At 48.4% G+C, this 230,686-nt stretch carries 232 protein-coding genes, 14 tRNA genes and 1 pseudogene (1 of these 247 only partly in view); 74 read left to right on the top strand and 173 right to left on the bottom strand.

Annotated elements, in window-relative coordinates; translation table 11 throughout:
• The first annotated feature begins 123 nt into the window (after positions 1-123).
• The 13 genes and pseudogenes from QBE55_11605 to rny all read left to right on the top strand — a co-directional run bounded on the left by QBE55_11605 (position 124) and on the right by rny (position 15,628).
• Entirely contained in the window at positions 124-2,223 is a 2,100-nt protein-coding gene (locus QBE55_11605) for a polyribonucleotide nucleotidyltransferase (protein WZL79932.1), read from the top strand.
• A 106-nt stretch (positions 2,224-2,329) separates the two neighbouring features.
• Complete coding sequence (locus QBE55_11600; protein WZL78157.1) at positions 2,330-3,052, top strand: polysaccharide deacetylase family protein; 723 nt, start codon at positions 2,330-2,332, stop codon at positions 3,050-3,052.
• A gap of 185 nt (positions 3,053-3,237) precedes the next feature.
• Positions 3,238-4,143, top strand: coding sequence for a dipicolinate synthase subunit DpsA (locus tag QBE55_11595; protein WZL78156.1), 906 nt, complete (start codon positions 3,238-3,240; stop codon positions 4,141-4,143).
• Positions 4,134-4,730 (top strand): dipicolinate synthase subunit B, encoded by a 597-nt coding sequence (locus QBE55_11590; protein WZL78155.1) that lies wholly within the window; start codon positions 4,134-4,136, stop codon positions 4,728-4,730. Before QBE55_11595 ends, QBE55_11590 begins: the two co-directional genes overlap by 10 nt.
• 84 nt (positions 4,731-4,814) lie before the next feature.
• Positions 4,815-6,023: an aspartate kinase gene (dapG, locus tag QBE55_11585; protein WZL78154.1), complete on the top strand. Its 1,209-nt coding sequence runs from the start codon at positions 4,815-4,817 to the stop codon at positions 6,021-6,023.
• A 166-nt stretch (positions 6,024-6,189) separates the two neighbouring features.
• Positions 6,190-6,837: pseudogene (locus QBE55_11580) on the top strand (ATP-dependent Clp protease proteolytic subunit).
• Positions 6,834-7,064: a YlzJ-like family protein gene (locus QBE55_11575; protein ID WZL78153.1), complete on the top strand. Its 231-nt coding sequence runs from the start codon at positions 6,834-6,836 to the stop codon at positions 7,062-7,064. Before QBE55_11580 ends, QBE55_11575 begins: the two are co-directional and overlap by 4 nt.
• A gap of 167 nt (positions 7,065-7,231) precedes the next feature.
• A complete protein-coding gene (locus QBE55_11570) occupies positions 7,232-9,556 on the top strand; it encodes a DNA translocase FtsK 4TM domain-containing protein (GenBank protein WZL78152.1) in 2,325 nt (774 codons plus the stop codon).
• A 19-nt stretch (positions 9,557-9,575) separates the two neighbouring features.
• A complete protein-coding gene (gene rimO, locus QBE55_11565) occupies positions 9,576-10,913 on the top strand; it encodes a 30S ribosomal protein S12 methylthiotransferase RimO (protein WZL78151.1) in 1,338 nt (445 codons plus the stop codon).
• Positions 10,897-11,439 (top strand): CDP-diacylglycerol--glycerol-3-phosphate 3-phosphatidyltransferase, encoded by a 543-nt coding sequence (gene pgsA / locus QBE55_11560; GenBank protein WZL78150.1) that lies wholly within the window; start codon positions 10,897-10,899, stop codon positions 11,437-11,439. Before rimO ends, pgsA begins: the two co-directional genes overlap by 17 nt.
• Before the next feature lie 27 nt (positions 11,440-11,466).
• The gene (locus tag QBE55_11555) at positions 11,467-12,705 is read left to right on the top strand and encodes a competence/damage-inducible protein A (protein ID WZL78149.1); all 1,239 of its coding nucleotides are present in this window, start codon (positions 11,467-11,469) and stop codon (positions 12,703-12,705) included.
• A gap of 78 nt (positions 12,706-12,783) precedes the next feature.
• The gene (gene recA / locus QBE55_11550) at positions 12,784-13,827 is read left to right on the top strand and encodes a recombinase RecA (protein ID WZL78148.1); all 1,044 of its coding nucleotides are present in this window, start codon (positions 12,784-12,786) and stop codon (positions 13,825-13,827) included.
• A 259-nt stretch (positions 13,828-14,086) separates the two neighbouring features.
• Complete coding sequence (rny, locus tag QBE55_11545) at positions 14,087-15,628, top strand: ribonuclease Y (GenBank protein WZL79931.1); 1,542 nt, start codon at positions 14,087-14,089, stop codon at positions 15,626-15,628.
• Between the two features lie 58 nt (positions 15,629-15,686).
• Here the strand turns inward: rny and QBE55_11540 are convergent, their stop codons facing one another.
• Positions 15,687-16,334, bottom strand: coding sequence for a hypothetical protein (locus QBE55_11540; protein ID WZL78147.1), 648 nt, complete (start codon positions 16,332-16,334; stop codon positions 15,687-15,689).
• Positions 16,335-16,542: 208 nt separating this feature from the next.
• Between QBE55_11540 and QBE55_11535 the strand changes: the two genes are divergently transcribed.
• The 9 genes from QBE55_11535 (at position 16,543) to spoVAE (ending at position 23,680) form a co-directional block, all read left to right on the top strand.
• Positions 16,543-17,430: a MurR/RpiR family transcriptional regulator gene (locus QBE55_11535; GenBank protein ID WZL78146.1), complete on the top strand. Its 888-nt coding sequence runs from the start codon at positions 16,543-16,545 to the stop codon at positions 17,428-17,430.
• Between the two features lie 23 nt (positions 17,431-17,453).
• On the top strand, positions 17,454-18,068 hold the full coding sequence (locus QBE55_11530; protein ID WZL78145.1) for a histidine phosphatase family protein: 615 nt from the start codon (positions 17,454-17,456) through the stop codon (positions 18,066-18,068).
• Between the two features lie 97 nt (positions 18,069-18,165).
• Positions 18,166-18,561, top strand: coding sequence for a HutP family protein (locus QBE55_11525; GenBank protein WZL79930.1), 396 nt, complete (start codon positions 18,166-18,168; stop codon positions 18,559-18,561).
• A 12-nt stretch (positions 18,562-18,573) separates the two neighbouring features.
• Positions 18,574-19,263 carry a (d)CMP kinase gene (gene cmk, locus QBE55_11520; GenBank protein WZL78144.1) on the top strand — a complete coding sequence of 230 codons (690 nt, stop codon included), beginning with the start codon at positions 18,574-18,576 and terminating at the stop codon, positions 19,261-19,263.
• Positions 19,264-19,331: 68 nt separating this feature from the next.
• On the top strand, positions 19,332-19,850 hold the full coding sequence (locus QBE55_11515) for a lysophospholipid acyltransferase family protein (protein WZL79929.1): 519 nt from the start codon (positions 19,332-19,334) through the stop codon (positions 19,848-19,850).
• A gap of 375 nt (positions 19,851-20,225) precedes the next feature.
• Entirely contained in the window at positions 20,226-21,644 is a 1,419-nt protein-coding gene (rpsA, locus tag QBE55_11510; protein ID WZL78143.1) for a 30S ribosomal protein S1, read from the top strand.
• Between the two features lie 186 nt (positions 21,645-21,830).
• Complete coding sequence (gene spoVAC, locus QBE55_11505) at positions 21,831-22,307, top strand: stage V sporulation protein AC (GenBank protein WZL78142.1); 477 nt, start codon at positions 21,831-21,833, stop codon at positions 22,305-22,307.
• Complete coding sequence (gene spoVAD, locus QBE55_11500; protein WZL78141.1) at positions 22,307-23,314, top strand: stage V sporulation protein AD; 1,008 nt, start codon at positions 22,307-22,309, stop codon at positions 23,312-23,314. The genes spoVAC and spoVAD overlap by 1 nt, the downstream gene beginning before the upstream one ends.
• Positions 23,315-23,326: 12 nt before the next feature.
• Entirely contained in the window at positions 23,327-23,680 is a 354-nt protein-coding gene (gene spoVAE / locus QBE55_11495; protein ID WZL78140.1) for a stage V sporulation protein AE, read from the top strand.
• Positions 23,681-23,744: 64 nt separating this feature from the next.
• Here the strand turns inward: spoVAE and QBE55_11490 are convergent.
• The 4 genes from QBE55_11490 to QBE55_11475 form a co-directional block, all read right to left on the bottom strand.
• Positions 23,745-23,820: transfer RNA gene (locus QBE55_11490), tRNA-Phe, on the bottom strand.
• Between the two features lie 2 nt (positions 23,821-23,822).
• A tRNA-Ile gene (locus QBE55_11485) sits at positions 23,823-23,899 on the bottom strand.
• A 10-nt stretch (positions 23,900-23,909) separates the two neighbouring features.
• Positions 23,910-23,984: transfer RNA gene (locus tag QBE55_11480), tRNA-Glu, on the bottom strand.
• 3 nt (positions 23,985-23,987) lie between these two features.
• A tRNA-Pro gene (locus QBE55_11475) sits at positions 23,988-24,064 on the bottom strand.
• A 157-nt stretch (positions 24,065-24,221) separates the two neighbouring features.
• On the opposite strand from QBE55_11475, the gene QBE55_11470 reads away from it, so the two are divergent.
• From QBE55_11470 to QBE55_11405, 14 genes are all read left to right on the top strand, one after another.
• Positions 24,222-24,539, top strand: a complete 318-nt coding sequence (locus tag QBE55_11470) for an STAS domain-containing protein (GenBank protein ID WZL78139.1) — start codon at positions 24,222-24,224, stop codon at positions 24,537-24,539.
• Between the two features lie 4 nt (positions 24,540-24,543).
• Complete coding sequence (locus QBE55_11465; GenBank protein WZL78138.1) at positions 24,544-24,936, top strand: hypothetical protein; 393 nt, start codon at positions 24,544-24,546, stop codon at positions 24,934-24,936.
• Positions 24,933-25,694, top strand: a complete 762-nt coding sequence (locus QBE55_11460; protein WZL78137.1) for a sigma-70 family RNA polymerase sigma factor — start codon at positions 24,933-24,935, stop codon at positions 25,692-25,694. The genes QBE55_11465 and QBE55_11460 overlap by 4 nt, the downstream gene beginning before the upstream one ends.
• Positions 25,695-25,783: 89 nt before the next feature.
• Positions 25,784-26,218, top strand: coding sequence for an ATP-binding protein (locus tag QBE55_11455; protein WZL78136.1), 435 nt, complete (start codon positions 25,784-25,786; stop codon positions 26,216-26,218).
• Positions 26,219-26,324: 106 nt separating this feature from the next.
• Positions 26,325-27,563, top strand: a complete 1,239-nt coding sequence (locus QBE55_11450; GenBank protein ID WZL78135.1) for an HlyD family efflux transporter periplasmic adaptor subunit — start codon at positions 26,325-26,327, stop codon at positions 27,561-27,563.
• 4 nt (positions 27,564-27,567) lie between these two features.
• Positions 27,568-28,275, top strand: coding sequence for a YggS family pyridoxal phosphate-dependent enzyme (locus QBE55_11445; protein WZL78134.1), 708 nt, complete (start codon positions 27,568-27,570; stop codon positions 28,273-28,275).
• Complete coding sequence (gene sepF / locus QBE55_11440) at positions 28,257-28,733, top strand: cell division protein SepF (protein ID WZL78133.1); 477 nt, start codon at positions 28,257-28,259, stop codon at positions 28,731-28,733. The genes QBE55_11445 and sepF overlap by 19 nt, the downstream gene beginning before the upstream one ends.
• A gap of 12 nt (positions 28,734-28,745) precedes the next feature.
• Positions 28,746-29,048: a YggT family protein gene (locus tag QBE55_11435; protein WZL78132.1), complete on the top strand. Its 303-nt coding sequence runs from the start codon at positions 28,746-28,748 to the stop codon at positions 29,046-29,048.
• 130 nt (positions 29,049-29,178) lie between these two features.
• Positions 29,179-29,661, top strand: a complete 483-nt coding sequence (locus QBE55_11430) for a DivIVA domain-containing protein (protein ID WZL78131.1) — start codon at positions 29,179-29,181, stop codon at positions 29,659-29,661.
• Positions 29,662-29,762: 101 nt separating this feature from the next.
• Positions 29,763-30,500 (top strand): TraR/DksA C4-type zinc finger protein, encoded by a 738-nt coding sequence (locus tag QBE55_11425; protein WZL78130.1) that lies wholly within the window; start codon positions 29,763-29,765, stop codon positions 30,498-30,500.
• 67 nt (positions 30,501-30,567) lie between these two features.
• Positions 30,568-31,017 (top strand): signal peptidase II, encoded by a 450-nt coding sequence (gene lspA / locus QBE55_11420; protein ID WZL78129.1) that lies wholly within the window; start codon positions 30,568-30,570, stop codon positions 31,015-31,017.
• 31 nt (positions 31,018-31,048) lie between these two features.
• The gene (locus QBE55_11415; protein ID WZL79928.1) at positions 31,049-31,954 is read left to right on the top strand and encodes an RluA family pseudouridine synthase; all 906 of its coding nucleotides are present in this window, start codon (positions 31,049-31,051) and stop codon (positions 31,952-31,954) included.
• Between the two features lie 192 nt (positions 31,955-32,146).
• Positions 32,147-32,683, top strand: coding sequence for a bifunctional pyr operon transcriptional regulator/uracil phosphoribosyltransferase PyrR (gene pyrR / locus QBE55_11410; protein ID WZL78128.1), 537 nt, complete (start codon positions 32,147-32,149; stop codon positions 32,681-32,683).
• Positions 32,684-32,878: 195 nt separating this feature from the next.
• Entirely contained in the window at positions 32,879-34,270 is a 1,392-nt protein-coding gene (locus tag QBE55_11405) for a solute carrier family 23 protein (protein ID WZL78127.1), read from the top strand.
• A 281-nt stretch (positions 34,271-34,551) separates the two neighbouring features.
• Here the strand turns inward: QBE55_11405 and QBE55_11400 are convergent, their stop codons facing one another.
• Positions 34,552-36,303: an NFACT RNA binding domain-containing protein gene (locus QBE55_11400; GenBank protein ID WZL78126.1), complete on the bottom strand. Its 1,752-nt coding sequence runs from the start codon at positions 36,301-36,303 to the stop codon at positions 34,552-34,554.
• Positions 36,304-36,557: 254 nt separating this feature from the next.
• Here QBE55_11400 and QBE55_11395 point away from each other — a divergent pair, with 254 nt between their 5' ends.
• The 22 genes from QBE55_11395 (at position 36,558) to QBE55_11290 (ending at position 51,148) form a co-directional block, all read left to right on the top strand.
• A complete protein-coding gene (locus QBE55_11395) occupies positions 36,558-37,580 on the top strand; it encodes a GerMN domain-containing protein (GenBank protein WZL78125.1) in 1,023 nt (340 codons plus the stop codon).
• Positions 37,581-37,655: 75 nt separating this feature from the next.
• Complete coding sequence (gene rph / locus QBE55_11390; GenBank protein ID WZL78124.1) at positions 37,656-38,399, top strand: ribonuclease PH; 744 nt, start codon at positions 37,656-37,658, stop codon at positions 38,397-38,399.
• Positions 38,396-39,007 carry an RdgB/HAM1 family non-canonical purine NTP pyrophosphatase gene (rdgB, locus tag QBE55_11385; GenBank protein WZL78123.1) on the top strand — a complete coding sequence of 204 codons (612 nt, stop codon included), beginning with the start codon at positions 38,396-38,398 and terminating at the stop codon, positions 39,005-39,007. Before rph ends, rdgB begins: the two co-directional genes overlap by 4 nt.
• 153 nt (positions 39,008-39,160) lie before the next feature.
• A tRNA-Gly gene (locus QBE55_11380) sits at positions 39,161-39,234 on the top strand.
• A 4-nt stretch (positions 39,235-39,238) separates the two neighbouring features.
• Positions 39,239-39,315, top strand: a tRNA-Arg gene (locus tag QBE55_11375).
• A 23-nt stretch (positions 39,316-39,338) separates the two neighbouring features.
• Positions 39,339-39,415, top strand: a tRNA-His gene (locus QBE55_11370).
• A 26-nt stretch (positions 39,416-39,441) separates the two neighbouring features.
• Positions 39,442-39,517: transfer RNA gene (locus tag QBE55_11365), tRNA-Gln, on the top strand.
• 3 nt (positions 39,518-39,520) lie between these two features.
• A tRNA-Lys gene (locus QBE55_11360) sits at positions 39,521-39,593 on the top strand.
• Between the two features lie 46 nt (positions 39,594-39,639).
• Positions 39,640-39,724, top strand: a tRNA-Leu gene (locus QBE55_11355).
• Positions 39,725-39,782: 58 nt separating this feature from the next.
• Positions 39,783-39,857 (top strand) — tRNA-Gly (locus tag QBE55_11350).
• Positions 39,858-39,863: 6 nt separating this feature from the next.
• Positions 39,864-39,940: transfer RNA gene (locus tag QBE55_11345), tRNA-Arg, on the top strand.
• 45 nt (positions 39,941-39,985) lie between these two features.
• A tRNA-Lys gene (locus tag QBE55_11340) sits at positions 39,986-40,061 on the top strand.
• Positions 40,062-40,258: 197 nt separating this feature from the next.
• Positions 40,259-40,432, top strand: coding sequence for a DUF1540 domain-containing protein (locus QBE55_11335; protein ID WZL78122.1), 174 nt, complete (start codon positions 40,259-40,261; stop codon positions 40,430-40,432).
• 148 nt (positions 40,433-40,580) lie between these two features.
• A complete protein-coding gene (gene iorA / locus QBE55_11330; protein WZL78121.1) occupies positions 40,581-42,314 on the top strand; it encodes an indolepyruvate ferredoxin oxidoreductase subunit alpha in 1,734 nt (577 codons plus the stop codon).
• The gene (locus QBE55_11325) at positions 42,311-42,898 is read left to right on the top strand and encodes an indolepyruvate oxidoreductase subunit beta (protein WZL78120.1); all 588 of its coding nucleotides are present in this window, start codon (positions 42,311-42,313) and stop codon (positions 42,896-42,898) included. Before iorA ends, QBE55_11325 begins: the two co-directional genes overlap by 4 nt.
• Position 42,899: 1 nt before the next feature.
• Positions 42,900-44,042, top strand: coding sequence for an alanine racemase (alr, locus tag QBE55_11320; protein ID WZL78119.1), 1,143 nt, complete (start codon positions 42,900-42,902; stop codon positions 44,040-44,042).
• Positions 44,039-44,608: a 5-formyltetrahydrofolate cyclo-ligase gene (locus tag QBE55_11315; protein ID WZL78118.1), complete on the top strand. Its 570-nt coding sequence runs from the start codon at positions 44,039-44,041 to the stop codon at positions 44,606-44,608. The genes alr and QBE55_11315 overlap by 4 nt, the downstream gene beginning before the upstream one ends.
• A gap of 111 nt (positions 44,609-44,719) precedes the next feature.
• The gene (locus tag QBE55_11310) at positions 44,720-45,232 is read left to right on the top strand and encodes a hypothetical protein (protein ID WZL78117.1); all 513 of its coding nucleotides are present in this window, start codon (positions 44,720-44,722) and stop codon (positions 45,230-45,232) included.
• Positions 45,233-45,460: 228 nt separating this feature from the next.
• Positions 45,461-46,270: a cyanophycinase gene (locus tag QBE55_11305; protein WZL78116.1), complete on the top strand. Its 810-nt coding sequence runs from the start codon at positions 45,461-45,463 to the stop codon at positions 46,268-46,270.
• A gap of 6 nt (positions 46,271-46,276) precedes the next feature.
• On the top strand, positions 46,277-48,928 hold the full coding sequence (cphA, locus tag QBE55_11300) for a cyanophycin synthetase (GenBank protein ID WZL78115.1): 2,652 nt from the start codon (positions 46,277-46,279) through the stop codon (positions 48,926-48,928).
• A gap of 91 nt (positions 48,929-49,019) precedes the next feature.
• Positions 49,020-49,910, top strand: a complete 891-nt coding sequence (locus QBE55_11295; GenBank protein WZL78114.1) for a phosphatidylglycerol lysyltransferase domain-containing protein — start codon at positions 49,020-49,022, stop codon at positions 49,908-49,910.
• Positions 49,911-49,981: 71 nt separating this feature from the next.
• Entirely contained in the window at positions 49,982-51,148 is a 1,167-nt protein-coding gene (locus tag QBE55_11290; GenBank protein WZL78113.1) for a GNAT family N-acetyltransferase, read from the top strand.
• On the opposite strand, the gene QBE55_11285 is transcribed toward QBE55_11290, so the two are convergent.
• Together QBE55_11285 and miaB are read right to left on the bottom strand one after the other, a co-directional pair.
• The gene (locus QBE55_11285) at positions 51,129-51,584 is read right to left on the bottom strand and encodes a YlbF family regulator (GenBank protein WZL78112.1); all 456 of its coding nucleotides are present in this window, start codon (positions 51,582-51,584) and stop codon (positions 51,129-51,131) included. The genes QBE55_11290 and QBE55_11285 overlap by 20 nt on opposite strands.
• Entirely contained in the window at positions 51,581-52,999 is a 1,419-nt protein-coding gene (miaB, locus tag QBE55_11280) for a tRNA (N6-isopentenyl adenosine(37)-C2)-methylthiotransferase MiaB (protein ID WZL78111.1), read from the bottom strand. Before miaB ends, QBE55_11285 begins: the two co-directional genes overlap by 4 nt.
• A 105-nt stretch (positions 53,000-53,104) precedes the next feature.
• Here miaB and QBE55_11275 point away from each other — a divergent pair, with 105 nt between their 5' ends.
• Positions 53,105-53,311 (top strand): hypothetical protein, encoded by a 207-nt coding sequence (locus QBE55_11275; protein ID WZL78110.1) that lies wholly within the window; start codon positions 53,105-53,107, stop codon positions 53,309-53,311.
• Positions 53,312-53,325: 14 nt separating this feature from the next.
• Here QBE55_11275 and QBE55_11270 read toward each other — a convergent pair whose 3' ends face one another.
• Genes QBE55_11270 through QBE55_11260 form a run of 3 tightly spaced genes read right to left on the bottom strand, consistent with a single transcriptional unit; the run spans position 53,326 to position 57,143 of the window.
• Positions 53,326-54,468, bottom strand: coding sequence for a Ger(x)C family spore germination protein (locus QBE55_11270; GenBank protein WZL78109.1), 1,143 nt, complete (start codon positions 54,466-54,468; stop codon positions 53,326-53,328).
• On the bottom strand, positions 54,458-55,555 hold the full coding sequence (locus QBE55_11265; GenBank protein ID WZL78108.1) for an endospore germination permease: 1,098 nt from the start codon (positions 55,553-55,555) through the stop codon (positions 54,458-54,460). The genes QBE55_11270 and QBE55_11265 overlap by 11 nt, the downstream gene beginning before the upstream one ends.
• Entirely contained in the window at positions 55,530-57,143 is a 1,614-nt protein-coding gene (locus QBE55_11260; protein WZL78107.1) for a spore germination protein, read from the bottom strand. Before QBE55_11260 ends, QBE55_11265 begins: the two co-directional genes overlap by 26 nt.
• Before the next feature lie 204 nt (positions 57,144-57,347).
• Here QBE55_11260 and mutS point away from each other — a divergent pair, with 204 nt between their 5' ends.
• From mutS to QBE55_11235, 5 genes are all read left to right on the top strand, one after another.
• Positions 57,348-60,026: a DNA mismatch repair protein MutS gene (gene mutS, locus QBE55_11255; GenBank protein WZL78106.1), complete on the top strand. Its 2,679-nt coding sequence runs from the start codon at positions 57,348-57,350 to the stop codon at positions 60,024-60,026.
• Positions 60,010-61,899, top strand: coding sequence for a DNA mismatch repair endonuclease MutL (gene mutL / locus QBE55_11250; protein ID WZL78105.1), 1,890 nt, complete (start codon positions 60,010-60,012; stop codon positions 61,897-61,899). The genes mutS and mutL overlap by 17 nt, the downstream gene beginning before the upstream one ends.
• 16 nt (positions 61,900-61,915) lie before the next feature.
• A complete protein-coding gene (gene miaA / locus QBE55_11245) occupies positions 61,916-62,863 on the top strand; it encodes a tRNA (adenosine(37)-N6)-dimethylallyltransferase MiaA (GenBank protein ID WZL78104.1) in 948 nt (315 codons plus the stop codon).
• A gap of 132 nt (positions 62,864-62,995) precedes the next feature.
• Positions 62,996-63,247, top strand: coding sequence for an RNA chaperone Hfq (gene hfq / locus QBE55_11240; GenBank protein WZL78103.1), 252 nt, complete (start codon positions 62,996-62,998; stop codon positions 63,245-63,247).
• A gap of 136 nt (positions 63,248-63,383) precedes the next feature.
• The gene (locus tag QBE55_11235) at positions 63,384-64,673 is read left to right on the top strand and encodes a methionine gamma-lyase family protein (protein ID WZL78102.1); all 1,290 of its coding nucleotides are present in this window, start codon (positions 63,384-63,386) and stop codon (positions 64,671-64,673) included.
• A gap of 20 nt (positions 64,674-64,693) precedes the next feature.
• Here the strand turns inward: QBE55_11235 and lexA are convergent, their stop codons facing one another.
• Entirely contained in the window at positions 64,694-65,308 is a 615-nt protein-coding gene (lexA, locus tag QBE55_11230) for a transcriptional repressor LexA (GenBank protein WZL78101.1), read from the bottom strand.
• A 257-nt stretch (positions 65,309-65,565) separates the two neighbouring features.
• Between lexA and QBE55_11225 the strand changes: the two genes are divergently transcribed.
• Complete coding sequence (locus QBE55_11225) at positions 65,566-65,901, top strand: LysM peptidoglycan-binding domain-containing protein (protein WZL78100.1); 336 nt, start codon at positions 65,566-65,568, stop codon at positions 65,899-65,901.
• Between the two features lie 9 nt (positions 65,902-65,910).
• On the opposite strand, the gene QBE55_11220 is transcribed toward QBE55_11225, so the two are convergent.
• Entirely contained in the window at positions 65,911-66,969 is a 1,059-nt protein-coding gene (locus QBE55_11220; protein ID WZL78099.1) for a tyrosine-type recombinase/integrase, read from the bottom strand.
• Positions 66,970-67,575: 606 nt separating this feature from the next.
• Entirely contained in the window at positions 67,576-68,037 is a 462-nt protein-coding gene (gene rnhA, locus QBE55_11215) for a ribonuclease HI (protein ID WZL78098.1), read from the bottom strand.
• 113 nt (positions 68,038-68,150) lie between these two features.
• On the opposite strand from rnhA, the gene QBE55_11210 reads away from it, so the two are divergent.
• Positions 68,151-68,226, top strand: a tRNA-Trp gene (locus QBE55_11210).
• Between the two features lie 116 nt (positions 68,227-68,342).
• Here the strand turns inward: QBE55_11210 and purB are convergent.
• The 80 genes from purB to gcvT form a co-directional block, all read right to left on the bottom strand.
• Positions 68,343-69,770: an adenylosuccinate lyase gene (gene purB, locus QBE55_11205; protein WZL78097.1), complete on the bottom strand. Its 1,428-nt coding sequence runs from the start codon at positions 69,768-69,770 to the stop codon at positions 68,343-68,345.
• Positions 69,771-69,808: 38 nt separating this feature from the next.
• Complete coding sequence (locus QBE55_11200; protein WZL78096.1) at positions 69,809-71,002, bottom strand: pyridoxal phosphate-dependent aminotransferase; 1,194 nt, start codon at positions 71,000-71,002, stop codon at positions 69,809-69,811.
• Positions 71,003-71,092: 90 nt separating this feature from the next.
• Positions 71,093-71,983, bottom strand: coding sequence for a PHP domain-containing protein (locus tag QBE55_11195; protein WZL78095.1), 891 nt, complete (start codon positions 71,981-71,983; stop codon positions 71,093-71,095).
• A 46-nt stretch (positions 71,984-72,029) separates the two neighbouring features.
• On the bottom strand, positions 72,030-72,974 hold the full coding sequence (locus QBE55_11190) for a dipeptidase (GenBank protein ID WZL78094.1): 945 nt from the start codon (positions 72,972-72,974) through the stop codon (positions 72,030-72,032).
• Positions 72,975-73,114: 140 nt separating this feature from the next.
• A complete protein-coding gene (locus QBE55_11185) occupies positions 73,115-74,512 on the bottom strand; it encodes an oxaloacetate decarboxylase subunit alpha (GenBank protein ID WZL78093.1) in 1,398 nt (465 codons plus the stop codon).
• A 24-nt stretch (positions 74,513-74,536) separates the two neighbouring features.
• Positions 74,537-74,929 carry a biotin/lipoyl-binding protein gene (locus QBE55_11180; protein ID WZL78092.1) on the bottom strand — a complete coding sequence of 131 codons (393 nt, stop codon included), beginning with the start codon at positions 74,927-74,929 and terminating at the stop codon, positions 74,537-74,539.
• A gap of 36 nt (positions 74,930-74,965) precedes the next feature.
• Positions 74,966-75,238, bottom strand: coding sequence for a hypothetical protein (locus tag QBE55_11175; GenBank protein ID WZL78091.1), 273 nt, complete (start codon positions 75,236-75,238; stop codon positions 74,966-74,968).
• A gap of 27 nt (positions 75,239-75,265) precedes the next feature.
• Positions 75,266-76,816, bottom strand: a complete 1,551-nt coding sequence (locus QBE55_11170) for a carboxyl transferase domain-containing protein (protein WZL78090.1) — start codon at positions 76,814-76,816, stop codon at positions 75,266-75,268.
• A gap of 95 nt (positions 76,817-76,911) precedes the next feature.
• Entirely contained in the window at positions 76,912-77,088 is a 177-nt protein-coding gene (locus tag QBE55_11165; GenBank protein WZL78089.1) for a hypothetical protein, read from the bottom strand.
• Positions 77,085-77,816 carry a pseudouridine synthase gene (locus QBE55_11160; protein WZL78088.1) on the bottom strand — a complete coding sequence of 244 codons (732 nt, stop codon included), beginning with the start codon at positions 77,814-77,816 and terminating at the stop codon, positions 77,085-77,087. The genes QBE55_11165 and QBE55_11160 overlap by 4 nt, the downstream gene beginning before the upstream one ends.
• A gap of 9 nt (positions 77,817-77,825) precedes the next feature.
• Positions 77,826-78,950, bottom strand: coding sequence for a D-alanyl-D-alanine carboxypeptidase (locus QBE55_11155; GenBank protein WZL78087.1), 1,125 nt, complete (start codon positions 78,948-78,950; stop codon positions 77,826-77,828).
• A 54-nt stretch (positions 78,951-79,004) separates the two neighbouring features.
• Positions 79,005-79,466, bottom strand: coding sequence for a GerW family sporulation protein (gene ytfJ, locus QBE55_11150; protein WZL78086.1), 462 nt, complete (start codon positions 79,464-79,466; stop codon positions 79,005-79,007).
• Between the two features lie 12 nt (positions 79,467-79,478).
• Complete coding sequence (locus QBE55_11145; protein WZL78085.1) at positions 79,479-80,072, bottom strand: DUF2953 domain-containing protein; 594 nt, start codon at positions 80,070-80,072, stop codon at positions 79,479-79,481.
• Positions 80,073-80,146: 74 nt separating this feature from the next.
• A complete protein-coding gene (gene scpB, locus QBE55_11140; protein ID WZL78084.1) occupies positions 80,147-80,680 on the bottom strand; it encodes an SMC-Scp complex subunit ScpB in 534 nt (177 codons plus the stop codon).
• Positions 80,673-81,434 carry a segregation/condensation protein A gene (locus QBE55_11135; GenBank protein WZL78083.1) on the bottom strand — a complete coding sequence of 254 codons (762 nt, stop codon included), beginning with the start codon at positions 81,432-81,434 and terminating at the stop codon, positions 80,673-80,675. The genes scpB and QBE55_11135 overlap by 8 nt, the downstream gene beginning before the upstream one ends.
• Before the next feature lie 20 nt (positions 81,435-81,454).
• Positions 81,455-82,096 (bottom strand): site-2 protease family protein, encoded by a 642-nt coding sequence (locus QBE55_11130; GenBank protein WZL78082.1) that lies wholly within the window; start codon positions 82,094-82,096, stop codon positions 81,455-81,457.
• 155 nt (positions 82,097-82,251) lie between these two features.
• Positions 82,252-83,409: a D-alanyl-D-alanine carboxypeptidase gene (locus tag QBE55_11125; protein WZL78081.1), complete on the bottom strand. Its 1,158-nt coding sequence runs from the start codon at positions 83,407-83,409 to the stop codon at positions 82,252-82,254.
• Between the two features lie 63 nt (positions 83,410-83,472).
• Complete coding sequence (locus QBE55_11120; protein WZL78080.1) at positions 83,473-84,282, bottom strand: purine-nucleoside phosphorylase; 810 nt, start codon at positions 84,280-84,282, stop codon at positions 83,473-83,475.
• 33 nt (positions 84,283-84,315) lie between these two features.
• On the bottom strand, positions 84,316-85,512 hold the full coding sequence (locus QBE55_11115; GenBank protein WZL78079.1) for a phosphopentomutase: 1,197 nt from the start codon (positions 85,510-85,512) through the stop codon (positions 84,316-84,318).
• Positions 85,513-85,643: 131 nt separating this feature from the next.
• Positions 85,644-86,552, bottom strand: coding sequence for a tyrosine recombinase (locus tag QBE55_11110; protein WZL78078.1), 909 nt, complete (start codon positions 86,550-86,552; stop codon positions 85,644-85,646).
• A gap of 145 nt (positions 86,553-86,697) precedes the next feature.
• Complete coding sequence (gene spoIIM / locus QBE55_11105; protein WZL78077.1) at positions 86,698-87,333, bottom strand: stage II sporulation protein M; 636 nt, start codon at positions 87,331-87,333, stop codon at positions 86,698-86,700.
• A 60-nt stretch (positions 87,334-87,393) separates the two neighbouring features.
• Positions 87,394-88,485: a DUF3866 family protein gene (locus QBE55_11100; GenBank protein ID WZL78076.1), complete on the bottom strand. Its 1,092-nt coding sequence runs from the start codon at positions 88,483-88,485 to the stop codon at positions 87,394-87,396.
• A 9-nt stretch (positions 88,486-88,494) separates the two neighbouring features.
• Entirely contained in the window at positions 88,495-89,322 is an 828-nt protein-coding gene (locus QBE55_11095; protein ID WZL78075.1) for a hypothetical protein, read from the bottom strand.
• A gap of 13 nt (positions 89,323-89,335) precedes the next feature.
• Positions 89,336-90,049, bottom strand: coding sequence for a glycosyltransferase family 2 protein (locus QBE55_11090; GenBank protein ID WZL78074.1), 714 nt, complete (start codon positions 90,047-90,049; stop codon positions 89,336-89,338).
• Positions 90,046-90,936 carry a copper transporter gene (locus QBE55_11085; protein ID WZL78073.1) on the bottom strand — a complete coding sequence of 297 codons (891 nt, stop codon included), beginning with the start codon at positions 90,934-90,936 and terminating at the stop codon, positions 90,046-90,048. Before QBE55_11085 ends, QBE55_11090 begins: the two co-directional genes overlap by 4 nt.
• Before the next feature lie 12 nt (positions 90,937-90,948).
• Entirely contained in the window at positions 90,949-92,067 is a 1,119-nt protein-coding gene (steA, locus tag QBE55_11080; GenBank protein WZL78072.1) for a putative cytokinetic ring protein SteA, read from the bottom strand.
• A gap of 127 nt (positions 92,068-92,194) precedes the next feature.
• Positions 92,195-93,001, bottom strand: coding sequence for a sporulation transcription factor Spo0A (spo0A, locus tag QBE55_11075; GenBank protein WZL78071.1), 807 nt, complete (start codon positions 92,999-93,001; stop codon positions 92,195-92,197).
• 120 nt (positions 93,002-93,121) lie between these two features.
• Positions 93,122-94,420: a SpoIVB peptidase gene (gene spoIVB / locus QBE55_11070; protein ID WZL78070.1), complete on the bottom strand. Its 1,299-nt coding sequence runs from the start codon at positions 94,418-94,420 to the stop codon at positions 93,122-93,124.
• Between the two features lie 124 nt (positions 94,421-94,544).
• Positions 94,545-96,245 carry a DNA repair protein RecN gene (gene recN, locus QBE55_11065; GenBank protein ID WZL78069.1) on the bottom strand — a complete coding sequence of 567 codons (1,701 nt, stop codon included), beginning with the start codon at positions 96,243-96,245 and terminating at the stop codon, positions 94,545-94,547.
• A gap of 77 nt (positions 96,246-96,322) precedes the next feature.
• The gene (locus tag QBE55_11060; GenBank protein ID WZL78068.1) at positions 96,323-96,793 is read right to left on the bottom strand and encodes an arginine repressor; all 471 of its coding nucleotides are present in this window, start codon (positions 96,791-96,793) and stop codon (positions 96,323-96,325) included.
• Positions 96,794-96,814: 21 nt separating this feature from the next.
• Complete coding sequence (locus tag QBE55_11055; protein ID WZL78067.1) at positions 96,815-97,669, bottom strand: NAD(+)/NADH kinase; 855 nt, start codon at positions 97,667-97,669, stop codon at positions 96,815-96,817.
• The gene (locus QBE55_11050; GenBank protein ID WZL78066.1) at positions 97,666-98,499 is read right to left on the bottom strand and encodes a TlyA family RNA methyltransferase; all 834 of its coding nucleotides are present in this window, start codon (positions 98,497-98,499) and stop codon (positions 97,666-97,668) included. The genes QBE55_11055 and QBE55_11050 overlap by 4 nt, the downstream gene beginning before the upstream one ends.
• Positions 98,471-100,375, bottom strand: coding sequence for a 1-deoxy-D-xylulose-5-phosphate synthase (gene dxs / locus QBE55_11045; GenBank protein ID WZL78065.1), 1,905 nt, complete (start codon positions 100,373-100,375; stop codon positions 98,471-98,473). Before dxs ends, QBE55_11050 begins: the two co-directional genes overlap by 29 nt.
• A 170-nt stretch (positions 100,376-100,545) precedes the next feature.
• Positions 100,546-101,463, bottom strand: a complete 918-nt coding sequence (locus QBE55_11040; protein WZL78064.1) for a polyprenyl synthetase family protein — start codon at positions 101,461-101,463, stop codon at positions 100,546-100,548.
• Positions 101,463-101,729, bottom strand: coding sequence for an exodeoxyribonuclease VII small subunit (gene xseB, locus QBE55_11035; protein ID WZL78063.1), 267 nt, complete (start codon positions 101,727-101,729; stop codon positions 101,463-101,465). Before xseB ends, QBE55_11040 begins: the two co-directional genes overlap by 1 nt.
• A 12-nt stretch (positions 101,730-101,741) precedes the next feature.
• Positions 101,742-102,989 (bottom strand): exodeoxyribonuclease VII large subunit, encoded by a 1,248-nt coding sequence (gene xseA, locus QBE55_11030; GenBank protein ID WZL78062.1) that lies wholly within the window; start codon positions 102,987-102,989, stop codon positions 101,742-101,744.
• Positions 102,952-103,950 carry an O-sialoglycoprotein endopeptidase gene (locus QBE55_11025; GenBank protein WZL78061.1) on the bottom strand — a complete coding sequence of 333 codons (999 nt, stop codon included), beginning with the start codon at positions 103,948-103,950 and terminating at the stop codon, positions 102,952-102,954. The genes xseA and QBE55_11025 overlap by 38 nt, the downstream gene beginning before the upstream one ends.
• The gene (nusB, locus tag QBE55_11020) at positions 103,947-104,378 is read right to left on the bottom strand and encodes a transcription antitermination factor NusB (GenBank protein ID WZL78060.1); all 432 of its coding nucleotides are present in this window, start codon (positions 104,376-104,378) and stop codon (positions 103,947-103,949) included. Before nusB ends, QBE55_11025 begins: the two co-directional genes overlap by 4 nt.
• A gap of 8 nt (positions 104,379-104,386) precedes the next feature.
• Positions 104,387-104,626, bottom strand: coding sequence for a DUF2273 domain-containing protein (locus tag QBE55_11015; GenBank protein WZL78059.1), 240 nt, complete (start codon positions 104,624-104,626; stop codon positions 104,387-104,389).
• Positions 104,627-104,638: 12 nt separating this feature from the next.
• Entirely contained in the window at positions 104,639-105,193 is a 555-nt protein-coding gene (gene amaP / locus QBE55_11010; protein WZL78058.1) for an alkaline shock response membrane anchor protein AmaP, read from the bottom strand.
• Between the two features lie 91 nt (positions 105,194-105,284).
• On the bottom strand, positions 105,285-105,659 hold the full coding sequence (locus tag QBE55_11005) for an Asp23/Gls24 family envelope stress response protein (GenBank protein WZL78057.1): 375 nt from the start codon (positions 105,657-105,659) through the stop codon (positions 105,285-105,287).
• 71 nt (positions 105,660-105,730) lie between these two features.
• A complete protein-coding gene (locus tag QBE55_11000) occupies positions 105,731-106,417 on the bottom strand; it encodes a SpoIIIAH-like family protein (GenBank protein WZL78056.1) in 687 nt (228 codons plus the stop codon).
• A gap of 3 nt (positions 106,418-106,420) precedes the next feature.
• The gene (locus tag QBE55_10995; GenBank protein ID WZL78055.1) at positions 106,421-107,038 is read right to left on the bottom strand and encodes a stage III sporulation protein AG; all 618 of its coding nucleotides are present in this window, start codon (positions 107,036-107,038) and stop codon (positions 106,421-106,423) included.
• A gap of 19 nt (positions 107,039-107,057) precedes the next feature.
• The gene (gene spoIIIAF, locus QBE55_10990) at positions 107,058-107,645 is read right to left on the bottom strand and encodes a stage III sporulation protein AF (protein ID WZL78054.1); all 588 of its coding nucleotides are present in this window, start codon (positions 107,643-107,645) and stop codon (positions 107,058-107,060) included.
• A gap of 9 nt (positions 107,646-107,654) precedes the next feature.
• Entirely contained in the window at positions 107,655-108,842 is a 1,188-nt protein-coding gene (gene spoIIIAE, locus QBE55_10985; GenBank protein ID WZL78053.1) for a stage III sporulation protein AE, read from the bottom strand.
• Positions 108,843-108,855: 13 nt separating this feature from the next.
• Positions 108,856-109,242, bottom strand: coding sequence for a stage III sporulation protein AD (spoIIIAD, locus tag QBE55_10980; GenBank protein WZL78052.1), 387 nt, complete (start codon positions 109,240-109,242; stop codon positions 108,856-108,858).
• A 24-nt stretch (positions 109,243-109,266) separates the two neighbouring features.
• Positions 109,267-109,464, bottom strand: coding sequence for a stage III sporulation protein AC (gene spoIIIAC / locus QBE55_10975; GenBank protein WZL78051.1), 198 nt, complete (start codon positions 109,462-109,464; stop codon positions 109,267-109,269).
• Positions 109,465-109,478: 14 nt separating this feature from the next.
• Positions 109,479-110,000 (bottom strand): hypothetical protein, encoded by a 522-nt coding sequence (locus tag QBE55_10970; GenBank protein ID WZL78050.1) that lies wholly within the window; start codon positions 109,998-110,000, stop codon positions 109,479-109,481.
• 17 nt (positions 110,001-110,017) lie between these two features.
• Entirely contained in the window at positions 110,018-111,016 is a 999-nt protein-coding gene (gene spoIIIAA / locus QBE55_10965; GenBank protein WZL78049.1) for a stage III sporulation protein AA, read from the bottom strand.
• A 111-nt stretch (positions 111,017-111,127) separates the two neighbouring features.
• Complete coding sequence (locus QBE55_10960; GenBank protein WZL78048.1) at positions 111,128-111,535, bottom strand: hypothetical protein; 408 nt, start codon at positions 111,533-111,535, stop codon at positions 111,128-111,130.
• Positions 111,536-111,591: 56 nt separating this feature from the next.
• Entirely contained in the window at positions 111,592-112,149 is a 558-nt protein-coding gene (efp, locus tag QBE55_10955; protein WZL78047.1) for an elongation factor P, read from the bottom strand.
• Between the two features lie 112 nt (positions 112,150-112,261).
• The gene (locus QBE55_10950; protein WZL78046.1) at positions 112,262-113,140 is read right to left on the bottom strand and encodes a TIM barrel protein; all 879 of its coding nucleotides are present in this window, start codon (positions 113,138-113,140) and stop codon (positions 112,262-112,264) included.
• A 25-nt stretch (positions 113,141-113,165) separates the two neighbouring features.
• Positions 113,166-113,765: a hypothetical protein gene (locus QBE55_10945; protein WZL78045.1), complete on the bottom strand. Its 600-nt coding sequence runs from the start codon at positions 113,763-113,765 to the stop codon at positions 113,166-113,168.
• Positions 113,762-114,322, bottom strand: coding sequence for a PilN domain-containing protein (locus QBE55_10940; GenBank protein ID WZL78044.1), 561 nt, complete (start codon positions 114,320-114,322; stop codon positions 113,762-113,764). The genes QBE55_10945 and QBE55_10940 overlap by 4 nt, the downstream gene beginning before the upstream one ends.
• Positions 114,319-115,245, bottom strand: coding sequence for a hypothetical protein (locus QBE55_10935; protein ID WZL78043.1), 927 nt, complete (start codon positions 115,243-115,245; stop codon positions 114,319-114,321). Before QBE55_10935 ends, QBE55_10940 begins: the two co-directional genes overlap by 4 nt.
• 13 nt (positions 115,246-115,258) lie before the next feature.
• A complete protein-coding gene (locus QBE55_10930) occupies positions 115,259-116,593 on the bottom strand; it encodes a hypothetical protein (GenBank protein WZL78042.1) in 1,335 nt (444 codons plus the stop codon).
• A complete protein-coding gene (locus QBE55_10925) occupies positions 116,594-117,064 on the bottom strand; it encodes a type II secretion system protein (protein ID WZL78041.1) in 471 nt (156 codons plus the stop codon).
• 10 nt (positions 117,065-117,074) lie between these two features.
• Positions 117,075-117,920, bottom strand: coding sequence for a prepilin-type N-terminal cleavage/methylation domain-containing protein (locus QBE55_10920; protein WZL78040.1), 846 nt, complete (start codon positions 117,918-117,920; stop codon positions 117,075-117,077).
• Positions 117,913-118,407 (bottom strand): prepilin-type N-terminal cleavage/methylation domain-containing protein, encoded by a 495-nt coding sequence (locus QBE55_10915; protein WZL78039.1) that lies wholly within the window; start codon positions 118,405-118,407, stop codon positions 117,913-117,915. Before QBE55_10915 ends, QBE55_10920 begins: the two co-directional genes overlap by 8 nt.
• A 112-nt stretch (positions 118,408-118,519) precedes the next feature.
• Positions 118,520-119,305 carry a prepilin peptidase gene (locus QBE55_10910; GenBank protein ID WZL78038.1) on the bottom strand — a complete coding sequence of 262 codons (786 nt, stop codon included), beginning with the start codon at positions 119,303-119,305 and terminating at the stop codon, positions 118,520-118,522.
• Between the two features lie 62 nt (positions 119,306-119,367).
• The gene (locus QBE55_10905) at positions 119,368-120,486 is read right to left on the bottom strand and encodes a type II secretion system F family protein (protein WZL78037.1); all 1,119 of its coding nucleotides are present in this window, start codon (positions 120,484-120,486) and stop codon (positions 119,368-119,370) included.
• Between the two features lie 79 nt (positions 120,487-120,565).
• Positions 120,566-121,621 carry a type IV pilus twitching motility protein PilT gene (locus tag QBE55_10900; GenBank protein WZL78036.1) on the bottom strand — a complete coding sequence of 352 codons (1,056 nt, stop codon included), beginning with the start codon at positions 121,619-121,621 and terminating at the stop codon, positions 120,566-120,568.
• Positions 121,622-121,635: 14 nt separating this feature from the next.
• Positions 121,636-123,363, bottom strand: a complete 1,728-nt coding sequence (locus QBE55_10895; protein ID WZL78035.1) for a GspE/PulE family protein — start codon at positions 123,361-123,363, stop codon at positions 121,636-121,638.
• Positions 123,336-123,851, bottom strand: a complete 516-nt coding sequence (locus QBE55_10890) for a YqeG family HAD IIIA-type phosphatase (GenBank protein ID WZL78034.1) — start codon at positions 123,849-123,851, stop codon at positions 123,336-123,338. The genes QBE55_10895 and QBE55_10890 overlap by 28 nt, the downstream gene beginning before the upstream one ends.
• A 229-nt stretch (positions 123,852-124,080) precedes the next feature.
• Positions 124,081-124,962, bottom strand: a complete 882-nt coding sequence (locus QBE55_10885; GenBank protein WZL78033.1) for a DegV family protein — start codon at positions 124,960-124,962, stop codon at positions 124,081-124,083.
• Positions 124,963-125,113: 151 nt separating this feature from the next.
• Positions 125,114-125,836 carry an RNA polymerase sporulation sigma factor SigK gene (gene sigK, locus QBE55_10880; GenBank protein WZL78032.1) on the bottom strand — a complete coding sequence of 241 codons (723 nt, stop codon included), beginning with the start codon at positions 125,834-125,836 and terminating at the stop codon, positions 125,114-125,116.
• Between the two features lie 115 nt (positions 125,837-125,951).
• Positions 125,952-127,637, bottom strand: coding sequence for a penicillin-binding protein 2 (locus tag QBE55_10875; protein ID WZL78031.1), 1,686 nt, complete (start codon positions 127,635-127,637; stop codon positions 125,952-125,954).
• Between the two features lie 195 nt (positions 127,638-127,832).
• Positions 127,833-128,984 carry an endolytic transglycosylase MltG gene (gene mltG / locus QBE55_10870; GenBank protein ID WZL78030.1) on the bottom strand — a complete coding sequence of 384 codons (1,152 nt, stop codon included), beginning with the start codon at positions 128,982-128,984 and terminating at the stop codon, positions 127,833-127,835.
• A 105-nt stretch (positions 128,985-129,089) separates the two neighbouring features.
• On the bottom strand, positions 129,090-130,757 hold the full coding sequence (locus tag QBE55_10865; protein WZL78029.1) for a ribonuclease J: 1,668 nt from the start codon (positions 130,755-130,757) through the stop codon (positions 129,090-129,092).
• A 175-nt stretch (positions 130,758-130,932) separates the two neighbouring features.
• On the bottom strand, positions 130,933-133,353 hold the full coding sequence (locus QBE55_10860) for a sugar phosphate nucleotidyltransferase (GenBank protein WZL78028.1): 2,421 nt from the start codon (positions 133,351-133,353) through the stop codon (positions 130,933-130,935).
• Positions 133,354-133,438: 85 nt separating this feature from the next.
• A complete protein-coding gene (codY, locus tag QBE55_10855) occupies positions 133,439-134,188 on the bottom strand; it encodes a GTP-sensing pleiotropic transcriptional regulator CodY (protein ID WZL78027.1) in 750 nt (249 codons plus the stop codon).
• A gap of 35 nt (positions 134,189-134,223) precedes the next feature.
• Entirely contained in the window at positions 134,224-135,612 is a 1,389-nt protein-coding gene (gene hslU / locus QBE55_10850; protein ID WZL78026.1) for an ATP-dependent protease ATPase subunit HslU, read from the bottom strand.
• Positions 135,613-135,626: 14 nt separating this feature from the next.
• Positions 135,627-136,157 carry an ATP-dependent protease subunit HslV gene (hslV, locus tag QBE55_10845; GenBank protein WZL79927.1) on the bottom strand — a complete coding sequence of 177 codons (531 nt, stop codon included), beginning with the start codon at positions 136,155-136,157 and terminating at the stop codon, positions 135,627-135,629.
• Positions 136,158-136,296: 139 nt separating this feature from the next.
• Positions 136,297-138,453: a type I DNA topoisomerase gene (gene topA, locus QBE55_10840; protein ID WZL78025.1), complete on the bottom strand. Its 2,157-nt coding sequence runs from the start codon at positions 138,451-138,453 to the stop codon at positions 136,297-136,299.
• A 15-nt stretch (positions 138,454-138,468) separates the two neighbouring features.
• Positions 138,469-139,626: a DNA-processing protein DprA gene (gene dprA / locus QBE55_10835; protein WZL78024.1), complete on the bottom strand. Its 1,158-nt coding sequence runs from the start codon at positions 139,624-139,626 to the stop codon at positions 138,469-138,471.
• A complete protein-coding gene (locus QBE55_10830) occupies positions 139,590-141,059 on the bottom strand; it encodes a diguanylate cyclase (protein ID WZL78023.1) in 1,470 nt (489 codons plus the stop codon). Before QBE55_10830 ends, dprA begins: the two co-directional genes overlap by 37 nt.
• Before the next feature lie 136 nt (positions 141,060-141,195).
• The gene (gene gcvPB, locus QBE55_10825; protein WZL78022.1) at positions 141,196-142,632 is read right to left on the bottom strand and encodes an aminomethyl-transferring glycine dehydrogenase subunit GcvPB; all 1,437 of its coding nucleotides are present in this window, start codon (positions 142,630-142,632) and stop codon (positions 141,196-141,198) included.
• Positions 142,629-143,972, bottom strand: a complete 1,344-nt coding sequence (gene gcvPA, locus QBE55_10820; protein WZL78021.1) for an aminomethyl-transferring glycine dehydrogenase subunit GcvPA — start codon at positions 143,970-143,972, stop codon at positions 142,629-142,631. Before gcvPA ends, gcvPB begins: the two co-directional genes overlap by 4 nt.
• Positions 143,972-144,358 (bottom strand): glycine cleavage system protein GcvH, encoded by a 387-nt coding sequence (gene gcvH / locus QBE55_10815; protein ID WZL78020.1) that lies wholly within the window; start codon positions 144,356-144,358, stop codon positions 143,972-143,974. The genes gcvPA and gcvH overlap by 1 nt, the downstream gene beginning before the upstream one ends.
• Positions 144,359-144,411: 53 nt before the next feature.
• Positions 144,412-145,542, bottom strand: a complete 1,131-nt coding sequence (gene gcvT, locus QBE55_10810) for a glycine cleavage system aminomethyltransferase GcvT (protein WZL78019.1) — start codon at positions 145,540-145,542, stop codon at positions 144,412-144,414.
• A 157-nt stretch (positions 145,543-145,699) separates the two neighbouring features.
• Here gcvT and QBE55_10805 point away from each other — a divergent pair, with 157 nt between their 5' ends.
• Positions 145,700-145,918 (top strand): hypothetical protein, encoded by a 219-nt coding sequence (locus tag QBE55_10805; protein WZL78018.1) that lies wholly within the window; start codon positions 145,700-145,702, stop codon positions 145,916-145,918.
• A 232-nt stretch (positions 145,919-146,150) separates the two neighbouring features.
• Here the strand turns inward: QBE55_10805 and QBE55_10800 are convergent, their stop codons facing one another.
• The 26 genes from QBE55_10800 to pta all read right to left on the bottom strand — a co-directional run bounded on the left by QBE55_10800 (position 146,151) and on the right by pta (position 169,179).
• Complete coding sequence (locus QBE55_10800; protein WZL78017.1) at positions 146,151-146,576, bottom strand: prepilin-type N-terminal cleavage/methylation domain-containing protein; 426 nt, start codon at positions 146,574-146,576, stop codon at positions 146,151-146,153.
• A gap of 30 nt (positions 146,577-146,606) precedes the next feature.
• Positions 146,607-148,142 (bottom strand): YifB family Mg chelatase-like AAA ATPase, encoded by a 1,536-nt coding sequence (locus QBE55_10795; GenBank protein WZL78016.1) that lies wholly within the window; start codon positions 148,140-148,142, stop codon positions 146,607-146,609.
• Positions 148,143-148,178: 36 nt separating this feature from the next.
• Positions 148,179-148,961 carry a ribonuclease HII gene (locus QBE55_10790; protein ID WZL78015.1) on the bottom strand — a complete coding sequence of 261 codons (783 nt, stop codon included), beginning with the start codon at positions 148,959-148,961 and terminating at the stop codon, positions 148,179-148,181.
• 16 nt (positions 148,962-148,977) lie between these two features.
• Positions 148,978-149,844: a ribosome biogenesis GTPase YlqF gene (gene ylqF / locus QBE55_10785; GenBank protein WZL78014.1), complete on the bottom strand. Its 867-nt coding sequence runs from the start codon at positions 149,842-149,844 to the stop codon at positions 148,978-148,980.
• A gap of 35 nt (positions 149,845-149,879) precedes the next feature.
• Complete coding sequence (gene lepB, locus QBE55_10780) at positions 149,880-150,524, bottom strand: signal peptidase I (GenBank protein ID WZL78013.1); 645 nt, start codon at positions 150,522-150,524, stop codon at positions 149,880-149,882.
• A 64-nt stretch (positions 150,525-150,588) separates the two neighbouring features.
• Positions 150,589-150,939 carry a 50S ribosomal protein L19 gene (rplS, locus tag QBE55_10775; protein WZL78012.1) on the bottom strand — a complete coding sequence of 117 codons (351 nt, stop codon included), beginning with the start codon at positions 150,937-150,939 and terminating at the stop codon, positions 150,589-150,591.
• A gap of 109 nt (positions 150,940-151,048) precedes the next feature.
• Entirely contained in the window at positions 151,049-151,786 is a 738-nt protein-coding gene (trmD, locus tag QBE55_10770; protein ID WZL78011.1) for a tRNA (guanosine(37)-N1)-methyltransferase TrmD, read from the bottom strand.
• Positions 151,776-152,327 (bottom strand): ribosome maturation factor RimM, encoded by a 552-nt coding sequence (gene rimM / locus QBE55_10765; protein ID WZL78010.1) that lies wholly within the window; start codon positions 152,325-152,327, stop codon positions 151,776-151,778. The genes trmD and rimM overlap by 11 nt, the downstream gene beginning before the upstream one ends.
• Positions 152,314-152,541 carry a KH domain-containing protein gene (locus tag QBE55_10760; GenBank protein ID WZL78009.1) on the bottom strand — a complete coding sequence of 76 codons (228 nt, stop codon included), beginning with the start codon at positions 152,539-152,541 and terminating at the stop codon, positions 152,314-152,316. Before QBE55_10760 ends, rimM begins: the two co-directional genes overlap by 14 nt.
• A 12-nt stretch (positions 152,542-152,553) precedes the next feature.
• On the bottom strand, positions 152,554-152,793 hold the full coding sequence (gene rpsP / locus QBE55_10755) for a 30S ribosomal protein S16 (protein ID WZL78008.1): 240 nt from the start codon (positions 152,791-152,793) through the stop codon (positions 152,554-152,556).
• Between the two features lie 94 nt (positions 152,794-152,887).
• Positions 152,888-154,213: a signal recognition particle protein gene (ffh, locus tag QBE55_10750; GenBank protein WZL78007.1), complete on the bottom strand. Its 1,326-nt coding sequence runs from the start codon at positions 154,211-154,213 to the stop codon at positions 152,888-152,890.
• Positions 154,214-154,217: 4 nt separating this feature from the next.
• Positions 154,218-154,556 carry a DNA-binding protein gene (locus QBE55_10745; GenBank protein ID WZL78006.1) on the bottom strand — a complete coding sequence of 113 codons (339 nt, stop codon included), beginning with the start codon at positions 154,554-154,556 and terminating at the stop codon, positions 154,218-154,220.
• A gap of 127 nt (positions 154,557-154,683) precedes the next feature.
• A complete protein-coding gene (gene ftsY, locus QBE55_10740) occupies positions 154,684-155,616 on the bottom strand; it encodes a signal recognition particle-docking protein FtsY (protein ID WZL78005.1) in 933 nt (310 codons plus the stop codon).
• 16 nt (positions 155,617-155,632) lie between these two features.
• A complete protein-coding gene (smc, locus tag QBE55_10735; GenBank protein ID WZL78004.1) occupies positions 155,633-159,202 on the bottom strand; it encodes a chromosome segregation protein SMC in 3,570 nt (1,189 codons plus the stop codon).
• Positions 159,203-159,271: 69 nt separating this feature from the next.
• Entirely contained in the window at positions 159,272-159,982 is a 711-nt protein-coding gene (rnc, locus tag QBE55_10730) for a ribonuclease III (GenBank protein ID WZL78003.1), read from the bottom strand.
• A 39-nt stretch (positions 159,983-160,021) separates the two neighbouring features.
• Positions 160,022-161,260 carry a beta-ketoacyl-ACP synthase II gene (fabF, locus tag QBE55_10725; GenBank protein ID WZL78002.1) on the bottom strand — a complete coding sequence of 413 codons (1,239 nt, stop codon included), beginning with the start codon at positions 161,258-161,260 and terminating at the stop codon, positions 160,022-160,024.
• Between the two features lie 164 nt (positions 161,261-161,424).
• Entirely contained in the window at positions 161,425-161,649 is a 225-nt protein-coding gene (gene acpP / locus QBE55_10720) for an acyl carrier protein (protein ID WZL78001.1), read from the bottom strand.
• A 64-nt stretch (positions 161,650-161,713) separates the two neighbouring features.
• Positions 161,714-162,457: a 3-oxoacyl-[acyl-carrier-protein] reductase gene (gene fabG, locus QBE55_10715; GenBank protein WZL78000.1), complete on the bottom strand. Its 744-nt coding sequence runs from the start codon at positions 162,455-162,457 to the stop codon at positions 161,714-161,716.
• Complete coding sequence (gene fabD, locus QBE55_10710) at positions 162,454-163,392, bottom strand: ACP S-malonyltransferase (protein WZL77999.1); 939 nt, start codon at positions 163,390-163,392, stop codon at positions 162,454-162,456. The genes fabG and fabD overlap by 4 nt, the downstream gene beginning before the upstream one ends.
• Positions 163,393-163,413: 21 nt before the next feature.
• Entirely contained in the window at positions 163,414-164,400 is a 987-nt protein-coding gene (locus tag QBE55_10705) for a ketoacyl-ACP synthase III (GenBank protein ID WZL79926.1), read from the bottom strand.
• A gap of 8 nt (positions 164,401-164,408) precedes the next feature.
• The gene (plsX, locus tag QBE55_10700) at positions 164,409-165,416 is read right to left on the bottom strand and encodes a phosphate acyltransferase PlsX (GenBank protein ID WZL77998.1); all 1,008 of its coding nucleotides are present in this window, start codon (positions 165,414-165,416) and stop codon (positions 164,409-164,411) included.
• On the bottom strand, positions 165,413-165,991 hold the full coding sequence (fapR, locus tag QBE55_10695; GenBank protein ID WZL77997.1) for a transcription factor FapR: 579 nt from the start codon (positions 165,989-165,991) through the stop codon (positions 165,413-165,415). Before fapR ends, plsX begins: the two co-directional genes overlap by 4 nt.
• A 144-nt stretch (positions 165,992-166,135) precedes the next feature.
• Positions 166,136-166,315: a 50S ribosomal protein L32 gene (gene rpmF, locus QBE55_10690; GenBank protein ID WZL77996.1), complete on the bottom strand. Its 180-nt coding sequence runs from the start codon at positions 166,313-166,315 to the stop codon at positions 166,136-166,138.
• 12 nt (positions 166,316-166,327) lie between these two features.
• Complete coding sequence (locus QBE55_10685; GenBank protein ID WZL77995.1) at positions 166,328-166,864, bottom strand: DUF177 domain-containing protein; 537 nt, start codon at positions 166,862-166,864, stop codon at positions 166,328-166,330.
• A gap of 89 nt (positions 166,865-166,953) precedes the next feature.
• A complete protein-coding gene (locus QBE55_10680) occupies positions 166,954-168,168 on the bottom strand; it encodes an acetate kinase (GenBank protein ID WZL77994.1) in 1,215 nt (404 codons plus the stop codon).
• An 18-nt stretch (positions 168,169-168,186) separates the two neighbouring features.
• Positions 168,187-169,179 carry a phosphate acetyltransferase gene (gene pta, locus QBE55_10675; GenBank protein ID WZL77993.1) on the bottom strand — a complete coding sequence of 331 codons (993 nt, stop codon included), beginning with the start codon at positions 169,177-169,179 and terminating at the stop codon, positions 168,187-168,189.
• A 240-nt stretch (positions 169,180-169,419) separates the two neighbouring features.
• On the opposite strand from pta, the gene QBE55_10670 reads away from it, so the two are divergent.
• The gene (locus QBE55_10670) at positions 169,420-170,673 is read left to right on the top strand and encodes a nucleotidyltransferase (protein ID WZL77992.1); all 1,254 of its coding nucleotides are present in this window, start codon (positions 169,420-169,422) and stop codon (positions 170,671-170,673) included.
• Between the two features lie 30 nt (positions 170,674-170,703).
• Here the strand turns inward: QBE55_10670 and QBE55_10665 are convergent, their stop codons facing one another.
• Positions 170,704-171,507 carry a patatin-like phospholipase family protein gene (locus tag QBE55_10665; GenBank protein ID WZL77991.1) on the bottom strand — a complete coding sequence of 268 codons (804 nt, stop codon included), beginning with the start codon at positions 171,505-171,507 and terminating at the stop codon, positions 170,704-170,706.
• A gap of 85 nt (positions 171,508-171,592) precedes the next feature.
• Between QBE55_10665 and ylbJ the strand changes: the two genes are divergently transcribed.
• A complete protein-coding gene (ylbJ, locus tag QBE55_10660) occupies positions 171,593-172,804 on the top strand; it encodes a sporulation integral membrane protein YlbJ (protein WZL77990.1) in 1,212 nt (403 codons plus the stop codon).
• Here the strand turns inward: ylbJ and QBE55_10655 are convergent, their stop codons facing one another.
• The 7 genes from QBE55_10655 to QBE55_10625 form a co-directional block, all read right to left on the bottom strand.
• Positions 172,805-173,254 (bottom strand): ATPase, encoded by a 450-nt coding sequence (locus QBE55_10655; GenBank protein ID WZL77989.1) that lies wholly within the window; start codon positions 173,252-173,254, stop codon positions 172,805-172,807.
• Between the two features lie 11 nt (positions 173,255-173,265).
• Positions 173,266-173,745, bottom strand: a complete 480-nt coding sequence (gene coaD / locus QBE55_10650; GenBank protein ID WZL77988.1) for a pantetheine-phosphate adenylyltransferase — start codon at positions 173,743-173,745, stop codon at positions 173,266-173,268.
• On the bottom strand, positions 173,742-174,308 hold the full coding sequence (gene rsmD / locus QBE55_10645) for a 16S rRNA (guanine(966)-N(2))-methyltransferase RsmD (protein WZL77987.1): 567 nt from the start codon (positions 174,306-174,308) through the stop codon (positions 173,742-173,744). The genes coaD and rsmD overlap by 4 nt, the downstream gene beginning before the upstream one ends.
• 359 nt (positions 174,309-174,667) lie before the next feature.
• Positions 174,668-174,871 carry an alpha/beta-type small acid-soluble spore protein gene (locus QBE55_10640; GenBank protein ID WZL77986.1) on the bottom strand — a complete coding sequence of 68 codons (204 nt, stop codon included), beginning with the start codon at positions 174,869-174,871 and terminating at the stop codon, positions 174,668-174,670.
• Between the two features lie 117 nt (positions 174,872-174,988).
• Positions 174,989-177,073 (bottom strand): ATP-dependent DNA helicase RecG, encoded by a 2,085-nt coding sequence (gene recG, locus QBE55_10635; GenBank protein ID WZL77985.1) that lies wholly within the window; start codon positions 177,071-177,073, stop codon positions 174,989-174,991.
• A gap of 2 nt (positions 177,074-177,075) precedes the next feature.
• Positions 177,076-178,743, bottom strand: coding sequence for a DAK2 domain-containing protein (locus QBE55_10630; protein WZL79925.1), 1,668 nt, complete (start codon positions 178,741-178,743; stop codon positions 177,076-177,078).
• Positions 178,744-178,819: 76 nt separating this feature from the next.
• Positions 178,820-179,170, bottom strand: coding sequence for an Asp23/Gls24 family envelope stress response protein (locus tag QBE55_10625; protein WZL77984.1), 351 nt, complete (start codon positions 179,168-179,170; stop codon positions 178,820-178,822).
• Between the two features lie 297 nt (positions 179,171-179,467).
• Between QBE55_10625 and rpmB the strand changes: the two genes are divergently transcribed.
• Positions 179,468-179,662, top strand: coding sequence for a 50S ribosomal protein L28 (rpmB, locus tag QBE55_10620; GenBank protein ID WZL77983.1), 195 nt, complete (start codon positions 179,468-179,470; stop codon positions 179,660-179,662).
• A 38-nt stretch (positions 179,663-179,700) separates the two neighbouring features.
• Here the strand turns inward: rpmB and QBE55_10615 are convergent, their stop codons facing one another.
• From QBE55_10615 to QBE55_10550, 14 genes are all read right to left on the bottom strand, one after another.
• On the bottom strand, positions 179,701-179,886 hold the full coding sequence (locus QBE55_10615) for a hypothetical protein (protein WZL77982.1): 186 nt from the start codon (positions 179,884-179,886) through the stop codon (positions 179,701-179,703).
• A gap of 103 nt (positions 179,887-179,989) precedes the next feature.
• Entirely contained in the window at positions 179,990-180,658 is a 669-nt protein-coding gene (rpe, locus tag QBE55_10610) for a ribulose-phosphate 3-epimerase (protein WZL77981.1), read from the bottom strand.
• Positions 180,652-181,530, bottom strand: a complete 879-nt coding sequence (rsgA, locus tag QBE55_10605) for a ribosome small subunit-dependent GTPase A (protein WZL77980.1) — start codon at positions 181,528-181,530, stop codon at positions 180,652-180,654. Before rsgA ends, rpe begins: the two co-directional genes overlap by 7 nt.
• Entirely contained in the window at positions 181,527-183,467 is a 1,941-nt protein-coding gene (gene pknB / locus QBE55_10600) for a Stk1 family PASTA domain-containing Ser/Thr kinase (GenBank protein WZL77979.1), read from the bottom strand. The genes rsgA and pknB overlap by 4 nt, the downstream gene beginning before the upstream one ends.
• Positions 183,467-184,210: a Stp1/IreP family PP2C-type Ser/Thr phosphatase gene (locus QBE55_10595; GenBank protein ID WZL77978.1), complete on the bottom strand. Its 744-nt coding sequence runs from the start codon at positions 184,208-184,210 to the stop codon at positions 183,467-183,469. The genes pknB and QBE55_10595 overlap by 1 nt, the downstream gene beginning before the upstream one ends.
• Positions 184,161-185,315: a 23S rRNA (adenine(2503)-C(2))-methyltransferase RlmN gene (gene rlmN, locus QBE55_10590; GenBank protein ID WZL77977.1), complete on the bottom strand. Its 1,155-nt coding sequence runs from the start codon at positions 185,313-185,315 to the stop codon at positions 184,161-184,163. Before rlmN ends, QBE55_10595 begins: the two co-directional genes overlap by 50 nt.
• Positions 185,287-186,675: a 16S rRNA (cytosine(967)-C(5))-methyltransferase RsmB gene (gene rsmB, locus QBE55_10585; protein ID WZL77976.1), complete on the bottom strand. Its 1,389-nt coding sequence runs from the start codon at positions 186,673-186,675 to the stop codon at positions 185,287-185,289. The genes rlmN and rsmB overlap by 29 nt, the downstream gene beginning before the upstream one ends.
• Positions 186,672-187,628, bottom strand: coding sequence for a methionyl-tRNA formyltransferase (gene fmt, locus QBE55_10580; protein WZL77975.1), 957 nt, complete (start codon positions 187,626-187,628; stop codon positions 186,672-186,674). The genes rsmB and fmt overlap by 4 nt, the downstream gene beginning before the upstream one ends.
• Before the next feature lie 3 nt (positions 187,629-187,631).
• Entirely contained in the window at positions 187,632-188,090 is a 459-nt protein-coding gene (gene def, locus QBE55_10575) for a peptide deformylase (protein ID WZL77974.1), read from the bottom strand.
• A 16-nt stretch (positions 188,091-188,106) separates the two neighbouring features.
• Positions 188,107-190,356, bottom strand: coding sequence for a primosomal protein N' (gene priA, locus QBE55_10570; GenBank protein WZL77973.1), 2,250 nt, complete (start codon positions 190,354-190,356; stop codon positions 188,107-188,109).
• A 108-nt stretch (positions 190,357-190,464) separates the two neighbouring features.
• Positions 190,465-190,680, bottom strand: a complete 216-nt coding sequence (rpoZ, locus tag QBE55_10565) for a DNA-directed RNA polymerase subunit omega (protein WZL77972.1) — start codon at positions 190,678-190,680, stop codon at positions 190,465-190,467.
• A gap of 1 nt (position 190,681) precedes the next feature.
• Complete coding sequence (gmk, locus tag QBE55_10560) at positions 190,682-191,293, bottom strand: guanylate kinase (protein ID WZL77971.1); 612 nt, start codon at positions 191,291-191,293, stop codon at positions 190,682-190,684.
• Between the two features lie 34 nt (positions 191,294-191,327).
• Positions 191,328-191,600 (bottom strand): DUF370 domain-containing protein, encoded by a 273-nt coding sequence (locus QBE55_10555; GenBank protein WZL77970.1) that lies wholly within the window; start codon positions 191,598-191,600, stop codon positions 191,328-191,330.
• Between the two features lie 24 nt (positions 191,601-191,624).
• Complete coding sequence (locus tag QBE55_10550; protein ID WZL77969.1) at positions 191,625-192,503, bottom strand: YicC family protein; 879 nt, start codon at positions 192,501-192,503, stop codon at positions 191,625-191,627.
• A gap of 174 nt (positions 192,504-192,677) precedes the next feature.
• Here QBE55_10550 and QBE55_10545 point away from each other — a divergent pair, with 174 nt between their 5' ends.
• Positions 192,678-193,988 (top strand): hypothetical protein, encoded by a 1,311-nt coding sequence (locus QBE55_10545; GenBank protein WZL77968.1) that lies wholly within the window; start codon positions 192,678-192,680, stop codon positions 193,986-193,988.
• A 27-nt stretch (positions 193,989-194,015) separates the two neighbouring features.
• Here the strand turns inward: QBE55_10545 and ligA are convergent, their stop codons facing one another.
• The 14 genes from ligA to QBE55_10475 form a co-directional block, all read right to left on the bottom strand.
• Positions 194,016-196,037, bottom strand: a complete 2,022-nt coding sequence (ligA, locus tag QBE55_10540; GenBank protein ID WZL77967.1) for an NAD-dependent DNA ligase LigA — start codon at positions 196,035-196,037, stop codon at positions 194,016-194,018.
• A 40-nt stretch (positions 196,038-196,077) separates the two neighbouring features.
• The gene (locus QBE55_10535; GenBank protein WZL77966.1) at positions 196,078-198,555 is read right to left on the bottom strand and encodes a 3'-5' exonuclease; all 2,478 of its coding nucleotides are present in this window, start codon (positions 198,553-198,555) and stop codon (positions 196,078-196,080) included.
• A gap of 127 nt (positions 198,556-198,682) precedes the next feature.
• Complete coding sequence (locus QBE55_10530; protein ID WZL77965.1) at positions 198,683-198,976, bottom strand: YerC/YecD family TrpR-related protein; 294 nt, start codon at positions 198,974-198,976, stop codon at positions 198,683-198,685.
• Between the two features lie 149 nt (positions 198,977-199,125).
• On the bottom strand, positions 199,126-199,803 hold the full coding sequence (locus tag QBE55_10525; protein WZL77964.1) for a single-stranded DNA-binding protein: 678 nt from the start codon (positions 199,801-199,803) through the stop codon (positions 199,126-199,128).
• A gap of 79 nt (positions 199,804-199,882) precedes the next feature.
• On the bottom strand, positions 199,883-200,671 hold the full coding sequence (locus tag QBE55_10520; protein ID WZL77963.1) for a polysaccharide deacetylase family protein: 789 nt from the start codon (positions 200,669-200,671) through the stop codon (positions 199,883-199,885).
• A gap of 144 nt (positions 200,672-200,815) precedes the next feature.
• The gene (gyrA, locus tag QBE55_10515) at positions 200,816-203,275 is read right to left on the bottom strand and encodes a DNA gyrase subunit A (GenBank protein WZL77962.1); all 2,460 of its coding nucleotides are present in this window, start codon (positions 203,273-203,275) and stop codon (positions 200,816-200,818) included.
• 3 nt (positions 203,276-203,278) lie between these two features.
• The gene (locus tag QBE55_10510) at positions 203,279-205,225 is read right to left on the bottom strand and encodes a DNA topoisomerase subunit B (protein WZL77961.1); all 1,947 of its coding nucleotides are present in this window, start codon (positions 205,223-205,225) and stop codon (positions 203,279-203,281) included.
• Between the two features lie 62 nt (positions 205,226-205,287).
• Positions 205,288-206,442, bottom strand: coding sequence for a 4Fe-4S double cluster binding domain-containing protein (locus tag QBE55_10505; GenBank protein ID WZL77960.1), 1,155 nt, complete (start codon positions 206,440-206,442; stop codon positions 205,288-205,290).
• Positions 206,443-206,636: 194 nt separating this feature from the next.
• Positions 206,637-208,376 (bottom strand): NADH-dependent [FeFe] hydrogenase, group A6, encoded by a 1,740-nt coding sequence (locus tag QBE55_10500; GenBank protein WZL77959.1) that lies wholly within the window; start codon positions 208,374-208,376, stop codon positions 206,637-206,639.
• A 23-nt stretch (positions 208,377-208,399) separates the two neighbouring features.
• Positions 208,400-210,196: an NADH-quinone oxidoreductase subunit NuoF gene (nuoF, locus tag QBE55_10495; protein ID WZL77958.1), complete on the bottom strand. Its 1,797-nt coding sequence runs from the start codon at positions 210,194-210,196 to the stop codon at positions 208,400-208,402.
• Positions 210,197-210,221: 25 nt separating this feature from the next.
• Complete coding sequence (locus tag QBE55_10490; GenBank protein WZL77957.1) at positions 210,222-210,587, bottom strand: (2Fe-2S) ferredoxin domain-containing protein; 366 nt, start codon at positions 210,585-210,587, stop codon at positions 210,222-210,224.
• Entirely contained in the window at positions 210,584-211,138 is a 555-nt protein-coding gene (locus QBE55_10485) for an ATP-binding protein (GenBank protein WZL77956.1), read from the bottom strand. Before QBE55_10485 ends, QBE55_10490 begins: the two co-directional genes overlap by 4 nt.
• Before the next feature lies 1 nt (position 211,139).
• Entirely contained in the window at positions 211,140-211,628 is a 489-nt protein-coding gene (gene nuoE, locus QBE55_10480; GenBank protein ID WZL77955.1) for an NADH-quinone oxidoreductase subunit NuoE, read from the bottom strand.
• Positions 211,629-211,950: 322 nt separating this feature from the next.
• On the bottom strand, positions 211,951-212,853 hold the full coding sequence (locus tag QBE55_10475; GenBank protein WZL77954.1) for an SPOR domain-containing protein: 903 nt from the start codon (positions 212,851-212,853) through the stop codon (positions 211,951-211,953).
• 136 nt (positions 212,854-212,989) lie between these two features.
• Here QBE55_10475 and QBE55_10470 point away from each other — a divergent pair, with 136 nt between their 5' ends.
• The 3 genes from QBE55_10470 (at position 212,990) to groL (ending at position 215,898) form a co-directional block, all read left to right on the top strand.
• On the top strand, positions 212,990-213,754 hold the full coding sequence (locus QBE55_10470; GenBank protein ID WZL77953.1) for a DUF6062 family protein: 765 nt from the start codon (positions 212,990-212,992) through the stop codon (positions 213,752-213,754).
• Positions 213,755-213,962: 208 nt separating this feature from the next.
• Positions 213,963-214,247, top strand: a complete 285-nt coding sequence (gene groES / locus QBE55_10465; GenBank protein ID WZL77952.1) for a co-chaperone GroES — start codon at positions 213,963-213,965, stop codon at positions 214,245-214,247.
• A gap of 22 nt (positions 214,248-214,269) precedes the next feature.
• Entirely contained in the window at positions 214,270-215,898 is a 1,629-nt protein-coding gene (groL, locus tag QBE55_10460; GenBank protein WZL77951.1) for a chaperonin GroEL, read from the top strand.
• Positions 215,899-215,947: 49 nt separating this feature from the next.
• On the opposite strand, the gene QBE55_10455 is transcribed toward groL, so the two are convergent.
• From QBE55_10455 to QBE55_10375, 17 genes are all read right to left on the bottom strand, one after another.
• Positions 215,948-216,454, bottom strand: a complete 507-nt coding sequence (locus tag QBE55_10455) for a DivIVA domain-containing protein (GenBank protein ID WZL77950.1) — start codon at positions 216,452-216,454, stop codon at positions 215,948-215,950.
• A gap of 69 nt (positions 216,455-216,523) precedes the next feature.
• Positions 216,524-217,384 carry a patatin-like phospholipase family protein gene (locus QBE55_10450; protein ID WZL77949.1) on the bottom strand — a complete coding sequence of 287 codons (861 nt, stop codon included), beginning with the start codon at positions 217,382-217,384 and terminating at the stop codon, positions 216,524-216,526.
• Between the two features lie 193 nt (positions 217,385-217,577).
• Positions 217,578-219,041 carry a nicotinate phosphoribosyltransferase gene (locus tag QBE55_10445; protein ID WZL77948.1) on the bottom strand — a complete coding sequence of 488 codons (1,464 nt, stop codon included), beginning with the start codon at positions 219,039-219,041 and terminating at the stop codon, positions 217,578-217,580.
• Positions 219,042-219,153: 112 nt separating this feature from the next.
• Positions 219,154-219,471: a hypothetical protein gene (locus QBE55_10440; GenBank protein ID WZL77947.1), complete on the bottom strand. Its 318-nt coding sequence runs from the start codon at positions 219,469-219,471 to the stop codon at positions 219,154-219,156.
• Positions 219,472-219,813: 342 nt separating this feature from the next.
• Positions 219,814-220,188 carry a phage holin family protein gene (locus QBE55_10435; GenBank protein WZL79924.1) on the bottom strand — a complete coding sequence of 125 codons (375 nt, stop codon included), beginning with the start codon at positions 220,186-220,188 and terminating at the stop codon, positions 219,814-219,816.
• A gap of 160 nt (positions 220,189-220,348) precedes the next feature.
• Positions 220,349-221,278: a prolipoprotein diacylglyceryl transferase gene (lgt, locus tag QBE55_10430; protein ID WZL77946.1), complete on the bottom strand. Its 930-nt coding sequence runs from the start codon at positions 221,276-221,278 to the stop codon at positions 220,349-220,351.
• Positions 221,279-221,432: 154 nt separating this feature from the next.
• Positions 221,433-222,005, bottom strand: coding sequence for a YhcN/YlaJ family sporulation lipoprotein (locus QBE55_10425; GenBank protein ID WZL77945.1), 573 nt, complete (start codon positions 222,003-222,005; stop codon positions 221,433-221,435).
• A gap of 96 nt (positions 222,006-222,101) precedes the next feature.
• Positions 222,102-223,151: an S-methyl-5-thioribose-1-phosphate isomerase gene (mtnA, locus tag QBE55_10420; GenBank protein ID WZL77944.1), complete on the bottom strand. Its 1,050-nt coding sequence runs from the start codon at positions 223,149-223,151 to the stop codon at positions 222,102-222,104.
• The gene (locus QBE55_10415; protein ID WZL77943.1) at positions 223,148-223,936 is read right to left on the bottom strand and encodes an S-methyl-5'-thioadenosine phosphorylase; all 789 of its coding nucleotides are present in this window, start codon (positions 223,934-223,936) and stop codon (positions 223,148-223,150) included. The genes mtnA and QBE55_10415 overlap by 4 nt, the downstream gene beginning before the upstream one ends.
• 64 nt (positions 223,937-224,000) lie before the next feature.
• Positions 224,001-225,353 carry a site-specific DNA-methyltransferase gene (locus QBE55_10410; GenBank protein ID WZL77942.1) on the bottom strand — a complete coding sequence of 451 codons (1,353 nt, stop codon included), beginning with the start codon at positions 225,351-225,353 and terminating at the stop codon, positions 224,001-224,003.
• 108 nt (positions 225,354-225,461) lie between these two features.
• Positions 225,462-226,271, bottom strand: a complete 810-nt coding sequence (locus tag QBE55_10405) for an RnfABCDGE type electron transport complex subunit B (protein WZL77941.1) — start codon at positions 226,269-226,271, stop codon at positions 225,462-225,464.
• A gap of 13 nt (positions 226,272-226,284) precedes the next feature.
• A complete protein-coding gene (gene rsxA / locus QBE55_10400; protein ID WZL79923.1) occupies positions 226,285-226,809 on the bottom strand; it encodes an electron transport complex subunit RsxA in 525 nt (174 codons plus the stop codon).
• A gap of 81 nt (positions 226,810-226,890) precedes the next feature.
• A complete protein-coding gene (locus tag QBE55_10395; GenBank protein WZL77940.1) occupies positions 226,891-227,505 on the bottom strand; it encodes an electron transport complex subunit E in 615 nt (204 codons plus the stop codon).
• Entirely contained in the window at positions 227,502-228,050 is a 549-nt protein-coding gene (locus tag QBE55_10390; GenBank protein WZL77939.1) for an RnfABCDGE type electron transport complex subunit G, read from the bottom strand. Before QBE55_10390 ends, QBE55_10395 begins: the two co-directional genes overlap by 4 nt.
• Positions 228,043-228,996 (bottom strand): RnfABCDGE type electron transport complex subunit D, encoded by a 954-nt coding sequence (locus QBE55_10385; GenBank protein ID WZL77938.1) that lies wholly within the window; start codon positions 228,994-228,996, stop codon positions 228,043-228,045. The genes QBE55_10390 and QBE55_10385 overlap by 8 nt, the downstream gene beginning before the upstream one ends.
• A gap of 87 nt (positions 228,997-229,083) precedes the next feature.
• The gene (rsxC, locus tag QBE55_10380) at positions 229,084-230,472 is read right to left on the bottom strand and encodes an electron transport complex subunit RsxC (protein ID WZL77937.1); all 1,389 of its coding nucleotides are present in this window, start codon (positions 230,470-230,472) and stop codon (positions 229,084-229,086) included.
• A gap of 198 nt (positions 230,473-230,670) precedes the next feature.
• Positions 230,671-230,686: the final stretch of a sulfite exporter TauE/SafE family protein gene (locus QBE55_10375; GenBank protein ID WZL79922.1), read on the bottom strand. 338 nt of this gene lie beyond the right edge of the window; 16 of the gene's 354 nt are visible here — the last part of the coding sequence; its start codon lies off the right edge, out of view; the stop codon is at positions 230,671-230,673.

Raw genomic sequence — 230,686 nt, 5'->3', positions numbered from 1 at the left:
TAATACAGGTACCGCACCGTATCAACAGGATACGGAAGTGATGTGAAAGGAGGTCGCAATTTGGAACATAAAATTTACAAAACAGATCTGGCAGGCCGGTCCTTAACGGTGGAAATCGGAAAAATGGCCGAGCAGGCCAACGGAGCATGTATGGTACGATACGGTGATACCGTGGTTCTGGTCACAGTCACGGCATCGGACACCCCCCGGGATGATATCGATTTTTTCCCGCTCAGTGTGAATTTTGAAGAAAAGATGTATGCAGTAGGCAGAATTCCAGGCGGGTTTATCAAAAGGGAAGGCAGGCCAACCGAAAAAGCCATTTTGACTTCCAGGCTGATTGACCGACCGATCCGGCCCTTGTTTCCTAAGGGATTCCGGAATGATGTGGTGGTTGTTGCGACGGCACTGTCCATTGATCCGGAATATCCGCCGGAGATTTTTGCAATGATCGGTTCCTCTGTTGCCCTGAGTATATCCGACATTCCATTTGCCGGACCAACGGGGTCCGTTTCCGTAGGGATGGTGGATGGAGAATATGTTATCAATCCAAACAATGACCAAAGAAAGAAAAGCAGGCTGGATCTTACCGTTTCCGGTACCGGTGACGCCATTATGATGGTGGAAGCCGGAGCCAGCGAGGTAACGGAGTCCGAAATGCTGGAAGCCATCCTCTTTGGTCATAAGTACATCCGGGAGCTGGTCGCCTTTCAGGAGGATATCGTCCGGGAAGTGGGATTGCCCAAAATGGATTACATTTCATTTCTTCCTACAGCAGACCTGAATCAGGAGGTACGGGATTACGCCACGAAGAAAGTTACCACTGCCATCAGTGAAATGGACAAGCAGACGCGTGATGAAAAGATGAATGCAGTAACGGAGGATGTCCGGAATCATTTCGCAGATGTTTATCCGGAATGCAGCGGGCAAATCGCCGATGTGATCCACGATATCTCCAAGGAAGTCGTAAGAAGACGCATTTTGAAGGATGGCATCCGTCCGGACGGACGGGCCATGAATGAAGTGCGCCCCCTGTCCTCTGAGGTCGGGCTGCTGCCCAGGACGCATGGATCCGGACTTTTCAAGCGGGGACTGACTCAGGTGCTTACCGTATGCACGTTGGGGGCCCTGGGAGACGAACAGATCCTGGACGGGCTCTGGGAGGAAGAGTCCAAGCGTTATATCCATCACTATAATTTTCCGCCATACAGCGTTGGTGAAGCCAGAAGTCCCAGAGCGCCGGGAAGACGGGAGATTGGGCACGGACATTTGGCGGAACGGGCACTGGAGCCCATGATTCCTTCGGAAGACGAATTTCCGTATACCATTCGACTGGTGTCTGAGGTCTTAAGCTCCAATGGATCCACCTCCCAGGCAAGCGTTTGCGGGAGTACCCTTGCGCTGATGGATGCTGGTGTACCGATTAAGGCACCGGTTGCCGGCGTTGCCATGGGGCTGATCCAGGATGAGGAAACCGGTAAAGTGGTCATATTGACGGATATTCAGGGTCTGGAAGATTTCATGGGGGATATGGATTTCAAGGTTGCCGGAACGGCCAAAGGCATTACAGCCATTCAAATGGATATCAAGGTCAAGGGGATAAGTCGTGAAATCCTGGAACAGGCACTGGCTCAGGCAAAGGAAGGCAGACTGTTTATTCTGAATTCCATGCTGCAGGTTTTACCCGAGCCAAGAAAGTCTCTGTCGCCTTATGCCCCCAAGATCATTCAGACAACGATTCCTATCGATAAAATCCGTGATGTAATTGGTGCCGGCGGCAAGGTCATCAACAAGATCATTGCAGAGACCGGGGTGAAGATCGATATCGAAGAGGATGGACATGTTTATATTTCTTCTCCGGATTCAGTTGCAGCGGAAAAAGCACTGAAAATTGTGGAAAACATTACAAAGGACGTGGAAGTCGGAGAAGTTTATACCGGAAAGGTCAAGCGAATCATGAACTTTGGTGCGTTTGTGGAGATACTTCCGGGCAAGGAGGGCCTGGTTCACATATCCAAGCTGGCCCATAACCGAGTGGACAAAGTCGAGGATGTTGTCGGGGTAGGGGATGAATTAACCGTCAAGGTCATTGAGATTGACAGCCAGGGACGCATTAATCTTTCCCATAAGGATACCATACCGGCTCCGCCCGGATCCGATCGGTCGCGGAAAGAAAGTTCCGGGAAAAGGCTCGGCGATCATCACCGAAACGAAAACCGGTAAAAGGAAAACATAAACTTTTTTAAGTTTATGTTTTCCTTTTTTGTTCATATCTTTTTATGGAATGAATATCAATACAAGTAGATGAAAAGATATGGGGGTGGGACAGATGAAGGTGCTTTTTCTTTCCTTTCGCAGGAGAAAAATCATTCTTTTTGTCCTTATTGTTTTGGTAATTCTTTTGCTTGTATGGCTGTTTCTCCGTTCGGAAGGCGCCGGGACTGTACTGAATCCGACGGAGAATGCGGCGATCTACCAGGGAAAGGAAAGCAAGCAGAATATTGCATTGGAATGCAATGTGGTCTGGGGCACGGAATATATTGAGCCGATGCTTGATGTCCTGAAGGAAAAGGACATCCACATTACCTTCTTTATCGGAGGGGAATGGGCCAAAGGCAACCCGGACCTGATGAATCGGATTGCAAGGGAAGGACACGAGATTGGAAATCATGGTTATAGTCACCAGCATCACAATAATCTGAACCTGGATGGGAACCGGAAAGAAATTCTGGATACGGAAAAGGTGATTGAAGCGGAAACAGGCATCAAAACCACGCTGTTTGCCCCTCCTTATGGAGAATTCAACGATACGACCCTGCAGGCTGCGGATTCCCTTGGCTATCGGACCATAATGTGGAGTATTGATACCATTGACTGGAAAAGGGACGGAAAAGAAAAGATCCTGCAACGGGTAATGAAAAATCCCCATAACGGCGCTTTGATTCTGATGCATCCCACCGCGGATACCGTCACGGTGCTTCCCGTCATCATCGGGAAGCTTCAGGAACTGGGTTATCATATCGGAACGGTTTCCGATGCCATTCAGGGATGACTCCATTCATCCAAATAAAAGGGCTTGTCAACAGAGGTATGGAATACCTCTTTTTTTTATGAACGAAGCCAACTGTCAGTAAAACCCGTTGTTTTCAGCAGGAAACGGATCATTGTCCCCGTAAACGCCATGCACACCGGTTTTGGAACCGTCATACTATGGTAACAGAAAAGGGAGGTTTCAGCATGAAGCAGGAATTAAGATTTACCTTTCTTGGAGGAGACAATCGTCAGAAACAGGCTATTTCCATACTGGCACAGAATGGCTTTCCTATCTATGCCTTTGGCTGGAACGATATTGCGCATGAAAAAAACGTTTGCATTTTTGAAGCATTGGATCCGGAATTGCTGAACTGCAATGTGCTTATGCTTCCTGTCCCATATGGAAACTCGGGGACAATCCATATTCCGGATCCTTATCCGGATGTAGAGCTTACATCCCTGTTTCCAAATCTGAGGCCGGGCACAGTGATTATTTTTGGAAAAGAAGACAGGGCATTTTCTGAGATTTTGGATGCTTATCCATTTTCCTGTTATGATATTCTGAAGGAAGAAGCCTTTTCCGTTCGAAATGCCATTCTGACCGCAGAAGGTGCCGTTCAGAGGGCCATGGAACAAACCGATATGGCCCTCTACCAGGCAAATGTGCTGATTCTGGGATATGGACGGATTGGAAAGGCCCTTTCCCGCATGTTGCCGGGAATTGGATCCCATGTTACGGTGGAGGCACGCAACAGCGGGGATATTGTCTGGATCGAGGAAAGCGGATGTCAGGCGGTGCCTCTTGATAAACTGGATGGTGTATTGGGAACTCAGGATATTATTTTCAACACGGTACCGGCTGTATTGCTGGATCGTTCCAGGCTTTCCAAAATCAAACCGGAGTGCAGGATTCTTGATCTGGCATCCCATCCCGGAGGAGTGGATTTTAAAGCGGCATCAGATCTGGGAATCCATGCCACGCAGAATCCCGGTCTGCCGGGACTTGTCGCACCCAAAAGTGCTGCATGGGTGATCTGTCAGAGTACCATGGATATTTTGGAACGCCACTTTCAGGACGATGGAACGGGAGGAGGATCAAATTGTTGTTGAAAGGAAAAAAGATTGGATTTTGTGTAACCGGGTCCTTTTGTACGCTGGATGCAGTGCTTCCCCAGATAAAGTTGCTGAAAGAAGAAGGAGCCGAGCTTTTCCCCGTATTTTCCACTGCCATAACCACAACCGATACCCGGTTTACCACAGCCCGTGCCTTTCGGGAAAAGGTCGTGGATATCACCGGGCGGGAGCCGGTGGATACTATAGTTGAAGCAGAGCCTTTCGGACCCGTTCGAAAAATGGATCTGATGATCATCGCGCCCTGCACCGGAAACACGCTGGCAAAACTGGTAAACGGGATAACAGATACGCCTGTATTGATGGCATCCAAGGCGCATCTGAGGAATCAGAGGCCATTGCTGATTGCAGTAGCCACCAACGATGGCCTTGGCAACAATGCAAGGAATATCGGCATGGCTTTGAATCTGAAAAATGTCTTTCTGGTTCCCATATTTCAGGATAATCCGTCAAAAAAGCCGAATTCCCTGGTGTCGGATATGACTCAGATATTGGAAGCGTCCGGGAGGGCAATGGAAAAATCACAGATTCAGCCTGTCTTAATTGAGAAAAAAGGAAATCCATAAGAAAAACACATTGATTTTGTTGTATAATTGATAGAGTAAAAATGGATGCATACAAGAGAAATAGGACAGAACGGGAGGGCGCCTATGAGAATTGTGATACAGAAATTTGGAGGGACATCGGTTGCGGAGTCGAAAAACCGGGAAATGGCAGTCCGGAAAATCATCAATGCCCGGAAAAGCGGATTTCAGTCCGTAGTAGTTGTTTCTGCCATGGGCAGAAGGGGCGATCCCTATGCAACCGATACCCTGATTGATTTTATAAGGAATAGTTATCGGGATGTTCATCCCAGGGAAATGGATCTTCTGATGTCCGTGGGAGAGATCCTGTCCTGTGTTGTCATGGCCAATACCCTGCAGGGCAAGGGATATGATGCGGTTGCGGTTACCGGCAGGCAGGCAGGTATCCTGACGGATGAAAACCATGGAAATGCCGATATTCTGGAAGTCCGGCCGGATTTTATTGTTCACCTGCTGGAACATGGGAAAATACCGGTGGTCGCCGGCTTCCAGGGATCCACCAAAGCCGGGCAGATTACCACCTTTGGCAGAGGCGGAAGCGATACAACGGCAGCCATACTGGGAGAAGCCCTGAAAGCGGAATCCATTGAAATCTATACCGATGTGGATGGCATTATGACGGCGGATCCGCGAATTGTATCCGATGCATCCACACTGAGAACCATCAGTTATTCTGAGATTCTTCAGATTGCAGATCAGGGAGCAAAGGTCATACATCCCAAAGCAGTGGAGATTGCCATGAGGAGTGGAATACCGATTATTATCAAAAACACCATGACCAATTCCCCCGGAACGGTGGTCTCTTCCCGGCCGGGACGAAAGAAGCATCAAAAATCCGGTCAGTTGATCACAAGTATCGCACAGATGACGGGAAGAACGCAGTTTACCATAGAAACGGAAGGGATGGAGGATCAGAATAATACTCTGGTATGTTTGGCGGGCAATGGGATCAGCATTGATATCATCAATATTTTTCCGGATCAAATGGTCTTTACCATAGAAGGCCATGCCACGAAAAAGGCATTGGAGATACTGGAGAAACAAAAAAAGCATTATCGCTTCATCGAAAACTGCAGCAAGATTTCCGTTGTTGGAGATCGGATGCGCGGGATTCCCGGAGTCATGTCCAGGATCATCCGGGCATTGACTGCAAGACAGATCGAGGTACTTCAGACTTCCGACTCCCATTCGACCATTTCCTGCCTGGTAAGAGGAGAGGATACGGTGCCGGCTGTCCTTGCCCTTCATGAAGAATTCAATCTTTCCACACAATGAGCTGTCAAGGCTCATTTTTTTTGCCTGCCTGGAAATACTAGATTCATAACAAATGTGAATGGAAAGAAAAACGGAGGCAAAAATGAATATGAGAGACCAGGCAAAGGGTACGGGCCCGCAATCGAAACCGTCCGGCCCGGCGGACACCGCCGGAACAGCAAACAATATAAGGGAAATGGGAGCACAGAATATACCGGTGGCAAAGGGAAGCAATATCCACTGTCTAACCATTATTGGACAGATAGAAGGCCATATGGTATTGCCGCCCCAAAATAAAACAACGAAATATGAACATGTGATTCCCCAGTTGGCAGCGATTGAGGAAAGTGATGAAATTGACGGACTGCTGCTGATTCTTAATACAGTGGGAGGGGATGTGGAAGCCGGTCTGGCCATTGCGGAAATGATCAGCACCATGTCCAAACCTTCCGTATCGCTTGTCCTGGGCGGAGGCCACAGCATCGGTGTTCCTCTGTCCGTATGTACGGATTATACCTATATTGCTTCCACCGCCACCATGACCATTCATCCGATCCGAATGAACGGCCTTGTGGTCGGAGGCCCGCAGACTTATGAATACTTCAATAAGATGCAGCAAAGGATATCCAGCTTTATTACAAGCCATTCCTCCATTACGACGGAGAGATGGAATGAACTCCTTTACCGAACGGGAGAATTGGCGAATGAAGTGGGTACCGTTCTGATCGGACAGGAAGCGGTATCCAACGGTCTGATCCATGAAGTCGGCGGAGTCCGGAATGCCATGGAGAAGCTGCGGGAACTGATCCGCCTGAGGAAAGGGGAATTCAAATGATTCTTCATACCATAGTGGATCCGAATCTTATCTGGCAGCAGAAGGAGAAAATACAAACGACCACGGAAATCAAATATCATGGAATTCGGATGGAAGTGATTCCGATGGATGAAAAAACCGTTCAAATCAACCGGATTCTCAGCACCAACCTGAAAGACTATCTGGATCCGGGTCTGCAGCCTGGATCAAAACTGGAATACACCCTCAATCCCCGGGAAGAATCGTAAAGTCCCGGGATCTTTTTGTTCATTTGCTTTTTTTCCATCTATATGGATTACATGCCCAGGAAGTGATATAATCAATTTATCGATGAATCCTTCCGTTCCATATTCCGCAGGACCTGGGAAGGAAAAACCCGAGATGCTGACGAATATGGATGACTGAGGTGATAATTGTGAAGAAAAAGAAAAGGACTAAGTCCATCACTCAAAAAAAAAGAAGAACACATGAAATTGCAGGGGTTCTTGTTGCATCATTGGGCCTTTTCTTTGGACTGGCTGTATATTTCAGGGAATATTCCGGAGCGGCGGGGCGTGTGCTGTCCGGTGTCCTGAGAGGCTTATTCGGACTGACGGCTTATTTGCTGCCGGTCCTGACGGTAATGCTGGGGATTTGGATCATTCTTTCAAAGCACAGGAAAAGCAGCAGCAGAAAATGGATTCTGTCTGTGGTTACTGTCTATTTTCTGCTCTGCCTTTTTCATTTGTTTTATTTTCCCAACTTTATAACGGACAGCGGGTTGAAATCTTTTGTCCTGTCCTCGTACCATGAGGGGAAAGGACAGGAAACAAGGGGAACCGGTGCAGTCTGCGCACCGTTCAGCTATCTGATTTACTCCCTGTTTGGTTTGCCGGGCGCCTTCATTTTTATCATCACGGTAATGATGATCAACCTTCTGCTGTTGACCAACCTCTCTTTAAAGCAGGTTGCCTGCCATGTCTACGGGTTTCTTCATCTTGGTGACGCGGGAAAAGGCATCGCAAAGTTCGGTAAAATGCTGTCGGCGGCTGCCAGGAAGCAAAAAGTTGTTTTTGAAGAAAGAAAGCTGCTGACAGAGCCGGACCAATCAGCCGGCAAAACTGATGGCCCCGAATCAGTTCCACATCCGGAGGAGCCCGAAGTCGGCGGACAGAATGAGGATTCACAGACACCGGAAATCAGAATCATTGATTTTCTGAAAGAAAAGGATCAGGAGGAAAGGGGCAGACCGGATAAAGGGGAAAGTTCTCAAAAACCGGAAGGCAGGAAGGAAGAACCTGCTCCTGAGATCAAAACGCAGCAGGAATCCCTCCCCTATATGACTCCCCCGGTCTCTCTGCTGCAGGCACCGGTGCAGAAAAAGAGAAGTGCATTGGTGGAAAAAACCGTTGTGGGAAATGCCAGACTGCTGGAAGAAACCTTGAAAAGCTTCGGAGTCTCTGCCAGGGTGAACCAGGTCAGTCGCGGGCCGGTTATCACCCGATACGAGCTTCAACCGGCTCCTGGCGTGAAAGTCAGCCGTATTGTCAGCTTATCGGATGACATTGCGTTGAATCTGGCAGCACCCGGTGTTCGGATCGAAGCGCCTATCCCGGGAAAAGCCGCGATCGGGATTGAAGTGCCCAACAAGGATGTTGCTCCGGTGCTGCTTCGTGAGGTATTGGAATCGGACAGCTTTTTCAACCATCCCTCCAGGCTGGCTTTTGCGCTTGGCAAGGATATTGCAGGGAAAAATGTCATAGCGGATATTGCCAAAATGCCGCATATGCTGATTGCCGGAGCGACGGGATCGGGGAAAAGTGTCTGCATCAATTCCCTGATCGTCAGCATTCTGTACAAGGCAACTCCGGATGAAGTCCGGCTGATTATGATTGATCCCAAAGTGGTGGAATTGAATACATACAATGGCATTCCCCATCTGATGATCCCTGTTGTAACAGATCCCAAGAAAGCAGCCGGAGCTCTGAACTGGACAGTGCAGGAGATGGTTTCCCGATACAGGAAGTTCGCCGATAAGGGAGTCCGGGATATTGAAACCTACAACAGCCGGTTGCCTGTCGAGGAAACCAGGCTTCCCCAGATTGTGGTCATTATTGATGAATTGTCGGATTTGATGATGGTTGCACCAGGCGATGTGGAAGATGCCATATGCAGGCTGGCTCAAATGGCCCGGGCGGCAGGGATCCACCTTGTCATAGCAACACAGAGGCCTTCGGTAGATGTCATTACCGGTGTCATCAAGGCCAATATTCCTTCCCGGATTGCCTTTGCCGTTTCCTCACAGACCGATTCCCGGACGATTCTGGATATGGGTGGCGCGGAAAAGCTGCTTGGCAGAGGGGATATGCTGTTTTATCCGTCCGGTATGAGCAAACCCATCCGGGTGCAGGGTGCCTATGTCACGGAAAAAGAAGTGGAGTCCGTGGTGAACTGTATCAAGAATCAGAATGCAGGCCCGGATTACAACATGGAAGTAATGGAAGAAACCGCAGCAGAGGAGGACAATAAGCATGATGATTATGAAGACGAACTGCTGCCGGATGCCATTGAAGTGGTCATAGATGCGGGACAAGCCTCCATTTCCATGATCCAGCGCAGGCTGCGAGTAGGATATGCCCGTGCAGCCCGTCTGATCGACGAAATGGAAAAACGCGGATTGATCAGCGGCTTCGATGGCAGCAAGCCGAGAAACGTTCTGATCAGCAAAGAAGAGTTTGAAGAGCAGTATAAAGAAGGATAAGCGGAAGGAGAAGCCTTACTTGTGGAATAAAGTTGGAGTGGTATCCCTGGGATGTGCCAAAAATCAGGTGGACGCGGAAATTATGCTGGGACTGCTCCGGGAAAACGGTTACAAAATTGTAAATGAATCTTCCCAGGCAGATATCCTGATTGTCAATACCTGCGGATTTATCGGGCCCGCCAAGGAGGAGTCCATCAATGCAATACTGGAACAGGGGCAATACAAGAAGACAGGGAGTTGCAGGGCCCTGATTGTTTCCGGATGTCTGGGAGAACGCTACAGCAGGGAACTGATGAAGGAAATCCCCGAAATTGATGCGGTGGTTGGGACAGGAAACTACACCAGAATCATCGAAGTGCTGGAGGATGTACGGAAGGGAAAACATCAGGCCTACCTGGGGCATTTAAATGATTTCACGGATGAAGGCCTGCCCCGGATCATCAGCACCACCGGTCCGGTTGCCTATCTGAAAATTGCTGAAGGCTGTGACAACTGCTGCTCCTATTGTATTATTCCCAGACTTCGGGGCAGATTCCGAAGCAGGAAACCGTCCTCCATCGTAAAAGAAGCAAAGAGTATGGTGGAAAAGGGAATACGGGAATTTATCATTGTCGCTCAGGATGTTACCAGATACGGGGAGGATTCCAAAGGGAAGTATAACCTGGTCACGCTTTTGCAGGAGCTGAGCCCAATACCGGATTTGAAGCGGATCCGCCTGATGTATTGTTACCCGGATCGGATTACCGGGGAGCTGATGGACGAAATTGCAGGGGAGAATAAGGTCTGTAATTATCTGGACATTCCGATTCAGCATGTCAATTCGAAAATTTTGTCCGGAATGAATCGGGATACAACAGAACAACAGATCCGGATGCTGTTGAAATCCCTTCGGGAACGAATGCCTGGGATTGTCATCCGGACATCCCTCATGGTTGGTTTTCCCGGGGAAGGAGAATCCGAATTTCAGGATCTTCTGAACTTTGTGAGGGAAGGACATTTCAATCATGTGGGGGTCTTTGCGTATTCCCGGGAGGAAGGCACCCGGGCAGCGGATTTTCCCAATCAAGTGAAAGAATCGGTCAAGGAAGAGCGAAGAATCCGGCTGATGTCTGCACAAAGGCAGGTATCCAGGAAATGGATGACAGCCCGGCTAGGTCAGATCTGTGAGGTCCTGGTGGAAGGCAGGGAAAAGGAAGGCCTGTATTACGGCAGATCCTGCGGAGAGGCTCCGGAAGTGGATGGATTGATTTATATCAGAAGCCAATCCCCACTTCCGATTGGCAGCTTTGTAAATGTCGTGATAAAAAAGGCCTATGATTATGATTTAATGGGGGAAGTTTATGAATCTCGCAAATAAAATAACAATCTTTCGGATCCTACTGATTCCATTGTTTTTAGTTTTTATGCTGGTGCCCTTTCCAAACAATAATATTTTTGCTGTAATCCTTTTTCTTCTTGCTGCTTCTACAGACAGCCTGGATGGCTATATCGCAAGAAAGAGAAATGAGATTACGAATTTCGGTAAATTTATCGACCCTCTGGCAGATAAGCTTCTTGTCACTTCGGCATTGATTTGCCTGGTGGAAAGTGGTAAAGTGTCGGCAATTGCCGCCATTATTATCATAAGCCGGGAATTGGTGATTACCGGATTTCGCCTCCTGGCTGTAAACGAAGGAAAGGTCATTGCCGCCAGCTGGTGGGGGAAATTGAAAACCGTTACACAGATTATGGCGATTACAGCATTGATTCTGGGCAATTTCCCATTTCGATATGTTGGGATTCCCATGGATCAGATTCTTCTGTATGCGTCTGTCGTGTTTACCATTTTTTCCGGAGTGGATTATATCTACAGGAATCGGTCGGTGTTTCATTGGAATGAATGAGATGATACAGGAAACAGGAGGCATTTTATGAATGCAGAAATTATCGGTGTAGGCAGTGAATTGCTTTTGGGCCAGATATCCAATACAGATGCCCAATATTTATCCAGACAGCTGTCCTCACTGGGTATTGATGTGTTTTGGCATACGGTGGTGGGAGACAATCGGGACCGGCTTCTCCAAACATTGCGCATTGCATCGGATCGTTCGGATATCATTATCACAACCGGTGGCTTGGGTCCTACCATGGATGATTTAAGCAAGGAAACGGTGGCAGAGTTTCTGGGATTGGATCTGGTACTGCATCAGCCCAGTCTGAAACGGATACGGGAGCACTTTGCCGCTACCGGCAGAACGATGACGAAAAACAATATAAAGCAGGCAATGTTCCCCAGAGAATCCATTATCCTGCAAAATGACATCGGAACGGCTCCCGGTGCTGTCATGGAAGACAACGGGAAATCGTACATTGTTCTTCCCGGCCCTCCTTCTGAGCTGCAGCACATGTTCGACCACTATGCCTTTCCGTATCTGAAAAGAAAAAGCGGGCAGGGCATTTACTCCAGAGTGCTTCGGATTTATGGAATCGGAGAGTCTGCAGTGGAAGAAAAGGTAAAGGATCTGCTTGAAAATCAGAAAAATCCCACCCTGGCACCTCTGATTGGAGTAGGTGAAGTGACATTGAGGATCACCGCCAAGGCATCCTCTCCGGAAGAAGGCGAAGCCCTGATCCGTCCCATGCAGCAGGAAATCGAAAAGCGCCTGGGAACAGCAATCTATGGCTTTGATGAGGATCGGATGGAATCCGTTATAGTGAATTTGCTTCGGGAAAAGGGACGTACCTTGTCCGTAGCGGAGTCCTGCACAGGCGGACTGGTTTCCAATCGAATTACCAATGTTCCCGGATCTTCCGCCGTCTTATTGGAAGGCTGCGTGACTTACAGCAATCAGGCAAAAACCACGCGGCTTGGTGTCTCCCCGAAGACTCTGGCAGCTTATGGAGCCGTCAGTACACAGACGGCTTTGGAAATGGCAGAAGGAATCCGGAATACTTCGAAATCGGATATCGGGATTGCCACAACAGGAATTGCAGGCCCGGGGGGAGGCTCTCCCCAAAAACCGATAGGACTTGTCCATATAGCAATTGCAGATCAAGATGGTGCCAGGGCAAAGGAACTTCATCTGGATGGAGACCGGATGCTGATCAAAAACGGATCTGCCATGCGACTGCTGAACTGGCTGAGACTTTATCTGCTGTCGTTGAAGTAAGATGTCCTGTTGACGAATGGGTCTGTATATTATACAATGGAACAGGAACAAATGTTCTGTACATATGGGGGTGTAGGCATGGATAAACAGAAGGCTTTGGATATGGCCATGTTGCAGATTGAAAAACAGTTTGGGAAAGGTTCCATCATGAGACTGGGAGAATCCACTCATTTAAATGTGGATGTCATTCCAACGGGAGCCCTGGGCCTGGATATAGCACTGGGGGTAGGCGGCATTCCCAGAGGCCGGGTTACGGAAATATTTGGCCCGGAGTCTTCCGGAAAGACGACTGTGGCGCTGCATGTCATTGCGGAAGCACAAAAGAGGGGCGGCACAGCAGCCTTTGTGGATGCAGAGCATGCGCTGGATCCGCAGTATGCAGGCAAGCTGGGAGTGGACACGGAGAACCTGCTGGTTTCCCAGCCGGATACCGGGGAGCAGGCTCTGGAAATTATGGAGGCGCTGGTTCGCAGCAGTGCCGTGGATGTGGTTGTCGTCGATTCCGTCGCCGCCCTGGTTCCGCGGGCTGAGATCGAGGGGGAAATGGGAGATTCACACGTTGGCCTTCAGGCCAGATTGATGTCTCAGGCTCTCCGTAAGCTTTCCGGTGCCATCAATAAATCCAGGACAGCAGCAATTTTTATCAACCAACTGAGGGAGAAGGTTGGTGTGATGTTCGGTAATCCGGAGACCACACCCGGAGGACGTGCCCTGAAGTTCTACGCATCCATCCGCCTGGATATCCGGAGGATTGAAACCCTGAAGCAAGGCAACAACATGATCGGCAGCCGCACCCGGGCAAAGGTGGTAAAGAACAAGGTGGCTCCGCCATTCAAACAGGCAGAATTCGATATCATGTACGGTGAAGGGATATCCAGGGAAGGATCCGTATTGGACATCGCAACAGAACAGGATATCATCTCCAAAAGCGGCGCATGGTATTCCTATGGGGATACCCGCATTGGTCAGGGACGTGAGAATGCCCGCCAATATTTAAAGGATAATCCGGAGCTGACCCGGACGATTGAGGATCGCATTCGCGAGGAGCTGCATCTCGATCCCTCTGCTGCACCGGATGAAGAGAAGGATGACACGAAGGACAGGAACAATTCCGGGAAGTAAGCCCCTTTACGGGGGCTTTCCTTTTTTGCCTCAGTGACGGAGATGGATTGCATTTGGATTGCGTGCAATTCGCTTGACATACCTGGAAAAAGGTTATAAAATAATTATAATTGCTGAAAGATTCAGTAAGATTATTTAGTTTTTTAAGGTGTAAGACCAATGATATTGATTATATTGCAATTACACTGGATAACCGAAAGTATCCATTATTCGGTTTGATTGTGCAGACAACGAAACAAGAAATGGGGAGGTGTACCTTATTAAGGAGCTACTACAGTTATTGATTGTCCTGGTAGTAGCCATTGTATGTATCGTCCTCGGATATTATTATCGAAAGCGGATTGCGGAAGGCAAGATCTCCAGTGCCGAAGAAGCCGCCAGGAAGATTGTGGAAGAAGCAAAAAAACAATCCGAGGCAATGAAACGTGAAACTTTATTGGAAGCGAAAGAAGAAGCCCATAAACTGCGAAGTGAAGTTGAAAAGGAGAGCCGTGAAAGGCGAAACGAGGCACAAAGGCTGGAAAGAAGGCTGCAGCAGAAAGAAGAAAATCTGGACAAAAAGTCCGAATCCCTGGATTCCAGGGAAGAGTCTCTTGGCAACAGGCAGAAAGAGATCCGAAAAGTCCGTGAACAGGTTGATTTGCTTCATAAACAGCAGCTTACCGAGCTGGAAAGAATATCAGAGTTGACAAGGGATCAGGCAAAGGCGCAATTGCTGGACAGTGTGCAAAAGGATATCACCCATGAGGTAGCTGTAAAGTATCGTGAAATCGAAGCAAGGGCGAAGGAAGGCGCCGATAAAAAAGCGCGGGACATTATCTCTCTCGCCATACAGAAATCTGCTGCCGATCATGTTGCAGAATCTACCGTTTCAGTGGTTACTCTGCCAAATGATGAGATGAAAGGCAGGATTATCGGCCGGGAAGGGCGCAATATCCGCACGCTGGAGACAGCTACCGGGATTGACCTGATTATAGACGATACCCCGGAAGCGGTCATACTGTCCGGGTTTGATCCAATCCGCAGGGAAGTTGCCAGGATTGCCTTGCAAAAATTAATTGTTGACGGAAGAATTCATCCTGCCCGAATTGAAGAAATGGTGGAAAAGGCAAAGAAAGAAGTCGAAGTCCAGATACGTGAAGAAGGGGAACAGGCTGTTTTCGAAATTGGACTGCACAGCATTCATCCGGAACTTGTAAAATTGCTGGGCAGACTGAAGTACCGCACCAGTTACGGACAGAATGTACTCAAGCATTCCGTTGAAGTGGCCCGATTGGCCGGGATTATGGCTTCAGAGCTTGGTGCTGATGTAAAATTGGCTAAAAGATCCGGTTTACTCCATGATATCGGAAAAGCCGTGGATCATGAAATAGAAGGATCCCATACACAGATTGGTGGCGATTTGGCAAAGAAATATCGGGAAAGTCCAGAAGTGGTCAACGCGATTCGTGCACACCATGGTGATATTGAGCCTATAACCACAGAAGCTGTATTGGTTCAGGCGGCAGATGCCATATCGGCAGCAAGGCCGGGTGCCAGGAGAGAAACTCTGGAGGCCTACATTAAAAGACTTGAAAAACTAGAAGAAATAGCAAATTCCTTCGCAGGAGTTGAAAAATCGTTTGCGATACAAGCGGGTCGTGAAGTCCGTATTATTGTAAAACCGGATAAAGTAAGCGACGATCAGGCTACATTGATGGCTCGGGAAATAGTCAGGAAAGTTGAAAAAGAACTTGAATACCCAGGACAGATCAAGATTAATGTAATCCGCGAAACGCGGGCAATCGATTATGCAAAATAAGGGAATTAAAAAAGATGTGGCAAGCCACATCTTTTTTACAATCCAACAAACTTTTTCACTACTTATTTTTACAGTGCCTGTGCAAATAGATCGTGTTCTTGCAGTTACTATAATATTCCAGTCTTCGTACTTTTGATCCCTTCTGAATGCCCTTCCCACATTTCAGGCAGACATAATTGTTTCGATATAAGATATCGTCTTTTATGTCAATATTCAAATTTCCATACTTCTTCCAGCTTTTCCAGCCCGTTTTACATAGAGCGGCCCGGTTGTCATAATCTGCATAGACCCATCGCAGGATACGATGGAAATGGAGGGGATATTTTGTATATTTTACGTATTGCGGGGGGACGCCCAGATTCAAAGCGTAATCCTGAAAGGTTTCTTCGATGACAGACTGCAGTGGATCCCCGATCTTTACGGACTGAAAAGCTATCCTCTTTTCCTTCATCTTCTTTCTGGCCTGGTCAAACATATACCCCTGGCAAATCTCCACTCTTTCTCCCGGCTGCAAACGGAGCTTCTTCAACAGGGAGAAAACAATCTGACCGGACTTCACCAAATACCCCTTGGACAAAAAAAGTTCGCTGCTATAATAAGCAATCGGAATAAAGTCGCATGCAAAATCTTCGGTTTCGGTACGCATTGCACCGATACAGGTTCCGCCAACCAGGCTTCCGCTGCCTGAATCATCTATCTGAATCATCTTTTCACCTCACTGCCAAAAATTATTTCCGGTAAAGAAACAGGAAAGCAAAGTCTGTAGACTAGTGTTTGTATTCCGTTGGCAAACTATCACAAATGTTAAAACGGGCAAAGAGCCGCGCCCCGCAAAATTCTTCCCTGTCTCTTTAAAAAATCATGCCCATGTGGTAGAATAGCTATGGAAAATAGCAACAAAGGAGCATTATACGATGGAAAAAGAGGATCTGATCAATCGTATCGAATCCGGCTATAAAAGAATGAGCAAAGGACAAAAGCTGATTGCTGAGTTTATTTTAAAAAATTATGATAAAGCCGCCTTTATGACGGCTTCTCGTTTGGGCTGCATCGTTGGTGTCAGTGAGTCCACTGTTGTCCGATTTGCCAATGCCCTGGGCTATGACGGTTATCCAAAGTTGCAGAAAGCTTTACAGGAACTGATTCGTAACAAGCTTACTACCGTTCAGCGTATCGAAATGTCTTCCGATATGGATCAATCCAGGGTGTTGAAAAGTGTTTTGAAGGCGGATATGCACAATATCCGATTGACGATAGAAGAAACGGACAATGTGGTATTCGAAGCCGTGGTCAACAAGATCCTCCAGGCAAAAAACATTTATGTGCTCGGCCTGAGAAGCGCTGCTCCTCTTGCTCAGTTTATGGGCTATTATCTGAACTTTATCCTGGACAATATCCGGGTGGTAACTTCCGGGGTTAACGATGTTTTTGAACAACTGATTCACATCGGAGAAGGCGATCTGTTAATCGGCATCAGCTTTCCGCGCTATGCCAGCCGTGCCATTGAGGCCATAAAATTTTCAAAGGAACGCGGCGCAGATACGGTTGCCCTGACGGACAGCACGCTTTCCCCTCTCAATGCCTATGCAGACGATTCCCTTTTAGCCCGCAGCGACATGGCTTCCTTTGTCGATTCCCTGGTTGCTCCGCTCAGTTTGATCAATGCACTGATTGTTGCAATCGGGGTTGCAAAAAAAGCGGAAATATCCAATGATTTTCATGAACTGGAGGATATTTGGTCTCATTATAATGTCTATGTCGGAAAAGACAAGGAGGGCCCAGGGAAAGACCAGTTAAATTAGAGTCGCTCTTTGGAAGGATATTTATGTATATTTATCTGATTCGTCATGGGGAAACCATATGGAATGCGGCGGGAAAAACACAGGGTACCCGGAATATCCCGCTTTCCGATCGGGGCGTTCAACAAGCGGATGCCCTGGCAGACCGGCTGTCTGGAGAAAAAAATTTATCTGCCTTATTCTGCAGTGATTTGAACAGGGCATATCAGACAGCTGCTGTTCTTGGAAACAAATTGGGCATGGTTCCGGAAAAAGAGGAAACTCTCCAGGAAATCTGTTTCGGAGACTGGGAGGGCTTTACAATCCGGCAGATTGGGGAAAAATACCCGGGGCAGCTTACACTTCGAAATACAGATTTTGATTTCTCACCACCGGGGGGAGAATCCATCCAATCCGCCCGTGAGAGGGTTCACTGCTTTCTTACCATACTTCAGGGCAAACATTTTGAAGAGGAAAGCCGGATTGTCATTGTAGCACATGCTTTTTCAGCCCGACTGCTGTTGCTGGAGCTGATGGATTTTCCACTGGAATTTTTATGGAACTTCCGGTTGGACAACGCAGGGATCAGCCTGCTGCAAAGGGATTCCCATCGGAAAAGGATTCTTTATCTCAATGATACCTGCCATTTACACAGGACATAAAAGTCTCTGCTTCCTTTTTGAACTGCAAGACGAAAGGAAAAGCGGAGGAAGACGAACAAGAAAGGAAGCGATTGTTGTGGAAGGACTCGCCGGAAGCATGGATATTTCCAGAGTAGCCCTGTATATGGCTCTGTCGGAAAGCCGGGAACAGGAAAAAAGTCTGAAGAATGAAATGAAAAAACATGGAATACATGCAGCTGCAGTGGATTATGGCGGGGAATTTATCCAATCCGTTTCCCGCATTATTGAGAGAGCGGTGATAGCGGCCAGGAGAGAAGAAGTCATCGGAGACTCCCACGCAGAGGAAGGAGCGGTGGCAGGAGCAGCCCGGGAAGCAGTCGGTCAGATTATGGCCAAGGCAATTGGATTAAATGTAGGTGGTAAAATCGGGATTGCCAGATTTGAAGATCACATTTGTGTGGCCTTATTTTTTGGTATCGGCCTTTTGAATCTGAATGAGGTTTCGATAGGATTGGGTCATCGTGCCGTTTAGGAGTGAGAAAGAATGAATAAATATGCAGCCAACCGGAATCTTGTCATTGCCATAGATGGACCGGCAGGAGCCGGAAAAAGTACTATAGCAAAAAAACTGGCAAAAAAACTGGCGATTCTCTATCTTGATACGGGAGCAATGTATCGTGCAGTCGGGTTAAATATTCTGGAAGCCGGCAGGGATCCTGCGGATCCATTGGATGTTCTTCCACTTCTGGATCATATGGATATCGCAGTACGATATGAAAACGGGTTGCAGGCCGTTTATTTAAATGGAAGAAATGTAACAGATAAAATCCGGACGCAACAGGTTTCCGGAGCAGCATCTGCCGTTGCCGTCCTTCCCGAAGTCCGGAAAAAACTTGTGAACCTCCAAAGGGAGATTGCATCAAATGTTTCTCTGGTAATGGATGGCCGGGACATCGGCACGTATGTACTGCCGAATGCGGATATCAAGATATTTCTGACGGCGTCTCCGAAAGAACGGACACGGCGAAGATGGAAGGAACTCCGGGAAAATGGGGAGGACCCGGATTATGATGATATCCGCAAGGAAATTGCGGAACGGGATCGAAATGACAGTAACAGAAGTTTTGCGCCTCTGAAAAAAGCAGAAGATGCTTTGCTGATTGACACAACCAATAAAGCAATTGATGAGGTAGTCAATGAAATAGAAGGCCTGATTCAGGTGCGACGGAGGTAATCATTTTGCTGTACTATATCGCTAAGGTTATACTACTGCCTTTTGTATGTCTTTTGTTTCTGCCGAGAGTGTCGGGCATAAAGAACATACCGGGGAAAGGCAGTGTAATTATTTATTCAAAGCATACATCTATTCTGGACCCGATTATACTGGGATGCCTGCTTCCCAGAAGAATCCATTTCATGGCGAAGCAGGAGCTTTTCCGTTTCTTCCCCGTACGGATAATTTTGAAAGCACTGGGGGCGTTTCCGGTAAAAAGGGGTTCTGCAGACATTGCTGCTGTCAGGATGGCTTTACGGACTTTGAAGGAAGGAAAGGTATTTGGTATTTTCCCGGAGGGTACCCGGAATAAAAACAGCGAATTGCGGGAGTTTAATCATGGGACGGCAGCCATAGCCCACAGATCCCATGCGACCACCATTCCCGTTGCGATATCCGGTGGATATCGGCCCTTTCAGCCCATACGGGTTATTATCGGGAAGCCATTGGACTTTACCTCCTATTATGGAGAAAAGAATAGTTCAGAGCTGCTGGAGAACATGTCGGATAAATTGGTGGAAGCTGTATCGCAGATTATTCCTGGATAATCCGGAAGCCTGAAAAAATATTATTTGAAATTATTGATTGAAAAGAAGGATTTAGTCAAATAATATCGAAAAGTAAAGAGAAACAGTTACCATACGATATCATTCCTGATATAAGATATCCTTGAAGAATGCATTGCTGTAAAATGCTTCTTTCTAATTTATACTGCCCGAGGGGGGTTGCTATCGAGGAATGCCGGGACATTTCAATAAATGCAATAATAAGTGGGTAAGTCCAGTTATGGACAGGGATATCGGGGAAATAAGGGAATATCGGATGACATCTGAACAGGAAGGTACAATCGTGGAAGTGATGGGGATCATCGACTTAATGAAGGTGGCAGCATCCGATTGTATGGATTTAAGGAGGAACTGAAAATGGATGAAAAGAAAGACGAGATAATGGAAAAAAATACAGCGGAAGCTGATATCGGGGATGAAAAAAAAGACGGAATAACGGAAAATACAGCAGAAGCTGTTGATGGGGAAGAAAAAAAGGATATCAATCCGGAAGAAAGTACAGCGCAATCTGCTGGTGAAAATAAAGAAGAAACGGAAGGGGCCGAAAAGCCTTCCGACGCAGCGGAACCCACGGAACAGGAAATCGGGGAATCTGTCAAAAAAGAGCCTTCTGCTCCAAAGGATGCAACGATGGAGAGCTTTGACATTGTATCTCTTCATCCCGGACAGGTGGTGGACGGGACCGTTCTTACGGTTACCCCTGATGAATTGATCGTAAATGTGGGATATAAGTCCGATGGTATCGTCACCAAGGATGAAATCGCCTTCCAGGACGGCAAGACGGTGGAAGAGTCCTTCCATGAGGGAGATAAGATCAAGGTTGAGGTTCTGAAAGTCAACGACGGGGAAGGCAATGTCGTTCTTTCGCAGAAGAAAATAATCAAGCATAAAATTTGGAAGGAAATCGAAGACGCTTATCAAAATAAAAAAGAAGTTACAGGGGTCGGAAAAGAAGTCATTAAAGGCGGTGTGCTTGCTGACATAAGGGGAATCTCCGCATTTGTCCCTGCATCTCAGCTGTCGGTGCGTTATGTAGCAGACCTCAGCACATTTGTTGGTCAGGATCTTCGTCTCCGGATTCTGGAAACGGATAAAAGAAGGAGCAGGGTCGTTGCATCCCAGAGAGTCATATTGGAAGAGGAAGCTGCGGAGCAGCGAAACAAAGTTTGGGATAATATTCAGGAAGGCCAGAAAATTACCGGCGAGGTAAAGCGACTGACAAATTTCGGAGCTTTTGTCGACATCGGAGGAGTGGATGGCCTGATCCATATATCCGATCTGGCATGGGGTCATATCAGGAGCCCAAAGGAAGTCGTTTCAGAAGGGCAGAAGGTGGAAGTCCTTGTTCTGTCTGCCGATCGGGAGAACAATCGGATTTCTCTTGGATATAAGCAAACCAAGCCTCATCCGTGGGATAATATTGAAGAAAAATATCCGGTTGGACAGATTTTTGAAGGGAAAATTGTTCGGTTGGCATCCTTTGGCGCATTTGTTGAATTGGAACCTGGCGTAGACGGATTGGTTCATATCTCTCAGATATCCGACAAACACGTAAATAAAGTGGAGGACGTTCTGAAAACCGGAGAAACCGTTTCTGTCAAGGTTCTGAATGTCAAGCCCAGGGAAAGGCGGATTAGCCTCAGCATCCGGGAAGCTGCTGAAAAAAAGCAGGAGGAAGCTCCCAGGCAGAAGGAAAGCCCCTATGTAAAAGAAGAAATGACCGTTCGTATGGGTGACTTTTTTCCGAAAAGCAAAAAGACTGAAGATAAGGAATAAAATTATTACAGGGGGTCATACTAAAATCGACCTCACAAATGATATATTGAGACCCCCTTTATATTGCGCCGTGTTTATTCACGGCGCTTTTTTTGTAAACGAATGGAATTGATTTTTTGAATGATTTGCGGTATGGAAGGAATACTAAAAAGGAAAATCCATTGATAAAGAAAGAAGGGTACTTCCATGACAGGAAATCAAAAGAAACCAACTCCTGCTCAGAAGGAATATCAGGAATTGGCTAAAAAATCCGTTCCAAAGCGCAAAGTTGTTCCCAATACCATTCGGGCATTTTTGGTAGGCGGATTGATTTGCCTATTTTCGCAGGGGCTGCAGGAAATATTTATACATTTTTTTCATTTTGAAAAATCACAGGCAGGAAACCCGGCATCTGCAGTACTCATTATGCTATCTGCCCTGCTCACCGGATTGGGAGTTTATGATCATATTTCCCAATGGGCAGGCGCAGGCACAGCCGTACCGATTACCGGCTTTGCCAACAGTATTGCATCGGCAGCCATTGAACATCGAAGCGAAGGTTATGTATTGGGCGTAGGCGGCAATATGTTCAAAATAGCCGGACCGGTCATTGTGTTCGGGACTTTTTCAGCTTTTGTTGTCGCTATTATCAAGTTGATCATCAAAGCAATAGGAGGGATATAATGCTGGTAGGACGGCAATCCTGGAGATTTGACAATCCGCCTGTTATCCTGGCTTCTGCAGCGATAGGCGGTCCCTTTGAATCCAAATCCCCCCTGGCAAATGATTTTGATGCGTTTCATGATGATATCTGGCTAAAGCAGAACAGTTTTGAAAAGGCAGAAGTCAAACTGTTGGAGCATGTCTGCCAAAAAGTGCTTGAAAAAGCCGGATTGCAGGGTCAGGATATCAATTTTCTGATAAGCGGTGATCTGGATAATCAAATTACATCCAGCAGTTTTGCTGCAAGATCCCTGGCAATCCCCTATATAGGAGTATTTGGAGCCTGTTCCACTTCCATGGAGGGGTTGGCGGTCGCCAGCAAACTGCTGGACAATGGCGGTGCCAATTACATTCTTACGGCTACGGCAAGTCATAATGCAGCTACGGAAAAACAGTTCCGCTATCCGACGGAATACGGCGCCCAAAAACCTCCCACTTCACAATGGACGGTAACGGGAGCCGGTGCGGCAATCCTTGGGATGGAAGGCAATGGGCCGAGGGTCACATCGGCAACCATCGGCCATGTTGTGGATATGGGCGTCAAGGATCCATTCAATATGGGAGAGGCAATGGCTCCTGCTGCAGTGGATACCATAGAAACCCATTTGAAGGAGATGAATGTCGGACCGGACTATTACGATCTGATCGCAACAGGCGATCTTGGATTTACCGGCTATGCCTTAGCCAACGAACTCTTTCAGAAACATGGAATCCAGTTGCGGGAAGGTTTGTATACGGACTGCGGGATGCTGATTTACGGGAAAAATGCCAAAGTATTTTCCGGCGGCAGCGGCTGTGCCTGCAGTGCAACCGTTACTTACGGACATTTATTGAACCGGATGAGGCGGGGGGAACTGAAAAAAATCCTGATTACCGCGACAGGCGCCCTGATGTCGCCTTTGTCCTATCAGCAAAAGGAGAGCATACCATGTATTGCTCATGCGGTATCGATTGAGTCTATACAGTAAAGGAGGCTGAAAATGACAGAATATTTATGGGCTTTCCTGGTAGGCGGAGGAATTTGTGCAATAGGCCAGATTATGATGGATGTATTTCATATGACTCCGGCGCATACCATGACGGCATTGGTGGTTGCGGGTGCTGTCCTTGGAGGACTGGGCCTGTATGATCCCCTGGTGGAATTTGCCGGTGCAGGAGCCACCACTCCTATCTGCAGCTTTGGAAATTCCCTGCTTAAGGGAGCCATGGCCGAAGCGGAGAGAGATGGCATCATCGGCGTTCTGACCGGGATATTTGAAGTAACAAGTGCTGGCATCTCTGCCGCGATTATTTTTGGCTTTATTGCATCACTGATCTTTCATCCGAAGGGATAAAAACAATTGGAAAATAAATAAAAAAGGCTGTACTACAGCCTTTTTTTAACGCTTCTAAAATGGATGGTGCCTCGGGGCGGAATTGAACCACCGACACATAGATTTTCAGTCTACTGCTCTACCGACTGAGCTACCGAGGCAATGGTGGGCCTTCAGGGACTTGAACCCCGGACCGACCGGTTATGAGCCGGTTGCTCTGACCAACTGAGCTAAAGGCCCATGGTAAAAATGGTGACCCCTAGGAGATTTGAACTCCTGTTACCGCCGTGAAAGGGCGATGTCTTAACCGCTTGACCAAGGGGTCTTATGGTCGGGGCGACAGGATTCGAACCTGCGACCCCCTGGTCCCAAACCAGGTGCGCTACCAAACTGCGCTACGCCCCGCAGGACTTTTCAGACGACCTACAATAATATACAGCATTTCATTCATACTGTCAACCATTTCTTCTTCCCATTTTCATTTATTGTGTTATAATACACAGTGTAACATGATGAATCGTGTTGTAAAAAGGGTTAATTGACAAGATAAGGAGTGAATCCTATGGATATCCTGCAAGAATGGAAGGAACAGGACAAATCCTGGAACATCTCTCTTTCCGGAGAGATCGATATTTATAATGCACCCGAGCTGAAGTCAAAGCTGCTGGACTTGCTGAAACAAAGAAAGGGAGATATACAGGTTGACTGTAAAGATCTGAAGTATATTGACAGTACCGGGCTGGGAGTACTGATCAGTGCGCTCCGCCACGTAAAGGATTACGGCGGAAGCATTACCATCCGGAATCTGAAGCCGTATATTCAGAAGATATTCCGGATCACCGGGCTGGACAAGGTATTTATCATTGAGGCACAGGGGTGAGAAGATGGATGAGATAAATTTAAAACTGCCGGCAAAGCCGGATTATATATCCGTTGCCAGATTAACCACCTCCGCCATTGCCAATCGGCTGGATTTTCGCTTGGATGAGATCGAAGACCTGAAAGTGTCTGTCTCGGAAGCGGGTATCTATCTGATTAACCAAATTTCCGGGATTTCTTTCCTGACGTTCGATTTCCTGATCCATGAGGACCGTCACAGTATGACAGTACATGTAAAGGCCATCGATGGAATCGGCAACAAGGATTCCGTGAAAAAGGAAACCGAACTCAGTCTGTTCATTATTGAATCCGTTACAGACCATGTAAGCAAAGATATGGATCAGGGAGTCATACGGGGCTTTTCAATTTATAAAACAGGTGGGGGAAATCTTGAATGAAAGAAAATGCCGAAGCCCGGAAGAAGGAGGAACAGGATGGCCTCTTGCTGGCTGAGTACTGTAAAACCCGGGACATCGACCTGCGGAATGAACTTGCCGGCAGATACTTGTATATCGCTGAGATTCTCTCAAAGAAATTCTCCAACAGAGGCATCGAATATGATGATTTGTATCAAGTCGCGTCCCTTGCCTTGCTAAAGGCCCTGGAACGATATGACATTACAAAGGGGTACAAATTTTCCAGCTTTGCCACCCCGACCATCGTAGGGGAAATCAAGAATTACTTTCGGGACAGGAGCCGGATCATACGACTGCCACGAAAGGAAAGCGAACTTGTCAAAAAAACAGAAAGCGCCAGGACATACCTTTCCAACCAATTGGGTCATTCCCCGACTCCAACGGAAATCGGCGAATATCTGGGCATTACTTCTGAAAGGGTTCTGGAGCTCATGGAATCCAATTATGAGACAAAAGCAGCTTCCCTGGATTATTATATTGACACGGAGGGGGAAACCGACCTCATGTCGATCATTGGGCGGGAAGAAAAAGACTATCGCCGGATAGAGGACAAGGATTTTGTTGACCGGGTGATGGAGACGCTGAACGATACGGAAAGGAAAGTCATTACCGAGCGCTTTTACGACGGAAAAAGCCAGAGGGAAATAGCAGAGGAGATGGGAGTTTCCCAAATGTATATTTCCAGGATGGAGCGCAGAATACTGGAACGTTTCCGCAGATATCTGAAAAAAGACAGTTAGAACAAACGCCCGCACGTACCCGCCTGTTTCACAGCAAGGGAAAGAGGGTAGAATAATAAAGGCAGCTTTGAAAATTGGGAGGCAATCCTGTGAGCATTTTGTTCTGTAAAAGAATTACTGGGTGTGATTCAAATTGTATCAGGGCCATGATTCACAAAATGGTGAATTGCATCAAAACCTGGAGAAGCTTGTCAGATGAAGAGGAATACGAATTTCGTCTTATATTGAACGAGTTGATTGCCAACGGGACGGTACACGGCAATAAAAGGCTTTGTGACAAGACAATTACTGTTCGGATCGAAGCCGTTGATTCCGGCACAATTGAAATCACAATCCAGGACGAAGGGGCGGGATTTGATTATCGACGTTTTTTCAGGGAAGGGTATCCCTGTGATATGGATCCCTATTCGGAGCGGGGACGTGGATTGAAGCTGATCCGGGCAATTTGTGATGATATCATGTTCAATCAGACAGGAAATCAAATCCGAATTTATAAAACCATAAAAAAGAATGCTGAAAAGTAAATGGATTTTATAAAAGTAAAGCTTTTTTTATATTACGGAAGGATTTTCTTGTTTTACAGAGAACTATATACCATAGTAAAGTAAAAAATTTGGAAGGATTGTGTTTATGGCAGCATTCTTGGTGATTGGCCGGCGCAAGGTAAAGTTCCGATTTTTTGTCTTCCTGGCATTGCTGCTTTCAGCAGTCTTCTGTATTTATACTTATTTGGCAGAGAAGGGTTCTCCAATTGCTTCCGCCTATACATCCGTGGACTATGGTGAAGTCCGTATGACAGTCCGCAGCCCCGCCGTTATTATACGGAAAGAATCCATGTACACGGCTCCCTCCTATGGAAAAGCGGTACCTCTTGCAGCAAATGGTGCTGCCGTTCAAAAGGACCAGCCAGTGGCTGTATTGTATAAAGAAAGTTACGATCCAGATAAGGCGGGACAGCTTTATACCGTTCAGGAGAAAATCACCCAGTATCAGCAGAACCAATTGCCCGGCCAGGTTCTGGATGGCGATATGGAAAAGCTGAAGACGGATAGCAATACATTGGTTCTGAGTGTTCAGGAAATGATCCGGAAGAACGATTGGGATTCCATTGCGCAGAAAGAAAATCAGCTTCGTACCCTGCTGGCGCAGAAGCAAAAGCTGTTGGATCTGCAAACGAAGCCGGATTCTTACCTGAAAGGGCTCTACAATGAGGAAGCAGATATCCGGAAGCAAATGAAAGCCTGGACGGTTTCCGTCAAAGCGCCGGAGACCGGATTGATCAGCTTTCAGCTGGATGGATACGAAAACATCCTGGGTATCGATACAGCGGATCAGCTAACGAAGGGGGACTTCAAGCAAATACTGGAACAGCCTTCTCCGGAAGAAAAAAATAAGAAGGGGAAAGAAGCAAAGGCAGAGCAGCCTTTTTTCAGAATGGTGGACCCTCACAGTAAATGGTATGCCGTTGTTCCATCCGAGGATAAGGATATTTACTTCAACACGGGGGAGGAAATACAGGTATCCCTGGAAGGGAAAGATCCTCTGCCTGCAAGGATCTGTCAGGTCCACAGGGAAAATGGAAACTCCTTTTTTATAATGGAGTTTTCGGGCGGGGTGGAAAAAGTCATGAGCAAGCGAATTCTACCCATTCATATCCAGAAATCAGCCGAAGGTCTTTGCGTACCGGAAAAGGCCCTGATGGTTCATGACGGGAAACGAGGTGTCTTTTTAAAGAATGGAAGTGAGAACCTTTTTATTGAGGTAACAGTTCGGGCTTTGTCCAATGGACAAGCTGTTGTGGAGTCCGTTTCAGATAATCTGGTACTGAAGCTTCATGACCAGGTGATGACGGGCAGAGGGCGGGAGTGATGTTATGGATGTAGAACAAAATATCAAACGGATCCATCAGAAAATCGGTGCAGCTCTCCGGAAATCCAACCGGGCAAACGAAAATGTAACTCTGGTCGGTGCAACAAAGACTGTGGATCCGGAGACGATACAGGAGGCGATTTCCTGTGGATTACACGACATTGGAGAAAACCGTGTCCAGGAGATGATGACAAAATACGATCGGATAAGCGGTGCAAAATGGCATGTCATTGGTACTTTGCAGCGTAACAAGGTGAAGTATATCATTGATAAGGCAGCCATGATCCAGTCTCTGGAAAGCCTGCCGCTTGCCAGGGAAATTGACCATCGTGCACAGAAGATCGGCAGGGTCATGCCGGTTTTGGTCCAGGTGAATCCGGCCAACGAGACAAGTAAATCCGGTCTTCCCGTGGAAGAGGTTTCTCCTTTCATCGAGTCCATATTCAACCTGAAAAATATCAAAGTGATGGGTCTGATGATGATCGCTCCCTATGCGGAAGATCCGGAGTCTGTAAGACCGTATTTTACCATCATGAAACAGTTGTTTGATGAAGTGAAGCAATGTAATTATCCACATACCGATATGCAATACCTTTCCATGGGGATGTCCAACGATTTTGAAACAGCTGTCGAGGAAGGATCCAATATGGTACGTATCGGTACCGCGTTATTTGGAAAAAGGAGGACAACGGAATGGCAGGAAAATTCATGAACAAGTTTTTGAACTTTATCGGTCTGGAAGAGGATATCATGGAAGAGCCCGAAGAGGAAACGGCAGAAGAATCCCAGGGTACATCCAGGGAAGATTTGATTGAGCCTACATTTCAGGCAAAAAACAAGAAAGGCAAGGTAGTGAATATTCATCAATCTTCTTATGTTAAAGTAGTGGTCTATCAGGCACTGACTTACGACGACACCCAGAATATCGTTGATAATCTCAAGAATCGGAAACCCATCATTGTGAATCTGGATTCCCTGGAACAGGAACTGGCCCAGAGGGTTCTGGATTTCATGAGCGGAGCAGTCTATGCCCTGGATGGTACAATCCAAAAAGTGTCAAAGAGTATTTTTGTTCTGGTCCCCAGCAATATTGACATTGTAGGAAACATTCCGGAAGATTTCAAGGGGAAAAGCTTTTATACACTTGGTACCAGCGCGGATAAGGAATAGGAGAGTTCAAACTTGGCCGGTCTGTTCGTAGCTTCCCTCCTGAAAAGAATCGTACTCTTTCTGGATATCTGGTCATGGCTCATCCTTATCCAGTCTGCCCTCACGATTTTTACACACCCAGGGGATCAGGAATCCAGGGCCGTGAAGCTGCTTACCAGAATAACAGAGCCGATCAACGGCCCTTTCCGGCGGTTGCTGAAGAAGACCGGTGTTTTGGGGATGCCTGTGGATATGTCTCCTATGCTTTCCCTGATTACATTGTGGGTTTTATCCCGCCTGTTGAACCTGTTATCGGAAAGCGTAGGAGGATTTTAGTAATGTAGGGAAATTCTATGCTTTTTTATACTCCGGCATGGTTCGCACGAAAAAGTGATATGCAGCAGGAAAGCGACCGTTCCTTGTCATCTGAAAATTCATATCATATTGAAAGGAAGGAAGAATTCTTATGTCACTGACACCGATGGATATTCACAACAAGGAATTTGCCAGAAAATTCAGAGGGTATCAAGAAGATGAAGTTGACGAATTTCTGGATGCCATTGTGGATGAGTTCGAAAAGCTTCATAAGGAGAATATTGACCTGAAGGATAAGGTTCATGCATTGGAGGATCAGGTCAATCAATATAAAACCATGGAACAGACCTTAAAGGATACCCTGGTAACCGCGCAGAAGACAGCGGATGAAGTAACGGCGCTTGCACAGCAAAAAGCCGGGATGATACAAAAGGATGCAGAAGAGCAGGCACATCACGTTGTGGAAAGTGCCAACGACCAGGTAATAGAGATCCGAAAGGAATATCAGGAAGCTCAAAAGCAAATGAAGCTTTTCCAGTCCAAATATCGTTCTTTGCTGGAGACACAGATCGAACTGATCTCCAGTGATGTTGCCGCAGCAGACGATTCAATATCACCTGAAACAAAAGAATAGCAATTTTCCAGGGAGGACATACTGAAATATGTCCTTTTATTTTTTTGTATTTATGCCGGATGCACAAGTTTTTGCATCCGGCAGTTTCAGGAGGAATGGATATGAAAAACAATGAGCAGAATTATTTGAAAGACAAGCTTCAGAAAAAGATGGAGCAGCAGAAGGAAGCTTTCTCCCTGCACAAGGAACTCGGACTGGATGATTCCCTGAGAGAATCATCAGGGGAACTGTCTTACTATGATAACCATCCGGCAGACATTGGCAGTGAAACTTATGAACAGGAAAAGCAGATCGCTCTGGGCAGACATTCCATACGGCAGATCAGTGAAGTAAATGCCGCCATAAAACGAATGGAGAAAGGGAAATATGGGTTCTGCGAATCCTGCGGCAGGGAAATCAGCTTTGAGAGACTGGATGCCATGCCGGAAACCAGATTGTGCATGGAATGCGAAGAGCAACGAAGAGCAGAAACCAGGAAAGAAAAATGGAACCGAAAGGTGGAACAGAATTTCCAGGAACCTGCAATCCCGCATTTTTCTTCTGGAAATAAAAGCGCTTCCTATGACGGAGAGGACGCTTTGAAGGACACACAGGCTTATGGCAGCTCAAGTGGTCCACAGGATGTTGCCTCCAACGGCCCTGTGGATTATCGGCACACCTGGTCCGAAAACCAGGAAGATCAGGGATATGTGGAAGACGTGGACCGCATCAGCAATGCGGTTTATCGGCAGCAATTACCGGGTACCCAGGATAATGATACGGATCTATCCGAAAAGCCGATAAAGGAAGCAGATTATTCCGCGGAAAAAGGGCGGAAGAAAAAGAAGGAAAGCAATTGATGGGGAATGCCTGCGGAAGCCTCCTTATGGTATAATAAGCGGGTACCGAATATAAAGGAGGCTCTTCATGCTGGAAATATTTATTGTTCTTTTTCTTACAGCAGCAGATCGAATCACAAAATATCTGGCAGTTCATTATCTGAAACCACTTCAATCCGTTCCCATATGGAAAGGGGTTTTCAGCCTGACTTATGTGGAAAACCGGGGGGCAGCCTTTGGAATCCTGCAAAACAAGAGGTGGTTCCTGATCGTTTTGCCATTGGTGATTATCGCAGCCATTGTAATTTATCTGATCACTCATCGGGAGGACAGCCTGCTGAGCAAAATCTGCCTTGCTGTTATTCTGGGCGGCGCCATCGGAAATTTGTTGGACCGTATCCTTTTTGGCTATGTGGTGGATATGTTTCAGCTTGTTTTTATTGATTTTCCGGTGTTCAACATAGCAGATACCGCAGTGGTGTGCGGTACGGTTCTGCTTGCCATTCAGATACTTTTTATGGATGTATCCAAATCGTGAAGGCGGTGATGGAGTGGAAAGGATTCATTTGATGCCCGCCCCGGAAGATAATGGACGGAGACTGGATCAATATCTTGCAGAGAAATTGCCGCAGTATTCCAGAAACCATTTTCAGAAGTTCATCCGAAACGGCTTGGTTACCGTGGATGCAGGGCCTGCAAAGGCAAACCATCGGATCCGGGCAGGTGAACGGATTGTCGTTGTTCTGTCCCCTCCGAAGGAAATAAGAGTTGTACCGGAAAATATAGATCTGAACATTGTTTATGAAGACGGGGACATTGCTGTCATCAACAAGCCTCAGGGCATGGTGGTTCATCCTGCTCCAGGCCATGAGTCAGGCACTCTGGTCAATGCCCTGTTATATCACTATGACGAATTATCCGATCTCAACGGGAAATTCCGGCCCGGGATTGTTCATCGGATTGATAAGGATACCTCCGGACTTCTTGTGATAGCAAAAAACAACTTTGCTCACAGCAAGCTGGCAGAGCAACTGCAGAAAAAAGAAGTTTCCAGACAATATCTGGCTCTTGCCGAGGATAATATCAAGCAGGATTCCGGTACCATCTGTGCCCCCATGGGTCGGAATCCGGCCAATCGAAAGAAAATGGCGGTTGTTGCATCAGGACGGAATGCAGTGACCCACTTTCGGGTCCTGGAACGATTTGGTTTCTGCACCTATCTGGAATGTAAGCTGGAAACCGGCCGGACTCATCAGATACGGGTTCATCTCAGCCATATCGGTCATCCGATTATGGGAGATCCGCTATATGGAAGGCATCATCAGAAGTTTTCCCTGGACGGTCAGGCTCTTCATGCAGCCCGATTGTCTTTGATTCATCCCCGAACGGGAAAGTATATGGAATTTTCAGCACCTCTTCCGGATTATTTTGAGAAGTTGCTGAAAATATTGCGACAACAATCAAAAAAATTTTAGCGGGTACTGGACAGGTTTCAAACAATATGGTATACTTGGCAAAGTAAAAAAATGATCAAAGACCTTTAACACGGTTCCGTGAGACCGCAAGGTGCTGGCAGAAATATTCATAAGAGTATGGGATGGCGCCTTGCGGATTGGTAAGGCGCTTTATTTGCGGCCAAATTTCAGCAGCAGAAAGGGGAGGATACCATGTCGGTTGAAAAAGCACAAATTATGGACGAAACAGCTATGAACAGAGCTTTGTCCCGAATTGCCCATGAGATCGTGGAAAAGAATAAGGGGGTTGCCGATGTCGTTCTGATTGGAATCCGACGCAGGGGAGTTCCGCTGGCTCATCAGCTGGCAGACAGAATCCGGGAGTTTGAAAAACAGGACGTACCGGTGGGAATCCTGGATATTACGCTGTACCGGGATGATCTGTCTGCCTTGTCCGAGCAGCCCGTCATCAACAGTACGGATGTTCCGTTTCCCATTACCGATAAGATTGTGGTAATGGTGGATGATGTCCTGTACACCGGCCGGACTGCCAGGGCAGCCATGGATGCACTGATTGATCTGGGCAGGCCGACTGCAATTCAATTTGCCGCATTCATCGACAGAGGCCATCGTGAGCTTCCGATACGTGCGGATTACGTTGGGAAAAACGTGCCTACCTCCAGAAACGAGATTGTACAGGTGCACGTTGCAGAGGTTGATGATGACAACCGTGTGGTCATCACGGAATAGATTCCATTATTCCGTAAAATATTCCATAAAATAAGAAAAGAGAACCCCTTTAAAGACAGTCCTGCGAGACTGACAAGGGCAAAACGGTTCAAGTGAACCATTGTGCCTTGACAGAGGACGTCAAGGCATTTTTTATGACCATTTCACAGGATGAAATGACCAGGCAGGAGAGATTATATTATCAGGAGGCTTTTTATGCGTAACCATTCAAAAACCATCAGTTATTTACCGGACGAGCGGCCCCCATTCTGGAAACTGCTTCTCTACGCACTGCAGCAAGTTATCGTCATGTTCCCGGCAACCGTAGCCGTAGCAATCATTACCGGCTTTCATATTTCCACCACTATTTTTGCCAGCGGGCTGGCAACCATATGCTTCCTGCTGATGACCGGAAAAAAGATTCCTCTTTATTACGGATCCAGCTTTTCCTATGTTGCTGCCATCAGCGGTCTGATGAGCTCCAAAGCTCTCTCCGGTTATGTACTGGATGAGAAGATTGCAATGGCCCAGTTTGGCATTGTCCTGTCAGGCTTTATTTCCATAGCGGCAGGTCTGATTGTCAATCGCTTCGGCAGGGATTCCATCGAAAAGGTCCTTCCTGCCACAGTAACCGGTCCCATTGCAATGATTATTGGTTTAACCCTGGCAGGGAATGCTATGTCAGACGCCGCTTCCATTTCCGTGGATGCCCTGGGTACGATCCGGGTGGCAAAGTCTCAAATCGCCACGGCCACCAACATGGCATGGATCGTTTCCCTTGTGACATTGATTTCAACCATTTTGTTTTCCGTTTATCTGAAAGGAATATGGGGTCAGCTTCCCCTGATTCTGGGTCCGGCACTGGGATGTCTGACTGCAGGCATTATACAGTGGACCACTGGTATCAATTTATTTAAAACCCTGCCGGCTGAAGAAATCGGAAAAGGAATCTTTTCCCTTCCCATTTTCACCTTTCCAAAACCAAACTGGATGGCGGTCGCAGCCATTATGCCCATTGCAATTGCCACCATACCGGAATCCACGGCTCATATTTATCAGCTTGATATTTATGTAAACAACCTGGCCAGGGAAAAGCATAGCAATAAGAAATACAATCTGGCAGATATGCTGGGGCGGAACCTGATCGGGGATGGAATCGGTGATATTGTTTCCGGCTTCATAGGAGGACCGGCCGGAACAAACTATGGCGAGAATATCAGCACCATGGCCATCAGCAAGGTGTTTTCCGTCCCGGTTCTGATTGCTGCATCGGTTCTGGCCATGATTATTTCCTGCTTTACCCCATTGATCAATGCGATTTATTCCATTCCCACCGCAGTGATTGGCGGTCTGGAAATCTACCTGTTCGGTACCATTGCAGCACAGGGAGTGGCCATTATGGTGGAGAAAAAGATCGATCTGTTCTGCTCCCGGAATATTGCCGTGATCGCTGTCATTATGATAATCGGTATTGGCGGCCAATATGCCTTTGGCGGCAACATACCAATCTTTGGAATGGAGATTCCCTGTGTCGCCGGCGCTTCCATATTCGGTATCCTGATGAACTTAATTCTGAATATCGGAAACAAAAAAGAGCGAAGTGTATAAAATTCATTACAACAGATAAATCCATCCCCTTTAAGTGCAGTCCAGTGAGGCTGTCAAGGGTAGGAGTATATATATGGTATGAGCAGCGTTCTGCTATTCATACGAGCCCATATATTTTCCCCATGCCTTGACATATAGACTGTCAGGGCATTTTTGTGTGGCTGGCCGGACCACCTTCCCTGATTCCATTGGAAATGAGACGAACTGGTGCAAATGTTGGAAGGTGTGCAAGAACCATTCCCCACTTGTTCAGCCCGGCAGCCGCAAAATATGATGGCTTCTCAAAGCTTCTTCATCCTCTGTACTTTTTCTTCTGACGGAGTGACATACATGGTTTGATACTGCTCATAGATCACCATCCCCGGCTTTGCTCCACCCGGCTTTTTTACATGCTTTCTGGGACAGTAATCCACGGGTACATTGGCAGAAGTCCTGCCTTTGCTGTAATAGGCTGCCAGGTTGGCAGCTTCCTGCAGAGTGGTATCCGGAACCGAACGCCCTGCTGTCTTGACAATGACATGGGATCCGGGTATGACCTTGGTATGCAGCCAGAGATCCTTTCCGGCGGCTGTTTTCAGGGTAAGATGATCATTCTGCATATTGTTTTTGCCTACAAATATTTCGTAGCCATCCGAGGACAGATAATGATGGGGAAGGGAAACCTCATGCCGCTGCGGTTTCTTCTTCCCGGAGTTCCTCCGAAGATACCCTTCCCGTATCAGTTCCTCCCGGATAGCTGATATATCCGCCTCATCGGAGCACATGGACAAATGCTCCGCCAGGCTTTCCAGATAGGTGATTTCCTCCCGGGTTTCCCTTCGGAACTTCGTTTGCTTTGCAACGACCGTCCTGTACTTGTTATACTTTTTAAAGTAGGCCTGGGCATTTTGGGAAGGCGACCTGGCAGGATCCATGGGAATCCGGACACGTTTTCCATCCGGGTCATGGTAGTTCTCCAGTGTTACTTCCCTTTCACCAGGGGATATCCTGTAAAGGTTGGAGGTGATCAGCTCACCATACAATCGATAAACTTCGCTGTCCTGTGCCTTTTCTATTTCCGCCGACTCCATAGCCAGTTTTTTCGTGCAGCGATCCATATTATTCCGGATCACCTTACGAAGATGGGAAGTTCGCTGCTGGATTCGTTCCATGCGGTCCCGGGTGATAAAGTAGTCATCCAGCGCATCAGAAAAGGATGGATAGGATTTCATCTGTCCGGAGGGAAAAATCCCGTAGGGAAACGGCAGGATATCCTTCGGCTTGTTCTGCTCTCCAAGTACAAGGATTGGCTGAAACAATCCCTCCCGGACCTTTGAAAAAAAGTCTGTAAAGGCAGAAGCAATCCTTTCCGCGCAGTCTGCCTGCTGCCCGCCGGATTCACGGGCCGCCATGCGGCAAATCTCCTCTGCCGTGGTTCGGGAGATCCCGGTAAAGTAATCGGCCAAAATCCGTTCCGGCCGGACATTGTGATTCTGCGAGGTCAGCAAAGACAGAACCTGCTCCCTTCCTGCCTTGCGGGGATCTGATTTTCCATGGGAAGGCGGATCTGTATAATACTTTCCGGGCAGTACTTCCCTTACACGGCTGATATTTTTGCTGACATGCTTGACACTGTCCAGGATTTTCCCATCCTGATTTGTGAAAATAATATTGCTGTGTCTTCCCATGATCTCTATGATCAACTTCTTCCTTGTCCAATCTCCCATTTCATCCAGGCTTTCAAAATGGAGGATCAGAATTCTGTCAAATCCAGGTTGCGAAATCGACAGAAGCCTTCCGCCAATCAGATGCTTTCGGAGCACCATACAGAACATGGGGGGAGAAAGTGGGTTTGTTTTGTCCTGACGGGTCAGGTGAATCCTGGGATGACCGGAGCTGGCAGACAGCAATAATCTGTAATTCTGACCATTATTTCGAATCAGAATATGTATTTCATCCGTTTCCGGCTGATATATCCGGTCAATACGCCCATTTTCCAGGACTGTCTGTAATTCGCCTGCCAGGCCGTTGAGCAGGACCCCATCCAGTGACATTTCAATTCCTCCCGCATTCCATTGGATAATGCTGTTCTTATCCATGATTTCTTTTTAATCCTGATTTCCTGTCATGTTTATTATACACCAGTTTGCCGGGAAGGAACAGATTTGGAAGATCTTTTTCAGAACAGTGTCCCGTTTGGATTAAATGTGATAGAATAATTTCAGTGTGAAATTGATTTTAAGGATACATACAACCCCTGCTTGCCTAATATAAATAGTATTAAGATAAGACAAGGGGGGAGATCGCTTTGCAAAAAAAAGTCTGGTTCCTGACTGCAATGCTGTTGATTCTTACATTGGTATTTGCCAGTTGCAACCAAAAGAAGGAAGGCAAAGTAAATTCCAAAGACATCCCAACGGCAACAGACGAACAAACAGGCGAAAAGAGCGGGGAAAAGAAGGAAAAGAGCGGGGAAACAAATGAACTGATCCGGGAGACTGTCGTTTACTATCAGGATGATGCGGGATATTTGGTTCCTGTTATGCGTAAGATACCATGGGTGGAAGGAATTGCAAAAGCTACCCTGAATGTTATGACGGATACCCCGGAGCAACAGGAGGACCTGATGATGATGGGCTTAAAGCCCCTGCTTCCTGCGGATGCCAAGGTGCTGGGCATGTCCATCAGGGACCGTGTTGCCATGCTGGATCTGAATCGTGCGGTATTGGATTGCAAGGATGCCACTGCAGAGAACAATATGATTCAGGGCATTGTTTTGACCCTATCAGGATTTTCTACCATCGATAAGGTGCAGTTTCTTTTTGACGGCAAGGTCGTTGACTCCATGGAACATGGAACAAAAGTAAAGGATCCCATTGGCCCATCGGATGTCAATGTTGAGATGTCGGACGATGCCACGGCTCAGGGAGCAAAGGTAACCGTATTCTACCAAAGCACCTCCCCCAGCCAGTATGATTATCTGATTCCGGTGACGAGAATTACGTCATCCGAAAATACGACACTGGAAACTGCAATTCAGGAACTGCTGAATGGGCCAAAGGATAAAGACAATATGACCATTGATATTCCTCCGGATACCAAACTTCTGGGAGCACAGATGGAGAAGGGGACGACCTATCTGAACTTCAGCAAGGAGCTCAGGGATCTGGCAAATTCCAGGGACAGTGAAGCCATGGTAATGAGAGCAATAAAAATGGCGGCCATGCAGTTTCCGGAAGTGAAGCAGGTAAAGGTTCTTGTGGAAGGAAAGGATTATGCAGAGAGTACGCCACTGGACAGCACACCGGTATTTGCCAACGAATATGAATAACGGGATCAGGCTCAGACCGTCGAAAAATGGCTGTCTGAGCTTTGTTCCATCATTTATCACAAAGGAGAAAAAGATATGAGATCAGACGGAAGAGCCAACAATCAAATGAGACCGATCCAAATCACAACAGATTATATCTGTCATGCAAATGGTTCGGTATTAATCGAATGCGGAAGGACCAGAGTCATCTGTACGGCCATGGTGGAGGATAAGGTGCCTCCCTTTTTGAGGGGAACCGGAAAGGGCTGGATTACCGGGGAATATGCCATGATTCCTGCAGCCACCCAGGTACGTAAGGTCCGGGAGTCAAGAAGGGGCAGAGTGGAGGGCAGAACCCAGGAAATTCAGAGACTGATCGGCCGTTCCCTTCGTTCCGTTGTTGAATTGAAAGGCCTTGGAGAACGAACCATCTGGATCGACTGCGATGTGATCCAGGCAGATGGCGGTACCCGAACGGCATCCATCACCGGCAGCTTTATCGCTTTGGTGTACTGTATCCAATGGATGATGGAGCAGGGTATGCTGAGGAAAAGTCCGATTCACAGTTATGTCGCAGCAGTCAGTGTGGGAATACATGATGGAAATCGGATATTGGACCTCTGCTATGATGAGGATTCCCATGCCAAGGTGGATATGAATATTGTTATGACAGACAATGGGAAATTCGTGGAGGTTCAGGGAACCGGGGAGGAAAGCCCATTCAGCCGGGAAGACCTGATGGAGCTTTTACAGATGGGTCAGAACGGCACGGAAGAATTGATTGAAATACAGAAAAAGGCCCTGGGGGATCTCTGCAGATTGGTGGGAGACCGGTCATGAAAAAGAAAAAGCTGCTCATCGCCAGCAATAATGCAGGAAAAGTAAAGGAATTCCGGAGTTTGTTTTCCAGGTTGGGGTTTGAAGTCCTGTCCCTGAAGGAAGCAGGACTGAACGTTGTGGTGGAAGAGGATCAACCTGATTTTGCAGGGAACTCCTACAAGAAAGCCAGTGAAATCGGAAAAAGAATCGGTGAAATTACTCTGGCAGACGATTCCGGCCTTGAAGTGGAGTCTTTGGGGGGACAACCCGGGGTATATTCTGCAAGGTTCGCCGGTGAGGGTGCAACAGATCAGCAAAACAACGAAAAACTCCTTGCCAGAATGAAGCAGGTCCCGGAAGAAAAAAGGAAAGCCTGCTTTCGCTGTGTGATCACCCTGTATTACCCAGATGGAAAGTATCTGCAGACGGAAGGCAAATGTATCGGGAAGATTGGACTTTCTCCGTCCGGAAACGGGGGATTCGGCTACGACCCTCTTTTCCTGCCAGACAGATATCACAATAAAAGCATGGCAGAATTATCTTTGAAAGAAAAAAACCGGATAAGCCACAGAGCCATTGCCCTACATTCCATGATTTCTCTCCTGCGTGCGCAGGGAAGAGAAGACTGATTTATTTTTGGCCTTGACGAAACCAGGATGTTGCGCTATACTATTTTTGTTGTCCCGGCTGGGAACAGACGAATGGTTTACATGGAATTCCAGTAAGTTTTTGTTGACATCAATGGTTAAATATGATAACATATTAACTTGTCAGCATGAAGTGCGGGTGTAGTTCAATGGTAGAATTCCAGCCTTCCAAGCTGGTTGTGTGGGTTCGATTCCCATCACCCGCTCCATTATGCGCCTGTAGCTCAGCTGGATAGAGCAACGGACTTCTAATCCGTAGGCCAGGGGTTCGAATCCCTTCAGGCGCACCAATAATCAGGATTATTATATTATGGTGGGTGTAGTTCAGCTGGTTAGAGCGCCAGATTGTGGCTCTGGAGGTCGTGGGTTCGAATCCCACCACTCACCCCATTAAGTGATGTCTGCTGTTATTATTTTGGGGCGTAGCCAAGACGGTAAGGCACGGGACTTTGACTCCCGGATTCGTAGGTTCGAGTCCTGCCGCCCCAGCCATATGGCCCATCAGCACAGTCGGCAGAGCACCTGACTCTTAATCAGGGTGTCCGGTATTCGAATCGCTGAGGGGTCATCAGAGGAATAGCGAGTGCAAAGCGAATAAAACGGCCGGGAGATATGCGGGCGTGGCGGAATTGGCAGACGCGCTAGACTTAGGATCTAGTGCCTTATGGCGTGGGAGTTCAAATCTCTTCGTCCGCACCAATTCGTACTTGCCATTTTTCACGAGATGCGCTATAATGGCTGATGTTCCTGAAAATAAGCGGGAGTGGCTCAGTGGTAGAGCGTCGCCTTGCCATGGCGAATGTCGCGAGTTCGAATCTCGTCTTCCGCTCCATTGTTTGCGCCCATAGCTCAGCTGGATAGAGTGACAGACTTCGAATCTGGAGGTCGTAGGTTCGAATCCTACTGGGCGCGCCAAGTTTCAGTTTTGTATCCGCTTTTATAAGTACCATAGTTTCATATGGACCATTAGCTCAGTTGGCAGAGCACCTGACTCTTAATCAGGGTGTCCAGGGTTCGAGTCCCTGATGGTCCACCACAGATGGTTCTGGGGATTCCGGGTTTTAGGAATTCCTTTTTTTTATGCCCAAAATAGGGGGGCGCCAATTGGTCGCCACGGCATCCAATCCATTTATTTTTCGCCTGTAATTTTCCATATATTTCATTACTATTGTTGTAATATTTGATCTCAAATCAATGGATACTATATATAAGAAAAGAGGAGGCGATACAGAAATGTATGGAAAATCGGAAAAAACGCAGCAACATCTGCAGGGCGTCAAATGTGTGGTAAACTCCTGCTATTATCACAAACCCGGAGATTACTGCCAGGCAGCAGAAATCGAAATACAGCCGCCGCACGCCCAGAACACCACGGAAACAGACTGTTCCACTTATATACAGGAGTAAGTTCCAGGGAAGGACCTGCTGTCCTTCCTTTTTTCTTTTCCCTGCTTTCCTTTTACATTTTACTTTCTTTCTGTCCGTTTATCTTGAGTTCGCGAAAATTATGGTATAGAATAAATACAATATCAGTTCAGGGTCATGGGGGAATTATGTGAAAAAATTGATGTTGGGCAACGAAGGAGTGGCCAGAGGTGCATATGAAGCCGGTGTCCGGGTGGCAGCTGCTTATCCGGGCACACCAAGTACCGAAATAGCGGAGACAATTGCAAAGTATGATGAGGTGTACGCAGAGTGGTCACCCAATGAAAAGGTTGCATTGGAAACAGCGATAGGCGCTTCCATTGGAGGAGCCCGGGCTTTGGTATGCATGAAGCATGTGGGACTGAATGTTGCGGCAGATCCCCTGTTTACCGTTGCTTATACCGGAGTGAACGGAGGGCTGGTCATCGTCACAGCAGATGATCCCGGCATGCACAGTTCCCAGAATGAACAGGACAGCAGATATTATGCGAAAGCGGCTCATATCCCGATGCTGGAGCCCGCAGACAGTCAGGAAGCAAAGGATTTTACCAAACTGGCATACCGCATCAGTGAGGCTTATGATACACCGGTACTGATCCGAATGACGACCCGCGTATCCCATTCCCAGAGTATTGTAACTCTAAAGGAGCGACAAGAGGTCGGTAGGAAGGCATATTATAAGGATTCCGCGAAATATGTCATGATGCCGGGTATGGCACGGAAGAGGCATATCGTTGTGGAAAAGCGGGAAGCGGAGCTGTCGGAAGCAGCAGAACAACTTTCTGTCAACCGGATGGAGAGCAAGGACCCTTCCATTGGAATTATTGCAGCCGGCATAGCCTATCAATATGCAGCGGAAGCTCTTCCGGATGCTTCCATTCTAAAGCTTGGCATGGTGCATCCACTGCCTATAAAACGGATTAAGGAATTTGCATCCAGGGTAAAAAAGCTATACGTTGTCGAAGAGCTGGAGCCAATACTGGAAGACGAAATCAAAAGCCGGGGAATATCCGTAATCGGAAAGGAGCTTTTTTCCAGACAGGGGGAGCTCAGCGCCTGGATTATTAAGGAAAAAATCACCGGGATAACGCCCCGGTTCTCCGGCTTCCCGGAAGAATTGCCGGAAAGACCGCCCGCTTTGTGTCCCGGATGTCCGCACCGCGGAGCCTATTATGTGATGAAGCGTCTGAATCTGACGGTCGTGGGAGACATTGGCTGCTACACCCTCGGTGCCCTCCCACCGCTGAACAGCGTGGATGCCAGTATCTGCATGGGAGCCAGCATTGGCATGGCTTTGGGAATGGAAAAGGCAAGAGGCCGGGATTTTTCCAGGAAACTGATTGCAGTGATAGGGGATTCCACGTTCATTCATTCCGGGATTACCGGGCTGATCGATGTGGTATACAATCAGGGAATTACGACAGTAGTGATTCTCGACAATTCAACAACCGGGATGACCGGCCATCAGGATCATCCGGCTACCGGCAAAAACATCAAGGGGGATCCGGCTCCGATATTGAATTTATACGCTCTGGTAAAGGCAATCGGCATCCCGAATGTCCGGGTAGTGGATCCTTTTGATATCGAACAGGCCGAGAAAATCCTAAAGGAAGAAACCAAAAGGGAAGAGCCTTCCGTGATCTTTTTCCAGAGGCCCTGTGTCCTGTTATCCAAAAAATCCGGATTGCCCTGTTTCATAGATCATGAGAGCTGCAAGTCCTGTGGATCCTGTCTCCGTCTTGGTTGTCCGGCTATTTTGAAAAAGGAAAACCGGATCGGGATCAACCAGCAATTGTGCAATGGGTGCGGCTTGTGTCAGAATGTATGCCGGTTCCATGCCATAGAGGGAGGCAGCAAAGAATGAAGGACACGAATATACTGATTGTAGGGGTCGGGGGGCAGGGGACGCTCCTGGCCAGCAGAATATTGGGTCAACTGGCAATGAATTGTGGTGTTGATGTGAAAATATCCGAAGTTCATGGCATGGCGCAGCGGGGTGGAAGCGTCGTGACACATGTCCGATTCGGGCATCACGTTTCATCGCCCCTGGTGGAACGTGGACAGGCTGACATCATACTGGCCTTTGAGAAACTGGAGGCTTATCGCTGGCTTCCTTATCTGCGGGACAACGGAATCCTGGTAGTAAACGATCAGGAAATCGATCCCATGCCGGTTATTATGGGCATATCCAAATATCCTGAAGGGCTTTCCCAAAAATTGAAATTCCGGTGCGGACAACTGGCTTGGATTCCTGGAATGAAGATTGCAGAGCAAGTCGGCAATCTGAAAGTAACGAATACTGCGCTTCTTGGTGCTTTGGCCAGATATCTGGAAGCCTCTCCGGAAACATGGCAGAAAGCAATAGAAGAAACCGTGCCCCCAAAAACTGTGGAAGCCAACCGGAAAGCTTTCTCCATGGGATATGCCATACAGGAGGAAACGAAATAATATGAGACCAACGATTGCACGAATTGACCTGTCAAGACTGAAACATAATATACAGGGCCTGCGATCCCTGATTTTACCGGAAACCGAGTTTATGGCAATTGTCAAGGCAAATGCCTATGGCCATGGTGCAAAGGAAATTGCAGCCGGTGCCATTGCAGCCGGTGCCTCCCAGTTAGGCGTTGCCCTGCCGGAAGAGGGAGCGGAATTGAGGGAAGCAGGAATAGCCGCACCGATTCTGGTCCTGGGGGAAATCGATGAAGAACAATGCACAGCCGTTCTTCAATATGGACTGACCCAGGCAGTACCGTCCCTTCCCACAGCCCGTTGTCTGAATCAGGCAGCAAAAAAAGCAGGTAAAACAGCGAAGGTCCATCTGAAGCTGGATACCGGAATGGGCCGAATCGGTTTTAGGAGTCGGAAGGAGCTGCAGGATGCAGCAGACGAACTGAAAGACATGAAAAATCTGTCCATTGAAGGAGCTTTTACCCACTTTGCTTCGGCTGACGAAGAGGATCCTGCATTTACCCGGGAACAAATCAAAAAGTTTCATCTTATGATCCGGTTTCTGCAAAATAGCGGATTTCCTCTCCGCACGGTCCATGCCTCCAACAGTGCCGGGATTTTCCGGTTTCCGGACGCCAACTACAACCTGGTAAGGGGCGGGATCAGTATGTATGGCTACTTTCCATTCCCGACCGAACGAAAGGAAACGATCCGGCTCCTGCCCGTATTGCAATGGGAAACCCGGATTGTCCATATAAAAACGGTGGAAGCGGGGTGCAGCATCAGTTATGGACGGACTTACGTTGCACGGGATACAAGAACGATTGCAACCCTGCCGGTGGGATATGCAGATGGCTACAACCGGCTGCTGAGCAACCGTGGAAGTGTTCTGATCCATGGAAAACGGGCACCTGTGGTCGGGCGGATCTGCATGGACCAGACCATGGTGGACATCACCGATATACCGGGAATTGTTACAGGAGATCCGGTCATTCTCATTGGAGAACAGGATGGAGAAGCCATTACGGCGGATGACCTGGCAGATTTATGTGGAACGATTTCCTATGAAATCCTGACATCCATCAGCGAAAGAGTGCCAAGACTTTATATCCATTCTCATTCTAAGGAAGAAATGAAATGAACAAGCGGGAAATCAGGCGGAACATGGCTTCCGCAAGGGATCGGATTCCGGATAGGGAAAGGCAATCCAGGAGCCAATCCATTGAAAGACATCTGACTGCCCTGGAGGCATATGAAAAGGCAGAGGTTCTTCTGACATACGCAAGCTTTCGCAGTGAAGCAGATACACTGGGCCTGATCCGGACAGCGCTGGAAACGGGCAAACGGGTTGTCGTGCCAGTATGCGTACCCAATAAAAAAAGAATCCTGCCCTGCGAAATACAGAGCCCTGACGACCTGATGCCCGGCTATTTTGGGATCCCGGAGCCTCCAAAGCAGTTCCGGAGGCAGATACGTGTGGAGGAAATTGATCTGGCTGTCATCCCGGGACTGGCATTTGACCGGAAATTCAACCGATTGGGATACGGAGCCGGTTATTATGATCGCTTTCTGCCGAAAATGCGCAGGGACGCTGCGAAAATCGGGATTGGTTTTGCCTTTCAGCTGGTGGATCAACTGCCGGCGGATCCATTTGACGTACCAATGGATGGAATTATTACGGATTCCGATTGGATCGGGAGGAAATAGCAGGAAAGCAACAGCAATCAGTACTGGAAATCCAGCCTGTTTTCGTGTAAAATAGAATGGAATTGAAAATTTGTTGCTTTCAGATAAGAATGAAAAAGGGGAGAACCGGATATGGGGTACGGAAAATTTGGATGGAAACTGCTGGGCACCCATGCACTGATGACGGTGATACAATTATTCCTTTATTTTTTATTGTTCAGTATTTTTCCAAAAAATGAGATCTATCAATGGGCAATGGGCATTTTCTTTATCTTCCTATTTTGGGTGGTGATCTATGCGGATGCCAGCTATTATGGCCAAAATGATCTGAAGAGGGGCACGTTCCAAAAAACGAAGGGCTTTCTCTCCGGATTGATTGCATCCATTCCCGGCATCCTGTTGTATGTTGGTTCGTTGATTTACCAACCCATTGAAATCGCTTTGCGATGTTGGTTAATTCCCTATGTCAAACTGTTTGTGGCATTTGAGAATGTCATGCCCTATGTTGCCATTGTGTTTATCCTGATGTTTCCGGTTGTATCCGGTGTCAGCTATCTGGATGGGATACGGAGACGAAAAAAGGTTCTGGAATCCATTCAGAAAAAGGATGCAATGCGGGGCAAGCTTTCCAAACGGGATGGTTAATGGAAGTCCAGGCATTTAACGGAAGTTTCGGGCTGTGAATGAACAGAGTGAAAAGCAGCCGATAGGAGAAGCAATTCAAAAACATAAGACAGTACTTATATGCAGGTAAGAGCATCCTTTTGGGTGCTCTTTTTATATGGTTTTCACTGATATACTAAAAGTTCCCAGTTTGAGTATAAAACCGAGGCTTTACTGGAAGAATATATGTATCAAAACAGGAGGTTCAGAATGGAAGGGCATAAAAAAGGAACTCTTATCATTATAGGTGGTGCAGAGGACAAGGAGAAAGACTGCACCATTCTCACAAAGGTTGCCGAGCTTTCCGGGGAAGAGGCGGGTAAAATCGTTATTTTGACCGTCGCGACGGAATTTCCATCAGAAGTAGGGAAGGAATATAAAAAATTGTTCTCCCGACTGCATGTTTCGAACATTGATGCACTGCATATTGAAATGCGCGAAGATGCCGATGATCCGGCAACGCTGCACCGTTTGGAAGGTGCGACATGTGTGTTTTTTACCGGAGGGGATCAATTGAAGATTACGAGTTTGATTGGCGGAACCAGGACTGATTGGTTTTTGAAGGAAGCTTTTTCCGATGGGCTGATTCTTGCAGGAACCAGTGCCGGTGCCTCCGCCATCAGCGAGGTAATGATTACTTCCGGAAATGACGATCAGGCGCCGAAAAAATGCACGGTCAAAATGGCACCTGGTCTGGGTTTTCTGAGCGGTGTCGTCATTGACCAGCATTTTGCACAGAGAGGCAGGACCGGGCGACTCCTGGCAGCCATTGCGCAAAATCCCCATATCCTTGGAATCGGTATCGACGAAGACACGGCTGTCGTGGTTTATCCGGATGAAACCTTTGAAGTAATCGGCTCCAATGCCGTTACGATTCTGGATGGGGTTCGCTTAAGCTATACCAATGTTTCCGAATCCTACCCGGATGATATTCTGGCACTGACCGACGTTACCCTTCATATTCTTCCTCATGGATACGAATTTGATATACGAAACCGTGTCCCTATCTTAAGGAGGTAAATTCTTTTGCAGATACGTGAATGGAAAGCCTATTCCGGGCGAAATATATACAGCCATCAAAAAGTAATCAAAATAATTGTTGATTTGGAGGAGTGGCGTGATATCCCGACCGTGCAAATTTGTGACTTTAATGAGCGGATCCTGGAATTGCTGCCTGGACTTCGCACTCATCATTGTTCGCTTGGATTTGAAGGCGGATTTCAGAAAAGGCTGGAGGAAGGGACCTATCTGGCTCATGTTATTGAACACAGTACATTGGAAATTCTGAATCTTGTCGGTCAATCCGTCTCGTTCGGCAGGGCAAGGCAGATCGGTGACAGCAGCAGCTATACGGTACTGTTCGCTTACCAGGAAGAGCATTCCGGTCTGGAAGCAGGAAAGGTGGCTGTTCAGATGGCAAATGCCCTCTGCTCCGGGGAACCGTTCGATTTGAATCCCGGATTGAAGCAAATCAGGGAACTGATGTCCCGTTATGGACCTGGGCCCAGTACACAGGCTATTGTTAATGCCGCCGTGGACAGAGGCATTCCGGTAACAAGGATCGGCAAGGGAAGCATTATTCAGCTGGGATATGGAAAATACAATAAGAAAATAGAAGGAACCCTGTCGGACAGTACCAGCTGCATTTCCGCAGACATGGCCTGTGACAAGACCGTAACCAAGGAACTGCTCAGCCGGGCAGGGATCCCTGTTCCGGGGGGAGTTGTCTGCCTGACGGCAGAGGAAGCTGTAAAAGCAGCAAGGAAAATCGGATGGCCTGTGGTAATCAAACCAGTCAACGGAAACCAGGGGAAAGGGGTGTCCCTGAACATTCAGTCTCCGGAAGAAGTTGCAGAAGCATTTCCCATTGCAGCCAAAATCAATGAAAACGTTTTGGTGGAGGAGTTTGTGAAAGGCAAGGATTATCGGGTACTGGTCATAGGGGATCAGGTATCTGCCGTATCTCTCCGGATGCCTGCCTTTGTCATGGGCAACGGAAGGCAGACCATAGCCGAACTGGTGCAGCAGAAAAACAGGGATGAAAGACGGGGAACCGGTCACGAAAAGCCCCTTACCAAAATTATCATTGACGAGATCAGTCAGAATATATTGAAAAAACAGGGATACTCCCCGAAAAGCATTCCGAGGGAAGGGGTACGGATTTACCTCAAAGCCAACGGAAACCTCAGCACAGGCGGAGAAGCCATGGACTGCACGGAAAAAATACATCCATACAATCAGGAGCTCGCCATCCGGGCAGCGAGAATTCTTGGACTGGACATCGCCGGGGTGGATATCGCATGTGCCAATATCAGCAAACCCCTGCTGCACGGACAGGGAGCCGTCCTCGAAGTAAATGCCTCTCCCGGTATCCGGATGCATCTTTTCCCATCCAGGGGAGAACCAAGAAAAGTTGGAAACGCCATTGTGGATATGCTTTTCCCATATGGGAGCAGACATTCTATCCCCATTTTTTCGATTACCGGGACCAATGGAAAGACAACCACAACCAGAATGATAGCACATATTCTGAAATCCTGCGGTCAAACTGTTGGAATGACAACAACCGATGGTATTTACATCAATGACCAGTGCATTTTGAAGGGAGATACAACCGGTCCGGAAAGCGCTCAAATCATCCTGACGGACAAGGCAGTGGATGCAGCCGTCCTGGAGACGGCCCGCGGAGGATTGATACGTTCCGGCCTGGGATATGATCTGGCAGATGTCGGAGTCCTGACCAATATCAGTGAAGATCATCTGGGCCTGGATGGGGTGGAAACTCTGGAAGATCTGCTTCATGTAAAGTCGTTGGTTGTGGAAGCCGTCAAAAGCAACGGGTATGCTGTCCTGAATGCAGACGATCCCCTGGTGGTCCAGGCTGCTGAGCAGACAAAGGCAAATGTAATATATTTTTCACGGCAGGAAGACAACCTGATTGTTCATAAACATATTTCGGCAGGAGGGATCGCCGTCTTTCTCAAGGATCATTATATTACCCTTGCGACGGGGAATGGATTGCTGAAAAGTCTGTCGGTGGAACAGATTCCTGCCACCTTCGGAGGCAAGCTGATCTATAATATTGAAAATTCGCTGGCGGCTTTCAGTGCCGCCTATGCCCTGAAGATTCCGCTGCATGTTATCGAAAGCGCCATGACCTCTTTCTACTGCGATGAAATCCATAATCCAGGCAGATTCAATATTTTTAACATCCGGGATTTCCGGGTCGTGGTGGATTATGGACATAATATTGCAGGATACGAAAGGACTACAGAAGCCGTCCGGAAGATGGGTGGATCCCGACTGATCGGAATCATTGGCACTCCGGGGGATCGGGAGGATTCTGCCGTAAAGAAAATAGGATTTATTGCCGGAAAGTCTTTTGACCGGATTATTATCAAGGAGGATAAGGACTTAAGAGGCCGTAAACCGGGAGAAATCTCACAACTGTTATTGTCCGGCGTCCTTTCGGCGGGCCTTCCAAAAAGTGCTGCATCCCTGATCCGGAAGGAAGAAGAAGCGCTTCGCCATGCAATGGATCACGCCATTGCCGGCGATATCATTGTGATTTTTTATGAGAAGCTGGAGAGCTTGATGAAAATAATCAATGAGGAGACATCAAAAAGAGTCAGGGTAAAAGAACGGGAATCATCTGAAATTACACTGGCAAAAGCCTGATAGATGTCGGTAAGGGCCCTGCAAAGGGCCCTTTTGTTTTAGCCTGTAAAAACGTGTATAATAGGAGGCAGGATGAATAGGAGGTATCTTTGTGATAACATTCAAGGACATCGAACTGAAAGATAAGGCCCTGTTTGACCAATATTTTGCCGCCAGGAATTATGAAAGCTCCGAATCCACTTTTACTGATCTGTTTATCTGGAGAAATTCCGATCAATTGAAATATACAATGATCCAGGATTATTTATGTATTGTAGCGAAATATCGTCATTTGTATCCCTATGCTTTTTCTCCCCTGTGTATGGGGGAAGGCACCTATGATAAGGTCCTGCCTGTTCTGGCAGACTGTTTCCATAGTGAGGGATTTCCACTGGTTCTGAAAGCGGTTACCGAAGACCGGAAAAGAGAAATGGAAGAAGCTCTTCCGGGTAAATTGATCTTCTGTGAGGACCGCAGCAATTATGATTATGTCTATTCCACGAAGGAATTAATCGAACTGAAGGGAAAGAAGTTCCGACAGAAACGAAACCACATCAACAAATTCAAGAAAAGCTATGAATACCAGTATGAAGCATTGAACGACACCAACCTCTCCGAATGTCTGGACACTGAACTGGTATGGATTTCCGGAAAGGAAGGGGACGAAAGTATCCTGGAGGAAAAGAGAGCTGTTTATGATATTTTGACCAATTATCGTGCCCTGAAGGTCACCGGGGGAGTACTGCGCATCAATGGTTCGGTACAGGCATTTACCCTTGGGGAACTGCTAAATCCCAACATGGCAGTCACGCATATTGAAAAGGCGAATACGGATTATGACGGCTCCTTTCCCATTATGAATCAGCTGTTTACCGCAAAGGCCTGGTTCCATATTCCCTACATCAATCGGGAAGAAGATATGGGGATTCAGGGAATGCGCAAGGCAAAGGAATCCTATCATCCGGTAAGGATGATCAAGAAGTATACCGGATTTTATATATAAAAAACCGCAGGGAACCCGCGCCCATTCTTATTCCAGCTTGTCTTGCGGACAGCGACAGAATGGAGGTTACAATGAAAAACGGAAATACCGTTACACGACTGGCCCTGGACCAGGAAACTTCACAGGTACGGGACTTATGGGCATACTGTTTTGATGACAGCCCGGAGTTCATTGATTTTTTCTTTCAATTTTGCTATAAGCCAAAAAACACTTTGGTTACAGTGGAGGGGGACCGGGTTTGTTCCTGCCTTCAGCTGTTGCCCTATCGGATGCAGCTTCGGGACAGGCCGATTGACGTAAGCTATATCGTGGGAGTTGCAACCCGGCCGGAGTACCGGGGAAGAGGACATGCAGCCCGGCTGCTGCAATATGTCGATACGATCCTGCGGAAACGCAATATCCACTGTTCCATTCTTTTGCCTTTTCAATATGATTTCTATCGAAAATACGGGTGGGAGATCTGTTATGATCTGCTGACCTATCGGAAAATGGAAGTGTTGAAAACCACCGGCAAACTGACCGGAAGTTATCGGAGATTGGGGATCTGCGACAGAAAGATTCTGTCCGATTGTTATCTGCGTTTTATGAAGGGATTTCATGGTTATTTCATTCGAAACCAGAACAACTGGGAGAAGATTCTTCGGGACCTGGAGCTGGATCATGGCATGGGCTTTCGCTATCTGCAGGACAACATCACAACCGGATATATCCTGTATACCATTTGTAATAAGAAACTCTGTATCCGTGAGCTTATTTATCAAAATCCGGAAGCCAAGGAGGCTTTGCTTCAACTGGCCTTTCATCACATGGGACAGATAAGCCGGATCGTGTGGAAAGCTCCTTCCACGGATACCACCTATTTATCCATGAAGGACTCACGGGGGAAAATGGAAAAGGAAACGTTCGTCATGGGAAGGATCCACAATATCATCGGCGCTTTATCCGGAATCCCTTTTTCCGCAGATCCTTTTGTTCTCCAGGTATCCGATCCGATGATTCCAGGCAACAATGGATGCTATTTTCTGAAAGAAAAAGGTGCTGCTCTGGACATTACAGCCACCGGGAAAGAGCCGGATGTCCATATGGATATCCGCACTCTTTCCCAATTGCTTTGGGGCTTCTGTACCGCTGATTCTTCCCTGGCGGAAGGGCGTTTGGAATGCAGGGAGGAATGGGTGATGACAAGCCTTGGTGCACTCTTTCCTCCCAGGAACAATTTTATGACGGAGGAGTATTGATTCCCATCCGGGCTTTCGGACAGCCTTTGCATCCCCTGCAGCCACCTGCCGGCCCAAATTGGGAATCCTCATCCGGCTCCATGCAGTAGAACTTCAGGACCTGATTGATCTGATAGATCAGGTCCTGAAAGGCATTTCCCGTCTGATCGTACTTTGCAATCAGCGAGTTGGCTTTCCTGTCCCTGTCCGCTTTTTCCAGGGAATCAGACAGGCTTGCAATTTCTTTCTTTTTATTCTCCGGATCTGTCTGCAGTTGAATCCGCTCCTGATATGTTTTCCGGTAAACCCGCATCAGATGGCTGGCTTCTTCATCGTCTGCCATTTCCTTCTCCGCATCCCTGTAGTCCAGTATTTCCTGGGACTGCGCCAGAGCCTGTCCCAGCTCTCTGGCCAGCTTCATGAGTTCCGAACGGGAAACCTCTGTCTCTTTGGTCATTTTTCGATCGCCTCCCCCTCCAGAGACCAGGAATGAGCCCTGGCAATCCGAACCATGGCCAATTGCCCGGCAAGTTCCGCACTGCCCCTGAAATTCACGGTCTTATTGGACCGGGTCCTGCCGGTAAGAACATCCGGATTGTTTTTACTGGAACCCTCCACCAGCACTTCCACAACCCGTCCATCATATTCCTGGTTTTTTTTCCTGCTTATTTTATTTTGCAACGCATTCAACCGATAAAGCCTTTCCTTTTTTTCCTCCAGGCTCAGCGGATCCTTCCGCTTTGCGGCAGGAGTACCGAACCGCGAGGAATATAGGAAAGTATAGGCAGAATCATACTGAATCCGCTCCACGAGATCCAGGGTCTCCTGAAAATCCTCTTCCGTTTCCCCCGGAAAACCAACAATGATATCCGTGGTCAGTGCAATATCCGGTATGGCCTGGCGGGCCCTGTCCACCAAAGTGCAATAGCTTTGCGCAGTATATCTCCGATTCATTGCCTGAAGGATCCGGTCACTGCCTGCCTGAACGGGTAGGTGGAGATGCTCACATACCTTGTCGCATTCTGCCATGGCAAGGATCAGGTCATCGGACAGGTCCTTGGGATGGGATGTCATGAACCGGATTCTTTCCATCCCGTTTATTTGATTGATCTCCCTGAGCAGAGTGTGGAACGGAACAGGGGTTTCCAGATCCTTTCCATAGGAATTCACATTCTGTCCCAGCAGGGTGACTTCCCGGTATCCCTCCCGTGCAAGCTGACGGATTTCTTCCAGAATATTTTCCGGCCGACGGCTTCTTTCCCTCCCACGAACGTAAGGAACAATGCAATAACTGCAGAAGTTGTTGCATCCATGCATGATGGTGACCCATGCGCCTGTACCGGCAGCCCGTTTCAGAGGAATGGATTCGGATTCGCTGAGCTCTCCTTCGGTATCCGGAATCTCCACTACTGTTTTCCTGGACTCCAAAGCCTGCAGCAGCAGGGAAGGGAAGTGGGGAAGACTGTGCGTTCCAAAAACCAGATCAATAAAGGGAAACTTCCGGACGAGATCGGCAGATACATCCGGCTGCTGCATCATGCATCCGCAGACGCCGATGATCCGGTCGGGATTTTCCTGTTTGTATGACTTTAAGGCTCCTACATTGCCATAGACTCTGCGCTCGGCATTGTCCCGGACACAACAGGTATTGAACAGGATCAAATCCGCTTCCTGCTGTTGATCGGTCTCCTCATAACCGATTTCCGACAGCATTCCGGCCAACATTTCGGAATCATGCACATTCATCTGACAGCCATAAGTTATAATATGGTATTTCAATCCGGAACCGAGTATCTGTTGTTGCAGAATCGCTATGGCATGTTTCTCCTTCTCTTTTTTCGAAACAGCAAAAGCATGGTTTTCAGCCGGCATATTTGTCTCCCTTTCCAATCATAATAAATTTATTATATCGATTGTTTGCCTTTTGTGCAAGTTCCTGAGGCTTTCGGGAATACTCACTTTAAAAGGAGGGTTTCCATGGCATTGCTTCATTTTCTGAAATTATGGTCGACCTCGTATTTTGTCGGACTGGCAGTGATCTGCGGGCTGATCCTTTCTTTTGTTTACCCCCACTTGCTGAAAGACGACCGGTATCCGGTGGAATACAAAATCGGAAAATACGTTGGGTATTTTTATATCGGAGGCGGTTTGGTCCTTTTGCTGATTTCCACGCTCTTTTCCTGACAGAAAGTCCGTTTTCAGGGGCTTCTGATTTCTCCTACCCTTCGGATATTGACCTCAATATTTGTCTCCAGCTCCGCTGCCTGATAGATTTCATCCCAATTTGCCGAATTGGCTTTCCAGTAGGCCGGATAATAACATTTTAGCTTTTCCTTCAGGCGAAAAGGCTCACTGTTATAAACACGCCGGGACTTATGGAACGCATCATTGACGATCGTCCTTACATATTTCTCGATCTGAGTGGAACACTGGTTAATTAGTTTTTTACTGGTCCAGTTTCCATTGGGATTGACAATTTCGTCAATGTCGCCTTCCAGACGGAGATTCAGAACAGCCACCAGTTTATCGTCTCTTATTTCCGGATGAAAGTCCGATTTCGTCTCATAAACTCTCAGCATGATCTTTTTCCCCATGAAAGAAGGCATATCCACCGTCAGGTATCCGGAAGAGGCATCTCCCCTTATAAATCGGGCGCCAATCATTTCTTCCCCACTGAGCCATCCCGCCAGTTTAAAGCCTTTAATAACAGCGCCGCCGGCCATATACAACCCATTTCCCGTTTGTTTGATCTGGGAAAGAATAAAGTCGTTATTTTCGATAAAAGCCGTATGCAGCTTTTCCAGGCTCATATAATCTGTCATCCGAAAGTTGTATGTACTATTTTGACTCATCATTTCCGATATCACAAAGGAGGGAGCCAGGTCGGATTTGAACTTTATTTCCAGCATATGTCGGGCCAATCCCTCCACCACACCTATCTGAAGCTGCCTTCTGGCTTCATTAGTCCGCAGCAAAAAGTCCATATAATTACTCAGGCCTTTTTGTGCCAGCTTATCTCCCACGAGTACCACCTGACACTGTTCCAGCGTTGGAATCGTGTTGATGCTCCTGGAAAGCTTATTTCTGGCACCGGCCAGATCTTCCGCTGTTTTTGTGACATTGTAATACCCTTCCACGCTGCCCTGGGACTCCGCCACATAGGCCCGTGGCTGAGCAATTTGAAAGGTAACCACGATCTTTTCCTCATCTTCTGCCAGATCCATGGCCATGCCGATTATAATGGCCCGATCCTCAATTTCAATCCGGTCCCAGCAGGATGTTGCCGTTAAAAGCAGGGAAGGAATCAAAAAAAGAAAAAGGACAAGCTTTTTACGAACCATTTTTCTTTCCCCCCTTTTTTCGAAGGATGGATAGCAGCAGCATGGGGATACAGCTGAGCACCACAGCCGTTCCGATATAATCGGATAGCGTGACCACTGTATTGATATCCACAATGTTTGCCGGAAGAATGGCAATCATATAGATCAATGGAATCAACATAAAGATAAAAGGTTTGTAATTTCGGAGGCCGGCCAGACGGGTTACAGAAATGGATGCCATATACAGAAATGTAATAATTGTAGTGAATATTGACAGAATCCACAGCAGAATAAAGAGAATATCGAATTTCTCCACAGCGGACCCGAACAGGGAAATACGCCTGGCCAGCTGTATCGTCGGATAAATGATATCTGCAGTTGCCGAAGCGCCATCAATGCCAATGGATACAAAAACCAGGCCGGAATAGAGAACCAGGGGGATTGCAATTCCTGCCAGGCCATATGGCATCATCTTATCCTTGTTCTTTACCACGGGGGAAAGGAAAAAAAGGATCTCGTAACCAAGATACGCTGTGGATATTTCAGCTATTCCACTCAAAATAGGCTTGATTCCATTGGAAAAGACAGCACGATACCGAAATAAATCCACGTCTCCTATATTCATCAATATAACCAATGAGATAACGATAATCACCGGAGGCAGAAAAATTTCATTGATTCTAGCCACCGAACTGATTCCGCCTGCAACGCAATAAGAACAGAGAATCAGCATGGTGATCATGACAAATTCAATCGGAGTTTTGGGCAGTAACAGCATTATCAATGCATCCGCAAACCCCCGGACCGTCACAGCTGTCACCAGCATGGTATAGAAAACAAAGAAAGCGCCAAACAGCCTGCCAAGAAATTTTCCAAGTATCTCCTGTGAAAATTCAATCACAGTCTGATTGGGAAAACGATTGCCAAGAAGGATCATAACAGCTGCGACAGCAGCGGACAGAACACCTGTTATCAAAGTAACAAATACTCCGTCGATTCCGGCCATACGGGCGGCCCGGCGTGCAATCCCCAGCATGATGAGCCCGATTATGCTCTGTGTCACAACGGCTGTAATCTGAAAATTACTCAATCCCTGTGGTTTCTTCATGATTCTCCCTCTCATCCATATCCATTCGCACCATATCAATTGCATAGGATTGAACCGGTCTTTTTTTCATCTTTTTGGCAGGTCCCCGGATAATAAAATCCTTCAGATCTTGCAGAATCAGCGGGGACTGAGGCGTCATGTAGCTCATTCCAAAGCTTTTCATGGATATCAGATGAATGTTGATTGCGATAAAGCCTAACATGACTCCATAGAGGCCCATCGTCCCTGCAAGAAGCATCAGTGGAAAGCGCATTGTCCGGAGGCCGATTGCCGCGCTGTAAGTTGGTATGACAAAGGACGCAATGGCAGTCAGGGAAACAACGATTACCATGGTTGGGCTGGTCAAACCTGCATTGACCGCTGCCTCCCCTATGATAAGCCCCCCTACAATGCCGATCGTCTGACCGATTGGCTTCGGAAGCCTCGCGCCGGATTCCCTCAACAGCTCAATCGTGGTCTCCATGATAATTGCCTCCACAATGGATGGAAATGGGACTCCGGATCTGGTAGCGGCAATGGAAAGAGCCAGCCGTATCGGTATCAGGCCCGAATGAAAACTCACCAGAGCAATATAGACAGCCGGGGTAAATACTGCCAGGAAAGAAGCAATCCAGCGCAGTGTTCGAATAAAGGAGGAAGTAATCCATCTTTCACTATAATCTTCCGGGCTTTGAAAAAACTGCGCAAACGTTGCGGGGATCAGCAGGGCAAATGGACTGTTATCCGTGAGAATGGCAATTCTCCCTTCCATCAGATTGGCTACGGTTTTATCCGGCCGCTCCGTCGCCTGCATTTGGGGAAGAGGCGAGTTGGAACTGTCCTCAATCAGCTGCTCCAGGTGACCGGAACTGAAAATCTGATCGATATCGATTTTGCTCAGTCTCTCCTCCAGCTCTGTAATCAAATCCGGATCGGTAATCCCCTTGATATAGACATAAGCGACATCTGTTTTACTCCTTCTGCCCAGCTGTATGGTGCGGATCACCATATTGGGATCCTTGCATTTTCTTCTCAGAAGAGCCGTATTGGTTCGCAAAGTTTCCGTAAAACCCTCTTTTGCGCCCCGGATGACACCTTCCGTATCCGGATCGGAGATACCACGGTCCGGCCATCCACGTGCATTGATAATGAGAACTTTATCGTATCCGTCCAGGATCAATACCACTTCCCCGGACATAACAAAACGCATGGCTTTGTCCAGGGTATCTGCTTCCTGAACCTCCCCCACAGGAATTACATTATTTTCCACAAAATTATAAGCATTTTCTTTGCCTATTGTAATTCCTGTTTTCTCCAGTTTTGACAGTTCAATCATCATGGGCCTCATGATCATCTGCTGAATCACTACATTATCCACCAGGCCGTCAATATAAACCAAAGCACAGGAAATTCCGCTGGTCCCAAGCTCAAATTGACGAAAAACCGCATCGGAGCTTTCCTCCAGAAATGCCTTGAATTTCTCTAGGTTTTCATTCCCATCCCTGGACAGCGTCAGACTTACCCTGTCTTCACTTCTGGAGGTGTAGGACTGCCTTTCTTCCATGGATTTTCTGTTTTTGGGGTTTTTATTCCGTTTCCTTATTTTCATTTGATTCTCCCATAAGGCCAAAATTCCATTCCTGCTTAGATTGTTCAATATCAGCTGGTTTATGCAGCGAAAAAGAGGCAATCATCATGATTCAACAAATGCATTCCGGTCATTCCGGATTCTGCGGAAGAATGGAGAAACTTGCAGGCTCGCTTGGTACAGGTTATAATAAATAGCAGGAAGCTTAGGAGTGGGAGGTTGTTTATGGCTGGTTTGACTCCGATGATGCAGCAATATTTTCAGATAAAGGAACAATACAAGGACACCATACTTTTTTTCCGATTGGGTGATTTTTATGAAATGTTTTTTGAGGATGCCATTCTGGCATCCAAAGAGCTGGAAATTGCCCTGACGGGAAAGGACTGCGGTCTGAAGGAAAGAGCACCCATGTGCGGGGTTCCGTATCATGCCGTGGACAGCTATATTGCAAAGCTGATTGAAAACGGGCATAAGGTGGCGATATGCGAACAAACCCAGGATCCTTCGGAGGCAAAAGGGTTGGTGGAGCGCCAGGTTATCCGGGTGGTAACTCCCGGGACCGTTCTGGAAAGCTCCATGCTGGAAGAGAAAACAAATAACTTTCTGCTTTCCCTGAAGAAGGATGGAAATGCTTACGGTCTTTCCGGTGTGGATGTTTCAACCGGTGAATTTTTTATTTCGGAGATTACGTCCGGCAACGTGGAGGACAAATTGCTGGATGAGATGGCAAGAATCCAGCCCAGTGAAATCCTGATCAGTGAAGATCTTTCATCGGATTCTTCTTTCCTGAACACCATACGAAGCCGGTTTTCCCCCTTTATCACCTCTTATCATGAGTGGGCATACCAATGGTCCAATGCATACCGATGTCTGCTGGAACATTTCAGGGTACAGTCTCTGGATGGTTTTGGGTGTCAGGGCATGAAGCCGGGAATTTGTGCGGCAGGAGCTTTATTGGAATATTTGTCGGAAACCCAGAAAAATGCCCTGCAGCACATCAACCGGATCAAGGCTTATTTTCCTCAATCCTATATGATGCTGGACGCAGCAGCCCGCAGAAATCTGGAACTGACCGAGACCATACGGGGGAAGGGAAAAAAGGGATCTGTACTGTGGCTCCTGGATCAAACGAACACCGCCATGGGAGGAAGAATGCTCCGACAGTGGGTACAGCAGCCCCTGATACAAAAAGAGGCAGTGGAAGACCGTCTCAATGCAGTGGAAGAGATGATCCATCATCCACTTTGGATGGATGAGATAAGAGAACAGCTGGGGAAAGTTCATGATCTGGAAAGGTTGGTAAGCCGGATTACCTTTGGCAATGCAAATGCCAGGGATATGCTTTCCCTGAAGGATTCGCTTGCCATTCTGCCGGCAGTAAAAGATCTTCTGGCACAGTGCAGGAGCCGTCTGCTGGCAGAGTTTCATGAAAAAATGGATGTGCTGGAGAATATCCAGGGACTTCTCGAAAAATCCATCTTTGAAGACCCGCCCATCTCCCTCCGGGAGGGCAGCCTGATCAAGGACGGTTGGAATGAAGAACTGGATCAGTACCGGTTGGCCATGACGGATGGCAAAAAATGGATTGCATCTCTGGAACAGCAGGAACGGGAACAGACGGGGATCCGGAACTTAAAAATAGGGTTCAACAAGGTTTTTGGTTATTACATCGATGTGACCAAACCCAATCTGAGTCTGGTCCCGGATTCCTATATGCGAAAGCAGACCCTTGCCAATTCAGAACGATACATTACCCCGGAGCTGAAGGAAATGGAAAACACCATTATGGGTGCAGAGGATAAAAGCATTCGTCTGGAGTATCGGCTGTTTACGGAGATCCGGGAGCAGACAGCGGCGCAGGTTTCCAGAATTCAGAATGTCGCAGGGATCCTTGCCGTTCTGGATGCTTTGTATTCTCTGGCACGGGTATCCTACGAAAACGATTACGTCCGGCCGGAGATCCGGGAAGACGGTGTTCTTCAAATCCGGGACGGGCGGCATCCTGTTGTGGAAAAAGCGCTTCCTCACGGTTTGTTTGTCCCCAACGACACCGACATGAAAACAGGGGAAGATCATTTCATGATCATTACCGGACCAAATATGGCAGGGAAAAGCACCTACATGCGCCAGGTTGCCCTGATTGTGCTACTGGCTCAGATCGGTTGCTTTGTTCCGGCGAGAGAGGCAAAAATTGGACTGGTGGATCGGATCTTTACACGGGTTGGCGCATCGGATGATCTGGCATCCGGACAGAGCACCTTTATGGTGGAAATGAGCGAAGTCGCCAATATCCTCAATAATGCCACATCCAAAAGTCTGCTGATTCTGGACGAAATTGGCCGTGGCACCAGTACCTTTGATGGCCTCAGCATTGCCTATGCCGTAGTGGAGCATATCTGTGAAGAGCCGTCTTTAAAGGCAAAAACCCTGTTTGCCACACATTATCATGAACTGACAGAACTGGAAGGCAGCCTTCCGGGAGTCAAAAATTACCGGGTTGCGGTGAAAGAGCAGGGAGATGATATTCTGTTCCTGCGTAAAATTGTTCGGGGCGGGGCGGACCGGAGCTTTGGCATTCAGGTGGCAAAACTGGCTGGCCTGCCGGATGCCGTGGTGGAGCGGGCAAAGAAGATATTGAAACAGCTGGAGGAAGATGACAGAATACACCAGTCCGGGACAGAGGAAGAAATCGCAAGTGCCTGCGACGAGCCGGACGGCAATGAGTCGGAAAATTCTACGCAGACATTAGATTCCCCGCCTTCGGAGCCTTCCGAGGTGGAAAGGGAATTGCGCAGTCTGGATATCAATCATATCACACCAATGGAAGCCATTGATATTCTGTATCGGCTGGTACAGAAAGCAAAAGCAACAGGGGAGGAGGGGAAACATGCCGATCATACATAAACTGGATCATTTTATAGTGAATCAGATCGCGGCCGGCGAAGTGGTGGAGCGGCCGGCTTCCATTGTCAAGGAACTGATGGAAAATTCCATTGATGCAGATGCAAAGGCCATCACCCTGGAAGTGGAAAATGGAGGCATTTCCTTTCTCCGTGTGACAGACAACGGAACAGGCATGGAGGAAGACGATGCAAAAGCGTCCTTTCAGCGGCATGCCACCAGCAAGATATCCGATGCAGACGACTTAAGCAACATTCAAACCCTTGGCTTTCGGGGAGAAGCCCTGGCAAGTATCTGCTCTGTTTCTCAGATGGAAATGATGACAAGGCAAAGAAATGCGTTATCCGGATATCGCCTGGTCAATCATGGAGGCGAGATGATCCGCGTGGAAGAGGCAGGATGTCCGGAAGGTACGACGATTCTTGTCCGCAACCTGTTCTACAATGCTCCGGCCAGGTTGAAGTTTCTGAAATCTCCACGAAGTGAAACTGCCGCCATCAGTGAGCTGACTGCCAAACTGATTCTGGCTCACCCTGAAATCTCCTTCAAGTATATCAGCAATGGGAAAATTATTTATCACTCTCCGGGAACAAATTGCCTTTTGGATGCGATCCTTACCATATATGGAAAGGATGTAAAAAATGAGCTGATCGCAATAGATGCGAAACCGGCTGGAAGCAGCCTGTCCGTTTCTGGCTATGTGGGGAAACCTTCCCTTGCCAGAACCAACCGCAGTCATCAATCCTTCTTTGTAAACGGGAGATATATCAAAAGCCCGCTATTGTCCCAGTGCGTGGAGGAAGCCGCCCGGGATCAGACCATGATCAATCATTTTCCCTGGTGCGTTTTAAGCATCCATTTGCCTTCCAGGGACATTGATGTAAATGTTCACCCATCCAAAACCGAAATCCGATTCCGGGACCAGAAGGAAATCTATCAACTCCTTCTGAAGTATCTGAAAGGATTTCTGGAAGAGAAGCCCTATATACCTTCTGTGAATGTGCAGGAAAATCAACCGGAGTCCGTCCAGCTGGATGCGTTGCCATCCGTGTCATCCTCATCCTTCTCGGATATGGATTCCCCGGATGCGGATCATTCCGAACCGGACCATTCCACCACCGTTTCGAAGGACGGGGAATCCGCTGCAGAAGACCTCTCACAGATGCAGAAAGACATTCCTCTGCAGATGAAGGAAGAAATGGCTTCCAGGCCCATGTATATCCGAAAGGAAGAGGAGGATCTCCGGACTTCCGGTATGAATGCAGGCAAAGATGACAATCCTATGGATGCCTGTCGTTTTATGAAGATGAATATTATAGGGAGCGCTTTTTCTACTTTTATTCTGGCAGAAACGGATACGAATCTTTACATTATTGATCAACATGCTGCCCATGAGCGCTTGCTTTATGAAAAGTTTAAGGATGCCATACAGAAACAGGAAGTACTCAGCCAGCAATTATCTCCCCCTTATGTATTGGAAGTCACCCATGACGAGTATCTGGTTTTGTCGGAGAGCCTGCAGAATCTTTCTTCCGTCGGTTTTGACATGGAGCCTTTTGGGGGAAAGTCTTTTCTTGTCCGGGCTGTCCCTGTTTTAGTAAAGGAGTCCGGTATAAGGGACTTGTTCCGGGAATTGCTGGATCAGCCGGATTACAAGGCAGGCAATACCAGACTGCTCCTGCAGAAGGAGGACATCATCCGGATGTCCTGTAAGAAAGCCGTAAAGGCCAATGATAAATTATCAGAAAATGAAATCCGGAGCCTGTTGAGAGATCTGAGCCGTAAAAAAATTCCATTGACCTGTCCTCATGGAAGGCCGATCCTGATCACAATAAGCCGATATGAACTGGAGAAAAAATTCAAGAGAATAGTGTAAAAGGACGATATAAGCAATGAAAAAGATACCTTTGGTTGTGATTGTGGGGCCGACAGGGGTTGGTAAAACCGATCTGGCAATCCGGCTGGCGAAAGGAATTCATGGAGAAATTGTATCCGCAGATTCCATGCAGATTTACCGATACATGAATATCGGAACGGCAAAGCCGACCCTGGAGGAACGGCAGGGGATTCCTCATTACATGATGGATGTTGTGGAGCCGGATGAAGCGTTCAATGCGGCTCTTTTCCAGAAAGGTGCAGGGGAAAGCATACGAAAAATCAACGCAGGGAAAAAGCTGCCCATCCTGGCTGGGGGCACCGGTTTATATATCAATTCCATTCTGTATCCCATGGGTTTTACGGATGCAGCGGAGGATCCGGAATATCGGAGCCATTTAAACAAGGTGCTGGAACAGCATGATAACCAATACTTACATGATCTTCTGGAACAGACCGATCCGGACACGGCAGCAAGGCTGCATCCCAATGATACAAGAAGGACGATACGCGCTCTGGAAGTCTATCATGTTACCGGAAAGACCATGATGGAATTTCGCCAGGATTATCATAATATGGAATCTCCCTGTTATGACTGGATGCTTTACGGATTGACTATGGGCCGATCAAAACTGTATGAAAGAATCAACAAAAGAGTGGATCGGATGATACAGTCCGGATTGGTAAAGGAAGTAAAGAAACTGTTGGATATGGGCTATCGGGGAGATCTGGTTTCCATGCAGGGCCTGGGTTACAAGGAGATCCTCCATTATCTGGAGGGACGATCCACCTGGGAGGAAGCAGTGGAACTGCTGAAAAGGAATACCAGAAGATTTGCAAAACGCCAGCTGACGTGGTTTCAGAGAGAGAAGAGAATTCATTGGCTGGATGGAAATCAGTCGGAAGATAGATCCTTCCTTTGTGACCAGATAATTTCCGATATTGAGAAAAAATGGTCTTTCTAAATGGCAACAGATGGTGTATAATGATATCTGTAACAGCGGAAACACAGGCTGAAAATTCGTTTTCCGTATTAGGGTACCAGTTTTCCGTATTAGGGTACCAATAGAAAAAGATAGGAAAGGGTGGTTTATAAGATGGCATCAAAATCAACCATTGTCTTACAGGATGTATTCCTGAATCAGGCCAGAAAGGAACATGTTCCTGTTACCGTTCATCTGACCAATGGATTTCAGTTGAAGGGCATAGTGAAGGGATTTGATAATTTTATCATTATCATGGAGAGCGATGGAAAGCAAATGATGATGTACAAGCATGCGATTTCCACCATTACCCCTGCCCGTCCTGTTTCTTTCGGGAATGCCATACAGGAGCCGGAAGAAGAGTAATCCGGCAGAAAGTACGTCCGTCCCATAGATAAATTCAGGATGAAAAGAAACGGAACCATCCTTTGGCTGGTTCCTTTCTGTATGCGCGATGATCGCGATGATGAAAGATCAATACAAAAACTGCATGAGGTGACAAATGAATTATTCAGATTATTACCTGAACGAAATGCATATCCATCCAAAAGCACTGTCCTTTGTCCGGAATGCCCAACGGGATATCCAAAAGAAGTTTACTGATTTGAATGAAATGGCAGAATATCATCAGGCAAGAATACTCAATGTATTTGGAAAGCACAGGATCAGTCCGAGACATTTTATCGGTACCACCGGTTATGGATATGGAGATGACGGGAGAGATGCACTGGATGAGGTCTATCGTGATATTTTTGGAGGGGAGAGTGCGCTGGTACGGCCCCAGTGGGTGTCGGGGACCCATGTATTGAGTGACAGCCTGTTTGCCCTGTTACGGCCAGGCGATATCCTTTTGTCGGTTACCGGATGTCCCTATGATACCCTGAATGACGTTATTGGCATCCGGGAAGCTGTCCCGGGATCGCTCCGGGAATGGAATGTTTCCTATCAGGAAGTGGACTTTTCCCCGGAGGGCAACATCGATCGTGACAAAATAAAAGAAAAGCTGGAAAATAAGCGGATCAAAACGATCCTCATTCAAAGATCCAAGGGATATGGATGGAGAAAATCCCTGACCGTCTCAGAAATAGGGGATACCATATCCTTTATCAGGAGTCTTCGTCCGGATGTATTCATCCTGGTAGACAACTGCTATGGAGAATTTACGGAAGAAAGGGAACCCAGCAGTGTGAATGCCGATCTGACGGTGGGATCCCTGATTAAAAATCCAGGAGGTGGTCTGGCACCAACAGGAGCCTACGCTGTCGGTACCAAACGGGCCATTGATCTTTTGTCACAGAGGTTAACCTCCCCTGGAATCGGAAAAGAAGAAGGTTCCTTTCCGTATGGGTATATCCTGTATTATCAGGGGCTGTTCCTTGCGCCACACACTGTGGCAGAGGCCCTGAAGGGAGCTGTCCTGGCCGGAAGGATATTCCACCAGTTGGGATATCGGGTCCTGCCGGAATGGGAGGAACATCGATCGGACATCATTCAATCCATTGAATTCCGATCCGCGAGGGAGCTGATCGCTTTCTGTCAGGCGATTCAATCTGCATCTCCCGTTGACGGACATGTGGTACCCTATCCCTGGGATATGCCTGGCTATGAGCATCAGGTCATTATGGCAGCAGGCACTTTCGTGCAGGGGGCTTCCATTGAACTCAGCGCAGATGCCCCCATCCGGGAACCCTATATTGCCTATCTGCAGGGAGGTCTGACCTATGCACATGTCAAACTGGCAATGATGAAAGTGCTTACAAGAATGTACGAGGAGGGCTTTATTCAGCTTTGATCCTCTGCCCGGTGACTTACTTACCGGAACATCCGGATCACGCCGATGACTTTCCCCAGGATCCTGACATCCTGAACATAAATGGGATCCATTTGGGGATTTTCCGGCTGCAGGCGAAAGACATCCTTTTCCTTATAGAATGTCTTTACCGTCGCCTCATCTTCTATCAGGGCAACGACAATTTCACCATTCTCCGCGGTCGATTGCTTTTGAACAATCACATAATCCCCATTGAGGATTCCTGCCCCAATCATGCTCTCTCCACGGACGGAAAGCATGAAAGCATCACTGTTATGTAGATAATCCGTAGGAATGGGGAAGGTGTCTTCTATGTTTTCCACGGCAAGAATCGGTTGTCCTGCTGTAACCTGCCCTACAATCGGTACATTGACGACTTCTTTTTTGGTAAAGCAGGTAGACTGATCCAATATTTCTATCGCTCTGGGTTTGCTGGGGTCTCTGCGAATAAGGCCTTTCTTCTCTAGCCGCTCCAGATATCCGTGAACAGTGGAAGTAGACTTCAGCCCCACAGCTTCGCCAATTTCGCGAACAGACGGGGGATAGCCCTTGGTGCGGATTTCCTGTTTCAGATATTCAAGAATTCTCCTTTGCTTATCGCTAAGGGGTTTCGACATGCTCAACACCTCAATCCTTATGATCTTTTCTCCAAGAAAATTATAACATAGCAGGGAAGCAAATTCAAACAAATGTTCGGATTTTCCAATGATTCCTGATTTGATACCTAATTCCTGGTGAACGATTCTTTTTTCCTGGTTTATTTAGCTTTATTTAGCTTTCAGTTTTCATATGAAAATTCTAAAAAAGCCTTGACAAGGAACACATGTTCGCATATAATCCTGGTATGGAGAACATACGTTCCGGAGGTGTAAATATGGAGTCAAAATTGCATTCCGCAAACAAACGCGTTGGTAAAAAGAGGACCTGGCATATCCGATCCGGATGGCGATTGAGTTTTTTTATTACATTGGTACTCACTTTGTTACTGTCCACAATGTCTTTCTTCCTGTTCAAAGGCAATGCCATGGACACATCGAGCCACTGTCTTGTATGGGACGTTGAAGAGGGAGATACCCTCTGGACAATTGCATCCGCCTATTTGCCCCCGGGAAGGGATATACGGGACTATGTGGATGAAATCAAGGAACGAAATCAGCTAAGGACCCCCAATATCGCAGCAGGTCAGCAGCTTCTGATCCCTGTTCCCTGATTCCATGATTTATTCGTCTCTCAATTTAACCACCCGGGCTGCCATCCGCCTTTTATCATCGCTGATGGCAGCATAGTGCTTTCTGGTCGTATTTACATCCTTATGCCCAAGTACATCTGCCACCAGATAAATATCACCTGTCTCCCGGTAAAGAGTCGTACCATAAGTACTGCGAAGCTTATGAGGGGATATCTTTTTCAATGGACTTATAATTCGGGCGTATTTTTTGACCAGATTCTGAATGGCACGATTGCTTAACCGTTTTCGCTGCAGCGATAGAAAAAAGGCATCCTCATGACCCGGAAGAGGGGTTATTTTTTTCCTCTCCTTCAGGTAGTCCAGCAAAGCCTTGCGGACCTCGTCACTGAAGTAGAGAAGTACCTGATCACCGCCTTTACGGGTGATTTTAAATCCATTGGTATGGAAGTCAAAATCCGTAATGTTCAGGCCAACGCATTCACTGATGCGGATACCCGTTCCCAGAAAGAGCGTCAACAGGGTGAGATCCCTCTGGCGGGTATATTTATGATACCTTTTCTGGGTTTTTGTCAGGCCTTCACCATTCTCAACCGAATCCAGCAGCCTGGCCACCTCATCGACATCCAACCGGATAATTGCTTTTTCGTGGATTTTTGGAATATCGACCAATTCCGCTACATTTCGATCCAGGTAGCCCTTTTTGTAAAAGTGAGAGAAGCAGGAGCGGATCGCGGAAAGTTTTCTGGCTTTGCCGGGTTCATGATTCTCGACAGTGAACTCATCTTCTGTTCGGTTATAGAGCGACATATGCTCGAGGAACATTTCCAAATGAACGGCTTCCACTTTTTTCAAATCTTCAATTGTGAGCTGCTGAGGGACTTTATCCTTGAACTCCGGAACTTCCTTTGTAAGGAATTCAAAAAACAGTCGAAGATCATAGGCATAATTGACTCTTGTCAAGATGGAAGTAGTCGTCTCCGTACCACGGAAATATTCCTTGCAGAAGGAGGGGAGATCCCTTAGAATCTTTCGTAGTTTTATGACATTCCGCTGACCTTTTTTTTCACTGTATGAAGTAGTATCCGCCATAAAATCAGCCTTCCTTATCATAATCATAATTATATCATTTGAAATCATCAATCATCAAAAAGAATACTTCATCGTCTGAATAATATCTTATGAATGAATTCCTTACGATTGATTGATGGATCCTGTGCAGCTACCTGTATTGTATCATAAATATTTGATTCTGTTTAAATCCCTTTGAATCTCTGAACGGAAGAGATGGGGGAAAGCCTGCCTACAGCATGAAACAACCATTATTCAATTCTATAATCAAAAACATCGTACTGTACGCAAAACTTGTATTTTGCGCATAGTAGTATACTCCTCTTTTTTGCTACAAATGAGCCGAACCTTACAGAGTATTATCATTATATCCTAATCCTATTTTGATTACTATCTTTACTGACGATCGATACGCTGCCGCATTCCACTCATCCAAACCGGCAATCCCTGTTCCACAATTTCGAATATTTGTTTTTGCCATCGGATTCCAATTCCAATGATTCTAACATCTAAACTTAATACGCTATAAACCCCGCTTATAATCTATCATCAAAACTTTTCTGGTTTACATAAATATAATATGTAAACCAGAAAAGCTCCTTCCTTATTGCTGTATTTCAAGGATGTCTATGCTCTGTCAGCAATGCCTTTTTGACCGGCTACCGCCTTTTTTGCCAGTTCATCGCATCGATTGTTCTTCTCGTTATCGCTGTGCCCTTTTACTTTGCACCATTTCACCTGATGAATTTGTGTCAGATCAAGCAATGCCTTCCAGAGATCCTGATTTTCCACTGGCTGTTTCTGACTGGTTTTCCATCCGTTTTGTTGCCATTTTCTGATCCAGTTTCGCGTAAACGCATTAAAGACATAAGCGCTATCCGTGTATAACTTCACTGCACATGGCTGTCTTAAAGCCCGCAGCGCTTTAATCGGTCCGGTTAGTTCCATACGGTTGTTGGTGGTATCCCGTTCAAATCCGGACATCTCCCGCTCGACTCCTTTGTAAATCAAAACAGCACCCCATCCACCTGGTCCCGGATTTCCACTGCAAGCGCCATCTGTATATATTTCAACATTTTTTTTGTTCATGGAAGATTCCTTTCTGCCCCAAATACAGTATTTTCGTTCGTATCCATTGACTTCTTTGTCCAGATGCATTATAATAACTATTGTTGCACAAAGAAGAGATCGTCAATATTCATAGGGGAGTAGCTCAATTGGTAGAGTAGTGGTCTCCAAAACCATTGGTTGCGTGTTCGAGTCGCGTCTCCCCTGCCAAAAAAGAGTGGACAGAGCCACTCTTTTTTTATTCTCCGGATTGATTGGATTCGGAATCCATTGCCTTCTATTCCACCTTCTATTCCATCTTATTATTCTGTCTATTTTGCCCATCTTTAAACTTTCAGTTCTTCTTCCTCACCGATTTGGTCTTTGTTTTTCTCCAATATCGGACGAACAAAATCGGAAAGGAAGTCTTTTACCTGATCCGATGCCCTGCCTATAAAATTGGATGGGTTCATAATATCCGCCAGTTCCTTCCGTGTAAAACCAAATGCAGGATCTGCAGCAATCCGGTCCATCAGATCGTTGCTTTCCCCTTTTTCCTTAACACGGGCACCTGCTTCCATGGAATACACCCTTATTTTTTCATGCAGTTCCTGTCGGTCTCCGCCCTTTTTCACTGCTTCCATCAAAATATATTCCGTTGCCATAAAGGGAAGTTCCTCCATAATGTGCTTATGAATCACCTGCGGATAAACCACCAGGCCGCCAATGATATTCATATAGAGATTCAGAATGCCATCCACTGCCAAAAAGGCCTGTGGGATGGATATTCTCCTGTTTGCAGAATCATCCAGCGTCCGCTCCAGCCATTGAGTGGATGCCGTAATCGCCGAATTCAGGGAATTGACGATCACCAGCCGGGAAAGGGAAGATATTCTTTCCGAACGCATGGGATTTCTTTTGTAAGCCATGGCAGAAGAACCGATTTGATGACTTTCAAAAGGTTCCTCAATCTCTTTCATATGCTGCAGCAACCGAAGATCGTTGCTGAATTTGTATGCACTTTGGGCAATGGAACTCAACAGATTCAATATCCTGCTGTCCAGCTTGCGGGGATAGGTTTGCCCGGTTACCGGATAAGCCTCATGAAATCCCAGCTTTTCCACGATCCTTTCATCCAGCTCCTTCACCTTTTCCTGATCACCTTCAAAGAGCGTCAGAAAGCTGGCCTGGGTGCCGGTCGTCCCTTTGGCGCCACGAAGGCGGATTGCTTTCAGCACATCTTCCATCTCCTCCAGATCCAGCATCAAATCCTGGAGCCACAGACAGGCACGCTTCCCCACCGTAGTGAGCTGGGCCGGCTGTAAATGGGTAAATCCCAAAGTGGGCAGTTCTTTGTATTTCCATGCAAAATCAGCCAATCGTTCCATACAGGCCAGCAATTTTCCCCGAAGAATCTGCAGCCCGTCTCTCATCAAAATGGCATCTGTATTGTCATCAACATAACAGCTGGTGGCTCCCAGATGAATAATCGGCCTGGCTTTCGGGCATTGCTGACCATATGCATAAATATGGGCCATTACATCATGGCGGACTTCCTTTTCCCGTTGCGCTGCCACATCCAGGTTCAGATCCGTTTCGTGGGATTTTAGTTCATTGATTTGATCCTCAGTGATGGGCAGTCCCAATTCCTTTTCTGTCTCCGCAAGAATAATCCAGAGCTTCCTCCATGTAGTGAACTTCTTTTTGTCGGAAAAATTCTCAGCCATTTTGCGGGATGCATATCGTGTGATAAGAGGGTTTTCATATACCTCCAATTGTCTGTCTCCTTCTTACTGTATTTTTATATGAAATATTAAGCCAGTTCGTTTACAAACTCTTCCATTCGATCCAACCCCCTGCGGATATTATCCATGGAGTTGGCATAAGACAGCCTTACAAAGGAATCAGCACCAAAAGCAATACCCGGAACCACGGTTACCATCCTGGATTCCAGCAAAGAATCGGAAAAGCTCAGGGAATCATGAATCAGGGTATCCCCATGGTGTTTCCCGAAGCATTGGCGGATATTCAACATGATATAAAACGCACCTTCCGGCTTTTTACAGGACAAATAAGGAATGGAACGGATCCGCTCCATCATATACAACCGCCTTTTGTCGAATTCCTTCACCATTTCCTGAACACAGTCTTTTGGCGCATTCAATGCGACGGTGCTGGCATACTGGGCAATGGAGTTGGGATTGGACGTTGAATGGGACTGTATATTTCCCATCACCCGGATTGCCTCTTTCGGGCCGGCAGCATATCCAATTCGCCATCCGGTCATGGCATAAGCTTTGGACATGCCATTTACCGTAAACGTCAGATCCCGGACTGAATCGTTCAGCGATGCAATACTGATATGCTTTTGTCCGTCATAAATCAGGGATTCATATATTTCATCAGAAATAATAAAGAACCGGTTCTCCACTGCCAGATCCGCAATTGCCTGCAATTCCTTCTGCCGATAAACGCATCCGCATGGGTTGCCTGGATTGTTCAAAACAAAAGCCTTTGTTCCAGGTGTAATCACCTTTCTGAGATCATCTGCAGAAACTCTGAAGCCATCCTCCTCCCTGACATCCACAACTACAGGAACACCATCCGCCATCCGGACCATTTCCGGATAACTGAGCCAATACGGCCCCGGGATAATTACTTCATCTCCCGGATTCAGGATCGCCTGAAAAATATTGTACAGGGAATGTTTTGCACCATTTGATACAATCACCTCATCCGGGGTATAGGTAATATGATTCTCTCTCTCAAACTTTTTACAGATTGCCTGTCTCAACTGCAGGGTCCCCGAAGAAGGAGTATATTTTGTAAAGCCTTTATCCAATGCCTCCCTGGCTGCCTGTACAATAAAATCAGGAGTGGGAAAATCAGGCTCTCCCGCTCCAAATCCCACTACATCATAACCTTCTGATTTCATTTTCTTGGCTTTGGCATCAATGGACAAGGTAAGGGATTCTGATATCCCACAGGCCTTTTTTGATAAAATCATGGGTTGGATTACCTCCATTATGAAAGTTGTAAATACAAATCCATCATATTCACCATATTGTATCATGAAATCAAGATTATGTCTACCTAATTATGAATATTTATCTATTTGCTTATTCATATCATTTATATCATGGTGTCCAATTGCAGACAAACTTTTCAAAGCCTCCACCACACCCGTATCCACCGTAACATCTCCTACCGTGGGTATTCCGTTATGCAGTTCGCCATGGCAGTCGCTTCCTCCGGTGATCAACAATCCATGGACCTGAGCGAAGCGGGAATAACGCAAGCTGTCTTCCTGTGTGTGTTTACTGTGATAAACTTCGATCCCCTTTATTCCCATTTTACATAAAGGCTCCAGCAACCCCTGATCCGGCAAAAGCCCCGGATGAGCCAGTACAGGAACTCCTCCTGCCTTTTCGATCATTGCTATCCCTTCTGCCGGGGAAAGCGGGGTACGATCCACATATGCAGGACAATCGGTACCCAGATATTTTTTGAATGCTTCCGAAACATCCCGCACAATTCCCTTTTCCATCAGGGCACGGCCAATATGGGGTCTGCCCAAACCACCTTTCCCTGCCTGCCGCAGAACATCTTCGTAGGTAATGTGAAAACCATACAGGCTGGTCAATCGATCCACCATTTTCCTTGCACGGATCTTTCGATCCTCTTTCATTTCTGTCAGCCAGTGCTGTAAAACAGGCGAAGTCCTATCAATAAAATATCCCAGTATGTGAATCTCTTTTCGATCCATCTGTGTATTCAGTTCAATTCCCGGTACGACCGTTATATGGAATGTATATCCCGCTTCCTGCCCCTCTTCTATACCGTCCGTCGTATCGTGATCCGTTATGGCGACTGCCTTCAATCCTTTTTGGGCAGCGAAATCAACCAGCTGTGCCGAAGTAAGCAGTCCATCGGAAGCCGTGGTATGATTATGAAGATCTGCCCTTCCCGCAGGGTTCCTTTCGTTCATTTTCTTCTCACCTCTATGCCGTTCTGTCTGTCTCCCATACATTATCTCACAGGATCTCCCTTAACAGCCGCAGATAATTGCCGCATGCAATTTTTCGGACATCCTCTTCCCGGTAATTCAACTTCAGCAATTCATTGATGATCCCACCATATCCTTCCGGACCGGGAATCCCTTCCGGCGTTTCCCCAATTCCGTCAAAATCGGAACCAAACCCAATGACATCAATACCTGCCAACGCAGCAATATATTCAATATGATGAATAATATCCGACAAGCCGGCACCTCCCGAAGATAGAAACGAAGGATAAAAATTCATCCCCATGACACCTTTCCTTTGTGCAAGAAGCTTGATCTGATCATCCTTCAGATTTCTTGGATGCCTGCACACAGACCATGCATTGGAGTGAGTGGCTGCAATAGGCTTTTCGGAAACTTCCATCACATCATGGAACCCCCGTTCGGACAGGTGGGATACATCCACCAGCATACCCAGCCGATTCATTTCCCGGACCACCTCGTGCCCGAATCCGGATAACCCTCCCAGAGCCATATCCTCCATCACTCCATCTGCAATTTCATTGCGAAAGTTCCAAGTCAGGGTCAACGCACGGACGCCAAGCCGATAAAGAATTCGTAAGTTTACCGGCTCTCCCTCCAGGACATCGCCGCCCTCCACGGTAAGAAGGCAACCAATTTTATGCTGTTCCTGCGCTTTATTGATGTCCTGAAACCGGTAAACCGGCAGGAAATCCTCCGGATAGCGGTCCAGCATACCATAATAGGCATCGACTAACTGAAGCCCCCGCTGAAGGCACGGGGAATACCTGTTCTTTGGTCCGACCCATGCGGCAAAGAACTGCACACCAACCCTTCCCTCCCTGAGCCCCGGGATCGTCACATGGGATTGACCCGCGCGGTCCAGTCGGGCTCCCTGATCCGCAACCTTCATCACCGTATCACAATGACTGTCAATGACATAATACGAATTCAAACATCTTCCTCCTTTTGGATTGAACAGTTCTTCCATTATATATACTTATTATAGAGAAAGCCAGATGTTGTCATTGCGTTACCATATCCCTTTTTGATAAAAAAAGGGCCCTCTTCCACCAAAGGCCCTTTTCTCTTTTATCAGACGGGATGAACTTTATCTTCCTGATCCAGCATCGTACTGTCTATCCTATATTTCTCTGCCTGACGCTGTTTGAAAAACTTTTCTGCAACCTGTGGGAACAAAGCATAGGAGAGTACATCCTCTTCCTGCTCCATATATCCTTTAATCGCATTCCGATATTCTTCCAGGCCCGGTTTCAAAAGATCTGCCGGACGGCATGTGATAGGCTCTTCATTTCCAATAAGTTTGTGACGGATCTCATCGCTGATGGGTGCAGGCGATCTTCCGTATTCGCCGCGTACATAAGCCTTTGTCTCCTTGGTAACCATTTTATATCTTTCTCCGGTAATGACGTTGAGAACAGCCTGTGTGCCGACAATCTGACTGGTTGGGGTAACCAGCGGCGGATATCCGAGATCTGCACGAACCCGTGGGACTTCCTTCAGCACATCATCATACTTATCTTCCTCACCCTGCTGTTTCAATTGGGATAAAAGATTGGATAACATACCGCCCGGTACCTGGTAAATCAATCCATTGACATCAACCGAAAGCACTTTGGGATTCAACAACCCATTTTTCATGTACTTCCCACGAAGAGTCTTAAAGTAATCGGCAGCCTGATTCAGGACGTCCATATTCAGTCCGGTATCATAGGGTGTCCCCTGAAGAGTAGCCACCAGAGACTCCGTCGGCGGCTGGGAGGTACCCATGGACAATGGCGAAATGGCGCAGTCCACGATATCAGCGCCTGCTTCAATGCCTTTCAGGTAAGTCATGGAAGCCAGCCCAGTTGTACAATGCGTGTGCAGTTCAATGGGAATATGAATTTCCTTTTTCAGTCCGCTGACCAGCTGATACGCATCGTAAGGCTTCAATAATCCAGCCATGTCCTTGATACAAATGGAATTTGCGCCCATGGACTCCAGCTTCTTTGCAGTTTCGATATAATACTGAATGTTGTGAATCGGACTGGTGGTATAGGACAGGGCAGCCTGAGCATGAGCGCCTTCCTTTACCGTAGTGGTGATTGCAGTCTCCAGATTGCGCACATCATTCAACGCATCAAAAATACGGATCACGTCGATTCCATTTCCAACCGCTCTTTTTATAAATTCAATGAGAACATCATCCGGATAATGCTTATAGCCCAGAATATTCTGGCCACGCAGCAGCATCTGAAGCTTTGTATTCTTAACCTTTTTTCGTATTTTACGCAGACGTTCCCATGGATCTTCATTCAAAAACCGGAGACAAGTGTCAAATGTTGCGCCTCCCCACATTTCCATGGAATAATAACCAGCCTGATCCATGAGCCCAACAATGGGCAGAATCTCATCTGTGGTCATCCTTGTGGCGATAAGAGATTGAGGCGCATCCCGGAGGGCAGTCTCCATAATTTTTACCTTTGCCATAATATACTTCCTCCTTTTGAAGCATTAGTCCAATGTAATCAAAAGATCTCCTGAATTTACCGTAGCTCCCTTTGTTACATGAACCGATGCCACTTTGCCGTCCTGCGGAGCCATAATTTCATTCTCCATTTTCATGGCTTCCAGAATAAGAACCACCTGGCTTTTCCGTACGGCATCCCCAGGCTTCACCTTTACATCCACGATATTTCCGGGCATGGGAGCCTTCATCTTAACAGATCCCTCTGCGCCGATGGACGGGGAAGCAGCTGCCGGTTTCTCCGGAGCAGGGGCAGGCTTATTGGCAGCAGGAGCGGGGTGAGGTGCTGACGCTTCGGGCGCTGCCGGCACTCCGTTCTGTGCTTCTTCCACTTCCACTTCATAGGACTTTCCATTTACCTTTATATTAAATTTACGCATCCTGTTTCCTCCTCATTTCATTCTTTTTGTTATGCCTTAAAATCCTGTTGTCAGGTCATATCTTGCTGCCTGATTCCAAACAGGAGAGCCGACTGGAATCCGTTTTATGGAATGCACCACAATATCATGTGTGGAGCGGTTCATGGACGAAGCGACAGCTGCTGCAATCACAGCAATCAACTCATCCGCATCTTCCGATTCCCGGAAGCCTGTCGCCGGAGAGGCCGATTTCTCTCCGTGATTCCCGTATGTTGCTGTAGACCCTGATTTTCCGGAACCCGGTTTTTTCCTTTTAAAAAACTCCAACAAATCTCACACCTCGTTTCTTAATAGAAATCAGACAGGGAAATTGCCGTGCTTTTTCGGCGGTCTGCTTTCCCTCTTGCTTTCCAGCATCTCCAATGCACTGATCAAACGAGGTCTGGTAGCTTCCGGTTCGATCACATCATCAATGTACCCTCTGGCAGCTGCCTTATAGGGAGTGGAAAATTGATTGCGGTACTCCTGGATTTTCTCCTGCCGCTTTTCCATTGGATTGTCTGCAGCCTGGATCTCTTTATGGAATATGATGTTGGCAGCCCCTTCCGGACCCATAACGGCAATTTCGGCAGTAGGCCATGCAAATACCAAGTCTGTCCCCAGGTGCTTGCTGCTCATGGCAATGTAAGCGCCTCCGTATGCTTTCCGCAGGATCACATTGACCTTCGGTACCGTGGCTTCGGAATAGGCATAAAGGAGTTTCGCCCCATGGCGGATAATCCCTCCATGCTCCTGATCCACACCGGGCAGGAATGCAGGGACATCCGTCAAGGTAATAATGGGAATATTGAAGCAGTCGCAAAACCGGATAAACCTGGCAGCTTTGTCCGAAGCATCAATATCCAGGGAACCCGCTTTTACTTTTGGCTGATTGGCAACAATTCCAACGGACTTTCCATTAAGCCGGGCAAAACCGACGACAATATTCCGGGCAAACAGGGATTGGATTTCAAAAAACTCTCCGTTATCCGTTATCTGCCTTATGACATCCTTGATATCATAAGCCTGGCTGGAATTGTCCGGAAGGATGGTATTCAACTCCGGCGACAATCGGTTGATATCATCATTGGAAGAAACAACCGGAGCATCCTCCAGATTGTTTTGAGGAAGATAGGACAGCAGAGTACGAATGGCTGTAAAACATTCCTCTTCGGAACTGCATTCAAAGTGAGCCACTCCACTTACCTCATTGTGTGTTTTGGCTCCCCCCAGTTCTTCGGCGGTTACTTCTTCGCCGGTGGCTGCCTGAACAACCTGTGGGCCTGTGATAAACATCTTGCTGACATCATCCACCATAAATATGAAGTCCGTCAATGCCGGGGAATAAACCGCACCGCCTGCACAGGGGCCAAGAATGACGGAAATCTGCGGGATGACACCGGATGCCATGGTGTTGTGAAGAAAAATATCCCCATATCCGCTGAGCCCGTCAATTCCCTCCTGAATCCGGGCGCCGCCGGAATCATTGAGGCATAGAACAGGACAACCCATTTTCATGGCCATATCCATGACTTTTGTGATTTTTTTGGCATGCATCTCTCCAAGGGATCCCCCCAGTACAGTAAAGTCCTGGGAATACAAATAAACAGGCCGGCTGTCAATTGTGGCATATCCTGCCACCACCCCGTCTGCGGAAGCATCCACCTGCTCCATGCCAAAATCCGTACAGCGATGGGTTACAAACGCATCCAGCTCCACAAAGCTGCCTGGATCCACCAGTTTCCTGATTCTTTCCCTGGCGGTCAGCTTACCTTTTTCATGCTGCTTGCTGATTTTATCCTGACCTCCGCCCAATTGCAAAAACCGTTTTTTATCCTGCATTTCCGTTCGCTTTTTTTCTGTAGACATTCAAAAACCTCCAGACGTAATTAACAGTATATAGATAAACCGGTTTGAAACCGTTCAATTAAAATAATAGCAAAAAACCTTCCAATTCTAATATTCTATATAAAGTCTTTTATTCCTGCCTTCTTTCCAATTACTTTTGTTAAATAACAAACCATTTCCGCAACGGCTGTAAACTTGCGGCCTTTTGGCTTGCCTGTAATGAGTGGGCGAAGTTTATCATCCTGATAGATTTCATCCAGATCGCCGATCCTCAACTTTCTGAAACGAATCATTCTTTGGTGTTCCCCCCTGCTAAAGATTTTAGATAGGTTACCTCACGCTCTGTCAGGTAACGCCATTCCCCCGGACTCAGGTTGCCCAGCCGGACATTGCCCATCCTTTCCCGCCTGAGAAAAACAACCGGACATCCGATGGCGTCAAACATTCTCCTTACCTGACGATTTTTCCCTTCCCTGATCACAATCCGCAGCCGGGCATAGCCCTGCCTCCTGCCCAGACATTTTACTTTGGCAGGAGAAGTTATGAATCCGCCTATGTCTACTCCCTTTGTCAGCCTGTTCAGCTGACCGGACGTTGGATTTCCCTTTACGATGCAAAAGTATTCCTTTTCGATCTGATGGCTTGGATGTGTCATTTCAAAAGTCAGTTCTCCGTCATTGGTCAACAGCAGAAGCCCTTCCGTGTCGTAATCCAGTCTGCCTATCGGATAGATGCGGGCTCCTTTCCAACCGATCCGATCCAATACGGTTTCCCGATTAAATTGATCATGAACAGAAGTAATGGTGCCCCGGGGCTTGTTGAGAAGGATATAAACCCTGGCTTCACGTGGCATCTGAATCCGCTTTCCATCCAGTGCTATCTTGTCTCCCTCCGGATCCACCATGACTCCCATCCGATCCACTTTTTTGCCGTTCTGACAGACTCTGCCCTGTTCTATGATTTTTTCACACTTTCTTCTTGAGCCGACGCCGCAGTGTGCCATATATTTCTGTAACCGCATCAACGGGACTTACCTCCAAATGTTTACCATTTTGCGAAACAGATCCCAAAAGCTCTGCTTTTCCACGTTTCTTGCCGCCACAATGGGAATGCTGCCCATCGAATGGTCCCCCAGAAATATCTTTACCGTTCCTGCCTTTTCCCCGGCAAACAAAGGAGCTTTCAATGATTCCGGCAGTACAATTTCCATATGAAGTTTTCCTTTTTCTCCCGGCTTCAGGGCAATTGCGTAGTCTTTTCCGGCAACTAAAGAAACTTCACTGCGTTTTCCCTTGTCGACGGATACCGTGCGGATCCGATCACTTTTATTATATATATCATATTTTTTATAGTTTTCAAACCCATAATCCAATAATGCAGCACTTTCTTCAAACATGGGGCCACAATTCAGGACTACGGCAATTAACTGCATATGATCCCGTTCAGCAGAACCGACGAAGCATCTTCCGGCTTTTTTGGTGTACCCGGTTTTTACTCCATTGGCTCCTTCATAGTTCCAGAGGAGCTTGTTCTCGTTTTTCATTGCCCGGTCCCATTCATGCCCGTCCCATGGTATTGTATGGTATTTTGTGGACACAATCTCCCGGAAACCAGGATTCTTCAATCCATATGCCGTAATACGGGCCAGATCGCATGCCGTGGTATAATGATTGTCATCCGGCAATCCGTGCGGATTTAAAAAGTTGCTGTCCTCTGCGCCAATTTTTCGGGCCAGAGCGTTCATCTTATCGGCAAAGTTTTCAACAGTGCCCCCGATATGAAGTGCAATCGCAGTGGCGGCATCGTTTCCGGACCGCAGCATCAATCCGTACAAAAGATCCTTCAGGGTATGATGTTCTCCCGGGGACAGCCAGATGGAGGATCCTTCCACGCCGGAAGCTTCCGGCGGTATGACGACGATGTCTTCCGGTTTTCCGTATTCCAATGCGGTAATCGCTGTCATGATTTTGGTCGTGCTGGCCATGGGAAGCTTCCGATGGCTGTCTTTCTCATACAGGACACGCCCGCTGGATCCATCCATCAGGACAGCTGCCTCCCCGGTACATTCCGGACAATCCGGAATCTCTGCAAGAGCAGTGGAATTAGCACAGAAGAAGAGCAAAACAGCAGCCAGTATGATTTTACCCGTTTTCAAAAGTCCGGCTCCTTTCCTTTGAATGCAGCAAACAAAAGCGGCTTGTCAGCCGCCTTATTGTGGTTCATTTGTTATGATGGTTTCCGTTTTCTTTTCCTTTTGCCTGGTTGGTTTCTTATCCTTCCCCATCCTGTTCTGTAGTTCCTCCACAACAGTAGGAATAAGATCAATCATTCGATCTGCAGCGGAATGGAACTGTACCGGCAGCAATTTGATACGGTCCTCCCCAACAACCAAAAACGCAATGGGATTCACAGAAACTCCGGCACCGCTTCCTCCTGCAAAGGGCATTTCTCCCTCTGTATCCTCCGCTGTGCTCTTTTTTGCACCTGCAGACCCGTTTTCTTTATATTCCCCGCCTCCTGCCGCAAAACCAAACGAGACCTTGGAAATAGGAATGATTACCGTACCTTCTGATGTTTCCACTGCATCTCCCACAATGGTATTGACATCAATCATTTCCTTGAGATTTTCCATAGTGGTTTTCATGATATTATCAATTGGATGCTCAACCATTTTTTCACCGCCCTACTTTTTTTCAAATTCCTGTTTCAACATCTTGAAACCTGCAATAATAATATGGCTTATTTTAAATTGTATTATGCAGTCAAGATTCAGATCGAACATCCTGCCCCGGTAATAGGGCACAATCTGCAGTTTTTGCTTTTTCAGGTGGTAATTGTTTTTGAGATATGGGACAATAAAGGAAAAAGCGAAATACAGTCCACCGCTGAGCCATGCAGTGACTGCGGCATCCCCTGTACCGAATCGGGTACAAACCGACAGATGATCCACTTCTATTCCGGACTTTATATAATTCAACGACAGTTTGGCTTTTTTCCGTAAGCGCGCCATCTTTTTGATCTTCTTTAAATGATCCTCCGAAGAGAACTTTGTTTCCCTGTCAGAATCTGTTTTGTGCAGGAACGTTCCTCTCCTGCCCTTTTTACCTTTCCGTACCGGCAAATTGATACGGATTCTGATAAATTTCAGCATGCAGAGGATAAGAAAAGAACGATTTTTCCCGTTCCTAATGATAATGCTTATCTCCAGCTGCGTCTTCCTCAAAAGCAGAGCAAGCAGAAATCCCAGCAGTATGGCAAGAAAAAGAAACAGGTACAATCCATCATCACCCCAACGCTTTTTTCTATTTTTTCTCAATTCAGAAATAAAATACGTTGGGAAGAGAGGTTCGGTCAGGAAGCGCCGGATTCCGGCTGACCCGGGTCCAGAGGGGGAAGATTTTCGATGCTGGAAAGCCCAAAACTGCGCAGAAAAAGGTCCGTCGTTCCATAGAGATACGGACGCCCCGGTGTATCCAGCCTGTCCACTTCCTGAATATAGCCACGGTTTTGAAGAATTGTCACGGTATGATCACATTTTACTCCGCGAATGGCTTCCATATCGCTCTTTGTAACCGGCTGACGGTAAGCAATGACGGCAAGGGTCTCCAGACAGGCCTGAGACAAGCCCTGCATGGATTGCTGACCGATATATTTTTCGATATAGGAACTGAACTCCGGCCGGGTCGCCAGCTGATACGTATCATTCACCCGGATAATCTGAAGACCGCGCCGCTCAAAGTCATAGCAGTCTGTCAATTTTCCCATGAGTTTACGGACCGGACGCAGATCCATGTCTAATATTTTCGCGATGTCCCGGATATCCACGGGATCGCCGGATACAAAAAGGATGGATTCCACGATGGCCATCCTTTCCCTTTCATCCATACACGACTCCTTTCCTATTGATCTGAATATCCTCAAAAGGATATTCCTGTTGCAGGACGATATCATTCTCTTTCAGCAATACCAGCAAAGCAAGGAAGGTGACAATAATTTCATCCTTCGTATTGATCCGGTCTCCGCTTTGAAGCATTTTAAAAAAGGTGGTCTGAGCACATTGATAAAAATATTCTCTCAGCTGGGTAACCCGTTCTGTCAACAGGACGGGATCCCGCTTGATTTCCTGAACCACCGGAAGATCTCTTCCCTTTCTTTTCTCCATGTTTTTTACATTGTCAAGAAGCTTCACGAGGGTCTGACACAGAAGTGCAGGAGAAACGTCGGGAGGGAGGAACTCCTTCCTTTCCTCAACAGGAACCTCCTCAGGAAGCTTATAGAATACCCTGGAATAATACACTTCTCTTTTCCTGAGCCAATTTCCTGCCTCCTTGTATCTACGGTACTCCCGGAGTCTGGTAATCAGCTCCTGCTTTGGATCGGTTTCCTCCCCTTCCTCCGGATCCGGTTTGCTTTTAGGAATCAGAAGACAGGATTTGATATACAGGAGGGTGGATGCCATGACAAGAAACTCACTGGCAATCTCAATATCAAATTGCTTCATTTCATGTAGTGTTTCCAGATACTGTTCCGTAATCTCCGTAATGGACACGTCCTCTATCTGAACTTTAGACTTGGAGATCAGATGAAGGAGCAGATCCAGAGGGCCTTCAAATTGATCCAGTTTTACAAGATACGACATTATTGCATCTCCCCGCAATCTTATCGGAATAAGGACATCAGGGCAAGTCCGAAAGAGACCAGCTGTTGATAGACTAGGGAAGCCGGCTTCCGGAGGGTGAAATCGAATATTCCAAACAAAACAAAGGCAAAGAGAATAAAAATGCTGTACTGTTCATATTTTGCAAAAAATCGGACGTTTTTCCGGAACAAAAGATCCTTCAACACATGGTACCCATCAAAGGGCGGAATGGGAATCAGGTTCAGCAGAAAAAACAGAACATTCAGATAGATAATGTTATCCACTATGCCAAGTATCACATTCATATACCTGAAAGACGCATAAAAGTCCATCAGCACAGCATAAACGACAGCAGCAAGGACTGCCAGCAGGAGGTTGACCAGAGGCCCGGCCAGGGATACAAGAATATCGCCCCATTTCCTGTTTCGGAAATTGGAGGGGTTTATCGTCACAGGCCTGGCCCATCCATACCCGAAAAAAACGAACAGAAGCAGTCCGACCCAATCCACATGGACCAACGGATCCAGGGTAAGGCGGCCACTCCTGCGCGGTGTAGGATCTCCCAGGCGGTCTGCAGTCCATGCATGAGCGAATTCATGGAAGGACATAGCTAAAAACACAGCCGGAAGACGTATCAAAATTTCCTTGGGATTTGGAAACATATGTCTTCCTCCAAAAAATACAATTATATTTATTATAACATAAAAAAGTGTGCCCGGGCACACTTTTTTAATAAAACTTCTTTCACCTGTCTGGCTTTTTCTTATCTTTGGTCCTGCTTCTTTCTTTCCGGATCGGATCTTCTTCTCAAAAGACACTATTTTCTTACCCATTTGTTGAAAATTTTGATAAAATAATCCCCGAAGCCGGCTTTTTCAATCTTCTGATCGGAAACAATATCCATGGATTGTACAACCTTTTTCCCCTGCTGGATCTTCAATGTACCGATCTTCTGTCCTTTATCTATGGGTGCCCTGAGTTCTTTCTCCAGCAGTATCTCCTTTTCAAACTTTTTAGGATCCCCGGATTTGATCAGAATCCCCATGGCTTTCGGCGCAATTCCCCGAATCATTTCCCCTTTGCCACCGGATATGGGGATCTTGTCCTGAATGACCTGATTCTTTTTCAGGACAGGTACGGTTTCATAACCGGCAAATCCATAATCCAGCAATTTTGTTGCTTCCGAAAAGCGGGAGTGAGTCGTTGGCGCATTCAATATCACAGACAGCAGCCTCATATTTCCCCTCTTTGTTGTGGCAGACAGGCAATAACCTGCATCCTGAGTGGATCCGGTCTTAATGCCATCGGCTCCTTCATAAAAACGGATCAGGCGGTTCGTATTTGCCAATTCCGTTTTATTCCGGCTTTCCTCCAGGGTATCCACCCAGATGGTGCTCCAACGGAAAAACAGGGAATGCTTCAAAAGCTCTCTGGACATCAAAGCGACATCATATGCGGTGGAATAACTATTCTCTGCAGGCAGACCTGTGGCGTTCACAAAATGGGTATCGGTCATACCCAGTTCCCCGGCCCTTTCATTCATGCGCCTGACAAAGGTTTCGTGAGCACCGGATATTTTTTCTGCCATGGCAACGCTGGCATCATTTGCTGAGGCTACAACAATCGCTTTCATCAGTGCATCCACTGTCAACTTTTCCCCGGGATGCAGGAATACCTGAGATCCCCCCATGGATGCAGCATTTTCGCTGATACTCACGGGTTCGTCCAGCTTCAGCCTGCCCCCGTCAATCTCCTCCAGTGCAAGCAATATGGTCATAATTTTGGTTACGCTTGCGATCTGCAACTTTTCACGGGAATTCTTCTCATACAGGACCGTACCGGTTCCATCATCCATCAATACTGCAGATTTTGACTCGATATCCAGGGGTTGCTCCGCACAGGCTATGGACACGCCTGACATTGCCAGTAAAAAAGTAAGAAACCATATAAGACAGCGGTATCGGAATCTCTTCATTCTATCCCTCCTTGTTTGCTTCCTGTCAATATGTTTCCCACAAGGAAGGTAGTTATACTTTTGTCAAAGTGCCGCAATCACAGCATTGATCAGCTGGATAAATTTATCTTTTGACTGATTTGCCGTCTCCAGAACCTCCTGATGCGTCAGTGATTTCTTTAAAATACCAGCAGCCATATTGGTAATACAGGAAATTCCAAGAACTTTCATTTGCGCATGGACAGCTGCCAGAACTTCCGGAACGGTGGACATCCCGACAGCATCCGCACCCAGCATGCGAAGCATTCGGATCTCTGCAGGAGTTTCGTAACTGGGTCCCTGCATCATGGCATAAATGCCGGTTCGGATTGAAATTCCAAGCCGTTCTGAGGCATCCAGTGTGATTTGCCTCAGCCCGGAGTCATATGCATTGCTCATATCCGGAAATCTGGGGCCAAATTCTTTGTAATTTTCGCCGCGCAGTGGATTTGTCCCGCTTAAATTGATATGGTCCGTGATCAGCATGATGTCGCCCGGCCGGAAATCCGTATTGATACCGCCGGCGGCATTGGTGAGAACAAGAGTCCCTATGCCAAGATCTCTCATCATCCGAATCGGAAGGATGACTTCTTCCATTTCCTTCCCTTCATAATAATGAAAACGTCCCTGCATGATCAGTATCGGCTTTCCCTGATAATCCCCGATGACAAATCGCCCTTTGTGTCCCTCCACCGTGGAATGCGGAAAGCCCGGAACCGATCCATAATCCACAAGGATCGGATCTTCCATGGAGTCTGCCAGGGTACCGAGCCCGGAGCCGAGAACCAGTCCAATTTTCGGTGCCATATCCTGAGGCAGTTGCTTTCGGATAAAATCTGCTGCTTCCCTGTACATTTGATGCCTCTCTTTCTGTCCGTGATCCTTTTCCTATGAGATCCGAATCTGTTCCTGAAAGCTGGACCCCTGAAGACAGGGTGCAATCCCCAGCAGATCCAGAACCGTAGCGCCGATATCACTGTAGGTATCCCGCGTTCCCAGATTCACTCCATGCTTTATGGATTGGCCATACATAAGGATCGGAATATATTCCCTGGTATGATCCGTGCCCGGTACCGTAGGATCACAGCCGTGATCTGCCGTCAGGATCAGAACATCGTCTGCGTTCATTGCCCCGATCAGATCCGGAATTCTTCGATCCAATGCTTCCAGGGCTCGTGCATATCCGGGGACATCATTGCGATGACCATAAAGCATGTCAAAGTCAACAAGATTGGTAAAAATAAGACCGGGCTGCCGTACCTTCATCTGCTGAAGGGTGGTACGAATGCCGTCCTCGTTGTCCCCGGTATGAAGGGATGCCGCAAGTCCCCTTCCCGCAAAGATATCACCGATCTTTCCAATGCCGGTCGTGGGAATGCCATGATTGAAAAGGACATCGAGAATCGTCTTTCCGAAAGGAGGCAGAGAAAAGTCCCTTCGGTTCTTTGTCCGGACAAAATGACCGGGCGTTCCGGTAAAAGGCCGGGCAATCACTCTGCCGACTGCATGCTCCCCCTGCAGGATTTTTCTGGCAGCTCTGCAGTAATCGTACAAGGTTTCCACAGGGACAATGTCTTCATGGGCTGCTACCTGAAATACGCTGTCCGCTGACGTATAAACGATCAGATTCCCTGTTTTCAGATGCTCCTCCCCCAGGCGCTGAATAATTTCTGTCCCGGATGCCGGCTTATTCCACATGGACGGTACACCTGTGGCTTTCTGAAAAGCTTTCATGACTTCCGGCGGAAATCCGTCCGGATAGACCGGAAAAGGCCGGTCCAGACGAATCCCCGCAATCTCCCAGTGGCCGGTAGTGGTATCCTTTCCTCTGGAGGCTTCCCGGGCTTTTCCATAGCAGCCGATGGGAGACGGATCAAAATAAGGAATCCCGGTTCCCTGGATATTTCCAATTCCAAGCTTGATAAGATTCGGAATATCCAGTCCGTTCCTTTCCCGGATGATATGGCCGAGGGTATTGCTCCCGGTATCGCCGTATTCCGCCGCATCGGGCAGCTCTCCTACTCCAACGCTGTCCATCACAATCAGAATCACTTTTTCTGCACATTTTTTCTTTTCCTCGTTCATTTTCCTTTTCTGTTCCTTTCCTCTCCTTTTCTGTTCCTTTCCTCTCCTTTTCTGTTCCTTTCCTCTCCTTATCTTAACCAATCAAAGCAGTTCAAATAAAATAATAAAAATAATCAGGAATCATCCGGAGTTTATTTCCTGGATTCCGAGCCGGCAAGATGGGTTTCGGAAGAACCGGAAGAAACCGTTTTTCTGTTACCGCTCTTCAAATGACAATAAATCTGCGTTGTGGAAATATCAGAATGACCAAGCACTTTCTGTACGGATCGGATATCCGCTCCGTTTTCGATCAAATGAATGGCAAAGGAATGGCGCAGGGTGTGAGGCGTGATGTCCTTATCAATCTGTGCTGTTTCCTTGTAATGCCTGACGATTTTCCAGAATCCCTGCCGGGTCATTCGTTTCCCGTGGACATTGACAAACAGCGCCGGTTCCCCGTCATTTTGAACCAGCTGATTTCTGGCATGATTCAGATAATTTTCCACATGCTGCATTGCGGAAGGAGCGATGGGAATGCTTCGCTTTCTGGCAGAACTGCCGCAGGTAATGTATCCGGTTTTTATATCGAGATCCTTTTCATCCAGGGAGATCAGCTCAGAAACACGCATGCCCGTCGCATATAAAAGCTCCAGCATCGCCTTGTCCCGCAGGGATTTGGGGTCGCTTCCGCCTGGTTGATCCAGCAGTCGGGTTGCTTCTTCAAAGGTCAGAATGCTGGGAACTTTCCGCTCACTCTTCGGCGTCTTCAAATGGTTCATCGGATCCTTTTTGATCCGTTGCTGCGCCATAAGATAGCGATAATAATTTCTTAAAGAGGACATTTTTCGGAGAATAGTGGAGGAGGCATTGTTTTTCTCCTCTAGAAACAGCATATAGGAAACAACCACGGCGTCGGATGTATGTCGGATATCCGTAATATCCCTTGCAATCAAAAAATCTATGTATTGTTGAATATCTCCGGAATAGGACTCCATGGTATTTGCAGATAAATCCCTTTCTGTCCTCAGATAGGCATGGTACTCATTCAAATAAAATCCCATTGATAAAAACTCCTTATGGTCCTCAATCGGTGACATCCCGGATCGACGGGCAGGCGGTTCCTCACAGCAGTGACGGTAATAGGGTATGGTATAGTATTCAATAAGAAACAGGAAAATCCTTCTTTTTCCCGCAATCTCTGCAAGCTTAATCAAAAACCCAGCGGAACAATTTGAAAAAAAGCGGACTGATATAAGCCTCCAGCAGGCTTCCCACCAGAAGCAGTGCAAACAGAATCACAATCTTTATCGTATACTGTCTGCGTTTTCTCTTCTGCTGTTCCGCGGGCGATTGGAACCGATGATTCTTCAGCTTGTCAACGGAATGCTCCAATGCCAGGACTCCAATACCAAAAACACACAGAATATAGAGCAGGGTTTGCGGAAGGATGCAGAGCAGGGTAAACAGGAATCCTCCAAAATGATATTGACCGACCAGGAATCCTGAGGTAAAGCCGATCACAAAACTGCGCATTCCAACAAAAAGCAAAATGAATGGGATCCCAAAGCGAAAAAGACCGGAGAGCCAGATGAAAAAGGTGCACTGAAGATTTTGCCATAAGGATTCCAGGAAAACAGAGTTCCGATGAATGCCTTCCTGCTCCAGATTTTGAAAAAAATCTTTCAGATAATCCATCAGGGCAGATCGTTGTACAGCATCCACTGCCCCTGCTGTAAAAAAGCCGGAAAGGACGCCGGTCAGCATGGCAAATAAAATAATCAGATACAGAGCAATGTTCTTTCGGATATGCTGGATGATATCCGTTCCCAATCGTCTGAACATACCCGACACCCCCCGAATGGTTTCGTCTCATAGCATATTCTTATGTCAGACAAGCCCGGTTTATAACCCGTCCCTTTGATGGAACTGAGATAATCCTGTCCGTGCCGCAGCGCCGATTGCATAAAAGAAAGCCGGATCCTGCTCGATATTTCTTCCCATGGTGGTGACGGAAAGCTGATAAGCATCCATGGCAGTGCGGATATAGCTGCCATCGGACAGGATCATCGGATATTTGCCGGAAAGATTCGCATGATTGAGTTGCTCAAGAAGATATTTCTGCTCCCTTCGCCTTACAATCGGCAGGACAAGAGAAATAGGTGACTGCAAAATTTCACCAAGCAGGGTCCGGGAATGGTGGCTCAGTCCATAATGTCGGCTCCTCCTGTCGGCAAAGCTGATGCGGGGAATGTAACAGCATTGTCCTCCCCGGCGATATGCCAGATCCAGGTAAAAGCCCATCTCCAGGCCGGAAAATCCATATCGGGTCCCGGTGCCGGTAATTCCCGGCCCCATGGCCACCAGGATAATATCACAGCCTTCCAAATAAGCCGCCGCCTGCAGGCCTGTATAGATATTGACACATTCATGATCTCCGCCAAAGGCATTGCCGATCGTTATGACCGTATCCAGCATCTTTTTTTCCCTCAGGAAGGCAACATTTTTGCTGAACTCCAAAGGCAGTGCACCGTGATCGGTCATAAGATAGGCAATCCGGCATTTTTCCCCCAAAAAGTAACGGATGCAGGCACAAAGCGGCGGTATCATACTGTGAAGCTCGCCAAAGAACAGCAATCTGTTGTTCAGATTCAGCGGACGATTGAAACATTCTTCTACTCCCTTGTTTTCTTCTTCCTCAAATGGTACCTTGACCTGAAACGGGGTGTATCGTAATTTCATTCCATGTCCTCCCGACGTCATGGAGAGTTTTTCATGCGAGGCATTCAGCATGACAAAATGGAAGCCCCCGGTGCCCAGTCCCAGGGAAGCTGCCGTCGTATTGAGATAAAGCATATCCCCGACGGAAACCTTTCCGGTCATCCGATCGTAATTGATCGCTTTCCGGACTGGATGATCTGTTTCCAGCAGTACTTCCGTTATTCCATTCCGCCTGGAAAGAATCTGTATGGCTCTTCCCATTTGCATTTCCAGCATGCTTCCCACCTATCTTTCGCTTCCCTTTTTCCGGCCCAGCCTGTCGATTGCCCTGAGGATCGGCACCGCATCAATCCATTTGGAGAACGACTGAAATTCAGCCAGGACATGAAGGGCAACCAGAAAAATTGTAAGAATGATTTTACCCTTTACGGGCAGCCCGATTACTTCGTAAAATCCAAGAATACCGCCCAGAAGGTTGGCGCCTGTATCCCCCAGCATGTAGGCCTCCTCCATTTCCCCCTCCAGATAGAACATCAGAAGGACAAGGACAGGCAGGACAGACCACACTTCCCGGAAGCCGGCAAAGAGCATGACGGGTACCAGGGCAAACAGAAGTCCCTTGATGGCCCTGCCGGGACGCAGATCAAAAAGATTGACCAGATTGACACATAATGCAAAACTCAGGGAATCCAAAAGAAAGAGAGGAAAATTTCGATACCGGTACCATGCCAGAAGTATTCCGATCAGCCCTCCGGTAAAAGCCTTGATCCATCCGGTGGACAATCCGCCTTTTAAAAATTTTCCAATATGTCCGGACAGGCCCCTGGATGTGGAATCCCCCAGAACATCATCCAGAAGTCCGCAAAATGCCAGGCAGAGAATCATCAGGATATAAAAAACAACGTCTGCCTGTCTTGTGACAAACAATGACGGAACGGCAGCAAGCAAGACCGGAAATAGAAGAAGCAGGCCTCCTCCGGTCCGCACTTTTCTGCCGGAATAGTTTTGGACGGACAGATTCTTTTCATCCAGAAAAGCAAGAACCCTGTTGCGGAAGAGAAAAAAGGAGGCAACGGATACGATGATCGAAAGAAGGATTGTGGATGGATTCATAATCGGATTCTTCTCATATATCATTACCCTTTGGCAGGGCGCTGGATTTTTCCACTGCTTTCCTCACAATGACTATTGCAATATCCATAAATTGACGGGCCCGATGCAAAAATCCTCCGAAGTCCCTGCCCGTTGTCCGATGCTCCATTGCAACATCCACCTCCCGTATCTTTCTATTCTTCCAAAGTAGATCCACTGTCATACCAAACTCAATCCCAAAACCGGAATATCGGAAGCTTTCCTCTGAAAGAATTTTACGTAAAAACCCCCGTTGGCCGGAAAGAACACTGGAAGAGGTCTGACCGGTAAGAAAGAACAGTCCCCGGGAAGAAAGCCTTTTCACAAAACCAAAACCGCCTTTCCCGGGAGTCATAGGAAAACGGGAAATGGTTGCTTCCGCATTTCCCCCGCAGATCGGATCGATTAACCGGATGGCTTCCGCTGCTGTTTCCCCAAGGTCAGCATCCAGAAAAATCAATACAGAGCACGGCAGAGCCTCATAGCCCATTTTCATGGCATGACCCTTCCCACTGTTCTGCGGAAGCTTCAGCACTTCTGCCCCGCTCTCAGAAGCCAATTCGGCTGTGGAATCGGAAGATCCGTCATCCACGACGAGAATCCGGTCAATACAGGCGACCTGTTTCAGAGCTTTTATGGTTTTATCGATTGTTCGTTCTTCGTTGAAAGCGGGGATCACAACTCCGATATCCTGCCCGTTTTTACTCATTGTGCCTTTTCCCCATTTGTTGCAACAGAACCTTTGTCTGTTTCCGGAAACAAAGGATTTGGCAGCTGCATCTGCGATTCCGCTCCATATCCGAAATTTCCCTGGTTACCGGCCAGCAGGGAGGCCATCGCCAGTTTTCCATAAATCGTTTCAACATGATCCACAGAGGAGATCCCAAGTTTCTTATATTCACCAATTCCACTGTCCTTCCGGTCCCCCAACTCCACAGCGATAACAGGAATGCCGGCTTTTGAAGCATGCCGGATCAGCAGCCTGTCACAGACCACCCCGGAACTTCCCTGCCCAATCAGCAGAATTTTATCAATCGGAACATCATATCCACCGGTATGGGAAATCATCTGTAAATCCTCAACCTCCTGAATCAGAGGCGACACACCGCCAAAACGCATGGTGAAGACCAGGCTTTCAATCACTGCCGATATGGTAGAATCCTCCTCAGGAGATTTCCCTGCAGAGGCGGTCCGATCCCAGTCCGAGGATGGAAAGCGGACAATGGTGGACTGAACCGTTGCACCGGTTTGCTGCAAAAAATCACACAGTTCGCCAATGTCTTTCTTTTGCGTCTCGCCGGCAAAACTGATCACGCCAACCTGTACTCCGGACAACTTGTTCCGGACGATTTCCGTCATCAGGGTACTGGAAAGTTCATAAAGCTGGTTGTTTTGTTCTTCCATGGAGCTCATACTTTTCTGCAGTTGTTCCGTTTCCGTCCGCAGACGGGTAAAATGATCCTCAATTTGCTGAATCATTTGTGTCTGCTGATCTTCAACAATATTTTTGTCTTCCAGGGTCATTCCAATCATCATTCCCAGTCCAATGGCAAGAAATATTCCAACCATCAGGAAAGCGTAGTACTTTGCATTCATATGGATCCTCACCTACAAGCCCACAAGAATTTTCAGGCGCAGCGTAATCAGCTGATAAAGCTCCTGCATCAGGGGAGACATTCTCGCCACCATGGAGATGGGAAGCATGACAGCCAGAAACAACGCCATCAGATAGGCAGGCTTGAACTGATTTCTGTACAATTCACTGACCCCTTTGGCGTCAATCACATTGTAACCTACTTTCATTCTCACCAGAAAGGTGCTGGCCATTCCTCTCCTCCCTTTCTCCAGGAAATCGATCATATTGGTATGGCTGCCCACCGTAACAATAAGTTCCGCCTTGTTCTCGTGTGCAAGAATCAGGGCAACGTCCTCACTGGTACCGGGATAAGGAAATACCCTGGCAGACAGCCCCAGTTTACGTATTCGTTCCATGCCGGGCGCCTGACCGTCCGGATAGGCATGAACAATGATTTCCCTGCACTGATACAGGGAAGAATCACTTACGCTGTCCATATCCCCGACGATAATATCCGGCTGGTACCCAAATTCCAGCAGGGCATCTGCTCCGCCGTCCACTCCGATCCGAACAGGCTTCACTTCATCTATGTACGATCGGATGGCCTTCAGATCTTCCTTATAGTTTTTCCCTCTCGTGACGATCAATACATGGTGTCCCTTTATGGGGATGTTGACAGAAGGCATATTTACCGGGGACAGAACAATATCTTTTTCTTTTTCCGCATAATGCAGGGTATTGTCAATAAAATCATGTAAAACATTCTGTATATTATCTGAAGCAGCTTCCATTTTTTCCTGGATTTCTTTCTTCATCAGGATTGTGGCGGGGCACAATGGCTTTTCATTCAGAAAAAGTGTCCGGTTCTTCAACTCAATCCAATCATTATCCTGTATTTGGTCAAAAATCCGTTGTCCCATATCATCAACCAGAGGAATGCCTGCATCACTTAAAATTTTGGGTCCCTGATTGGGAAATTTCCCACTGATGGATTTCTCACAGTTGATCACTGCCTTGACTTTTCGTTCCACAAGATGGGTGGCAGCCACTTCATCTAGATCCCGGTGAAGAATCACCGCAATGTCATCTGCATGCAACCGATGGATCAGATTCTTTGTTTTTCTGTCCTTTCTGGCAGTACCACTAATCATTCCTTACGCTCCTCAATGAAGTATTCATAGTCTTAACAATTCCTTACAATTTATGCACAATAAAAAGGGATTGTCCCCCCGGACAACCCCTTACTGTTTTTCCTGTTTCACTGGTAATGTATTCTTATCAGACCGTCCTGATTTGCATTCTGAGTTTGTCAGCCACCATGGCAATAAACTCTCCGTTCGTCGGCTTTCCTTTATCATCCTGCACCGTATATCCAAAAAGCTTGTTTATGGTATCCACCCTGCCCCGGCTCCAGGCCACTTCAATGGCATGACGAATGGCTCTCTCCACTCTGCTGGGAGTAGTATTGAACTTCTGGGCGATTCCCGGATAAAGCTTTTTTGTAATGCTCCCCAAAAGATCAATATCATTGACCACCATGGTGATGGCTTCCCGCAGATATTGATATCCCTTGATATGAGCCGGAACCCCGATCTCATGAATGATATTCGTAATCTCCACTTCCAGGTTCCGTTCCCTGCCAGCATCTGAAACAGTGGAATCAGGAGAAGTGGAAACGGACGGAAACCGGATGGCATCCATATCTTCCGTCATGGTTAGTTCGCGAATACGCTGGACGAATACCTCCAGATCAAATGGCTTTACGATATAGTAATCTGCACCCAGAGTAATGGCTCTCTGTGTGATTTTATCCTGACCCACGGCAGACAGTATGATTACTTTCGGGAATTTTTCCAGGTTATCTTCATTCAGCTTCTCCAACACACCCAGCCCATCCAAATGAGGCATGATAATATCCAGTACAATAACATCCGGCTGCGTTTTATAAAATAAGTCCAATGCTTCCATACCATCATTTGCAATCCCTACTACATCCATGTCTTCCTGCTTACTCAGATATTGGTTGATGATATCGCAAAAGTCCTTGTTGTCATCCGCAATCAGTACAGTGATTTTTTCCTTCATTCCATGTATCCCCCCTAAAAAAATTTCCGGTTTCAGTCGCTTATACCAATATTCTATTCGACAAATGAAGCAGTATTCCTTCTCCCTCTCTGGAAAATTCCTCTAAAACACAAAAGTCCGCTATTCGATGATCTTATTCGATTCCTCCAGCATCCATTCGATGAAAATCCCGTATCCCTTTTTCGGGTCATTGACGAATACATGGGTGACGGCTCCCACCAGTTTTCCATCCTGTATAATCGGGCTTCCGCTCATACCCTGAACAATTCCTCCTGTTTTTTCCAACAGCCTGGGATCGGTAATTTCCAGGACCAGGCCTTTGGGCCCCGGAGAGGTCTGTCGGTTTACCTTGAGAATCTGCACATCGTATTCCTGAATCCCCTGATCATCTATAGTTGTCAGGATGGACGCCTTACCCGGCTTGATATTATACTGATGGGCAATGGACAACGGATCCTTGTAAATCGGATTGGTGATCTTTCCGGAAGCCTTACCGTATATCCCATAGGAAGTATTTTTTATAATTGTGCCCAATGATTTCCTTTTACCTGTAAAATTTCCCACCAATTCACCAGGAAGCCCCTTTTTACCGATTTTAACATCAATAATTCCGGATTCGGTAATCTCCCCATTTCTGACAGAAAGCTGGGAACCCGTGTCCACGTCCGTAATGGCATGTCCCAAAGCGCCCATATGCTTTGTCACGGGATCGACAAAAGTCAGGGTTCCGACTCCTGCGGTACTGTCCCGCACCCATATTCCAAGACGGTATTTTGAGTCGGTTGCATCCTTTACCGGATGGATTTGTGTAACAAAAATCCGGTTGTCCCGTTTACATTCCAGATCCACTGCGATGCCCCTGACTTTATTTACAAGCCTGGATAAATGGTTGGCATCCTTTACCGTGACGCTATTAATCTTCTCGATGACATCGCCCGGCAGAAGGCCGGCATCCATGGCCGGAAAATGGGTGACTCCATCAGCATCTGTCACTTCCGATGTGCCGACAATCAATGCCCCGTTTGTATACAAAGACACCCCGATGGAATTGCCGCCCGGTATGAGGGCTTTTTGGGATGTAACGTTTATTTTGAGCTGTTTGATCGGGATCACACCAAATAATCTGAAATCCAGATTGACATATCCCTGCTTTACCGGTTGAATCGCCAACGGCTGATTTACCTGGCAGTATTGTTGATCCTTCAGGGAATCCCCGTTGAGCTTCAGTACATTTTTGTCCCTGCTTCGGATCTTTACCTGCAATGGCAGGCGAAAATTCAATGTCTGGGTATCCCCTTCAAAGATCTCCAGTTCGGTCGGAAACTTAACAATATTCTGAACATAAGAGGAGTAATTAAAGGCCAGGAAGAATGCTGCCAATAAAACTCCCGCTATTTTTTTGATGATTCCCTTTCTCATCCTCCACGCTCCTGCAAAATCATTTTTTGTCCATAGTTGCCGGGCATGATCTTAAGTTAACCTTTCAAAAATGATTTATACAGGGAAGGTATCGCATAAACTAGAAAAAAAGGGATATCCGTTTTCAGGAATTTTTATGCTGCGACGCCGATGCAATCAGTTCGCCGGCATGCCGGAGACTTAATGGTGTCAGGGAAGACCCTCCAATCATTCTGGCAATTTCCTTTTTTCGTTCTTCCGGCCCCAGTTTGGAAACCAAAGTGCGGGTATGATTGCCTGTAAATTTTTTCTCAATGGCATAATGTCCATCTGCCATGGAAGCAATCTGAGGCAGATGCGTCACGCAGATTACCTGTCGGTTTTTTGAAATGGCACGGATCTTTTCTGCTACACTTTGTGCGGTTCTGCCGCCGATGCCCACATCAATTTCGTCAAAAATCATGGTCGGGATTTCATCCAGATTGCCCAGTATCGTTTTGAATGCCAGCATCACGCGGGACATCTCCCCTCCTGATACAATCTTCGCCAATGGCTTCAGAGGTTCTCCCGGATTTGTTGAAATCTGAAATTCCACCTTATCGTAGCCGTTTTCCGTGATATCGGCTGCATCCGGTGTCATAAAAGAAACCCGAAACTGTGTTTTCTCCATATTCAGGTCTGCCAGTTGCCTGGCCAGCCCGCTCTCAAGAAACTTCGCACATCGCTTACGGGTGTGGGAAATCTGCCGGCATTTTGCAAGTACGGTTTGATAAGTGGATTGATATTTCTCCTGCAGGGATTCCAGTCGTCCCTGACTTTTTTCAATTTCCTCCAGTTCAGATTCCATCTGCTTTTTCCGCTCCAGCACCTCTTCTGCCGTACCACGATATTTCCTTTTGACAGCCTGAATTTCTTCCAGTCGGGTTTCGATATTCTCCAGTCGGAGAGGATCAAATTCAAAACGTTCTTTATAGGCTCTCAGGTTCAGTATGGCATCTTCAAGAGAGTACTGTATATTTTCCAATGAATGCAGAACAGGCTCCAAAGATTCATCGAAAGATTCCACGGTATGCAGCTGATCAAGGACTTTCCCCAACTGGTCCGTAATCGATGGTGTCACATTTGTCCCGGAATAAAGCTGCCCATAGGCGTCGGTTACCGCATGAATGATTTTTTCTGCATGAATCAGAACTTCCCGTTCTTTCCGCAGTTCCTCTTCCTCACCCGGCTTCAGACTGGCCTGTTCAATCTCATCAATCTGATACTTCAAAAAATCCTTTCGGGTTTCCCCGTCCTTGTTCCGGTTGATTATTTTGTTGATTTCCTTCTGAATCGACTTCCAGGACTGCCAGGTTTTTTGGAAGCCCTCTTTTTGGGATTTCAACTCGTCACCACCCAGCCGATCCAGGTAATCAATGTGGGATTCTGCAGAAAGCAGGGATTGATGCTGATGCTGCCCATGGACATCCACCAAATGCCTGCTGACGTTGCGAAGCATGGAAAGGGTAACGGAGTGTCCATTGATCCGGCAGATGTTTCTCCCCTGAACGGTCAGTTCCCTCATTAAAAGCAGAGTTCCGTCGGATTCCGGTTCAATCCCGTAGCTCTTCAAAATCTCATTGACTTTTCCGGTTACCATGGAAAACAGCAATTCCACCCTGGCATGATCTTTTCCGGTCTGAATCAGCTCCCTGTCTGCCCTCTCTCCCAGGGCAAGATTTACGGAATCTATGAGGATGGATTTTCCGGCACCGGTTTCCCCCGTCAATACATTGAACCCCTTCTCAAAGGAAATCGTCAGATCGTCAATCAGGGCAATATTTCTGATTGAAATTTCATGAATCATGTTATCCCCCTTAATCCATGACAACAGTGCCTCGTGATATTTCCGTCACAGGCTGCCCGAACTGCATCCATATGGTCTTATGACTTGTTTCCGGATGACGGATGCATCAGTCTGGAAAAGCGTTTCAGAACATCGCCGACAATGGAACCACTCCTCAGGATAACAAGTATGGTGTCATCCCCCGCAATACAGCCTATAATCTCCGGCCAGTTCATGGCATCAATGGCAGATGCGGCAGCCTGTGCTCCTGCAACGATTGTTTTGATGACAATCAGATTGTCAGTATGCTCCATTGATATCACCGATTCCGAAAATACCCGGATCAAGCGGTCGGACAGATCGGATTCGGACTGCTCCAGAGCGGCATATTTATAAATGCCGGATTTGCCCAGTACCTTCGCCAGCCGTAATTCCTTGATGTCCCTGGATACCGTAGCCTGCGTCACATCCATTCCATATCTCCGGAGTTCCTCTGCCAGTTCCTCCTGCGTCTCAATGTCCTTCTCCTCAATGATTTTCAATATCAGGGAATGTCTGTCATACTTCATTGTACCGGTCACTCTCCCATCTTAATCTGTTCGGACGGATAATTTACTGCGGAGCAGGTGAAAGAAGCCAGATCCGGGAAGACATATCAATTGGGTGATCCGATTGGATTTATGGATCCGGATCCGATCTCCGTCCTGAAGGTCCACCGTTTCCTGGCCGTCTGCCGTCAGCTGCATATTCCTGTCTTTATCCTGGACTTCCACTTCAACCTCCGCACAGGGATTGGTTACAATCGGTCTGGAGTTCAATGTGTGGGGGCAAATCGGGGTAACCAGAAGACATTCCATGTCCGGTTGGATGACTGGTCCGCCTGCAGAAAGGGAATAAGCTGTGGATCCGGTAGGGCTGGATATCAAAAGACCATCTGCTGCATAATGGTTGACAAATTCTCCATTGATCTGAACTTCCAGATGAATCATACGAGCAAAAGCGCTTTTTGCCACTGCCATATCATTCAACGCAACAGACCGGCCCATGGCCTTCCCGTCCCGCAGGACTTCCGCATCCAGCATCATTCGTTTTTCAATGTGATACGAACCGGAAGACAAAGCATCCAGGATGGATTCGCAATCCGCCATTTCCGCCTCAGCCATAAAACCAAGCTGGCCGAGATTCATGCCCAGAATAGGCTTTCCATAGATTGCTGCCGGCCTGGCCGCCCGTAAAATCGTGCCGTCCCCGCCCAGTACCAGGATCAAATCAGACTGTTGGTACAATTTCTTTTCCTCCAGGGGAGTGCCGACGTTCAAGAGCTGATAAACCGGTATGGAAACCAGGGGGTTCATATTCCGTCCCTTCATACACCGTATGATTTTTCCGGCATTTTTTCCGCCGATATCCTTACATAAGTTGGATATGATACCGACCTGTATCATTTTGTCACCCGCTTATCAAAAGTATCATGGGCTGTCTGAACGGTCTTATTCACTAATATTTCCCTGTCCTCCAAACGCAATCCGTCCCCTCCACCTTTCCTAAAATATGCCAGAAATTCTATATTGCCTTTCGGCCCGGTTATGGGAGAAAAGTCCAGATCCTGAATCTTCCATCCCATATCCTGTGCAAACTCCAATATCTCTTCCACAACCCTTCTGTGCAGACCGGCCTCCCGAACAACTCCCTTTTCTCCCACCTCATCTCTCTCCACCTCGAACTGAGGCTTGATCAGGGACAGGACAGGGCTATCCTCCGTCAGAAGCCGGGAGACCACAGGAAGGACAAGCTTCAACGAAATAAAAGATACATCTATGGCTGCACCGTTCACAGGAGAATTCAGATCCTCCTTTTTTACATTCCGTATATTCGTTCGTTCCATCACCACAACCCTGGAATCCTGACGCAGTCTCCATGCCAGCTGTCCATATCCGACATCTATGGAATACACCTTTGCGGCGCCATGCTTCAGGAGACAATCGGTGAAGCCTCCGGTCGAGGCACCGATATCCAGCCAATTGCGTCCGCATACCGATACCGGAAACCGGTCCAACGCCTTCTCCAGCTTCCGTCCGCCGCGACTGACAAAAGGGTTCTTTGCCCGGACTTCAATATTTCCCATGACAGGAACAAGCGTACCCGGCTTGTCCACTCTCTGCTGATTGACAAAGACCAGTCCGGACATCAGAATCCTTTTCGCTTTTTCTCTGTTGTCAGAAAGCCCTTTTTGTACCATGAGGACATCAATACGCTCTTTCCGAGGACTTCTCACAAGTCATTTCCCTCCCAAGAACAGAACAAATCCGGACTGCAATACCGGCCGGATCCAGTTTGAGATCTTTCCGCAGTTCGCTTACGGAGCCATGGGCAATAAAACGATCGGGTATCCCCATGTTGACTACCTTTACCCTGGCTTCGTATCCCATGACATATTCATCTATGCTGCTTCCAAATCCCCCTTCTGTCACATTGTCTTCCAATGTAACCCATAGCTGACATCGATCCTGCAGGAAACGGTTCATCATTTCCTGATCCAGGGGTTTCACTGTTCGTGCATTGACCACCGCAGGATGGATTCCCTGCCCTTTCAGAATTTTTGCTGCCAGCAAAGCCGTTTCCACCATGGATCCCACTGCCAGCAAGACAAGGTCCCTGCCATTCTCCAGAATCTCCCATGATAAGTCCGTCAGCGGAAAACTCGGCAGCTTTTCTGTTACTTTGCTGTAACCTTTTGGATATCGGATCGCAATCGGACGGTTCTGCTGAAGGGAATAATCCAGCATATATCGAAGTTCTGAAGTATTTTTCGGAGCCAGAATGGTCAAATTTGGAATGTGCCGCAAGTAACTGAGATCAAACACTCCCTGATGCGTGTCCCCGTCTTCTCCAACCAGTCCTGCATGGTCAATGGCAAGTATTACCGGCAGATTCTGACGGCAAACATCATGCAGTATTTGATCGTATGCCCTCTGCAGAAACGAGGAATAAATCGCCACCACCGGCTTCATCCCGTTTATCGCCAGCCCTGCTGCAAATGTAACGGCATGCTGCTCTGCGATCCCCACATCAAAAAAGCGGTCCGGAAACTGTTTCTGAAAAGGGATCAAACCGGTTCCATCCGGCATGGCAGCCGTAATGGCGACAATGGAAGGATCTTTCTGTGCCAACTTTGTCAGATGCTGACCCAAAACCACGGAATAGCTTTTGTATGGACCTGGACGCGACACGCACCCCCGACGGATATCAAAGGGAGAAACTCCATGATAACGGGCTGGATTGGCTTCCGAAAACGAATAACCCTTCCCCTTTTTCGTGACAACATGAATCAGTGTTGGTCCCTGAGTCTGCTTGGCACGGTTCAGAATGCTGATCAGCAGCGGAAGATCATGACCATCCACCGGCCCGATATAGGTATATCCCAGTTCTTCAAACAGGACACCCGATACCAAGAGATATTTGAAGCTGTTCTTTAACTTTTCCACCTTATCTGCAAGCCAATCCCCGCCGACCGGCAGGCTTCGCAAAGCCTTATCCACTCTCCTTTTCATATTCTTATAGTGCGGACTGGATCGGATTTTGGATAAATAGGCCGCCATTGCCCCGACATTCGGGGCAATGGACATTTCATTGTCGTTCAGAATGACGGTAAGATTCGTATCCTGGTGGCCGGCATCGTTCAGGGCTTCATAGGCCATACCGCCCGTCAGGGCGCCATCCCCTATGACTGCCAGAACATGATAATCCTCCCCTTTCATATCCCGTGCCCTTGCGATTCCCAAAGCAGCAGACAGTGAAGTGCTGCTGTGGCCGGTTTCAAAAATGTCATGAACGCTTTCCGATCTTTTAGGAAACCCACTTAGTCCGCCTTTTTGGCGAAGAGTGAAAAACTGATCCCTGCGGGATGTCAGAATTTTGTGTACATAGCATTGATGGCCGACATCCCAGACGATTTTATCAATGGGGCTGTTGTACACATAATGCAGAGCTATGGTAAGCTCCACGACTCCAAGATTGGATGCCAAATGCCCCCCGGTGGTTGCTACATGCTCCAGAACAAACTGTCGGATCTCTTTCGCAAGAAGGATCAGTTGTTTCGGACTCAGGGCTTTTAAATCCCTCGGATCGTTTATTTGCTCCAGCAGTGCCATTGTTGATTCCTCTTTCTTTCCGAGCCTTGCCAACCTGAGCTCCTGGATTGTCGCAGCATCCGTCTTTTTCGACGTATCACTCAAATTATATCATGAAACACAGTCATCGACAAGAACGCCTGTTGCCCATGCTTTCCAGCTGTACCCTGCTACGGCTCCAAAGGATTCCCTTATTGATTCCTGTTCCGGACGGAAAAGGCAAGTTGTCTTAAAAATTCCCCTTCGGATCCGAACCCATTCATCGTGGAGACCGCCTGCTCCACATACTTCTTTGCCATTTCCCCGGAGAGTTCAAGACCGAATCGGGCCGGATAAGTCAGTTTTCCCTGCTTTTCATCGCTGCCGGGAAGCTTGCCCAAAACCGACGGATCCCCAGTCACATCCAGAATATCGTCCGTAATCTGAAACGCCATTCCATAGGCCTTTCCATAAGCGACAACCGTATTAGTCACAAATTCATCCCCATCCGCAGCCAAAGCACCGGCTTTCAGGGAGCCGGTAATTAAGGCCTCCGTTTTATGGGTATGGATATAATCCAGTAAGGTGTCGTCCGACCGGTTGCAATCCATATTCTCACTTTGCATATCGACAACCTGACCCCCGATCATGCCGAAAATACCTGCAGAATGGGCAAGGACGGACATGGCTTTCGGATAACCGGGGTGTTTTATTCCGTCTTTTGGCATATGATCCAGCATCACTTCGTAGGCAAGATTCAGAAGGCCGTCTCCTGCCAAAATGGCCATTGCTTCGCCAAAAACCTTGTGATTGGTCCGCTTTCCCCTTCGGTAATCGTCGTTATCCATAGCCGGTAAATCGTCATGGATCAGAGAATAGGTATGAATCATTTCCAACGCACATGCCATAGGCTCTACCAAAGCCGTTTCCGGCTCCTTATGTTGATATCGGCATGTCAGCTCATAGGCTTCCAGGAATAAAACAGGACGCAATCGTTTTCCGCCTGCCATCAGGCTGTATTTCATTGCGTTATGAATGGCCGGCGGACAATCCCGGTATTCCTTCAGCAATTGCTCCAGGGCAAGGTTGACAGACTGTACCTTTTGACGATAAACGCTCTGAAAGTCCATTATTCCCCCAGCTCCTTTTCTTCCTCTTCCCCGAAAGGCATTTCCCGCAGCTCCCCGGTATCCTCACGGTACAAAATTTTTACAACGCCTTCTGCTTCCGTCAGCTTTTTATTGCAAAGATTTGTCAGGAAAATGCCTCTCTGAAACAGCTTCAGGGACTCTTCCAGGGAAACCTCACCGGCTTCCAGTGTATTTACGACGGACTCCAATTCCTTTACCGCTTCTTCAAAAGAAATGGTTTGCTTCTCTTTCTCCTCTTTTTCCATAATATCGTTGCTTTACCCCTTCCTGCTCTGCCCTGAAGTCCATGGCTCGCCTTTATCCGGTCGTATCTCCTCCACCGTAACAAAAATCCTGCCGTCCCGCATAAGAAGTTTCAACCGATCCGGAACCTTTACCTCCCGGACAGAACGGAACGGTACCGTCCCCTTTTCCGGAAGCACCGCGGCATATCCTCTGGACAGCACATTCAACGGACTCAAGGCATTCAGGGAAGACACAATTTTACCCATCTCCTCCTTCTTTCCATGCAAATCGGATTGCATAGCAGCCGTCAGTCTTTGCGACAGCAGGTCCACATGCTGGCTCTGCCGGTCCAGGAGCATCCGTGGTGTTCGGAATACATAATGGCTTCTCAGCATATCCAGCTGATGCCGCTTATTCAACAGAAGGCGCGTCATGGCATCGATCAGACGCTTTTTCAGTCCTTCCGTTACAGAAAGAAGGCGGGATGTTTCCGATACAGCCATCTCCGCAGCATTTGATGGGGTGGCTGCCCGTACATCCGCCACAAAATCCGATATGGTAAAGTCCGTTTCATGTCCAACAGCAGAAATAACTGGTAGTTCCGAGTGAAAGATGGCCCGGGCCACCTCTTCCTCGTTGAAGGCCCACAATTCTTCTATGGAACCTCCCCCTCGTCCGGTAATGATCAGATCAATATCCTTCCTGGTATTTGCATAGGCAATGGCGCTGGCAATCTGCCCGCCTGCTTTTGCTCCCTGAACGGCAACGGGAAGAATCAGGATATCCACCGTTCGGCTCCGGTGCCGCAGAACACGGAGGATATCCCGTACAGCCGCTCCCGTATGGGAAGTGATGACTGCAATTTTCTTCGGCATCAGGGGAAGAGGCTTTTTCCCTGCAGGGTCAAACAATCCTTCCTTCTGAAGTCTGTTTTTCATTGCCTCAAAGGCAAGATGAAGATCTCCCAGGCCCTCCCGTTCCATTTCCTCCACATAAAGCTGATACTGTCCGTCCCTGCTGTACAGGGAAACCGTCCCTTCTGCAACAATCCGCATACCGTCCGCCGGCATGAAATTCAGATGAATGGCGTTTTGGCGGAACAGTACGCATCGTATCCTGTCCTGGTCATCCTTTAATGTAAAATAGATATGACCGGAAGAAGGATACCTGCAATTGGAAATCTCTCCTCTTACCCTTACCTGACGCAGCAAGGGATCCCTTGCCAGAAGAATCCTTACATATTCATTCAGCTGATGGACGGAAAGAATGACATGGCTCATATACCCCTCCTGACTTTTGATAGGCCTGCAATCCCAGCAGTGCTGTTCCCACTGCATTATCCCGTGACAAATCCGGCTGTGCAAAATAAAGGCGGACGCTTCTGCGTCGGTGAAGCAGACGCTCCCGCAGCCCATTTCGGAACAATGAACTGGAGGATACCCCTCCGACAAGCAATACTTCCTCCGGATATCCCCGCTCCACCGCATGCAGAATCCAATTGGCTGTGGTTCGGATCAACAGCTGATAAACAGCACAGGCAATTTCCGGTTGGGAAACCCCTGCCCGGAGCAAACGCTGTCCCTGGGACTCCGGCCCGGAAAAACTGACGCAAAGGCCCTTTACGGAACCGGACAGATGAACGGAGCCGGTACCGGATGCTGCCATTGCTTCCAAATAAGGACCTGCCGGAAAAGGCAGGCCCATTGCCACACCGATTCGGTCCACCAGTTGACCGACATGCAGATCCTGCGTTCTTCCCACCCGTTGAATCTGAAATCCGAATGGGATGCGTACCACATCCAGCATTTCTGTGGTACCGCCGGACAGGTGGAGGGCAAGGAAGCGATTGGAATCCGGCCCCTTTGCGGAAGAAAGACCGGCCATAATATGATTTTCCTGATGGCTGGTCTTATAAAACGGAGCATGGGTCAAATCGGAAACTGCATGGCCAAAATGATGCCCAACCAAAAAGACAGGCATATAGGAGCTTTCGGATCGTCGGGGCCGGGTACTTGCACAGACAGCTGCAATCTCTCCGTCCGGCAGGGCCTGCCGCAGACCGGACGTTACTTTCGGGATATTCTTTACATGCTGGAACAAAGCCTCGGATTGCTGTAATCCCCTCTTCCCCCCGGGAACAGACAGCAGAAGCTGTCTGCTGAACAGGACTTCCCCATCCAGCCCGACACCTGCCAGAGACGTCGTATAACAGCTGGTATCCATGCCAAGTATGTACTTCATGACGAAGGACTTCCGGATGGGGTGCACTGGCGAAGATAGGCACCCAGGATGCCATTGATAAAGGATCCGGACTGATCTCCGCCATATTTTTTTCCAAGCTCCACCGCTTCATTGACCGAAACGCTGTCCGGTATATCATCGCGGTAATTGATTTCGTACAGAGCCAGACGAAGAATGGAAAGATCCACCTTTGCAATCCGTTCAAACTTCCATGCCTTACTGTGAGTCCGGATGATCCGGTCAATCTCCTCCTGATGATCCGTACAGCCCCGCAGGATATCTTCCACATAAGGAATATCCCGCTTGTCCAGAACCAGATCTGAAGTAATATCCCTGAAAGTTCCCAGATCGCAATTCCCGAAATCCTGTGTAAAGATCTCCTGATATAATAATCTCATTGCAGCTTCCCTCGCCGGTCTTCTTGCCATATGCCCTCCTATTGCTTTCTATTGCGTATTCCATCCGATATCATCTCGCTCAAAAAGGTAAGGAAGCTTTCCTTCCGGTCGTAAAAGCTTCCGATCCAACAGCCGATCCCAACCGCCAGACTCAGAAACAAGCCTCGCCAAAAACCAATCGTCAGGATCAGAATGCCAAAGATCAGTCCGCCCAGGAACCCGATGGTTTTCCCCCGATGTGTGGTAAAGCAGGATACAACAATTTCCTTTATTGTCATTGCTGTTGCCCCCTATTCAACCCGGTTTGGTCGTGCAGCCGTCAGATTATCAATATAAACCAGTACTTCCCTGACTGCAATTCCCGACATTTCCTCCACATATTTTTTTACCTTTTCCTGAATGTTTTGCGTTAATTCAGGCATCCGGACATCCGGCAGTATTGTTACCTTCAATTTTATCCGGACACCCTCATCGGCCTCCGGAAGAACGGTGCTGACAACATCCCGGACTTCCTGGAAACTATGTACTGCCTTTTGGGTAAGAGTATCCAGGGTCTCCAGGGACACCCGGATCATTCCCAGATCCGTTGTTTTCAAGACAGCACTGGCCGGTTTCTTCCGGGAGGTGCCGGCTGTTAAAAGACGGACACTGGCTGCCAGCAAAACCAGTGATATCGCCAACGTAACCAGAATAAAGGGTCCATTGTAATCCAAGCCGGCAATCAGGCCCTTGAAATACGAAAGAGGGATGACATTCAGAGCAATGCAAAGCAGTCCAAGCGAAAGAGCAATGACAACAAGAATATAAAACGACAGCAGAATACGGTCTCCCATTTTCATCTTCATCGGTATCCATCCTTTCTTCTTGTTTCTTTTGTTTCCGGTTCCTGTGCAAGTACCCTCTGAGAATTCAGAGGGTTTGAAAGAATCATGGGGATCATGCCTTGGACGGCGGTTCCCCTTCTTTTCTTTCCTTTTCAAAATCGATGCCCTGAATATGGATGTTTACCTCTATTACATGAAGTCCTGTCATGGTTTCAACGGTTTTTTTAACATTCTCCTGGATATTCCACGCAATATCCGGTATCCGAACGCCATAATCCACAATTAGGTATAAGTCAATTGCCGTTTCTTTTTCGCCAACCTCCACCTTTACCCCTCTGGACAGGTTCTTTTTCCCGAGTTTTTCCATAATACCGCTGCTCATTGCAGAAACCCCCGGAATCTCCATGGCTGCCAGGCCTGCGATAATGGCAACGACTTCATCGGCAAATGTCACATTGCCATAATCCCCATTTGTCTGTTGTTCCATTTTTTCACCTCCTGTAAATTGTTGTTACATGGTTTTATTATACCAAATAACATGGGCTTTTACAAATCGTTCTAATCCTTCGTTCCAACCCTGGGAATGATTTTTATGTTTTCTGCTTCCTTTCCGGATTCCCGTTTGACAATGTCCAGGATCATTGCTACCTCTTCCGGGACCAGTTCAGATTTATCCACAATGACATTGACGTTGTCATGATGCAGAATCACTGCCACATCGGAAAAACCTTTTGCCCTGATCAGATTTTCGATCGCCAGTTCCGATTCCTTATTGGAGGTAATGTCCAGAAGCTGTGCCTGTGCTTCCTTTACCATTTCCGGATCGGAATTGGGATTTTTTACGATGGAATTGATGTGTCCGATCTCCTCGTTCCTATCCTGTTCCCTTTGAAACCGGTAATCCCGGAAAAAGGTGGTACTCGCAGACGCAGAAGCTTCCTGGCTCTCCTTATCGGTTGATTTCCCATCTGCGGCGTCTGTGGTTTTGCCCTTCTTTTCATCTGCATTTTCGTCCTTTTGCGATTGATCTGCCAACTTTTTCGAATCAGACGCTTTCCCCTGATCCTCCAGATCGCTTATCGTAATCTTTCCGCTTATCCCATCTTTTTTTTCTGCTGCGACGTCCTTCTCCGGACTGACAGCCGGGGCAGAATCCTGATTGTACACAAAGTTCAGATAACCCGTGATGATCAATAACACCACCAAAAGCCCAATAACCAGATTTTTTCTTTTCAGCACCAACATCTCTCACTCCTCCATTCCGTTATCGTCCATGACAAAAACCTCAACCTGATCGGACTGTATCCCCAGAAGGGTCTGCACCGCCTGCTGCAGTCCAATCCGGACCTGAATATCTTCCGCACCTTCCGCCACAACGATGACTCCCTGAACCTCCGGCTCGTTTTCCCTGGAAATCAGCGGCTGGGATCCGTCCGGAGAATCCATGCTGACAGGCTGGGTATTGACATCGGTTTGCGTTGTGCGCCGGACACCGCCATTGCTGTCCTTTTCCTCCGTTTCCGTGCTGGATTCCACGGTATTCATGGCTGGAACAACCTCCTTGCCTGTTTTGTAAGTAATCATGACATCCACCTTTCCGGCACCCTGAATCGCCGACAGAACGTCCTTCAACCGCTTTTCCCGGTCCGTACTGCCTTTTTCCTTCTTCGCATCCTGGCTGGACTCAGGCAAAGCCGCGCCGGAGCGGACCTTTTTCTCTTCACCCTCTCCCTTTGATTGCGGCTGAAGCAAATTACCTGCCAGACTCATTATTATTGCTATGGCCAGAATAAAAATAAAATACTCAATATTTTTCACTTTTTTCAGCCGATCAAACAGGGCGTGGAAGCGCATCTCCTTTTCCATAAAAAGCCCTCCTTTGTTTTTAATTCCCGTTTACATAAACCCTGTCCTTTTCGATCCCATAACGTTCCGACAGCAATCGTTTGATCTCCGGCACTCCTTCTGCATCCTTCTGCAGATTCCCGGATTCCTTACCGGTTTCAATGGTGACAGGATCGATGGAAACGGTTTGACCTTTTTGCTCGGCAGACACATCAATCCGTTCCAGCTGCGACAAATCGGGTTCTCCCCTGGTTCCGGAAAAGGTTACCTGAACCGATACCGGGTCCCAGTCCGTTGCGCTTTCCAGTTGATCCGCCATATCTTTTTCCAGGTTTTTCTGATACACTTTTTCCAACTGCTGTTTCTGTCCCTTTTCCAGCTGACTGCTTTGAAAGGAAGCCGTCTCCGCATTCTGCGTCGCTGCCCTTTGGTATATGAATGCATCAAAATCCTGTGTTTGACCCATGAGTTTCAGAACAGGCTGCAGAAACATGATCAGGATTACAAGCCCGAAAAGGAAACTGCTGTACTTCCGGAAACTGCTGTTGGGCAGAAGAATATCCACCAAAGCTCCCAGTATGGCAATCACGGTGAGATTGATGATCCACTGGCTGACTGCGGTTTTCATACCATCACCTCATTTCCCCATCAAAGATGCATTTCCGGTACCGATAATCAGGGCCACCGTGAGAAAAAACATCAGCGCAATGCCCACAACAGTAATAAACAATACATTCAGCACACTGCCGATTCCGTCCAGACAATCCACAATACGTTGATCCGTTATCGGTTCCAGCAATGCACTGGAAAGTTTATACAGTAGCATAAGCGTCAATATTTTCATTCCCGGCGCAAGGCACAACATGCCAATGATGATCAGACCTGTCACACCTGCTGCATTCTTCAGAAGGATCGAGCATCCGATAATGGTATCCATGGATTGGGAGAGCATCTTTCCAACAACCGGGACAAACTGGTCCAGTGCAAATTTGGCAGTCCGTACGGAAAGTCCGTCAAAAGAAGATGTCATGGCTCCCTGGATAGTGAGAACACCGACAAATATCGTGAAGACAAAGCTCAGGATCCAGACACTTATTTGGTTCAACAGCTTCCCCAGCTTTTTGATCTGCACCCTGTCACTGATATAACTGATCAAATGAACGACAGCGGACAAGGTAATCAGTGGTATCATAATATCCTTCAGCAAAGTTCCCACGATTCCGACCAACACTCCAACAGCAGGCTGCAGGACTGAAGAAGTTGTAACATTGCCTACAGCGGTCAGCATAGCCAGCAATATCGGATAAAGCACCTGCATGAATTCCGTCATTTGTTCGATGCCGGTTTTTCCAATCTCCAGAGCGGACATCAGACTTTGGAGAATCAGAATGACGATAATGCTGTAACAGGCAAAATATGCGACTTCGCCAACCGAGGGATTGCGGAAGGAATCATTCATATTTTTGAATAGGCCGCAAAGGGTTGCTATGACAATTATTTTCGCCATAAGCATGAGATTCGGCCGAAACTCCCGGAAGAAGACATCGAGGATTCTGTCCAGGATATCCTTCCACCCAAGGGTAAATTGTCCGGTTACCAGCTTTCTAATCATTTCCTTGGCCGATTTCCCTTCCGAAATATCCATACCCTGGTCCTGAAGAGCTTTCCAGTACGGTTCCCAATCCGCCGTGTTCAGCTCATCAATCTGATCGGTAAGAATATCTTCCGGATCTGCCTCCCGGTTTTCACTTTCCGCGGGAGCTGCATATGCCGGTGAAACAAAAAGAGCCAGCACAAGCAGCATCGTCAGGATCATTTTCCTCATAAGTACTCTCCTTTTACGGAAGCAGCTTTAATATGGTTTCCAGCAATGCGGACAGTATGGGAACCGCCAACATCATGATCAGGACCTTTCCCCCCAACTCAATTTTGGAGGCAATGGCGCTTTCTCCCGCATCCCGGCAGATCTGAGCTCCAAACTCAGCGATATAGGAAATCCCGATTACTTTCAGAACGGTGGAAAGATAAATGGAATCCAGGCTTGCTTTGTGGGACAGCTGATTCACAACCGTAACCACGGACTTCAGATTACCGAGAATCATCAGAAACAGGATCGTTCCGGCAGCCAGGGAAATCATCATTGCAATATCCGGCCTTTGCTGCCGGACAACCAGGGCAAGTACGGCAGCCGTCAGACCTATGGCTACAATCTGCATAATGTTCATCGAGGGGACCTCCTTCGGAACCTTTCAGTATAAATGGAAGATGGACTTCACACTGTTGAACAGCCGGCTGATCAGATCCACTATCATAAGAAGAACGATTATCACACCGGCCAGGGAAGTCATCATAGCCATATCTTCCCTTCCTGCCTTGGTCAAAACCTGATTGATGACAGCGATCAGGATTCCTATGGCAGCAATCTTAAAAATGAGGTCTACATCCATTTCCTTCCCTCCAGTCAGAACAGAATGATCGCTAATGCGATACCGCCAAGCAATCCCAGACTTTTATACATTCGCTCATATTTCTCCCGAATGACCCGTGCCTTTTCTTCTTCCTCATGCAGCTGCATCAAAGTCAGCCTGATATATTTTACCTGCCCGTCCTTATCACTGCCTCCCAGCTGTTCTCCGAACCGTCTTAAAATTTCCATATCCTCCTTTTCAAGAAACAATTCCGTCTTCAGATACTGCAGGGAAGAACTCCAGGCTTCGGAAACAGAATAGTTCTTTTTGCCTGCCAGGAGTTTTCCGGTCCGGATGAAAACCTTCCCGGTCCCTCCTCCAATGGAGCCGCCGATCTGCAGCATCGCTTCCGGCAGGAGGGAGGAATAATGAAGGATTTCCGTTTCCAACCGGGACAGTGCGCTTTGAAACGCACGAAGCTCCCTTGTTCTCATTACGTAACGCTTTGCGGCTTCAAATCCGATCAATGTAGAGGTCAGCACAATTACGCAGCTGTTGAATATTTTAAGGATCATTTGGAGCCTCCTTTCTGTCACCGAACCGGTTTGTGCAAAATCTGTGTAAAATCATCCCCGGTATAGACCTTTTCCAGCGTTCCGACTCCCAGGGAGCCGCCAAGTACCGCGATCCGCTGGAAGATCCGGCAGTCCAGAAGCTGGGACAGCACCGGCCTTACCCTGGCATCCTGCAGATCCGACGCATGAGCGGAAGTAATCACCCGGATCCCGGCATTCAATGCCTCCCGGATGGCCGCCACATCCTCGGACCGCCCGATTTCATCTGTGATAATCACATTGGGAGACATGGATCGGATCAGCATCATCATTCCCTCCGCCTTGGGACATCCATCCAGAATATCGGTACGAATCCCAACCTCTCTCTGAGGAATGCCCTGCCAACATCCTGCAATCTCAGAACGTTCATCCACAATTCCCACCTTAACAGCCCGAAAGCCAGGAAATCCGTTGCTCAGCTTTCTGGCGATATCCCGCAACAGAGTCGTCTTGCCCATTTGCGGCGGAGACAGGATCAGGGTATGAAAGACGTCCCTGCCGGATATCAGATAAGGGATCAGCTTGTCGGCCGATCCAATCACTTCCCTGGAAATCCGGATATTAAAGGAATTAATATATTTCATTGCCTGGATTTTACCGTTGTCCAGAACAATTTTACCCGCCATTCCGACCCGATGGCCACCCCGCAGCGTAATGTACCCGTTCCGGATTTCTTCATCAAAGGCATAGATGGAATAGTCCGATATCAACTGAAGAATACAACGGATGTCCCTGTCGGTTGCCCGATATGCCGATTCCATATGTGTTGTGAGTTTGCTGCCTTTACAGACGAAATAACCCTTCCCATGACTGTACACCATGAGGGGACGATCTTCCCGGATCCGGATTTCCTCCAGGTCCAGCCGCACATCAGTTGGTATCCCACGGATCATTTCCCGTATATTATCCGGTAGTGCTTCAAGAACCGGTTCCTGCCAGATCAGATTCGGTTCCTTTATCGGTGTGATGGTTGCCATATCCAACTCGTCCTCCTTTTATATAATCATATCTATGAAGGGCTTATCCCAAATATCACACCAAAAACAAAAAACTCCGGCTGAGCTGCCGGAGTTTTTAAAAGGTGAAAATCAATCGCTGTGACTCTCGATGTCGCATCCATTCTCGGAATATATTGTTTTATTGCAATTGGGGCAGACAATATCGTCTTCCTCATCAAAAATGCCTTCATCAAAAAAAACGGTCTCATGACAATGAGGACATTCCACCTCTATGTAATGGGAATCCTCATCCTCTTCCTCTCCATCAGATTCTTCACCGAAAACCTGATCTTCCAGATCGGTTAAATCTCCGTCTATGGTTTCCACATAATCGTCCAATTCGGACTGGGAGGTTTCCAGTTCGGACATCGCCTGTGCCATTTCATCCAGGACATCAATGATATGGATTAACAGCTTTCCCTCGTCCGTGTCCTCCCTGATTCCCGTTCCGTCTGCCAGGCCCCGCAGATAGGAAACTCTTTCATTCAGATCGTACATGCCATTGCCTCCTTCCTATATGATGATAGAATCCTTCCCTTTACGAATTTTATGCATTACACGCGCTCCATATATTCCCCGGTACGGGTGTCAATCCGTATGACATCCCCCACATTTACAAACAATGGTACCTGAATGACTGCGCTGGTTTCCAAAGTACAGGATTTGGTCCCGCCGGTGGCAGTATCTCCCTTGAATCCCGGATCTGCCTGAACCACTTCCAATTCCACAAAATTCGGCGGCTCCACGGAGAAAGCCTCCCCCTTGAAAAATTTGATGATGACATTGGAATTTTCCTTAATATAGGGGATCGCATCCTCCACCTGGGACTGGTTCAGGGGGATCTGCTCATAAGTCTCCAGGTCCATAAAGTAATAAAGCTCCCCATCATTGTAAAGATACTGCATTTCCTTGGTCTCCACATGGGCCCTGGGAAGTTTGTCCGTAGGGCTGAACGTCTTCTCCAGCACCCCGCCTGTTATGACATTTTTCAGCTTGGTTCGGACAAAAGCCGCCCCCTTGCCTGGTTTTACATGCTGAAAGTCCACAATGGTGTATACGGAATCATCCATCTCCACTGTAACGCCCTTTCGAAAATCACCTGCTGATATCATTGGATCGGTACCTCTCTTTCCTGACTCTAAAATAGATTGTGTTCCAATTTATATACTTCTATAACGGGCAGCCCCCGCAGGCCAGCCGTTTTTGAATTTCATTACCATGTTATCATAAACGGGCTCCGTTGAATAGAGAAAATTTTTCCTGCAGGATTTTTTGCAGCCGGACGGCATCTTCCGCCATGGTTTTTCTGGACTCGCATATAATGACGGGTTCCAGATTCTTTTGAAGGAGAAGCTCCGCAAGGGGCTCAAAGTCCGGACCGTATTCCGTTTCCTGATAGGTCCGGTGCCTTTTTTCCCCCGCAGCTGTGTATTCAATCCTGCTGAAATGCACGTGAAACGCTCTTCCCCGCCGGTCGTCAAGCGCTCCCGAAATGGAATCCAATATGTTTTCATAATCCTTTGATGTGCGGATTCCTCCCTGTGAACGGGCATGAAGGTGTCCAAAATCCACAGTGGGAATCAGGGACTCATCCAGTTGGCACAGATCCAGTATTTCCTCCAGTGAGCCCAGCTGGTTCTTCTTTCCCATGGTCTCGGGACAGAGGTGGATTCCTTTTGCGATAAATTCACTGCACTCCTCCATGGCCCGCAGCAACAGCTTTTTCGCATCTTTCATTGCCGGCTCCCTGTCCCCTTTTCCGGCAGATCCCGGATGGAACACAACCCGTTTCGCACCAAACCAGTCGGCAGCTTCCATGGAGCGATACAGATAACGGACGGTTTTCTTCCGCCCTTCCTCCTCCCGGCTGGCCAGATTGATATAATAAGGCGCATGCAGGCTCATGGCAATTCCCCATTTTGCAGCCTGTTCCCCAATTTCCCCTGCAGTCGATTCCTTCAGGCGAATCCCCCTGGTAACGGAATACTCATAGGCCTCCAGGCCCATGTCATGAAGCCATTTCGGCATTTCCACGCTGTTTCGATGGCCTTGTTCATAGAAGCTTTCAGAATTGCCAGCCGGGCCGAATTTTATTTTGTTCATGATGAGAAACACACTCCTTTGAAAGTCATTTGATCGAAACAGATTTTGATTCATCCGATGATGCTTTGTCTCCTTTTCTGTAAAAATTCAACGTCATCTCCACATCAAGAGGATTATTCGCTCCACCTGCCGTCCCTATGGAATCCCCATTGCCTTCTTCCGGATGGATCAACGATATCTGCATGTCGGATACGGAAGGCCGGACGGAAAGGGAATCCAGGGAAGACAACAGCTGCGTCAGACCGGAATAATCCGTTGAAAAATGAAAGCGCACCGGCAGGACAATATAGTCCTTCTTTTTTATGGGCTCCAGAAAAATAAGACTTTCTTTTTTCATGTGACCCAGGTCCGATTCCGACAGCATGACGATTATATCATAAGAATCCAGATCTTTCGGTAAACCGGCCTTGATTTTCCGGAACCTGGTTTTCAGTTCTGAGGACCGGGCAGCAAGATCATCCCGCTTCCAAACCATATCCGCACTTTTCTGCAGGGAAGACAACTCCCTGCTATCATTGCGGATGTCTCTGCGAACCGGGCCAAGAAAGAACCTGTAATACAGGAAGAAAGCAAAAACAAGGAAGGCCGGCAGGAGCAGCTCTTTTCGGATGTTCTTCCGGCTCATGATGTCTCCTCCTTCGTTTTCCGGAAATCCAGGATACCATATAAATATAAATGAAAAGCCACTTCCTTATTGTCCCGATAAAGGATCCTTTCCATACGAACCTCTGAAAAGAACCCGCTGTCCTTCAGATTGCGGAGATATTCTGCGAGAAGGACTTCATCCGGACTGCTTCCGGACACCACGACCGTTGTCCCATCACAGGTTATTTCCTGAATGGAGACACCATGCGGAAGGGAATCCATCAGGACATCACATCTATTCCGCCAGGATTGCGGAGCTTCCTCCTCCATTTCATGAAAAGCCGATATCCGGTCCTGCCATTCCTCCAGCTTTGCCTGCTGCTGTTCATAATCCTTCTCCAGCACGGAAGGCTGCCCTGTCTGCGCCCGGGCAGAAGCAAGCATCTGCTTTTTCTCACTTCGGGTCCGCAATGGTTTCAGAAAACCGTAATTCACTATCGGCCAGACAGAAAGGCACAAAATAAGAAACAGAACAAACCAGTGACCTGCCGGCGACTTTCCTTGATATTCCTGCGGTAAAAGATTGAGATCCTTCATTCGGTATTCTCCTTCCATAGCACGGAGCCAAGGCAGTTTCCGTACAAATTCAGATCCATTCCGGACGGAATTTCAGGAAAATAATTCCGAAATTCATTCATGTCAGAAAGTTTCACGGAAATCTGATCCTGCATGGCAGAACAAACACCCCCGGCATACACGCCTCCTCCGTATGCGATCGCCTGCTGCAGGGGAATACCGGCATGGGAATAGGTAAAGGTATCTATCAGACTGCTGCAGCTTCGGAGAATGGGAATCAGATAACCCTCCATGAGGTCCGCGGACCCGCCCTCCAGGCATCTGCATCCTACAGGAATCACCCTGGGCGCAAATATTCTTTCCCGATAAGCAATGGCTACCGTGGTGTTGTCGTACCCCAGATCCAGCATCAAATAAGCAGAATGGGAAGGAAGCTCCCTGCAGCGATTCATCAGGCAACGGAAAACCCGCAGAACGGCATAGATCTGGACATCGACAGCGGTCAGATGGAATCCCAGGCGGATTGCCCTGTCAATATATTCCCGATTGACGCTTCTGGAAACAGCAGCGGCTAACGCTGTACGCTGTCCGTTTTGACGATCCCTTTCGGGTAACAGAAGATAATCATAATCAAACTTCTCATTCAGATCCGTCTGGTATCGATTCATCTCTTCCCATACAAGCCCGGGGAACCGGGATTCCTCTTCCCCCTTCAGCTTTATTTCCCGGATCACCATGGACGTGTGGTGAAAAGACAATACCGTATTCATGGAACGGTATTGCCATTTCCGGATGAGTCGCACCGGGGTTCCGGTCCCGTTGATTTCCTCCCATGGAAGAATGCCATAATGAAGGATGCGGATATCCGGCTCTTTGACAGCTGCAATGATCTTATAGGAATGGTTTCCCATGTCCAAAGCAAGAACTTTTCTGGAAAAGGCCAACGAAAGACTCACCTCATTCTTCTATAATTTCCCGATAGAGATGCTCCCGGAAGGATGAAATCTCCACCAGGGCCTTTTTGTCATCCACCCTGAAAAAGCGCTTCAGCGGTTCCCCCTGTTCCTCCAGCAAATGAAGCAAAAGTCTTTTATCTTCCTTCAAACTGAGGTTTCCTTCCACAACCACCTTTTTCCCGGAAATCAACAGACCGCGGAAACGTACGGAATCCCCCGGTCCAACCTGAATGGAACCGTTTGTACACACGATACCGCTGTATTCTCCCGGTGGGAGGACAATATCTTTTTCCTCCGGAATCACACAAAGGACAGGGGAATCCGGATTCCGGACAGAGAATCCTGTTTCATTTGGCAGCACATTAACCTTTGGTACCAAAACCGATGGATCCAGCTGTGTTCTGTAATCCCAGCCAGCCTGTTTTTCCATTTTGTACAGAATGTCCCCGGTTGCCGCCCCCGCAAGAAAATTGGATTGACGGGGAGTATGAAGGTTTCCCTTAATCGCAATGGAATTCTGCAGAGCCTCTATGGGATGATAGGCATATACATCCTTTCGGCAAATAACCTGATTGCCTTTTCCTGCTGTTATAATGCTGCCGCAGACAAGATCCTGTGAAAAAGAAGCGGAGCTTTCCTCCCGGATGATAATATCCTGCCTGGTGAAAAGATGATTGCGTAGTTCCAGCCTGCTTTGCCCCTCTGCAAGAATCTCCCCCTGGGTGTATACCTCACCATCGGACTGGAAAGAGCCGGAGCCGCATACTTCCATTCCCTCATCGGATAACAGAGTCATACAAAACAGACTGCTGTCATATAGCTGACTTACTTTATTGATTTGAAGAGTGGCATCGACCCGTCTTTTTATTTTACCGATTTTTGCCCTGGAGACAATCCTCATCTCTGGAGGTTGGTTGCGGAACCTGCAGATAATCTTCACATCGATATCCGATTCGGGAGGCAGATCTGATAAAACCGGTCCGGTATAATCCACCACAGAATCCCCATAGCCCATTTCTTTCAATCTTCCCTTCAGTTTTGGGATCAACTCTTCCGCCACATGCCGGTCCGCACTTTCCTGTAGACTGGAAAGCGAATGCATCAAAGGATCCCACTCAAAATCCGACAGGCATTCCGCCTGAACCTCCCGGATGATCTGCGTAAAATCCCGGGCAGCGCAACGGGCGCCGGATTCTGCCAGATAATAGGCTTCCTGATGCAGATCCTCCGCCCTGGAAATGGCAAAATGGTTATCCACCACGGAGGATACCATCCCCGGCAGAACCGAGAGAGCTGCCATAATAAAAAGAAGCGGAATCAGTATCGAACCCTTCAATTACTCATCTCCAAGATAGAACACTTTCTTCAACGTAAATGCAGGCTTGCCGTGATATCCTTTCCTGCCTATTTTTATCGTCAGCAGATCCTTCTCCAGACTGGGTTCAAAAACGGATATATTGTGCGCAAGATCATTTACTCCACCGCCAAAACTTTCTCTCAGGGTTCCACTTTTCGATAAAGTATAGGCATGCACCCCATGCGATGGAGTTGAAACGTTCTCAATATAGATATTCAGCTCTTTTCCGGAAACCTCCACTTTTTTTCCGGCCCCGTCCGTAAAGCGTATTGTTTCCGATATACGATCCAGTGCTGCCCGGACATTTTCCTCTGCTTCCACCTGTTCTTCAATGGATTGGACCAGGCGATATGCCGTCATGGAAAATGTCATGACAGCAGCTATTACAATGGAAAAAATACTCAGTGACAGGATGCATTCAAGAAGGGTCAGTCCACTTTGTTTGTTCAATGCACTCCTCCTAATAAACTGCCCGAATGATACCCTGACGGACAGAAACGGGTTTTTTATCCCCCGGCTTTGCAAACACCTTAACCTGCACAAAAACCAGGGCGCTGGCCGCCTCTCCAGCTTTATAGGAAAAAAAGCGGACCGGATCCGTTCCCAATCTGCCTGCCCGCTGATCTGTTGAAAAAGTCTGTCCGTTACAGTGGACCAGCACTCTTCCGTAACGAAATGGAGATTCATATACGTTGATATTCCACGGGTCCGTACAGTCCTCCGCGCAGACAGAAACCGACAGGTCCGTATGCATTTGCTGTGCACAAATGTTGAGCTCATGAATCCCTGTGGATGGGTTCAGATGATGGAATATGGAATTTCCGTCTGCATCCGCCATTCGCATGGACATTCCACTTGCTTCCTGTTTCAGATCCACCTGAAGAAAGCCGCTGCCGGAAAGGGAGATCAGGCTTTGCAGATCATTGGCGACAAAATAGGACAGGAACCCGCCTTCTCCGTTATCCTTCAGAATCAAATCCAGATGATCCATACCTCTTTCCTCTGTATCGGATTCCGGGAAATAACGCTTTGCCTCCGTTTCAAGGAAAAAATCCCCATCCTTTTTTCGCTCCTTTTCCGCCATCGAAGCCAGCTTCGGAACAGACAGACTCTTTAATTCCTCGTATTGGTTGTCTGCAGCCGCATCTGCCAGTAAAATCGTCCTGCTCTTCTGATTTACCTTGGTAAAGTGTATTGCCATGCCAAAAAAAGGCGGAACCAGAATTCCAACGATCATCATCGCAACCATCACTTCTATCAGACTATACCCTTTATGGCCCGATAATGACTTGCCCTTCTCATTCATATACCCGTACCCTGCCGGTGGCTACCTCAACGGTTATCCGAATATGATTCCCGTGTTTCGTTTTCAGGAGGATGGACCCGGCCTGATTGGGACTCCCCAAATAGGAAAATCTTAAAATCCGATAATCTTTCCATTCCCCTCCATAATTTGGGCTATAAAGAGTGGAGGAGATTTCTGATATCCTGGGGTCCAGAGATACTTTTTTTATGGGATCGAATAACAGATTCTCTCTTCGGATGAGATAATAACACTCTCCGGTGTGCAGTTCAAAATGGCAGGAATCGCTCTCCTGAACGGATATTCTCTGCACCCGGCGGATATCATTGGCAATCTGACAGGCCGTGCTGCGCAATACCCAACGGTCGCTGAAGTGCAGCAGATCAGGAACAGCCAGTGAAGTCAGAATACCCAGTATCAGGATAACAAGCAGGATCTCTATCAGTGTAAAACCACTGTTCTTTCCGGATAAATGGACGCCTTCCCGCATCCAATCATTCCTTTCCCCCTCACACCAAAGGATTCTGTAGAATAAGCCAAATTCATCTAATATTTGATAATCAAGTGTATTATAGTATATATTTCTACATAATTCAATATCTTCATCCGGGATATCGCCCAAAAAAAATCTGGAGATACCACCGAATCAGATCCCTGCCATAAAGAATGGAAAGGAAAGTTCCTATGGCAATAAAAGGTGCAAAAGGGATGGCATCACTATATTTTTTTTTGTGCAGCAGCAAAAGAATGCCACCAAAAAGGCCTCCGGCATATATGGACAACAGGATGGACAGGGCAGCCTGCTTCCACCCAAGAAACAGGCCGACCAACCCCATAAGCTTCCCATCTCCTCCGCCCATTCCTTCCTTGTGCCGAACCTTCCAAAACAGGAAAGCGACCAGCAAAGGGAAGCCCCCGCCAAGCAACATTCCCGCCAGCGAATTCTGCCAGGAAACGGACCAACCGGCCAGGCTCAGCAAGATGCCGAAAATCCCGCCGGTACGGATCAGTCCATCCGGTATGATCTGATATTCCATATCAATGGCTGCGGCAACAATCAGCAGGGAACAAAGAACCGCATAAGCAACAAATGTCTTTCCCATGCCAACCCGGACTGCCAATGCCAGATAAACCGATCCGGTCAGCAGTTCAATCAGTGGATACCGGACGGATATTTTTGCATGGCAATACCTGCACCTGCCTCTCAGGCAGAGATAGCTGAGAACGGGAATCAGATCCGGTCCATTCAGTTTTGCGTTGCAGACCGTACAATGGGAAGCAGGAAAAACAATGGACTCTTTTTTGGGAATCCTGTAGATACATACATTGAAAAAGCTCCCCATCAGCAAACCGGTTATAAAAACAATTACAGGAAACAATGCTTCCATTTCTATCGCCCAACCATTTTGGGATGCCCACCTCTTTTCGCCCACCGGGTATCATCGCATGATTATTGTATGGTTTGCATCATATCAATCATGGGAAGATACATGGCAATCACGATAAAGCCGATCACAACCGCCATCAGGATCAGCATGACCGGCTCCAGCATGGTTGTCATCTTCTGAATGGCTGCATCGGTCTCTTCCTCATAATAATCCGCTGTCCGGGAAAGAACATCATCCAGTGTACCGGATGCCTCTCCAACCTGAACCATGGAAACAACCATGAAAGGGAAAATCCCCTGCCTTTGAATGGATCCGGACAGATCAAATCCTTTTCGAAGATCCTCCCGGATTGTCAAAATCGCATCTGCCACCACACGATTTCCAACTACCTTTGCCACAATTTTCATTGCAGAAAGCAGTGGGATCCCACTGGCCAAAAGGATGGAAAGTGTCCGGGTAAACCGGAAAACAGAACTCTTCATCACAAGATTTTTCACAACGGGCAGCTTCAGTTTCAGTTGATCCAATGATTTTCTGCCGCTGTCCGTCCGGACAGAGCGACGGAGCGTATAGCCAACAGCTATGCCGATGAGGAGCAGGGCAGGACCGTGATGCCGCAGCGCATTGCTGATGTGAAGCAACAAGCGGGTTGGTGCGGGCAGTAGTATGCCGTTGCCCTCAAACATGGATAAAAAGGTGGGAAGGATGGCAATCAGCATAAAGACAACCACCACGACCGAGACAATCACCAATAAAACCGGGTAAGCCATTGCCTCCGCTATTTTGCGCTGCATTTTCGATTCCTTTTCATAGTGCACTGCCATGCGTTCCATGATGCTTTCCAGGGTACCGCTGACTTCTCCGGCTTCCATCATATAAATGAACAATTCCGGAAATACGTTTTTGTGATCCTTCAGGCTCTCAGAAAGCGAAGAACCTGCCTGAACGGATTCATCAACCTGAACCAGGGCTTCTTTCAATAAATTGTTCTTCGTTTGCTTTCTCAGAATGTCAAGACATGTTACGATTGGAATCCCTGCATTCAGCATGGTGTAAAACTGTCTCGCAAAAACAGCGATATCCTTTGTCCTCACTTTGCGGGATCCGGCCATTTTTCTCAGGCCCGTGCCTTCCGTCACCCTGCTTACTGCAATGGGGTGATATTTATTGTATAAAGGCATCTGTCTTCCCCCTTACGACTTACTTCTGTCCGTATCAGGCAGATGAAATAACCTGAATTTCCACTTTTGGCAGGCCCTCTTAGCCCGGGAGATAGCGTCCCGGCATTTCCGGATCCATTGCATGCTCTCTGGCCGTTTCGGAAGTAATGCATCCTTCACGAACCAATTCCCTCAGTGAGGCATCCATTGTCTGCATACCAACCTTTGTTCCGGTCTGGACAGCGGTCAGGATCTGATGTGTTTTCCCTTCCCGGATCAGGTTGCGGACTGCGCCTGTCGCCAACAGAATCTCCAGTGCAGCCACCCGTCCTTTCCCATTGGCCAGAGGAAGAAGCTGCTGTGAAATAATACCTTCCAGCACCTGAGCCAGTTGGATCCGGATCCGGGCCTGTTGATTCACGGGAAAGGAATCGATGATCCGATCCACTGTCTGATCTGCACGAAGGGTATGAAGTGTGGATAAAACCAGGTGCCCGGTTTCTGCAGCGGTCAGAACAATTCCCATGGTTTCCGGATCCCGCATCTCTCCCACCAGAATCACATCCGGATCCTCCCGCAATGCAGCCCGCAGAGCATTGGAAAAAGATCTGGAATCGCTGCCGATCTCCCTTTGATTGACAATGCAATGGTTATGTTCATGCAAATATTCGATGGGATCTTCCAAAGTGATGATGTGACAGCTCCTGTTTCGATTGATGTGGTCCACCATGGCAGCCAGTGTGGTGGACTTTCCGCTTCCGCTGGGACCGGTGACAAGAATCAGCCCTCTTACCTTCCTGCAAAGATCCTTCAAAGTCCCCGGAAGACCCAACTCATCCAAAGCAGGTACTCTTGCGGGAATCACACGAATTGCCAATGCATGCCATCCGCGCTGTCTATAGACATTTATCCGAAATCGGGCGACACCCGGCAGAAAAAAAGGCAGATCCAGTTCCCCGTTTTCCTCCAGCTCTTCCAACTGGGTTTCGTTCAGAACCTGACGGATAAAAGCATCGGTGTCCTTTGGCGTCATGGAAATCTCTCCAAAGCGCTGCAGCTTTCCATGGATTCTCATGACAGGCGGGATACCCACTGCAATGTGGAGATCCGATGCTTTCGCATTCACTGTATCTTTCAGAAGGTCAAAGAATTCCATTTCCTTTCTCTCCCTTATTCCAAACGATATGTAATTCTCAGCATTTCATCCAGTGACGTAATTCCCTGCCGAACCAGCTGCCCGCAATTTTCATGCAACGGGACGGTCCCATGTCTTGAAGCAGCCATTCGCAACTGATCAATGGATGCCCTGCCCGTGATCAGTTCACGAATTTCACGGGTCATCAGCATAACCTCATGAATGGAGGTTCTGCCCAGATAGCCGGTATTGCCGCACATGTTGCATCCCGTGCCCCGATAGAGAACATCCGCCTGGGACAGATGGAGAAGTTCCCTTTCGGAGGGAACCGGCTGGTACGCTTTCCTGCAGTTTGTACAGATCTTTTTTACCAGCCTCTGCGCAACGACACCGATCACAGCGGAAGAAACCAGATAGGGTTCAATCCCCATGTCCACCAGCCTCGATACTGCGGAAGCAGAATCGTTGGTATGCATGGTGCTCAATACCAAATGCCCTGTTATGGAAGCGCGGATGGCAATTTCCGCCGTTTCCGCATCACGGATCTCGCCGATCATGATAATGTCCGGATCCTGTCTCAGGATGGAACGCAAGCCGTTGGCAAATGTCAGGCCGGTCCTGGTATTGACCTGGACCTGATTGATTCCATCCAGATGATATTCCACGGGATCTTCCACCGTAATAATATTGCGGCTTGTCCGGTTCAATTCCTGCAAGGCAGCATATAATGTAGTCGTCTTTCCGCTTCCTGTAGGGCCTGTGACCAGAATGATCCCATTGGGACTCCGGATCAGTTTGCTGAACAACTTTATATTCCCTTCACTGAAGCCCAGCTGACATTTGGTACGAATCGTACTATTGCGATTCAGAAGGCGGACCACAATCTTCTCGCCGTATATGGTCGGAAGAACGGAAATTCGCAGATCCACTTCTTTGTTGTCCACTTGCATCTCCACTCTCCCATCCTGAGGGAGCCGTTTCTCTGCAATATCCATCCTGCCCAGTATTTTAATCCGCGTCACAACAGCTGAATGAACGGCCCTGGAAACCGTCATGATTTCCTGAAGATCGCCGTCAATCCGAAAGCGGATGCGAACTTCCCCTTCATAGGGTTCGATATGAATATCGCTTGCCCTTGCCCGTACAGCGCGCTCCATAATGGAATTGACAAGCCGTACTGCCGGAGCATGATTTACGGCATCCACAGCCAGGGCTTCCCTTTCCACACTCCGCTTCATCGGATCCGGCGTTGCCCCGGCTTCCTTTACAAAGTCACTGACTGCCCTTTCCGCACTCTCGTTGCCATAATACTGATCCACAGCTATCCGGATGGAACTCCGCAGGGCCAGGGCAGGTTTTACGTTCAGGCCTGTAGCGATACTGACATCATCAATGGCATACAGATTGAAGGGATCCGACATTGCCACGACAATTTCATTTCCTTCCCGGGAAACCGGTATCAACATATGTCTTCTTGCCAGGCTCTCGCTGATCAGCCGGGGTACCTGCGGATCGATCCGGAATCCGGAAAAATCGATATAAGGCAAATTGCGATAGGCCTTCAAAACCTGGATCAACTGCTTTTCATTTACCAGGCCGTCTTTGATCAAAAGCTCTTCCAGCTTTTCCCCTGTGCTTTTTTGCCTTCTCAGCTCTTCCTCCAGCTGCTCGGAAGATAAAATCCCCAATTCCAGCAAAACATCACCCAGCCCGGTTTCCCTGCGGGCTTCTTTGTTTATTTTGAAATCCTGTGTGACTTGCATTTGGATTTCCTCCCAACCAGAAGTCTCTCGATCCATCTGTTGAACTTTGTCCCGATAAACTCCCTGGGATCCATTGGATCAACCAGTATGGTATAAAGGCCTGTCCGATTTCCTCCCAGAATATCAGTGAGAATCTGATCTCCAATGACCAGCGTATCGCAGGACATGCTCTTAAGAGCAGCCAAAGCACTCTGAAAAGCCCGGACACATGGCTTTCCCCTGCATGGTGCGGCGATTACACCCAATTCCAAGGCGAATTGCTGCACTTTTTGCTGTTGGCTGTTGGACAGAAGGCAGATCCGGAAACCTGTTTTCTCTGCCCTGCGCAGCCAGCGGTCCAGCTGCGGGTTGATATGATATTGGTTCCATGGGGTAATGGTGTTGTCAATATCGAGTATGATATTGTGATATCCCCGATTCCAAAGATCCTCCAATTCAATATCATAGATGGACCCTGCTGTCTGATCGGGCTGAAACAAATCCTGCATGGAGATCTTCCTTTTCCGACAATGAAAAAATTTCTTTCATCATCCTGAATGTCGTATATTATATTGTGTTCATTATATAAAGAATCGGTTTATCTGTCAAAAAATTGACTGGAATCTTATTCCAGCCAATCCGCTTTTTCGATTCATTTCCCCGGAAAATGCATGAAAAGCGCCTACTTTCCATTGAAATTCACTTCATCCAATCATGATAAAAATTTCAAAACAGATATCAGGAAAAGCGCTTGTTGCCAAGGTAAAATATTGTAAACAGGCCTGGCCCGCAGTGTGCGCCGATCACCACGCCAAGATTCGTGATGGTCACCCTGGAAACGGAAGGAAAATTCTCCAGCACCCTGTCCCGGACAAATTCCGCGTCCCCGATGCAGTCCGCATGGTTAATATGTACCTCCTGCCCATCCGGCTCAGTGAAGTCAGTCTTCATCTTATCGAGGATGGCAAGCAGCGCTGATTTGCGACCACGCACCTTGTTGCATAAAGTCAGCCTGCCGTCGTTATCCACATAGAGTACCGGCTTTACATGAAGCAACGAGCCGACCATTGCCTCCGAGTTGGAGACACGCCCGCTGCGTTTAAGATAATGCAGATCATCCACCGTAAACCAGTGCATGATGTTGCGTTTATGCTTCTCAGCCCAGTCTATCACTTCATCAAAACTACTGCCTCCGTCCCTGAGCCGGACCATATAGGTAATCAGCAACCCCAGCCCGCCGGAAACACACAGAGTATCCATCACATAAAAGCGCTGATTGGGATACTCTTCCCTTATCTGACCGGCAGCCTCGGCAGCATTTACATAGGAATGGGAAAGCTGTTTTGTCATATCGAGATACAGGACATCCTTTCCCTGCTCCATGAGCTTTTTAAAGAATTCATGATATTCATAGGTGTTGATCATCGAAGTAGAAAGTTCTGCGCCTTTCCGCATACGTTTGTAGACGCGTTCACGGGACTCTTCCCTGCAATCGTCGTAATAGACTTCATTGTCTATCGTATAGTTGTAGCTTATGAACGGGACGTCATGCTCCTCAAAGAATTCAGCCGGCAGATCGGCGGTAGACGCCGTGGCAATAATATAATCACGTTCGGCCATAGACGATTCACCTCATATATGTTTTATTCATTTTATGAAATTTCTTCCGAATTTATTATACCATATATGAGGCAGGGTTGTCGATAACGCTGCCGGTGCAAATTTCCGGATGCAGCGTATGCAAAACCTCCACAGCTCATTGGCGACACGGTCACACACTGTTCTTCCCGGAATCACACGAAGGGCTGTCAAACTCCTTTGCCAGTCTCATAATCGCCTTTTTTTCGATTCTGGAAACATAGGATCTGGAAATTCCAAGTATTTGTGCAATTTCTCTCTGCGTTTTACTCTTCCCGTTGGACAGGCCGTAACGCATTTCCAAAACAATTTGCTCTCTTTTTTTCAGAACAGACTGCATTTTTTCACGCAGTTTCCGGACCTGAAGCTTGAGTTCCACCTGATCCGTTACGGAATCAGGATCCGTACCCAGAATATCAATCAGGGTAATTTCATTTCCTTCTTTGTCCATTCCAATGGGATCCTGAAGGGAAACCTCCCCTTTGGTTTTCCTGGATGCACGGATAGTCATCAGGATTTCGTTTTCAATGCAGCGTGCTGCATAGGTAGCAAGCCTGGTGTTTTTATTCATATTATAGGTGGATATGGCTTTGATCAAACCGATGGTTCCTATGGAGATCAGATCATCCACTTCTTTTCCGGTGTTATTGTATTTTTTTACGATATGGGCAACCAGCCTCAGATTATGCTCAATAAGAATGTTTCTGGAGTCTTCATGGCCTTCAGCCAGCCGTTTCAGATGATACTCCTCTTCTTCCGGTTCCAGAGGCTGTGGGAAGGAATTATTCCCCATAATATGTGCCATGAAAAAAAAGCATTTGATGAGTGCCAGCAAGCTCCCTGTAATGGCTTCCATGATGTCACCTCCCCAAATCCTTCTCAAAGATACCCTGTTTAAATTATATGAGACGATTTGTAAAAAGGTGCATCAAGGTCACAAAAAAGGGACAGTGCCGAAGAAATGCTGAAAATTATTGTCCTGCATGGATCCGGATATTCTTTGCAATATCGTGAAACAGAGGTACCGCTACCTGATCAGCTCCTCCTTCTTCCTTGCTCAGTACAACGATAACATACCGGGGATCCTTTTTCGGAAAATAGCCAGCGAACCATCCATATTCCTTGCTGTAGGGATCTCCGGATACCTGAGGGGTACCCGTCTTTCCGGCAATTCCCCCGATTTGCGGATCCCTTGCCTTTTCTGCTGTACCATATTCCGTAACATCCCCCATCCATTCCGATAATGTCCCGGCAGTTTTTTCGGAAATCACTCTTCCCATAGTACGGTCTTTTCTGGATGATTTCGCAGTTTTCTGCACATTTTTCAGGGAAGATCCGTCCGGTGCGGTCAGCCCTGCCACAAGTCGTAATTGTTTCCGTTGACCGCCATTGGCCAGAGTCGTCATGAGATCCGCTATCTGAAGGGGAGTCACCATAGTCTCTCCCTGACCAATTGCCAGATTGGCAATTCCGGGACCGGTGTATTCCTGCCTGGACATAAGAAGTCCGGCCGCATTGGGCAATTCGATGTCCAGAGCCTTCCCCAGACCAAATTTTTCGGCCATTTTTACAATGTCCTCTCCACCAAGGTCCATGGCAATCCGTATGAAGGTGTCATTACAGGAATAGGCAAGAGCTTCCCGCAGTGAAATCCCGCCTAATCCGCCGCTGGAAGTATGACAGGAAAAAAAGCGGCTGCCCACCTGTATCCCGCCGGTACAGGTAAATCTTGTATTTTCGGTGTATTTATCGCTTTCCAGTGCCGCAGCGGCCACAACAACCTTGAATACCGATCCCAGAGGATATTGTTCAAAAGGCATTGCAAGAAAAGAAGGTTCTTCGTTATGATTCATAACGCATTCCGGATCATATTGCTTGAATTGAGGCCTGCTGGCCAATGCCAGAATGTCCCCGGTCCGTGCATCCACCACCAGGCCGCTGTGATGGCGGTCCGGATACTGATCCAAAACGTTTTCCAAAATCTGCTGAATATCGTAATCCAGAGTAAGCCGGACCTGACAGGATTCCATGGGATCGGTGATTTGATATCCCAGACCAGGAATAATATGATCCTTTGCATCTGCCACTGCCTGCACCTGTTTCACGGATCCGGGATGAAGATAGCTCTCATACACCTTTTCCATTCCGCTCATGGGAACTCCGTCGGATTTCCTCAGATATCCGATTACATGTCGCGCCAGGGAATGATCACCATATCGCAGACTTCGCTCCTGATATAATACTCCCGGATACTGTCCCTTCTGAATCGGCCTGATCCTTGCAGAATCCGGGTCCGTAATAATTTCCTGATAATACGTCTGATCTTTGTGATTAAAATAGGCCTTCGGCTTTCCGGTCAGCTTTTCGATTGCCTCGTAAGCGGAATCGTCAAATCCGATGCTTCTGGGGAAGATCAACAGCTCCTGAACCTCGTCTGCCTGTGTAAACGGAATGCCGTTCCGATCCGTAATATCCCCCCGCTTTTCTTCCACATCCACGGTTACCGTTTGCTGGGGAAGGGCCATTTTGGCATATTTCTTCCCATCGATAATTTGAATCTGAAACAGCCGCAAAATGAGCAATGCAAACAGGACGGTGAAGCAACAGCCCAAATAAAAAAAACGTTTTTTTCGGGATGGTGCTTTTCTCAATGACATGCACTCCTCTCCAAAAGTGATCTGTTTCATCCATATAGGCTGACTGCCGGATAAAAAACAAGCCTTTACAGGGTAATGTAAGTATACCCTGTAAAGGCTTGGTCTATCCTCCCAGACTTGATTTTTTATGGATACCATATCCATATCTGAAAAAAGGGCTCATTTATAATAAATGAACCCTTTGATCTTATAAAATCAATTCCAGAGAACCTGATATTTCTTTTTATCCCTCACATGTCCTTCATATGTGCTGTTAAAGGCATGCAACCCTTCCTGTGGATCCATCAGTACAAAATACAACATGGATTTCTTTTCATCCATATACTCGCCATAAGGATTCAATACGGCCTCCATTGCCGATTTACCGGGGGAAGAAATCGGTCCTGCCGGCAATCCCGGATTCCGGTAGGTGTTGTAAGGCGAATCCACCCTGGTATCCTCAGCGGTCAGATTGGTTTGCTTCACATCCTTGTCCAGGACATAATTGATGGTGGCACAGGATTCCAGTTTCATGCCGATTCGAAGCCGGTTCTGGAATACAGCGGATATCTTTGTAAACTCTTCATCTATCCCTTCATTCTGAATGACAGATGCCAGGGTAACCACCTGATCCACTGTAAAATTTTCTTCCTGAGCCTTTTCCTGCATATCCTGGGTAAAGGTTTTATCGAACTGGCCCAGCAGGATCCGGATGATCTTCTCCGGAGAATCGTCTGTAAAAACGTAATAGGTATTGGGAAACAGGTACCCCTCCAGTGGAAATTTCCCTTTTTTCCGGGCTTCGGGGATATCTCTCAAAAACGGATAATCCGCAACATAATGATCCACATTTTTTGCTTCTTTTATAAAGTCTTCCTCCGTAAAAGCCAATTTATATTCATTGACCAGACGGGATGCAATCTTTCGAATATCATCGCCCTCCCGGATGGTTATCTTTATGGAGGAAACAGAGATCCGTCCATCCAGAAGCTCATTGATCATGTCCTGAAGGGTCATGCTTTTGGAAAGCTCGTACTTCCCGGCCTGCATCTCATTGGTTTTATCGGAAAAATCAACCATAAGCTTAAATGCACCCTCATTCCGTATCAGGCCCTTCTTATGCAAAATCTCTGCAATACCGTTTATAGAAGTGCCCATAGGGACTTCCACACTGATTTTGGCAGAATCCTTCGGGTTTATCGGCTTAAAGAACCTGGCGTAGATTCCATAGGCAACCAGGGCAAAAGTAGCAACGACGATGGACAGACTAATCAGAAAGATAAGAATTTGCCTCAGTACCTTTTTCAGCGTTCTATCCTTCTGCAATTTTATCGTTTCTTTATCTTTCCCGATCTCCGAATCAGGCATGAACCCCCCCTCCCTTCCAATTATCCATTTCTCCAAACTCCATCATTATACCTTTTCGAGCGGGACTTGACAAGTATTTCATTGCATTCCCGCTGAACAAACCTGTCAGATTTCCATAATAACAGGAAGGATCATGGGCTTGCGCTTGGTACGCTCATAAAGAAAATCCCTTAAACCGTTTCGGATATTCAGTTTGATGGTATTCCAGTCTGTGATTTTCTTTTCCTCACATTCCTCCAGAACATTCTTTACAATTTTCTTTGCATCCTCCATCAATTTCTCGGACTCGCGTACATAGACAAATCCGCGTGAGATGATGTCCGGTCCGGCAATGATGCTGTAATTATCCTTGGACATGGTAATAACCACCACCATCAGGCCATCCTGAGACAGATGCTTCCTGTCGCGCAGCACGATATTCCCTACATCTCCAATGCCAAGCCCGTCCACCAATACTTTTCCGGCTGTAACGGAGCCGTTGATTCTGCAGGAATTCGGAGTGAATTCAATGACATTGCCCAACTCGGCAATGAAAATGTTCTTTTTGGGCATGCCCAGGGACTCCGCCAGTTTGGCGTGTTGTTTCAGATGCCGATACTCTCCGTGAACCGGAATAAAAAATTTCGGCTTGACAAGAGTATGAATGAGCTTCAGCTCTTCCTGGCAGGCATGGCCGGATACATGGGTTTCCATAAGGGCCTCATAAATTACGTTTGCACCTTTTTTAAACAATTGATTTACAATTTTGTTGACCAGCTTCTCATTCCCCGGAATGGCACTTGCAGATATGATCACCAAATCGTCAGGTTTAATATCCAGCTTGCGATGCTCCGATGCAGCCATTCTGGCCAATGCAGACATGGGCTCTCCCTGGCTGCCGGTGGTAAGCACCACAACCTTCTTATCCGGATAATCACCAATTTGGTCCACATCCACCAGCAAGTTGGATGGTATTTTCAGATATCCCAGTTCAGTTGCCACATTGACTACATTCACCATACTTCTTCCGGAAACACACAATTTCCGGTGATGTTTCACCGTGGCATTTACAACCTGCTGAATCCGGTGAACATTGGATGCAAAGGAAGCCACGATAATTCTTCCTGCAGCTTCGTCAAAGATGTTTTCAAAGGTGACTCCGACGGTCTTCTCCGACATGGTGTACCCTGGGCGTTCCACATTGGTGCTGTCGCACAAAAGAGCCAGCACACCCTGCTCCCCCAGGCTTGCGAATCGTGCCAGATCCATGACCTGCCCGTCAATCGGTGTAAAATCCACCTTGAAATCACTGGTATGAACGATGACACCCACCGGTGTTGTAATCGCCAGGGCGACGGAATCCGCTATACTGTGACTGGTTTTAATGAACTCCACCGATATGTTTCCAAACCTGACAACATCCTTTGCTTTTACTATATGAAGGGAAACGTCATGTTCCATGCCGTGTTCCTTCAGTTTGTTCTCCACCAGTCCCAGGGTAAGCTTAGTCCCATAGACCGGTACATTCAGCTGCCTGAGCACATAGGGCAGTGCCCCGATATGATCTTCATGTCCGTGGGTCAATACAATTGCCCTGACTTTTTCCTTGTTTTTTTTCAGATAAGTGATGTCCGGAATCACAAGGTCAATTCCCAACATCTCATCCTCTGGAAAACTGAGTCCGCAATCCACAACGACGATATCCTCCCCATATTCGAATACCGTCATATTCTTTCCGATTTCCCCCAGTCCTCCCAAAGGGATAACTTTTAGTAATTTCGTTTTCGATGCCACGAAATAAAGTCCTCCTCCTTCTCTTTCCTCATTTATTTTAAATTTATTTCTGTTCCTTCAAATCAAAAGCCCGTTCCACTTTCCTCTTACGGATTTTCCTCTGTGATGGGCATCTGTCCGGCAAAAAAGCACTTCCTGCCAGAATATAGTGATATTCTTGCCAATTCTGCAAAATTCAGACCGACCCTCTCTCCCGAGACTGAATCTTCTTCACTTTTTCTTCATAAAAGCCAGCCAACTCCTCCGCATATTCCTCAGAGACGCCCTCAGTGAAAACCCGGCACACCGGTTCCTCTGAATCGGGAAGAATCAAAGCCCAGCCTTTCTCGTGATTGATCCGGATCCCTTCGAACATCTCAACGCTCTGGTCCCCCTTGCCTTCCTCCTCCATCAGGGTTCGCATTACCGTCCCCTTTTGCGCCCATGGACAGGGAATTTCCTTCTCCCGTACATGAAATTCGGGAATTTCCCTTACCAACTGTGATAAGGTAACGTCTTCCCGCGCCATCCATTCGAGAAGTTTCAGCAATACCGCCGTTCCGTCAAAATACAAGGGAAACAACGGGGTGCCGTAAATTTCTGCCATAAGAGCCTGTTTGCTGGATTTGGTGCGCACCACCGTGCAACTGTATTGCTCCGCAAGCTGATCAAAAATACCCGGCGAAGTACAGGGAACCGCTATTTTCCCATCGGGTTTGTCCCGCAGATAAATCAAGCTGACGATTGCCCTTTGTATTTCCGGATCGACGGAATTTCCCATCTCATCAAACAGGGTAATGGCTTCACAATCAGTGCTCATTTGACAGCCCAGATCAAAACCGCCCTGTTTTCTCTCCTGTTCCGGATTGTTGAAACAGCTTTGTATATGACATCCGGATTCTTTCAACACACGATACAAAATATTGTTGCCCAGTCGATTTCCGTTCGCAAAAACCAGTATTTTATAATTCCTCTCCCGTATTTTCTCTGCGTCCACGGAATCCATCAAAGATCGCATATAAAAAACAGGAACGTCCGAAAGGATATGCACCCTTTTGATGCTTTCCGGATCCGGGCGCTGAAAATCATCCCGGATATACAGACTCTCAATTTTCCGTTCCGCAGAAGGCAGGAGATTACAGCCGTGGGAATCTGTAAAACAGAACCGGACATCTCCCGGATCCTCCGGCGCAGCAAAGAGATGAATTCCTGCATCCAGTGCCAGATGTCGGACGGAATAACGAAGAACCGGCTTTGTCAGCTGCCCCAGATCAAATACTTCCAGACCAGCGGACAAAAGGCCCGAAACCAGACTGTATTTCAACATGCCGCTTACGGGATGATTGCCACAGCTGACCGCTATTTTCTTTTTGGGACAAAGAAATGCGCCAAAAGCTGCACCAAGTTTCGCTGTCGCGTAAGGCGACCATTCCGTGTTGACCGAGCCATGTATTCCGTCTTTTCCAAACAGGGTACGATTTGCTCTGGTACCCCATACGACGTTGGATTGCACAATATTGCCTTCCTCGATCGTCTTTCCCGGCCAGATCCGTACCTGCGGCTTGACGGAAGAACCTTCCTTCAGCTGACAGCCATCTCCAATCACTGCGCCTTCATACAGGGAGACCCGCCTGCCTGTCCCGACCTTGCTGCAGATGGCCGCACCGCGGACAGCCGTTCCGTCTCCCAGCACAATATGATTCCACAGAATACTTCTCTTGACACTGGCACCTTCTCCAATATGACAGTTTTCACCAATCACCGAGTAAGGCCCAATATAAGCATCCTTTTCAATGCTGCAGTAATCCCCGATCAGACAGGGACCTTCCAGTTTTGCTCCTTTCGCTATTTTTAAACCTTTCCCCAGCCATATGTTGTCGTTGGTCTTCTGCCCATCAAAATGTTGATGCACACGTCCGTTCAACATGTCATAGTGGGCGGAAAGGTAGGTCTGACAATCCCCGATATCGCACCAATATTCATTTGTGATATATCCATACATTCGCTGCCGGTTCTTCAGAAGCAGTGGAAACAAGTCGCAGCTGAAGTCAAATTTCTTTCCGGCATCAAAAAAATTCAATGCTTTGGGGTCCATTATGTAGATGCCGGTATTGACCGTATCGCTGAAAACCTCTCCCCAATTGGGCTTTTCCAGGAAACGCGTGACGGAATCCGATTCGTCCGTAATCACCACGCCAAATTCCAAAGGAACCTTTACCCGCTTCAACACCAATGTGGCTACGGAACCCTTTTCCTTATGGAACCGGATTGCCCTCCCAAGATCGATATCCGTCAGAGCATCGCCGCTGATCACCACGAACGGCTCATCCAGAAAACCTCCGGCATTTTTGACGCTTCCTGCTGTTCCCAGGGGAGACTCTTCGATAAAATAGCTCAAATGAACTCCATAATCGGATCCGTCCTGGAAAAAATCCTGTATTTGCTCCGGAAGATATTGTAAGGTGACACCAATGTCCGTTATGCCATATTTTTTAAGGAGCTCAATACTGTATGTCATAACGGGTTTGTTCATGATTGGAACCATTGGTTTCGGCAAATCACATGTCAGAGGACGAAGACGGGAACCCGCTCCGCCAGCCATTATAATACCCTTCATGGAACCATCCTTTCCATCCATTTTCGACCCATTCAGGTATAATAATAGTATGTTCACTCTGACCTTGAATATTCTGACAGCCGTGTTATCTTGCTTTCTCCAGCTCCGGCAGCAACTTATCGTTGAGAATCTTGATATGCGTGCCTTTCATACCCAAAGACCTGGATTCAATGACTCCAGCGCTCTCAAACTTTCTCAATGCATTTACAATAACAGATCGTGTGATCCCTGCCCGATCTGCAATTTTACTGGCTACCAGAAGCCCTTCCCTGCCATTCAGCTCTTTGAAGATATGTTCAACCGCCTCCAGCTCGGAATAGGACAAGGTTCCAATTGCCATCTGTACCACTGCTTTTTTCCGGGCTTCCGCCTCGGCCTCGTCCGCTTTGGACCGCATGATCTCCATTCCGACAATTGTAGCACTGTATTCTGCCAGAATCAGATCTTCTGTCGTCAGCTTTTTTTCAAAGCACTCAAAAATAAGAGTGCCGAGAATCCCTTCGCCGGATCGGATCGGAACAATCGTAATATAAATCCGCGAAGCTTTCTCTATCGTAATATTCGCTTTCGTTTCATTATAATGCAATAATCTTTCATTATACTGCTCTTTCAGGCGAAGCTCATTGGGACTGATCCGATCAAATGGCTGAATGCTGTTGTTGGGATGTGGCGTGGAATTACCAATAATATGACCCCTCCGGCTGGCAACGAATACATTGCAATCCAATATCTCACTTAAGACCTTTGTCAGATCGGAAAAGACAACCCCATCCCGACCAGAGCCCTGAAGGATTTTATTCAGCCTTCTGGTGTTTTCCAATAAAGCACTTGACAATTGATGGATCCTCCTCATTTCTATCGTTTTGAATCTCACAAAATATATTTATGCAGATCCGTCTTCCTGATCATATCCGTCAGGCTCTGCTGCACAAAGGCACGGTTCACTGTAATGGTTTGTCCGTACAAATCCTCCGCATGAAAGGACAAATCCTCCAGCAGCTTTTCCATAACAGTATGCAGCCTTCTGGCACCAATATTTTCCTCACTCTGGTTAATGACATAAGACATTCTGGCAATTTCATCTATGGCATCATCGGTAAATACCAGATGAACACCTTCTGTTTTCATCAATGCAACCTGCTGTTTAATGATCGCATTTTCCGGCTGGGTAAGAATCTGCCGAAAGTTATCCTCCGTCAGGCTTTTCAGCTCTACCCGTATGGGAAACCGTCCCTGGAGCTCCGGGATCAGATCAGACACTTTTGAAACATGAAAAGCACCTGCTGCAATAAACAGCATATAATCCGTCTTTACCGGACCGTACTTAGTCATTACCGTAGTGCCTTCCACGATGGGCAGAATATCACGCTGCACCCCTTCCCGTGAGACATCCGGGCTCTGTCCCATTCCGCTTCCGGCAACCTTGTCAATCTCGTCCAGGAAAACAATGCCATCCTGCTCTGCAAGCGTCAGTGCCTCATCAATCACTTCATCCATGTCGATGATCTTCTGGGCCTCTTCCTGCTCAAAAATCCTGCGGGCTTCCCTGACGGTGACTTTCTTTTTTCGGGTTTGCTTTGGAAAAATATTGCCAAAGGCATCCTGTATCTGAATCATCATATCTTCATTTCCCATTCCTGACAGAACACCGACGCCGGGATACCGGTTTTCATCCACTTCAATCTCTATCACGGAATTTTCAAGCTTTTCGCTGCGAAGGCGCTGACGAAGTTTCTCCCTGGTGCTTTGCATGGAGCCGGACTCCTGCTTCACCAGAGCCGTTTCCTCCGTATCATCTTTCGCCGGATCCGAAAGCAGCTCAAGGGAATTGGGATCTTTCTTTTTTTGTGCAGGAAGCAAGGCATCCAAAATCCTTTCCTCTGCCGCCCTGGAGGCTTTTCCCTGAACACCGGCCATTTTTTCATTTTTTACCATACGTATGGAGGCTTCCACCAGATCCCGTATAATGGATTCCACATCCCTGCCCACATAACCAACCTCCGTAAACTTAGTGGCTTCCACCTTGATAAACGGAGCATGAACCAGTTTGGCCAGCCGTCGTGCAATTTCGGTCTTCCCCACGCCGGTGGGACCGCTCATAATAATATTTTTCGGAGTAACTTCCTCCTTGAGTTTATCGTCCAATTGACTCCTCCGATAGCGGTTCCGCAAGGCAATCGCTACCGAACGCTTCGCCTCGTCCTGTCCGATAATATATCGATCCAGCTGACGAACGATCTCCCTGGGGGTCAGATTCATCGACTCATCCCCTCCTATAATTCTTCCACATGAATATTGTCATTGGTATATACACAGATAGAAGAAGCTATTTTCAAAGACTCACGGGCAATATCGGCCGGTCCCATATCCGTATGACGAATCAGAGCCTTGGCAGCGGACATGGCAAACATCCCGCCGGAACCGATTGCTGCAACATTGTCATCGGGCTCAATGACCTCTCCGGTACCGGATATAATCAGGAGACTTTCCTTGTCCATGGCAATCAGCATGGCTTCCAGCTTTTGTAATGTCTTATCTTTACGCCAGTCCTTGGCCAGCTCCACAGCAGCACGCTGTAAATTACCGGCACACTCCTCCAGCTTGCTTTCGAACTTTTCGCTCAAAGTAAAAGCATCTGCAACCGATCCGGCAAATCCGATCATCACCTGATCCTGGTAAAGGCGTCGTACCTTTTTGGCGCCATGCTTCATAATCGTTGATTCACCGAGCGTTACCTGGCCATCCCCGGCAATCGCTCCATGATTGCCCTTCTTGACCGCCACAATAGTGGTACCTTTCAGCATGTTACGGTTCCACTCCTTCTTCACAAAAATCAAAGTTCTCCCATCACTTGATAGGCTCAGATTACATTATAACACAATCCGCCTTTTTTTGCGACCGAAGCTCATGGGAAAGGGTGGGAAAAGGCAACGGCGAAAAAGGTCACTTTTCCGCTGTATGATCTTCGGATTCTTCCCTCACTTCTCTGGTATATCCACACTCTTTATTGGAACATACAATTCTGTAACTCGCTGTTTTTGAAGCCTTTTCCACCATATAGCTGCCGCATTTCGGACATTTTTCCCGGATTGGCTTATACCAGGAAATGAAATCACAGTCCGGATACCTTTCACAGCCATAGAACTTCCGCCCCCGTTTGGATCTCCGAACCACCACGGCAGCATTGCATTTTGGACAGGAGGCATCCACTTTTTCCACCAGAGGCTTTGTATTCCTGCACTCAGGAAAATTCGGACATGCCAGAAACTTGCCATATCGTCCATATTTGATCACCATACGACTGCCGCAGTTTTCGCAGATTACATCGGATTCTTCTTCCTGAATTTCTATCTTTTCCAATTCCTTTTCGGCATGCTCCAGATATTTCTCAAATGGTCCATAGAAATCTTCCAGAATCTTATGCCAGTCCAGGCTTCCTTCTTCCACCTGATCCAGTCTCTCCTCCATATCCGCGGTAAACTGGTAATCGATCACATCCGGAAAGTATTCCAGCATGACTCCATTTACAATGTCCCCCAATTCCGTTGGATACAATACCTTCCTCTCCCGTACCACGTAACCTCTGGACAGAATGGTTGAAATGGTCGGGGAATAAGTGCTGGGCCTGCCAATTCCCATATCTTCCATTGCCCGTACCAGGGATGCTTCACTATAGCGCGGAGGCGGCTGACTAAAGTGTTGCTCCGGCTTCCATTCCCGGAGCTCCAGCTGCTGTCCTTCCTCCATGGAAGGCAGATCAACATCTTTATCGTCCTTTTCCTCCTCGGAAGTTTCCATATATACAATGGTATAGCCCGAAAAAGCCTTTCTGCTTCCCCTTGCCCGAAAGGTATATTTTCCAGCCGTGATCTGAACCGTCATGACTTCATAGAGGGCCGGCGCCATCTGGCTGGCAAGAAACCGTTCATAAACCAGCCGATATAACCGGAGCTGATCCCGCTTCAGGGAATCCTTTATCCTGTCCGGTGCCAGACGGATATAGGTGGGGCGTATGGCTTCATGGGCATCCTGCACATTTTTCCTTGCTTTATATACATTTGGAGTCTTTGGAAGAAACTCCTTGCCATATTTCTCCTCCACAGCAGCTTTGGCATCCTGCTGCGCTGTTTCCGATATCCGGGTGGAATCGGTACGGATATAGGTAATCAGGCCGACGGATCCTTCGCCCTTGACCTCAATGCCTTCATAAAGCTGCTGGGCAAGCATCATGGTCTTTTTTGTGGTAAATCCAAGTTTCCTGGATGCTTCCTGCTGCAGCGTACTGGTTGTAAAAGGTGGCGGCGCATTGCGTCTCCTGGAGCTCTTCCGGATCCTTTCCACCCGGAAGGAAGCCTGTTTCACTTCCGCGAGGATTTTATCCATTTCCTCCTTTGTCCCGGGCTCCAGCTTTTTATCCCCGATACCATATAAAAGAGCTTCGAAGATCTGCTTCTTTCCCGGGCTGTTTTTCCCCTTCAAAGTTTTCTGCTGATCCGTATCTGACGGATAAAATTCTCCTTTCAGCGTCCAATATTCCACCGGCTGAAATTCCTTGATTTCCTTCTCCCGGTCACACAAAAGACGTGTGGCAACGGATTGTACCCGTCCGGCACTCAGACCTTTCCGAACTTTGCGCCACAGCAGGGGACTGATCTGATACCCCACTACCCGATCCAGAACCCGGCGCGCCTGCTGTGCATCCACCAGATTCCGATCAATGGCACGGGGATATTTGATCGCATTTTTTACAGCCTTTTCTGTAATTTCGTTGAATTCAATCCTGCAGGACGAATTCTCGTCCAGTTTCAGGACATGACTCAAATGCCAGGATATGGCTTCGCCTTCCCGGTCCGGGTCCGTAGCCAGAAGTATTTTATCCGCCTTCTTTGCGGATTTTTTCAATTTTGCCAGCAACTCTCCCTTTCCCCGTATTGTTATATATTTTGGCTCAAAGTGATGTTCCAGATCCACTCCAAGCTGACTTTTCGGTAAATCTCTGACATGTCCCATTGATGCCTCCACAGTGTATCCCCTGCCCAAAAATTTCTTGATGGTTTTTGCTTTTGCAGGTGATTCCACTATGACTAACTTCTGCGTCATTGAATTCCCTCCATATTAAGCCTTCCACTGTTTCATAAATATTTTTCCGGGTAATTGCTTTATTATTCCCTTGATTTCCATGAATGTCAAAATTGCATTGAGTTGACCGGGCGGCAGATTTGTGATCTGAATCAATTCTTCCAGCCCCTTTTCTCCATCTTCCAAGGCATTATACACCGAGGTTTCAAAAAAATCAAGAGCACCGGTTTTCGCGGCTTCGCCGGACCGTGTGGCAGAATCTCTGCTGGTACAGACAGGAGCAGTGATATCCAGATCCTCCAGAATATCATCCACAGAGGTAACCACCCTGGCGCCTTCTTTCAGAAGCCTGTTGGTCCCCTTGCTGTACGGACTGTTGATATTGCCCGGAATGGCACAGACCTCCCGTCCCTGCTCCAGGGCAAAATCCACCGTAATCAGGGCACCACTTTTCTGACCTGCTTCAATCACCAGAGTCCCATTGGCGAGCCCGCTGATAATTCGGTTCCTGGCCGGAAAATTGCCTGCGGACGGCCCGGTCCCCGGCGGATATTCACTGAACAGGGATCCCCATTCTGCTATCGACTGATACAGGGATTTATTTTCCGGCGGATACACAATATCCACGCCGCAGCCAAAAACAGCAGCGGTATATCCGGATTTGGCATCCAAAGCGCCCTTATGCGCCATGGTGTCGATCCCCCGAGCCATTCCGCTGATCACAGCAACTCCTGCCTGAGCCAATTCACAGGAAATGCGTCGTGCCACCGTCCGTCCATATCCCGAGCAACGCCGGGAACCCACCACCGCAACAGCAGGCATCCCGGATGGGAATGGCCTTCCCTTGCAATAAAGGACAGGAGGTGGATCATAAGTGGATTTTAACAAAGGAGGATATTCCGGACTGGAAAGGGTCAACACGCTGAATTCCGGCATGGACAGAATCCGTTCTGCCTTTTCCAGGGTCTCTGTATTTCTTGCGGCAGCAATTTTCCCCCAGCATTTCTTTCCCAGAATCCGGGATGCCTGTTCCGCTTCTGTTTTGGAGGCTTCATAAAGCCTGCGGGGGCTTTTGAAATATTTCAACAATTTATAGAAACGTCTTGCGCCAATGCCAGATATGGAGCTGAGCCATATCCAATATACCTTTTCATCCGTCAATTCCTGATAACCCCGCTTTTTAAAGGGAAGCATTCCCTCGACTGCTTCCCTTGTTCTTCTTCAAGCATGGAAAGAAAGATCTCAGCCAGCCCGGGATCAAATTGTGTCCCTGCACACCGTTGAATTTCCCTGAGAGCTTCCCCGGATGAGACCGGTTTCCGGTAGGACCTTCCGTTAGTCAGAACATCATATGCATCTGCTATGGAAAGGATCCTGGAAATCAGCGGGATCTGCTCTCCGCTCAAACCCTGAGGATAACCTTTCCCATCCCAATGCTCATGGTGGCTCAATATAGCATCTGCCAGGGATACGAGCTCCGGTGAATAGGCTGCGATCCGGTAGCCGATTTCACAATGCTTCTGCATGATATGCCATTCCTCCGGTTCCAGGGTGCCAGGTTTGAAAAGAACGGATTTTGGAATGGCGATTTTACCGATATCATGAATCAAAGCCAGCATCTCCAGCTGATTCAATTCATAGGCACTGAGGTTCATCCGCTGGCCCATCTCCCGGACCAGTTCCTTCATTCGATTGCCATGTTCCCTGGTTTCATCCGCATGTTCCTCCAGCGACTGACGGATGGAAGCAATGATTTCATTGCATACGGAACGGCTTTCACTTAGTTTGGTGGAGTACATTTCCTCTTCCGCCTGTTTAAAAACGGATTTTATATCCCGGAAGGAATCTTCCTTGGTGGCACAACCCAGGGAGATACTGGTGCGAATGGGAATGGAACTCAGGGCACAGCAGTTTTCCCGGATTCGCCGGATAATGGATTCGGCTCCTTCCCTGTCAACATGAGGGAGGATCATGACAAATTCATCCCCGCCGATCCGGGCAATAATATCCTCTTTTCTGCACACTTCCTTCAGGACCCTGGCCACTTCCTTCAGTAACCGGTCTCCTTCCAAATGCCCAAAGGTATCGTTGATCAGTTTCAAGCCATTTGTATCTCCCATAATCAAAGATAAAGGAAGCATACGCTCCGTATCAAGCCTTTTCAGTTCTTCGTCAAAAAAAGAACGGTTATATAAGCCGGTCAGACTGTCATAAAAGGAATAATACCGGACTTTGGCTTCTCTTTGTCTTTGCAGCGTCACATCGTATAAAATCAAAACAATTCCCAAGGGGCTCCCATCTGCATCTGCAACAGGAGATCCTTTTCCGCTTACGACCATATCCTGATTCAGGTCCCTGTTGATCAAAAGAAGATAATCCGGCAGCTTCACCGTATCCCGCATGATATCCGGAATGGAGGGCAGATAACGGTCCAGATGCTGCTCATCGATCATAACCAGAATATCGTCAATTGGTTTGCCGACAGCCTGGGCATACTTCCAGCCGATCATCCTTTCCGCCATCCGGTTGAGAAAAAGGACATTCCCCTGCGTATTGGTTATGATTACGCCGTCATTCAATGCACATACGGCATGATAACAGAAGCTTTCCATACTTTTGGGCTGCATACTGATAACTCCTTCTTACAGGCCTGCCACAATCGACATATCTTCCTGTCTGCTGATTCTCTTTGCTTTTATCCTATTCTACATCTATCTGTAAAATCCTGTGATAAAATAATTTTCCCGCTTTCCATCGTTTCCATTACCATTTTACAACAGGATTTCTTGCTGCCTGTACCTCATCCAACTGCTTTACAACCGTAGTATGAGGAGCCGTTTTCACCACGTCCGGGTCCGCCACTGCCTCCTGTGCAATCCGGATCAGGGCCTGCACATATTCCTCCATGGATTCCACGCTCTCTGTTTCCGTAGGTTCCACCATGAGCGCTTCGTGTACAATCAATGGAAAATAGGTCGTCGGCGGGTGCAGGCCATAATCCATCAGACGCTTTGCAATTTGCTTTGCTGTAATCCCGTAAGGATTGTTCTTCAGTCCACCCAGTACGAATTCATGCATACAGGTCCGGTCATAAGGCAGCTTATAATAATCCTTCAGCATTTCCTTCATATAATTTGCATTCAGCACAGCGATCCGGCTGGCTGCCTTCAGCCCCTCTGCACCCATGGAAAGAATATAGCAATAAGCACGTACCACTACCCCAAAATTGCCGTACCAGGATTTTACCTTTCCAATGGACAACGGCCGGTTCTCCTCCAGGACATATCCTTTCCCGTTGTGGACAACCGCCGGAGTAGGCAAAAATTCCTTTAAAAAGTCTGCGACCCCCACCGGACCGCTGCCCGGACCGCCGCCGCCATGGGGAGTGGAAAAAGTTTTATGCAAATTCAGATGAACGATATCAAATCCCATGTCCCCGGGCCTGGTGATTCCCAGGATGGCATTGGCATTGGCTCCGTCATAATACAGCAGGCCCCCGGCTTTATGTACCATATCGGCTATTTTGACGATATTTTTATCAAAAAGTCCAAGAGTATTGGGGTTGGTCAGCATCAACCCTGCGACCTCGTCATTCAGTACCTCCTGCAGGGCATCCAGATCCATCCCGCCTTCCTCGTCGGATTTTACTTCAACCACTTCCATGCCGGCCATGCTGGCGCTGGCAGGATTGGTTCCGTGTGCGGAGTCCGGAATAATAATGCGCCTGCGCTTTTCGTCCCCCCGGTGCCGGTGATAGGCCCGAATCATCATCAGGCCGGTGATTTCCCCCTGTGCTCCGGCGGCAGGCTGCAGGGTAAATGCAGACATTCCGGTGAGTTCGCACAGCATTTTTTCCGTTCCTGCCATCAATTCCAGTGCACCCTGAACGGTTTCTGCCGGCTGGAGCGGATGAATATTGGAAAAGCCGGACATCCTGGCTGCTTCTTCATTAATCCTGGGATTATATTTCATGGTACAGGAACCAAGAGGATACATGCCGATATCCACCGCATAATTTTTCCGGGAAAGATTTGTATAATGCCGAATCACATCCACTTCACTGACTTCCGGCAGTTCCGGTTCCCTTTCCCGGAGCAGGCCGTCCGGAAGGGGAAACTCAGGTACATCGGATTCCGGCAGGCGGTAAGCTGTTCTGCCGGGCCTGGAACATTCAAGAATCAGTTTATTGTATTCCTTCATTCCATCCCCTCCAATATCCGCTGCAGGTTATGAATTTCCTGTTTTGTCCGCTTTTCGGTAACACAATACAGAATCCCATGCCCAAGCTGTGGGTAATCCTTTTGGAACGCATATCCGCCCAGGATTCCTTCCCGAAGCAGTGCTTCGTGAATCCTTTCATCCGAAGGGGCCCCGACAACAGGAAACTCCATAAAAAACGGATGATCGTATAGCAGACGGTATTTGCCGGAAGCCGTAAGTATCGATGCGGCATAGTGAGCTTTGTCATAGCATTGCCTGGCAACCTCCTTCAGACCTTCCTTTCCCATGGTGGCAAGATATACACTGGCAGCCAGCGCGTTCAGGGACTCATTGGAACAAATGTTGGACGTCGCTTTTTCCCGTCGGATATGCTGTTCTCTGGTCTGCAGGGTGGAAACAAACCCTCTTTTCCCTTCTGTGTCCCGGGTTTGACCAACGATCCTGCCGGGCATTTTTCTCATAAGGGATTTTGTGCAGGCCAGAAACCCGAGATACGGTCCGCCAAAGGACATGGGATTCCCAAGGCTCTGTCCTTCTCCAATGGCAATATCCGCGCCCCACTCCCCGGGTGTTTTGAACAATCCCAATGAAATGGGATCAACGGACAAAATCAACAGTCCTTTTTTATTGTGTATGATCTTTTCCGCACTTCCGATATCCTCGAAAAAGCCAAAAAAATTGGGATTCTGAAGGATCACTCCTGCCGTCTCCCGGCTCACTTTCTCCTCCAGCATCTCCATATCGGTCACTCCGCTTTTCACTGGGAGAACTTCACATGCAATCCCATGGCAACCCAGAAATGTGGACAGTACTTTTCTGGTCTCCGGATGAACGGTCTCCGAGACAAGGATCTGCCTTCTCCGGGTACGGTTCGTTGCCATCCGTGCCGCCTCAGCTGCAGCGCTGGCGCCGTCATACAGAGACGCATTGGATACATCCATCCCGGTAATGGCGCAAATCATGGATTGATACTCAAATATGGCCTGCAGGGTCCCCTGACTGACTTCCGGCTGATACGGAGTATAGGATGTGGAGAACTCGGACCTCCCGGTGACGTACCGGACTGTGGAAGGGATATAGTGGTCATACGACCCGGCGCCCAGAAATATCACAGCCCTTTCTGCATCCAGATTCCGGCTGCACAGATCTTTCAGGATTCGTTCCACTTCCAGCTCCGATTTGGGTCTCTCCAGATTCGGATCCTTCTGTAACCGGATGGAAGGCGGGATATCTTCGAATACGTCCTCTGCCGAATGCAGTCCCAGTTTTTCGAGGATTTTCGTTTCGTCCTCCGGCGTGGCAGGAAGATAGGGAAACATCACTCATCCTCCTCAAGACACCACATTTTATATTCTTCAGGGGACAGCAAGCCCTCTTCCATATCTGCATCTGTGGTTTCCAGTTCGATCAGCCAACTGCCATATGGATCCTGATTGATACGCTCCGGATGGTCGATCAACTTCCCATTGACCCTGATGACCTTGCCGGCAATCGGAGTATAGACATCGGACGCCGCTTTTACGGATTCCACAACGCCAATCGGATCCCCCGCCTGAAATTCATCGCCTTCCTCCGGTAATTCCACATAAACCACATCTCCAAGCCCCAGTTGTGCATGATCGGTGATGCCCACCAGGGCATGGCTGCCTTCTGGCTTGACCCACTCATGATCCTTTGAGTAATACAAGCCATCCAAAACTTTCATTTTGATTCCCCCCAATTCTATTTATAGCCTGAAAGTCTGCCTCAATACCTTTCCTATGAAAAATATGGTTCCGGTAAATATTTCTGATATTTCTTTTTATAGAAAGGGGTTTCCACGGTGATGCCGGGAACCGACTTTCCCCGTATCGCAACCTCGATGGTATTTCCCGGAGCGGCAATTCCGGCATCCACCAATGCCAGCCCCAGATTTTTCTCCAGGGTGGGCGAATAATAACCGGTGGTCACACGACCTGCTTTTTTCCCATTCTTCCGGATCTCATAACCACTTCTCGGTATTCCCCGGCCCTTTATCTCAAAGCCGGCAATCTTTCTTTCAAGACCCCTTTCCTTCTGCGCGGCAAGGGCCTTTTTCCCCATAAAGTCCGTTTTCTCCATTTTTACAAAATGTTCAAGATCTGCCTCCAACGGTGTTATATCTTCTGTCAGTTCCCTGCCATATAGCGGCAGGCAAGCTTCAAACCGCAGCGTATCCCTGCACCCCAGGCCGGCTGGCTTCAGGCCGAACTCCTTCCCGGCCTCCAGCAGATCCTCCCATAGCTTCATCGCATGATCCGGACTCAAATAAACTTCGAAGCCGTCTTCTCCGGTGTAACCTGTCCGGGAGACCAGACAGGATACTCCCTGGATACGGATCGAATCGGAAAAGCGGAAAAAGCGGATCTTGCCTGCTTCCTCTCCGATAAAGGCTCTCATCAGGTCCACCGATTTGGGACCCTGGATGGCCAATTGGGCAACATCATCAGACCGGTCGCTTACTGTGACCTGATATCCCTCCGTATGATCCATCATCCATTTTACATCCTTGAACCGATTGGCAGCGTTGACGACAATCATATAATGCTGTCCGGAGAAACGATAGGCCATGACATCATCCACTGCTCCGCCGTTTTCATTGAGCAGGATGCTATACTGCGTCTGACCGTCCCGAATCCTGGAAATATCATTGGATAAAAGCATATTCAAATAAATAGAAGCATCTTTCCCTGCCACTTCGACTTCTCCCATATGGGAAACATCAAATACACCGGCTGCTTTCCGGACTGCCTGATGCTCCGCCAGGATCCCTTCAAACTGAAGAGGAAGTGCCCATCCTTCAAAATTAACAATTTTTGCTCCAACCCCTCCGTAGGCAGGATAAACAGCCGTTTTGTGAAGATGATCCAATCAAATCCCCCCTTTTTGCTTTAATCATACTATATGTATGGGCGGAATTCAACAAGACATTTTTAATATCTGCCTGGATTACCATATTTCTCTGACATGCACAAACAGCCAAAGATATTAATAATATAAATCAAGGATAGCATAGGAGGTGAAATCGATGGGATACGGCTTTGGTACGGAAGGCAGGGATGGTCGTGGCTTCTTTGGCGGAGCAGATGATTCGCTGCTGTTCTTCTTCCTGCTTTTGATAATTATTTTCTGCAACTGCGAATTTTTCGATAATGGAAGTGAATTGCTGTTCTTCTTCCTGATACTCGTCTTTCTTTTTGGAGGAGCATTTATAGGAGGCCCCGGTGGCTGCGCCACTGCAGAATAAGCGTTAGGCAACACAAAAAAGAGCGGATCCCCGGAAAAGATTCGCTCTTTTTGCTGCTTCCTTCCTATATTCTGATGTTTTGCCTTCCTGCCGTGATTATTTCTTCATATCAAACCAGCCCTTGTCATCTCTCCCGGCTTCCTGTGATGGATTGCTTTACAGCTATACTATTCCCAACAATCCGCCTTTCTTTCCTGATCAATTCTGTTGCCGGCTGTTCCGGACAGAAAGCTTACTCTCCGTTGGCTATTTCGCCGTTTTTGTCGATGGCAGGAGCACTTGTGATCTCACCCTCCGATATCTCCCAGGTAAACTGACGCCCTTTATTGGTGTCCAGCTGGAACGCCGCCCCTGGTTCAATCAGGTCCGCTCCGCCCTGTAAACTGCCGGATGGATCCACCGTTATCGCACCGGTCTTCTCTTCGACCGCGATGACAACCTGACCAGATGTTATGCTTCCGTCTGCTGCAACTATGGCAATCGCATTGTTCAAAGTGGAAAATGTCGTCCTGTCCGCTGATACCTTTGCCTTTTTCTGATATCCTGTCAGCTTCGGCACGGCAACTGCCGTCAGAATTCCCAGAATCGCAATGACAACAATGAGTTCAATCAGGGTGAATCCCTTTCTGTTTCGGATCTTCTTTCCCTGCTTTTCCATCTGAAATCCTCCCTTGTGAAAAAATAAAGATCATCCCCAGTATTGCCGGTCCAGGCTGCGATATTGAATCGCCTCTGCCAGATGGGCGTCCTGTATGTTTTCTTCCCCCCCCAGATCCGCTATGGTCCGTGCCACACGCAAAATACGGTCATAGGCCCTTGCACTCAGGGACAAAACGCGGAAGGCATCCTTGATCATAAGTTTTTGACTGTCGGTCAGTTTACAATAGGTATCGATTTGCCTGGAACTTAACTGGGCATTGCTGAAAATACCCTTTTTGTGATATCTCTGAAGCTGAATTGCCCGGGCTTTGTCAACGCACCCCTTCATTTCCCGGGAATTTTCTCCTTCCCGCTTGCCGGTCAGTTTTTCAAAACTGACGGGATCCACTTCAATATGCATGTCAAAACGATCCAGAAGAGGGCCGGAAATCCTATCCAGATATCGTGAAATTTGGTGGGGAGTGCAATTGCACTCATGAGACGGGTCAATTGAACGAAAATAGCCACAGGGACATGGATTCATGCTCCCAACCAGCATGAATTTGGAGGGGAAAGAAACACTCCCCTGTGCCCGGGACACGGTAATATAACCATCTTCCAAAGGCTGCCGGAGAACTTCCAGCGCCTCCCTTTTATATTCCGGAAGTTCATCCAGGAAAAGAACTCCATGATGCGCCAGGCTGATTTCCCCTGGCTTGGGCACTCTTCCTCCACCGACGAGGGCAATTCGAGAAACCGTATGATGAGGGGCCCGAAAAGGTCTGGTTCGGATCAATCCCTTCGAAGGATCCAATAAGGCAGCAGCGCTGTAAATCCTGGTGATCTCAAGGGCTTCGGGATAAGTCAGATCCGGCAGAATGGAAGGCAGTCTCTTGGCCAGCATGGTTTTTCCGGTTCCGGGGCTTCCGATCATCAGAATATTGTGACCACCGGCTGCGGCGATCTTTAAAGCCCTTTTGGCTCCTTCCTGACCTTTTACATCAGAATAATCCTCCAGGGCAGGAACCGGATGTTCCGGCAGGGCTTCCCTGTCGGGTTGCCAGGGACGAAGGGTTCCTTCTTGATTCAACGCAGACACCAGATCCCTGAGATGATCAAAGGGATATACGCTCATCGCTTTGACATGGATTGCTTCCGGAGCATTTGCCGTGGAAAGAACCGTTTTATGCTCCGTATCGGATACCGACAGCAGCATAGGCAAAACGCCGTTTACCGGCCGAATGGATCCATCCAGGGACAATTCCCCCAAATAAACCGGGCGGAAATCCGGACTCTCCGTAATCTGACCGGTTGCCTTCAGAATACCGACTGCAATGGCCAGATCATAAGCAGAGCCTTCTTTTTTCGTATCACTGGGAGCCATATTGACCGTAATGCGTTTTACCGGAAAATCAAAGCCACTGTTCTTGATGGCAGAACGAACCCGTTCCCTGGATTCCTTCACTGCGGTATCCGCCAGACCGACAATCTCAAATCCAGGCAGTCCATTGGCAATATCCACTTCAATATCCACAATGTACCCATTGATGCCAAACAGTCCGGAACTTTTTACCTTGGCCAGCATGACAAAGAAGCCCCCCTTCTCTTTGCAGTCCTTTCCTTACAGAGTCTTTCCCTGCAGGATCTTCTTCATGAAGCTCCGGCGATGGATGGGTGACATGCCATATCGCCGGATCGCCTCCACATGTTGTTTTGTGCCGTAACCCTTATGCTGCTCAAAACCATATTGCGGATAGGTTCCTGCCAGCTTGTCCATCATCCGGTCCCGTGTAACCTTTGCAATAATGGAAGCAGCCGCAATGGACTGGGACTTTCCATCCCCGCCTACAATGGACAGTTGAGGGACAGACAGGGATTCCAGGTGCATGGCATCAATCAGAACATACTGCGGCGCTTTTCTGCAGGCATTCACAGCCTGGAACATGGCCTCCATGGTTGCCTGGTAGATATTGATTTCATCGATTCGCTCCGGACCGACCATGCCAACTCCGATTGCCTCCGCCTTGTCAGAAATGATATCATAAAATCTTTCCCGTTTGCCGGCGGTAAGCTTTTTGGAGTCATCCACTCCTTCAATGACCAGATCCGGAGGCAAAATAACACACGCTGCAACAACCGGTCCTGCCAGAGGCCCGCGTCCAACCTCATCCATTCCTCCAACAAGAGCGTACCCTTCGGCCCATAACCGTCTCTCTTCAACTAGCATCGTTTCTGACTTTTCCCTTTGCTTTTGGAGTGCTTCCTGCAGGCGGTAATATTTTACCAGAAGTTTTTTCACACCAATACGGCTGTCTTCTTCCATTGCTGCCAGCAGCTGTTCCGGATTCGGTTCCTTCCGAAGCATACTGCGGACTTCCGGGATGGAAATATTATGTATGTTCACTTTTTCAAAAGCCCCCTTACCTGGAACCTGCCACGCCCTCCTCCGGAATCTCCAATGTGGTCCTGCCCAATAACCCGGATTGATATTCCTTTAACACCTGCCTGGAACTTCTCTCCCTGTCCGGTATCCCACCGGTATCCAGCCAACCGCGGTTTTGCGCAATATCCTGCAGAAGTTCATCGCCATGCTTATTGAAATCCTTCAGGTGATACCGATCTGTCAGAAGCTCCGGATACAGTCCGGCCATCTCCTTCAGAAAGTGGCAGGCAATTTCCTCCTGGTCCATGATCTCTTCCCGGAGGGAACCAGTATATGCCAGATGCAGACCTGTCCTTTCCTGCTCCAATCTGGGCCACAGAAGTCCGGGAGTATCCAGCAATTCAAAATATGGAGTAACCCTTACCCATTGCTTTGCCCTGGTGACGCCAGGGCGGTTGCCGGTTTTTGCTTTCACCGCCCCGGAAAGCCGGTTGATCAGAGTGGACTTCCCTACGTTCGGAATCCCCACCACCATTGCACGGATGGTCTTGTGAATTCCTTTACGTCGTCGGATTTCCCGGCTTTTCTGATCTGCCAGTTCCAAAACCATCTTTTTTAAACGCTTTCCGTCCTGCCCATCCAGGGAGTTGATGGCAAGAGCAGCGTTTCCCCGCTCTTCAAAATATTTTATCCAGATTCCTGTTTTTCGCGGATCGGCATAGTCGCTCTTGTTCAGCACCATTACCAGGATTTTATCACGGAACATGCTTTGAAAATCCGGGTGGATGCTGCTGACCGGGATCCTGGCGTCCAGCAGTTCAATTACCATATCCACCAGCTTCAGGTTCTCCTGGATCAGCTTTTTGGCCTGGGCCATATGTCCGGGATACCAGTTGATTGTCAAAATAAAAACCTCTTTCCGTTTTTGATGGATGAAGTTCAATGAATCTGTGTCAGGCGATCCAGTGGCCACAGGCGGAATACCGCTTTTCCAAGCAGATTGTCCATAGGGACAAAACCCACATGAAGATCCCTGCTGTCCTTACTGCCGTTCCGGTTGTCCCCCAAAGCAAAAAAGGTACCTTTTGGAACCGTCACTTCTTCGTAATCATCATAAGGCGGTTCCAGAATATATGGTTCCATTAAAGCCTTATCATTTACATAAACGACCCCGTCCCTGATTCGAACCCGATCCCCCGGCAGCCCGATGATCCGCTTTACATAATTGGTATGCGGATCTTCCGGAGTTTTAAAAATCACGACATCGCCATGGTTCGGCTCTCCTATGAAATATCCGATTTTATTGACAAAAATCCGGTCTGCGTCATGGAGCGTCGGAAGCATGGAAGAACCATCCACCAGTATGATTTCAAACAGAAAAGTACGGATCAGGAGCGCAAGCACGACGGCTGTAACGATTGCCTGAATCCATTCCTTCATTTCCTTCAGCGGATCGTTCGTTTCCTTTTTGGAAGAGACTTTTTTTTCATCATTGTTTCCTTCCGCATCTGTTTCTGTCGTGGACCGCCTGATATTTTTCCCTTCCGGATTTATACCGGAAGAATTCCTCTCTTTTTCCTCCATTGGGGAACACCTGCCTTATCGGACATATAAAACAATATGGGACCGTTTTTCCGGTCCCACATCATTATTTATTGCCTTGAATTTCTCTGACTTTTGCTGCTTTCCCGACCCGGTTCCGCAGATAGAAAAGCTTTGCCCTGCGTACCCTGCCGCGATGCAGGACTTCAATCTGTGCAACTCTGGGAGAATGAAGAGGAAATGTCCTCTCAACACCCACTCCATAGGAAACCCTTCGAACCGTAAAGGTTTCGCTGACACCGCCGCCATTGCGCTGAATCACAGTGCCTTCAAATGCCTGCAGCCTTTCGCGGGTACCTTCCACGACCTTTACATATACTTTTACAGTATCTCCAACGGAAAATTCCGTTATATCCTTTTTCAATTGTTCCTGCTCCAAAGTGTCTATTATATTCATGTTTCTTCCCTCCTTTTTACAAGACATTCCCGACTTTTCAGGAAAAGCGGCCTTCCTGCCCGTCACAACCTGGATTATATCATAATCTATATTTTCGGCGCAAGAAATGTCAAAAATTATTCTTCTGCTCATTGAGCCAATCCTGATCTTCCTGCGACAACTCCGCTTTCTTTATCAAATCGGGGCGTTTCAAAAACGTATTTTTCAGGCTCTGCCGCCTCCGCCATTTGCTGATCTCCTTATGGTTCCCGGACAGCAGAACTTCCGGTACCGTATTCCCATCATATTCCGCAGGCCTGGTGTATTGAGGATATTCCAGCAAGCCGGTTGAGTGGGACTCCTCCAGGATGGACTCGGAACTGCCCAATACACCGGGAATCAAGCGGGCAACGCAGTCTGTCAGGACCATGGCGGGAAGCTCCCCGCCGGTCAATACATAATCACCGATGGAAATCTCCTGATCCACATATTTATCAATAATACGCTGGTCAATCCCCTCATAATGCCCGCACAGCAAAATCATTGCAGGCTCTTTTGAAATCTCATCTGCCAGACGCTGATTCCATACCATCCCCTGAGGGGACAGATAGATCACCTTCGGCTTCTCACCGAAATATCGGGACAGAACATAATCCAACGCATCGGATAATGGCTGAGGTATCAATACCATACCGGCGCCACCGCCATAGGGGTAATCATCGGCCTGGCTATGCTTATTTGCGGCAAAATCACGAATATTGAAGATCTCCAGATCAAGAATCTTCTTTTCCACAGCCCTGCCTACAATGCTGGTCATCCGAAAGGCATCAAACATTTCCGGAAATAAAGTAAGAATATCAATTTTCATCCGGCAACAGCCCCCTCATATCGGAAAGATCCACAAGAATCGTTCCCACTGAAGGATCCACCCGGGTCACGACGCTTTTCAGGGCAGGAAGCAACATTTCTCCCTCCGGCCCTTCTACAACATATACATCGTTGCTGCCGGTTCTTAGTATGTTTTCAATGGTTCCCAGAAATTTTCCGGCGTCCGTCCAAACCCTGCAGCCGATCAAGTCCCCGATAAAGAAAGTATCTTTTGGCAAAACACGGGCCATTTTCCGGGGAATCCACAGATACTGACCCCGCAGGGGCTCCACCGATTCCACCGTGCAACAGTCTTTCAGATACAGATAGACAAAATCCCTGTCATATCGCCGGGCTGTAATTGCCAGCTCTTTGTAGCCCTCTTCCTTCTTCACACAGACGCATGTCAATTCATCAAAACGTCTTTTCTCATCCGACAGTGGTTTCACCTTGATTTCGCCTTTCAGGCCATGAGGCTTCAGCACAACGCCAACGGATAAATAATCCAGCATCCCTTTCTCACGCCTTTTATACGATTTCAACGGCAACCTTTTTGTTTTCCCTGACAGCAGCCGCCTTGACCACCGTTCGAATGGCTTTTGCAATTCTGCCCTGCTTTCCGATTACCTTACCCATGTCATCGGATGCCACCCGAAGCTCTATGGTCATTCCTTCATTTCCCTCCACTGTCCGGACATCCACCTGATCCGGATGATCCACCAGGGACTTTGCCAGGAATTCCACCAATTCAGCCATTCCATATGCCTCCTATAGTATACCGTTTTTCTTCAGAAGGGCACGGACCGTGTCTGTAGGCTGAGCACCTTTATTCAGCCAATCCTTTGCCCGATCCGCATCAACTTCCATCTCGGAAGGATTGGTATTGGGATTGTAATGCCCGATTTCCTCCAAAAACCTTCCGTCCCTTGCATAGCGGGAATCTGCAACTACGATACGATAAAAAGGTGCTTTCTTTTTCCCAATTCTTTTTAATCTGATTTTTACCACATTCTCACCTCCAACAAAAGAATCAACCCAATCCTTAAAGGATCGGGAAACCAGCCGCAAACTCCGAAACGGCAGATCTGCGGCGTGCCGGCAATCAAAAAGGCAATCGGAATCTGCCTTTTTTGCCTTTTGCTCCATTGAGCTGCTTCATCATCTTTTTTAATTCCTCATAGGATTTCAGCAGTTGATTGACATCCTGAATACGGGCCCCGCTTCCGGCAGCAATTCGTTTCCTGCGACTGGCATTGATCAGAGAAGGATTGTTCCGTTCCTTCTTTGTCATGGATTGAATGATTGCCTGGGTTCTGGGGATTTGTCTTTCGTCAACCTGAACTCCTTTCAGTTTCCCTGCATTCAGCCCAGGTATCATGGCCAGGATATCGCTCATGGAACCCATTCCCTTGATCTGCTCCAGCTGCTCCAGATAATCATCCAGGGTAAACGTCTGGGTACGGAGCTTTTTCTCCATTTCCTGTGCTTTCCTGCTGTCCATGTTGGCCTGTGCTTTCTCAATCACAGTCAGCACATCGCCCATACCAAGGATCCGGGATGCCATTCGATCCGGATGAAACACCTCCAGATCCTCCAGCTTTTCCCCCGTACCGACAAACTTGACTGGCTTTCCGGTCACCGCCCGGACGGACAGTGCAGCGCCTCCCCTGGTATCCCCATCCAGCTTGGTCAGGATCACTCCGTCTATTCCAAGCTTTTCATGAAAGGACTGGGCCACATTGACAGCATCCTGCCCGGTCATGGCATCCACTACAAGCAAAATCTCATGAGGATGGATGCCGTTCCTGATGGACTTCAGTTCCTCCATCAGCTCTTCATTGATATGAAGCCGTCCTGCCGTATCCACCAGAAGCATGTCATACTGATGATCCTTTGCATACTCCAGAGCCTCTTTGGCAATGGCAACAGGATTTTCCCGTCCGCGCTCAAAGACCGGTGTATTCACCTTTTCCCCAACAATCTTTAGCTGCTCTATTGCGGCAGGGCGATAGATATCGCAAGCTACCAGCAGTGGATTCTTGCCCTGCTTCCTGAAATAACGGGCCAATTTGCCGGCATGAGTCGTCTTTCCGGCACCCTGCAGCCCAACCAGCATAAGAATGGTCGGCGGGCTGGAAGCAATGGTTACCTTACTTTGGGTTCCTCCCATCAATGCAGTCAGTTCTTCGTTCACGATCTTGATGACCTGATGCCCGGGAGTCAGGCTTTCCATAATCTCCTGCCCCACAGCACGATCAGTTATTTTCCGGATCAGATCCTTCACAACGACAAAGTTGACATCCGCTTCCAGCAATGCCAGCTTCACTTCCCGCATGGCGGACTTTACATCCTTCTCATTCAGTTTGCCCTTTCCGGTAAGCTTTTTGAAAGTTGCCTGCAGCTTATCCGCCAGACCTTCAAACGGCAAATTCTCAACCTCCCATACAGTTGCTCTTCAGCCGGTTCATTTCCTGCCGGCATGCGTCCAAACCAGCTGCCAGTTCCTCCAGCTGCCGGTCTGCATGCTCCAGACCGGCGCGGATTTCAGACAACTGACTCCGGAAGCCCAGCTTTTCGTCGGTGATCCGTAAAGTATGCTCCGAACGCTGAATCAGATCATGTACCCCCTGCCTGGTGATTCCTTCATTATCAGCCACTTCCTGTAAAGAAAGGTTATAGTTATAATACTGATCCATGGCATCCTTCTGTTTGTCGGTCAGCAGTCCACCGTATAAATCCAGCAAGGAAGCCATTTCTTCAAATTTATTCATCCTGCATTCCATCCCTGCGTTATACTTTTCCGGCAGTCAAGTATTTTTCCTTTACAGGTTGCTATTATACTATAGCTGAATGGATCCGTCAAGCATTTTTCTTTGATAACCAGGTTCGTCATTTGGCCTAAGATTCAAACAGGGCATCTGTAAAATCTTCTGGTACAAAAGGCTGCAAATCCTCTGTCTGCTCCCCTACGCCTACATAATAAACCGGGATATCAAGCAGGGACTTCACAGCGATGATGACCCCACCCTTTGCGGTTCCATCCAGTTTCGTCAAGGCAATGCCATTGATTCCAACCACTTCCCGAAACAGGGATGCCTGGGAAACGGCATTCTGACCGGTTGTGGCGTCCAGGACCAAAAGGACTTCCTTATGGGCTTCCGGAAATTGCCGGTCAATAATCCGATTCATCTTTTCCAATTCATTCATCAGATTCTTTTTATTGTGAAGCCGCCCGGCTGTATCGCAGAGCAGGATGTCCGTTCCCCTGGACCTGGCAGATTGAATAGCATCAAAAACCACTGCAGAAGGGTCTGCTCCCTCTTTATGGCGAATAATGGGGACCTGCGCCCGTTTGCACCAGATTTCCAGTTGCTCCCCTGCAGCAGCGCGAAACGTATCTGCCGCAGCCACCAGTACTTTTTTGCCTTGCTTTCGGTAGCGGTCCGCCAGCTTCCCGATGGTAGTGGTCTTGCCTACTCCATTGACGCCGACTACCAACAGTACCGTCGGGTGCGGAAGGATCAGAGGCTGTGTATTCCTTTTCAAAATGGAGGTAATACTATCCTTTAGCAGGTCCTTGATTCTTGAAGGATCCCCTATTTTATCCTCTTTTACCTTTTCCCGTATACCGGAAATGATTTTTTCACTGGTTGGCACCCCGACATCCCCCATAATCAATGTGTCTTCCAGGTCGTCGAAAAAATCATCATCTATCTGACGATAGTACCGGATCAATTCATCCACCCGATCTGTGATACTGCCCCTGGTCCTGGTGAGACCGTTCTTCAGTCTTGAAAAAAAACCTTTTTTCTTCCTGTCGTCGCTTTCCATTCAGATTCCTCCTGCTCTAACTGACCATCTCATCAAACTTGACGGAAATAAGGCTGGAAACTCCCTTTTCCTCCATAGCAATGCCATACAGAACATCACTGGCTTCCATAGTGCCCTTCCTGTGCGTAATAATGATAAACTGGGTATCCCGGGAAAATTCCCTGATATATTTCCCAAACTGCTCTACATTGCTGTCATCCAACGCAGCATCAATCTCATCCAGTACACAAAACGGTGTCGGCTTATGCTTCAATATGGCAAAAAGGATCGCTATTGCCGTCAGGGTGCGCTCTCCTCCGGACAACAGGGACAGGTTCTGCAGTTTCTTTCCCGGAGGCTGTGCAGTAATAGCAATGCCGCAGTTCAAAACATCTTTTGGATCTTCCAGTACCAACCGGGCATGTCCCCCGCCGAACAGCTGGTGAAATGTGGTGGCGAAATATTCATTGATGATGTCAAACTCTTTTCGGAACTGTTTCTTCATGGTTTCCGTAATATCTTCTATGACTTCCTGCAGATTTTCCCTTGCCGTGATCAGATCATTACGCTGCTCCTTCAGAAACTGATATCGTTCCCGGACCTTTTGGTACTCTTCAATGGCGCGGACATTGACTTCCCCCAAATCGGAAATTTCCTTTTTCAATGCCCGGATCCGCTCCTTTATCTCACCTGGAGTCAGGGAATCATCCCGATAGGACAGCGCGTTCCGGTAGGTGATCTCATATTCTTCCCATATATTATTCTGGTAATTTTCCAGTTCTGCCTCATATCTTGAACATTGCACCTCAAACCGGTACTTTTTGTCGGTCAGTTCCCCGGAAGACTGATCCAAGTTCCGGATATCCTTCTCCATCTCCTGAAGACGGGATTCGGCTTTCCCCCTCTGCCTTTCTGTTTCCTCCATTTTCACTTGCATGCTCTCCGCCTGGTTGTCCATGTCCTGGATTCTGCCTTTCATCTGTTCCATGGATCCCTGGATTTTTTCCGTCTCATCCTTGTTATTTAAAAGCTTTTGCTTTTTGGAACCCATGGATGCACTGTGATGATCTGCCTCCTCCTGAATTCGTCCTATCTGATCCTCCAGACCCTGCACCTCCTGCTGCAAAGCTGCCGTCTGAATCCGGATATCGGTCCATTTTTGATGAAGACTTTCTTTTTTCTTCAGTTTTTCCTTCCAATTGCGTTCCGAATCCCCGACTTTTGTCTCAATATCCGCATTTTTTTCCTTCAGTGAGGATATCTCCCGTTTCGCCTTTTCGATGGTAGAGTGCAATTCCTTCAAGCCCTGATCAATTTGGTTCCGCTCCTCCCGGTATGCATCCAGTTCCTTCTCCGCCTGAACTTTTTGAGCCGTTACCCGACGCAGATCTTCCTTCTCTGAAATCTGAATCTTTTCCATATTTCTCAGCTCAGATCCCGCTTTCTCCAGGCTTTGCCTGTGATCGCGATAAACGATCTGCAATCTTTCTTTTTCGGATTCCAGGTCTGCAATGCCGGACTTCCGTGAAGTGATTGCCTGCTGTGTATCCCGGATTTCCCGGTCCCGGCTCAGAATGCCGGTTCCCTTCACCGCACTGCTTCCGCCGGTCATGGAGCCTCCGGGGTTTACCACGTCCCCTGCCCGCGTGACAATGCGAAAGGAATAGGAAAAGCGCCGGGCAATGCGAATGGCAGCGTCCAGATCATTTGCTATCACAACCCTGCCCAGCAGATTCTCCAGAATATCATGATATTTGGGATCACAGGAAACCATCTCCGAGGCAACGCCAAGGCAACCCGGCATTTCCAGCGTCTCCCGTTCCCTGCGGTTTAAAGTCCTTCCCCGGATGGAGGAAACAGGCAGAAAGGTTGCGCGGCCGTAATGATTCTTTTTCAGAAAACCAATCAGATGTTTGGCGTCCTCCTCATTCTCCGTAACAATGTGTTGGAGACTGCCTCCCAAAACTGTCTCAACGGCAACTTCGAAATCCTTTGGAACATGTATCAGGGAAGCCACCACGCCGCATACTTTCCCGGCAATGCCGGAATTGGACCGGCAGGCGGTCAGCACCTCCCGGACAGCCCGATAGAAACCTTCATAGCTTCTCTTCATATCCCCGAGCAATTTCAATCGGGACCGTTCCCCCTCCAGTTGCCGTTTTTGCTTCTGTATGGATTCTTCCTGATCTGAAAGGGTCTGTTTTTCTTCCTGTATGGACTTTTCCAGCGCTTCTTTTTCCTTTTGCTTCTTTTCGGTCATTTGAATGGTTGACAGGGCCTTGTTCCGACAGGCGGATTCCGATTCCAACAAATGTTCCTTTTCCGACCTGATGTCATTGGAGCGCTTTGTTATGGTGTCCAGCCTGGAATTCAGGTTGGTTTCCATCGTTTCATAGCGGGTCAGACGACTTTTGCAATCCGAAATGGCATTCAGGATCCGGATGATATTTTCTTTGGTTTCCTCCGTCTGTTTTTGATTATAACTGATTTCCAAGTCCAGATCCGCTATTTTTGTCTGCAGTCCGGATGCTTTCTTCTGAGCTTCCCCAAAGGCCTGCTTTTTACCGGTCAGAACACCGTCCATCGTTTTCCTCTGCAGGAAGCAATGCTCTGTGTCTTTCTGTTCCTGGGAAATCTCGTCCTGAAGCCTCACGGAATCTTTTTTGAATTGCTCCATCCGCTCAAGACTTACATTCCGCTCACCACGGAGACGTTCAGAATGATTCAGTAAATCATAGCGTTCCTTTCGCAGCTTCTCTGCCTGTTCTTTCAGACGGCTCAGGGATTCTGACAGCTTGTCCCGACCGGCTTCGATTTTGGCCAGCTCATTCCTGCGCGATGCCAATTCCTTTTCCAGGTCATCCATTTGCTTTTTCCATTCAGAAATCCGTTTTATATGATGCGTATATTGATTTAGAAATCGATTGATTTCACAAACCTTCAGTTGCTCTTTCCGCTTCAGGTACTCCTTTGCAGTTCGGGACTGCACCTCCAGAGGCTGAAGCCGCTGTTCCAATTCCGACAGGATGTCCTCCGCACGCAGCAGATTATCCTGTGTCTTTTCCAGCTTTTTATCTGCCTCTTCCCGCCTTGTCTTGTATTTTACGATTCCTGCAGCTTCTTCAAATATATATCTTCGTTCCTCGGACCGGTTGCTCAGGATCTCATCAATACGGCCCTGACCGATAATGGAATATCCTTCCTTTCCAACGCCGGTGTCCATGAACAGCATCACAATATCCTTCAGGCGGCAGGCACTGCGATTGATATAGTACTCACTTTCCCCGGATCGAAAAACCCTGCGGGTAATGGTGATTTCCGCATATTCCACCGGAAGGGCGCCGTCTGCATTGTCCAAAGTCAGGGACACCTCTGCAAAGCCCAGGGATTTTCGGGTTTCGGTACCGGAAAAAATCACATCTTCCATTTTGGAACCACGGAGGGATTTGACGCTCTGCTCCCCCAAAACCCAGCGGACTGCATCGGCAATATTGCTTTTCCCACTGCCATTGGGCCCGACAATGGCAGTAATGCCGTTGTCAAATTTCATATAAATCCGGTCTGCAAAAGATTTGAACCCATAGATCTCCAGTTTCTTTAAAATCAATTTCCAAACACCTCAATCGAAGTTCCTGATGAAAGAAATCCCGCCTGACGGATCCCAAACCGATAATCCTTATCTTCTTTCACCATCTGCCTTCAACTTGTCCAGGGCATCCCGGGCGGCCTGCTGTTCCGCTTCCTTTTTACTTTTCCCCCTGCCCCGGCCAATAAAGGTATCCCCGTGGCAAACCTGAGCCGTAAACATCTTATTGTGATCCGGACCTTTTTCATCGACAATCTGATAGGTAATTCCAAGGGTGGATTTGCTTTGCAGGAATTCCTGCAGATCCGTTTTATAATCCCTGTGTCCCTTCCCGGCGATAAGGATTTCGATTGCAGGGACCAACTGCCTCAGAACGAATACCTTTGTCGTTTCCAGATTGCTGTCCAGATACAAGGCACCAATGATGGATTCCACAGCATCTGCGAGGATGGAATCCCGCACTCTTCCGCCGGTATTTTCCTCTCCCCTTCCCAACCGGAGATAATCTCCCAGCTTCAATCTTCTGGCTACCTGTGCCAAAGACAATTCAGATACGACTCCCGCACGGAGTTTGGTCAGGATTCCCTCCGGAAAATCCGGATAGGTCCGGAACAAATAATCGCTGACCGTCAGACCAAGTACGGAATCTCCCAGGAACTCCAGGCGCTCATTGAAGGGAACATCACCCTTTGCCTCATTTGCAAAGGAACTGTGGGTCAGCGCCGTCACAATCCGCTGCGGGTCCCGGAACTCATATCCCAATGCCGTATACAAACAGCCAAAGTCATCGATCTGTTTCATTTCTTTCCGTTCACATCCTTGAATTTGTTATCCGGAACTCTATTCCTCAAATTTCTTCATTATAATGCAGGCATTCTGTCCGCCAAAACCAAAGGAATTGGACATGGCGGCATTTATTGCTGCCCTGCGCCCATGATTCGGTACATAATCCAGATCACATTCCGGATCCGGAGTCGTGTAGTTGATCGTTGCCGGAATAAACTGATCCTCCAGTGTCTTGATCAGGGCAATTGCTTCAATCCCGCCGGCAGCCCCCAATAAATGCCCGGTCATGGATTTTGTGGAACTGACTGCCACCTTTGTGGTGTCACCGAACACCGATTTGATAGCGGCAGTCTCCGTCTTGTCGTTGTATTCTGTGGATGTTCCATGGGCATTGATGTAATCGATGTCCCCCGGTGCCATATTGCCGTCGTCCAGGGCTTCCTTCATGGCGCGGGCTCCTCCTTCCCCCTCCGGTGCCGGTGCGGTAATATGATACGCATCCTCAGTCAGTCCGTATCCCGCCATCTCCGCCAGAATCCGGGTTCCCCTTTTCATGGCATGTTCATAACTTTCCAGAACAAGAATCCCGGCTCCTTCTCCCAGGACAAACCCATCCCGATCCCTGTCAAAAGGCCTGCAGGCTTTTTGAGGCTCATCATTCCTGCGGGACAGAGCCTTCATGGAACTAAAGCCAGCCAGGGATAAAGGAGTAACGGCAGCCTCGGCTCCGCCGGTGATCATAATATCCACATACCCTTCCCGTATGGCCCGGTAAGCTTCTCCAATGGCATCGGTGCCGGAAGCGCATGCGGTTACCACAGTGGAGTTCATTCCCCTGGCGCCATAAGCTATGGAGATCTGATCGGCAGCCATATTGGCGATCATCATAGGTACAAAAAAAGGACTGACCCGCCTGGGTCCTTTTGTATGCAGGACCCCAGCCTGCTTCTCCATCGTTTCCAGGCCACCGACGCCGGTACCAAGCAGAACCCCGAAGCGCTGTGAATTTTCTCTGCTCCAATCTAGATCCGCCTGTTCCACTGCCATTTTGGCAGCGGCCATGGCAAACTGGGTAAAGCGGTCCATCCGCTTTGCCTCTTTTTTATCCACATAATCCTGAGGATCAAAATCCTTTACTTCCGCTGCAATCTGAGTGTCAAATTTCTCCGGATCAAAGCGTGTGATGCGATCAATCCCGGATTTGCCATCACAAAGATTCTTCCAGAAAGAATCCACATCATTCCCAAGGGGGGTGATGGCACCCATTCCGGTTATAACGACCCTTTTCCTCATTTAAAAACCTCCTGCCTGGTTGGAAAAGCATCCAGTGCTTGTATGATAAAAAATGTCTTTGCAATCTACAGGTTTACAAGCTGTGTTGCATCGACTTTATAATAAAAACAAATCATTCTTGAAAGATCGGATTCCCATTTCCGGGAATCCGATCCAGAAAACAATCAGGAATTCTTCTTGATGTAATCAACAACATCGCCTACGGTTGCAATCTTCTCCGCTTCTTCATCCGGAATTTCCATATTGAATTCCTCTTCCAAAGCCATGATCAGTTCGACGATATCCAGCGAATCGGCGCCTAAATCATCCACAAAAGATGAGTCCATTTTTACATCATCCGATTCCACGCCCAACTGTTCCGCAATAATATCCCGTATTTTTTCAAACATCCCTTTCACCTCCTGCAATAGAATTTGTACAAACAATAATAATATGTAGTACCTTTACATAATATTACATAATCATTCCGCCGTCAACATGAATTACCTGGCCGGTTAGATAACTGCTTTCCTCCGAAGCCAGAAATCCGGCCAGATACGCAACATCCTCCGGCTTTCCACAACGTTTGAGCGGTATCTTCGACAGAATACCTTTTTTTGCCTGGTCGTTTAATTCTTCTGTCATATCGGTATCGATAAAGCCGGGGGCTATCATATTAACCAGAATATTCCTTGCGGCAAGTTCCCTGGCGATGGATTTGGAAAACCCGATCACCCCTGCTTTGGATGCAGCATAGTTCGCCTGTCCGGCGTTTCCGGTGATTCCGATCACCGAAGAGATATTGATGATCCTGCCCTGCCGCTGTTTCATCATATACCTTGCAGCAGCTTTTGTTACCAGAAACACACCCTTCAGGTTGGTATTGATGACCGAATCCCAGTCTTCTTCCTTCATGCGCAGCAAAAGCATATCCCGGTTGATTCCTGCATTGTTGACCAGAATATCCAGACTTCCATAAATCTCCACTGCTTTTTTTACCATAGCCTCCACATCTTTCTGATTGGAAACATCTGCCGGAATAGGAGTCGCTTCCCCGCCCTTCTGCTGAATCTGAGTAACCACCTGTTCCGCTTTTGCACGGTTGTGCGCATAATTCACAACAACCCTTGCTCCCAGATCCGCGAGATGAATGGCGCAGGCCTTTCCAATACCACGGGAAGCACCCGTCACCAAAGCCACTTTCCCAGTCAGATTCATTTTTTCTCCTCCAATCCTGCCAGTGCCTTTTCCAGTGTTGCCTTATCCTCTATATGGTAAGAAGCAGAAGACCGGTCGATTCGTTTCATAAATCCGGTCAGGGTCTTCCCGGGGCCCAACTCAAGGAAGGTATCGACCCCACAGGAAAGCATGTATCGTATGGAGTCTTCCCAACGGACCGGATGACTGACCTGCTGAATCAGCAGCCGTTTCACATCGGCCGCAGATGAAACAGGCAACGCTTCCACATTGGTTATGACCGGAATCTCCGGATCCCTTATTGCAATCCGATCCAGCTCCACTGCCAATGCCTTTCCTGCAGGCTCAAGCAGAGGAGAATGGAATGGTCCGCTCACCTGGAGAGGTACGATCTTCTTTGCACCGGCTTCCTGCGCAAGCTCCGACGCCTTTTGGACTGCAGCAGCCCCGCCGGTCAGAACCAATTGGCCCGGGCAATTGTAATTGGCTATCCCGACTGTCCCAAATGCAGCAGCTTGCTTGCAGCACGCCGTCAACTTATCTGCATCCAATGCAATTACGGCAGCCATGGCACCCTTGCCTGACGGCACCGCCCCGTTCATGAGCTGTCCTCTTTTCCGGACCAGAGGCAGGGCATCCTCATAGGATATGGCTCCGGCTGCAACAAGAGCACTGTATTCTCCAAGGCTCAGTCCTGCGGTCATGGCCGGAACAATCCCCCTGCTTCTGAGCAGCTCGGATATTGCAGTGCTTACCATGAGAATGCCGGGCTGTGTATTCTCTGTTTTCCGGATATCCTCTTCACTGCCATGAAAAATAAGATCCACAAAATCTTCGTTCAGAATCTGATCCGCCTGATCAAATCTGTTCCGGACAATATCAGAATGTTCGTATAATTCCCTGCCCATGCCGATGTACTGAGCTCCCTGACCCGGAAAAAGAAACGCCGTTTTCATCGAATTGCCTCCCCGTACTTCTTATTTTGCCCATTTCATTATGGAGGATGCCCATGTCAGTCCGCCTCCGAACCCTACCATGCAGATGATGTTCCCTTTCCGGATTTTTCCGGATCGGGCTGCTTCATCCAATGCAACCGGTATGGAGGCTGCCGACATATTTCCATATCGGTCCAGATTGATCCACACCTTGTCCGCACTGATCTTCAGATGTTTTGCAGCCGCCTTGATAATACGGATGTTGGCCTGATGGGGAATCAGATAGTCCAGATCCTCTGTGGTAATGCCGGCAAGGTCCATTGCCTCTCTCGCTGCAGATACCATAATCCGGACGGCAAATTTGAACACCTCGCTGCCTTCCATATGCACATAGTGAAGATGATTCCTTACCGTTTCCTGTGAAGCGGGAAGCCTGGAACCGCCTGCCTGCAGCTTCAGCAGATCACCGCCGCTGCCGTCCGCACCCATGGTGCCGGACAGTATCCCATAGCCCTGCTCCACGCGGCGGACTACCGCTGCACCTGCTCCGTCACCGAACAGGACACAGGTATTGCGATCCTTCCAATTGGTAAATCGGCTCAGACATTCCGCACCGATCACCAGGACATTCCGATAGAATCCGGTTGCAATGAACTGTGCTGCAATGGAAAGGGAATACAGGAAACCGGAACACGCTGCTTCCACATCAAAGGCTGCTGCACGAACGGCTTTCAGGTTATTTTGAATCAGGCAGGCCGTGGAGGGAAAATTCATATCCGGTGTCGCCGTGGCGACAAGGATCAGATCCACATCCCCGGCCTGCATCCCGGCATCCTCCAAAGCCCGTCTGGCTGCAATGGTGCCCAAATCTGAGGTCGCCTGCTCCTTCGCTGCAATTCTTCTTTCCCGGATCCCGGTGCGGGTGACAATCCATTCATCACTGGTATCCACTAATTTTTCCAAATCCTGATTTGTCATAATCCTGTCGGGCACATAGGAACCGGTTCCAACTATGCCTGCAGGAAACAGTGTTTCTGTCATCTCTTCCCCTCCTGATCGGATACCGCATCCTGTATCCTTTCCAATACACCATTTTTCAGATATAATATGCCCTGGTAAATTGCGTTTTTGATAGCTGTCGCATTCGAACTGCCATGAGCCTTTATAATACCGCCCCGGATTCCAAGCAGCGGAGCGCCCCCGACTTCAGTGTAATCCATTCTCTTCCGGAATCCGGCCAGGCCGGACTTCAGGAAGGAATTCCCGGACGGTTCGCTTGCCGGAGCCTGTTTCGGTTCTTCCCTCATCATTTCAAGAAAGCTGAAAGCCAAACCTTCCGTATATTTCAGGATCACATTCCCGGTAAAGCCGTCGCATACCAAGACGTCTACTGCGCCGCCTGGTATTTCCCTTGCTTCCACGTTGCCCTGAAAACGGATTCCCTTTCTTTTCTCCAACAGTTGATAGGCAGACCGATAAAGCCCGCTGCCCTTTGTCCTTTCTGTACCGACATTCAACAGACCCACAGTGGGATGGGGCCTGCCCAGGACTCTTTCCATGTAAATCGTGCCCATCGCAGCAAACTGTGCCAGATTCTCCGGCTTGCACTCCGTATTGGCGCCCATATCCAGAAGCAGGGTCCCACCTTTCCGATTTGGCAGGATGGACGCCAGCGCAGGACGGTCAATTCCCCGGATCCTTCCGACCTTCAGCATGCCGCCTGCCAACAATGCTCCTGTGGCGCCGGCGGAAATCAGGACACGGTCCGGGCTCTCCCGGACAAGCTCCAATCCTTTCACTATGGAGGAATCGGACTTTTTCCGGATGGCTGCAACCGGACTGTCCTCCATGGTAATGACCTGGGAAGCTGAAATCAGATGGAAACGATCCATTGGAGCGTTCTGCTTTTGGAGCTCTGCTTCCAGGCATTTTCGGTCCCCGATCAGGGTGATGTCAATGTTATAATCCAGAACAGCTTTCACACTGCCCCGGACGATCTCCCGGGGAGCATGATCCCCTCCCATGCCATCCACGATGATTTTCAATTTGATTTCCTTCCTTCCCCAATGGATACCAATATAAATTTACCGCGAAATGCTTCCTCCTGCCCCACTCTGATAAAGACCCATACAAAATATTTATTGCCCCGGGTACGCACAACCTGCGCCTTCGCCACCAGTTTATCACCTGCAAAAATCGGTATTTTGTATTTGATATTGGCGACTCCCGTCAGGGCAACCTTTGCATCAATGACAGCTATGGCGAGGGATTCGGCCTGGGCAAATATATAATGGCCGCGAACAATCTGCGTTCGTTCAAATACCATTTCCTCTGTCGTCTGCAGAATGGAAATCCCCCGGACCCCCAGATCCAGATCCACAATGTCGCCGATGACCTCTGTAGCATCCATTGTCCGAAGCTTTTTCTGATTTTCGGAAGCAACATGGCGAATCCGTTCTCTCAGCTCCGGTATCCCCAATTCCAGTCGATCCAGCCGGATGGTCTGAATACTGACATGAAATGTCTCGCTAAGTTCTTCATCTGTAATAAAAGGATCTTTCTTCAAAGTATCAAACAATCCCTGCTGTCTTTCTTTCTTCAGCGGCGTATACTTGCTCAAATAACTCACCCCGAACAAATATAATACTTAGGATCTCGTATTAGTATCAAGTATTAAGATCAGTATAAAGTATTTACACTTGTTTTGCAATACTGAATCCCTTCATTTATTGAAAAAAACTGCCCTTTTCGGACAGTTTTCTTTTCATTCTGCTTCTTTGATAACCTGTTTCTCATCATAATAACCACAATGTTTGCAAATGCGATGCGACAATTTGGGTTCCCCACATTGGGGGCAGGTCACAATTTCCGGTGCGCTGAGCTTCCAATGGGCTCTTCTCTTATCCCGTCTTGCCTTGGACGTTTTCTTTTTTGGTACTGCCATTTCCACACCTCCTTATTGATTGAAAAAGTAATCCCGGAGAGGCTTGAGCCGTTCATCAACCGTAAGTTCCGGATCCGTTTTCCCGGTGATGGTGCAGGAGCATTCCCCATCGTTCCGATTGGCCCCGCATACCGGACACAGGCCCTTGCAATCCTTCCGGCATCGTCTTCGGATGGGAAGCTCCGATAAAAGAAATTCCAGGACGATTTCAGAAAGGTCCACTTCATTTCCTTTATACACAAAATAATCCGGGTTTTCCTTATTCGGAGCACTTTTCAGCCTTGCCTCAATGGGAAAGTCAAAACCCTGCACATAACTCTCCAGGCAGGCTCCACACTGCAGGATGATATTGCCCTTTACATCTGCAGTCAGCAACAATACATCCCCTCCGTTGAAAATCCTGCCCTTCACGTGCAAAGGATCCCGGAACCGCAAGGGCTCTCCCTGCCAGATCATATCCTCTGGAATCCACTTCCGGTCAAAATTCTGTTCTGCAGCAATTTCCCTTCGGATATTCGTTATGTCGATCTTCAGAGGCTTCATCTTCATCTCACAACCTTTGACTTATAAATTATATGAATCCTCTGCCGGTTTGTCAAGTAGCGAAAAGCAGGTCGGATTCCCAAGGGAAAACAAAATCAGGATCCGGGATGCACCAATTCCATCGTTTCCCGGGCAATCATCAATTCCTCGTTGGTCGGTATGACCAATAGCTGAACCCTGGAATCCGCAGTGGAAATGATACCTTCCTTTGTTTTCCAGCTTGCTATATTCTGATTCTTTTCCGGGTCAATCCTTACTCCCATGTAATCCAGACCCTGGCAGGCAGCTTCCCGGACACAAACCGTATTCTCACCAACACCGGCTGTAAATACAATACAGTCCACCCCGTCCAGAACCGCTGCATAGGCGCCAATATATTTCTTCACCTGATAGCTGAAAACATCCAATGCCAGCTGAGCCCGCTCCACGCCTTTCTTTGCAGCAGCCTCCAAATCACGGAAATCACTGCTGATACCGGAAATTCCAAGCATACCGGATTCCCTGTGCAGGAGATTGTAAACCTGATCCTCGGTCATATTTTCCTTTTTTATCATATAATTTATTATGGCCGGATCAATACTGCCGGAGCGGGTCCCCATGGGAACACCGGCCAGGGGAGTAAAGCCCATGCTGGTATCCACAGACTTCCCATAGCGGATCGCTGCAATACTGGAGCCGTTGCCCAGATGGCAGGTGATCATCTTCAGGGACTCCAGCGGCCTGTGCAGGAATTGAGCGGTACGACGTGCCACATACTTGTGGGATGTTCCATGGAATCCATATTTCCGGATCTGATATTTTTCATATTGCTCATAGGGAAGGCCGTACAGAAATGCCTTCGGCGGCATGGTCTGATGAAATGCCGTATCAAAGATGGCGACCATGGGCGTATCCGGCATCACCCTGCGACATGCTTCGATGCCCATGATATTGGCCGGATTCTGCAGGGGAGCCAGATCGATGTTTTCCCTTATGGTCTCCACAACCTGATCATTAATCAGAACAGGCTGAATCAATTTCGTGCCGCCGTGCAGAATGCGGTGCCCTACTGCATCGATCCCGCTCATATCCTTTATGACCCCATACTCCGGAGAAACCAGGGCTTCGATGATCTTCTTGATGGCATCTTCATGATTTTTGAATTCTGCAGTTATATTTACTGTTTCTTTCCCGGCCGGGGTATGCTTCAGACAGGATCCTTCCAGACCGATGCGCTCCGCATTGCCTTTGGCCAGAACGCCTTCCTCCTCCATGTCAATCAGCTGGTATTTCACGGAAGAACTCCCCGCGTTGATTACCAATATTTTCATTTGATCAAACACTCCTTATTACTCCAATCCCGCCTGAATGGCGGTAATGGCAACGACGTTCACAATATCGCGGGCATTGCATCCGCGGGACAAATCATTGACCGGCCTGGCCAGCCCCTGGCAGATCGGTCCGACCGCCTGCGCATTTGCCAGACGCTGCACCAGCTTGTATCCGATATTGCCGGAATCCAGATCCGGGAATACCAATACATTGGCTTTGCCTGCCACCTTGCTGCCGGGAGCCTTGCTCATTGCCACGTCTTCGACCAAAGCGGCATCAGCCTGCAGCTCCCCGTCAAATAAGTACTCCGGAGCCGATTTCCTGGCCAGTCCGACAGCTTCCCTTACCTTGTCCACCCGATCATGGGATGCGCTGCCCTTGCTGGAAAAGGACAACAATGCCGTAACCGGCTCCATGCCCACAATGGTTTTTGCCGTCCTGGCGGTGGATACGGCAATATCCGCAAGCTGCTCTGCAGTGGGATCCGGATTGACGCCGCAGTCTCCGAAAACAAGAACCCCGTCATCTCCATATCGGGAATCCGGCAGTTCCATGACAAAGCAGCTGGATACCACCGATATCCCGGGAGCCGTCTTGATAATCTGAAATGCGGGACGAAGGACATCTCCGGTAGCATGAACCGAACCGGCTGTCATACCGTCCGCATCCCCCATTTTAACCATCATAGCCCCAAAATAAAGCGGATCTTTCATGATTTCGGCAGCCTTTTCAGGGGTCATTCCCTTTTTCTTCCGAAGCTCCGTAAATTTTCTTACATAGGACTCCATTTTATCCGAATGCAGATAATCCAGAATCGTAACATTGGTCAGATCCGCTTCTTTTGCCTTTCCGAAAATGTTTTCCGGATCACCAAGAAGAATCACCTTTGCAATGCCCTCCCTGGCAAGGATGGAAGCGGCTTCAATCACCCGCTGCTCCTCTCCTTCCGGCAATACGATTGTCTTACCCAATTTGGATGCTCTTTCGCGTATCTGCTGCAATACAGACATTTATCCAACTCCTTTCCCTGTCCATTACAAACGAATAGGATCATATTAAAAATAGTCAACCAGATAATTATTCTACATAAAAGTCAAAATTCCTCCATATTATTTATTACAGGACCTTTTTGTCTTGCCCGGCCAATGGAATTTCTATATAATTACAACAGGAAGATTTTTCGGAAAGATCTTCCCCGCCGCTAAATATTATTCCAATGGAGCGGACTACTATCCATAAGGGAGCAAACAATGAAAGTTCTGGGAATCATAGCAGAATACAATCCTTTTCATTATGGACATCTTTATCACTTAATGAAATCAAAAGAGTTGGTACGACCGGATTTTGTCGTCGTCGTCCAGTCCGGCAATTTTACGCAGCGAGGAGAAGCTGCCATTGCCGATAAATGGATACGGGCAGAAGCTGCCGTACACTGTGGAGCCGACCTGGTGCTGGAACTTCCGGTCGTCTACGCGGTTCAAACCGCTGAGCTCTTTGCCTACGGTGCCGTTCAGACTCTCAATCATACCGGGCTGACCGATTATCTCAGCTTCGGCAGTGAAATCAATGATTTGGAGCAGCTGAAAACCATCGCAGAACTATTTGTCCCGGAAAGCCAAGTTTATCGGAACAATCTGAAATCCTTTCTGCAGCAGGGATTGTCCTTTCCTGCTGCAAGATCTCAGGCTGTCCTTCACTATCTGGCCCCTTCTTCGGAAGAATCCGCCGGGAGCATCAGAAGTATTCTGTCCGACAGCAACGCCATTCTGGCAGTGGAATATCTGAAAGCGCTGAAGCAGACCGGAAGTCCGATTGCCCCGGTAACCGTTCATCGCATTCGCTCCTCCTACGGCTCCCAACGGATCAAAAAGGGAATCACAAGTGCCGCCTCCATCCGAAAGGAGATCCTTCAGCACGGGCTGGACAGCAAAGTGGAAAATGCCGTACCGCAGGCCGTCTTTCAGATATTATCCGATGCCTTTGCGGACGGAATGGGGCCAGTACGCACGGAATCCCTGGAAAATTTGTTCCTGGGAATCCTAAGACGCAGTACCACAGCAGAAATAAAATCCTGGATGGATGTCAGCGAAGGTTTGGAAAATCGGATCCGAAAATCCGCTCAAAATGCGTCCAGCCTGGAAGAGCTGATTTCCTCCCTGAAAACCAGGCGATATACGCAAACCAGACTGCAGAGGATATTGGTCCATGGTCTGCTTGATCTGACCACGGAAACCTTCCGCACGCTGAATGACGACACGGGCCCGAAATACCTGCGCATCCTCGCATTCTCCGAACATGCTGCGCCCCTTCTGAAGCAGCTGAAGAAAACAGCCCGTGTCCCCATTATCACGAAAGCTGCCCATATTGCCAAGGAGGGAAAGCCCGTCCAGGAAATGTTCGCATTTGACCGGCTGGCCGGGGATCTTTACAGTCTGGGAATGAAAAACCCAAATGGACGCAAAGGGGACAGGGATTTTACCCACAGGATTCTGCCCATTCCGTAATTTAACTGCTGCCAGGAAAAAAGTCTTATTTTATTTTCCCGGTTCCGGCTGCTCCGGATCCTGCCCCTGCACCAGAGTCTTCAGTTGATCCACAGATTTCAGCGCTGCTTCTTTGCCGGCTTCCACTGCGACGTCCACATTCTCCAGGGACATGGGATTGGGGAGATACACCTCCGGACGGATCATAATGTCACCCGTGGGAACAGTGTGTTTTAAAATCTCCAGATCCATTACCTCAATGGTCTGAAGGATGGTCTCCACAAAGTTTTCCGGAGGACGATGCTTTCCGTGGAATGCCACATCCACTCCTATTACAATGTCTGCCCCCATTTCACGCACAACACGCACCGGAACACGCTCCAGAATGCCGCCGTCAATCAAAACCCTGTCGCCGTCCGGTACCGGATGAAAAATCCCCGGAATGGAAACACTTGCACGCACTCCCTTATATACTTTTCCTTCGTTGATCACCACCCGCTCATTTGTGATCAGATCCACGGCAGTCACTCCCAGGGGAATGGGCAGATCCCTAAAGTCCATATTCCGGGTAAGGAGCTGAATCAGCTCTTCCAGCCGCTTTCCCCGTATCAGGCCCTTTCTGGAAAAGCCGACGTCATAGCAGAGCTTTGCATTGACATTGTTGGCAATCCCTTCGATCATATACGGAGTTGCTCCGGCGGCGTACAGGGCACCGATAATGGCTCCCATGCTGCTCCCGGCTATGTAGTCCGGCTTTATCCCAATGTCCTCCAGCACCTGAATCACACCGATATGGGCAAAGCCCCTGGAGGCACCGCCTCCCAGTGCAAGGCCGATTTTCGGTTTTTGGTTCATAGAATCCCTCCTTATCCAATACATATATTATTGGATAAACTTACGGATTGAAAACAGTAATCTGATCATCTTCAGGAGGCTTTATATGAATCATCAGAAATCCAGGACCTGGCATGCTGCTCTTCCCGGTCTGACTGCCCTTCTCCTCTTGATATCCATTCTGGCATTCCCAAAAGAAGCTTACAAAGCCGCCCTGTCCGGGCTGGATGTTTTCCTGCATTCAGTATTTCCGGCCCTTCTTCCCTTTTTTATTGCATCGGAAATCATGGCAGGACTGGGGGTGGTGGATTTTTTGTCTGTTCTCCTGGATCCGGTTATGGGGCCGCTCTTCCGTTGTCCCGGTTGCAGTTCCTTTATCTGGATCATGAGTATCACCTCCGGATATCCAACAGGGGCTCGGCTGGTTTCCCTGTTTCGGAAGCAGAAAAAAATCACCGTGGACGAAGCACAGCGAATCCTGAGCTTCTGCTCCACTTCCGGCCCACTGTTCCTGGTGGGGGCTGTGGCCGTCGGTATGCTGAACAGTCCGGAAAGCGGAACAATTCTCCTGCTCAGCCATTTCAGTGCAGCCATCCTGATTGGCCTGGCATTCCGCTTTTATCATACCAAAGGCGAAAAGAGGCAAAAATCCTCTGTTCGTCTTTCCAAAGCCCTGTCGGCTCTCAGCGATGCAAGGGAACGGGACGGCAGACCCATCGGAGAGCTCCTTGGTGACGCTGTCCGGAACTCCGTCAACGTCCTGCTGATGGTGGGAGGCTTTATAGTGTTTTTTTCCGTAGTCATCGATCTGCTGATGAGAATCAAAGTAATCGATGCGATTGCCACTGTCGTGTCCATTCCTCTTAAGCCATTCCATATCGGCCATTCCCTGGTAAAGTCCATCATCGGTGGAATGCTTGAGGTAACCACCGGCGGAAAACTGGTCAGCATGACTTCTGTTTCCCTGCAGCAGAAAATTGCAGCCGTCTCCTTTCTGGTTGGATGGAGCGGACTGTCTATCCATGCGCAGACTGCCAGCCTCCTGTCCGGAACCGGGGTGCGATTCAGCCTGTATGCCCTGTGCAAATTCCTTCATGGGATCCTGGCTGCCCTGCTGTCCATTCCGTTGACCCGGTTGCTTTATCCCGCAGCATCGGAAGTATTTCGCCCTTTCCCGGGAGCCTTTTCCCCGGGGTGGAAGGAGATCCTTCTTTCGTCCCTGCATCTGCTTGTTGCAGGTATCCTCTGCATCGCCCTGCTTGCCGTCCTGTGCTGTCTTTTCGAAAAATCGGAAAAAGCCCGGTCGGGCAGACACTGATCACCGCTTTTTGACGTTCAGTTCCTGGCGGTTGCCGCGCAGGATCTGCAGCTGCTCTGACAAATATCCATCCACATTCTCCAGAAGGTTATCTGCATATTCCTTTGCCCCCAGGCGGATTTCCTTGGCACTGTTCTGAGCATTTTCTGTAATCTCCCTTGCCTGCTGATAGGCGCTCTGGGTAATTTCATTGTCATCCACCAATGACTTGATCCGCTGCTCCGCCTCCGTGGAGATGGTATCCGCTTCCTTCTGCGCCTCCACCAGAATCCGCTGACGTTCTTTCTTGACCCACTCTGCCTGTTTCATTTCTTCCGGAAGACTGAGCCGGATTTCCTTTATCGTTTCCAGACACTTGTCCCTGTCAATCAGTGCCCTGGAAGCAAACGGAAGATTCGCTCCCTTTTGCAGTTCATCCTCCAGAACGTCCAAAAGACCGAAAATATCCATGTTCTCCACCCCTATTCCCTGAACTTGTCCAATATGTCCTTCCTTACTACATCCGGTACAAAATCCCGGATATCGCCTCCAAGACCTGCGACCTCCCTGACCACAGCGGAACTTAAATAAGCATATTTCGGATTGGTCATTAGAAACAGAGTCTCCACATCCGGCAGAAGGCTGTGGTTCACCGATGCCATCAGCAATTCATATTCAAAATCGGCGTTTGACCTCAGGCCCTTGATAATGAAATCGGCCTTTCTGTCTGCAACAAAACGAACCAACAGGCCATCAAAATGTGCCACTTCCACATTGGGAATCTCACGGACCGATTTCCGGATCAGCTCCATACGCTCTTTTGCTGTAAACAATGGGTCCTTGCTCTGATTCTTTACCACTGCAACAATGAGACGGTCAACCATCCGGGAAGCCCTTTGAATGATGTTCAGATGTCCGTTGGTAATGGGATCAAAACTACCGGGATATACTGCTGTTTTCATTTCTGTGCTGTTTCCTTTCCATAAAAGCTGACGGCGGTGTTCCCATATTTACGCATATCATATCGGATAAAACCGCCGATATTGTCCTCCTGTTCATCCTGAAGCAAGTGCTCCACAACGATCTTTCCGCCGTCTGCCACCAGATGGGAAACATCCAATGCGGCAATCGTCACGGCCTCCAGATCGCTGTCATAGGGAGGATCCATAAAAACAATATCAAACACTCCCCGCCTTGCGGAAAGCAGGGAAATCGCCCTTTGGACATCCTGTGCGAGAATCTCCACAGCATCGGTATAATGCAGTGCCTGACAGTTCTCACGGAGAACCGCCAACGCAGCAGGAGCCCTCTCCACAAAAACCGCATTTCGACTCCCCCGGCTCATCGCCTCCAGTCCTAAATTTCCGGTACCGGAAAAAAGATCCAATATTGAAGCTCCATACAATCTGGGCTGAAGAATATTGAATACCGATTCCTTTACCCGATCGGTGGTAGGCCGGGTGCTCCTTCCGGGGACAGTCTTCAAAATCCTGCCTTTGCACTCTCCTGCTATAATTCGAAGCATGATCCACGATCCTTCCCATTCCCTGAATTTTCTCGTCGGTGATTTTATTTTAACATAATCCCAAATAGTGGACAAGAAGGAAACATGCATAATTTATTCCTGACGGTTAATAATAGGAGTATTGAGAGCAAATCTCAATATTCCCCATAGAGCTCTTCCTTCAATTTCTCCTCTCCAACACTGGTGATGAAACAACGTCACCAGTGTTTTCCTTCAAAGGAAAATTGACAGAAAATGATCCGGAAAAACCAATGGCTTTCGGAGAGGGCGGACATCCTCTCCGAAAAGGCGGGAACAGCAAAAAGGAACGGATACCATCCGTTCCCTTCGTTATTTGTTCAAATAACTTCCGGTCCCTTTTATCTTCCGCTCATCTGTTTCTCTGCCTGCTCAATCATTCTCTTTACCATATATCCGCCGACATATCCGTTTTCCTTTGAAGTCAGATCACCATTATATCCTTCCTTCAGATTCACACCCAGCTGTCCGGCCACTTCATATTTCATGTTGTTCAAAGCATTTTTTGCCTCCGGGATCATCTGACGGTTGTTGGTCTGCGCCATGAATCCTCACCTCCTGATTGATAGGGTACTATTACTTTGTCCAGTCCGCCCGTTTTTAACCAGGATGGCAACAGGTATTTTCTTCTAAGACAGGAGAATTGCTCTATACCTGTAATGTCATGCCGAAACGATTTCCCCGGACTCCCGCATGAATTGATCTACGGATGCTTTTACATAGGCACGGTCCCAGGAACCTTCCGGATGATGTACCATTCTATCCGCCTCTTTGCCGGCCAGCTGCAAAAGCGCAGAATCCTTCAGCGGGTCGGCTATCCTGAAATCCGGTATGCCATGCTGCCGTAATCCATACAGGTCCCCCGGCCCTCTCAGTTCCAGATCCTTCTCCGCAATTTCAAATCCATCCGTGGAGTGCACCAGGGTTCTCATACGTGCAATGGCCCGTTCTTCCTTTTGATCTGAAATCAGAATGCAGAAAGACGGCTGATTCCCCCGTCCCACCCTGCCACGCAGCTGATGAAGCTGTGCCAGGCCAAAATGATCCGCATTTTCAATGACCATGATCCTGGCATTGGGTACATCCACACCAACCTCAATTACTGTGGTGGAAACCAACACCTGCACTCTGCCGGCCGCAAAGTCCTCCATGACCTGATTCTTATCCTGTGGCTTCATTCTGCCATGAAGCAGGCCCATACGGATTCCGGACAAGAGTCCGTGGGACAGTTCTTCATAGACTTCTTCCACGGAATGGATATCCGGCTTTGCTTTGGATTCCTCCACCAAAGGGCAAACCACGTAGGACTGGCAGCCATCTTTTGCATATTTCCGGACAAACCGGTAAATTCGCTCGCGATAGAACATCGGGACACAATACGTACGAATTGGAATTCTGCCGGGAGGAAGGGAATCAATGACGGAAAGATCCAGATCCCCGTAAAGAACATGTACCAGAGTCCTTGGTATGGGAGTCGCGGACAAAACCAGAACATGGGGAACGGTTCCCTTCTCCTGAAGCATAGCCCGCTGCCGCACCCCGAAACGATGCTGTTCATCTGTAATGACCAGTCCCAGGTTGCGAAAGGCAACATCCTCCCGGATCAAGGAATGTGTCCCGATCAGGATATCAATTTCTCCATCCGCAAGGGCTTTCTTCACCTGCTTTTTCTGAGACTCCGTCCTGCTGCCTGTCAGGCATTCCAGGCGTATCCCGCTGCCTTCCATCATCCGGTTCAATGTTGCCAGATGCTGCCTGGCCAGGATTTCCGTCGGAGCCATCAGGGCTCCCTGGTATCCGGCGGACGCAACCACAAATAACGCAGCTGCAGCAATGACGGTTTTCCCGGATCCCACATCTCCCTGTATGAGTCGATTCATGCTATTTCCACCGGACAAATCCTTCAGGACTTCGTGCAATACCCTTGTCTGGGAATCGGTCAGGCGAAAGGGCAGACGATTCAGAAAGGCGTTCAGTTTCCCCTGTGAAACAGGAATCGGGATTCCTCCCTTGTTGCTCCCGGTATGTTTCCGGATAAATGCCAGTGCCGTCAGCAAGGACAAAAACTCCTCAAAGGCCAGCCTCTGCCGTGCCTTTTCCTGCCGGTCCCGGCTCTCCGGAAAATGAATGCTGCGCCAGGCTTCTGCCCGTCCGGGAAATCCATATTTTTCAGACAGACGGACATCCACCCTGTCCGGATCTCCCTGCCCATCCGGCAATCGTTTCAAAGCCTCGGAAACAATATGACGCAGATCCTTCTGGGTCAATCCGTCAGTCAGGCGATACAGCGGAAGATATTGTTCCCGGCTATGATGCTTTTCTTCATAGTTTTCCACGAATGGATTTTGAATCTGCATACCGGACGGCCCTTTAGCTGCCTTGCCCATTACAAAATAATGATGATTGTGCTTACAGTTCCTACCGCGATAAGGCTGGTTGAACCATATGCATTCCACGGTGCCGGTCGAATCCCTGCCTTTCATGGAAGTCATGCTGAACCCTTTTCTGATCCGGTTTACACGCGGAGGAGAAATGAATTCCAGACACAGCGAAACATCCTTTCCGTCCGAAACGGAGGATACGGGCTGTACGGCTCTTCGGAGCTCATATTCCCCTGGAACATATCCCACAGCATCCAACAGGGTTTCGATCCCCAGCTTCCTGCATAAATCTGCTTTTTTGGGACCAATTCCCCTGATTGTCTGAATGCTGTCCGACAGGCCATTTTTTCCTGCTTGCTCTTTCACTTTTATTCCACGGAAACGATATAGTAATACAACGGCTGTCCCCCGGAAAGAACCTCGACCTCCAGATCCGGGTAATTCTCACTCAGGTAGGAACCAATGCTTTCCGTATCCTCCTCCCTGGCATCGCTGCCATACAGTATGGTGGCGATTTCGCCATCCTCCTGCTGCAGCATGGCATCCAGCAGCCGCCTGGTGACATCCGCGATATCTTTCCCTACAACGGATATTCTGCCTTCCATCATACCCATGATATCTTCCTTTTGAATCGCAAGTCCATCCACATGGGAATCCCGCACTGCATAAGTCACAAGGCCGGTTTTCACCTGACTCATCGCCCTGGTCATGGCAGCCAGGTTGGATTCGGCATCTGCTTCGGAATTATAGGCAATCATGGCAGCCATTCCCTGCGGAATCGTCCGGGACGGAACAACATGGATCTTTTTCTCGCTGATTTCCGCCGCCTGGTTGGCTGACAAGACAATGTTTCCATTGTTGGGCAGTATGAAAATTTCCTTTGCATTCACCTGATTCACGGCATCCAGAATATCTTCCGTACTGGGATTCATGGTCTGTCCGCCCTCAATAATATAATCCGCATTTAAATCCTGGAAAATATTTCTAATCCCTTTCCCCATGGAAACGGATACCATACCGGTATCCTTCTCCGGCTCCCCGGGTTCCTTTTCTTTCTCCGGCAGCTGCGCTGCAGTTCCCATGTCGATCACATGATGATGCTGTTCCTTCATATTATCAATCTTGATACCGGAAAGCTCACCGAATTGCAATCCCAATTGTAGGCCTTTTCCAGGCATATTCGTATGAAAGTGGATCTTGATCATATCCCTGTCCCCTACAACAACGATGGAATCCCCCAATCGTTCCAGTCTCCTCTTCAGCTTTTCAATGTCTTCTTCACGGATATACGGATATAGATGCTTGATAAAAAATTCCGTGCAGTAAATATATTGAATGGATCCTTCCGGGACGCCTGCCGGGCCGGAAGCCGCATCCCCTGCCGAAGCGGGAACCGGCTCTCCCCCGCCCGTGGAAATTTTGGAATCCGGGAGCCCATAGGAAACCTCCGGATCAAAATCGCCCTCCAGAGCATGAAACTGTCCCATCAGAATGTAAACCAGACCCATACCGCCGGAATCCACCACACCGGCTTGTTTTAAAGTCGGAAGCATGTCCGGGGTGCGATCCAGGGTTTCCTTTGCCGTATCGATAATTCGGTCAAAAAACACTTCAAAATCATGGATCTGTCCGGCAATCTTTTTTGCTTCCTTCGCCGTTTCACGGGCAACGGTGAGGATGGTACCCTCCACCGGCTTCATCACTGCCTTATAGGCCATATTTACACCGGACTCCAGGGCATCCGCAAATTCCGCTGTCGTAATCTCTTCCTTCCCCTGCATGGATTTGGCAAATCCACGGAATAATTGGGAAAGAATCACTCCGGAGTTTCCCCTTGCACCTTTCAGGGAGCCGCGGGACAAGGCATCTGCGACCCGGGATAGATCCCCGGATGAAGCTGCCTGAATCTCCCTTGCAGCAGATAACATGGTCAGAGACATATTGGTACCGGTATCTCCATCCGGTACCGGGAAAACATTCAACGAATTCACTGATTCTTTATTATCTTCCATAAACTGGGCAGCCGATAAAAGCATGAGCTTCAGCTTTGCTCCATCCAGAATATCCTGATTCAAAATGAGTAACCTCCTTCAGGCATAAAAAGGGAAAGCCTCATACCCTCACGCCTTCTACCACTATATTAACTTTTTTCACTGTAACACCTGTTAGATTTTCCACTTTATATTTGACTGTTTCAATGATGTTTTTGGCGACAGTGGCAATTGAGATACCATATTCAACGATAATATGAAGATCAATACTCACTTCATTGCCCTGACTGACAACCTTTACACCGCGTGACAGGTTTTCATTTCCCAAAAGCTCCACCAGCCCGTCCGTTGCTTTCTGGGAAGCCATTCCAACGATACCATAGCACTCGATGGCCGAAATGCCTGCCAGAACGGCCAATACGTCGTCCGGTATGATAAGTTCACCCAGAGAATTCGATTTTACAACTCCCATTTTCCTTCCTCCTTCACATTCGCTCTGATTCGGATGGATCCTGTTGTGAGCATCATTTGCAGAATGATACATTCTTAACGTCATTATACCCGTTTATTTTATCTCAAACACAGGGGAAATGCAACAACGAACCATGAACCCGGCAATGTTTTTGTTTTTCTTGCCAAAACGATTGCAAGGTGTTAAAATAATACATGTTTTATGAGTTGTTGAAAACACCCATGGTTGTATCATGGAGTCCTTCGATGGCAGGAAGAAGACAATATGGTTTTTTCCGTTTAAAAGGAGGTGGAAATCATGGCAAAGGTTTGTGATATCTGCAAAAAAGGGAAGTTATCCGGAAACACCGTGAGCCACTCTCACAGGCGTGGAAACCGGACCTGGACGCCGAATCTGAAAAAAGTCCGTGCAGAAGTAAACGGATCTCATGTAACGCTGAATGTCTGTACCCGTTGCATTCGTTCCGGTAAAGTGAATGCTCTCTCAAAGTGAGCCATTGAAAACGTGCTGTCCGGCACGTTTTTTTGGTCTTATCTCCATTTTTTCAGGGTAAATATGCCGGCCACTATAAGGCCCAGGCCAAGCGAAAAGCACCATACCCATGGCGGCGTATAAAAAAATACCAGCAAAGTGCCGATGACAATCAGCACAATGGAAAGAACGTTGGTTTTTTTGGGCGGTCTGGGATGCTTCCGACAGTTCATCCCATTATACATAATAACACCCCTCCAAGGCAAACCGGTCAAAAATCCGGGAATTTACTACATTCTATTCCGGGCTGTGAAAAAACGTGACTCCCATGGAAGAGCTTGTGTCAATTTACGAAAAAGAGGCTTCTCCCGCTTCTCTTATTTTTTGTATCATGGATGTCGGATCTGCCGCCGAGAAAACCAGCGATCCTGCCACAATACAGTTCGCCCCAGCCTTTACTGCCCTGCCGACATTGCCCAGGGTGATTCCGCCGTCTACCTGAATCTCCGTATTTCTTCCCCGCCTTTCCGTCATATCCTTCAGATCCCGAATTTTATCCAGCATGGCAGGAATAAATGTCTGTCCCCCGAAACCCGGATTCACTGTCATAAGAAGAACCATATCAAGATCTTCCAGCACATAATCCAATACATTCAGCGGTGTGGAGGGATTCAACGCAACAGCAGCCCGGACTCCCTTTTCCTTCAGACAGGCGATGCAGCGATGCAGATGAGGCAATACTTCCGCATGAAGTGTGATGCTATCTGCCCCTGCACGGATAAATTCATCCACAAATTCCATTGGATTGTCCATCATCAGATGAACATCGAAAGGAACTTCGGTCGTCCTGCGGATGGCTTTCACCACCATTGGCCCTATGGACAGATTCGGCACATAATGCCCGTCCATAACATCAATATGGATAAAGTCCGCTCCCCCCTTATCCAGCATTGCAACTTCTTCTCCCAGCCTTGAAAAATCTGCAGCCAAAATAGATGGTGCAATTTTGATCACCATGCGTCCCTCCTGTTTTCCCTGATTGCTTTGATCAATTTCCGATACCGATCATACCGCTGCGAAGGAATTTTGCCCTCCTCCACACCACGACGAATCGCACATCCCGGTTCTGCCACATGCAGGCATCCCTGAAACCGGCATTCCGCCTGACAGGCACGGAATTCCGGATAGTACCCTGCCAGCTGCGCCGGATCCAATTCCAGAAGATCCATCCGGCTGAAACCCGGTGTATCCGCAATCATGCCGCCACCAGGCAAAGAAATCAATTCCACCAGACGGGTCGTATTTTTTCCCCTCCTGATCTTCTCGCTGAGTGCACCGGTCTCCAGATAGGCATCCGGACGAAGCTTGTTGATAATAGAGGATTTTCCGACACCGGACTGCCCGGCCAGAACCGTTATCCCCTGCAGGGTCTGGCTCAGCTCCTTTATGCCAATATCGGATTTTCCGGAAATACGATGGATGGGATATCCTGTCCGGCCATATTCGATCCGGAAGGCATCCTCTTCCTCCGGACCTGCCAGATCTGTCTTATTGAAAATCAGCAATGGTGAAATCTGCGTCCGTTCCGCCGTAATGAGCAGCTTATCCACCAGAAAAAGATCCGGTTTGGGATCCGCTGCCGCCAGCACGACAGCCAGATGATCCACATTGGCCACCGCCGGCCGCTTCATGGCGTTTCTCCGGGGAAGAATCTCCTCCATAATTCCCTCGGATATCTCCGTTTCCGGCTGAAAACGCACCCGATCCCCCGCCATGGGAGAGATCCCCAGTCTGCGAAACCGTCCCCTGGCCCTGCAGCGGAAGACTTCTCCATTGGAAAGGACGTCATAAAAACTGCCGATCCCCCGGAGGATCACTCCGGACTTCATTCCTGTTCCCTTTCCTTTCTGGAAAAATCCAGAGTTTGTGTCCCCTGATAAATATTGTCAATCCAGATGGCATAACTCTGTATTCCGCTGTCCTCCAGAGGAATCTGAACCGCTCCATCCGAAGGACTGTGCTCCTCATCATACATCACCTTGTCATCTGAGGCGCGAATTACCTGCACCCGAACCTTTTCGCCGGTTCCGGTCATTTCAATGGTCATCTTTTTATGGCTCACAACCTTTTCCCCCAAACTGACCCACACATCCACCTTCCTGCCTTTTTCCACATTGGTTCCGGGATCAGGGGACTGCTCATATACCACACCAGCTTCCACCCCGTCATTGTACTCTCTTGTAATATTGGAATCCAGGCCTGCTTTTCGAAGCCGTTCCCGGGCCATATCTTCCTGTAGTCCAACCACCTTGCCCACCTCTGTCATATGATCCCTGGGGCCTGTACTGACAAAAAGCCGGACCTCCGTTCCCGCCGGAACATCTTTTGTATAGGCGGAGGGCTCCTGCTTTACCACATACCCACTGACCTTGTCACTGTCCACATATTCCGGCGTTCCCACCTTCAATCCGGAGTCCTCCAGTTTGATTTCCGCATTCCTCTGCGGCAAATTCACCACATCCGGTACCGTCACCTTTTTCACACCATCACTGACGGTAACCTCCACAGAGCTGTCCGACTTGACCGTCTGACCTTCCGGAGGATTCTGAAACAGGATCTGGCCTTTTGGTACCGTGTCACTGTTTTTCCATTGTACAATTTTCATGACAAGGCCTTCGCCTTTCAGCATCTTATTGGCTGCCTTCTCATCATATCCCACCACGCCGGGCACCATGGTATCCTTACGGGCAAATTCCCGCAGGTAGATGCCCCGCAGCAAAAAAAACAGAACAAGAAAGGCAACGAGTATCACACCAACAATTACCCCGTTTCCAATCCGGCTGTGCTTTTTCCCGGCGTCCTTCTTTTCCGGTTCCGGAGAAGAATCCCCCTGGGATTTCCCTTTCGGCTCTTCCTCCGGATTTCCCGGATCGTGAATGGCCGGAAGAATCCGCGTCGCCTGATCGTCTTCCACAAAACGCTTTACATACTTGCCGTCCGGCTCTTTCAATGCCCGTTTCAGATCGGAGCGCATCTCATCCGCATCATCATATCGTCTGTTGCAGTCCTTCTCGATCGCTCTTTCTATGATAAATTGAATGCTTTTGGGGATATCCGGATTCATCTCACCCGGAGGCGTTACCTTCTCCTGTATATGCTTCAGGGCAACAGAAACGGCACTGTCTCCCTCAAAGGGGACCGCTCCGGTTACCATTTCATACAGAACAATCCCCAGAGAGTAAATATCGGATTTTTTGTCCACATGACCTCCCCTTGCCTGCTCCGGGGAAAAATAATGCACGGAACCGATTACATCCGCACCGGCCATGGTAACGGTAGCAGAGGTAACAGCCCTGGCAATGCCAAAATCTGCGACCTTCACTGTCCCGTCTTCGCTCAGCAGGATATTCTGGGGCTTGATGTCCCGGTGAATAATATTGCGGCTGTGCGCATGATGCAGTGCAGAGCAAATCTGCGAACCGATCCGGACCGCATCTTCAGCGGTCAGCCTGCCCTTTTCACGGATATACTCCTTCAGGGTTTTCCCGTTGACATATTCCATTACGATGTAATGGATCCCGTCCTCCTGTCCAACATCATAGATATTTACGATATTGGGATGGGAGAGACTGGCAGCTGATTGGGACTCCCGCTGGAATCGGGCAAGAAACTCCTCATTTTCCACCAGCTCCGGCCGTAGGATCTTAATCGCCACATACCGGTTCAAAAGGTGACATTTGGCTTTATACACCACAGCCATGCCGCCTTCCCCTATTTTTTCAAGTAATTCGTATCGGCCTCCCAGCATTTTACCCACCAGGGACATCACCTCTTTTCCTCATTCGGAACGTATCTTGCCGCCACAATTGTGATATCATCGGTGCTGCCTGAGGACAGGGCTTCGTTCCCCAGGATCTCCGTCAGCCTTGCCATGGAGAGATTCGTCGGTAGATTTGGTACATAGTCCTCCAGATGGACATAGTTAATCAGCCCATCGGTGCACAAAAGGACAATATCCCCATCTTTCAGATTTTCTTCAAAACAATCCACGCGAAGGGATTGTTCCGTACCCAGTGCCCGGGTGATCACATTTTTTTTCGGGTGCAGGTTCATCTCGTCCCGGGTAATGCTCCCGTTGTCCAGCAACTCCTGAACCAGGGAATGATCCCGTGTGATCTGACGGGCCGTCCCGTTGCGCAGCAGATAGCATCTGCTGTCTCCGATATTGGCCACAAGGAAGCGGTTTCTTTCAAATACCGCCATGGTCAGCGTTGTTCCCATTCCGGAATAACGGGCGTCCGTCCCGGACAGGGCATACACCCTGCTGTTGGCCTTCTGTACGGATTGATGGATGACACCCAGCAAATCCTCCGAAGTCCGGGACCGCCTGAAGCAGGAGCAAATCTCCTCCACGGCGATGCGGCTTGCCAGATCACCGGCGTTATGCCCTCCCATGCCGTCTGCCACAATCATGATGCCCGGCTGCTCCGAAACGTTCCCTGGAATATAGTAATGGTCTTCATTGGTTTTCCTGCGGATTCCCTGGCGACTGTATGCTCCGTATTCCATGATCCGACCTCCCCGATCCATCCTGTTTCCTTTCCAGATAAGCGGCTTTCAGCTGACCGCAGGCACCCTGGATATCCAATCCCAGTTCCCGTCTGCGGGTTACATTTTTCCCGGCATGCTCCAGCTCCATTTCAAAACGGTGAACCGATCCTTCACTGCTGCGCCTGAGACCATCCTGCCCGTTCTCGTTTAAAGGGATCAGATTGATATGACAGGGAAACCCGTCCAAAAGAGCAGCAAGTTCCCTGGCATGCTCCGGCCTGTCATTCAATCCCCTGATCAGGGTATACTCAAAGGTAACCCGCCGGCCGGTTTTCTCATAATAATATCTGCCGGCATCCACAACCTCCTGTATGGTGTATGCGTTCGCAACCTTCATGACTTTCCTGCGCAGGACGTCGTTGGGTGCATGAAGGGAAACCGCAAGATTGATACTGAGACCTTCCTCTGCCAGGCGACGCATTTGTGGAACCAGCCCACAGGTGGATAATGTGATATTCCGATATCCCATGTCAAATCCCCCCGGATCATGGATCTGCCGGATAAACTTCAGTACATTGACATAGTTATTCAGTGGCTCTCCACACCCCATGAGAACCAGGCCTCCAAGGTTCCCGGAGTCATGTCCGGTTAAATCACGCTGAACGGAAAGAACCTGAGCTTCCATTTCACCGGCGGTCAGGTTCCGTACCAGACCGCCCCGGGTGGAAGCACAAAATCGGCAGCCCATGGCACATCCCACCTGTGTGGACAGGCAAAGCGTCACGCCATGATGATATTTCAACACAACACATTCTATTATATTATCATCCAAAAGCAAATACAAATATTTTATCGCCTGGTGATCCGACGAAACCAGCCGTTTCAGCTGCTGCAGCGTCCCAACGAAAAATCGGCTGTCCAGCTTGCGCTGCAGCGATCCGGACAAATCTGACATTTCCTGAAAGGATGTTGTTCCCTTATACATCCATCTGATAATCTGACCGGCATGAAAAGGCTTCTCCCCCATGGCTGTCAGTTCTTCCTTCAACTCCTCCGGAGACAGGTTCAGAATATCCCTTTTTCCCGGTGACATGTTATTGTTTGGATTGCTTGCCAACTCCATTCTTCCTCCTCAACCTGGCGATAAAAAACCCATCCATATGATCACGGGATGGAATCAGTTGGATCATCCGGCCCCGCACTGTGGATCGAAGGGCGTCCGGCAGCCAGGGCAGCGGATCCTCCAGAACGAAGTCTCGCCTTTTCTTCAGCAACCTGTAAACCACATCCGCATTCTCCTGAGGATTGATGGTACAGGTACTGTATACAAGGACTCCGTCTGGTTTGACGTAACGGCTGCATACTTCCAGAATTTTTCCCTGAAGATCCGAAAGCCCGGATAATCCTTCCGGCCGGACCCTCAGCTTAATATCCGGTTTTTTGGAAATCGTACCAAGGCCGGAGCATGGGGCATCCACCAATACCCGATCAAACCTTTCCCGGAACTCCGGCTGATAAGACGAGGCATCCTGAACGGAAGGCACCACAATCCGGGCATTCATGCGTTTACAGTTCTGCTGTATCAAACGTACCCGGTGTTCATGGATATCCCAGGCCGTCACCTGTCCCTTTCCCTTCATCCGTTCGGCCATATAAATGGCTTTGTTCCCCGGGGAACTGCAGGCATCCAGCAGGATCTCGCCGGGCTGCGGATCCACAAGACGGACATCCAGCACGGAGCTTTCCCCCTGTACCGCAAAGGATCCATCCTGATAAAAGGAATTTGCTCCAATATCCCCTGCATCCCTGATGCGAAGCGCCTCTTTCATGTAATATCCATCCAATACATGAAATCCCCATCGTGTTAATTTCTCCTTCAGCGCAGTGGGGGGCAGCTTCCCTGTGTTGACACGAACGGACACGTCGCCTGTATGGAAAGGTTTCAGTATCGTCTCTGTCTGCTCCGGGCCATAATCCGCAATCCATTTCTTAACAAGCCATAGGGGAAACGCATATTGAAAGGCCAGCTTTTCCGGCAGGGAAATGCCCGGTTCCGGAACCAGAAGCCGTTCCCTGTTTCGGGAAACATTACGCAGGACGCCGTTCACAAATCCCTTCAATGCAGACAGCCCGTGCATCCCACAGAGCTTTCCCGCCTCATTGCAGGCAGCAGAGTCCGGCACCCGGTCCAGATACAGGATCTGATATCCCCCCAGCCGCAATATATTCAGAACCCATGGATTTACCCGCCGGAGAGATGCGAACTTCTTCAGAAGGGTATCAATGGTAATCTGCCTTTCCAGAGTACCGTACACCAATTGGGTAACAAAAGCAACATCCCTTTCCTGGAGGGATTGCCCGCGCAGGCCTTCTTTCAGGGCAATATTGGAATACTTCCCCTCCTGGTTGATTTCCTTCAATATTTTCAGCGCCAGATACCGTGTCCGCGTCCCGCCGGAACCAGCTGTTTCTATGGAATTCACTCTCCCCTTTTTGTCCTGCCCAGACAAATGCCCACCTCAATCCGGTTGCCCCTCAGATAATCCAGATCCGACATGGGCCGGCCGCCAGGCATCTGAAGCTCTGCAACGCGCAGGGCACCGTCCCGGCAGGCCACGATCAGGCCAATATTCCTGTCCGCCCGGAGAACCGTACCTGGAACAGTGTTATTTGTAAAGTATTCCCACTCCATGACCTTCCATACCTTCAAACGGGTTTCCCGGAGAAAGGTATAGGCGCCCGGCCAGGGGGTCAGGCCCCGTACAAGGTTCCGGACCGTGGAAGCCTTTTGTTCCCAGCGGATTTCGCCCATGGATTTCTCTATTTTGCTGCAGTAGGTCGCCTTTGCGGCATCCTGGGGAACCCCTTCCGGTTTCCCGTCTGCAAACTGTTTCAGAACCCGGGAAAGGACGCGCCCGCCCAGGACAGCAAGTCTGTCATGAAGTTGCCCTGCATCGTCCTCCTCTGCAATCCGGATTTCCTCCTGTTGGATGATATCCCCGGTGTCCATCCCTGCATCCATATACATAACCGATATGCCGGTTCGGTCCGCTCCACTGATGAGAGCCTGCTGAATGGGGGACGCCCCCCTGTAGGCCGGCAGCAGGGATGCATGGACATTGATGCAGCCAAGCGTAGGAACGGCAAGAAAATCCTTTGGAAGAATCTGGCCAAAGGCAGCCGTTACGATCAGATCCGGCTGCAGCTGCCTGATTTTTTCCAGAAAGGCCATATCCCCCTTGATCCGGACCGGTTGATAAATGGAAATATTCCTCTCCTCCGCCCACTTCTTGACGGGAGAAAAGGTAACCTGTTTTCCTCTGCCCTTTGGTCGGTCCGGCTGTGTAACGACGGCAATCAAATCATTTCCACTCTTTTGAACGGCATCTGCCGAAGGAATGGAAAAATCCGGGGTACCCATAAAGATAATTTTCAATACTCAGCCCTCCAATGTTTCCGGCAGGACTTTATCAATGAACAATATTCCATCCAGGTGATCGGTTTCATGGCACACGGCCCGGGCCAGCAGTCCGTCTGCCCTGAGCTCTGTTTCCTTCCCGTCCGGGTCCAGAGCCCTTACGACAACATGGGCAGGCCGTTTGACTTTCCCCCGGATGCCCGGGAGGCTCAGACAGCCTTCATAATCAATTTCCTCCCCGGACTGACTGATAATCTCCGGATTAATCAAAGCATGAACCCCATCTCCCACGTCAATCACCACAATCCGCTTCAATATTCCGACCTGGGGGGCGGCCAGGCCAACTCCATCCGCGTGATACATGGTATCAATCATGTCCGAGATCAGTAACCGCACCCTGTCATCGGCTTTTGTCACTTCTTTTGCCTTTTTTCGAAGAATATCATCTTTCCGGTAATTCCGAATCTTCCTTAAGGCCATACTATATCACTCTTTTCTATATTAGGCTGAGGGGGTTGAAATCCAGGGTAATGGAGAATTGGGTCGGATAGAACGTTTTCAACAGTCCCCCTGCCAGAATATGATAACGATCCTGGAATTCCTGCTGCGTCCGGATCCGAACCAGAACCTGCCACCGGTATTTATTGTTGATTCTCTCAATCGGAGCGGGATAGGCACCCAGATCCAGCAACCCTCTCTTCAAAAGCATATCCCTGCCAATATGCTTCCTTATCCATTCTACCATATTATTTGAGAATTGTGCCAATTCCCTTTCTTTTTCCCCGGTGATCAGAACGCGAATAATATGGGAAAAAGGAGGATAATCAAATTGTCGCCGGATGTCAATCTCTTTCCGGTAAAATCCCTCATAATCATGATGCGAAGCATATTCGATGGCATAATGTTCCGGTTGGTAGGACTGGACCACCACATGTCCCGGCTTTCTGCCCCTTCCTGTCCGCCCGGCTACCTGGGTAATCAATTGAAAAGTTTTTTCACAGCTTCGGTAATCGGGAAGGTTCAGGGAAGCATCCGCTGCCAATACCCCAACCAGAGTTACATTGGGAAAATCCAGCCCTTTCGCAACCATCTGGGTTCCCAGCAGAATATCATAATCCCCTTTCCCGAAAGCATCCAGAATCCGGTGATGAGCTCCTTTCCGGCTGGTGGTATCCATGTCCATCCGAAGCAAACCTGCGGATGGGAAAAGCTTTCCCAGCTCCGCCTCCACCTTTTGCGTCCCCAGACCGAAGTTCTTGATATAGCGGCTGCCGCATTCCGGACATTTTCTCGGATAAGGTTCCTGGTGACCGCAGTAATGGCATTTCAGCATTCGCTCCTTTGCATGATAGGTCAGGGAAACATCGCAATTCCTGCATTTAATGACAGCGCCGCAGCTTCTGCAGGAAACAAACTGTGCATACCCCCGCCGGTTAATCAGAAGGATTGCCTGTTCGCCGCGGCGAAGGGTATCGCAAAGGGAACGATACATTTCCTGGCTGAAAATACTGCGGTTGCCCAGCTCCAGTTCCCGGCGCATATCAATGATATCAACCGGCGGGAGCACCCGATGATCCACCCGCTCGTTCATTTCCACTAGTTGATATTCTCCGCGCAATGCCCTGGTATAATCCTCCAGTGCCGGCGTGGCACTTCCCAGAACCAGGACAGCGCCTTCCGTCTCACAGCGCCTGGCTGCAACATCCCGCGCATGGTATCGCGGCCTCACTTCGGACTTATAGCTGTCTTCATGGGCTTCGTCAATGATGATCATCCCAAGATGCTCCATGGGAGCAAACACGGCAGATCTGGCTCCAACGACAATCTGCACCTCATTATTCCGGATTCTTCTCCATTCATCATAACGCTCTCCAAGGGACAGGCCGCTGTGGAGAACGGCGACATTGTCCCCAAAACGCCCCTTGAAGCGTCCCACCGTCTGGGGCGTCAGGGAAATCTCCGGTACAAGAACAATGACCTGTTTCCCCTGCTTCAGGACAAGATCCGCTGCCTTCATATAGACCTCGGTCTTGCCGCTGCCTGTTACACCATGCAACAGCAAGGTTCCGTGTCCGACACGAATGCGCACCAAAATCGCCTGCATTGCTTTTTTCTGCTCTTCGTTGAGTATGGGCGGGACGGTGGAAATCTCCTCTGCCTGCCATGGATTCCGATAGGTCTCTTCTTCCCGGATCCGGATATATCCCCTTTTCCGAAGGGAGTGAATACTGGACCGGGATGCACCGGTCAACTCCAGCAGCTCCCCTGTCGGCATCCCGTCTCTATGCTCCAGGGCCCGCAGAATACCGGCCATTTTGGGGGAACGGTTCTCCACGGAGGAAATCCACTCCTTCAGGGAATCTGTATCGGTCAGATAAACCACCTGCTGTGTCTTCCCCTTTACATTCCCCCGGATACCGGGAGGGATGCAGCAGCGGATCGCTTCGATCAACATACAGTGATACTCCTCTTTCATCCAGTAAATCAGGGGTATCATGCTTTTTCCCAAAACAGGATGGGGATCCATCAACTTTTTCAGAGGCTTGATTTTTTCCTCCGGGATATCGGCTTTTTCGTCCAGCGACAAAATATACCCCTGGAGGATACTGCGGCCGAAAGAGACCTGAACCCTCAGGCCGACTTCGACTTTGTTGGCAAGGGTCGGCGGAATGCTGTAATGAAACAGTTTATCCAGGGCAGGATGCGCCTGATCGATCACCACTCCGGCATACTTTCTGTTTTCCAACGACATGCACTCCTTTCACCGTTTCCTTGCCCGGCAGAATGGGAAAGCGGTTTTCTCCGGCAAACAAAAAAAGGTACCAGGTACCTTTTTAAAACAATGCGGTAATTCCTATGCCTGCTTTTTTTCATGCTGATAATGAATCAGATCGGCATCCACTTCCTTTACCGCTATGGAAACCGGGTTCGCAGCTTCGTTGTCCTCTTCTTCCCCTATCAGCGGCTTTTCCCCTGCTACCAGCTGCCTTGCCCGCTTTGCCACTTCCACGACAAGCGTATATTTACTGTCTACCTTTTCCAGCAAAGAATTCTGAGTCGGTAAAATCATTTCATATTCCTCCCTGCAATTGCAATATCAATTCCTCATTCCGATCCACACGACATTTTTCCGCCAGAAGGATGGCTTCTATCTTTTGAACGGCTTCCTCCACCGTGTCGTTTACGATAATATAATTATATCGCCTGACAAAATTGATTTCTTCAAAGGCACAATGAAAGCGTTTCAGTATAACATCCCGGCCCTCGGTTCCACGCCTGGTAATTCGCTCCTTCAGCTCGTCCATGGTCGGAGGCACGATAAAGAGAAACACACCCTTTTCAAAACGATCCTTCACCTGAAGGGCACCCTGAATGTCAATTTCAAGAATCACATCCTGTCCTGCCATCAAATGCTGCTGTACGTACTTTTTGGGCGTACCGTAATGATGTCCGTAGACCTCTGCGTATTCGAGAAACTCATTCTCCTCTTTCATTTTTTTAAACTCTTCCGGTGTCCGGAAGAAATAATTGATTCCATCCTTCTCCCCAGGCCTGGGCGGCCTGGTGGTAACCGAAACAGACAGAACCGTCTCCGGATGCCTGCGGAGCCATTCCTTACAAATGGTACCCTTACCCGCTCCGGATGGACCGGATATCACAATCAACAAACCCTTTTTCCTCATGCTTTCATCCTTTCAAGATGATTCATTTCCCGGCTTACTCCTCTTCTCCATCCATATTGGCGGTATCCCTGGAATTCAGCCGATGAGCCACTGTCTCCGGTTGAACCGCAGAGAGAATAATGTGATCACTGTCCATAATGATCACTGCCCTGGTCCTGCGTCCATAGGTGGCATCGATCAGCATGCCCCGGTCCCTGGCATCCTGGATAATCCGCTTAATGGGAGCGGACTCCGGACTCACGATCGCAATCATTCGGTTTACGGAAACTATATTTCCAAACCCGATGTTGATTAACTTGATCCTCATATCTGAAATTACCTGCTTTCTGTATTACTCAAGATTTTGAACCTGTTCACGGATTTTCTCCATCTCACTTTTCAGGGAAACCACCTGATTGGTGATGAAAAGATCGGACGCCTTGGAGCCGATGGTATTCGCCTCCCGGTTCATTTCCTGCATCAGAAAATCCAACTTTCTTCCAATCGGGCCGCCTGTTTTCAATATTTGCTGCAATTGCCCGATATGACTTCGCAACCGGATGATTTCCTCCGTAATACTGGACCGATCTGCGAAATAGGCAACCTCTGTATTGAAACGGGTTTCCTCCAGATCGGAAGACGAAAGCAAATCCTTCAGACGTTGTTCCAGCTTTCTGCGATATTCCTCCACTACAAGGGGAGAACGCTCCCCGATAGCATCCACCATTTTCAGAATCACAACGGAACGGTCCCGGATATCCTCCATCAGAAACTGTCCTTCCTTTTTCCTCATCCTCGTCAATGCCTGCAGTGCCTGCTCCAGTGCAGAAGTCAACAGGGTCCGCAGAGCATCTTCATCCTCCTCAGCTTCGTTTACGGTAAAGATATCCCCAATACCGGACAGAGTCGCCAGATCCGGCTTATCCTCTATATCAAACTTTTCAGCCAACTCCTGAAAAGCCTTTCGATATGCATTTGCCACACGTTCGTTTACGGAAACAGCGATCAGATCCTGTGCTTTGTTTTCATACTCCACCGTAACATCCACCCGCCCGCGGGTAACCACCTGCTGGATCTGTTTCTTGGCATCCTCTTCCAGCATGGACATACACCGTGGCATATGCATATGAATATCCAAATAACGATGATTGACGGTTTTTATTTCCGCATGGACTTTACGGCGGGCATCTTCCGCTTCCCCCCGTCCAAATCCCGTCATGCTCAGAACCATGAACAGCCTCCCATCTTTCCTGTTTACCATCTTTCCTTGTATTATAGCCCAGTCCAGGCAGGCTTTGCAAGTGGTAACCGGAAAATTCGTGAAACGGTTCCGCGATATTGTTTCTACGCGTCGGCCTTCCCGCATATGGATAGTATGTAGAATCTTTTCATTGGAGGGCTTGGCATGTCACAATCCATAACCGGAAATCCCATATTGGATTTTACCCTGGTTCAATCCCTGTCCATATTTTATCTGTCGGAGGCAACTCTGCCAATGGTAAAATGGCAGACTTCCGAGGATCCCCTGATCCGCGGACTGCCTTGTCCTCCGGTTGTCGCACTGTATGAAAAGGCGGCCGGAAGGAAACTGGGGATGCTGCCCCATACAGACCGGCCCAGTATGAAAGCAACCGGATACTCCATACAGGTATTATCCCGCCTGTCTGAAATTTTACCCAAATTTGTCACCGAAGAGCAATCCTTTTTGGCAAAGCCATCCTACCGGCAGGAATGGAGCGCCATTGCCGGGCTGCAGCTGCAGTTTTGTCTGGAATATGTCGCAGAAACCCCCTGCTCCATTGAAGAAATCTCCACTGTCCTGGAAGGGGGATCCACCTTTCTTCAAACCAGCCCTGCACAGAAAAGCGCCTCTGATTTTGATCCGGAAATCCGCCGCCTGTATGACAAAATAGCCGGGGATACGGACATTTCCAACATCCGGACCATGGATCTGGCCCATGCCGCCCTGGCGGCCTCTGTCCGGGACACCCAAAATGGCGGGCACGGGCGGGACTCTTTCCTGACTGCCACCTCTCTGGAAATCCTGAGCCGCCGGAGCCGGTCCGGACTGTTTCATTACGGACCGGACGGATCCGCTTCCGCTCCCATGGGCCAGCAGTTCTACATATTGAATGCCCTGCTGCGTTCCTTTCCCTTTGTCAATCTGGAAACCGTGCTGGAAGAGATATTCCATCTGTTCAGCAATCTTTACAACATTGCCTATCAGCAAGCTTTTAATCTGTTTACCTTCAAAAAGAAAGCCATCAGCTATACCGCATTTGAGATCGGATCCGTCCTGTCCTGCCTGGAGGAGATCTCCCGCTATTCCGGGGAAACGGAACAAAAAGCAGCGATAGACCGGATAAGGAATACCTTTCTGGACCACATGATCCAATCCTATGCTCCGATCCATGAGAAGGAAATACGAAAGCTTCTCCGATGGATTTATCTGTCCCGGGAAGGGCGGGTTTCCATGAAGGAAAAGCCCGTTGTCCTTACCCTGTTTCCAAAGAGGCTGCAGCTTCGATATCCGGGTCCTGTGCCGGACTGGAGCCGCAAAAATATCATCAACCAGGCGGAACTCCTTTTTCTTTGCCATTCCCTGCTTTCCATCCCGGAAACAAACGCTCAGGAGAAAGCGGCTTTCTCCATGAAACTGGATTCCCCGGCACTGGAAGCGCTCCGGTCGCTGATGGAACTGCTTCGGTCCGATTGAGAAGCCGCGTCCTGCAAAGAAACTTCTCTACTTCAGCAGATTCATCAGGCCCTCCTCAGTGAGAACCGGGATTCCCAGTTCCTGCGCTTTGGTCAGCTTGCTGCCGGCTTCTTCCCCGGCAAGAATATAGGATGTTTTTCTGGAAACGCTTCCGGATACTCTTCCCCCATAGTTTTGAATCAGCTCGGAAGCCTCTTCCCGGGTCATGGACGGAAGAGTACCGGTCAGAACAAAGGTCTTGCCGGCCAGACGCCGGTCCACGGTTCGTTCCGCTATCCGGGATATCATGTTTACGCCGGCTTCCCTCAGCCGCTCCAGAAGCACGTGGGCATCTTCCCGGCCAAAATAATCCAGAATATCCTGTACCATAATATCCCCGAAATCCGGCAGCACAATCAATTGCTCATAGGTTGCATGGGCCAGGGCATCCATATCCGGAAAGTGCATGGCAAGGACCCTGGCGGATTGTTTTCCTACATTGCGGATGCCAAGTCCGGTGATCAGCCGGTCAATATCGTTCTCCCTGGAGGCATCAATGGCGTTCAGAAGATTATCAGTTCCCTTTTCCTTTCCAATGAGCCCTTTCTCAATCAATTCTTCACGGAAATCCTTCAGATGATAGATGTCCGCAAAATCCTTGATATAGCCTCCTGTCATGAGGGCTTCTGCGGTACTGGGCCCAAAACCATCGATATTCATGGCATCCTTGCAGGCAAAATAGATGATCCTGCGGACTGCCTGGGTAAAGCAATTGGTTCCGGTACAACGGATATCCGCACCGTTTTCATCCCGCAGTGCCGGAGAACCGCATATGGGACAGGTGGACGGGATCACAAAACGCTTCGTTCCTTCCGGACGCTTTTCCGGAAGACTCTGCAAAATCTCCGGAATAATGTCACCGGCTTTTTGAACGATCACCGTATCGCCAATGCGAATATCCTTTGCGTCCATATAGTCCTGATTATGGAGAGAAGCCCTGGAAACCAATGTGCCTGCCAGCCGAATCGGCTTCAGCACCGCCAGGGGAGTCAGCCTCCCGGTACGTCCCACCTGGATCCGGATATCCTCCACAGTGGTTTCCTTCTGCTCCGGCGGATATTTGAAGGCAATGGCCCAACGGGGTACCTTGCTGGTCATGCCCAACCGTTTCCGGTCCTCCAGACTGTCCACCTTGACAACTGCCCCATCAATGCCAAAGGAAAGGTCCCATCTGGTTTCCCCTATTTTTTGAATATTGTCCCACACTTCCCCTGCCGTTTTGCAGACCGCAAAATCCGGGCTGACCGGAAATCCCTGCCGGGACAGCCAGTTCAGGGTCTCCGAGTGGGAATGGAAATCCCTGCCCCGGGATACCTCCAGATTAAAAACATAGATATCCAGGTCCCTTTCCCTTACCACGGCAGAATTCAGCTGCCGCAGGGTCCCGGCAGCCAGGTTTCTCGCCGTCCGGTAGACGCGGCCCCCGATCTCCGCCTGCTTTTGATTGGCCTTTTCAAACGCTTCCGTGGACATATAAATCTCACCACGTACTTCCAGATAAGGCAGCTTTGCGGGAATGGTTTTTGGAATGGATGAAATCTCCAGAATATTTTGATAGACGGACTCGCCCACCGATCCGTCTCCCCTTGTAATGCCCTCCTTCAGGATTCCATCATAATAACGAAGAACGACAGACAGGCCATCCACTTTTCTCTCCACCACAAAGACAGGTTCCTTCAGCTCTGTCTGCATCCGCTCCACGAATCCGACAATTTCCCCTTTCGAAAATACATCCTGAAGGCTGACCACCGGCACATCATGCTTTATCTTTTTTAATTCCCGCCTGGCGGTCCCTCCCACCTTTTGCGTGGGAGAGTTCGCATCTGCGTATTCGGGATGCTCCCGCTCCAATCTTCTCAGTTCCAGGGAAAGCTGATCGTATTCATAATCTGAAATCACCGGATCGTCCTGATTATAATATCGATCGTTATGGTATCCAATCTGACGGCGCAGATCCCGGATCCTGTCCCGGATCCTCTCCGAAGGACTCCCCATTCTGTCTTCGTCCATCCTGTCGACTCCTCTCAAATAATTATGGAATCCTTTTTGTCTAAATTCTCTTCAAGGGGGCAAGCTCTGCAGCAAAGCTGCGTATTCCGCCCTGTATAAAAGCCACCTTGATGGTAAGACTGCTTCCCTTCCCCTCCGCCGTCACAACGGTTCCGTTGCCGAACTTGGTATGGTACACCTTATCCCCCGGCTGGAACCGGCCGGCTTTCCCCCTGCCGGAAGGTGCAGCACCACAGGATGCCGGGGTCCCATCCAGTCTTGCGGAGGAAGACGGGCTGCTCCCCGGCAGACCAGTCCCTTCCACAGATCCAGATCCCGCAGGACGCCGGACCCGAGGGCTGTGAAAAGGCACTCCGGCTGCCATTCTGCCATAGACGGATTCCCCGGCTTCCATACCAACCTTCTCCGTCAGCTCCTCCGGAATCTCCTTTAAAAATCGGGAAGGCATGTTCAGATTGGGGGTCCCATACAAGGTCCTTTGGGCCGTATGGGTAAGATACAGCCGGTCTTTCGCCCGGGTGATGCCGACATAGCAAAGTCGCCTTTCCTCCTCCAATTCCTCTTCCGAATCCATGGATCGGGAATGGGGAAACAGACCTTCCTCCAGGCCTACCAGAAATACAATGGGAAACTCCAGCCCTTTGGCACTGTGAAGGGTCATCATGGAAACGGAGGACTTTCCCTCCCCCGGGTCTTCTTCCATTCGGTCGATGTCGGATACCAGTGCAATGTTTTCCAGGAAATCCGTCAGACTGCCTTCCGGATTATTATTCTCAAATTCCCTGGCAGCTGATACAAATTCCTGAATATTTTCCAACCTGCCCTCGGAATCAATGGAATTCTCTTTCTCCAGGGCATTCAGATAACCGGTTTTCTGCAGCAGATCGCTGATAAAATCCGTCAGGGTCCGGGATCCCTTTTCCGCTTTCAGATCAGAAATCAACTCTCCGAACTCCTTTACCCTGCCTGCCGTTCTGCCGGAAAGAACGCCATAGTCCTCCAGGTCCGATATGATATCGAGCATACTGCTGTCTCTTTGGGCAGCCGCCTCCTGCAAGGCAGATAAGGTCACGCTTCCTATTCCCCGCTTCGGTACATTGATAATCCGTTGAAGGCTGACATCATCGGAAGGGTTGTCCAATAAACGCAGATAGGCAATGAGATCCTTGATCTCCTTCCGGTCATAGAATCGAAGACCGCCATAAATGTTATAGGGAACCGCATATTTCATGAAAGCTTCTTCCAGAATACGGGACTGCGCATTCATCCGGTAAAGGATGGCAATGTCCCCGGCCCTCCCGCCTGTGCTGATATGCTTTTTAATCTCATCACAGACAAACTCTGCTTCCTGCTGCTCATTGAATGTTTTGCAGATCCGGATGGGCTCTCCCTCTCCCCTCCGGGTCCAGAGGCTTTTCTCCTTGCGGTGGCTGTTATTGCGGATCACGTGGTTGGCCGCATCCAGAATCCTCTGGCAGGAACGATAATTTTCCTCCAGCTTGACAACCCGGGCATGTGGAAAATCCTTTTCAAACTCCAGGATATTGCGGATATCCGCACCTCTCCAGCGATAGATGGATTGATCATCATCTCCTACCACACAGATATTCTGACAGGTATCAGACAGCAGCTTAACCAGCATATACTGGGCAAAATTGGTATCCTGATATTCATCTACCAGTATATAATGAAATTTATTCCTATAATAATCCAGTACATCCGGATGAAGGTAAAACAGCTCCAGGGTTTTGTTCAGCAAATCATCAAAATCCAGAGCGTTGTTCTTCTTCAGGCTCACTTCGTACGCAGAATAAATGCCGGCAAGCTTCTCCTCCCGGTACTGGCCTGTTACCTCCTTTGCATAATCCTCCGGACTTTTCAGATCATCCTTCAGGCTTCCTATGGCAGCCCGGACCTCTTTTGGCGGAAAGTACTTTTCATTGATATTCCGTTCCCTGAGACAATCCCTGATGACGGTAAGCTGATCCGTATCGTCGTAAATGACAAAGCTGCGGGTATAGCCGAGTTTATCAATGTCCCTGCGCAAAATACGCACACAGGCGGAGTGAAACGTACTGATCCAGATCGCGGAAGCATCCTCTCCCACCAAACGGGTAATCCGTGTCTTCATTTCCCTGGCAGCTTTATTGGTAAAGGTAAGTGCCAGAATAGCGGACGGATAAACCCCGCAAAAACCAAGAAGATTTTCTGCTTCCTCCGGGATTTGCTTTTTCCCAGCACAAAGATCCTTCAGACAATTTTCCAGTACCACAATATCCCTGTCGGTGAGATTCCCGGGGACTGCCTTGCCCTGATAAGCATCCCCGAATCGCACGATATGGGCAACCCTGTTGGTCAGAACAGTCGTTTTGCCGGATCCGGCACCGGCCAGGACCAAAAGAGGCCCTTCCGTTGTCAATACGGCCTGCCGCTGCATATCGTTCAGATGATCATATAATCTTTCAAAAATACGGTCCCTCAGGCTGCAATATTTACGGACGGTATCTGTTGTTTCCATTCCATCACACACCTATGCTGATATTTCTTCCATTATATCATGTTTGCAGCCGTCTTAAAAATAAGGAAAAGTAACAAAAAAGACGTCTTTCTGCTGTTCTCAACGTCAAAGCTGCTTTGGAATGCTTTTACTTGCCAAGCCGGTCCAGAATCAGGCTGTACCCGTCCGCTCCGTATGTCAGGGATCGGTTCACCCTGCTGATGGTGGCTGTGCTGGCTCCTGTCCGATCCGCAATTTCGTGGTATGTGCATTCCTCCCTCAGCATCCTGGCAACCTCCAGCCTCTGCGCCAGGGACTGAATCTCATTGACCGTACAAAGATCCTCAAAAAAGCGATAACACTCCTCCCGATTCTTCAAACATAAAATCGCATCAAATAAAGTATCCATCTGTACACTCTGTAATTTGGATTCGTATTTCATTCTGATCCTCCCGTAATGCTGATTTCTCCTTTCCGTCGGAGATTCCGATATTTGTTTGCCTGCTTCTCTATTTTAACACAGCAGAACAATAAAATGAATAGCTGCGTTCCAATCAAAAAAGTGCTGGTACAGCACTTTTTTAATTTCCTCTATTGCTCCGTTTGATCCGGTTCGCTTTGCTGTGGATCCTCTCCGCTTTCTTCTTCCTCTCCGGCAACTTCCATCTTGGATACCGACACCTCATAAGCCACTCTTTCCTCCACCTCACCTGTGGGGTGCTTCTTCTGATAATCCCTGCTCTGGATTCTGCCCCAGATTTTCAGGTGATCCCCCACATCAAGATCCTGGCAGAACCTGGCATTTCTTCCCCATGCGATGGTCGGTATATAATCCGATTTATTATAGGCGCGATTGACTGCCACCAATAAATCGGCTATTTCCCGTTTGAACGGTGTCGTTCGATAAACCGGCGGTTTGCAGAGAAACCCGTTCAGGAATATCTGATTGGGATTATGGACTTCCTCCGTCCGGTTGGATATTTCCCGTGCAAAAACCGTCAGCACCAACCGGTTTGCACCATCGGCAAACTTATTATAGGACCGGAACTGTCCCTCAATCAAAACTTCCGCACCGACATTCAGATCAACCCCTCCAATCAGACGTTCGGAAATGGTAACCGGCAGCTGATCCACATAATTACTGAGCCTTGGGACGGCAAGAATAAAACTGTAAAACCCTTCTCCGTACATCTCATGGCTGAAACTGAGGGCTGTACTTACTTTCCCTGCCAGAGTAACCCAATTATTATCCGTGGTATATTCCGTCATTCCACGTCCCTCTCCCTTCTGCTTCTCCGGTGTTGACAAGCACGATCTGTTTTGCAAAGAACTGTTCTGCCGTTCGGGATCAATCTTCTGTCTTTATCTGTCTTCCTGTATGATCCATGCGGTAATGATCCTTATAAATCAATTCGGAGACCGGGATAATCGTGTATCCTTCCTTCAAAAGTTGATCCAGAATCTGCGGCAGGGCTTCCGTCGTATATTTCCCGTTATTGTGAAACAATATAATGGATCCGTTCCTCACTTTATGCATCACCCGGTCCACCACTGGCTGAACCCCTTCCTCCTTCCAGTCCAGGGAATCCACGTCCCATTGTATGGGATAGAAGCCCAGCTCGCGGCAGGTTTGTATCAGCAGGTCATTGTAGTCCCCGTAAGGCGGGCGAATCAGATGAACTGCATGGCTGCCGGCCAATTTGCCGATCTTTTTCTGTGTGGTCGTAATCTCGGAAGTCATCTGTTCCTTGCTCAGCTTTGACATTTCCGGATGAGTTGTGGAATGATTGCCGATCTCATGCCCTCTTTCTGCGATCTCCTTTACCCGTTCGGGATACTTATCCACCCAGATCCCGACCAAAAAAAAGGTGGTTCGAATATCTCTTTCCTCAAGAATATCCATGATTTTTGAGGTATATTCGGCTCCCCAGGCCGCATCGAAGGAAATCGCTATCTTCTTCTCCTTCGTTTCCACCGAATAAATGGGAAGCTCCTTCCTTGGATTCAAAAAAACCGCTGCCGTCTTTCGTACCTCCTTCCCATAGCTGTTATCAAGAAATAGGAGGGACAACATGACCAGACAGATCACCAACAGCAGCCTGGTGCCCTTTGCCCTGGACAGATAAATAACTTGCATGTACAACACCTCGCTACTAGTAATCTATTACAGGGCAATCCGGCTTATGACTTATTTTACAGCAGCGTCCTGCAGGACATATAAAAAAAGGCTGTCCTTTCCGGCAGAAAAGGACAGACCGGAATGGGGCAGCACAGGCAGCTATTATTCATAGTTGCGGTATGCAAACTGAATCTCATTATCCATCAATACCATCGCCACGGATTGGCCCCTGGCGGCCCGTGTTTCCATGAAAAGCCGATCCGGGTCGAGCTTTGTTGTTGTCCCGTCCTTTTGAATCAGGATCACATCATAGGGCTCCTTCCGGTAAAAAGCCCGGATAATCTCCCGGCCGTTGGACCGGTTCCGGGCAAACGTAATGGTCCGAAAACCAATCCCTCCACGGCCCTGTCGTTCATAATCCGCAATCGGCGAACGTTTTGCAAATCCTCTGTCCGTCAAAACAATCAGCTCTCCGTCTTTTTCCACCTGCTGTGCAAAAACGACCCGGTCGTTTTTCTTCAGCTGGATTGCCTTAACCCCTGTTGCCGTCCTGCCCATGGGCTTTATCTCACTGCCGCGGAAACGGAGGCTCATACCATTGGACGTGACAATCATGACATCCGGACTTCCGTCGCTGTATTCCGCTGAAAGAACCCGGTCCCCTTTCCTCAGGCCGCAGGCTTTCAGCTTTGCCTTCCGGGAATCGTATTCGGCCAATGCGGTTCGTTTCACCAGACCGCCTTCCGTGTAGAATTGGACATACCGGGAGTCCTGAAATTCGGAAACCGGTATCACCCCGACCACTTTCTCCCTGCTGTCCAGCCCGCGGAACAGCCGGGCCAACGGAACCCCTTTCTCCTTCCATTTTCCCTGCGGAATATCCTTGCCGAGAATTCCGTAACAATTTCCCATATCAGTAAAGAAAAGGATCCGGTGATGGGTGGCGGAGTTCACCAGAAATTCAATATAGTTTGTCTCCCCGGGCTTCCCCTCTCCCGTATCATGATTGGAATGCCGGAATGATTTCGCCGGAATGCTTTTGATTTCCTGATTTCGGGTCAGCGCTATGATGATATCTTCAATGTAAATCAGGTCTTCCGTCTTGATTTCCGCTTTGCCGGCATCTTCCACGATCTCCGTTCTTCTTTTGTCCGCATATTTTTCACGGATCTCCTGCAATTCCTTCTGAATCACCTTGCGCAGCTGAGTTTTGGAAGATAGAATCGTCATCAGGCGATCCATCCATTTCCGGATCCTGGCATATTCCTTCTCCAAACTCAGAATTTCCATATTTGTCAGCCTCTGAAGCCGCATGTCCAGAATGGCCTGCGCCTGCACCTCCGTCAGGGTAAATTCCTTCTGCAGCCTTTTGCGTGCTTCCTTCGGATTTTTGGAGGAGCGAATGATGGAAATCACCTGATCAATATTGTCAACGGCGATAATCAGACCCTCCAGGATATGTGCCCGGGCTTTGGCCTTGTCCAGATCATACTGGGTCCTCCGGGTGACAACCGTTTCCTGATGCCGGATATAGTATTGGACCATGGATTTCAGATCCAGCTGCCTCGGTTTTCCATCTGCAATCGCTACCATGTTCACACCAAAAGTCGTCTGAAGATCGGAATATTTGTACAAATAATTCAGTACTTTCTGCGCATCCGCATCCTTTTTGATCTCAATGACAGCCCGGATCCCGGTACGGTCCGACTCGTCCCGGATATCTGAAATACCGGTCAGGACGCCTTTTCTCTTTTCACTGAGATGCAGTATTTTCTCCAGCAGGGCAGCTTTGTTGATCTGATAGGGGATTTCAGTAATGACCAGTTGCTTTTTCCCACCCGGGAGCTTTCGGATATCCACCTTTGCACGCAGAACGATTTTCCCTTTTCCCGTTTCATAGGCTTTTCGGATACCATCCCTGCCAATAATGTAACCCCCGGTGGGGAAATCCGGCCCGGTGATCTTTTGAAGCAGCTGATCCATGGAAATCTCCGGATCATCCATAACGGCAATGACACCGTCGATGACCTCTCCGAGATTGTGAGGCGGTATATTGGTAGCCAGGCCCACGGCAATACCAGAAGAGCCGTTCACCAGCAGATTGGGATAGCGCCCCGGCAGGACAGCCGGTTCCTTCAGGGTATCATCAAAGTTCAGGTCAAACGGTACGGTCTCTTTTTCAATATCCCGAAGCAGTTCAAGGGCAAGCGGCGTCATCCTGGCTTCCGTGTAACGCATTGCAGCAGCGGAATCCCCGTCCATGGAGCCAAAGTTCCCATGACCGTCCACCAGGGGATCCCGCATATTGAAGTTCTGGGCCATGCGGACCATGGCGTCGTATACGGAAGTATCTCCATGGGGATGATATTTTCCCAGACAGTCCCCGACAATTCTGGCAGATTTCTTATAGGGCTTGTCCGGTGTCAGTCCAAGTTCATTCATCGTGTAAAGTATCCGCCGCTGAACCGGTTTCAGCCCGTCCTCCACCCTGGGCAGCGCCCGCTCCATAATGACATATTCCGCATAAGGCATCATGGATTCGTGCATGACATCCTCCAGAGGTTTCCGAAAAACCTTACTGGGGTCCTGTACAAACGATTCCTTTTTCTTCTTTCCTGCCATGATTTAGACCCCCATTTCCTGAATAATGTCTTTTTTGTTGAAGTTCGCATAAGCGGTTATGTATTTGCGCCGGGATTCGACCTTGTCTCCCATAAGGATGGTGATCCGTTTCTCCGCCTCTGCCGCATCCTCAATCCCCACCTTCACAATGGCACGATTGGCGGGATTCATGGTGGTTTCCCAGAGCTGTTCCGGGTTCATCTCTCCCAGCCCCTTATATCGCTGAACAGTATACCCTTTTCCTATCTTCTGCACCTTTTCCCTCAGTTCGTTATCATCGTACGCATATTCCACACGGCTTTTCCCGGCGATCCGGTAAAGGGGTGCCAGTCCGATGTAGACATGCCCTTTGGTAATCAGTTCCTTCATATAGCGAAAGAAGAACGTGAGCAATATCGCCCGGATATGGGCTCCGTCCTGATCCGCATCGGCCAGGATAATGACCTTGTGATATTTCAGGTTGCTTAACTTGAATTCTTCTTCAATACCGGTACCCAATGCGGAAATAATCGTGCGGAATTCTTCATTGGCCAATACCTGATCCAGACGCTTTTTTTCCACATTCAGCGGTTTCCCCCGAAGCGGAAGGATTGCCTGAAACCGTCTGTCCCTTCCCTGCTTGGCAGAGCCTCCTGCAGAATCCCCTTCGACAATAAACAGCTCATTCTGTTTGGTATCCCTGCCCGTACAGCTGGCCAGCTTCCCCACCAGCGGCGCAGCCTCCAGACTGTTTTTCTTCCGCGTGATATCCTTTGCCTTTCTGGCTGCCTCCCGCACCTTTGCTGCGCGGATTGCCTTTTCCAGTATAAGCTTCAGGGTCTCCTGATGATCAATATCCTCCAGATAAAGGCCCAGCTGTTCCGATACGATGGCTTCCATGCCGATACGGGCCTCCGGATTGCCCAGCTTGGTCTTTGTCTGACCTTCAAACTGGACATTATGCATCTTAATCGAGAGCACGGCGGTCATACCTTCCCGAAAGTCTTCCCCGCTCAGCCCCCCATTTTTTCCCTTGTACAGGTTCTGCGTTCGTACAAAATCGTTCAACATCTTCGTAACTGCTGTCTTGAAGCCCGTTTCGTGGGCCCCGCCTTCACTGGTCGGAATATTGTTGACATAGGAAAAAATACTTTCCGTATACGAATCGGTATATTGAATGGCTACCTGAGCATGGATGCCTTCCTTTTCCCCTTCAAAATAAATCACTTCCGGATGGATCACGGATTTGTCCTCATTCAAATATTCCACAAAGTCCTTCAGGCCGCCGGAATAATGAAAAACATCCTTTTTCCCCTTTGCTTTCCTTTCATCTATGAGAATCAATTGAATCCCTTTATTCAGAAAGGCCAGTTCCTTTAATCTCTTGGCGATCACATCTGCATTCATGTGAATATCCGGAAAAACCCGGTCATCCGGCAAAAATCGGATCTTTGTCCCTTTCTTTTCCGTTTCCCCCACATGTTCCAGATGCGTAACCGGTTTGCCCACCTGCATCTTACCGTTTTCCTCATAACTTTCATATTTCTGCCGATATAATTGTCCATCAATGGCCACTTCCACTTCCAGCCATCTGGAAAGTGCATTGACTACAGAAGCTCCCACACCGTGGAGCCCTCCGGAATAATTGTAATTATTTGTATTGAACTTGCCTCCGGCATGAAGTTGCGTAAATACCACCTGGACACCTGGTATTTTCAAGGTGTCATGCATCCCGATGGGGATCCCCCTGCCGTCATCCCGGACTGTAACGCTGCAATCGTCGTGCAATATCACCTCCACGGTGGTTGCAAAGCCGTTCGCTGCTTCATCCACGGCGTTATCGACAATCTCCCATAATAGATGGTGAAGGCCCCTGGCACCGGTTGTGCCAATATACATTCCAGGCCGCAGCCTGACTGCATCCAATCCCTCCAATACCTGTATATCATTTGCTCCGTAGCTTTTGGTCATAGTTCCTTTCGTCCTCCCCATAAAGAACAAACGTTCCTGTTGTATGCTCTTTTCCCATTATATCACGGATTATCCCGGTGTAAAATCATCCGGGAACCGCTTTTGGAAAGAAAAGCCTGCCGGATCCGATCTTCCGCCAGACGAATCTCCTCCTGTACTTCCGGGTTGTTTTCCTCCTCCCCGGCAGCCTTCAGGATACCTTCAGCCGGCACTCCGCCCAGTTTTCCGATAGCCCACGCGCTGTGGGCACGGATGGGGGGATGAGGATGGCGAAGTGTATGAGCCAGCAAGGGAAGATAAGACAGATCCCCGGAATTTCCTGCGGCAATTACGGCCATGGACAGAATTCTACGTGGCCTGGCATAATTTTTCCCTATGGTATCCGCAACCGGCACCATATATTTCTTCAGACCGGCAGCATAATCGGAAAGCAGCTTTCGGATTGGAAAGATTTCCTGCCCGGATTCTGCTTCCACAGCATTACGGTACCCTTCCCGGTTCCTGGGACAGGCAATCTGACAATCCTCGCAGCCCAGCATGCGGTCCCCGAGCTTTTCCCGTACCCCGACAGGCACGATTCCCGGAGACATCATGTAGGAGCGCAGACAGCGCCGGATCTGCACTACACCGTTTTCCGCTATGGCATTCATGGGGCAGGCCCGGATGCACAGCCGGCAATCCCCGCAATCACACAGCTCCCCCGGGTCAATATTATCGGCAGGAAGGACTGCATCCGTAAGAAGGACATGCAGGGTCATAAGAGACCCGGACTGATGATTGTGGATCAGTCCGTTTCTGCCATATTTTCCAAGACCTCCGCGATAGGCAATTTCCTTCATCGGCAGAGGAGGATCGACTTTTACCTGATATCCGTCTTTCTGAAGAACGGCTCCCAGGTCCTTCATGGCTTCTCTTGCTTTCGGATAGGCGGCATAGTGTGCGCTGTAATACCCTTTGCCCGGGGAAAAAGGATATTGATACACAGCATAGGGACAGGCAGCCGCAATAATCGTCCCCGCATCCGGCAGTACCGTCCGGGCGTCCTGGGTAAGTCCTCTTTTCTCCCAGTAACCGGCTGTGTCCGGATCAAAAAATTTGCGTATCTGAATTCCCTTTTTCCAAAGCGGGAAAGACCGGACCGGCAAAAACGCAATGGGATCCAGTCCCAGTTCCTCCGCCCTCTTCCGGATGATTTCCTTTCTGTCTGTCTGATCCAATTTCTTTCCCTCCCCGGAGATTACTGCAGAACCTTATCAGAATGATTATACACGAAAATCCCGTTTTTCCAAAGTACCGGCAATAAAAAAAGCCAGCCGGCTCGCGACTGGTTTGTTTCCATCCTGTTTGTCTGTCCTGGTTCCTGCACCTGGCAATCTGGAACAGGCTTCATGGCTCGGGTGGACACGTTTCATCAGTATCTGCTTCGTACGGTATAATGTGTGTGCAGAAGCTCGTGAGCTTTCGGGCTGTTTGGCTCACTCAGATACTCCCTGTAAATTCTCCGGATGGACGGATTTTCATGGGATTTTCGAATGGGAAGATTCCTGTCCTCCTCATAAAGGGCAGAAGCGCGTATCCCCGCAACATTCTCATCCATGCGACGCTGTGCATGCACAATAGGCTGACCGCCTCCGTTCACGCATCCTCCCGGGCATCCCATAATTTCAACAAAGTGGTATTCCTTTTCCCCGGATTTTATTTGATCCAGGAGTCTCCTGGCATTGGCGGTACCATGAGCAACGGCTGCACGGATCGTCTGACCCCCCAGAGAAACTTCCATCTCCTTCACACCGTCCAGGCCCCGGACTTCCTGAAATTCCGGCTCTTCCAGGGGCCTTCCGGTTACGACCTCGGACAAGGTACGCAGGGCCGCTTCCATTACACCGCCGGTGGTTCCGAAGATAACGCCGGCACCGGTGGAGTCTCCCAGTATCGGATCAAAAGACTCATCCGGTAACCCGGTAAACTCTATCCCGGCCTGTTTGATCATTCCTGCCAGCTCCCGCGTAGTCAATACCACATCCACATCCGGATATCCCGTCGCTTTCAGTTCCGGCCGGACCGCCTCAAACTTCTTTGAGGTACAGGGCATAACGGATACCACAAAAATCCTGGAAGGATCGATCCCCTCTTTTTCGGCATAATAGGATTTGATCACGGCACCCAGCATCTCGTGGGGAGATTTGCAGGTAGACAGATTGTCCAGGAATTCCGGATAATTGTGTTCGCAATATTTAACCCAGCCCGGGCTGCAGGAGGTGATCATAGGCAGTTTCCCGGCATGTTTCAGGCGGTTCAGCAGCTCAGTTCCCTCCTCCATGACAGTAAGATCCGCCCCGAAGTCCGTATCAAAGACACGGTCAAAGCCGAGTCGTCGCAATGCTGCAACCATCTTTCCGCTAACACGGGTTCCCACGGGCATACCGAATTCCTCTCCCAATGCGACCCGTACCGCAGGAGCCGTCTGAACCACAACATGAAGATCAGGATTTTCGATGGCATCCCATACCCTGCCGGTGTCATTTCTCTCTCGCAATGCGCCTGTCGGGCAAGCCTCAATACATTGCCCGCAATAAATGCAGTTTACCTCGGACAGGCTTTTGCCAAATATCGGTTCGACAACGGAATGAAAGCCTCTCTCCGCCATTCCAATGGCACCGATCCCCTGAACATTTCTGCAGGTGGAAATGCAGCGTCGGCACAGAATGCACTTGTTGGAATCCCGTACTATCGCAGGAGAGGCATCATCAACTGCAAAATGGACCCGCTCCCCCCTGAAACGGATGTCGTCTACTCCCAGCTGCCTGGAAAGAGCCTGCAGCTCACAATTTCCACCTCGCACGCAAGTAAGGCAGCTGCGGTCATGATCGGACAAAATCAACTCAAGATTTGTTCTTCTGGCATCCCGGACTGCCAGGGAATTTGTCCGAATCTCCATACCGTCCGCAACCGAATAAACACAGGACGCCTGCAAGGATCTGGCCCCCTTTACCTCTACCAGACACATCCGGCAGGCCCCGATTTCATTGACTCCCTTCAGATAGCATAATGTCGGTATGTGAATGCCGGCAGCCCTTGCTGCCTCCAGAACCGTACTTCCCTGTGGCACTTCCACTTTAATACCGTCTATGGTTACCTTTACCATTTCCATCGTTGTCACTCCCTTTCCCAACTCTAGCCCTTTACGATTGCCTGGAAAGGGCATTTTTCCAGACAGGTACCACATTTGATGCATTTCGTCTGATCAATGGTATGAGCACTCCTGCGTTCCCCGGAAATCGCACCGACAGGACACGCCCTGGCACAAAGGCCGCAGCCTTTGCAGGTATCCGCCTGGATGGTAATCTGCAGCAATGCCTTGCAGACGCCTGCCGGACACCTCTTCTCCCGAATATGCGCCTCATATTCATCACGGAAATAACGAATGGTGCTCAAAACCGGATTGGGAGCGGTTTGTCCCAGGCCACAGAGAGCGGAGGTCTGAATGCTTCTGCCCAGTTCCTCCAGCCTTTCAATGTCGCCCTCCTGCCCTTTTCCACTGGTAATCCGATTCAGGATTTCCAGCATTCGTCTGGTGCCAATCCGGCAGGGGGGACATTTCCCGCAGGATTCCTCCACGGTAAAGTCCAGATAAAAGCGGGCAATATCAACCATGCAGTTGTCCTCATCCATCACGATCAATCCGCCGGAGCCCATCATGGAGCCGATCTTTTTCAGGGAATCATAGTCGATGGGCGTATCCAGATGCTCCGCAGAAATACATCCGCCGGATGGGCCGCCGGTCTGGGCAGCCTTGAATTTCCTGCCGTTGGGAATGCCTCCTCCGATATCATCGACAATTTCCCGCAGCGTTGTGCCCATGGGCACTTCCACCAAACCTGTATTGTTGATTTTGCCGCCCAGTGCAAAGACTTTGGTACCTTTACTTTTTTCCGTACCGATGGAAGAAAACCAATCTGCACCTTTTAAAATAATCTGCGGGATATTGGCATACGTTTCCACGTTATTTAAAAGCGTTGGCTTGCCAAACACACCCCTGTTTGCCGGAAAAGGCGGCCTGGGCCTCGGCTCTCCCCGTTTTCCCTCAATGGACGCCATCAATGCGGTTTCCTCCCCGCAGACAAAAGCACCGGCGCCCAATCTCAATTCAATATCAAAGTCAAACCCGGTATCAAAAATGTTCTTTCCCAACAGGTCTTCTTTTCTTGCCTGTTCAATTGCAATGCCCAGCCGTTTTACCGCAATGGGATACTCCGCCCGGACATAAATATAGCCCTGACCTGCCCCCACCGCATAACCGGCAATGGCCATGGCTTCCAATACGCTGTGAGGATCCCCCTCCAGTAAACTGCGGTCCATGAATGCGCCGGGATCCCCTTCATCGGCATTGCAGCAGACATACTTCCGGTCGCTTTTGGCCCTGGCGGTAAACTCCCATTTCAGGCCAGTGGGAAAACCTGCGCCGCCCCTTCCCCTTAATCCGGATGCCTTGATGACCTGAATGGTTTCGTCCGGCGTCATTTTCGTCAAAACCTTGGCAAGGGCCTGATATCCGTCAAAGGCTATATATTCTTTGATGTTCTCCGGATCAATCAAACCGCAGTTCCGCAATGCCATGCGCTTTTGCTTTTTATAGAACTCCACCTGATCCAGGGACTTGACCGCATTGTCTTCATGGACCCTGTCATGATACAGAAGATCGGTAACCATTCTGCCCTTCAACAAATGCTCGCTTACAATCCTCGGAACGTCTTCCTTTTTTACTTTGCTGTAAAAGGCACCCTCCGGATACACAATCACCACCGGACCTACTGCACATAATCCAAAGCAGCCGGTCTGAACCAGCTTAACCTCTTTTTCCAGTTTGTTTTTTTCAAGCTCTGTCCGAAATGTGCTCATCACATCCGCAGAGCCGGAAGAATGGCACCCTGTTCCCCCACAAACCAGAACATGGGAACGATAAAATTCCATGTTGAAATCCCCCTCCTGTATTGATTTACTCTGCGGAACCAATCGTATATTCTATGACGGGATGGCCGTTTGCAATATGCTCTGTTACAACCCTTTTTACCTTATCCGCAGTCATTTTCACGTAAGTGACTTTTTCCTCTCCGGGGCGATAAACCTCCACCATGGGCTCCAGACGACATGTGCCCATACATCCGGTCTGGGAAACGATCACGTCCCCCAGGTTTCTCTTCTTTATTTCGTCCAGGAAAGACAGCAATACCGGTCTGGCACCAGCTGCAATACCGCAGGTCGCCATACCCACCACAATTCGGGTACCCGCCCTGCTTTTTCGCAGCTTTACGGAATCCAGTGCCTTCTGCCGGACTTCCTCCAATTCTTCCAGTGACTTCATCCTCCAACACCTCCGTAGATTTCTTCGAGACCACTGTGAATATAATCTTTGATCCACATAATGACATCCGGATATGCAATGCTTATTTCTCCTAATTTTTGCTGAATTTCACCGCTATGCAATACAAACTTCCTGTCAGAAAAAATATGACTGTAATGAAACTGTACGTCCGGATTGCAACAGATCAGCACCGCCATGGTATCCTCCATCCTGCCCATTGGAGGACAATCAATATGTTTGCTGTGAAAGACAGCCTGTACAACTGTGCCGGTTCCTTTTTCAGAACGAATCTTCAAGTATCCTCCCGTGGCCTCCGCCGATGCCTGGAGCAACGGAATGCCGAGCCCGACCCGTCGGGTTGTGCGCGTAGTATAGAACGGATCCGAAACGCTTTTTACCTGATCCGGATCCATGCCCTTTCCATTGTCGCAGATCCGGATCTCCAACCGATCCTGCTCCGGGCGATCCTGAATGAAAATCACAATCCGGGACGCCTCTGCGGCAATGGAATTTTGCACAATGTCCAGAACATGAAGCGAAACATCCTCCATGCTATTTGCTTCGGTACCTGTCAAGAATGCCTTTGACATCCGATGGAGTCAAGCGTCCATATACCTCATCGTTGATTGTCATGACCGGCGCCAGGCCGCATGCTCCGAGGCACCGGGTAGCGGTAAGGGTAAACCGGTTATCTCCTGTCGTATCTCCGGGCTGGATGCCCAATTCCTGAATCACTTCATCCAGTATCTTCTGAGAACCTTTTACATAGCAGGCGGTCCCAAGACAGACACCGACAGAATAGGTTCCCTTTGGCTTCAGTGTGAATTGAGAATAGAACGTAGCCACTCCGTATATATCACTGACCGGAATATGCAAAGCTTCTGCTATATATTCCTGAACTTCAAGCGGCAGATACCCAAAAATCTCCTGAGCCCGGTGCAAAATGGGCATCAGAGGCCCCTCTTCCCCTTTATACTCATCGATGACATGCTGCAGCTCTGAAGCCTTTTCTTTCTCTTCCTGAAGTATGGAAGCTGCCATTTAAAACTCCCTCCCCTGTTGCATTTTTAGGAATCCGTATACAACCATAACATTATCTCATAAAACCGCGATACATTCTACCGCTTTTGTCATATTTTTAACGATTCAGCACAAAAAAAGCGAGAAAAGGGTTTCCTGTTATATAGTATAAAAATAATATGTCGATCTGTTGTATAAAAGACCGACAGGAAATAAAAAAATCCTTTCAAATTAGTCTTGAATTGAAAAGAAGAGATGGGGAATCTTTGTGAATATCTCAACAATATGAGATAAGTAAGAACGCCTTCCTCTTCAAAACTGCCGATTCCCAATCCCCTTGCATCTATTTGGCTATCTGCGTCATATATTCCTTATACCGCATTATCATTTCAATATGCGTATACTTTATTTTGGACGAAACCGTCACCTTATCCGACGACTTTTCAGCCAGGATTCCATCAAAGGACTTGCTGCCGCTTTCATACAGGCTGACCAGACCGGAAAGAACGGCGTTGTTGTCCTGCCTGGCATTCATGGCTTTCAGCTCATCCTCTTTTTCGGTCACCTCCTTTTTGATCTTTTCCATTTGCCCGTAGGCATCTGCTGCAGGAATGGCATCGGAATCCAGATCACGGATGACCTTTTCCAGAGCCAGATATTTTTCTTCCCACATTTCATATGCGGACCGGATGGCACTGATATTTGTTTTCGTCGCAGTGATTTTCATGTCCGCTCCCGAAGAGGAAACTGGATAGATATGAGATTCCATTCCATCCGCTTTCAATTGTTCCTTGACTTTTTTTGCATCTTCCTCTTTCTGAAAGCCAACTGCCAGCACCCGGAAAAATTCATCCTTCAGCACATATCCTGCCCCGCCTTCCGATTGCAGCTGTTTTGCAAATTCATTGGCATTTTTTTCGTCTGTAAAGGCGCTCATCTGAATGGTAAACATGGACAGGGAATTTGCCTTTATGGTTTCCGTTACTTTACTGGTATCCTTTTTCTTCCCGTCTTTGGAATCCGCCTTATCCTCCGGTACCGTCAGAATCGGTTCCGCTTTGGATACCTCATCCGTTCCGCCGGAATTATCTTTCTGATTGATAATGGGCGAAACCAGCCGGCTGACAAACTTGCCCAGCTTTCCGGCGGAAACGACATAGAGGATCCCCAGTATCAGCAATGCTGTCAGAAACAATTTTGCATATCTTTTTTTCCTTCTTCTCTTTTTCAGCCTTGAGTATCTCATATTCATCCTCCTCCGTCCTCCTCTGCACCCTTGTAGGATTTGTCCCATTTTACTTATTTATATCTATGGTGAAATCCGGCAGAATATGATAACATGGGTTGAAATCCAATCTAACAACAGGGAGGCAGGGTCAGAAATGAAATACCATCTGGATACCATTCCTGTCTGGGATGCATACCGGGCCAACGGAGAATGTCCCCTCTGCATACTGGAGGAGCAATCGGAAAAATTCAATATTTCTTCTTTTCTGGGAGGATCCGTTATGGAACCGGATGTCCGGACTGAAGTCAACAAAAAGGGATTTTGCCCCCGGCACAACGGGCTTCTCTACAATGCACAAAACAGACTGGGACTGGCTTTGATGACCCATACCCATGTATTGGAAACCAACAGGGAAATGAAAGAAAGGACAGACCATCTGGATCAGGTACTGCGGAATCCGGGCAAGGCTTCCATACCTTTTCTGAAAAAGGCTTCCGGTAAACGATCTGCACAGGAAGCTGCCATTCACGCATTCTCCGATTGGATGAAACAGCACCGGGATCAATGCATTATCTGTGACCGGATCCACGATGCGCTGAATCAATACGTCTACACCATCCTTCATCTGTGGGAGCAGGATCCGGAGTTCCGAAAAACCATGAGCGACTCGAAAGGCTTTTGTTTTTCTCATCTTCCGCTGGTGCTGGATATGGCAACAGAATATCTGAGCAGCAAACAGCAGGGAGATTTTCTAAAGGACCTGCTGCCGGTCCAATCCCGGAACATGGACCGGCTGGAACAGGAACTGCAATGGTTTACCCGGAAGTTTGATTACCGCAATCAGGACAAATCCTGGGGAAATTCCAGGGATGCATTGCCCAGAATTCTACAGAAGTTGACCGGAAAGTTCATGGAATGAAGCATGTAATAGAATTACCGAGATATATGAAGAAAAGTGGAGATATATTCTTAAAGCAAGGCGTAGTCCATGATAACTGGGCATATTGCCTTTTTATAGTATTTGCCATCTTTTTCGCTTTTATATACACTAATAATTGTGATTAGCACTCAGCTTAAACGAGTGCTAACAAAGCAAACTATTTTATTTACATAAGGAGGGTTATTCCATGAATATTAAGCCATTGGGAGACAGAGTCGTCATTAAGATGCTGGAAAGCGAAGAATCCACAAAAAGTGGCATTGTCCTTCCCAGCTCCGCAAAAGAAAAACCTCAAATGGCTGAGGTTCTGGCAGTAGGACCAGGCGGTATGGTAGACGGCAAGGAAGTCAGGATGGAAGTCAAGGTCGGCGAAAAAATCATCTATTCCAAATATGCCGGCACAGAAGTCAAGCTGGATGACACCGAGTATATCATTGTAAGGCAAAGTGACATTCTCGCAGTAGTCGAGTAAAAAATATCAGGAGGTAAGAAACATGGCCAAGCAATTGAAGTATGGCGAGGAAGCCAGAAGGAATCTGGAACACGGTGTCAACGCTATGGCAGATACCGTAAAAATTACTTTGGGCCCAAAGGGCAGAAACGTTGTTTTGGATAAGAAATATGGTTCTCCCCAGATTGTGAACGATGGCGTTACCATCGCCAAGGAAATCGAACTGGAAGATCCCTTTGAGAATATGGGCGCACAGCTGGTCAGGGAAGTGGCCAGTAAAACCAACGATGTGGCAGGAGATGGCACCACCACCGCTACCCTGTTGGCGCAGTCCATCGTTCATGAAGGCATGAAGAATGTAGCCGCAGGCGCCAATCCCATGATCCTGGGCAAAGGGATCCAGAAGGCAGTGGAAAAAACCGTTGACTCCCTGAAGGCACAGAGCAGGAAGATTCAGAACAAGGAATCCATTGCACAGGTTGCATCCATTTCTGCAGATGACAATACCATAGGTCAGCTGATTTCCGACGCCATGGAAAAAGTTGGTAATGACGGGGTCATCACAGTGGAAGAATCCAAGTCCATGGCCACCGATCTGAATGTTGTGGAAGGAATGCAGTTCGATCGCGGATATGTTTCCTCTTATATGGTTACCGATACCGAAAAGATGGAAGCTATCCTGGATGATCCCTACATCCTGATCACCGATAAAAAGATTTCCAATATTCAGGAAATCCTGCCTTTGCTGGAGAAGATCGTGCAGGCAGGGAAAAAGCTCCTCATCATCGCTGAAGATGTGGAGGGCGAAGCAATGGCCACTCTGGTGCTAAATAAACTTCGTGGCACGTTTACCTGTGTAGCAGTAAAAGCTCCCGGGTTCGGCGACAGGAGAAAAGCCATGCTGGAGGATATTGCAGTCCTGACAGGCGGTACTGTCATTTCAGAGGAGCTCGGCCTGGAACTGAAAGACACTACCATAGAGGATTTGGGCCGTGCCCACACAGTAACGGTGGACAAGGAAAACACCACCATCGTGGAAGGCGCCGGTGATGCCGATAAGATCAGGGATCGAGTGGCATCCATCAAAGCCCAGATCGAAGAAACCACTTCGGATTACGATAAGGAGAAACTGCAGGAGCGTCTGGCAAAGTTGTCCGGCGGCGTAGCTGTCATCCGGGTCGGCGCAGCAACGGAAACCGAGTTGAAAGAAAAGAAGCTTCGGATTGAAGATGCCCTGAATGCCACAAGGGCTGCCATCGAAGAAGGAATCATTCCCGGTGGTGGAATTGCACTGCTCAAAGCCATTCCCACTCTGGATACTCTTCAGGCAGAAGGAGATGAGCAGACCGGTATCAACATCATCAAACGCTCTTTGGAAGAGCCTTTGAGACAGATTGCCACCAACGCCGGTCTGGAAGGCTCCATTATCGTTGAAAAGGTAAAAGAGAATTCGGATCCCAACTTCGGATTTGACGCTTTGAAGGCAGAATACGGAAACATGCAGGAAAAAGGCATCATGGATCCCACCAAGGTGACCCGTTCCGCCCTGCAGAACGCAGCCAGTATCGCTTCCATGGTATTGACCACGGAAAGCCTGGTTGCTGATATTCCGGAAAAGGAACAGCCGGCAGCTCCTCAGGAGGGAGCAGGCGGCGGAATGCCCATGTATTGATGAATCCAAACCCGTCTTCGGAAGAGGATGCACAAAAAAAGTGATTGCGTTACGCAATCACTTTTTTTCTTTCCTCATTCTCCTTTTCCTCTTCTGCCGTTCCTTCCACTGCCAGAATGGATTCACTGACCTCCTTCGCCGTATAATAATTAATCTCATCATGAAATCTTTGCATCATATCCGTTAAGTCCTTTTCCAGTTCAATCAAATCCCCGCGCACTTCCCGGAACTTCTCCCGCCACTTTCGCTTTTCATCATTTATCTCAGCCATTTCCGCCATGGATTTCATGCGGCCTTCCTCAATGATAGCCTGAGAGCGTTGCTCGGCTTCAATCAATGTAGAGGAAATATACTTTTCCTTCTCTGTAAAGGTGGCAATTTGCCCATTTTGCTCTTTCACTTTTTGCTTCAGCTGATGGTTTTCCTCCAGCAGCTCCATAAGACGATCCTTTTTCTTGCTGAGCTCTTCCTCATAATCCCGCGTCAATTCTTCCAGACAACGATTTACCTGTTTCTTGTCGTAACCGAAAACGCCATTTGAAAACTGCTTCTTCATTCGTACCCCTCCTCCTGCAATATTTTACCACAGCTACTCCGTATTTTTTGTAGAACAACGGAGTCGAATTCAACTATTTACCACTTTTTTTATCGTATTTATGCTTTCGATTGTAACATCATATCCCCTTTGAATCATTTCGGGAATCCGATGGGCATCGGTCATTCCCACGTCATAGATATGCGGATTGATGATGTAATCGGTTTTCTTCGTCTTCAGGCTGGTAATATAATAGGACATGATATCAATGGACTGACTTCCGATTTCCAGAAGGTTGTTCACCTCACCCCGTCTTTGTCCACTGTAGCCAAGATTGACTCCGATCACTTTTCGTGCACCCATTCGACGAAGAACCTGAACAGGAAGATTTTCCGTTACTCCTCCGTCCACCAACCGCATACCCTGGACCATTTTGGGCCGGAATACAACCGGCAGGGCAATGCTTGCACGGACTGCCTCATAAATCGGGACATCCTCCCTGTAAATTATATATTCCGTATCCTTCAGCCTTCTTTTATTGCTTACAAACATAACCGTAACACCGGTATTGATATTCACCGCCGGAATCGCAAGTGGAATTTGTGCCTCCCGCATCGTTCTGCCATGGGTCAGTTCCTTCATCAATTGCTCCAGCTTTTTTCCCTTTACCACGCCATCCCAGTCGGTATCCTTCGTAAAAACCCATTTCAGGATTCCTCCGGTGATGCCAGGATAATCCACATCAAACAGATTGCTGTTCATATGGCGGAGTACGATGGACTCAATGTCCTCACCACTGTAGCCGCATGCGTATAATGCCGCCGCCATACTTCCCGCACTTGCCCCGGAAATCCAGGATGGATGCAGGCTGTTTTCCGACAAAGCCTTCAAAACACCGATATGAGTCACTCCCCGGATGCCTCCGCCGGAAAGTGCCAGACCAAACCTCATAGGATCAACCCCTTTTATAAATAGGAAATTTAAGGTAAATTAAATTTCCATAATTGTGGTCATAGTATCCTATGTCAGCGGTCTGCAAAACGATATTCCCTCCTTCAATGGGAGAAATAAAAAAAGATAAGAAAAAGCGCCCGTCTGCCCGGCAGCAAACGAACGTTTCTTCTATTCCTTCTTTTTAATCAGCTTAATCAGCGGAATATTGCCTTAACAATTTCTGCTTTAAATCATATAGCTTCTGTGAAAGATCCACCTTGAATACGTGCGGGTTCGTAAGCCGCTTATATTCTTCCCAAAGCGTATCCAGTTCTCTTTTTGCATAAGCCTGAATATCCGGAAGATCCGGACATTTGTATACGCACTGTCCATTTTTAAATACAGGAACCAGCAATTCCCGGACGCTGTAGTTCCGGAGTGTCATCTTCTTCCAGGTATCCACAGGATCAAAGATGGTCAGGGGCTTGCCGGTGTCGATCTCTTCCTCCTCCAGCATGATCAGGTCTGCAACGGACTTTTTTCTCCCGTTATAGATACGTACAACCTTTTTATAACCCGGATTGGTAATCTTCTCCGGATTTTCAGAAATTTTTATTTTTGGCAGCATCCTGCCGTCCACCTCTTCGGCAGACATCTTGTACACTCCGCCCAGGGCAGGACAATCCCGGCTGGTGATCAGGGAAGTGCCAACTCCATAGCTGTCGATCCTCGCACCCTGAGAGCGTAAATCCCAAATCAGATATTCATCCAGATCATTGGAAACCGTGATTTCCGTATCCGGAAACCCTGCCTCATCCAGCATTGCCCTGGCCTTTTTGGTCAAGTATGCCAGATCTCCGGAGTCCAGCCGGATGCCCACAGGCTCATGTCCTTTTTCCCGCAGTTCCCGAAACACCGTAATGGCATTGGGTATTCCGCTTTTCAGGGTATCATAGGTATCCACCAAAAGCAGACAGGCATCCGGGAAGGCATCCGCATAGGCACGGAATGCCGTCAGCTCATCCGGAAAACTCATGACCCAGCTGTGACTGTGGGTTCCCTTCACCGGAATACTGAATAATTGTCCGGTCAGGACATTGGAAGTAGCGGAACATCCTCCGATAATGGCTGCCCTTGCGCCATAAATCCCCGCATCCGGACCCTGAGCCCTCCGCAGCCCAAATTCCATAATGCTGCCACCCTGTGCTGCATATACCACCCTGCTGGCCTTGGTTGCAATCAAAGTCTGATGATTTATAATATTCAGAAGAGCCGTCTCAATCAGCTGCGCTTCAAAAAGCGGTGCTTTTACCCGCAAAATCGGCTCATTGGGAAACACCACCGTTCCTTCCGGAACGGAATAAATATCGCCGGTAAAATGCAGCTTCCGGAGCTGGTCCAGAAAATCGCGGTCAAACAAATTCAGACTGTCCAGATATTGAAGATCCTCTTCCTCGAAATGCAGGTTTTCTATGTAATCAATAACCTGTTCCAAACCTGCTGCCACAGCATAAGCACTGTATTCACTGAGCTTGCGGAAAAACATATCAAACACTGCCGGCTTACGGTGAATGTTGTTCTTATAGTATCCATACATCATAGTAAGCTGATACAAATCCGTCATCATAGTCAGGTTTCTCAATTGCTTCGCTCCCCATTGGTATTTTCCAGTCATTATACAACAACCATATAAAAAAAACAAGCCGGAACCAAAGTCAAAGCCGACAGCAGGAACCTGCTGTCCCGGAACAGCCTGAAATCACCGGTGGTTTCCCATACGACAAATCTCATACGACAAATCTCAAATCCACCTGGCTGATCAATACGGTGATCACATACATATCATTCCCATGAAGCTCACAAACAAAAACCGCGCCTCTGTTTTCCCGGATTTCCCTGTCCCCAAACTTTGTCAGGGCAATCATCCGGCTGTGCTTTACACTTTCCACAATGGCAGTTTGCGCCCTGTCTTCGTTCATCATCCGGATTCGTTCCCGATATCGCTTTACGGCATGTTCCGTAGGAATTATATAATGTCCCATCAAGGGACTGATATTTCTTTTTGCAGATTGGATTCTTTTGATTTTTGATATTTTCTTGCTCAATTCATCTCCTCCTTTTCCATATAAACAGAATAAAAAAACAAGGAATCAATTAAAAACAAGACGCTGACACGTCTGTTCTGTGTGGACCCGCTGGACCCTACTGTGAAAGAGTATGGCTTCTGATTCCTATTGTATAGGAATCAAAACGATTGTTCAACCGTTCCGATAACATTTTTGAATATTTAAACAATTTCAACAACTTGATCCTTGTGGCTTTGGTTTCTTAGCCAAAAATATTTGAAAATCCATGTTGATCCATAAAACAGGCAACAAAAAAACGGAGGGCAGATAAATCCAGGACTTGCCCTCCGTGAAACCTCGTACCAACCTTGTACCATTTTGCTATACTACATTTGCCGGTATAATCGCGTCAATAATCCCAATGATCAGGGATGCGATGATGGCTCCCCATACCGTAACACTCATATTGGGGACCAAGAATTGTGTCAGGTAAATAATAACAGCAGATACAATAAATCCTACAATTCCTCTGCCGAAGGGAGAAGCATCAATTTTGAACAGGCGCTGAATCCCCCAATCCAGTACAGCAATCACAAGTGCAGCCACCAAAGCAGTTCCAAATCCCATATTGGAGAAACCCGGGGTGAGCCACGCTGTAATCATAAGTACGATTGCCGCAACGATAAAGTGTATAATTGCGCCCAGCCAGCCTCTTCCCTTTCCTTTTCCTTCTTCGTCTCTTTTTGCCTCGTCCATGTTTTCTGCCATTTATACAACTCCTTTCCTAAACGGATTTTTTCTTGTTTTCAAGACTCGATATTATCATTTCCAATCTTCGTGTTTTCATGCTCTTCCATAAAAAAAAGCAGTGATGTCAACACGCCAACACTGCTTTTTTCCTGAATGTTTTTTGCCTTCACGATTCTCCGGGATGGAACCCGCCGGATTCCTCCTGGTTCGCCGCCGTATCATCTGAATCAGATTCTGCCTTTTCCGCTTTCTCCTGCGTGGAACTTTCGGGAATCTCTGCCGCATCCTGCGATGACAAAGTACTATCTCCGGTCCGGTCCGCATTCTCCATTGAAACATTTGCGACAGGAGGGTGCTTCCTGCGATAGACAAATAAGACAATTCCCAATACAACCAGCAAAATACCCAATAATTGGGAAATACGAACATTGTCCAGATAAAGACTGTCTGTTCGGAGGCCTTCGATAAATATGCGCCCCAGCGAATACAGAATCAGATAAAGGAGAAAAACCTCCCCGGTTCTTTTCCTGTGCCTTCGGTATCCCATCAAAATGAAAAATACAATAAGATTCCAGAATGATTCATAAAAAAAGGTTGCCATATGCCATTGCTGATCGGCCTGAATGAAAACAGCTGCCGGAAACCACTGCCATTGCGGATTGTTCACCACAACGCCGTAAGCTTCCTGATTAATGTAATTTCCCCATCGCCCGATGGCCTGCCCCAGTATGATGCTGGGTGCGCAGATGTCAGTCAGGTTCCAAAAATCTATTTTTTTCCATCTTGAAAACAGATAGCCACCTAAAACTCCTCCCAGCACACCGCCGTATATCGCCAATCCACCCTTTCGAATATTGAAGATATCCAAAGGATGGCCCTTGTACTGGTCCCACTCAAATATGACATAATACAGTCTTGCCCCGATAATTGCCATGGGGATCGCCAGAAGGGCCATATCCACAATGGAGTCCTGGTCCATGCCAAAAATTTTCGCGTGATGCATCGCAAGAAAAATGCCGATTAATACTCCTGCAGAAATCAGGATACCATACCAATAAATTGGTTGTCCAAAAATGGAAAAGGCTACCGGATTCATAATATCACTCCTTTACCTTCCAATTATATTAATTTGAAAACCCATAGTCAAGCATCCAATCGGAAAATGGGAAAGAAAAGCCATGACAAGGGACTGAAATATATAACAAAGCGGAGAGAAGAGCTCCCTCCGCTTTGCTGTGCGCATTTATTCGTTATTTTGGCGCGATACGGTTCACCATTTCATTCAGTTCTTCCGTAAATCCGGATATGGGTTTCCCGTTTCCGATATCCTTGAAAATATCCTGTATCCGGCTGACCATATCGGGATCCGCAGTTACCACGACTCTGGTAATTCTGTCGTCTGCCTCTTTTGCCTTTTTTTCGACTTCTGTTTTAATGGCATCCGTCATCTTACCCTTGAACTGTTCGTTGAACTGAACCCCGATCATAGCTGTATTGCCGGTCAGGACGCAGGTTGCAGACTTCACATCCCTTTGTCTTGCTGCTGCATCCGCTATTTCCCTGGCACGGCTTTGCGTATCCCCTGCATTGTTGTCCCGGGGTGTAGCATTCGGTGTGGCAGGATTCGGCGTAACAGGACCCGGCGTAGCGGAAACAATCGGCCGATTCGGCGCAGTCCTGGGAGCTACCCTTGTCTGGCGGGTACCCGGCGTACTACCGGGTGCCCTTGTGGTACCGGGTCGCCTTGCCGGAGCGCAGGATACGACCAGCATCATAGTGATCATGATTGCCAAAATAGAGAACAGGTAATACTTTGTTTTCATTCCATCGCCTCCTTGTCACTATTTTGACACTCATCATCTATTTTATGAAATGTAATTCATTGATAAACTAACGCTTTATCCCATATTTCCATGAAATTATCTATTTTCAAAAAAGACAGAACGCTTCAACTTTTTCAGGTTCTCCAAAAATGGCGGAAAAATCACTTCTTTTTCGGTAAAAACAGCAGTGATATAAGAAGCAGGAGTGACATCAAATGCCGGATTCGCAACTTTTACCCCCTCAGGAGCAATTCTGGTTTCGCCAATCATGGTTACCTCCCGTTCCTCCCTCTCCTCTATTGTGATTTCGTCGCCGGACGCAATGGAGAAATCAATGGTGGAAATCGGCGCTGCCACGTAAAACGGAATGCTGTTTTCCTTTGCCAGAACCCCGACACTGTAAGTACCTATCTTATTGGCGGTATCACCATTTGAAGCAATCCGGTCCGCGCCTACGATAACGCAGTCGATTATTCCCTTTTTCATAAAATAGCCCGCCATATTATCGGTAATCAAAGTAACCGGAATATGGGATTGCATCAGCTCCCAGGCGGTTAATCTCGCGCCCTGCAGATACGGCCTTGTCTCATCTGCATAGACCGATACCCCTTTCCCGTGTTCACAGGCTGCGCGGATCACCCCCAAAGCCGTCCCGTAATCCACGGTAGCCAGTGCGCCGGCATTGCAGTGCGTCAACACCACGTCTCCGTCAGAAAGAAGAGCCTGTCCATTTTCGCCGATTTTCCGATTGACCCGGACATCCTCCTCCGCCATACGATCTGCTCCCTGTTCCAGAATCCTCTGGAGGCCCGCAACGGATTCCTCCCGATGATCTTCCGCCAGTTTTACCATGCGGTCTACGGCCCAGGACAGGTTTACCGCGGTGGGCCGCGTACTTTTCAATTCCTCTGCCGACCGGTACAGATCCTGAAAGAATTGTTCCTTCTCCATGCTTGCTGCTCCGGCTGCCAGTACCATACCGTATGCAGCAGTTACACCGATGGCAGGGGCACCCCGGACTTTCATTCCTTTTATCGCTTCCGCCACTTCCTGACAGGTGGTACACGCAATGATCCCCGTATGAAGAGGCAATCGGGTCTGATCCAGTAAATCCAGACGGTCTCCCTTCCATTCCAATGTCTTCACTGGTCATTCCCTCCACATGTGCAGCGAAACTCCGTATCCAGCCGGGTAATCATGGTCAGGATCAGATCCTTTACCTTGTACGTGTTTTCTTCAAAGACCCGCAGCACTTCGTCGTTTGTTACCGGTTCGATGTCGTCCCTTCCCTCCAGGCCGGCATCATAATCCGTAATCAGGGAAATGTTCGCATAGCAAAGCCCCAGCTCCCTGGCCAGTCCTGCCTCCGGATACTGTGTCATGCTGACAACCTCCCAGCCCATGCTGCTGAACCAGCGGCTTTCCGCCTTTGTGGAGAATCTGGGCCCCTGAATGACCACGACCGTTCCCGTTTTATGTATGGTAAGTCCCTTGCTTTCTGCAATCTCAACGGCTAGCTTTCTCAGCCGCGGACAATAGGGATAGGCCATACTGGTATGAACGACCTCCGGTCCTTCAAAAAAAGTATCCTGCCGCCCAGAGGTCCGATCAACGAACTGATCACATACAACAAAATCTCCCGGCCTGACATCCGGCTGAAGGCTTCCTGCCGCCGTTGTGGCGATTACCTTCCGGATACCAAGTTCCTTCATGGCATAAAGATTTGCGCGGTAATTAACCTTGTGGGGCGGATATTGATGATCCTTCCCATGTCTGGGTAAAAAGGCAACGGTTTTGTTTCCCACCTGACCCAGGGCAATCCTGTCACTGGGTGCGCCATAGGGCGTCGGAACCAGAACTTCCTCTGCGTGATCCAGTAAGGAATAAAGGCCGGATCCTCCGATCACTCCCACATCTGCTTTCTGATTCATTTTCCACTCTCCTTTTGTATGTCCAAGCCGAGCGGCTGCGCCGCTTTTTACAATATACTTCATTCTATCGCAAAAACCGGTTCTCTGCAAAACTTTCCGGTAGGGTCTCCCGCAATAAAATCAAAGACTGCTTCCCATAAATATCAATGATGTGAACCGCAATCCTTCCGCTCTCCAAGTCCGTTCCCCTCTCCTCCCCGGCTTCCGGAAGAATCAATGTCGACGCCAGATCCGGATTTTTTGAGGTTCGGAAGGCACATTGCCCGGAAACAAATGTCCCGTCCCGGAACCTTCCTGCCGACCAGTAATCAATATAATCCATAAAATCCAATATTTCGGCAAATCGTCTGCACGGATAATTCATCAGCTGCAATGAAATTCCTTTGCCTTCCTGACGGGACACTTTCAGCTCCAAACCGCTTTCTCCCTGCTCCACAGGTTTCAACCCCGGATCGCTTATGGAAATGCATCCCCCTCCGGATTGCTGCGCTGCCTGCAGCAGTCTTTTCCGGGTGACAATCAGGGAAAAACCACTGCTGTCCATACCGACCCATCTTCTTCCGCTTTTTTGAGCAACTGCCAGAGTGGTGCCGGAGCCGGCAAAAAAATCCCCTACCCAATCCCCGGGCCGGGTGGTGGATCGGATCATCCTTTCCAGTAAGGCTTCCGGTTTTTGGGTCGCATATCCGGTTCGTTCCGGATCCTTTTGCTGCAAATGGGAGATATCATCCCATACATCACTGGGATATACCAGGGAATCTTCATAATAGCAGTACTTTTTGCCGTTGCTGTGAACCGACCAGAAGACACGGCCGTCCTCATCGGTTTGCCGTTTCATATTGTTTCGCTTTTCCGTTCCCCTTGGCCTGCCCACTGCTTCCCTGTCAAAATAATGCCGGTCGGATTTTCGATAAAACAGAATGGTATCGTGCTTTCGGCTGAAATGTTTTCTGGCACGGCCGCCGCTGTGATACGCCCATATAATCTCATTCAGCATATTTTTCTCTCCGAAGATCTCATCCATCAAAATCCTGGCATAGGAACTGAATCGGTAATCCAGATGCAAGAAAATGGATCCTTCCGGTTTCAGCAGTTCCTGACTACAGATCAAAACCTGCCGCAGCATCTCAAGAAAGCTTTCCCGGTTTTCCCATTGATCGGAATAAGCAGGAAGAGAAATTAGATATTTTCTGTTGCCGTTCCACCCTTCCCTTCCTATCCTCTGATCAAACGAAAAATCCTGCTTTGTAAAAAATGGCGGATCCAAATAAATCATCTGAAATTTACCCTTCCAGTCCTTCCGCAGACAGGGTAAAGTACTGGCAGAATCCGATTTATAAAAATATCCGGAGGATTCCCCGCAGGATTCCTTTCCGGAAATCTCCGGGATATGCTTTTCTGTGATGTGCAGTGGCATAACTCCGCTCCCCCATAAAAGATAAAAGCCCGTGAAATGCGGGCTTCCCTTACCTGCTGTTGAATATACTGCAAGAACCCTGTACTGCAGTTTCGATCCGGACAGGGATCAATGAACCAGTACAGGTGTGACAGCGATTGCCCCGGTCGGGCATTTCTCCGCACACTTCATGCACTCGGTGCATTTCCGATAATCAATTTTTGCCAGATTATTCTCAAAAACGATGGCATCCGAAGGACAGACCTTTTCACAGATCCGGCATCCTATGCAACCGACTTTGCAGTTTGCCCGAACCTCCCTGCCGCTGTCCCTGGAATGGCACGCCACCTGCACGGCGCTGGAGGCAGGGATCAGCTCTATGATATTCCTGGGACATGCAGCGACACATTTCCCGCAGGCGGTACATTGATCCCGGTCAACCACTGCAAGCCCCTTTTCATTCACATGAATGGCATCAAAGGGACAAACCCGCTGACAGGTACCGAACCCCAGGCATCCATATTTGCAGCCTCTTTGTCCGTCAGCTGTCATACTTGCCGCTATACAGTCCTCAATCCCTTTGTATTCAAATTGGCGGGATGTCTGATCGCAGTCGCCCTGGCATAAAACCCGGGCGATCTTCTGCTCTGCTGTCTCCGCCTTCACACCCATAATTGCTGCAACTTTTTCCGCAACGGATGCGCCGCCTACCGGGCAGCCGTTTACCGGTGCCTTTCCGGCCGCCACTGCCTCCGCAAAAGCGTCACAGCCTGCCTGTCCGCATCCTCTGCAGTTTGCTCCGGGCAGTACCTCACGAATCCGGTCCACATTTTCATCCTGCGGCACGGAAAATTTTTTGGAGGCCAGGTCCAGTCCCGCTCCGAAAACAAAACTCAGGGCACCCAGACTCAGTACCGGGAGCAATAATTGTTCCCACATCAAAAATTCCTCCTTATCTTATTAGTCCCTGAAATCCCAGAAAAGCCACGGACATCAGGCCAGCGGTGATCATGGCAATCGGAAAGCCGCGAAACGGCTTTGGAATATCCGACAACTCCAGTCTCTCCCGGATTCCCGCAAAAAGAACAATGGACAGGGTAAATCCCAGAGCTCCGCCGATCCCATTCACCAGGGACTGAAACAGGTCATAGTGTTCCTCAATGTTCATGATGGCCACACCCAATACCGCGCAGTTTGTGGTAATCAGGGGAAGATAAACGCCCAGCGCCTGATACAGGGACGGACTGGACTTTCTCAGCACCATTTCCACGAACTGCACCAATGCCGCAATAACCAAAATAAAGGCAAGGGTCTGCATATACTCCATATGAAGAGGTACCAGAATAAAATAATGCACCAGATAGGTGAACAGGGAGGACAGCGCAATGACAAACGTCACCGCCATGCCCATTCCCACTGCAGTTGGCACTCTTTTGGACACGCCAAGAAATGGGCAGATGCCCAGGAACTTTGACATAGTAAAGTTATTTACCAGAATGGAACTTAATAGAATCACAAATATTTGGCTTGCATATTCCACAGTCAAACCCCCCTTTCTTTATTCGGTTACCGGCTGTTTCTTCTTTTTTCTTTCGCTTACTTTATTGAAGAGGCCAAGCAAAAGTCCCAGTGTAAAAAACGCGCCGGGCGGCAGAATCATGATAATAGCCGGCTCATACGCTGCCGGCAGCAATGGGATCCCAAATATGGACCCCGCACCGATCAGCTCCCGGATACATCCCAGAAGGGTCAGCGAGAGGGTAAAGCCAAGGCCCATGCCGATTCCATCCGCAAAGGACTGGAGCGGCGGGTTCTTGAAGGCAAAAGCTTCTGCCCGGGCAAGAATAATGCAATTGACGACGATCAATGGAAGATACAGCCCCATTGCATCATATATTTCCGGTACAAAGGCATGCATCAGCATTTCAACAATGGTAACGAATGCTGCTATGATGACAACAAATGCCGGAATACGTATCTTATCGGAAATAAAGTTTCGGAGCAGGGAAATAAACAGGTTGGAAAATGCCAGGACAAATACAACCGCCAGACCCATTCCGACGCCGTTGATCGCAGAAGTTGTCAGGGCAAGGGTCGGACACATCCCCAGCACAAGTCGAAAGGTCGGATTTTCCTTTATCACCCCGTTATACAGAATATCTTTGATTTTCACGGTTTCCCACCTCCCAGTTCCTTATCGAAATATTTAATGGCAGTGTTCACCGTATTGGTAATGGCATTGGTTGTTACCGTAGCCCCTGTGATTGCAGAAATGTCCTCATCCTCCAATGGCTTGGAAGCAGACTTCCCACTGAATTGTTCATAGAACTCCGGCTTCTGGGACTCTGCTCCCAGTCCGGGAGTTTCGGAATTCTGAAGGATACGGATCCCTTCCAGTTTGCCGTCCGTACGGATTCCTGCAATGATTTCCAGTTCTCCGCCATAGCCCTTCCCGGTCAGCTTGAACGTATAGCCCACGGTCCTGCTTCCGTCCAGGCCCTTGTAAGCTTCCAATATAGACGGATATTTACCGGATGATACCTTCATCGGCTGAAATTCCCCGGCTTCCGGCAATACGGCCTGTCTGGACTCTGTTGCCGTTTTTTCCACCTGCGCCCGGATCGGCTCGCCGGTAATCATATGCGTCCATGCCAGGGCAAGTGTTGCAATTGCGGTAATCAAGAAAAGTTTAAATCCAATCCGAACCGTCTCAGACATGAGCTTTTCCCTCCCCGAATATTTTTGGCATGGTATATTTATCAATCAATGGCGTAACAACATTCATCAACAGAATGGAATAGCTGACTCCTTCCGGATAACCTCCGTAAATCCGGATGACGGCAGTCAGGATACCGCAGCCAACTCCCATAATGATCTGACCTTTTGGGGTGATCGGAGAGCTGGAATAATCCGTCGCCATATAAAAGGCTCCCAGTATCAGGCCTCCGAGAAAAACCTGATAAAATGCGCCGTACAGGCCATGCCCTCCCAGCAAAGCGGTCAGAATAAATGTCGTGGTGATATACGTTACAGGAATCCGCCAGCTGATGACCTTCCGCACAAGAAGATACACCGCTCCGATCAACAGAGCAACAGAGGATGTTTCACCGATGGACCCTCCGATATTCCCGAGAAATACGTCCAGAAAGCCGGGAAGCTCTGATGCAGAAGCCCACGTCCCTTCCATCATTGCCAGGGGTGTGGCGGAACTGGTAGCAGACGTAACGGCATCCGGCAGTACCCATGTCGTCATTCGTACCGGCCATGCAGCAAGCAGAATCGCGCGGGCAGCCAGCGCCGGATTCATGAAGTTATGTCCCAGTCCACCAAACAACTGTTTGACCAGCGCAATCGCAAGAAAGGAGCCGATAGCCGCCAACCACCAGGGTGCACCGGGCGGAAGGTTATAGGCCATCAGCACCCCGGTGACCACCGCGCTGAAATCGCTGATGGTGATTGGCTTTTTCATAAATTTCTGAATAAGATATTCTGTCAGCACAGCAGTGGCTACGCTGATCAGTATGGTCCAAAGCACTCCAATCCCGTTAAAATATATGGAAGCAATCCCGGCAGGGATCAATGCAATGACAACATCCAGCATAATTCTGGAAGTGGATTCCTGCGTTCGGATATGGGGAGCGGGAGAAACCGTAAAATAATCCATATCCAAACCTCCTTTCTTTTATCCATGCTTCTTGTTCTTCGTTAATCTTTTTTTACTTCTTACTGCTGATTTTCTCTACCCGGCTTTTTATGCCCTGTTGCTTTTATTCCTGTCCGTCCGCCCTTCGGACAAATCATCGGAAACCGATGCATCGCGTTTTTTCCGGCCGGCCAGAATTTCCTTCTTTGCCACCAGAATGGATTGCAGAAGCGGTCTTGTCGCCGGACAAATAAAGGAGCAGCTTCCGCATTCGATGCAATCCAGGGCATGAAGCTTTTCCGCCTCTTCATAATTGCCTTTCAGCGAATTTGCACTGATCAAAAGGGGCATCAGACGGATCGGGCAAACCGATGCACACCTCCCGCATCGGATGCAGTTGGACACCTCCGGCATGGCGGCTTCCTTTTCCGTAAACAACAGAATCCCGGAAGTCCCCTTGGTCACAGGAACATCCAGCGTATGCTGAGCGACCCCCATCAAAGGGCCTCCGGAAAGAACCTTTACGGGCTTTTCCTTCCATCCTCCACAGCAATCGATGACATCCCGGAAGGAAGTGCCGATGCGAACCAGCAGATTCTTTGGCTCCCGAACCGCCCCTCCGGATACCGTTACAATCCTTTGGGTAAGCGGCTCTCCTGTCCGTACCGCATGGGCAATGGCAGCTGCTGTACCCACGTTGTGGACCACGGTACCAACATCCATCGGCAGGCCACCGGAAGGAACCTGACGTCCGGTGATTGCATAGATCAGCTGCTTTTCCGCACCCTGGGGGTATTTCGCCCCAGGGCCGATGACCTGTATGCCCTTTTCTCCTTCCGCCTTGGATGACAGGATCCGGATGGCTTCCGGCATAATGTCCTCAATGGCAATAAAAGCGCTGGATACCCCAAGGATCTTCATAATAACCTTACATCCATAAAGGATATCCTCCGGATGCTCCAGCATAAGCCGGTTATCACAGGTCAGAAAAGGCTCGCTCTCCGACCCGTTTAAAATGACGGTGTCGATCTTCCTCTCAGGAGGCGGAGACAGCTTGACATGAGTGGGAAATGCAGCCCCGCCCATTCCTACAATGCCGGCCTCCATAACAATACTTCTCAATTCTTCTGCGCTCAGGCTCTCCAATGTACCTGGCTTGATGGAATGGTCCGGTATATCCTTCCCATCATTTTGAATCACAACCGTTTCCACACGGCTGCCGTCCGGCTGCTCCGCTTCTTCGATGGACTGAACCGTTCCGGAAACGCTGGAATGAACGGCAGCACTGACATAGCCCTGCGGCTGGCCGATTTTCTGCCCCCATTTCACCCTGTCACCCGGCTTTACCAATGGATCGCAGGGTGCACCAACATGCTGCTTCAGAGGAATCCTTACAATATCGGGGGCTTTGCAGACCTCAACTTTCTTTCCCTCCGTGCTGTGCTTGCTGTGCGGCGGATGGATTCCCCCAGCAAACGGCAGTATTTTGTTCCCCAAACAGAACACCTCTCTCCTCAGACTCGGTCTCTTATCCCCTTGCCGGGATACCCGGGATGCCTTGTTAAAAAAATGACATCCCTGTAATACGAAAATAACCCTCAGAAGCCAAGGCCTCTTCAGGTTATTGAAACATATCCAATGATCTGTATTCATTATATCATAAAAAACATGAAATGGTAATAACAACTTAACAATTTAACTCTTCTTTTTT

It is taken from the genome of Eubacteriales bacterium mix99 (assembly GCA_038396605.1).
Lineage (GTDB): Bacteria > Bacillota > Clostridia > Caldicoprobacterales > DTU083 > UBA4874.
Note: the sequence above shows the minus strand (reverse complement) of the source record. Positions and strands in the feature narration are given on the sequence as shown.

Coding starts and splice junctions, on each gene's coding strand:
- topA (WZL78025.1), bottom strand. CDS start 138,453: ATGACGCAGAAGTTAGTCATAGTGGAATCACCTGCAAAAGCAAAAACC.
- gcvPA (WZL78021.1), bottom strand. CDS start 143,972: ATGTTTCCCTATCTTCCTGCCACGCCGGAGGACGAAACGAAAATCCTC.
- QBE55_11310 (WZL78117.1), top strand. CDS start 44,720: ATGGGGTACGGAAAATTTGGATGGAAACTGCTGGGCACCCATGCACTG.
- amaP (WZL78058.1), bottom strand. CDS start 105,193: ATGAAGATGAAAATGGGAGACCGTATTCTGCTGTCGTTTTATATTCTT.
- QBE55_11325 (WZL78120.1), top strand. CDS start 42,311: ATGAAGGACACGAATATACTGATTGTAGGGGTCGGGGGGCAGGGGACG.
- rpsA (WZL78143.1), top strand. CDS start 20,226: ATGGATGAAAAGAAAGACGAGATAATGGAAAAAAATACAGCGGAAGCT.
- rnhA (WZL78098.1), bottom strand. CDS start 68,037: ATGAACAAAAAAAATGTTGAAATATATACAGATGGCGCTTGCAGTGGA.
- QBE55_10450 (WZL77949.1), bottom strand. CDS start 217,384: ATGAGGTTTGGTCTGGCACTTTCCGGCGGAGGCATCCGGGGAGTGACT.
- QBE55_10745 (WZL78006.1), bottom strand. CDS start 154,556: ATGAATAAATTTGAAGAAATGGCTTCCTTGCTGGATTTATACGGTGGA.
- rpmB (WZL77983.1), top strand. CDS start 179,468: ATGGCAAAGGTTTGTGATATCTGCAAAAAAGGGAAGTTATCCGGAAAC.
- QBE55_10760 (WZL78009.1), bottom strand. CDS start 152,541: ATGGCTGAATTGGTGGAATTCCTGGCAAAGTCCCTGGTGGATCATCCG.
- QBE55_11260 (WZL78107.1), bottom strand. CDS start 57,143: ATGAAAATAAGGAAACGGAATAAAAACCCCAAAAACAGAAAATCCATG.
- QBE55_10905 (WZL78037.1), bottom strand. CDS start 120,486: ATGCCTTTATACAATAAATATCACCCCATTGCAGTAAGCAGGGTGACG.
- QBE55_11090 (WZL78074.1), bottom strand. CDS start 90,049: ATGAGTAAAAACGGGCAGGATATCGGAGTTGTGATCCCCGCTTTCAAC.
- hslV (WZL79927.1), bottom strand. CDS start 136,157: ATGCTGAAAGGTACCACTATTGTGGCGGTCAAGAAGGGCAATCATGGA.
- QBE55_10445 (WZL77948.1), bottom strand. CDS start 219,041: ATGACTGGAAAATACCAATGGGGAGCGAAGCAATTGAGAAACCTGACT.
- QBE55_11005 (WZL78057.1), bottom strand. CDS start 105,659: ATGGAACAACAGACAAATGGGGATTATGGCAATGTGACATTTGCCGAT.
- ligA (WZL77967.1), bottom strand. CDS start 196,037: ATGGACGAAGACAGAATGGGGAGTCCTTCGGAGAGGATCCGGGACAGG.
- spoIIIAA (WZL78049.1), bottom strand. CDS start 111,016: ATGGCAACCATCACACCGATAAAGGAACCGAATCTGATCTGGCAGGAA.
- fabD (WZL77999.1), bottom strand. CDS start 163,392: ATGAAAACGGCGTTTCTTTTTCCGGGTCAGGGAGCTCAGTACATCGGC.
- rplS (WZL78012.1), bottom strand. CDS start 150,939: ATGAATATAATAGACACTTTGGAGCAGGAACAATTGAAAAAGGATATA.
- QBE55_10885 (WZL78033.1), bottom strand. CDS start 124,962: ATGGCCGAACGTGATTATATTATTGCCACGGCGTCTACCGCCGATCTG.
- QBE55_10830 (WZL78023.1), bottom strand. CDS start 141,059: ATGCAGCCCAAAAGTATGGAAAGCTTCTGTTATCATGCCGTATGTGCA.
- QBE55_11125 (WZL78081.1), bottom strand. CDS start 83,409: ATGAAGAGATTCCGATACCGCTGTCTTATATGGTTTCTTACTTTTTTA.
- QBE55_11540 (WZL78147.1), bottom strand. CDS start 16,334: ATGATTCAGATAGATGATTCAGGCAGCGGAAGCCTGGTTGGCGGAACC.
- QBE55_11305 (WZL78116.1), top strand. CDS start 45,461: ATGGAAGGGCATAAAAAAGGAACTCTTATCATTATAGGTGGTGCAGAG.
- rpe (WZL77981.1), bottom strand. CDS start 180,658: ATGGTGATCAAAATTGCACCATCTATTTTGGCTGCAGATTTTTCAAGG.
- nuoF (WZL77958.1), bottom strand. CDS start 210,196: ATGGAATTTTATCGTTCCCATGTTCTGGTTTGTGGGGGAACAGGGTGC.
- QBE55_11170 (WZL78090.1), bottom strand. CDS start 76,816: ATGTCTACAGAAAAAAAGCGAACGGAAATGCAGGATAAAAAACGGTTT.
- nusB (WZL78060.1), bottom strand. CDS start 104,378: ATGGCAAGAAGACCGGCGAGGGAAGCTGCAATGAGATTATTATATCAG.
- QBE55_10595 (WZL77978.1), bottom strand. CDS start 184,210: ATGGAATACGGAGCATACAGTCGCCAGGGAATCCGCAGGAAAACCAAT.
- QBE55_11220 (WZL78099.1), bottom strand. CDS start 66,969: ATGGCGGATACTACTTCATACAGTGAAAAAAAAGGTCAGCGGAATGTC.
- rsmD (WZL77987.1), bottom strand. CDS start 174,308: ATGCTTCGAATTATAGCAGGAGAGTGCAAAGGCAGGATTTTGAAGACT.
- pknB (WZL77979.1), bottom strand. CDS start 183,467: ATGTCCCTGGTGGGTAAAATGCTGGGAGGCCGATACGAATTACTTGAA.
- recA (WZL78148.1), top strand. CDS start 12,784: ATGGATAAACAGAAGGCTTTGGATATGGCCATGTTGCAGATTGAAAAA.
- fabG (WZL78000.1), bottom strand. CDS start 162,457: ATGAATCTGACTGGGAAAGTGGCTTTGGTGACGGGTGCTTCCCGTGGT.
- QBE55_11415 (WZL79928.1), top strand. CDS start 31,049: ATGCCCGCCCCGGAAGATAATGGACGGAGACTGGATCAATATCTTGCA.
- QBE55_11165 (WZL78089.1), bottom strand. CDS start 77,088: ATGATTCGTTTCAGAAAGTTGAGGATCGGCGATCTGGATGAAATCTAT.
- rpoZ (WZL77972.1), bottom strand. CDS start 190,680: ATGATTTTACCGACTCAGAATTCTTTGCTGGAAAAGGTAGACAGTAAA.
- nuoE (WZL77955.1), bottom strand. CDS start 211,628: ATGGCAGCTTCCATACTTCAGGAAGAGAAAGAAAAGGCTTCAGAGCTG.
- dapG (WZL78154.1), top strand. CDS start 4,815: ATGAGAATTGTGATACAGAAATTTGGAGGGACATCGGTTGCGGAGTCG.
- QBE55_10915 (WZL78039.1), bottom strand. CDS start 118,407: ATGCGGGAAGGCGTCCATTTATCCGGAAAGAACAGTGGTTTTACACTG.
- QBE55_10625 (WZL77984.1), bottom strand. CDS start 179,170: ATGGGAGTTGTAAAATCGAATTCTCTGGGTGAACTTATCATACCGGAC.
- QBE55_11015 (WZL78059.1), bottom strand. CDS start 104,626: ATGACAATAAAGGAAATTGTTGTATCCTGCTTTACCACACATCGGGGG.
- QBE55_10950 (WZL78046.1), bottom strand. CDS start 113,140: ATGAACAAAATAAAATTCGGCCCGGCTGGCAATTCTGAAAGCTTCTAT.
- QBE55_10665 (WZL77991.1), bottom strand. CDS start 171,507: ATGAACCAAAAACCGAAAATCGGCCTTGCACTGGGAGGCGGTGCCTCC.
- QBE55_10890 (WZL78034.1), bottom strand. CDS start 123,851: ATGCAGGATTTGTTTCAGCCCGATCAGACAGCAGGGTCCATCTATGAT.
- QBE55_11470 (WZL78139.1), top strand. CDS start 24,222: ATGGATATCCTGCAAGAATGGAAGGAACAGGACAAATCCTGGAACATC.
- QBE55_11270 (WZL78109.1), bottom strand. CDS start 54,468: ATGGTTCGTAAAAAGCTTGTCCTTTTTCTTTTTTTGATTCCTTCCCTG.
- spoVAC (WZL78142.1), top strand. CDS start 21,831: ATGACAGGAAATCAAAAGAAACCAACTCCTGCTCAGAAGGAATATCAG.
- QBE55_10500 (WZL77959.1), bottom strand. CDS start 208,376: ATGGAAATGGTAAAGGTAACCATAGACGGTATTAAAGTGGAAGTGCCA.
- QBE55_10390 (WZL77939.1), bottom strand. CDS start 228,050: ATGTCTGAGACGGTTCGGATTGGATTTAAACTTTTCTTGATTACCGCA.
- QBE55_10525 (WZL77964.1), bottom strand. CDS start 199,803: ATGACGGAATATACCACGGATAATAATTGGGTTACTCTGGCAGGGAAA.
- fabF (WZL78002.1), bottom strand. CDS start 161,260: ATGAGGAAAAGGGTCGTTATAACCGGAATGGGTGCCATCACCCCCCTT.
- rlmN (WZL77977.1), bottom strand. CDS start 185,315: ATGGAGTTGGCAAGCAATCCAAACAATAACATGTCACCGGGAAAAAGG.
- QBE55_11265 (WZL78108.1), bottom strand. CDS start 55,555: ATGAAGAAACCACAGGGATTGAGTAATTTTCAGATTACAGCCGTTGTG.
- QBE55_11120 (WZL78080.1), bottom strand. CDS start 84,282: ATGTACAGGGAAGCAGCAGATTTTATCCGAAAGCAACTGCCTCAGGAT.
- gmk (WZL77971.1), bottom strand. CDS start 191,293: ATGAGGAAAAAGGGTTTGTTGATTGTGATATCCGGTCCATCCGGAGCG.
- rnc (WZL78003.1), bottom strand. CDS start 159,982: ATGAAACAGATCGATGACTTTGGCTGTTTGTATACGGCATTGGGATAT.
- QBE55_11040 (WZL78064.1), bottom strand. CDS start 101,463: ATGGACTTTCAGAGCGTTTATCGTCAAAAGGTACAGTCTGTCAACCTT.
- QBE55_10630 (WZL79925.1), bottom strand. CDS start 178,743: ATGCTTTTATCGGCTGCCCAGTTTATGGAAGATAATAAAGAATCAGTG.
- dxs (WZL78065.1), bottom strand. CDS start 100,375: ATGGCACTGCTGGAGCAAATAAACGATCCGAGGGATTTAAAAGCCCTG.
- ftsY (WZL78005.1), bottom strand. CDS start 155,616: ATGGAAAGCGACGACAGGAAGAAAAAAGGTTTTTTTTCAAGACTGAAG.
- QBE55_10455 (WZL77950.1), bottom strand. CDS start 216,454: ATGAAGAAGCAGTTTTCAAATGGCGTTTTCGGTTACGACAAGAAACAG.
- QBE55_11315 (WZL78118.1), top strand. CDS start 44,039: ATGAACAAGCGGGAAATCAGGCGGAACATGGCTTCCGCAAGGGATCGG.
- QBE55_10555 (WZL77970.1), bottom strand. CDS start 191,600: ATGAGGATCAAGTTAATCAACATCGGGTTTGGAAATATAGTTTCCGTA.
- QBE55_11535 (WZL78146.1), top strand. CDS start 16,543: ATGGAAAAAGAGGATCTGATCAATCGTATCGAATCCGGCTATAAAAGA.
- spoIIIAC (WZL78051.1), bottom strand. CDS start 109,464: ATGGATGTAGACCTCATTTTTAAGATTGCTGCCATAGGAATCCTGATC.
- spoIIM (WZL78077.1), bottom strand. CDS start 87,333: ATGTTCAGACGATTGGGAACGGATATCATCCAGCATATCCGAAAGAAC.
- QBE55_10545 (WZL77968.1), top strand. CDS start 192,678: ATGTCACAATCCATAACCGGAAATCCCATATTGGATTTTACCCTGGTT.
- QBE55_11525 (WZL79930.1), top strand. CDS start 18,166: ATGGATATTTCCAGAGTAGCCCTGTATATGGCTCTGTCGGAAAGCCGG.
- QBE55_10895 (WZL78035.1), bottom strand. CDS start 123,363: ATGCAAGTCACACAGGATTTCAAAATAAACAAAGAAGCCCGCAGGGAA.
- QBE55_10475 (WZL77954.1), bottom strand. CDS start 212,853: ATGAGATACTCAAGGCTGAAAAAGAGAAGAAGGAAAAAAAGATATGCA.
- gcvPB (WZL78022.1), bottom strand. CDS start 142,632: ATGAAGGAATACAATAAACTGATTCTTGAATGTTCCAGGCCCGGCAGA.
- rdgB (WZL78123.1), top strand. CDS start 38,396: ATGAAAAAGAAAAAGCTGCTCATCGCCAGCAATAATGCAGGAAAAGTA.
- sigK (WZL78032.1), bottom strand. CDS start 125,836: ATGGAAGCCATTACAGGGAGCTTGCTGGCACTCATCAAATGCTTTTTT.
- miaA (WZL78104.1), top strand. CDS start 61,916: ATGAAAAAGATACCTTTGGTTGTGATTGTGGGGCCGACAGGGGTTGGT.
- QBE55_10415 (WZL77943.1), bottom strand. CDS start 223,936: ATGAATCAGAAAGCAGATGTGGGAGTGATCGGAGGATCCGGCCTTTAT.
- spoIIIAF (WZL78054.1), bottom strand. CDS start 107,645: ATGAAAACCGCAGTCAGCCAGTGGATCATCAATCTCACCGTGATTGCC.
- QBE55_10535 (WZL77966.1), bottom strand. CDS start 198,555: ATGGAAACAACAGATACCGTCCGTAAATATTGCAGCCTGAGGGACCGT.
- QBE55_10875 (WZL78031.1), bottom strand. CDS start 127,637: ATGTCATTGAGAAAAGCACCATCCCGAAAAAAACGTTTTTTTTATTTG.
- QBE55_11530 (WZL78145.1), top strand. CDS start 17,454: ATGTATATTTATCTGATTCGTCATGGGGAAACCATATGGAATGCGGCG.
- QBE55_11290 (WZL78113.1), top strand. CDS start 49,982: ATGAAAAACGGAAATACCGTTACACGACTGGCCCTGGACCAGGAAACT.
- dprA (WZL78024.1), bottom strand. CDS start 139,626: ATGCTTCCCTTTAAAAAGCGGGGTTATCAGGAATTGACGGATGAAAAG.
- QBE55_11160 (WZL78088.1), bottom strand. CDS start 77,816: ATGCGGTTACAGAAATATATGGCACACTGCGGCGTCGGCTCAAGAAGA.
- QBE55_10385 (WZL77938.1), bottom strand. CDS start 228,996: ATGGATTATTTTACGGTTTCTCCCGCTCCCCATATCCGAACGCAGGAA.
- QBE55_11400 (WZL78126.1), bottom strand. CDS start 36,303: ATGTCACTGGATGGGGTCCTGCTCAACGGCCTGGCAGGCGAATTACAG.
- mutL (WZL78105.1), top strand. CDS start 60,010: ATGCCGATCATACATAAACTGGATCATTTTATAGTGAATCAGATCGCG.
- QBE55_10410 (WZL77942.1), bottom strand. CDS start 225,353: ATGCCACTGCACATCACAGAAAAGCATATCCCGGAGATTTCCGGAAAG.
- hfq (WZL78103.1), top strand. CDS start 62,996: ATGGCATCAAAATCAACCATTGTCTTACAGGATGTATTCCTGAATCAG.
- QBE55_11235 (WZL78102.1), top strand. CDS start 63,384: ATGAATTATTCAGATTATTACCTGAACGAAATGCATATCCATCCAAAA.
- gyrA (WZL77962.1), bottom strand. CDS start 203,275: ATGGCAGGAAAGAAGAAAAAGGAATCGTTTGTACAGGACCCCAGTAAG.
- QBE55_11465 (WZL78138.1), top strand. CDS start 24,544: ATGGATGAGATAAATTTAAAACTGCCGGCAAAGCCGGATTATATATCC.
- QBE55_10510 (WZL77961.1), bottom strand. CDS start 205,225: ATGACCAAAAGCTACGGAGCAAATGATATACAGGTATTGGAGGGATTG.
- pta (WZL77993.1), bottom strand. CDS start 169,179: ATGTCTGTATTGCAGCAGATACGCGAAAGAGCATCCAAATTGGGTAAG.
- sepF (WZL78133.1), top strand. CDS start 28,257: ATGGCAGGAAAATTCATGAACAAGTTTTTGAACTTTATCGGTCTGGAA.
- mutS (WZL78106.1), top strand. CDS start 57,348: ATGGCTGGTTTGACTCCGATGATGCAGCAATATTTTCAGATAAAGGAA.
- QBE55_11085 (WZL78073.1), bottom strand. CDS start 90,936: ATGAATGCAAAGTACTACGCTTTCCTGATGGTTGGAATATTTCTTGCC.
- QBE55_10640 (WZL77986.1), bottom strand. CDS start 174,871: ATGGCGCAGACCAACAACCGTCAGATGATCCCGGAGGCAAAAAATGCT.
- QBE55_10435 (WZL79924.1), bottom strand. CDS start 220,188: ATGGACGAGGCAAAAAGAGACGAAGAAGGAAAAGGAAAGGGAAGAGGC.
- QBE55_10800 (WZL78017.1), bottom strand. CDS start 146,576: ATGGAAAAGCAGGGAAAGAAGATCCGAAACAGAAAGGGATTCACCCTG.
- spo0A (WZL78071.1), bottom strand. CDS start 93,001: ATGAAGGAAAAAATCACTGTACTGATTGCGGATGACAACAAGGACTTT.
- trmD (WZL78011.1), bottom strand. CDS start 151,786: ATGAAAATTGATATTCTTACTTTATTTCCGGAAATGTTTGATGCCTTT.
- QBE55_10520 (WZL77963.1), bottom strand. CDS start 200,671: ATGCAAGTTATTTATCTGTCCAGGGCAAAGGGCACCAGGCTGCTGTTG.
- QBE55_10960 (WZL78048.1), bottom strand. CDS start 111,535: ATGTACGATCTGAATGAAAGAGTTTCCTATCTGCGGGGCCTGGCAGAC.
- gcvH (WZL78020.1), bottom strand. CDS start 144,358: ATGAAAGTTTTGGATGGCTTGTATTACTCAAAGGATCATGAGTGGGTC.
- QBE55_10995 (WZL78055.1), bottom strand. CDS start 107,038: ATGGAAAAGGAGATGCGCTTCCACGCCCTGTTTGATCGGCTGAAAAAA.
- pyrR (WZL78128.1), top strand. CDS start 32,147: ATGTCGGTTGAAAAAGCACAAATTATGGACGAAACAGCTATGAACAGA.
- QBE55_11025 (WZL78061.1), bottom strand. CDS start 103,950: ATGAAGTACATACTTGGCATGGATACCAGCTGTTATACGACGTCTCTG.
- efp (WZL78047.1), bottom strand. CDS start 112,149: ATGATATCAGCAGGTGATTTTCGAAAGGGCGTTACAGTGGAGATGGAT.
- xseA (WZL78062.1), bottom strand. CDS start 102,989: ATGAGCCATGTCATTCTTTCCGTCCATCAGCTGAATGAATATGTAAGG.
- cmk (WZL78144.1), top strand. CDS start 18,574: ATGAATAAATATGCAGCCAACCGGAATCTTGTCATTGCCATAGATGGA.
- QBE55_10795 (WZL78016.1), bottom strand. CDS start 148,142: ATGCTGGCCAAGGTAAAAAGTTCCGGACTGTTTGGCATCAATGGGTAC.
- rpmF (WZL77996.1), bottom strand. CDS start 166,315: ATGGCAGTACCAAAAAAGAAAACGTCCAAGGCAAGACGGGATAAGAGA.
- QBE55_11405 (WZL78127.1), top strand. CDS start 32,879: ATGCGTAACCATTCAAAAACCATCAGTTATTTACCGGACGAGCGGCCC.
- coaD (WZL77988.1), bottom strand. CDS start 173,745: ATGAAAACAGCAGTATATCCCGGTAGTTTTGATCCCATTACCAACGGA.
- QBE55_11445 (WZL78134.1), top strand. CDS start 27,568: ATGGATGTAGAACAAAATATCAAACGGATCCATCAGAAAATCGGTGCA.
- QBE55_11335 (WZL78122.1), top strand. CDS start 40,259: ATGTATGGAAAATCGGAAAAAACGCAGCAACATCTGCAGGGCGTCAAA.
- QBE55_10425 (WZL77945.1), bottom strand. CDS start 222,005: ATGAAAACAAAGTATTACCTGTTCTCTATTTTGGCAATCATGATCACT.
- ytfJ (WZL78086.1), bottom strand. CDS start 79,466: ATGGTTGAGCATCCAATTGATAATATCATGAAAACCACTATGGAAAAT.
- QBE55_11555 (WZL78149.1), top strand. CDS start 11,467: ATGAATGCAGAAATTATCGGTGTAGGCAGTGAATTGCTTTTGGGCCAG.
- QBE55_10615 (WZL77982.1), bottom strand. CDS start 179,886: ATGTATAATGGGATGAACTGTCGGAAGCATCCCAGACCGCCCAAAAAA.
- QBE55_10900 (WZL78036.1), bottom strand. CDS start 121,621: ATGGAATTCTTTGACCTTCTGAAAGATACAGTGAATGCGAAAGCATCG.
- def (WZL77974.1), bottom strand. CDS start 188,090: ATGGCCTTAAGGAAGATTCGGAATTACCGGAAAGATGATATTCTTCGA.
- rsxA (WZL79923.1), bottom strand. CDS start 226,809: ATGTCAAAGTTCCTGGGCATCTGCCCATTTCTTGGCGTGTCCAAAAGA.
- QBE55_10685 (WZL77995.1), bottom strand. CDS start 166,864: ATGAAGATGAAGCCTCTGAAGATCGACATAACGAATATCCGAAGGGAA.
- QBE55_11430 (WZL78131.1), top strand. CDS start 29,179: ATGTCACTGACACCGATGGATATTCACAACAAGGAATTTGCCAGAAAA.
- QBE55_10550 (WZL77969.1), bottom strand. CDS start 192,503: ATGGTTCTGAGCATGACGGGATTTGGACGGGGGGAAGCGGAAGATGCC.
- QBE55_11185 (WZL78093.1), bottom strand. CDS start 74,512: ATGGCAAAGGTAAAAATTATGGAGACTGCCCTCCGGGATGCGCCTCAA.
- spoIVB (WZL78070.1), bottom strand. CDS start 94,420: ATGAGAAAGGGAATCATCAAAAAAATAGCGGGAGTTTTATTGGCAGCA.
- QBE55_11000 (WZL78056.1), bottom strand. CDS start 106,417: ATGTTGGTGCTGAAAAGAAAAAATCTGGTTATTGGGCTTTTGGTGGTG.
- QBE55_10470 (WZL77953.1), top strand. CDS start 212,990: ATGAAATACCATCTGGATACCATTCCTGTCTGGGATGCATACCGGGCC.
- QBE55_10945 (WZL78045.1), bottom strand. CDS start 113,765: ATGAGCCGGAAGAACATCCGAAAAGAGCTGCTCCTGCCGGCCTTCCTT.
- groES (WZL77952.1), top strand. CDS start 213,963: ATGAATATTAAGCCATTGGGAGACAGAGTCGTCATTAAGATGCTGGAA.
- QBE55_11425 (WZL78130.1), top strand. CDS start 29,763: ATGAAAAACAATGAGCAGAATTATTTGAAAGACAAGCTTCAGAAAAAG.
- QBE55_10680 (WZL77994.1), bottom strand. CDS start 168,168: ATGAAAATATTGGTAATCAACGCGGGGAGTTCTTCCGTGAAATACCAG.
- QBE55_10655 (WZL77989.1), bottom strand. CDS start 173,254: ATGGATATTTTCGGTCTTTTGGACGTTCTGGAGGATGAACTGCAAAAG.
- QBE55_10530 (WZL77965.1), bottom strand. CDS start 198,976: ATGAAATACGAATCCAAATTACAGAGTGTACAGATGGATACTTTATTT.
- QBE55_11600 (WZL78157.1), top strand. CDS start 2,330: ATGAAGGTGCTTTTTCTTTCCTTTCGCAGGAGAAAAATCATTCTTTTT.
- QBE55_10670 (WZL77992.1), top strand. CDS start 169,420: ATGAAAGTTCTGGGAATCATAGCAGAATACAATCCTTTTCATTATGGA.
- QBE55_11195 (WZL78095.1), bottom strand. CDS start 71,983: ATGAACGAAAGGAACCCTGCGGGAAGGGCAGATCTTCATAATCATACC.
- QBE55_11200 (WZL78096.1), bottom strand. CDS start 71,002: ATGATTTTATCAAAAAAGGCCTGTGGGATATCAGAATCCCTTACCTTG.
- lepB (WZL78013.1), bottom strand. CDS start 150,524: ATGGAGGAAAAAGAGAGGAATTCTTCCGGTATAAATCCGGAAGGGAAA.
- miaB (WZL78111.1), bottom strand. CDS start 52,999: ATGCCGGCTGAAAACCATGCTTTTGCTGTTTCGAAAAAAGAGAAGGAG.
- QBE55_10860 (WZL78028.1), bottom strand. CDS start 133,353: ATGAAGGGTATTATAATGGCTGGCGGAGCGGGTTCCCGTCTTCGTCCT.
- QBE55_10970 (WZL78050.1), bottom strand. CDS start 110,000: ATGATCCTTAAAATATTCAACAGCTGCGTAATTGTGCTGACCTCTACA.
- ylbJ (WZL77990.1), top strand. CDS start 171,593: ATGAATCATCAGAAATCCAGGACCTGGCATGCTGCTCTTCCCGGTCTG.
- QBE55_11275 (WZL78110.1), top strand. CDS start 53,105: ATGGCATTGCTTCATTTTCTGAAATTATGGTCGACCTCGTATTTTGTC.
- lgt (WZL77946.1), bottom strand. CDS start 221,278: ATGAATCCGGTAGCCTTTTCCATTTTTGGACAACCAATTTATTGGTAT.
- QBE55_11595 (WZL78156.1), top strand. CDS start 3,238: ATGAAGCAGGAATTAAGATTTACCTTTCTTGGAGGAGACAATCGTCAG.
- QBE55_11115 (WZL78079.1), bottom strand. CDS start 85,512: ATGAACGAGGAAAAGAAAAAATGTGCAGAAAAAGTGATTCTGATTGTG.
- QBE55_11135 (WZL78083.1), bottom strand. CDS start 81,434: ATGTCGTATCTTGTAAAACTGGATCAATTTGAAGGCCCTCTGGATCTG.
- QBE55_11095 (WZL78075.1), bottom strand. CDS start 89,322: ATGAATCCATCCACAATCCTTCTTTCGATCATCGTATCCGTTGCCTCC.
- QBE55_11605 (WZL79932.1), top strand. CDS start 124: ATGGCCGAGCAGGCCAACGGAGCATGTATGGTACGATACGGTGATACC.
- QBE55_11180 (WZL78092.1), bottom strand. CDS start 74,929: ATGCGTAAATTTAATATAAAGGTAAATGGAAAGTCCTATGAAGTGGAA.
- rph (WZL78124.1), top strand. CDS start 37,656: ATGAGATCAGACGGAAGAGCCAACAATCAAATGAGACCGATCCAAATC.
- groL (WZL77951.1), top strand. CDS start 214,270: ATGGCCAAGCAATTGAAGTATGGCGAGGAAGCCAGAAGGAATCTGGAA.
- QBE55_11055 (WZL78067.1), bottom strand. CDS start 97,669: ATGATACAGGTCGGTATCATATCCAACTTATGTAAGGATATCGGCGGA.
- pgsA (WZL78150.1), top strand. CDS start 10,897: ATGAATCTCGCAAATAAAATAACAATCTTTCGGATCCTACTGATTCCA.
- xseB (WZL78063.1), bottom strand. CDS start 101,729: ATGGAAAAAGAGGAGAAAGAGAAGCAAACCATTTCTTTTGAAGAAGCG.
- QBE55_10405 (WZL77941.1), bottom strand. CDS start 226,271: ATGTGGGAACAATTATTGCTCCCGGTACTGAGTCTGGGTGCCCTGAGT.
- hslU (WZL78026.1), bottom strand. CDS start 135,612: ATGAATCTGACCCCCAGGGAGATCGTTCGTCAGCTGGATCGATATATT.
- QBE55_11110 (WZL78078.1), bottom strand. CDS start 86,552: ATGGGATTTTATTTGAATGAGTACCATGCCTATCTGAGGACAGAAAGG.
- mltG (WZL78030.1), bottom strand. CDS start 128,984: ATGCCTGATTCGGAGATCGGGAAAGATAAAGAAACGATAAAATTGCAG.
- recN (WZL78069.1), bottom strand. CDS start 96,245: ATGATTCATGAAATTTCAATCAGAAATATTGCCCTGATTGACGATCTG.
- QBE55_11285 (WZL78112.1), bottom strand. CDS start 51,584: ATGACCAAAGAGACAGAGGTTTCCCGTTCGGAACTCATGAAGCTGGCC.
- QBE55_10910 (WZL78038.1), bottom strand. CDS start 119,305: ATGGAAGCATTGTTTCCTGTAATTGTTTTTATAACCGGTTTGCTGATG.
- alr (WZL78119.1), top strand. CDS start 42,900: ATGAGACCAACGATTGCACGAATTGACCTGTCAAGACTGAAACATAAT.
- QBE55_10920 (WZL78040.1), bottom strand. CDS start 117,920: ATGAATGAGAAGGGCAAGTCATTATCGGGCCATAAAGGGTATAGTCTG.
- QBE55_11450 (WZL78135.1), top strand. CDS start 26,325: ATGGCAGCATTCTTGGTGATTGGCCGGCGCAAGGTAAAGTTCCGATTT.
- lexA (WZL78101.1), bottom strand. CDS start 65,308: ATGTCGAAACCCCTTAGCGATAAGCAAAGGAGAATTCTTGAATATCTG.
- spoIIIAE (WZL78053.1), bottom strand. CDS start 108,842: ATGAGGAAAATGATCCTGACGATGCTGCTTGTGCTGGCTCTTTTTGTT.
- QBE55_10485 (WZL77956.1), bottom strand. CDS start 211,138: ATGGAGGATGTTTCGCTTCATGTTCTGGACATTGTGCAAAATTCCATT.
- spoVAD (WZL78141.1), top strand. CDS start 22,307: ATGCTGGTAGGACGGCAATCCTGGAGATTTGACAATCCGCCTGTTATC.
- scpB (WZL78084.1), bottom strand. CDS start 80,680: ATGGATGAAAGGGAAAGGATGGCCATCGTGGAATCCATCCTTTTTGTA.
- spoIIIAD (WZL78052.1), bottom strand. CDS start 109,242: ATGAACATTATGCAGATTGTAGCCATAGGTCTGACGGCTGCCGTACTT.
- QBE55_11130 (WZL78082.1), bottom strand. CDS start 82,096: ATGTTTCCAAATCCCAAGGAAATTTTGATACGTCTTCCGGCTGTGTTT.
- lspA (WZL78129.1), top strand. CDS start 30,568: ATGCTGGAAATATTTATTGTTCTTTTTCTTACAGCAGCAGATCGAATC.
- QBE55_11100 (WZL78076.1), bottom strand. CDS start 88,485: ATGCTGGAAATGCAAATGGGAAGAGCCATACAGATTCTTTCCAGGCGG.
- QBE55_11060 (WZL78068.1), bottom strand. CDS start 96,793: ATGAAGTATGACAGACATTCCCTGATATTGAAAATCATTGAGGAGAAG.
- QBE55_10490 (WZL77957.1), bottom strand. CDS start 210,587: ATGAAGTCACTGGAAGAATTGGAGGAAGTCCGGCAGAAGGCACTGGAT.
- rsgA (WZL77980.1), bottom strand. CDS start 181,530: ATGAAGTCCGGAGTGATCCTCCGGGGGATCGGCAGTTTTTATGACGTC.
- QBE55_11575 (WZL78153.1), top strand. CDS start 6,834: ATGATTCTTCATACCATAGTGGATCCGAATCTTATCTGGCAGCAGAAG.
- QBE55_10940 (WZL78044.1), bottom strand. CDS start 114,322: ATGAAGGATCTCAATCTTTTACCGCAGGAATATCAAGGAAAGTCGCCG.
- acpP (WZL78001.1), bottom strand. CDS start 161,649: ATGTTTGAAAAAATACGGGATATTATTGCGGAACAGTTGGGCGTGGAA.
- QBE55_11460 (WZL78137.1), top strand. CDS start 24,933: ATGAAAGAAAATGCCGAAGCCCGGAAGAAGGAGGAACAGGATGGCCTC.
- steA (WZL78072.1), bottom strand. CDS start 92,067: ATGATTAGTGGTACTGCCAGAAAGGACAGAAAAACAAAGAATCTGATC.
- QBE55_11225 (WZL78100.1), top strand. CDS start 65,566: ATGGAGTCAAAATTGCATTCCGCAAACAAACGCGTTGGTAAAAAGAGG.
- spoVAE (WZL78140.1), top strand. CDS start 23,327: ATGACAGAATATTTATGGGCTTTCCTGGTAGGCGGAGGAATTTGTGCA.
- QBE55_10805 (WZL78018.1), top strand. CDS start 145,700: ATGGGATACGGCTTTGGTACGGAAGGCAGGGATGGTCGTGGCTTCTTT.